The organism is Polaribacter batillariae (assembly GCF_017498485.1).
In the GTDB taxonomy this organism is placed as follows: Bacteria; Bacteroidota; Bacteroidia; order Flavobacteriales; family Flavobacteriaceae; genus Polaribacter; species Polaribacter batillariae.
Genome location: NZ_CP071795.1, coordinates 2363355 through 2594040, shown reverse-complemented (window position 1 = coordinate 2594040; position 230686 = coordinate 2363355). Strand labels below are relative to the sequence as shown.

The 230686-nt window shown below is 30.5% G+C and carries 216 protein-coding genes, 1 tRNA gene and 2 pseudogenes (2 of these 219 only partly in view); 115 read left to right on the top strand and 104 right to left on the bottom strand.

Features of this window, described 5'->3' with window-relative positions; genetic code table 11:
• Nucleotides 1-694: pseudogene (locus JL193_RS11475) on the top strand (YifB family Mg chelatase-like AAA ATPase); it begins 846 nt to the left of the window's first position.
• 31 nt (nucleotides 695-725) lie between these two features.
• Here JL193_RS11475 and JL193_RS11470 read toward each other — a convergent pair.
• The 3 genes from JL193_RS11470 to JL193_RS11460 all read right to left on the bottom strand — a co-directional run bounded on the left by JL193_RS11470 (nucleotide 726) and on the right by JL193_RS11460 (nucleotide 4483).
• Nucleotides 726-2630 carry a protein-disulfide reductase DsbD family protein gene (locus JL193_RS11470; RefSeq protein ID WP_243456742.1) on the bottom strand — a complete coding sequence of 635 codons (1905 nt, stop codon included), beginning with the start codon at nucleotides 2628-2630 and terminating at the stop codon, nucleotides 726-728.
• A gap of 247 nt (nucleotides 2631-2877) precedes the next feature.
• Complete coding sequence (gene tilS, locus JL193_RS11465) at nucleotides 2878-4194, bottom strand: tRNA lysidine(34) synthetase TilS (protein WP_207970934.1); 1317 nt, start codon at nucleotides 4192-4194, stop codon at nucleotides 2878-2880.
• Between the two features lie 216 nt (nucleotides 4195-4410).
• Nucleotides 4411-4483: transfer RNA gene (locus JL193_RS11460), tRNA-Met, on the bottom strand.
• 110 nt (nucleotides 4484-4593) lie between these two features.
• Between JL193_RS11460 and era the strand changes: the two genes are divergently transcribed.
• Nucleotides 4594-5478, top strand: a complete 885-nt coding sequence (era, locus tag JL193_RS11455) for a GTPase Era (RefSeq protein ID WP_207970933.1) — start codon at nucleotides 4594-4596, stop codon at nucleotides 5476-5478.
• 134 nt (nucleotides 5479-5612) lie between these two features.
• Here the strand turns inward: era and JL193_RS11450 are convergent, their stop codons facing one another.
• The gene (locus JL193_RS11450; protein WP_207970932.1) at nucleotides 5613-6143 is read right to left on the bottom strand and encodes a GTP-binding protein; all 531 of its coding nucleotides are present in this window, start codon (nucleotides 6141-6143) and stop codon (nucleotides 5613-5615) included.
• An 81-nt stretch (nucleotides 6144-6224) separates the two neighbouring features.
• Between JL193_RS11450 and der the strand changes: the two genes are divergently transcribed.
• Together der and JL193_RS11440 are read left to right on the top strand one after the other, a co-directional pair.
• The gene (gene der, locus JL193_RS11445) at nucleotides 6225-7535 is read left to right on the top strand and encodes a ribosome biogenesis GTPase Der (protein ID WP_207970931.1); all 1311 of its coding nucleotides are present in this window, start codon (nucleotides 6225-6227) and stop codon (nucleotides 7533-7535) included.
• Nucleotides 7536-7801: 266 nt separating this feature from the next.
• On the top strand, nucleotides 7802-10189 hold the full coding sequence (locus JL193_RS11440; protein ID WP_207970930.1) for a GAF domain-containing protein: 2388 nt from the start codon (nucleotides 7802-7804) through the stop codon (nucleotides 10187-10189).
• Between the two features lie 5 nt (nucleotides 10190-10194).
• On the opposite strand, the gene JL193_RS11435 is transcribed toward JL193_RS11440, so the two are convergent.
• Complete coding sequence (locus JL193_RS11435; RefSeq protein ID WP_207970929.1) at nucleotides 10195-11388, bottom strand: Pycsar system effector family protein; 1194 nt, start codon at nucleotides 11386-11388, stop codon at nucleotides 10195-10197.
• Nucleotides 11389-11574: 186 nt separating this feature from the next.
• Between JL193_RS11435 and msrB the strand changes: the two genes are divergently transcribed.
• The 15 genes from msrB to JL193_RS11370 all read left to right on the top strand — a co-directional run bounded on the left by msrB (nucleotide 11575) and on the right by JL193_RS11370 (nucleotide 24155).
• Nucleotides 11575-12021, top strand: coding sequence for a peptide-methionine (R)-S-oxide reductase MsrB (msrB, locus tag JL193_RS11430; RefSeq protein ID WP_207970928.1), 447 nt, complete (start codon nucleotides 11575-11577; stop codon nucleotides 12019-12021).
• A 29-nt stretch (nucleotides 12022-12050) separates the two neighbouring features.
• On the top strand, nucleotides 12051-12617 hold the full coding sequence (gene msrA / locus JL193_RS11425; protein ID WP_207970927.1) for a peptide-methionine (S)-S-oxide reductase MsrA: 567 nt from the start codon (nucleotides 12051-12053) through the stop codon (nucleotides 12615-12617).
• A gap of 31 nt (nucleotides 12618-12648) precedes the next feature.
• Complete coding sequence (locus tag JL193_RS11420; protein ID WP_207970926.1) at nucleotides 12649-12897, top strand: glutaredoxin family protein; 249 nt, start codon at nucleotides 12649-12651, stop codon at nucleotides 12895-12897.
• Nucleotides 12894-14450 (top strand): protein adenylyltransferase SelO, encoded by a 1557-nt coding sequence (locus JL193_RS11415; RefSeq protein WP_207970925.1) that lies wholly within the window; start codon nucleotides 12894-12896, stop codon nucleotides 14448-14450. Before JL193_RS11420 ends, JL193_RS11415 begins: the two co-directional genes overlap by 4 nt.
• A 199-nt stretch (nucleotides 14451-14649) precedes the next feature.
• On the top strand, nucleotides 14650-14901 hold the full coding sequence (locus JL193_RS11410) for a peptide methionine sulfoxide reductase (protein WP_207970924.1): 252 nt from the start codon (nucleotides 14650-14652) through the stop codon (nucleotides 14899-14901).
• 1 nt (nucleotide 14902) lies between these two features.
• Nucleotides 14903-15847 (top strand): aldo/keto reductase, encoded by a 945-nt coding sequence (locus JL193_RS11405; RefSeq protein WP_207970923.1) that lies wholly within the window; start codon nucleotides 14903-14905, stop codon nucleotides 15845-15847.
• A 13-nt stretch (nucleotides 15848-15860) separates the two neighbouring features.
• On the top strand, nucleotides 15861-16256 hold the full coding sequence (locus JL193_RS11400) for a hypothetical protein (protein ID WP_207970922.1): 396 nt from the start codon (nucleotides 15861-15863) through the stop codon (nucleotides 16254-16256).
• Between the two features lie 11 nt (nucleotides 16257-16267).
• Entirely contained in the window at nucleotides 16268-16798 is a 531-nt protein-coding gene (locus JL193_RS11395) for a peptide-methionine (S)-S-oxide reductase (RefSeq protein WP_207970921.1), read from the top strand.
• Nucleotides 16798-18015: a bifunctional alpha/beta hydrolase/OsmC family protein gene (locus JL193_RS11390; RefSeq protein ID WP_207970920.1), complete on the top strand. Its 1218-nt coding sequence runs from the start codon at nucleotides 16798-16800 to the stop codon at nucleotides 18013-18015. The genes JL193_RS11395 and JL193_RS11390 overlap by 1 nt, the downstream gene beginning before the upstream one ends.
• 421 nt (nucleotides 18016-18436) lie before the next feature.
• Nucleotides 18437-18613, top strand: coding sequence for an XdhC family protein (locus tag JL193_RS17250; protein ID WP_243456741.1), 177 nt, complete (start codon nucleotides 18437-18439; stop codon nucleotides 18611-18613).
• Between the two features lie 380 nt (nucleotides 18614-18993).
• Nucleotides 18994-19455, top strand: a complete 462-nt coding sequence (locus JL193_RS17245) for an XdhC family protein (RefSeq protein WP_243456740.1) — start codon at nucleotides 18994-18996, stop codon at nucleotides 19453-19455.
• A 2-nt stretch (nucleotides 19456-19457) separates the two neighbouring features.
• Nucleotides 19458-19670 carry an NTP transferase domain-containing protein gene (locus JL193_RS17240; RefSeq protein ID WP_243456739.1) on the top strand — a complete coding sequence of 71 codons (213 nt, stop codon included), beginning with the start codon at nucleotides 19458-19460 and terminating at the stop codon, nucleotides 19668-19670.
• Nucleotides 19667-20056 (top strand): NTP transferase domain-containing protein, encoded by a 390-nt coding sequence (locus JL193_RS11380; protein ID WP_243456738.1) that lies wholly within the window; start codon nucleotides 19667-19669, stop codon nucleotides 20054-20056. The genes JL193_RS17240 and JL193_RS11380 overlap by 4 nt, the downstream gene beginning before the upstream one ends.
• A 13-nt stretch (nucleotides 20057-20069) precedes the next feature.
• Nucleotides 20070-23765, top strand: a complete 3696-nt coding sequence (locus JL193_RS11375) for a metallophosphoesterase (RefSeq protein ID WP_207970919.1) — start codon at nucleotides 20070-20072, stop codon at nucleotides 23763-23765.
• A gap of 6 nt (nucleotides 23766-23771) precedes the next feature.
• Nucleotides 23772-24155 carry a DUF423 domain-containing protein gene (locus tag JL193_RS11370; RefSeq protein WP_207970918.1) on the top strand — a complete coding sequence of 128 codons (384 nt, stop codon included), beginning with the start codon at nucleotides 23772-23774 and terminating at the stop codon, nucleotides 24153-24155.
• A gap of 5 nt (nucleotides 24156-24160) precedes the next feature.
• On the opposite strand, the gene JL193_RS11365 is transcribed toward JL193_RS11370, so the two are convergent.
• The 7 genes from JL193_RS11365 to JL193_RS11335 form a co-directional block, all read right to left on the bottom strand.
• Complete coding sequence (locus JL193_RS11365) at nucleotides 24161-25453, bottom strand: HlyD family secretion protein (RefSeq protein ID WP_207970917.1); 1293 nt, start codon at nucleotides 25451-25453, stop codon at nucleotides 24161-24163.
• A gap of 1 nt (nucleotide 25454) precedes the next feature.
• Nucleotides 25455-27644: a peptidase domain-containing ABC transporter gene (locus tag JL193_RS11360; RefSeq protein ID WP_207970916.1), complete on the bottom strand. Its 2190-nt coding sequence runs from the start codon at nucleotides 27642-27644 to the stop codon at nucleotides 25455-25457.
• A gap of 77 nt (nucleotides 27645-27721) precedes the next feature.
• Nucleotides 27722-29875 carry a peptidase domain-containing ABC transporter gene (locus tag JL193_RS11355; RefSeq protein ID WP_207970915.1) on the bottom strand — a complete coding sequence of 718 codons (2154 nt, stop codon included), beginning with the start codon at nucleotides 29873-29875 and terminating at the stop codon, nucleotides 27722-27724.
• A 91-nt stretch (nucleotides 29876-29966) separates the two neighbouring features.
• The gene (locus JL193_RS11350) at nucleotides 29967-30479 is read right to left on the bottom strand and encodes a TlpA family protein disulfide reductase (protein ID WP_207970914.1); all 513 of its coding nucleotides are present in this window, start codon (nucleotides 30477-30479) and stop codon (nucleotides 29967-29969) included.
• 1 nt (nucleotide 30480) lies between these two features.
• Nucleotides 30481-31122 (bottom strand): hypothetical protein, encoded by a 642-nt coding sequence (locus JL193_RS11345; RefSeq protein WP_207970913.1) that lies wholly within the window; start codon nucleotides 31120-31122, stop codon nucleotides 30481-30483.
• 56 nt (nucleotides 31123-31178) lie between these two features.
• Nucleotides 31179-31346: a hypothetical protein gene (locus JL193_RS11340; protein ID WP_207970912.1), complete on the bottom strand. Its 168-nt coding sequence runs from the start codon at nucleotides 31344-31346 to the stop codon at nucleotides 31179-31181.
• 187 nt (nucleotides 31347-31533) lie between these two features.
• Nucleotides 31534-31707: a hypothetical protein gene (locus tag JL193_RS11335; RefSeq protein WP_207970911.1), complete on the bottom strand. Its 174-nt coding sequence runs from the start codon at nucleotides 31705-31707 to the stop codon at nucleotides 31534-31536.
• 372 nt (nucleotides 31708-32079) lie between these two features.
• Here JL193_RS11335 and JL193_RS11330 point away from each other — a divergent pair, with 372 nt between their 5' ends.
• The 9 genes from JL193_RS11330 (at nucleotide 32080) to JL193_RS11290 (ending at nucleotide 40187) form a co-directional block, all read left to right on the top strand.
• Nucleotides 32080-33864, top strand: a complete 1785-nt coding sequence (locus tag JL193_RS11330; RefSeq protein ID WP_207970910.1) for a lantibiotic dehydratase family protein — start codon at nucleotides 32080-32082, stop codon at nucleotides 33862-33864.
• Complete coding sequence (locus tag JL193_RS17375) at nucleotides 33812-34303, top strand: lantibiotic dehydratase (protein ID WP_254712889.1); 492 nt, start codon at nucleotides 33812-33814, stop codon at nucleotides 34301-34303. The genes JL193_RS11330 and JL193_RS17375 overlap by 53 nt, the downstream gene beginning before the upstream one ends.
• A complete protein-coding gene (locus JL193_RS11320; protein WP_207970908.1) occupies nucleotides 34296-35132 on the top strand; it encodes a thiopeptide-type bacteriocin biosynthesis protein in 837 nt (278 codons plus the stop codon). Before JL193_RS17375 ends, JL193_RS11320 begins: the two co-directional genes overlap by 8 nt.
• Nucleotides 35077-36513, top strand: a complete 1437-nt coding sequence (locus JL193_RS11315; RefSeq protein WP_207970907.1) for a hypothetical protein — start codon at nucleotides 35077-35079, stop codon at nucleotides 36511-36513. Before JL193_RS11320 ends, JL193_RS11315 begins: the two co-directional genes overlap by 56 nt.
• A gap of 129 nt (nucleotides 36514-36642) precedes the next feature.
• A complete protein-coding gene (locus tag JL193_RS11310; RefSeq protein WP_207970906.1) occupies nucleotides 36643-37839 on the top strand; it encodes an IS256 family transposase in 1197 nt (398 codons plus the stop codon).
• A 44-nt stretch (nucleotides 37840-37883) separates the two neighbouring features.
• Nucleotides 37884-38156, top strand: coding sequence for a helix-turn-helix domain-containing protein (locus JL193_RS11305; protein WP_207970905.1), 273 nt, complete (start codon nucleotides 37884-37886; stop codon nucleotides 38154-38156).
• A gap of 100 nt (nucleotides 38157-38256) precedes the next feature.
• Complete coding sequence (locus JL193_RS11300) at nucleotides 38257-38415, top strand: hypothetical protein (RefSeq protein WP_207970904.1); 159 nt, start codon at nucleotides 38257-38259, stop codon at nucleotides 38413-38415.
• A gap of 108 nt (nucleotides 38416-38523) precedes the next feature.
• Nucleotides 38524-39972 carry a S8 family serine peptidase gene (locus JL193_RS11295; protein WP_207970903.1) on the top strand — a complete coding sequence of 483 codons (1449 nt, stop codon included), beginning with the start codon at nucleotides 38524-38526 and terminating at the stop codon, nucleotides 39970-39972.
• A gap of 59 nt (nucleotides 39973-40031) precedes the next feature.
• The gene (locus JL193_RS11290; RefSeq protein ID WP_207970902.1) at nucleotides 40032-40187 is read left to right on the top strand and encodes a hypothetical protein; all 156 of its coding nucleotides are present in this window, start codon (nucleotides 40032-40034) and stop codon (nucleotides 40185-40187) included.
• On the opposite strand, the gene JL193_RS11285 is transcribed toward JL193_RS11290, so the two are convergent.
• The 6 genes from JL193_RS11285 to JL193_RS11260 form a co-directional block, all read right to left on the bottom strand.
• Nucleotides 40188-40961 (bottom strand): hypothetical protein, encoded by a 774-nt coding sequence (locus JL193_RS11285; RefSeq protein ID WP_243456737.1) that lies wholly within the window; start codon nucleotides 40959-40961, stop codon nucleotides 40188-40190.
• Nucleotides 40962-41086: 125 nt separating this feature from the next.
• Complete coding sequence (locus tag JL193_RS11280; RefSeq protein ID WP_207973463.1) at nucleotides 41087-41944, bottom strand: TPM domain-containing protein; 858 nt, start codon at nucleotides 41942-41944, stop codon at nucleotides 41087-41089.
• On the bottom strand, nucleotides 41944-42381 hold the full coding sequence (locus JL193_RS11275; RefSeq protein ID WP_207970900.1) for a TPM domain-containing protein: 438 nt from the start codon (nucleotides 42379-42381) through the stop codon (nucleotides 41944-41946). The genes JL193_RS11280 and JL193_RS11275 overlap by 1 nt, the downstream gene beginning before the upstream one ends.
• Before the next feature lie 5 nt (nucleotides 42382-42386).
• On the bottom strand, nucleotides 42387-42992 hold the full coding sequence (locus tag JL193_RS11270) for a LemA family protein (RefSeq protein ID WP_207970899.1): 606 nt from the start codon (nucleotides 42990-42992) through the stop codon (nucleotides 42387-42389).
• A 121-nt stretch (nucleotides 42993-43113) separates the two neighbouring features.
• Nucleotides 43114-43443: a MerR family transcriptional regulator gene (locus JL193_RS11265; RefSeq protein ID WP_207970898.1), complete on the bottom strand. Its 330-nt coding sequence runs from the start codon at nucleotides 43441-43443 to the stop codon at nucleotides 43114-43116.
• Between the two features lie 183 nt (nucleotides 43444-43626).
• Nucleotides 43627-44595, bottom strand: coding sequence for a M23 family metallopeptidase (locus JL193_RS11260; protein ID WP_207970897.1), 969 nt, complete (start codon nucleotides 44593-44595; stop codon nucleotides 43627-43629).
• Nucleotides 44596-44757: 162 nt separating this feature from the next.
• On the opposite strand from JL193_RS11260, the gene alaS reads away from it, so the two are divergent.
• The 14 genes from alaS (at nucleotide 44758) to JL193_RS17515 (ending at nucleotide 55865) form a co-directional block, all read left to right on the top strand.
• Nucleotides 44758-47376 carry an alanine--tRNA ligase gene (gene alaS / locus JL193_RS11255; RefSeq protein WP_207970896.1) on the top strand — a complete coding sequence of 873 codons (2619 nt, stop codon included), beginning with the start codon at nucleotides 44758-44760 and terminating at the stop codon, nucleotides 47374-47376.
• A 3-nt stretch (nucleotides 47377-47379) separates the two neighbouring features.
• Nucleotides 47380-48333 (top strand): GSCFA domain-containing protein, encoded by a 954-nt coding sequence (locus JL193_RS11250; RefSeq protein ID WP_207970895.1) that lies wholly within the window; start codon nucleotides 47380-47382, stop codon nucleotides 48331-48333.
• Between the two features lie 212 nt (nucleotides 48334-48545).
• Nucleotides 48546-49256 carry a DUF6498-containing protein gene (locus tag JL193_RS11245; RefSeq protein ID WP_207970894.1) on the top strand — a complete coding sequence of 237 codons (711 nt, stop codon included), beginning with the start codon at nucleotides 48546-48548 and terminating at the stop codon, nucleotides 49254-49256.
• A gap of 83 nt (nucleotides 49257-49339) precedes the next feature.
• A complete protein-coding gene (locus JL193_RS11240; RefSeq protein ID WP_207970893.1) occupies nucleotides 49340-50434 on the top strand; it encodes a hypothetical protein in 1095 nt (364 codons plus the stop codon).
• A gap of 18 nt (nucleotides 50435-50452) precedes the next feature.
• Nucleotides 50453-51439 (top strand): hypothetical protein, encoded by a 987-nt coding sequence (locus JL193_RS11235; protein ID WP_207970892.1) that lies wholly within the window; start codon nucleotides 50453-50455, stop codon nucleotides 51437-51439.
• Nucleotides 51440-51514: 75 nt separating this feature from the next.
• The gene (locus tag JL193_RS11230; protein ID WP_207970891.1) at nucleotides 51515-51994 is read left to right on the top strand and encodes a DUF6252 domain-containing protein; all 480 of its coding nucleotides are present in this window, start codon (nucleotides 51515-51517) and stop codon (nucleotides 51992-51994) included.
• 94 nt (nucleotides 51995-52088) lie between these two features.
• Entirely contained in the window at nucleotides 52089-52535 is a 447-nt protein-coding gene (locus JL193_RS11225; protein WP_207970890.1) for a hypothetical protein, read from the top strand.
• A gap of 109 nt (nucleotides 52536-52644) precedes the next feature.
• The gene (locus tag JL193_RS11220) at nucleotides 52645-53043 is read left to right on the top strand and encodes a hypothetical protein (RefSeq protein ID WP_207970889.1); all 399 of its coding nucleotides are present in this window, start codon (nucleotides 52645-52647) and stop codon (nucleotides 53041-53043) included.
• Entirely contained in the window at nucleotides 53034-53927 is an 894-nt protein-coding gene (locus JL193_RS11215; RefSeq protein ID WP_207970888.1) for a hypothetical protein, read from the top strand. Before JL193_RS11220 ends, JL193_RS11215 begins: the two co-directional genes overlap by 10 nt.
• Before the next feature lie 7 nt (nucleotides 53928-53934).
• Nucleotides 53935-54219 (top strand): hypothetical protein, encoded by a 285-nt coding sequence (locus JL193_RS11210; protein ID WP_207970887.1) that lies wholly within the window; start codon nucleotides 53935-53937, stop codon nucleotides 54217-54219.
• Between the two features lie 171 nt (nucleotides 54220-54390).
• Complete coding sequence (locus JL193_RS11205; RefSeq protein ID WP_207970473.1) at nucleotides 54391-54894, top strand: helix-turn-helix domain-containing protein; 504 nt, start codon at nucleotides 54391-54393, stop codon at nucleotides 54892-54894.
• Complete coding sequence (locus JL193_RS11200) at nucleotides 54836-55459, top strand: IS630 family transposase (protein ID WP_207973462.1); 624 nt, start codon at nucleotides 54836-54838, stop codon at nucleotides 55457-55459. The genes JL193_RS11205 and JL193_RS11200 overlap by 59 nt, the downstream gene beginning before the upstream one ends.
• Nucleotides 55460-55678 (top strand): hypothetical protein, encoded by a 219-nt coding sequence (locus tag JL193_RS11195; protein WP_207970886.1) that lies wholly within the window; start codon nucleotides 55460-55462, stop codon nucleotides 55676-55678.
• Entirely contained in the window at nucleotides 55659-55865 is a 207-nt protein-coding gene (locus tag JL193_RS17515) for a tetratricopeptide repeat protein (RefSeq protein WP_207973461.1), read from the top strand. The genes JL193_RS11195 and JL193_RS17515 overlap by 20 nt, the downstream gene beginning before the upstream one ends.
• 78 nt (nucleotides 55866-55943) lie before the next feature.
• Here the strand turns inward: JL193_RS17515 and JL193_RS11185 are convergent, their stop codons facing one another.
• Nucleotides 55944-56126: a hypothetical protein gene (locus tag JL193_RS11185; protein ID WP_207970885.1), complete on the bottom strand. Its 183-nt coding sequence runs from the start codon at nucleotides 56124-56126 to the stop codon at nucleotides 55944-55946.
• Between the two features lie 44 nt (nucleotides 56127-56170).
• Here JL193_RS11185 and JL193_RS11180 point away from each other — a divergent pair, with 44 nt between their 5' ends.
• The 6 genes from JL193_RS11180 to JL193_RS11155 all read left to right on the top strand — a co-directional run bounded on the left by JL193_RS11180 (nucleotide 56171) and on the right by JL193_RS11155 (nucleotide 62910).
• Nucleotides 56171-56878 carry a TraX family protein gene (locus tag JL193_RS11180; RefSeq protein ID WP_207970884.1) on the top strand — a complete coding sequence of 236 codons (708 nt, stop codon included), beginning with the start codon at nucleotides 56171-56173 and terminating at the stop codon, nucleotides 56876-56878.
• Nucleotides 56879-56931: 53 nt separating this feature from the next.
• Nucleotides 56932-57750 carry a sensor histidine kinase gene (locus tag JL193_RS11175; protein WP_207970883.1) on the top strand — a complete coding sequence of 273 codons (819 nt, stop codon included), beginning with the start codon at nucleotides 56932-56934 and terminating at the stop codon, nucleotides 57748-57750.
• 221 nt (nucleotides 57751-57971) lie between these two features.
• Nucleotides 57972-59912, top strand: a complete 1941-nt coding sequence (locus tag JL193_RS11170) for a tetratricopeptide repeat-containing sensor histidine kinase (protein ID WP_207970882.1) — start codon at nucleotides 57972-57974, stop codon at nucleotides 59910-59912.
• A gap of 20 nt (nucleotides 59913-59932) precedes the next feature.
• Complete coding sequence (locus JL193_RS11165) at nucleotides 59933-61759, top strand: tetratricopeptide repeat-containing sensor histidine kinase (RefSeq protein WP_207970881.1); 1827 nt, start codon at nucleotides 59933-59935, stop codon at nucleotides 61757-61759.
• Nucleotides 61760-61814: 55 nt separating this feature from the next.
• Nucleotides 61815-62468: a response regulator transcription factor gene (locus JL193_RS11160; RefSeq protein ID WP_207970880.1), complete on the top strand. Its 654-nt coding sequence runs from the start codon at nucleotides 61815-61817 to the stop codon at nucleotides 62466-62468.
• A gap of 46 nt (nucleotides 62469-62514) precedes the next feature.
• Nucleotides 62515-62910 (top strand): hypothetical protein, encoded by a 396-nt coding sequence (locus JL193_RS11155; RefSeq protein WP_207970879.1) that lies wholly within the window; start codon nucleotides 62515-62517, stop codon nucleotides 62908-62910.
• On the opposite strand, the gene JL193_RS11150 is transcribed toward JL193_RS11155, so the two are convergent.
• The 3 genes from JL193_RS11150 to JL193_RS11140 form a co-directional block, all read right to left on the bottom strand.
• Nucleotides 62907-63218: a rhodanese-like domain-containing protein gene (locus tag JL193_RS11150; RefSeq protein ID WP_207970878.1), complete on the bottom strand. Its 312-nt coding sequence runs from the start codon at nucleotides 63216-63218 to the stop codon at nucleotides 62907-62909. The genes JL193_RS11155 and JL193_RS11150 overlap by 4 nt on opposite strands.
• Before the next feature lie 12 nt (nucleotides 63219-63230).
• On the bottom strand, nucleotides 63231-64991 hold the full coding sequence (locus tag JL193_RS11145; protein ID WP_207970877.1) for an aromatic amino acid hydroxylase: 1761 nt from the start codon (nucleotides 64989-64991) through the stop codon (nucleotides 63231-63233).
• Between the two features lie 314 nt (nucleotides 64992-65305).
• A complete protein-coding gene (locus JL193_RS11140) occupies nucleotides 65306-65698 on the bottom strand; it encodes an ankyrin repeat domain-containing protein (protein ID WP_207970876.1) in 393 nt (130 codons plus the stop codon).
• A 252-nt stretch (nucleotides 65699-65950) separates the two neighbouring features.
• Here JL193_RS11140 and gpmI point away from each other — a divergent pair, with 252 nt between their 5' ends.
• From gpmI to JL193_RS11110, 6 genes are all read left to right on the top strand, one after another.
• Entirely contained in the window at nucleotides 65951-67468 is a 1518-nt protein-coding gene (gene gpmI, locus JL193_RS11135; protein WP_207973460.1) for a 2,3-bisphosphoglycerate-independent phosphoglycerate mutase, read from the top strand.
• An 11-nt stretch (nucleotides 67469-67479) separates the two neighbouring features.
• Nucleotides 67480-68010 carry a thioredoxin family protein gene (locus tag JL193_RS11130; RefSeq protein ID WP_207970875.1) on the top strand — a complete coding sequence of 177 codons (531 nt, stop codon included), beginning with the start codon at nucleotides 67480-67482 and terminating at the stop codon, nucleotides 68008-68010.
• On the top strand, nucleotides 68010-68411 hold the full coding sequence (locus JL193_RS11125) for a BT0820 family HAD-type phosphatase (RefSeq protein ID WP_207970874.1): 402 nt from the start codon (nucleotides 68010-68012) through the stop codon (nucleotides 68409-68411). The genes JL193_RS11130 and JL193_RS11125 overlap by 1 nt, the downstream gene beginning before the upstream one ends.
• 58 nt (nucleotides 68412-68469) lie before the next feature.
• Nucleotides 68470-69273, top strand: a complete 804-nt coding sequence (map, locus tag JL193_RS11120) for a type I methionyl aminopeptidase (protein ID WP_207970873.1) — start codon at nucleotides 68470-68472, stop codon at nucleotides 69271-69273.
• Nucleotides 69274-69348: 75 nt separating this feature from the next.
• Nucleotides 69349-69726: a GxxExxY protein gene (locus tag JL193_RS11115; RefSeq protein ID WP_207970872.1), complete on the top strand. Its 378-nt coding sequence runs from the start codon at nucleotides 69349-69351 to the stop codon at nucleotides 69724-69726.
• Nucleotides 69727-69779: 53 nt separating this feature from the next.
• Nucleotides 69780-70547, top strand: coding sequence for a class I SAM-dependent methyltransferase (locus JL193_RS11110; RefSeq protein WP_207970871.1), 768 nt, complete (start codon nucleotides 69780-69782; stop codon nucleotides 70545-70547).
• Here the strand turns inward: JL193_RS11110 and JL193_RS11105 are convergent, their stop codons facing one another.
• Nucleotides 70548-71828 carry a hypothetical protein gene (locus JL193_RS11105; protein WP_207970870.1) on the bottom strand — a complete coding sequence of 427 codons (1281 nt, stop codon included), beginning with the start codon at nucleotides 71826-71828 and terminating at the stop codon, nucleotides 70548-70550.
• Nucleotides 71829-71894: 66 nt separating this feature from the next.
• On the bottom strand, nucleotides 71895-72887 hold the full coding sequence (locus JL193_RS11100) for an FAD:protein FMN transferase (protein ID WP_207970869.1): 993 nt from the start codon (nucleotides 72885-72887) through the stop codon (nucleotides 71895-71897).
• A 123-nt stretch (nucleotides 72888-73010) separates the two neighbouring features.
• Here JL193_RS11100 and JL193_RS11095 point away from each other — a divergent pair, with 123 nt between their 5' ends.
• Nucleotides 73011-73856: an OmpA/MotB family protein gene (locus JL193_RS11095; protein WP_207970868.1), complete on the top strand. Its 846-nt coding sequence runs from the start codon at nucleotides 73011-73013 to the stop codon at nucleotides 73854-73856.
• A gap of 182 nt (nucleotides 73857-74038) precedes the next feature.
• On the opposite strand, the gene JL193_RS11090 is transcribed toward JL193_RS11095, so the two are convergent.
• The 6 genes from JL193_RS11090 to mce form a co-directional block, all read right to left on the bottom strand.
• Nucleotides 74039-74704 carry a hypothetical protein gene (locus tag JL193_RS11090; protein ID WP_207970867.1) on the bottom strand — a complete coding sequence of 222 codons (666 nt, stop codon included), beginning with the start codon at nucleotides 74702-74704 and terminating at the stop codon, nucleotides 74039-74041.
• 109 nt (nucleotides 74705-74813) lie between these two features.
• Nucleotides 74814-75506, bottom strand: coding sequence for a tRNA pseudouridine(55) synthase TruB (gene truB, locus JL193_RS11085; protein ID WP_207970866.1), 693 nt, complete (start codon nucleotides 75504-75506; stop codon nucleotides 74814-74816).
• 25 nt (nucleotides 75507-75531) lie between these two features.
• Nucleotides 75532-76326 carry an undecaprenyl-diphosphate phosphatase gene (locus JL193_RS11080; protein ID WP_207970865.1) on the bottom strand — a complete coding sequence of 265 codons (795 nt, stop codon included), beginning with the start codon at nucleotides 76324-76326 and terminating at the stop codon, nucleotides 75532-75534.
• 2 nt (nucleotides 76327-76328) lie between these two features.
• A complete protein-coding gene (locus tag JL193_RS11075) occupies nucleotides 76329-76571 on the bottom strand; it encodes a DUF3098 domain-containing protein (protein WP_207970864.1) in 243 nt (80 codons plus the stop codon).
• 4 nt (nucleotides 76572-76575) lie between these two features.
• Nucleotides 76576-77454 (bottom strand): cell division protein FtsX, encoded by an 879-nt coding sequence (locus tag JL193_RS11070; protein WP_207970863.1) that lies wholly within the window; start codon nucleotides 77452-77454, stop codon nucleotides 76576-76578.
• A 71-nt stretch (nucleotides 77455-77525) separates the two neighbouring features.
• Complete coding sequence (gene mce / locus JL193_RS11065) at nucleotides 77526-77927, bottom strand: methylmalonyl-CoA epimerase (protein WP_207970862.1); 402 nt, start codon at nucleotides 77925-77927, stop codon at nucleotides 77526-77528.
• A 297-nt stretch (nucleotides 77928-78224) separates the two neighbouring features.
• Between mce and JL193_RS11060 the strand changes: the two genes are divergently transcribed.
• The 4 genes from JL193_RS11060 to JL193_RS11045 all read left to right on the top strand — a co-directional run bounded on the left by JL193_RS11060 (nucleotide 78225) and on the right by JL193_RS11045 (nucleotide 80851).
• Nucleotides 78225-78839: a hypothetical protein gene (locus JL193_RS11060; protein ID WP_243456736.1), complete on the top strand. Its 615-nt coding sequence runs from the start codon at nucleotides 78225-78227 to the stop codon at nucleotides 78837-78839.
• Nucleotides 78840-78957: 118 nt separating this feature from the next.
• Nucleotides 78958-79482, top strand: a complete 525-nt coding sequence (locus tag JL193_RS11055; RefSeq protein WP_207970861.1) for a hypothetical protein — start codon at nucleotides 78958-78960, stop codon at nucleotides 79480-79482.
• Nucleotides 79458-80210, top strand: a complete 753-nt coding sequence (locus tag JL193_RS11050; protein ID WP_207970860.1) for a sensor histidine kinase — start codon at nucleotides 79458-79460, stop codon at nucleotides 80208-80210. The genes JL193_RS11055 and JL193_RS11050 overlap by 25 nt, the downstream gene beginning before the upstream one ends.
• Nucleotides 80207-80851, top strand: a complete 645-nt coding sequence (locus tag JL193_RS11045) for a response regulator transcription factor (protein WP_207970859.1) — start codon at nucleotides 80207-80209, stop codon at nucleotides 80849-80851. Before JL193_RS11050 ends, JL193_RS11045 begins: the two co-directional genes overlap by 4 nt.
• Nucleotides 80852-81032: 181 nt before the next feature.
• Here JL193_RS11045 and JL193_RS11040 read toward each other — a convergent pair whose 3' ends face one another.
• The gene (locus JL193_RS11040) at nucleotides 81033-82478 is read right to left on the bottom strand and encodes a DUF5689 domain-containing protein (protein WP_207970858.1); all 1446 of its coding nucleotides are present in this window, start codon (nucleotides 82476-82478) and stop codon (nucleotides 81033-81035) included.
• A 21-nt stretch (nucleotides 82479-82499) separates the two neighbouring features.
• Nucleotides 82500-85256 carry a TonB-dependent receptor gene (locus JL193_RS11035; RefSeq protein ID WP_207970857.1) on the bottom strand — a complete coding sequence of 919 codons (2757 nt, stop codon included), beginning with the start codon at nucleotides 85254-85256 and terminating at the stop codon, nucleotides 82500-82502.
• 145 nt (nucleotides 85257-85401) lie between these two features.
• Between JL193_RS11035 and JL193_RS11030 the strand changes: the two genes are divergently transcribed.
• A complete protein-coding gene (locus JL193_RS11030) occupies nucleotides 85402-86457 on the top strand; it encodes an endonuclease/exonuclease/phosphatase family protein (RefSeq protein ID WP_207970856.1) in 1056 nt (351 codons plus the stop codon).
• A gap of 106 nt (nucleotides 86458-86563) precedes the next feature.
• Here JL193_RS11030 and JL193_RS11025 read toward each other — a convergent pair whose 3' ends face one another.
• Nucleotides 86564-88093: an Rne/Rng family ribonuclease gene (locus JL193_RS11025; protein ID WP_207970855.1), complete on the bottom strand. Its 1530-nt coding sequence runs from the start codon at nucleotides 88091-88093 to the stop codon at nucleotides 86564-86566.
• A gap of 306 nt (nucleotides 88094-88399) precedes the next feature.
• Nucleotides 88400-88690, bottom strand: coding sequence for an HU family DNA-binding protein (locus JL193_RS11020; protein ID WP_207970854.1), 291 nt, complete (start codon nucleotides 88688-88690; stop codon nucleotides 88400-88402).
• A gap of 141 nt (nucleotides 88691-88831) precedes the next feature.
• Between JL193_RS11020 and mutY the strand changes: the two genes are divergently transcribed.
• The 5 genes from mutY to JL193_RS10995 all read left to right on the top strand — a co-directional run bounded on the left by mutY (nucleotide 88832) and on the right by JL193_RS10995 (nucleotide 94050).
• Nucleotides 88832-89875: an A/G-specific adenine glycosylase gene (mutY, locus tag JL193_RS11015; protein WP_207973458.1), complete on the top strand. Its 1044-nt coding sequence runs from the start codon at nucleotides 88832-88834 to the stop codon at nucleotides 89873-89875.
• Nucleotides 89876-90033: 158 nt separating this feature from the next.
• A complete protein-coding gene (locus tag JL193_RS11010; RefSeq protein WP_207970853.1) occupies nucleotides 90034-90462 on the top strand; it encodes a single-stranded DNA-binding protein in 429 nt (142 codons plus the stop codon).
• 18 nt (nucleotides 90463-90480) lie between these two features.
• Nucleotides 90481-91806 carry a gliding motility-associated protein GldE gene (locus JL193_RS11005; RefSeq protein WP_207970852.1) on the top strand — a complete coding sequence of 442 codons (1326 nt, stop codon included), beginning with the start codon at nucleotides 90481-90483 and terminating at the stop codon, nucleotides 91804-91806.
• Entirely contained in the window at nucleotides 91799-92350 is a 552-nt protein-coding gene (gene gldD, locus JL193_RS11000; RefSeq protein WP_207970851.1) for a gliding motility lipoprotein GldD, read from the top strand. Before JL193_RS11005 ends, gldD begins: the two co-directional genes overlap by 8 nt.
• A gap of 113 nt (nucleotides 92351-92463) precedes the next feature.
• Nucleotides 92464-94050, top strand: a complete 1587-nt coding sequence (locus tag JL193_RS10995) for a hypothetical protein (protein WP_207970850.1) — start codon at nucleotides 92464-92466, stop codon at nucleotides 94048-94050.
• 145 nt (nucleotides 94051-94195) lie between these two features.
• Here JL193_RS10995 and JL193_RS10990 read toward each other — a convergent pair whose 3' ends face one another.
• The 11 genes from JL193_RS10990 to rplU all read right to left on the bottom strand — a co-directional run bounded on the left by JL193_RS10990 (nucleotide 94196) and on the right by rplU (nucleotide 105755).
• Nucleotides 94196-95965: a MutS-related protein gene (locus JL193_RS10990; RefSeq protein ID WP_207970849.1), complete on the bottom strand. Its 1770-nt coding sequence runs from the start codon at nucleotides 95963-95965 to the stop codon at nucleotides 94196-94198.
• A gap of 5 nt (nucleotides 95966-95970) precedes the next feature.
• Nucleotides 95971-97062, bottom strand: coding sequence for a HesA/MoeB/ThiF family protein (locus JL193_RS10985; protein ID WP_207970848.1), 1092 nt, complete (start codon nucleotides 97060-97062; stop codon nucleotides 95971-95973).
• A gap of 275 nt (nucleotides 97063-97337) precedes the next feature.
• Nucleotides 97338-98483 carry an NTP transferase domain-containing protein gene (locus tag JL193_RS10980; protein ID WP_207970847.1) on the bottom strand — a complete coding sequence of 382 codons (1146 nt, stop codon included), beginning with the start codon at nucleotides 98481-98483 and terminating at the stop codon, nucleotides 97338-97340.
• Between the two features lie 160 nt (nucleotides 98484-98643).
• Nucleotides 98644-99123, bottom strand: coding sequence for a cyclic pyranopterin monophosphate synthase MoaC (gene moaC / locus JL193_RS10975; RefSeq protein WP_207970846.1), 480 nt, complete (start codon nucleotides 99121-99123; stop codon nucleotides 98644-98646).
• Nucleotides 99124-99950: 827 nt separating this feature from the next.
• The gene (locus JL193_RS10970; RefSeq protein WP_207970845.1) at nucleotides 99951-101195 is read right to left on the bottom strand and encodes a molybdopterin molybdotransferase MoeA; all 1245 of its coding nucleotides are present in this window, start codon (nucleotides 101193-101195) and stop codon (nucleotides 99951-99953) included.
• 80 nt (nucleotides 101196-101275) lie between these two features.
• The gene (gene moaA, locus JL193_RS10965; RefSeq protein WP_207970844.1) at nucleotides 101276-102268 is read right to left on the bottom strand and encodes a GTP 3',8-cyclase MoaA; all 993 of its coding nucleotides are present in this window, start codon (nucleotides 102266-102268) and stop codon (nucleotides 101276-101278) included.
• Between the two features lie 61 nt (nucleotides 102269-102329).
• Complete coding sequence (locus JL193_RS10960; protein ID WP_207970843.1) at nucleotides 102330-102743, bottom strand: YeeE/YedE thiosulfate transporter family protein; 414 nt, start codon at nucleotides 102741-102743, stop codon at nucleotides 102330-102332.
• A gap of 93 nt (nucleotides 102744-102836) precedes the next feature.
• Nucleotides 102837-103394, bottom strand: a complete 558-nt coding sequence (locus JL193_RS10955) for a YeeE/YedE family protein (RefSeq protein WP_207970842.1) — start codon at nucleotides 103392-103394, stop codon at nucleotides 102837-102839.
• Nucleotides 103395-103440: 46 nt separating this feature from the next.
• Nucleotides 103441-104673, bottom strand: coding sequence for a 3-deoxy-D-manno-octulosonic acid transferase (locus JL193_RS10950; RefSeq protein ID WP_207970841.1), 1233 nt, complete (start codon nucleotides 104671-104673; stop codon nucleotides 103441-103443).
• A gap of 107 nt (nucleotides 104674-104780) precedes the next feature.
• Entirely contained in the window at nucleotides 104781-105041 is a 261-nt protein-coding gene (gene rpmA, locus JL193_RS10945) for a 50S ribosomal protein L27 (protein WP_207970840.1), read from the bottom strand.
• 42 nt (nucleotides 105042-105083) lie between these two features.
• Nucleotides 105084-105755 (bottom strand): 50S ribosomal protein L21, encoded by a 672-nt coding sequence (gene rplU, locus JL193_RS10940; RefSeq protein ID WP_207970839.1) that lies wholly within the window; start codon nucleotides 105753-105755, stop codon nucleotides 105084-105086.
• Between the two features lie 265 nt (nucleotides 105756-106020).
• Between rplU and JL193_RS10935 the strand changes: the two genes are divergently transcribed.
• From JL193_RS10935 to JL193_RS10930, 3 genes are all read left to right on the top strand, one after another.
• Nucleotides 106021-107328, top strand: coding sequence for a M16 family metallopeptidase (locus JL193_RS10935; RefSeq protein WP_207970838.1), 1308 nt, complete (start codon nucleotides 106021-106023; stop codon nucleotides 107326-107328).
• A gap of 8 nt (nucleotides 107329-107336) precedes the next feature.
• Nucleotides 107337-107663, top strand: a complete 327-nt coding sequence (locus JL193_RS17510) for a hypothetical protein (RefSeq protein ID WP_367890012.1) — start codon at nucleotides 107337-107339, stop codon at nucleotides 107661-107663.
• Nucleotides 107664-107740: 77 nt separating this feature from the next.
• Entirely contained in the window at nucleotides 107741-109390 is a 1650-nt protein-coding gene (locus JL193_RS10930) for a M16 family metallopeptidase (protein ID WP_367890011.1), read from the top strand.
• A gap of 226 nt (nucleotides 109391-109616) precedes the next feature.
• Here JL193_RS10930 and JL193_RS10925 read toward each other — a convergent pair whose 3' ends face one another.
• Entirely contained in the window at nucleotides 109617-110492 is an 876-nt protein-coding gene (locus JL193_RS10925) for a DMT family transporter (RefSeq protein ID WP_207970837.1), read from the bottom strand.
• A gap of 92 nt (nucleotides 110493-110584) precedes the next feature.
• Between JL193_RS10925 and JL193_RS10920 the strand changes: the two genes are divergently transcribed.
• Nucleotides 110585-110929, top strand: a complete 345-nt coding sequence (locus JL193_RS10920; protein WP_207970836.1) for a heavy-metal-associated domain-containing protein — start codon at nucleotides 110585-110587, stop codon at nucleotides 110927-110929.
• Between the two features lie 77 nt (nucleotides 110930-111006).
• Here the strand turns inward: JL193_RS10920 and JL193_RS10915 are convergent, their stop codons facing one another.
• Nucleotides 111007-112212, bottom strand: coding sequence for a beta-helix domain-containing protein (locus JL193_RS10915; protein WP_207970835.1), 1206 nt, complete (start codon nucleotides 112210-112212; stop codon nucleotides 111007-111009).
• A gap of 118 nt (nucleotides 112213-112330) precedes the next feature.
• Entirely contained in the window at nucleotides 112331-115039 is a 2709-nt protein-coding gene (locus tag JL193_RS10910) for a TonB-dependent receptor (RefSeq protein WP_207970834.1), read from the bottom strand.
• A gap of 336 nt (nucleotides 115040-115375) precedes the next feature.
• Here JL193_RS10910 and JL193_RS10905 point away from each other — a divergent pair, with 336 nt between their 5' ends.
• Nucleotides 115376-116584 carry a porin gene (locus JL193_RS10905; RefSeq protein WP_207970833.1) on the top strand — a complete coding sequence of 403 codons (1209 nt, stop codon included), beginning with the start codon at nucleotides 115376-115378 and terminating at the stop codon, nucleotides 116582-116584.
• Nucleotides 116585-116657: 73 nt separating this feature from the next.
• A complete protein-coding gene (locus JL193_RS10900; RefSeq protein WP_207970832.1) occupies nucleotides 116658-118913 on the top strand; it encodes an inorganic phosphate transporter in 2256 nt (751 codons plus the stop codon).
• A gap of 142 nt (nucleotides 118914-119055) precedes the next feature.
• Here the strand turns inward: JL193_RS10900 and JL193_RS10895 are convergent, their stop codons facing one another.
• Nucleotides 119056-121248 carry a patatin-like phospholipase family protein gene (locus JL193_RS10895; protein ID WP_207970831.1) on the bottom strand — a complete coding sequence of 731 codons (2193 nt, stop codon included), beginning with the start codon at nucleotides 121246-121248 and terminating at the stop codon, nucleotides 119056-119058.
• Nucleotides 121238-123049, bottom strand: coding sequence for an excinuclease ABC subunit UvrC (gene uvrC, locus JL193_RS10890; RefSeq protein ID WP_207970830.1), 1812 nt, complete (start codon nucleotides 123047-123049; stop codon nucleotides 121238-121240). The genes JL193_RS10895 and uvrC overlap by 11 nt, the downstream gene beginning before the upstream one ends.
• 164 nt (nucleotides 123050-123213) lie before the next feature.
• Here uvrC and JL193_RS10885 point away from each other — a divergent pair, with 164 nt between their 5' ends.
• From JL193_RS10885 to pth, 9 genes are all read left to right on the top strand, one after another.
• Nucleotides 123214-123585, top strand: coding sequence for a hypothetical protein (locus tag JL193_RS10885; RefSeq protein WP_207970829.1), 372 nt, complete (start codon nucleotides 123214-123216; stop codon nucleotides 123583-123585).
• Nucleotides 123586-124350: 765 nt separating this feature from the next.
• A complete protein-coding gene (locus tag JL193_RS10880; protein WP_207970828.1) occupies nucleotides 124351-125142 on the top strand; it encodes a sensor histidine kinase in 792 nt (263 codons plus the stop codon).
• A 13-nt stretch (nucleotides 125143-125155) separates the two neighbouring features.
• Nucleotides 125156-125836: a response regulator transcription factor gene (locus JL193_RS10875; RefSeq protein WP_207970827.1), complete on the top strand. Its 681-nt coding sequence runs from the start codon at nucleotides 125156-125158 to the stop codon at nucleotides 125834-125836.
• A 135-nt stretch (nucleotides 125837-125971) separates the two neighbouring features.
• Nucleotides 125972-126325: a hypothetical protein gene (locus JL193_RS10870; protein WP_207970826.1), complete on the top strand. Its 354-nt coding sequence runs from the start codon at nucleotides 125972-125974 to the stop codon at nucleotides 126323-126325.
• 24 nt (nucleotides 126326-126349) lie between these two features.
• Nucleotides 126350-126916: a phage tail protein gene (locus JL193_RS10865; protein ID WP_207970825.1), complete on the top strand. Its 567-nt coding sequence runs from the start codon at nucleotides 126350-126352 to the stop codon at nucleotides 126914-126916.
• A 61-nt stretch (nucleotides 126917-126977) separates the two neighbouring features.
• The gene (locus JL193_RS10860; protein WP_207970824.1) at nucleotides 126978-128102 is read left to right on the top strand and encodes an ABC transporter substrate-binding protein; all 1125 of its coding nucleotides are present in this window, start codon (nucleotides 126978-126980) and stop codon (nucleotides 128100-128102) included.
• A 246-nt stretch (nucleotides 128103-128348) separates the two neighbouring features.
• Entirely contained in the window at nucleotides 128349-132404 is a 4056-nt protein-coding gene (locus JL193_RS10855) for a T9SS type A sorting domain-containing protein (protein WP_207970823.1), read from the top strand.
• A gap of 26 nt (nucleotides 132405-132430) precedes the next feature.
• Nucleotides 132431-132610: a hypothetical protein gene (locus JL193_RS10850; RefSeq protein WP_207970822.1), complete on the top strand. Its 180-nt coding sequence runs from the start codon at nucleotides 132431-132433 to the stop codon at nucleotides 132608-132610.
• A 232-nt stretch (nucleotides 132611-132842) separates the two neighbouring features.
• The gene (gene pth, locus JL193_RS10845; protein WP_243456735.1) at nucleotides 132843-133409 is read left to right on the top strand and encodes an aminoacyl-tRNA hydrolase; all 567 of its coding nucleotides are present in this window, start codon (nucleotides 132843-132845) and stop codon (nucleotides 133407-133409) included.
• 4 nt (nucleotides 133410-133413) lie between these two features.
• On the opposite strand, the gene JL193_RS10840 is transcribed toward pth, so the two are convergent.
• The 8 genes from JL193_RS10840 to lysM form a co-directional block, all read right to left on the bottom strand.
• Nucleotides 133414-133863: a 6-pyruvoyl trahydropterin synthase family protein gene (locus tag JL193_RS10840; RefSeq protein WP_207970820.1), complete on the bottom strand. Its 450-nt coding sequence runs from the start codon at nucleotides 133861-133863 to the stop codon at nucleotides 133414-133416.
• A 180-nt stretch (nucleotides 133864-134043) separates the two neighbouring features.
• Complete coding sequence (locus JL193_RS10835; RefSeq protein ID WP_207970819.1) at nucleotides 134044-135543, bottom strand: GH3 auxin-responsive promoter family protein; 1500 nt, start codon at nucleotides 135541-135543, stop codon at nucleotides 134044-134046.
• Nucleotides 135543-136409 (bottom strand): M23 family metallopeptidase, encoded by an 867-nt coding sequence (locus JL193_RS10830; protein WP_207970818.1) that lies wholly within the window; start codon nucleotides 136407-136409, stop codon nucleotides 135543-135545. The genes JL193_RS10835 and JL193_RS10830 overlap by 1 nt, the downstream gene beginning before the upstream one ends.
• A 79-nt stretch (nucleotides 136410-136488) precedes the next feature.
• Complete coding sequence (gene nadD, locus JL193_RS10825) at nucleotides 136489-137070, bottom strand: nicotinate (nicotinamide) nucleotide adenylyltransferase (protein ID WP_207970817.1); 582 nt, start codon at nucleotides 137068-137070, stop codon at nucleotides 136489-136491.
• 135 nt (nucleotides 137071-137205) lie between these two features.
• On the bottom strand, nucleotides 137206-137805 hold the full coding sequence (gene gmk / locus JL193_RS10820) for a guanylate kinase (RefSeq protein ID WP_207970816.1): 600 nt from the start codon (nucleotides 137803-137805) through the stop codon (nucleotides 137206-137208).
• Between the two features lie 227 nt (nucleotides 137806-138032).
• Nucleotides 138033-138899, bottom strand: a complete 867-nt coding sequence (locus JL193_RS10815) for a YicC family protein (RefSeq protein ID WP_243456734.1) — start codon at nucleotides 138897-138899, stop codon at nucleotides 138033-138035.
• 35 nt (nucleotides 138900-138934) lie between these two features.
• Nucleotides 138935-139831: a DMT family transporter gene (locus JL193_RS10810; protein WP_207970815.1), complete on the bottom strand. Its 897-nt coding sequence runs from the start codon at nucleotides 139829-139831 to the stop codon at nucleotides 138935-138937.
• Nucleotides 139832-139957: 126 nt separating this feature from the next.
• Nucleotides 139958-140428 carry a peptidoglycan-binding protein LysM gene (lysM, locus tag JL193_RS10805; RefSeq protein WP_207970814.1) on the bottom strand — a complete coding sequence of 157 codons (471 nt, stop codon included), beginning with the start codon at nucleotides 140426-140428 and terminating at the stop codon, nucleotides 139958-139960.
• 171 nt (nucleotides 140429-140599) lie between these two features.
• Between lysM and upp the strand changes: the two genes are divergently transcribed.
• Entirely contained in the window at nucleotides 140600-141253 is a 654-nt protein-coding gene (gene upp / locus JL193_RS10800; RefSeq protein WP_207970813.1) for a uracil phosphoribosyltransferase, read from the top strand.
• Here the strand turns inward: upp and JL193_RS17235 are convergent.
• Complete coding sequence (locus tag JL193_RS17235) at nucleotides 141248-142174, bottom strand: DUF6427 family protein (protein WP_243456733.1); 927 nt, start codon at nucleotides 142172-142174, stop codon at nucleotides 141248-141250. The genes upp and JL193_RS17235 overlap by 6 nt on opposite strands.
• A 41-nt stretch (nucleotides 142175-142215) precedes the next feature.
• Here JL193_RS17235 and JL193_RS10790 point away from each other — a divergent pair, with 41 nt between their 5' ends.
• Together JL193_RS10790 and trmB are read left to right on the top strand one after the other, a co-directional pair.
• Nucleotides 142216-142437, top strand: coding sequence for a DUF6341 family protein (locus JL193_RS10790; RefSeq protein ID WP_207970811.1), 222 nt, complete (start codon nucleotides 142216-142218; stop codon nucleotides 142435-142437).
• 9 nt (nucleotides 142438-142446) lie between these two features.
• Nucleotides 142447-143118, top strand: a complete 672-nt coding sequence (gene trmB, locus JL193_RS10785) for a tRNA (guanosine(46)-N7)-methyltransferase TrmB (RefSeq protein ID WP_207970810.1) — start codon at nucleotides 142447-142449, stop codon at nucleotides 143116-143118.
• An 84-nt stretch (nucleotides 143119-143202) separates the two neighbouring features.
• Here trmB and JL193_RS10780 read toward each other — a convergent pair whose 3' ends face one another.
• Nucleotides 143203-144186 (bottom strand): IS30 family transposase, encoded by a 984-nt coding sequence (locus tag JL193_RS10780; protein ID WP_207970543.1) that lies wholly within the window; start codon nucleotides 144184-144186, stop codon nucleotides 143203-143205.
• 127 nt (nucleotides 144187-144313) lie between these two features.
• Between JL193_RS10780 and JL193_RS10775 the strand changes: the two genes are divergently transcribed.
• The 4 genes from JL193_RS10775 (at nucleotide 144314) to JL193_RS10760 (ending at nucleotide 147708) form a co-directional block, all read left to right on the top strand.
• Entirely contained in the window at nucleotides 144314-144664 is a 351-nt protein-coding gene (locus tag JL193_RS10775; protein ID WP_207970809.1) for an MGMT family protein, read from the top strand.
• A 339-nt stretch (nucleotides 144665-145003) separates the two neighbouring features.
• Nucleotides 145004-146149 carry an Mrp/NBP35 family ATP-binding protein gene (locus JL193_RS10770; RefSeq protein ID WP_207970808.1) on the top strand — a complete coding sequence of 382 codons (1146 nt, stop codon included), beginning with the start codon at nucleotides 145004-145006 and terminating at the stop codon, nucleotides 146147-146149.
• Nucleotides 146146-146382, top strand: a complete 237-nt coding sequence (locus JL193_RS10765) for a NifU family protein (RefSeq protein WP_207970807.1) — start codon at nucleotides 146146-146148, stop codon at nucleotides 146380-146382. Before JL193_RS10770 ends, JL193_RS10765 begins: the two co-directional genes overlap by 4 nt.
• A 270-nt stretch (nucleotides 146383-146652) precedes the next feature.
• Entirely contained in the window at nucleotides 146653-147708 is a 1056-nt protein-coding gene (locus JL193_RS10760; protein WP_207970806.1) for an NAD(P)/FAD-dependent oxidoreductase, read from the top strand.
• 85 nt (nucleotides 147709-147793) lie between these two features.
• Here the strand turns inward: JL193_RS10760 and JL193_RS10755 are convergent, their stop codons facing one another.
• The 4 genes from JL193_RS10755 to JL193_RS10740 form a co-directional block, all read right to left on the bottom strand.
• Nucleotides 147794-148381 carry a methyltransferase domain-containing protein gene (locus JL193_RS10755; RefSeq protein ID WP_207970805.1) on the bottom strand — a complete coding sequence of 196 codons (588 nt, stop codon included), beginning with the start codon at nucleotides 148379-148381 and terminating at the stop codon, nucleotides 147794-147796.
• A gap of 285 nt (nucleotides 148382-148666) precedes the next feature.
• Nucleotides 148667-150004 carry a TolC family protein gene (locus JL193_RS10750; RefSeq protein WP_207970804.1) on the bottom strand — a complete coding sequence of 446 codons (1338 nt, stop codon included), beginning with the start codon at nucleotides 150002-150004 and terminating at the stop codon, nucleotides 148667-148669.
• Entirely contained in the window at nucleotides 149997-153260 is a 3264-nt protein-coding gene (locus tag JL193_RS10745) for an efflux RND transporter permease subunit (protein WP_207970803.1), read from the bottom strand. Before JL193_RS10745 ends, JL193_RS10750 begins: the two co-directional genes overlap by 8 nt.
• Nucleotides 153261-153264: 4 nt before the next feature.
• Nucleotides 153265-154380: an efflux RND transporter periplasmic adaptor subunit gene (locus tag JL193_RS10740; RefSeq protein ID WP_207970802.1), complete on the bottom strand. Its 1116-nt coding sequence runs from the start codon at nucleotides 154378-154380 to the stop codon at nucleotides 153265-153267.
• 195 nt (nucleotides 154381-154575) lie between these two features.
• Between JL193_RS10740 and JL193_RS10735 the strand changes: the two genes are divergently transcribed.
• From JL193_RS10735 to JL193_RS10710, 6 genes are all read left to right on the top strand, one after another.
• Nucleotides 154576-155469 (top strand): metallophosphoesterase, encoded by an 894-nt coding sequence (locus JL193_RS10735; protein WP_207970801.1) that lies wholly within the window; start codon nucleotides 154576-154578, stop codon nucleotides 155467-155469.
• A gap of 61 nt (nucleotides 155470-155530) precedes the next feature.
• Nucleotides 155531-156637 carry a peptidogalycan biosysnthesis protein gene (locus JL193_RS10730; protein WP_243456732.1) on the top strand — a complete coding sequence of 369 codons (1107 nt, stop codon included), beginning with the start codon at nucleotides 155531-155533 and terminating at the stop codon, nucleotides 156635-156637.
• A gap of 118 nt (nucleotides 156638-156755) precedes the next feature.
• Complete coding sequence (locus tag JL193_RS10725; protein ID WP_207970800.1) at nucleotides 156756-157958, top strand: DNA cytosine methyltransferase; 1203 nt, start codon at nucleotides 156756-156758, stop codon at nucleotides 157956-157958.
• A gap of 330 nt (nucleotides 157959-158288) precedes the next feature.
• Entirely contained in the window at nucleotides 158289-159416 is a 1128-nt protein-coding gene (locus JL193_RS10720; RefSeq protein WP_207970799.1) for a phospholipase D-like domain-containing protein, read from the top strand.
• 58 nt (nucleotides 159417-159474) lie between these two features.
• Nucleotides 159475-160344: an acyl-CoA thioesterase gene (locus JL193_RS10715; protein ID WP_207970798.1), complete on the top strand. Its 870-nt coding sequence runs from the start codon at nucleotides 159475-159477 to the stop codon at nucleotides 160342-160344.
• A gap of 144 nt (nucleotides 160345-160488) precedes the next feature.
• Complete coding sequence (locus JL193_RS10710) at nucleotides 160489-160836, top strand: SdpI family protein (protein ID WP_207970797.1); 348 nt, start codon at nucleotides 160489-160491, stop codon at nucleotides 160834-160836.
• Nucleotides 160837-160843: 7 nt separating this feature from the next.
• On the opposite strand, the gene JL193_RS10705 is transcribed toward JL193_RS10710, so the two are convergent.
• Genes JL193_RS10705 through porZ form a run of 3 tightly spaced genes read right to left on the bottom strand, consistent with a single transcriptional unit; the run spans nucleotide 160844 to nucleotide 166370 of the window.
• The gene (locus JL193_RS10705; protein WP_207970796.1) at nucleotides 160844-163318 is read right to left on the bottom strand and encodes a TonB-dependent receptor plug domain-containing protein; all 2475 of its coding nucleotides are present in this window, start codon (nucleotides 163316-163318) and stop codon (nucleotides 160844-160846) included.
• Nucleotides 163318-164040, bottom strand: a complete 723-nt coding sequence (recO, locus tag JL193_RS10700; protein WP_207970795.1) for a DNA repair protein RecO — start codon at nucleotides 164038-164040, stop codon at nucleotides 163318-163320. Before recO ends, JL193_RS10705 begins: the two co-directional genes overlap by 1 nt.
• Nucleotides 164040-166370 carry a type IX secretion system anionic LPS delivery protein PorZ gene (gene porZ, locus JL193_RS10695; protein ID WP_207970794.1) on the bottom strand — a complete coding sequence of 777 codons (2331 nt, stop codon included), beginning with the start codon at nucleotides 166368-166370 and terminating at the stop codon, nucleotides 164040-164042. Before porZ ends, recO begins: the two co-directional genes overlap by 1 nt.
• 88 nt (nucleotides 166371-166458) lie before the next feature.
• Between porZ and JL193_RS10690 the strand changes: the two genes are divergently transcribed.
• Nucleotides 166459-166965: a CYTH domain-containing protein gene (locus JL193_RS10690; protein ID WP_207970793.1), complete on the top strand. Its 507-nt coding sequence runs from the start codon at nucleotides 166459-166461 to the stop codon at nucleotides 166963-166965.
• Nucleotides 166966-167169: 204 nt separating this feature from the next.
• On the opposite strand, the gene trhA is transcribed toward JL193_RS10690, so the two are convergent.
• A complete protein-coding gene (gene trhA, locus JL193_RS10685) occupies nucleotides 167170-167808 on the bottom strand; it encodes a PAQR family membrane homeostasis protein TrhA (RefSeq protein WP_207970792.1) in 639 nt (212 codons plus the stop codon).
• A complete protein-coding gene (locus JL193_RS10680; protein ID WP_207970791.1) occupies nucleotides 167805-168569 on the bottom strand; it encodes a lysophospholipid acyltransferase family protein in 765 nt (254 codons plus the stop codon). The genes trhA and JL193_RS10680 overlap by 4 nt, the downstream gene beginning before the upstream one ends.
• Nucleotides 168570-168769: 200 nt before the next feature.
• Here JL193_RS10680 and trpS point away from each other — a divergent pair, with 200 nt between their 5' ends.
• The gene (gene trpS / locus JL193_RS10675) at nucleotides 168770-169738 is read left to right on the top strand and encodes a tryptophan--tRNA ligase (RefSeq protein ID WP_207970790.1); all 969 of its coding nucleotides are present in this window, start codon (nucleotides 168770-168772) and stop codon (nucleotides 169736-169738) included.
• A 101-nt stretch (nucleotides 169739-169839) separates the two neighbouring features.
• Here the strand turns inward: trpS and JL193_RS10670 are convergent, their stop codons facing one another.
• Entirely contained in the window at nucleotides 169840-172122 is a 2283-nt protein-coding gene (locus JL193_RS10670; protein WP_207970789.1) for an NADP-dependent malic enzyme, read from the bottom strand.
• Nucleotides 172123-172396: 274 nt separating this feature from the next.
• Here JL193_RS10670 and JL193_RS10665 point away from each other — a divergent pair, with 274 nt between their 5' ends.
• From JL193_RS10665 to JL193_RS10635, 7 genes are all read left to right on the top strand, one after another.
• A complete protein-coding gene (locus tag JL193_RS10665; protein ID WP_207970788.1) occupies nucleotides 172397-172627 on the top strand; it encodes a FeoA family protein in 231 nt (76 codons plus the stop codon).
• Nucleotides 172627-174738: a ferrous iron transport protein B gene (gene feoB, locus JL193_RS10660; protein WP_207970787.1), complete on the top strand. Its 2112-nt coding sequence runs from the start codon at nucleotides 172627-172629 to the stop codon at nucleotides 174736-174738. The genes JL193_RS10665 and feoB overlap by 1 nt, the downstream gene beginning before the upstream one ends.
• Before the next feature lie 207 nt (nucleotides 174739-174945).
• Complete coding sequence (locus JL193_RS10655) at nucleotides 174946-175515, top strand: DUF2911 domain-containing protein (protein ID WP_207970786.1); 570 nt, start codon at nucleotides 174946-174948, stop codon at nucleotides 175513-175515.
• A 124-nt stretch (nucleotides 175516-175639) separates the two neighbouring features.
• Entirely contained in the window at nucleotides 175640-178651 is a 3012-nt protein-coding gene (locus JL193_RS10650; protein WP_207970785.1) for a leucine--tRNA ligase, read from the top strand.
• A 342-nt stretch (nucleotides 178652-178993) separates the two neighbouring features.
• Nucleotides 178994-179455 (top strand): hypothetical protein, encoded by a 462-nt coding sequence (locus tag JL193_RS10645; protein WP_207970784.1) that lies wholly within the window; start codon nucleotides 178994-178996, stop codon nucleotides 179453-179455.
• Nucleotides 179456-179507: 52 nt separating this feature from the next.
• The gene (locus JL193_RS10640) at nucleotides 179508-180917 is read left to right on the top strand and encodes a sensor histidine kinase (RefSeq protein ID WP_207973454.1); all 1410 of its coding nucleotides are present in this window, start codon (nucleotides 179508-179510) and stop codon (nucleotides 180915-180917) included.
• A 210-nt stretch (nucleotides 180918-181127) separates the two neighbouring features.
• Nucleotides 181128-181910, top strand: coding sequence for an enoyl-CoA hydratase/isomerase family protein (locus JL193_RS10635; RefSeq protein ID WP_207970783.1), 783 nt, complete (start codon nucleotides 181128-181130; stop codon nucleotides 181908-181910).
• A gap of 84 nt (nucleotides 181911-181994) precedes the next feature.
• Here the strand turns inward: JL193_RS10635 and JL193_RS10630 are convergent, their stop codons facing one another.
• Entirely contained in the window at nucleotides 181995-182576 is a 582-nt protein-coding gene (locus tag JL193_RS10630; RefSeq protein WP_207970782.1) for a T9SS type A sorting domain-containing protein, read from the bottom strand.
• A 208-nt stretch (nucleotides 182577-182784) separates the two neighbouring features.
• Here JL193_RS10630 and JL193_RS10625 point away from each other — a divergent pair, with 208 nt between their 5' ends.
• Nucleotides 182785-183654 carry an AraC family transcriptional regulator gene (locus JL193_RS10625; protein WP_207970781.1) on the top strand — a complete coding sequence of 290 codons (870 nt, stop codon included), beginning with the start codon at nucleotides 182785-182787 and terminating at the stop codon, nucleotides 183652-183654.
• 57 nt (nucleotides 183655-183711) lie between these two features.
• Here the strand turns inward: JL193_RS10625 and JL193_RS10620 are convergent, their stop codons facing one another.
• The 3 genes from JL193_RS10620 to JL193_RS10610 form a co-directional block, all read right to left on the bottom strand.
• The gene (locus JL193_RS10620) at nucleotides 183712-184368 is read right to left on the bottom strand and encodes an HD domain-containing protein (protein WP_207970780.1); all 657 of its coding nucleotides are present in this window, start codon (nucleotides 184366-184368) and stop codon (nucleotides 183712-183714) included.
• Complete coding sequence (locus JL193_RS10615) at nucleotides 184368-184610, bottom strand: hypothetical protein (RefSeq protein ID WP_207970779.1); 243 nt, start codon at nucleotides 184608-184610, stop codon at nucleotides 184368-184370. The genes JL193_RS10620 and JL193_RS10615 overlap by 1 nt, the downstream gene beginning before the upstream one ends.
• Nucleotides 184611-184700: 90 nt before the next feature.
• A complete protein-coding gene (locus JL193_RS10610) occupies nucleotides 184701-185111 on the bottom strand; it encodes a BrxA/BrxB family bacilliredoxin (protein WP_207970778.1) in 411 nt (136 codons plus the stop codon).
• A gap of 309 nt (nucleotides 185112-185420) precedes the next feature.
• Between JL193_RS10610 and JL193_RS10605 the strand changes: the two genes are divergently transcribed.
• The 4 genes from JL193_RS10605 to JL193_RS10590 all read left to right on the top strand — a co-directional run bounded on the left by JL193_RS10605 (nucleotide 185421) and on the right by JL193_RS10590 (nucleotide 190325).
• Nucleotides 185421-186176, top strand: a complete 756-nt coding sequence (locus tag JL193_RS10605; RefSeq protein WP_207970777.1) for a TerB family tellurite resistance protein — start codon at nucleotides 185421-185423, stop codon at nucleotides 186174-186176.
• Nucleotides 186177-186408: 232 nt separating this feature from the next.
• Entirely contained in the window at nucleotides 186409-189207 is a 2799-nt protein-coding gene (locus tag JL193_RS10600) for a fibronectin type III domain-containing protein (protein ID WP_207970776.1), read from the top strand.
• Between the two features lie 82 nt (nucleotides 189208-189289).
• Entirely contained in the window at nucleotides 189290-189757 is a 468-nt protein-coding gene (locus JL193_RS10595) for a DUF6702 family protein (protein WP_207970775.1), read from the top strand.
• Nucleotides 189750-190325: a HupE/UreJ family protein gene (locus JL193_RS10590; RefSeq protein WP_207970774.1), complete on the top strand. Its 576-nt coding sequence runs from the start codon at nucleotides 189750-189752 to the stop codon at nucleotides 190323-190325. Before JL193_RS10595 ends, JL193_RS10590 begins: the two co-directional genes overlap by 8 nt.
• 121 nt (nucleotides 190326-190446) lie before the next feature.
• Here JL193_RS10590 and JL193_RS10585 read toward each other — a convergent pair whose 3' ends face one another.
• The 3 genes from JL193_RS10585 to JL193_RS10575 form a co-directional block, all read right to left on the bottom strand.
• A complete protein-coding gene (locus JL193_RS10585) occupies nucleotides 190447-191406 on the bottom strand; it encodes a hypothetical protein (protein WP_207970773.1) in 960 nt (319 codons plus the stop codon).
• Nucleotides 191407-191808: 402 nt separating this feature from the next.
• A complete protein-coding gene (locus JL193_RS10580) occupies nucleotides 191809-193086 on the bottom strand; it encodes a hypothetical protein (protein ID WP_207970772.1) in 1278 nt (425 codons plus the stop codon).
• Nucleotides 193087-193130: 44 nt separating this feature from the next.
• Nucleotides 193131-195476 (bottom strand): TonB-dependent receptor, encoded by a 2346-nt coding sequence (locus tag JL193_RS10575; RefSeq protein WP_207970771.1) that lies wholly within the window; start codon nucleotides 195474-195476, stop codon nucleotides 193131-193133.
• 215 nt (nucleotides 195477-195691) lie between these two features.
• Between JL193_RS10575 and JL193_RS10570 the strand changes: the two genes are divergently transcribed.
• Together JL193_RS10570 and JL193_RS10565 are read left to right on the top strand one after the other, a co-directional pair.
• A complete protein-coding gene (locus JL193_RS10570; protein WP_207970770.1) occupies nucleotides 195692-196699 on the top strand; it encodes a sensor histidine kinase in 1008 nt (335 codons plus the stop codon).
• Nucleotides 196696-197415: a LytR/AlgR family response regulator transcription factor gene (locus tag JL193_RS10565; protein ID WP_207970769.1), complete on the top strand. Its 720-nt coding sequence runs from the start codon at nucleotides 196696-196698 to the stop codon at nucleotides 197413-197415. Before JL193_RS10570 ends, JL193_RS10565 begins: the two co-directional genes overlap by 4 nt.
• Nucleotides 197416-197704: 289 nt before the next feature.
• On the opposite strand, the gene JL193_RS10560 is transcribed toward JL193_RS10565, so the two are convergent.
• From JL193_RS10560 to JL193_RS10520, 9 genes and pseudogenes are all read right to left on the bottom strand, one after another.
• A complete protein-coding gene (locus tag JL193_RS10560) occupies nucleotides 197705-198496 on the bottom strand; it encodes a hypothetical protein (RefSeq protein WP_207970768.1) in 792 nt (263 codons plus the stop codon).
• 695 nt (nucleotides 198497-199191) lie between these two features.
• Nucleotides 199192-200445 (bottom strand): DUF4302 domain-containing protein, encoded by a 1254-nt coding sequence (locus JL193_RS10555; protein WP_207970767.1) that lies wholly within the window; start codon nucleotides 200443-200445, stop codon nucleotides 199192-199194.
• Nucleotides 200446-200455: 10 nt separating this feature from the next.
• Nucleotides 200456-201340 (bottom strand): zinc-binding metallopeptidase, encoded by an 885-nt coding sequence (locus JL193_RS10550; protein WP_207970766.1) that lies wholly within the window; start codon nucleotides 201338-201340, stop codon nucleotides 200456-200458.
• Nucleotides 201341-201360: 20 nt separating this feature from the next.
• Nucleotides 201361-202950 carry a RagB/SusD family nutrient uptake outer membrane protein gene (locus JL193_RS10545; protein WP_243456730.1) on the bottom strand — a complete coding sequence of 530 codons (1590 nt, stop codon included), beginning with the start codon at nucleotides 202948-202950 and terminating at the stop codon, nucleotides 201361-201363.
• 13 nt (nucleotides 202951-202963) lie between these two features.
• A pseudogene (locus JL193_RS10540) lies at nucleotides 202964-206176 on the bottom strand (SusC/RagA family TonB-linked outer membrane protein); the annotation flags it as partial.
• Nucleotides 206177-206217: 41 nt separating this feature from the next.
• A complete protein-coding gene (locus JL193_RS10535) occupies nucleotides 206218-206616 on the bottom strand; it encodes a hypothetical protein (protein WP_207970765.1) in 399 nt (132 codons plus the stop codon).
• 169 nt (nucleotides 206617-206785) lie between these two features.
• Complete coding sequence (locus tag JL193_RS10530; RefSeq protein ID WP_207970764.1) at nucleotides 206786-207925, bottom strand: FecR family protein; 1140 nt, start codon at nucleotides 207923-207925, stop codon at nucleotides 206786-206788.
• A gap of 133 nt (nucleotides 207926-208058) precedes the next feature.
• Nucleotides 208059-208649 (bottom strand): RNA polymerase sigma factor, encoded by a 591-nt coding sequence (locus JL193_RS10525; RefSeq protein WP_207970763.1) that lies wholly within the window; start codon nucleotides 208647-208649, stop codon nucleotides 208059-208061.
• A 414-nt stretch (nucleotides 208650-209063) separates the two neighbouring features.
• Nucleotides 209064-209414, bottom strand: coding sequence for a toxin-antitoxin system YwqK family antitoxin (locus JL193_RS10520; protein ID WP_207970762.1), 351 nt, complete (start codon nucleotides 209412-209414; stop codon nucleotides 209064-209066).
• 161 nt (nucleotides 209415-209575) lie between these two features.
• On the opposite strand from JL193_RS10520, the gene JL193_RS10515 reads away from it, so the two are divergent.
• Entirely contained in the window at nucleotides 209576-209776 is a 201-nt protein-coding gene (locus JL193_RS10515; protein WP_207970761.1) for a dodecin family protein, read from the top strand.
• Nucleotides 209777-210168: 392 nt separating this feature from the next.
• Nucleotides 210169-210981 carry a mechanosensitive ion channel family protein gene (locus JL193_RS10510; RefSeq protein WP_207970760.1) on the top strand — a complete coding sequence of 271 codons (813 nt, stop codon included), beginning with the start codon at nucleotides 210169-210171 and terminating at the stop codon, nucleotides 210979-210981.
• On the opposite strand, the gene tsaB is transcribed toward JL193_RS10510, so the two are convergent.
• The 16 genes from tsaB to JL193_RS10430 form a co-directional block, all read right to left on the bottom strand.
• Nucleotides 210978-211664, bottom strand: a complete 687-nt coding sequence (gene tsaB, locus JL193_RS10505; RefSeq protein ID WP_207970759.1) for a tRNA (adenosine(37)-N6)-threonylcarbamoyltransferase complex dimerization subunit type 1 TsaB — start codon at nucleotides 211662-211664, stop codon at nucleotides 210978-210980. The genes JL193_RS10510 and tsaB overlap by 4 nt on opposite strands.
• An 88-nt stretch (nucleotides 211665-211752) precedes the next feature.
• A complete protein-coding gene (locus JL193_RS10500) occupies nucleotides 211753-213078 on the bottom strand; it encodes a TolC family protein (RefSeq protein ID WP_207970758.1) in 1326 nt (441 codons plus the stop codon).
• Nucleotides 213079-213300: 222 nt separating this feature from the next.
• Entirely contained in the window at nucleotides 213301-213522 is a 222-nt protein-coding gene (locus tag JL193_RS10495; RefSeq protein WP_207970757.1) for a hypothetical protein, read from the bottom strand.
• A complete protein-coding gene (locus JL193_RS10490) occupies nucleotides 213515-213982 on the bottom strand; it encodes a DUF420 domain-containing protein (RefSeq protein ID WP_243456729.1) in 468 nt (155 codons plus the stop codon). Before JL193_RS10490 ends, JL193_RS10495 begins: the two co-directional genes overlap by 8 nt.
• A gap of 87 nt (nucleotides 213983-214069) precedes the next feature.
• A complete protein-coding gene (locus JL193_RS10485) occupies nucleotides 214070-214714 on the bottom strand; it encodes an SCO family protein (RefSeq protein WP_207970756.1) in 645 nt (214 codons plus the stop codon).
• On the bottom strand, nucleotides 214711-215376 hold the full coding sequence (locus JL193_RS10480) for a hypothetical protein (RefSeq protein ID WP_207970755.1): 666 nt from the start codon (nucleotides 215374-215376) through the stop codon (nucleotides 214711-214713). The genes JL193_RS10485 and JL193_RS10480 overlap by 4 nt, the downstream gene beginning before the upstream one ends.
• A gap of 80 nt (nucleotides 215377-215456) precedes the next feature.
• The gene (locus JL193_RS10475; protein WP_207970754.1) at nucleotides 215457-215795 is read right to left on the bottom strand and encodes a cytochrome C oxidase subunit IV family protein; all 339 of its coding nucleotides are present in this window, start codon (nucleotides 215793-215795) and stop codon (nucleotides 215457-215459) included.
• Between the two features lie 85 nt (nucleotides 215796-215880).
• Nucleotides 215881-216861, bottom strand: coding sequence for a cytochrome c oxidase subunit 3 (locus JL193_RS10470; protein ID WP_207970753.1), 981 nt, complete (start codon nucleotides 216859-216861; stop codon nucleotides 215881-215883).
• A gap of 55 nt (nucleotides 216862-216916) precedes the next feature.
• Nucleotides 216917-217504, bottom strand: a complete 588-nt coding sequence (locus JL193_RS10465) for a cytochrome c oxidase subunit 3 (protein WP_207970752.1) — start codon at nucleotides 217502-217504, stop codon at nucleotides 216917-216919.
• Nucleotides 217505-217602: 98 nt separating this feature from the next.
• The gene (cyoE, locus tag JL193_RS10460) at nucleotides 217603-218505 is read right to left on the bottom strand and encodes a heme o synthase (protein WP_207970751.1); all 903 of its coding nucleotides are present in this window, start codon (nucleotides 218503-218505) and stop codon (nucleotides 217603-217605) included.
• A gap of 278 nt (nucleotides 218506-218783) precedes the next feature.
• Entirely contained in the window at nucleotides 218784-220847 is a 2064-nt protein-coding gene (locus JL193_RS10455) for a gliding motility protein RemB (protein WP_207970750.1), read from the bottom strand.
• The gene (locus tag JL193_RS10450) at nucleotides 220841-221422 is read right to left on the bottom strand and encodes an acyltransferase (RefSeq protein ID WP_207970749.1); all 582 of its coding nucleotides are present in this window, start codon (nucleotides 221420-221422) and stop codon (nucleotides 220841-220843) included. Before JL193_RS10450 ends, JL193_RS10455 begins: the two co-directional genes overlap by 7 nt.
• A gap of 2 nt (nucleotides 221423-221424) precedes the next feature.
• A complete protein-coding gene (deoC, locus tag JL193_RS10445; protein WP_207970748.1) occupies nucleotides 221425-222171 on the bottom strand; it encodes a deoxyribose-phosphate aldolase in 747 nt (248 codons plus the stop codon).
• A gap of 97 nt (nucleotides 222172-222268) precedes the next feature.
• Entirely contained in the window at nucleotides 222269-223006 is a 738-nt protein-coding gene (locus tag JL193_RS10440) for an energy transducer TonB (protein WP_207970747.1), read from the bottom strand.
• Between the two features lie 102 nt (nucleotides 223007-223108).
• On the bottom strand, nucleotides 223109-224572 hold the full coding sequence (locus JL193_RS10435; protein WP_207970746.1) for a T9SS type A sorting domain-containing protein: 1464 nt from the start codon (nucleotides 224570-224572) through the stop codon (nucleotides 223109-223111).
• 12 nt (nucleotides 224573-224584) lie between these two features.
• On the bottom strand, nucleotides 224585-225322 hold the full coding sequence (locus tag JL193_RS10430) for a DUF4412 domain-containing protein (RefSeq protein ID WP_207970745.1): 738 nt from the start codon (nucleotides 225320-225322) through the stop codon (nucleotides 224585-224587).
• A 120-nt stretch (nucleotides 225323-225442) separates the two neighbouring features.
• Here JL193_RS10430 and JL193_RS10425 point away from each other — a divergent pair, with 120 nt between their 5' ends.
• Nucleotides 225443-225985, top strand: a complete 543-nt coding sequence (locus JL193_RS10425; protein WP_207970744.1) for an RNA polymerase sigma factor — start codon at nucleotides 225443-225445, stop codon at nucleotides 225983-225985.
• A complete protein-coding gene (locus JL193_RS10420) occupies nucleotides 225982-226584 on the top strand; it encodes a tetratricopeptide repeat protein (protein ID WP_207970743.1) in 603 nt (200 codons plus the stop codon). The genes JL193_RS10425 and JL193_RS10420 overlap by 4 nt, the downstream gene beginning before the upstream one ends.
• Here JL193_RS10420 and JL193_RS10415 read toward each other — a convergent pair.
• Together JL193_RS10415 and JL193_RS10410 are read right to left on the bottom strand one after the other, a co-directional pair.
• Nucleotides 226558-229239, bottom strand: a complete 2682-nt coding sequence (locus tag JL193_RS10415; protein WP_207970742.1) for a CHAT domain-containing protein — start codon at nucleotides 229237-229239, stop codon at nucleotides 226558-226560. The two genes, JL193_RS10420 and JL193_RS10415, sit on opposite strands and share 27 nt — an antisense overlap.
• A gap of 97 nt (nucleotides 229240-229336) precedes the next feature.
• Nucleotides 229337-229906: a DUF3109 family protein gene (locus JL193_RS10410; protein ID WP_207970741.1), complete on the bottom strand. Its 570-nt coding sequence runs from the start codon at nucleotides 229904-229906 to the stop codon at nucleotides 229337-229339.
• Nucleotides 229907-229994: 88 nt separating this feature from the next.
• Between JL193_RS10410 and JL193_RS10405 the strand changes: the two genes are divergently transcribed.
• Both JL193_RS10405 and JL193_RS10400 read left to right on the top strand, forming a co-directional pair.
• Nucleotides 229995-230579: a MarC family protein gene (locus tag JL193_RS10405; RefSeq protein WP_207970740.1), complete on the top strand. Its 585-nt coding sequence runs from the start codon at nucleotides 229995-229997 to the stop codon at nucleotides 230577-230579.
• 1 nt (nucleotide 230580) lies between these two features.
• Nucleotides 230581-230686: the beginning of an NAD(P)/FAD-dependent oxidoreductase gene (locus JL193_RS10400; protein ID WP_207973450.1), read on the top strand. Its footprint extends 500 nt past the window's final position; the window shows 106 of its 606 coding nt (coding positions 1-106); the start codon lies at nucleotides 230581-230583; its stop codon lies off the right edge, out of view.

Here is a 230686-nt window from a genome sequence, read left to right as displayed (position 1 = left end):
TTTAGTTGGTGGTGGTCAATATCCAAAACCTGGAGAAATTTCGCTTTCTCACAATGGAGTCTTATTTTTAGATGAATTGCCAGAATTTAAGAGAGAGGTTTTAGAAGTAATGCGCCAACCTTTAGAAGATAGAGACGTTACCATTTCTAGGGCAAAGTTTACAGTAACTTATCCATGTAGTTTTATGTTGGTTGCTAGCATGAATCCAAGTCCTAGTGGTTTTTTTAATGACCCAAACTCTCCAATGACCTCTACTCCACAAGAAATGCAACGCTATTTAAGTAAAATTTCTGGCCCGCTTTTAGATAGAATCGACATTCATATAGAAGTAACTCCTGTTCCTTTCGAAAAACTATCTGAAGAAAGAAAAGGAGAATCTTCTGTTGAAATTAGAAAACGTGTTATAGCATCTAGAGAAATACAATCTAAACGTTTCGAAGAATTTGAAAACATACATTACAATGCTCAAATGAATGTAAAGCAGATAAGAAAATTCTGTAAATTATCTGACGAAAGTTTAACTCTTTTAAAAACTGCGATGGAAAAATTAAATCTTTCTGCAAGAGCTTACGACCGCATTTTAAAAGTTGCTAGAACTATTGCAGATTTGGCAAACTCAAAAGCAATTTCTCCAGACCATATTGCAGAGGCAATTCAATATAGAAGTTTAGACAGAGATGGTTGGCTGGGATAAAAAACTTATACCATTTATTGTTTGAGATAAATTATTGAGATTTTCTATAGTTTTCAATTCCTTTTTGTAACCAATCTTTGTAAGTCTCGATATCTGTGTATTGTTGAGGTGTGTTTAGAATTTCTAAATTGGCATTCATTAACACGTAGTAAGGTTGAGAAGCATTTTTAAAATTAACTACCTGAAAAGTGGACCATTTATCTCCATAAGTTCGTATCTTCTTAATTTTACCATTTGCTTTTTTAAAATCGAATTGGGCGTCTTCTGGCAGTTTCTTTTCGTTATCATCTACATATAAAGAAATTAAAATATACTCGTTTTTAAGAATGCTGTATATTTCTGGATTGCTCCAAACATTTTCTTCCATTTTACGACAATTTACACAAGCCCAACCTGTAAAATCTAATAAAATAGGTTTGTTAACTTGTTTTGCAACAGCGAGACCTTCATCAAAATCTTTATAACAATTTAAACCTAAAGGACATTCGCTTGCTTGTTCGTAAATGCTATAAAATTGCGGAGGAGGAAAACCACTTAACGCATTTAAATTCCAAGTTGGGTTTTTAAAAGTTCCTGGAATTAAATACACCACAAAAGCCATTACCAGAATACCAAATGAAATTCTAGAAAAAGAGAATTTTTTACTAGGAGAATCATGAGGGAATTTAATTTTACCTAAAAGATACAATCCAAGACCAAAGAAAATAACAATCCAAATTCCAATAAAAATTTCACGTTTTAAAAGGTTCCAATGCCCTACTAAATCGGAGTTTGATAAAAACTTAAATGCCAATGCCAATTCTAAGAACCCTAGAACTACTTTGGTTGTGTTTAACCATCCGCCAGATTTTGGTAACGAATTTAACCAACTAGGAAACAGTGCAAATAAGGCAAAAGGCAAGGCTAAGGCTACACCAAAACCAGCCATTCCTGCAGTAAGTTGCATGGCGCCACCATCTGAAGTTAAAGAACCTGCCAATAAAGAACCTAAAATGGGCCCCGTACAAGAAAAAGATACAATAGCCAATGTTACTGCCATAAAGAAAATACCTATAATACCTCCTATACTCGAAGCAGCATCTATTTTATTTCCCCAAGAACTTGGCAATGTAATTTCGTAATAACCAAAAAAAGAACCTGCAAAAAACACCAATATTGCAAAAAAGAAAATATTTAACCAAATATTTGTAGAGATGGTATTTAGAATTTCTGGGTCTAAACTATCTAAAAAATGAAAAGGTAAACTTAGTAAAATATAAATAACTACAATAAAAACTCCGTATAAAATAGCATTGGATATTCCTTTGTTTTTACTTTGAGATTGCTTTGTAAAAAATGAGACTGTTAAAGGAATCATTGGAAAAACACAAGGTGTTAAAAGGGCTAATAAACCACCTGCAAAACCTAGTAAAAAGATATTAAATAAAGAACTATTAGATTCTGATTCTTCTTTAGAAGTTGGTTTTAAAAGTGCTGTATTTTTTAAATTTAACTTTAATTTTTTAGATAAAAGTTTGCTTTTTTCATCTAAAGAAACCGTTTCTATTACCTCTTTATTTTCTTTAAGAGAAAAAGTAAACACTTCATCTATTTGAATGCAGGCTTCTTTACAAACTTGCCCCACTACATTTAGTTTTATTGTGGTAATTAAAGGATCTGTAATTAAAACCCTTTGTGTTAATGTAGCGCTACCTTTAAAGAAAACTTCTTCTTTTTCCCAAATTTCTGTATATTCTTTAAATGTTTCACTTTCTTTGGCTTTACCAATTAACTTATAACCTACATTTTTATCTGAGTAACAGTTAATTTCTAAAGGTAAAGAGGCATCTTCTGGATTGTATTGAGAGTATAAATGCCATTCTTTTAGAATAGTTGCTTCAAAAATAACATCGTATTCGGTTTCTGAAACTTTATTAATGGACGATTTCCAAACCACTGGATTTTCTTCTGTTTGAGAAAAATAGAAAGTGTAAGAAAGAATAAAAAAAAAGAAAAAACTTTTTTCATAAGTAACTTAATATGTAAAATATTAAAGATTTAGTTCATTTAAAATATCTTCTACCTTTTTGTTTCAAGGTTTTCGGCTTCACAAGAAACCATTGTTATAATTGCTAATAAAAAGGCCAATTTTTTTTTATGAGTATTTAGTGTTTTGTAAAGCCATAAAGATACAAAAACCTTCTTTACAAAGAATTTAGAAGACTAATTTTAATAGTTTTTGGCATATTTTTAACAGAGAACCTGCGATCTTGTCTTTTGCCAATAACCCAAATAATATCGTTGTTGTTATTGCAAAGTAACCACGTTTGTTCTTTTTCTAGAAGCGACATTTTTTCGTCTTTAAAATATTTACTCAGTTTCTTTTTGCCTTGCATTCCTTTTGGATAAAAATAATCGCCATTTTGCCATTTTCGTACAATTAATGGAAATTCTAAACCTTCTTCCTCTACGAAAATAATATTCTTAGTTTCTTCGGAAGTTTCTGTTGCTTTTTCGATGGTAAGACAAAGTGGTTGTGTAATTTTAGAAATGTTTTTCTCAATAAAATAAGTTGTTTTCGTAGTTTTTTTATCAATTTTAGAAAGAATTAAAAAATCTCTATCTTTTAATAAAACATGTGTTTTAGAAAACAATTGTTTACCAGTTTGTGCGATAAGTAACTGAGAAACATCGTTCCATTCTGTAAAATTATATTTTTTTAAAAGTTGATATAAGTACGCCTTCGGATTTGATAATTGTCGTATTTTAGAAACATTAAACTTTAAAAGGTTCTCTTTTTTTAAAATAATTTCTTTAGAAACAGCAGCAATCTTATCGTCGATAATTTGCTGACTCTCTTTTAAATTTTCAACTGTTTTAGAAAATGTTTCTAGCAAACTAGGGTTTATTTCCTTTAAAACCGGAATTATTTGATGCCTAATTTTATTCCGAATATATTTTGTAGAAGCATTGCTTTTATCTTCTCGCCAATCGATATTATTTTTAATAGCAAAATCGATAATTTCTTCACGAGAAAATACCAAAAGCGGACGTACAATATTTCCATTAATTTCTGGGATTCCAGTAAAACCTTCTAAACCTGTTCCGCGTGTTAAGTTGATTAAAAAAGTTTCTAAATAATCGTCTAAATGATGGGCTGTTAAAACAACATCGAAGTTATTTTCTTTTATTAATTTTTGAAACCATTTATAGCGTAAATTTCTTGCCGTTATTTGAACAGATTCTTTGTTTTTTTTTGAAATCTCTTTGGTTTCGAACGAAGTCGTAAAACAATCAATACTTATTTTTTTTGATAAATTCTTTACAAACTCTTCATCTAAATCGCTTTCTTTTTCTCGTAGGTTAAAGTTACAATGCGCCAAAGAAATATCGAAATTTAATTGCTTTAAAAGATGTGTTAAAACCACAGAATCTACTCCCCCAGAAATGGCGATTAATATTTTTTGTTTCTTTAAAAAAGGAAACTTTTTATTAATATGTTCTTTGAATTTTTGAAGCATTTTCGGTTTTAAAAGTAATCAATTATTAAAGAAACTGAACAGCCCAAAAAAGGATTTTAAACCTTTTTTGGGTTAAACAGTAACAGTATTAATCTTCAGTTCTGTGCAAAAAAGATTCATCAATCTTTAAAAAAATTTATTGCTACTGTTTATTTTATCAAGTAAAAAAGCCATTAATTTACAGTTTTTATACTGATAATCAATGGCTTTATTTAGTAGCGGGAACAGGACTCGAACCTGTGACCTTCGGGTTATGAGCCCGACGAGCTACCTACTGCTCTATCCCGCGATTTGGATTGCAAATATACAACACAAAGTAAGTAATTACCAAATTTTATCTTAATTATTTTTTAATCAACTAAAATTGAATCAAGCATAAAAAGAATTTATCTTTGCAGTATGACACATAAAGCTGGTTTTGTAAATATTATTGGAAATCCTAATGTTGGTAAATCTACATTAATGAACGCGTTAGTAGGCGAAAAACTCTCTATTATTACCCCAAAAGCGCAAACAACAAGACATCGAATTTTAGGAATTGTAAATGACGAAAATTATCAAATTGTATTTTCAGACACTCCAGGAATCATAAAACCAGCATACGAACTGCAATCTTCTATGATGGATTTCGTAAAATCTGCCTTTGAAGATGCAGATATTTTAATTTACATGGTAGAAGTGGGCGAAAAAGAATTAAAAAACGAAGCCTTTTTTAATAAAATTGTTCATAGTAAAATTCCTGTGATTTTATTATTGAATAAAATAGACACCTCTTCGCAAGATGCAGTAGAAGAAAAAATTGAATACTGGAAAAACAAAGTACCCAATGCAAGTGTTTTTGTAATATCTGCCTTAGAAGGCTTTAACATTACTTTCGTTTTCGAAAAAATAAAAGAATTGTTGCCAGAAGGACCTGCTTTTTATCCTAAAGACCAATTAACAGACAAACCAGAACGTTTTTTTGTGAATGAAAAAATTAGAGAAAAAATTCTAATGCATTACAAAAAAGAAATTCCGTATTCGGTAGAAGTAGAAACCGAAGAATTTATCGAAAAAGAACATATTGTTCGTATTCGCTCTGTAATTATGGTAGAACGCGAAACACAAAAAGGAATTATTATAGGCCACAAAGGTGCTGCAATTAAAAGAGTGGGTGCAGAAGCACGAAAAGATTTAGAAAAATTTTTCGAGAAAAAGGTGTTTATAGAACTCTATGTAAAAGTAAATAAAAACTGGAGAAGCGATAAAAATCAGTTAAAACGCTTTGGGTACAATCAAAAATAGCTGTTTAATGGCATTTCTACTGCGTTCTACAAGTAGTTTTGTACATGTTAAACAACTTTTTTAAAGTTGTTTATACCATTCCCTGTTTTAAAATTATTGCAAAAAATAACCATTAAAAAAGCGTTTTATTATGCTTATTTCAAATGATAAATGGTACGCAACATAAAATCGTGTAAATTTTTCATTTGAGACTTTCCAGTATCTTTTCCTATTTGTCCTAAAAAATAGAGTAATACCCAAATTAGCGGCAAAGCAATCAACATTATAATAGGTAAAAGAAGCGATTCGTCTAACGAAAGTCTCGTGTATAACAACACACAAAAACCTAAAAAAGAAATTCCTAATACAAAATGTACGAACATAAAAAGCGTCCAAACTTGTGGTTTTGGCCCAAATAAACCCTTTAATTCGCAGTTGTTATTCTCTTTTTCTATAATTTCTAAATGCAATTGTGGCGACCAAAAATGCTCTTCTTTTTTAGGAACACTTATAAAAATATGCCCATCTACAATGCTTCCTCTAAACAAGTGATTGCCTTTTTGAAATGCTTCCGAAAATCTACTTAATATAACCTCGGCATTTTCTTCCAAATTAATAGAAAATCGTGGTCTAAGAAATAATTCGCTATTTCTTTTTTCAATAAGAAGTGTTTTTTTATCACTCATAAAAAACTGATTTTACAACTCCCTAAAATTACAATTAATTATCATACAGTAAATTGTATCTTTGCAAAAAATTAAATTCAAATGAATAGCATTGTTGCCATTGTAGGAAGACCAAATGTAGGAAAATCAACACTTTTTAATAGATTAGTACAGCGTAGAGAAGCAATTGTAGATTCTGTAAGTGGAGTAACAAGAGATAGGCATTATGGAAAATCTGACTGGAATGGAAAAGAATTTTCTGTAATAGACACTGGTGGTTATGCAATTGGTTCTGATGATATTTTCGAAGAAGAAATTAGAAAACAAGTAAAACTGGCCATAGAAGAAGCCGATGTAATTGTTTTTGTAGTCGATGTAGAAGAAGGTATAACGCCTATGGATGCCGAAGTTGCAAAACTACTTCGCAAAGTAAAAAAACCCATTTTTCTTACCGTTAATAAAGTAGATAATGCCATGCGAGATGCAGATGCTGTAGAATTTTACAATCTTGGCTTAGGAGATTATCATACCATTTCTTCCATTAACGGAAGTGGAACTGGAGATTTATTAGATGCTTTGGCAGAAAAAATGCCAGCACCAGAAGAAGTAGATTTAGAAAAAAAAGAATTACCAAGATTTGCTGTTGTTGGGCGACCAAATGCAGGAAAATCTTCTTTTATAAACGCATTAATTGGCGAAGACAGAAACATCGTAACCAACATTGCTGGCACCACAAGAGATTCTATAGATACCAAATACAACAGGTTTGGCTTCGATTTTAATTTGATAGACACAGCAGGAATCAGAAAAAAATCGAAAGTAAAAGAAGATTTAGAATTCTACTCTGTAATGCGAGCTGTGCGTTCTATCGAATATGCAGATGTTATTATTTTGGTGGTCGATGCCACACGTGGTTTCGAAGGACAAGACCAAAATATATTTTGGTTGGCAGAAAAAAACAGAAAAGGAATCGTTATTTTAATTAATAAGTGGGATTTGGTAGAAAAAGAAACCAATACCATGCGCGATTTCGAAGCAATGGTTCGCAAGCAAATCGAGCCTTTTACAGACGTGCCAATTGTATTTATTTCTGCTTTAACAAAACAACGCATTTTTAAAGCCATCGAAACCGCTGTTGAAGTTTTCGAAAACAGAAAAAATAAAATTCCTACAAGTAAGTTTAACGATGCCATGTTAGACATTGTAAAAAGTTACCCACCACCAGCAATTAAAGGAAAATACGTAAAAATTAAATATTGCATGCAGTTGCCAACACAAACACCTCAGTTTGCGTTTTTCTGCAATTTACCACAATATGTTAGAGACCCTTACAAGCGTTTTGTCGAAAATAAACTAAGAGAAATCTACAATTTTTCGGGCGTTCCAATTACCATTTATTTTAGGCAGAAATAAATTTTAACAACTATTTTTTATACTATTTTGGGCGTTCGAGCGGGCTTTCCATTATATCTTTTTAGTTTTGTTCTCGATACAAATTTGTTCATTCTTCACAAATTTACTCGAACTGACAACTAAAAAGGATGCCATTTCAATCCCTAACGCGCTTATACCATTAATCCATTTCCTTTTAAAAACCATCACTTATAAGAAAGTATTCACTTTAAATTACGACCATTTATAAACAATTTTGTAGATTAGAGGATTAAGAAAGATATAATATGAAAATTATAGGACCAAAATTCGTTTCTGATGTTGAGTTACCATTACAATTAAACATTTCATTTAAGAAAGTTTTTGTAATGATTGAAAAGTATGCTCTTACCGAAAATAAAAACCATCCTTTTCATACTTCAGCAAAAGAAATCGTTCAGGTATTAAAACAATATCCTGCACTTATTAATGGTTTTTCAGATTGCACTTTATTAGAAAAACATCAAGAACCTATAAATTTATTGTTAGATTCTCTTTTTCCAGAAGCGCTATTAAATAACGAAATTAAAGCCGCAAGTGTTCCCTTTTCTTTTACTTCGTTTAAGTTTACAACTCGGTTTAAAAATATTATTAAAAATGCAGGAGAAGACTACGAATTTACGGTAAGAAATTTCGAAAACGAAAGCATGTATATAATGGCATGTACCTTTATTTTAGGGTTTGTTTATGGTTATAATATCGATATTAAAAGGCCTTTTTATTTCGACATTCCAGACAAAACAACTGGAACCATGAAATACTACAGAGCCACCTTTAATGCCGATTTTTCAGAAATTACCCCAACAGAAAACGCACCAAAATTAACACAAGAAGATTTTAAAGAACTTTTAAATAATTTTGATAATATTGATATTTGGAAAGAAAAATTTCCTCCAAGTAGTTACATTTTTAAAGGTTTCGGAATTATTAATTTATTTGACGTTACCTCCGAAGAAATGTTGTCTTCTATAAAGGCAAATTTATTAGGTGGTGGAGATCATTTAATCTTTCGACTTCAAAATAATTTGCGCGATTTTTATAGTATTAGAGACTTAAAATTAGGCTTTTCTATTTTCGACAAATTCAATGGAAAATTATGTGAAACCGTCGAAAATAAATCGAATAGTATTATCTTAAATAATCAAGATCATATTATTTGTTCGCCAAATTATTTTTGCCAAAACGTTATTCAAAAAGTATTTATAAACCACGAAACATTTGTAATTTCCGATTTAGAAGAATATGGAAAAAGCACAAATAAAAATCCGTTTTATAAAAACTTGTACAATTCAGGCATACAAAGTATTATTTTAATTCCTATTAAAGCAAACGATAATGGAGGCTTAGCTTTATTAGAAATTGCTTCTCCAAGGGCTTACGATTTAAACTCTGTAAACATTAACAAATTAAAAGACATCGTACCTGTTTTTGAAGCTGCTGTAAAAAGAACTTCAGAAGAAAGACAAAATATTTTAGAAGCAACCATTCAAGAAAATTACACCTCTATACACCCTTCTGTAAAATGGCGTTTTTACCAAGCTGCGCAAAAATATCATTTAGAATCTCAAACAAATGAAAACGCAAAATTAGATGAAATTGTTTTTAACGATGTTTTTCCTTTGTATGGGCAAAGCGATATTAAGGGCTCTTCTGAAGCAAGAAATAAAGCCATTAGAGAAGATTTAATTACACAACTTACTTTAGCCATTTCTGTTCTAAAAGACGCTTGCAAAATAGAAAAACTACCCATTTATAACGAATTAATGTTTCGAGTTTCTACATATTTAAAAGATGTAAAAGACGAATTAAATGCAGGCGACGAAATTAACATTCTTGATTTTTTACAGCGAGAAATTTATCCTGTTTTTAAACACATCAAAAACATTAACAAAACACTTGCTAAAAAAGTAAATATTTACATGAATCGTTTAGATGAAGATTTAAACGTTGTGTACGAAAAACGGAAAGAATACGAAAAAAGTGTAAATCTTATCAACCATAAACTATCTAGTTTTATCGATAAGAAGCAAAAAGATGCACAAAAAATGTTTCCTCATTACTTCGAAAGGTACAAAACAGATGGGGTCGAATTTAACATGTACATTGGTCAATCGATTGCGCATGACAAACAATTCGACGAAATTTATTTATACAACCTTCGCTTATGGCAGTTGCAAACCATGTGCGAAATGGAAAATATTGCTTTTTCTTTATTAGATAAAATGCAACACAATTTAAGAGTTGCTTCTTTGGTTTTGGTGCATAGCAACTCTATGGCGATTAAATTTCGAATGGACGAAAAACAGTTCGATGTAGATGGAGCCTACAACATTCGTTACGAAATTATTAAAAAACGTATCGATAAAGCACACATTAGAAACTCGCAAGAACGCATTACGCAACCTGGAAAAATTGCCATAATTTACTCTCAAGACAAAGACGCACTAGAGTATATTAAATACATTAATTTTTTACAGTCGAAAAATCAATTGGGTAAAATTGAGTTTTTAGAATTAGAAGACTTACAAGGTGTTTCTGGCTTAAAAGCGTTAAGAGTAGAGGTTATTTATCAAAAAGATTTTGACGAAAAGAAAACAATTACCTTAAACGACTTGTTAAAACAAATTGAAGCTTAAACAACCTATCCCTTAAACTTAAATGAAATTCCAAAAGCAATTACGCTTACAATAATTCCAATCATAAAAACGGTGTAAGTAAGTCGTAATATTTTATACTTTCTATTTAAAACCAATCCTAAAAAGTACAAATCTTTTGTTAAAGAACCGTATAAATATTCTCTGTCTGTCATCATTTCTGAAATTCCCCATTCGAAGTCTTCTAATTTCATTTTATGAAAATTTCCAAAAAACAACAGGTTTACTTTTCGATTAGAAACATCTTCTTTAGTAAATTTACCTTCAGTAACATTAGGTCTTGTTGCAATTATCGATAAAACTATAGAAATTACCGTAAACGCAACAAATATAGTGGTTGGAATTAGCAAATGAGAATTCGAAGGATTGTCTAACTTAGGTAATAAATTAGACAAGGCTAAAGAAACAATAATGGCATTTACAGAAAGTAAAATATTGGCTTTCGTATCTGCAATGTCACTTAACGTAATGTGGTTTCTTAGAGCAACTCTAAACATAGTTTCTACACCACGTTCTGGAACAATGCTTTTATTTTTTTTGATATCTAAAGCAACTTTTTTCTGTTTAAATTTCTTATTTTCTTTTTTAAGTTTCTTTTGGTTTTTTAGCAATTTGGCCAAGTTTTTTTCTTTGTTTTTGCTCCAGTTTTTTAAAGCAAAACCCGAATAATACCGATGTTTGTTTGTTAAAAAAGAAATGTTTAACTCAATCCACTCTATATTTGTGTATTTTTTTCCTAAGACAAGCTCCCATTCTCTTCTTAGCAAAGAAGTATAATCGAGAAAATTTCCAGAAGCTAAGTGAGAAGAATCTGCATCTTTTATAATTTTTTCCAAACTGTTTTGTGGAAGATAGCTCATTTTTGTTGCTAAAATTAAATCGCAAATCGCAACCATTCTATTTTCCGAAAAATTCTTTGTTTTTAAAAACTCTTTTGCAATTTCGACACTTTTTTCTTCGTGATTTTCAGAACCTTTTACATAACCAACATCATGAAACCAAGCTGCAATTTCAAGATTATCTGCATCTACCTTTACAATTTCTAAACTTTCTGCTAATTCTTTCGTTTTTTCAACCACTCTTTGTGTGTGTGCCAAATTATGATACACATAGTTTGCGTGTAAATCATTACTTAACAAAGTATAGACGAATTTTTCTACTTCAGCAATTAATGCAGTCATAATTATTTAATTTTCATACAAAAATAGTCAAAATAAATTGCCTTTGGTTTGTATATTATATTGTAAATTTAAGTAATGCTATTGGTATTTCAAAACAAAATACTCTTTGTAAGAAAACAACTATATTTTCGACTACAATTATGTACAAAGCATATATTATTAATAAAAAAAGAAAGGAATTATTTTATGCTAACATGGAAAGAAGTGATTCGATTTTCTACAAAAGGAAATCTAAAACCAGACAAAAGAGTAGAAAAAACCGATGCAGAATGGAAAGAAATTCTAACTCCAGAACAGTTTAGAATCACAAGACAAAAAGGAACAGAAAGACCACATAGTGGGGCATTATGTAGTATTTACGACGAAGGCCAATACAATTGTATTTGTTGTCATACGCCATTATTCGACTCTACTATAAAATTCAACTCGAGTTCTGGATGGCCAAGTTTTACACAGCCTATTAAAGAAAATGCCATTAAATATCATAAAGACACTTCTTTTGGTATGATTCGAGTAGAAGTAATGTGCAATACTTGCGACGCGCATTTGGGACACGTTTTTCCTGATGGTCCAGAACCAAGTGGATTGCGTTATTGTATCAATTCAGAATCTATGATTTTACAAGGGGTTTAAACCCCTTGCTGTAAAAAGTTAATATAAAAATGAATAAAAATATACAAATTGCCACCTTAGGAGGTGGTTGTTTTTGGTGTACAGAAGCTGTATTTCAAGAAGTTAAAGGTGTAGAAAAAGTAGTTTCTGGTTATGCAGGCGGAAATGCGCCAGGCAAACCAACTTATAGAGAAGTTTGCTCGGGGTTAACGGGTCATGCAGAAGTCGTTCAAATTACATTCGACTCAAATATAATTTCTTTTGAAGACATTTTAGTTATTTTTATGACCACACACGATCCAACAACCTTAAACCAACAAGGTGCAGATAGAGGTACACAATATCGCTCTGTAATTTATTACGAAAACGAAACGCAACATAAAATTGCAAAACAGGTTGTAAAACAAATACAGCCTTATTATTCTAATAAAATTGTAACAGAAATTAGTCCACTGCCCGTTTTTTATGAAGCAGAAAAAGCGCATCAAAATTACTACAGAGAAAATACACAACAAGGTTATTGTAGTTTTGTAATTGAACCCAAATTGGCAAAACTAAGAAATTTACATGCAAATAAATTAGTTGATGTTAGTTCGAGCGCAGTCGAGAACTCATAAAACCTTTCGACTGCGCTCAAGGAGACAAAATATGAAAACTATCATTAAACTTTATGGCGCAGAAAGATGCCATAAAACCCAATATTATAAAACATTTTTAGAAACGCGTAATTTAGATTACGCGTTTTTAGATGTAGAACAAAATTTAGAAAATGCCAAAGAATTGCGTAAATTGTATGCAAATGGAAAATTAAACTTTCCAACAATTACAATTGGCAAAAAAAAGTTGAGAAATCCTTCTGATAAGGAGCTTCTAAAATGGATTGATAAAAACACATGAAATTAAACATAAAACATACCTTTACCGAGAATTTACCTGCCGATAAAAACTTAGAAAACTCAAGAAGACAGGTAGAAAATGCTGTTTTTTCTTATGTTTTTCCAAAGAAAACATCCAACCCAAAAGTGTTGCATGTTTCTAAAGAAATGGCAGCTGAATTAGGAATTTGCGAAGAAGAAACTAAAACTAACTTTTTTAAAAATATCGTTACCGGAAACAAAATTTATCCAGAAACAAAACCTTATGCCATGTGTTATGCAGGCCATCAATTTGGCAATTGGGCAGGACAGCTAGGTGATGGAAGAGCCATTAATCTATTTGAAATTGAACACGAAAATAAAAACTGGAAGGTTCAGTTAAAAGGTGCTGGCGAAACTCCTTATTCTAGAACTGCAGATGGTTTGGCGGTTTTGCGTTCTTCTATTAGAGAATATTTATGTAGCGAAGCCATGTTTTATTTAGGCATACCAACAACACGTGCTTTGTCTTTAAGTTTATCTGGAGACCAAGTTTTACGAGATGTTTTGTACGATGGAAATCCTGCCTATGAAAAAGGGGCAATTGTTGCAAGAACTGCCCCCAGTTTTTTACGTTTTGGCAATTTTGAAATCTTTGCGGCAAGAAATGATGTAAAAAATTTAAAAATACTAACAGATTATACCATAAAATATCATTTTTCGTATTTAGGAAACCCTTCTAAAGAAACGTACATCGACTTTTTTAAAGAAGTTTCCGAACGAACGTTACAGATGATAATCGATTGGCAAAGAGTGGGTTTTGTACATGGAGTTATGAATACCGATAACATGTCTATCTTAGGATTAACTATCGATTATGGACCTTATGGTTGGTTAGAAGGTTTCGATTTTGGTTGGACACCAAACACCACAGATCGTCAAAATAAACGCTACAGATATGGACATCAACCAAATATTGGCTTATGGAATTTGTATCAATTGGCAAATGCCTTGTATCCGCTAATTAAAGAGACAAAACCTCTGGAAGAAATTCTCAACCAGTATAAAGTAGATTTTGAGAAAAAATCTTTACAAATGATGCAGTTTAAATTAGGTTTATATACTGATGATAAAGAGGATTTAAAATTGATACAAGATTTAGAAGATAATTTACACTTGACAGAAACAGACATGACCATTTTCTTTAGAAGTTTAAGTAATTCGAATGAAGCTTTATTAACTTTAAATGTGATTAAAGATGCTTTTTACCATCTTGAAGATCTTTCAGGTGAAATAAAAAGTAGGTGGAATTTGTGGTTTCAAAATTATTCCGAAAGATTAAAAAAAGAAACACTTTCATATCAACAAAGAAAAGAAAAAATGGATGCTGTAAATCCGAAATATGTGTTGCGAAACTATATGGCACAATTGGCAATTAACAAAGCAAATGAAGGCGATTATTCTTTAATTGATGAGTTTTTTCAATTGTTAAAAAAACCATACGAAGAACAACCCCAAAACGAAAAATGGTTCGCCAAAAGACCAGAATGGGCAAGAAATAAAGTGGGTTGCTCTATGCTATCTTGTAGTTCTTAAAATGTAACAAACTGTTATTTCGACCTTGTGGAGAAATTTAAGGTTTTTTGACTTCATTACATTTCGCTAAAAATAACAGTTTTAAATAAAAAAAACCTGCAAGGTCTTAAAAATCTTGTAGGTATAATGCAACATTTTAAAAACTCTCCTGCAAGGTTTTAACAACCTTGTAGGTATAAAAATTTTAACGAAAACAACCATGGAAGTTCTAAAAAACATACAAAAATTACCTGAAGGATATTCCGAAGGAATTTATAAAAACGAAAAGTACAGCATTACCAAACAGGTTTTTAACAATGGAAAATCTTTTAAAATTTATGGCAAGCAATTGCAAGGAACCCATTTTATTAGCTTAAATTATTACATCACTTCTAAAAAAGAAATGCTAAAACCCTGTGAAATGCCAGCACAAAAAGTAATTCATTTTTTAGAAAACGTTAAAATTATATAATATGAATTTAGGACTTGGAACAGCAGCTTTAGGAAGACCACAATACATAAATGTGCGTCAAAAAAGTTACGATAATTCTAATTTAGAGGCTTTTAGAAAACAAAGTTTTGCTGTTTTAGAAGAAGCCTATAATTTAGGAATCAGATATTTTGATACGGCTCCAGGTTATGGTTTGGCAGAAGAATTATTGTTAAAATGGTTGCAAACTAAAAACGACAATTCTATTGAAGTTGCTACAAAATGGGGATATACATACACTGCAAATTTCGATGCAAATGCGAAAGTTCACGAAGTAAAAGAACACAGTTTGGCAAAGCTAAACGAACAATGGCAATTTTCTAAACAATTGTTGCCTTATTTAAAGGTATATCAAATTCATTCTGCAACTTTAAAAACGGGGGTTTTAAAAAATACTGAAGTTGTAGAACAATTGGCTTTTTTAAAGAAAAAACACAGCTTAAAAATTGGTTTAACGACTACTGGTACAAATCAAGTAGAAGTGATTAAAAAAGCGTTAGATGTTTTAGTTGATGAAACTCAGTTATTTGATTTATTTCAAGTTACCTATAATTTTTTAGACCAAAATTTACGAGAAATTTCGGAAGCATTAATCAATCAAAATAAATCGATTGTTATTAAAGAAGCTTTGGCAAACGGACGCATTTTTAGGAATAAAGAGTACCCACACTATTCAAAAATATATACTGTTTTAGAAAATTTGGCAAAAAAATACAATGTTGGTGTAGATGCTATTTCTTTAAAATATGCTAACCAAACCATTTCCAATTCTATCGTTTTAAGTGGTGCAAGTAACTCTAAACAATTAAAAGAAAACTTAAAATTAAATACTTTTAAACTCTCTTTTAAAGAAATAGAAATGTTAAATTCTTTTAAAATAGCTCCGAAATTTTATTGGACAGAAAGAAAACAATTACAGTGGAATTAAATAATTAAAAAACATGAATTGGTATTTGCCTATTACAATTATTCCGGGTTTAGGAATGTTAATCTTATCTACAGTAACTTTATTATTAAATTTAAGTTCAGAAATTAATGGTTTAGTCAATAAAAAATGTTCTGCTTTTCAGCATGAAATTTCTGTACGAAAAATAAAACAATTGGGTTTGTTAACACGTGCAAATGCTTTGTTGTATTTAGCTACAGGCAGCTACGTATTGTCTGGTATTTTAGGGGTAATTTTCGATAGCTCTTCAACCCTTAGTGTTCCAAGTATTACGCTTTACATTGGTACTTTTTTTATATTTATTGCAATTTCTTTTTTAATTACCTATGCTTTTAGAGCCGTAAAAATTAGAAAAGACCAATTCTTAAACAATCAAAATTTGCATTCTTAATTTTAATCTTTATGTTACAAAAAATTGCTTTTGGTGGTGGTTGTCACTGGTGTACAGAGGCTGTTTTTCAATCGTTAATTGGTGTTGAAAAAGTAGAGCAAGGTTGGGTTTCTTCAATTCACAACCATACTTCCTTTTCTGAAGCAGTTGTTGTTTCTTTTTGGGCATCTAAAATAACATTAGAAACACTTATAGAAATTCATTTACTTACACATAAAAGCACTAGCCAACATTCTATGAGAGAAAAATATAGGTCTGCTATTTATTATTTCTCTAAATTTCAAAAAGACGAAAGTTTAAGAATCATCGAAAAATTACAGCCAAATTTTAAAGAAAAAATAATTACTAAAACTTTAAAATTTAGTGCATTTAAATCTTCAATAGACGAATTTAAAAACTATTATTATACAAACCCTAAAAAACCTTTTTGCGAAAATTATATTTCTCCAAAATTACAATTAATTATGGCAAAATTTTCGAATGTGGTTTCTAAAAGTAAAGTATCTCATTTAGATGCGACTATTTTACAAAATAAAAGATAATGAAAACTAGCAAATTAGAAATTCCTAATAAAAAAGGGTTAAAATTACAAGCATATTTAGAACTCCCAGCCAACGAAAAACCAAGTTATTTTGCAATTTTTGCACACTGTTTTTCGTGCAATAGTAATTTTAATGCCGTTAAAAATATAACCAGATCGCTTACAAATCATGGTTTTGGTGTGGTTCGTTTTGATTTTACTGGTCTTGGAAAAAGCGAAGGTGAATTTGCTGAAAGTCACTTTTCTGCCAATGTAAACGATTTGTTGGCAGTAAACGAATATGTACAAAATTATTTCGAGGCACCTTCTTTGTTAATTGGTCATTCTTTAGGTGGTGCTGCAGTAATTGTAGCGGCCTCTAAATTAAAAAATATAAAAGCAGTTGCTACAGTTGGTGCTCCTGCAAATGTAGATCATGTAACACATTTGTTTTCTCATGCTTTAGAAGAAGTTGCCAAAAAGGGAGAAGTAGAAGTAAATATTGGAGGTCGTCCGTTTAAAATAAATAAAGATTTTGTAGCCGACTTTAGTAAAACCGATTTACCAGAAATTACAAAAAAATTACGAAAACCCATTTTAATTTTACACGCTCCATTAGATACAATTGTTGGCATAGAAAACGCACACGAAATTTACCACAATGCACACCACCCAAAAAGTTTTGTAAGTTTAGATGGTGCAGACCATTTATTAAGCAAACAAGAAGACAGCCAATATGTTGGCAATATAATTGGTACTTGGGTACAGCGTTATTTTAAGAAAGAAAAAAACGAAATGCTTTCTACAGAAGGAGAACAATTGGTTGCCCATTTAAATTTGTTAGAAGATAATTTTACCACGTCTATACAAACCAGTAAACATGCTTTTATTGCAGATGAGCCAGAAAGTGTTGGCGGTAATAATTTTGGCCCTTCGCCTTACGATTTTTTAAGCGCTGGTTTGGCTTCTTGCACAGCTATGACTTTAAAAATGTATGCAGAACGTAAAAACTGGGATTTGCAAGAGGTTTTTGTTTATATTACATATTCTAAAAAACATAGCGACGATTTAAATATCGATGTAGAAAAACCTACTCGTTTCGATTTTTTAAATAAAAAACTAAAATTTGTTGGTAATTTAGACGATACTCAAATTGCTCGTTTGAAAGAAATTGCGTCTAAATGCCCAGTTCATAAAACATTGCAAAGCAATATTATTATAGAAACGGAAGTGGTCTAAAAATTTATTTATAAATTTAAAATATTTATTTTTAACCTGAGTTCGGTATAAAAATTACTTGTAAAACACATAATTATTTTAAAATCAAACATTTGTTCGTTCGTTTAAAGAACAAGCATTAAATTAGAATTTAAAAATAAATTTCGATTGTACTCGATTTGATATTTTATAATGAGTGGTGTAGAAGGCGATTTACATCAAACTCGCGTTTATAATACCCGTTATTGTTTGAAATTACTGGAAAAGAAATGGATGATTTTTTTTCTGTATATAAAGAAGAAAACGAAAGCATAGCCTTAGATACGGTTTTTTTTATTCTGAAATAGAAAGGAAAAAAAGGCGATTTATTACAGGATTTTAAAATGGTAAATGGTATAAAAATAAATCTGTAGATTATTATACTAAAAAAGAATAAGATTTAATGATTCACGAACTCAAAGAAATTATAGAACAAGGCATTATCAATCAAAAAAAAGGGTTTAAAAATGTCTTGGCAACTGTTGTGGATTTAGACGGGTCTTCTTACCGAAAACCAGGAGTTAGAATGTTAATTTCAGAAAATAATTCTTATGTAGGAGCTGTAAGTGGGGTTGTGTAGAAAAGGAAATTGTACAAAGAGCCAAAACGGTTTTTAAAGACAATCAACCAAAAATAATTGCATACGATGGTAGATATCGGTTAGGTTGCGAAGGAACTTTATACATTTTATTAGAACCTTTTTTTATTTCAGATGATTTTTTATTCGCTTTTTCTGAAGCTTCAAAAAATAGAGAATCTTTAAAAATAACTTCTTTTTACATCAAAGAAGATGAAGCTTACGGAAATTTTGGTTCTGCAATTACTTTTGCAAATAATAAACAATTTTTATTTTCTGAATTTTTTACTCTTCAAAATAAAAATGAAGCACTTGTTTTTACTCAAACTTTAGAAGCCGCCTTTAAATTAATTCTTATTGGAGGCGAACACGATGCCGTAAAATTGTGCAAAATCGCTTCGAATTTAGGTTGGGAAATAGACGTAATTACCTCCGCAAAAGAGTACAAACAGGCAATAGATTTTCCTGGAGCTAATGCTGTAATTGCAGAAAGTCCAGAAACCATACAATTTAAAAACATCAATACAAATACTGCCATTGTAATTATGAATCATAGTTATGTGCAAGATTTAAAATATTTGGTAAAACTTACTAAGTTTAAGCCAAAATATATTGGTATTTTAGGAGCTCCTAACAGAAGAGAACGTTTATTTAACGAACTTTTTGACTTCGCACCAGAAACTCCCGAAGAATTTTTAGACATTATTTACACTCCTGCAGGTTTGCATATTGGCGCGCAAACTCCAGAAGAAATTGCCGTTTCTATTGTTGCAGAAATATTATCTATTATCAGAAAAAAAGAACCTTTTTCGTTGCGAAATTTATCAGGAAAAATTCATCAATAAAAATGGATAAAATCGCAATTTTAATATTGGCTGGTGGTGGTTCTTCTCGTATGAAAACACCGAAACAACTTCTTAAAATAAAAGAGAAATACTTGCTTGAACTTGTTTTAGAAAAAGCGTTTTTAGTCCAAGAAAAAAATATTTTTTGTGTTTTAGGAAATAACTCTAGAGAGATTTTAAAGAAATACCCTTTAAAAACACTACAGTTATTGTGAATAAAAATCCAGAAAAAGGGTTAAGTTCTAGCATTATTTCTGGCATAAAATACATGCAAGAAAACAAATTAAATTTCGAGGGTATTTGCATGCTTTTAGCAGATCAACCAGCAATAGAAACATCTTATATAGAAACTATGTATTTATTATTTAAAAGAAATAAATTAAAAATAATAGCTTCGAATTATGGAAATTCGTTGGGCGTTCCTGCAATAATTCCAAAAACATATTTTTCTCAATTATTATTAATTAGGGGAGATAAAGGTGCAAAAGAATTTATAAATGCCAAAAAAAATAGTGTTCTTTGCCCTCAATGGAGCACAAATTTTATAGATATCGATACCAAAGAAGATTTCGATATTTATAAAAAATCAATTCAACAATAATTTTCTAAAATTTATGAAACTCTATAAATACACTTTTTTTACAATTATAGTTCTTCTAATTTCTGCTTGTGCTACCTTAAAAATGCAAGTTTCAGATGGTTATAAATACGTTCCCAAAAAAGATGCTTCGAAAGTAATTCACTCTTTTTACCTAATTGGAGATGCTGGTAATTCCGATTTATACAAAAGAGATTCTGCACTATCGTATTTAGCTCAAGAAATAAAATCGGCAAAAAAGAATTCTACTCTTATTTTTTTAGGTGACAATGTATATCAAAAAGGAATTCCGCCAGAAAATTCAAAAAATTACAAGCTAGCAAAACATCGTTTAAAAGTGCAAACAACTATTGGTAAAAACTTCCCTGGCAAAACATTATTTATTCCAGGAAATCACGATTGGTATAGTGGTTTAAAAGGATTAAAAAGACAAGAAAAACTAGTTGAAAAAGCCTTAGGAAAAAATACTTTTCAGCCAGAAAACGGTTGCCCACTAGAAAAGATCGAAGTAAATAAAGATATTAACATAATTGTCGTGGACACCCATTGGTATGTTACAAATTGGGATAACCATCCAGGAATAAATGATAAGTGCGAAATAAAAACAAGAGAAAAATTCTTCGAAGAACTTGAAGGAATGATTAAAAAATCTCAAGGTAAAACAACCATTATTGCTTTGCACCATCCAATGTTTACCAATGGACCACATGGAGGTTATTATTCTTTTAAAAGTCATATAAAACCTTTGCCAATTGTTGGTTCTGCTTTAAATATTCTTAGAAAAACTTCTGGAATTACCAATACAGATCAGCAAAACGACAAATACAATCATTTAAGAAAACGCATTATTAGTTTGGCACAACAAAACGAAAAAATAATTTTTGTTTCTGGGCACGAACACAGCATTCAATACATTGTGCAAGACAACATACCCCAAATTGTTAGTGGTTCTGGCTCTAAAGTAACTGCCACAAAAAACGTAAATGGAGGTGTTTTTTCTTACGGAACACAGGGTTTTGCACGATTAGATGTGTATGAAGATGGTGCTTCTACTGTTCATTTTTATACGGCAAAAGACCGTAAAGTAGTTTTCGAAGCCAATGTTTTTAAAAAAGATAGTATTCTGCAATTTACGAATTTCCCGAACGCAAAACTCACGGAAAAAGAAGCAAAAATTTACAAAGATTCCGAAACGGAAAAAGGAAAGTTTTATCAATTTCTCTGGGGAAAAAGATATCGTAAATATTTTGGGCAAAAAATACTAGCACCTACTGTTAATTTAGATACTTTATATGGAGGTTTACAACCTGTAAGAAAAGGTGGTGGCCACCAATCTAAATCTTTAAGACTAAAAGATAAAAATGGTAAAGAATACGTAATGAGAGCTTTGCGAAAAAATGCGGTGCAATATTTACAAGCAGTTGCTTTTAAAGACCAATATGTAGAAGGGCAATTTAAAAAAACTTATACAGAAAGTTTGTTGCTAGATATTTTTACAGGATCTCATCCGTATGCGCCTTTTACGATTGATAAATTAGCGGAAGCCATTGATGTTTATCACACAAAACCAATTTTATTTTATGTACCAAAACAAAAAGGATTGCAAAAATTTAATGAAGAATTTGGCGACGAATTGTACATGATTGAAGCAAGAACTGCAGATGGCCATGGAGATAAAAAACATTTTGGATTTTCTGATGAAATTATAAGTACAGACGATTTAAGAAAAAATTTAGCGAAAGACGAAAAGTATGTTTTAGATGAAGCATCTTACATAAGAGCAAGATTATTTGACATGTTAATTGGAGATTGGGACAGGCACCAAGACCAATGGAGATGGGCTGCATTTAAAGAAGCAAAAAAGATTGTTTACAGGCCCGTTCCAAGAGATAGAGACCAAGCTTTTTCTATATTTAGTGACGGTTTTTTAATGAATCTTTTAACAAGCTCTATTCCCGCTTTAAAAGGCATGCGTTCTTATGGAGAGGATCTTAAAAACCCACATCATTTTAGCATGTCTGCATATCCATTAGATATGAGACTAATTAGAGAAGCTAACAAAGAAATTTGGGACCAACAAGTAACCATTATTCAAAATCAAATAACAGACGAAGTGATAGAAAGTGCTTTCTCTAAATTTCCGAAAGAAGTTCGTGATAAAAGTATAAACGATATTAAAAGAAAATTAAAAGGAAGAAGAAAAAATCTTCAAAAAATATCCGATAAATATTTTAAGTACTTAAATAAGTTTCAAGTAATCACTGGAACCAATAAAGACGACTGGTTCGAAATTAAACGTTTCTCAAATGGAGATACAAAAATTGCTGTTTACAGAATTAAAGATGGAAAAAAAGCAGACGTTGTTCATCAAAGAACTTACAAACAAAAGATTACCAAAGAAATTTGGATCTATGGTTTAGATGATGATGATGTTTTTGTTTTAAATGGAAAAAATGGAAATAAAACGATTAAGCTAAAAATTATTGGCGGTTTAAATAACGATATTTACGAAATTAACAACAAGAAAAACGTAAAAGTGTACGACCAAAAATCGAAGAAAAACACCTTTAAAACAGCAAATATCCATAAAAAAATAACAGACGACTACAAAACAAACACTTACAATTACAAAAAGCTAAAAAGTAAAAACAATTTAATTTCTCCTGTAATTGGTTACAACCCAGATGATGGTGTTAAAGTTGGTTTAAAAAACACGCTTTTGGTAAATAGTTTCGAGAGAAATCCATTTACAAGAAAACACATTATAGAAGCGTATTATTTCTTTGCCACAAAAGGCTACGAATTAAAATACAATGGAGAGTATGCCAATATTTTAGACCGCTTAAATTTAGGTTTTAATCTAGAATTTAATAGCCCTAATTATGCTAAAAACTTCTTCGGGTATGGTAATAATTCTTACAATCCAGAGGCAGACGATTTCGAAAATAGAAATTACAACCGAGTTAAAATTAGAAAACTTCAAGCAGGGTCTTTTTTAAAATATCGAGGAGATTTAGGTGCTGAAATTAAGTTAGCGGCTAATTTTCAAAATTTTGATGTAGAGAGAACTCCTGGGCGTTTTTTAGAAACACAATATTTGGCAACCAACAGAATTTTTAAAGCTCAAAATTTCTTGAATACAGAAGCAAGTTATTATTATCAACATTCAGATAATTCTGCTTTTCCAACTTTGGGTATGGAATTTAATGCTTTACTGGGGCATACAAGAAGTTTAAATAGCAAGCGTAATTTTTCTTATGCCACCACATCTTTAGGAGTTACTCATAAATTAATACCTAATGGAAAATTAGTGTTAGCTTCTAAAGTAGATGGGCATTTTAATTTTGGAAATGATTTTGAATTTTACCAAGCTGCTACTATTGGAGGAAATGAAGGTTTACGTGGTTATAGAAACGAACGTTTTACAGGAAAAAATGCATTTTATCATACCACAGACATTCGTTACAACATTAGCAATTTAAGAACTGCTATTCTTCCTGTTAATATAGGTATTTATGGTGGTTTCGATTACGGAAAAGTATGGGGTGTGCCAAACAACACTATAGTTGTTCCATTAAAATCTCCAACACCAAATACTTCTTATGGAGGTGGAATTTTCTTAAATGCTGCCAATATGTTAACTACTAGTATTGGTGCCTTTAATAGCAATGATGGAGTAAGAATAACGTTTAATTTAGGTTTCGATTTTTAGAAAAATATGAGTCAGCAAGCTTTACTTTTTGGAGCATTTTTTGGATGCTTAGCAATTATTTTAGGCGCTTTTGGCGCACATTTATTAAAGAAAAAACTAACTATAGATCAGTTACAAAGTTTTGAAACGGGTGTAAAATATCAAATGTATCACGCAATTGTGTTACTAATTTTGGGATTTCAATTAAACTCGGAAACTCCAATTGACAGTTACATTATTAATGCATTTGTAATTGGTGTTATTTTGTTCTCTTTTTCTATTTATGGATTGGTAATTTCTTCTGCAAACAACAAAAAACTACGCTTTTTAGGGCCAATTACTCCTTTAGGAGGTTTGTTTTTAGTGGCTGGCTGGGCATTGTTATTCTATAAGTTTGTGGTGCTTTTTTAAACTAACTACCTATCTACCATTTTATTAAATTGATAAAAGAAACGTTGTATTAAACGTAAATCTTCTGTAATAATTTCAGCAGTTCCTCGCATTTCTTGTTTGAATTCTATTTCTTTCTTGTACGAAGTAATTAATTTTTTAGGCAAAGAAACATCAATGGTATAAAAGCCTTCTTTATCTGAAATTTCAGATATATGATTTACTTTTCCTGTTAAAACTCCAAATTCATAATCAGGATAGTTTTGGAGTTTAATGTTTACTGTTTGCCCTATTTTAACTTTACCCAAATTTTGTGCAGGAGTTTTCAATTTAGAAATAAAAGAAGAGTTCTCTTTTGGAATTATTGTAAAAACTAAATCTCCTTGATTTACTGTTTGATTTTGACTCCAATAATTTAAAAATGAAACCTTGCCTTCCATTTTAGAACTTAACACATATAACATTTCCCAATCTTTAATAGATTTTTTTAATTGGTTAAAGGATTGAATAACATTTTTAAATAATGTCATTTCTTCTCTAATTTGAGAAATTTCTGTTCCTTTAGAGGTTTTATTGGTATTAGAAATAGCTTCTCTTAATTGAGAAATAGAGGAAGCCATATTTTTATAATTTCTCTCTGATTGTAAAAATTCTAGTTGTTTGGTTTCAAATTCTTTTTCAGAAATTACCCCCTTATCAAACAATGATTTACTTCTTTTTAAATCTTTTTGATTAAACTCTAACTCTTTTTTATTTAATAATTTTTGAGATTGTAAATTAACTAACCTTCTTTTTAGTTCTGCAATAGAGTTTTTATTTGCAATAGTCTCATAAGAAAACGGATTTAACTTTTTATTTAAAGTGTATTGAATGTAATTAATTTCAAATAGATCAAAACTAGTCTCAATATCTCCCAAAAATAATATAGGCAACTTATTAATTGGAAAATTAAAGGCATCTTTTGAAATAGTAATTGTATCTGTTATTGATTTTAATAAGAATACATCTTTGTAATTAGCAGTATTTTCTATAATTGCTAAAGGCTTTCCATCTAATACATTTTCAGCATTTTTTACAAATAAAGTATCAATTTTACCTGTAGCTCTAGCAAATTCTTTTTGAGGAGGTATTATGGTGGTTATAATAGCTTCAGAAGAAACAATATCTGGATATTTTACAAACCAAGATAAAAGCAAAAGTATTACAATTAATAGAAGAAAAAGTGTGTTTCCCCAACGAATCATCCAAACAGGAGTTCTTGTTAGAATTTCTTGCACCTCTTCACTTCTTAATTCTATATCTTTAATTTTGTTTGACATTTTACTTCCCTAATTCTAGCTGATTTTTTACTAAATGATAATAATTTCCTTTTTTCTCAATTAGTGATTTATGGTTACCGACTTCTACTATTTTCCCTTTATCTAAGACTACAATTTGATGCGCATTTTTTACAGTACTTAATCTATGTGCAATCACTAAAACCGTTTTATTTTCAAAAAAAGTATGTAGTTTTTCCATAATTACTTTTTCGTTATTTGCATCTAAAGTACTGGTAGCTTCATCAAAAAATAAATAATTAGGATTCTTATAAACAGCTCTTGCAATCAATAAACGTTGTTTTTGCCCTGTACTTAAACCAACACCCTCCATACCAATTTTAGTATTATAAGAAAGTGGCAAACTCTCAATAAATTCTTGAATATTGGCAACATCAACAGCGTGTGCTAATTTTTTCTTATCTACATAATCTTCACCAACTGCAATATTATTCGCAATGGTATCACTAAAAATATAACCTTCTTGCATTACAACACCACATTCATTTCTCCAAGTTTTTTGTGAAATAGATTTTAGATTATAATTGCCTATTTCAATTTCTCCAGAATTGGGTTCATAGAACTTTAATAGCAATTTCATTAGCGTTGTTTTTCCACTTCCACTTACACCAACAATTGCTGTAATTTTATTTGAAGGAATTACTACATCTAAATCTTTTAACACCAATTGATCTGAACCAATATATCTAAAAGAAACCTTATTTAGATCAATATTTGAGTTTACAGGAATTTCAGAAATTCGTTCTTCATTTATGGGTTCTTCATCTTCTTTTTCATGAATTTCAGACAAACGCTCTAAAGAAATTTTTGCATCTTGTAGCTCTCTTACAAAGCTTATCAATTGAGCAATAGGAGAATTTAATTGACCAACTATGTAAGTAATTGCTAACATCATTCCTAAAGTAATATCCCCATTAATTACTAATTTAGCAGATAGTACTGTAATTAAAATATTTTTAAGTTCGTTAATAAAACCAGATCCTACATTTTGGTATTGCTCTAAAGCCAAACCTTCTATAGAAATTTTAAATAGCCTTGCTTGCAAATATTCCCAAGACCAACGTTTTTGTTTTTCTGCATTGTGCAACTTAATTTCTTGCATTCCATTTATTAGCTCAATTACTTTAGATTGTTCTTGACTTACTTGAGAAAATTGTTTGTAATCTAAATCTCTTCGTTTTTTTAAGAAAAGCGTTATCCAAAGAAAATAGAAAATACTACCAACTAAAAAGATGGTAAATATTTGCCAATTATAATAGGCAAGTACAAAACTAAATACAATTAAATTTACCATAGAAAACAATACGTTTAGTGAAGAAGTGGTTAAAATTCTTTCAATACGCTTATGATCATTAATACGTTGTAAAATATCTCCTGTCATTCTGGTGTCAAAAAAAGCAATAGGAAGATTCATTAGTTTGATAAAAAAATCTGAAACCAATGAAATATTAATACGAGTACTTAAATGTAATAATATCCAACCTCTTACAACCTCTATTGCTGTTTTTCCTAAAAATAAAGCTAATTGAGCAAAAAGAATTAAATAAATAAAATGAATGTCTTGGTTATTAATACCTACATCTACAATACTCTGTGTTAAAAATGGAAAAATAAGTTGTAGTAAACTACCTGCTAATAAACCTACTACTAACTGAATAAGAAATTTTTTGTAGGTGAAAAGATATTTAAACAAGAAAGAAAAACCTAAAGATTTTTCTTTGGTGTCAAATTCTGAATTGTAAAATTTTGGTGTGGGTTCTAACAGTAAAGCAACTCCCTCTTCTGTTGTTTCATTCGCATTGTTACCGATCCAATTTTTTATAAAATCTACTTTATTATATTGTAATAAACCATGAGCTGGATCTGAAATATAAAAAATACCTTTTCTAATATTATATAGAACAACATAATGGTTTTTATTCCAATGTAAAACACATGGTAAAGGTGCTTTTTCTAATTTTTCTACAGATATTTTTATTCCTAAGCTTCTAAAACCTATTTTTTCTGAAGCTTCACTTAAACCTAACAAACTACTACCAGCTCTTGTGGTTTCTGTAAGTTTTCTTAATTCTTGAATAGAAATAACTTTACCAAAATGTTTAGCTATTATTTTTAAACAAGTTGAACCACAATCTTTTCTGTCTAACTGTTTATAATGTGGAAATTTTTTCAAATGAATTTAAAGATAGATTAGCAATAATTAGTTTTTGGACAAAGATAGAAAACTAAATATTGTTATTTAAAAATCATCTAAACCAGTTCTTTCCAATAATCACTATAAAAATTAGAAGTTTCTAACAATTCTTTATGGCTTCCTTGTACAACCGTTTTACCACCTTCTAAAACATAGATATTATCTGCGTATTTTTTTAAGGTTTCTAAACGATGAGAAATAAACAGCACTCCCATGTTTTCTTTTAATTTAGAAATTAATTCTATACTAAATTTTTCAGTTTTCCTGTCCATTGCTGCAGTAGCTTCATCTAAAATTAAAAGTTCAGGCTTTTTGTATAAAACTCTAGCTAACGCAATAATTTGTTTTTGACCACCAGATAAGTTTACGCCTTCTTCTCCTAAAATAGTTGCATACCCTTGTGGAAAATCTTTTATAAATTCTTCAAAGCCATATTCTTGACAAAAAGCAACAACATTTTCGGGTTTATCTTCTTGTCCTAATAAAATATTATCTAATACATTACCATTAAAAATGGTAATATCTTGTGGTACAACACCAACTAAATTTCTCCAATTACTTAGTTTTACATCATCAAGATTGGTTTTTTTATTAACAATTACATTTCCATTTTCAAAATTGTAAAACTTTTGAAAAATTTGTCCAAGTGTACTTTTTCCACTTCCACTTTCCCCAACTACAGCCGAAATTTCTCCCTTTTTAATAGATAAATTTACATCTTTTAATAATTGACTTCTACCAGCAAAACGAAATGAAAGATTTTCAATTTCTAAAGATTCAAAAGATGTTAGCACAAATTCGCCTTGTTTTTCTTTTTCTATGGAAGTAAACTCAAACATTCTATTAAAAGCAATTTTTGCTTCGTTAATAGGTATCGATATTAAAGCTAAGTTGGTTATTGAAGGTAACAAAGAGCCTGCGATACCTAAAATAGCCATTAATTCTCCCAATTGCATTTGTTGATTATACACTTGCAAAGAAGTGTATGACAAAATTGCCATTAAAAATAATACACCTGCAATACCTGCAAACAGAGATAAACGAACATTTATCTTACCAAGATCTACAATTTTGTTTTGCAAGTTTCCAAAAACTAATTGATTTACTTTTTGAAAAAAAGATTGCCTATTATAATTTTTAATAGTTGCAATACCTTGCATAGAACTTATATAATTACTCTCATTTAAAGCGTAACTCTGCATTACCTCTTTTTGAGATTTTATAATTTTACTATTAAAACGATAAATAATTAAAAAATAAATAGGTAAACTTACCAACACAATTACACCAACTTGCCAAGAATAAAAGAATAAAAAACCAAATGAAACCAATACCACTAAAATGTCTATTATAAAGTTGCTAGCAATGTGTTTTATAACTTTTTGTACTCTATTAGTATCATTTAATCTTGCTACCAATTCTCCTATTTTACGAGTATCAAAAAAAGGTTTTGGTAAATGTAATAATGAAGAGTAAAAAGAATCTATAATTCTATTATTAAAATCTTTAGATTGCCTAATTAACATTAACTCACGTAAAGTAGAAAAACCAACTCTAATTAATAATAAAAAAGTAAGTAAACCAATACCAAAAACTAATTTTGTAGTGTTTTGTGATGGTAAAATGTCATCTATTAATTTCTGAGAAAAAACAGACATTGCCATTCCTAAAACTGCGATACCAATACCTAAAACAATACTAATTATTAAAAGTTGTTTGTCTTCTTTTAATAATTTTAGGAACCACTCTTTTTTAGATTTTTTAGTTTCAGTCGCTTTTATAAAGTTGTTATTAGGCGTTAACGTTAAACAACTTTTAGATACCCAAACTTTATCTAATTCCTCTTTTGAATAATAGACAATTCCTTTTCCAGGATCTCCAATAATAAATGTATCATTTTCAAAACCATAACAAACTACATAATGTTGTAGTTTTTCTTCTATTACTACGTGCAAAATTACTGGAGCTCCATGGTCTATTATAGCTTGAATATCTGCTTCATTACCCTCAGCTGTAAAGCCTATGCTATTTGCAGTTTGGTATAGACCTAACAAAGTAGTACCTTGTTTAGTTGTACCACTTAATTCTCTTAATTTTTCTAAAGAACTACTACCTCCATAATATTGTATTAAAGAAAGTAAACAAGCTACACCACAATCTGATTGATCATGCTGTAGAATATGTGTTTTTGTTATTAGTTTTTGATTCATATTTTTTTCGTAATTGCATAAAAAATTAAGCAATCTTTTTTCAATATAAAGGTTTCTTTAACTTGTAAAGTGTTGAAAGATATTCTGAAGTCTATTTTAAAACAGCTAAAATGCTGTCTATTTTAGTAGCTCCTTTAAATTTTTGAAGAAAGTTTTTGTCTTTATCATAAACAACAATATATGGTATAGAATTTACATCAAATATTTGTGAAAAAACTCCTTGTTTATCTTCTAGAAAAACTACATTTTCTTTGTTATGCAAATTGTATTGTTTTGCAAATGCAATGATACCTTCTTGTTCTTCAAAAGAAACAAATACCAACTGTACTTCTTTAAAATCTTTTAACCGTTCTTGTATTTTTATTGCTTCTGATTGGCAATAATCACAACCTGAATTAAAATAAATAAAAATTACAGATTTATTAGGTAAATTTTTATTTGAATAAATATTGCCTTTTGTATCTGAAAAAGAAAAACTTGGTATTGTTTTAGTACGAGCTGTAACCTCTTTTTTATGGCTTAGTTTACTATTTATCTTAAAACCTAAAAACCCAAAAATGCTTGCAATTAGTATTAGAACAAAAATTCTTATCTTCTTTTTCATTTTAAGACATATTTAAAGTTAAAAACATAACTAGACCTAACCAAATTGCTAAACCAGACCCATAACTTACTGCAACAATCTCAAAACTTTTAGCATATTTATTTTTCAAAATTTTATGCAAACCGTAAACTAATACAAAAAAATAGGCTATCTCAAATAAATTAATAGTTTGCAAAGGATAAACTAACCAAGGTTCTATATTCTTTAAATCTAAAAAGTTTGTATAACTTAAAGGATAAAATTGCTTTATATCTGATAAAGTATATTCAGTTTTTATTAAGTAGAAATAAAAAAATTTAGAATAACTAACTGAAGCTAAAATAAACTCACCCAACAATGCTATTTTAAAAAAATGTTTAAACTTTATTTTATTTTCTGTATTGTAGATAAAGACACCAATATTTAGACATATTGATACTAGGCTCGTTCTTATTAAAACAACTATTGGAACAATAGCGTAAATAACCCATGACCATTTCTCTCTTCTAGCAATGTAATTATTCAGTTGATCTCTGGTGTAGTCTTCGGCATAAGAATTATAAAAAAACTCATCTGTATTGATAATGTTCTCAGACAAAAACAATATGAAGGCAATAATAAAAATGATTATAGCAAACAATATATAATTTTTAAATTTAAGCATAATTGTATAATTAATTGAAGCCGTAAAGGTTTAACTTATTACGGCTTCAAAAAAAATTAATTGTTCCAACACCATTTAATTAATGCTATATCGTAACCAATCCAGGCTGCACCTGATGGGCCAGAAGCTCCATCTAAAATAAGTTTAGGTACAGACGTAAAACAAGCCCAAGCTGAGTAGCCTGCTATTACAGACTGCATTTTTGTGTTATTTAAGTTTTTCATTTTTTTTAAAGTTTTTGTAACCTATTAACATAAAAAAGGGTAAAACACATATCAAAATTTTAGAAAATAAATTTTCCTCAATTATATCAGTAAACAAATAAAGAATTAATATTGTTGCACAAATTGTTATAATTGATATTCCTTTTATTTTTTTCATGTTATTAAAGTTTATTTATTATTAAATTTACTAATCAAAGCAGCCATCTTTTGCTGCAAATGAAAGCCCCATAAGAGCAATAGTCCACCCTCCAAAATATGATGTTAATAATCCTGCTGTTACTAATGCACCATCTACCATGCAATCTCTCATTTGCCCATTTCCATAGATAGTTTCCATTTGATTTAATTCTAATGTTTTCATTTTAAATTTGTTTAAAAATAAATGCAATTAAATATAGTATTAATATTATCATTTTAAATGCATTTATTATAATTATTGTTTTCTAAGATTTCTTTTAGGTCACTCAAAGTTTTATGACCATTTTTGCGCAAAAATATTTTTAATATTGTTTTTCTTTTCATAAATAATTTTCCCATAAATAAATTATTTTACAAACAAACAACAGAAAACTACCTTATACAAATGTTATGAATCGATATTCATAAATATAGACTCGTTATTTATGAAAAACGCCTTCTAAAATCCGCCCTTACACCCTTTAAATCAAATACTTAAAATAAATTATGCTTTTTTTTAGAGTTTATGTATCTTTGTTAAAGAAAAACAGATAAATTGCTAAAAAAAGAACAAAAAACATATCAATTATTTAATAATTACTGTGTAAGAACACCATTATTTCCAATTAGTTTTCAGAATAATTTTAGAATAATTTCAGATAAAGAGTTAAAAGGGGTTGTTTTAAACCCTGTTTTTAGAGAAGCATTGTATCTTGCTTCCCCAGAATTATTTAATCAAATTGTAAAGTGGGAAAAAGGAAAAATTAAAGCGAATAAAAAGATTGAAAAATTACAATTTGCTATCTTAAAATATCTTATTCGCATTTCTGCACGTTGCACACCTTTTGGATTATTTGCTTCTTGTGGAGTAGGAGAATTTGGCTTGGAAACAACTATTCAATTAAATAAAAAACAAAATTATAAAAGAGCTACTCGCTTTGATACTACTTTTTTGAATCAGTTATTTCAAGAATTATTAAAAAATAAAATTATTAGAGAAAACGTTTTGTTTTATTCTAATACAAGTATTTACAAAATTGGAGAGCATTACAGGTATGTAGAATATAGTTTAGAGAAAAAGAGAAGGAGCTATTCTTTAGAAGGTTTGGTGTACTCAGAATATTTAGAAACTATTTTAAAGGAAGCTAAGAATGGTAAAACCGTTTTAGAATTGTCTAATCTTTTAGTTGATGATGAAATTACAAAAGAAGAGGCTATTGGTTTTATTGAAGATTTAATTGACAATCAGATTTTAGTTTCAGAATTAGAAATTACGGTTACTGGAGAAGATTATTTTAAAAGTCTAATAACTCGAATTCAACAAATACCTGAAGCATCAACAATACAAAAACAACTATCTAATTTACAACAGCAATTACATCATTTAGATTTAAAAATAGGGAATCAAACAGATGATTATAAAGAAATAATTTTTAATGCTAAAAGTTTAGTTCCAGATTTAGATATTAAATACCTATTTCAGACAGATACTTTTACTTCATTTAAAAGTAATACTTTAAATAAAGATATTAAGAAACAACTAAAAAAAGCATTTATTCTTTTCAATAAAATGACCTTGCCAACTGCTAATAAAAATATAGAGCAGTTTAAAAGAGACTTTTTAAAACGTTTTAAACAATCTGAAGTCTCTTTAAACCTTGCTTTAGATACAGAAACAGGTATTGGCTATGGAGATAAAAGAGAAGATAGTAATAACTTATTAGAGGGTTTAGTTTCTATTGGAAACAATAAAAGATACAAACACGTTATTTGGACAGATGTTGATACTATTTTACAAAAGAAGTTAGTGAATGTAACTCAAAACAGAGCGTATACAATATCACTTACAGAAAAAGACTTTAAAGAATTACCAACTTCTTGGCATGATTTACCAGAGACTCTGTCTTCTATTATTGAAATTTATAAAATAAAAAATAAAGAAACCATTTTTATAAAGAATATAGGTGGTGCAAGTGCTACCTATTTATTAGGTAGATTTGGACAGTGTAATAAGGAAATATCAGAAACTATTCATAAAATAGCAAAAGTAGAAGAGACTATAAATTCAGATAAAATTCTTGCTGAAATTATACATTTACCAGAAGCAAGAACAGGAAACATCCTACAAAGACCTAGTTTTAGAGAATATGAAATCCCATATTTAGGAAAATCTAGTGTATTACCAGAATATCAAATATCTATTGAAGATATTTTAGTTTCTGTAAAAAATGATACAATTATTTTACGTTCTAAAAAGCTAGATAAAGAAATTTTACCTCGTTTGGGAAATGCCCATAATTATAGTGGAAATCCTTTTACCTATTTATCAATTTTTGTGTGACACACAAACACAAAATAAAAGGTCTAGTGTTGGTTTCAGTTGGAATGAAATCTTAAAAAAGCACACCTTTTTACCTCGGATAGAATTTGAAAATATGATTTTCTCTAAAGCTAAATGGAATATAGAAGTAGCTGTATTTCAAAAATTATTTGCAAATAAAAATTTATTAGCATCAATTAAAATTTGGCAAAAGGAAAACTTAATTCCTGATTTTGTGGAGTTAGTGGAAGGAGATAATAAGTTGTTGATTGATCTTAAAAGTGAAATATCAATTAGAATGTTATTAGATACTATTAAAAATAGAAAAAAGTTTATATTAGAAGAATTTTTATTTTTAGACAATGAATTTATAAAAGATGAAAAAGATGCCTCTTACTGCAACCAATTTGTAGTTTCTTTCTATAATGAGGCAAAATTAAAACAAGCCAATAATGAATAATATACAAAGCACTTTTGTTGTTGGAGATAAATGGTTGTATTACAAAATATATTGTGGTGTAAAAACTGCAGATATTATTCTATTAGAAGTTATAAAACCTTTAACAGAAGATTTAATAGCACAAAAAATAATTGATAAATGGTTTTTTATAAGATATTCAGACCCAGAACCTCATTTAAGATTTCGAATTAAATTATTAGATATTAATTATTTGGGGAAAGTACTCATAACTGTAAAAAATATTTTGAACCCATTTCTAACGAATAAACAAGTTTGGGACGTTCAACTAGGAACCTACCAAAGAGAATTAGAAAGATATGGAAATAATACTATAGAAAATGCTGAGATTTTTTTTCATTTTGACAGTAAACTAATTATTGAAGTAATAAAAAACGCTAAAAATGATGAAGATCGTTTTTTAAATATCTTTAAGTGGTTAGAATGTCTAATAAATTCTTTTAATTTTACGGATGATGACGCCATTTTATTTTTAGACAGAATGCAAAAACAATTTAAAGAAGAATTTGATGTTGAAAAAACCATTAGAAAAGAGCTAAGTTCTAAATACAGAAGATTAGAATCCCTATTATTGGTCGAAAATAATTTTAACTTATCAGAAAAAACTCAATTAAAAGAGATTATGGAAAGGCTTTTGATGCTAGAAAAAGAAGAAAAATTACACGTTTCAATAAATAATTTATTAGCAAGTTTTATACACATGAGTATTAATAGATGTTTCAGATCAAAACAGCGCTTATATGAAATGATGCTTTATGATTTTTTATTTAGGAAATATAAATCAGAATATATTAGATATGGAAATAAATAGCTTTAAAAAATACTTAATTATTCTTTTAAGTTTTTTTTATTCTTTAATTTATAATTGCCAAAATGTAGATTCTTTAAAACACAAATCAACAGATGATTTATTCAGTCTATACGAAAACACTGAAAAAATAGAAGACAAAATACTTATCATTAAAACCTTTGTAAAAAAAGCCAAAACTAATAATTCAAAAGATGATATAATTACAGGGTATTATGTGCTTGCTGGCCTTTACAACGATATAAATGTGTTAAAATATAGCGATAGCATAATAAGTTTGACTTCAAAGAACCCAAGTGCTTATCACCCTGCTTATGATTACTTAACAAAAGCTTACTTTTTTCAAGATAGATATGATTACGTAAACGCCATTGATAACTATATAATAGTAAATGAGTATGCAAAAAAAACAAATAACACTGAATTAATAATATTAGCAAATTATAGTATAGGATGTTTAAAAAGAAAAATAAAAGAATATAATGGAGCATTAAAATTGTTAAAAGAAAATTTAAATTATGCTTTAAGAGAAAATAATAGGACCCATAAATTACTATCTCTTATTGAAATTTCAAATATTTATACAGAAACTAAAAATATAGATTCTTTAAAAATTTATTCTGAACAAGGAAAAGAGTTGTCATTAATATTGAAAGATACAATATCATATCATCATTTTTTAACAAATGAAGCAATTTCAAGCTACAATGAAGAAGATATTCAAGAAGCCATAATTAAGTTAGAAAAAGAAAAAGTTTTTTTTGAAAGTAAAAAAGAAAGTAAATACCTGCTTTATCCTTATTTCTACTTAGCGAATGCGAATATAATTATTGATGATGAAAAAGAAGCTTTAAAATATTTTAAAAAAGTCGATTCTATATACCAATTGGAAAAAAGTATATCCCCTTTTGTAAAAGATGCATATTCATATTTAATCGATTATTATAAAAAATCGGGAAATCTAGAAAACCAATTAAAATATGTTAATAGACTTATAACTTTTGATAGTATAGTTAATGTTAATGATTTATTTCTAAATAAGAGAATTTATAAGGAATATGATATACCTAAATTAAATGCAGAAAAAAAGAATATTATTGCAACAATGCAAATAAAAGAACAAAAGTTATTTATTGTTTTAATTACTTTAGGAATTATCCTATTGTCAGTTTCTATCATTTTAAGTTATCAGTATAAGAAAAGAAAATTTTACAAGAAAAAAGTAGAAGTTATAATGTCTACTAAGGATATTAAGGATATTAAGGATATTAATATTCCTAAAGATATTGTGGGTGAAATTCTTCTTAAGTTAGAAGAGTTTGAACTAAATCAAAAATATCTTTCAAAAAAGATAACCCTTAATTCTTTAGCAAAAGGGTACTAAACCAAAAAGTGTGTAAGTAAAGTTATTCTGAAATTTTTCTAGAGCAATATTTAAATTGCTCCATGAGGAAAAATTTCGGAAATAACTTTACGATTAAATAATCACTAAATTTATAAACACACTTTTATTATGAAACCAGAAGATTTATTAAACGAAGAATTTTTAAAACAATTTAAAACAGGTTCAGAACTAACCAGTTTTATAGAACAACTGCACAAACGTGGTGTAGAAAAGATTTTAGAAGGCGAATTAGATGCGCATTTAGATTACGATAAGCATCAAAAAAGCAACAATCCTAATTCACGAAATGGCTATGGAACCAAAACAATAAAGACGCATTTAGGAGAAACTAAAATAAAAGTTCCAAGAGATCGCGATGCTACTTTCAATCCAATGCTTATTAAAAAGCGAGAAAGTACTGCAGATGGAGTTGAAAACCTGATTATTTCTTTATATGCCAAAGGAATGAGTACTACAGATATTGAAGAACAAATACGGGAATTGTATAATTTTAACATCTCTAGTTCAGCCATTTCTAGAATCACAGATAAAATTACAGCTGACATTATTGCTTGGAAAAATAGACCTTTAGAAGCTACTTATCTGATTGTATGGATGGATGGCATCGTTTTTAAGGTTCGTGAAAACTCCAAAGTCATCAATAAAACAATTTACATTGCTGTTGGTCTTAGAGTAGATGGTAAAAAAGAAGTTTTAGGACTTTGGTTAGGAAAAAACGAATCTTCCTCTTTTTGGATGAGCGTTTTAACCGACATAAAAGCCAGAGGAACACAAGACATTTTAATTACAGCAACTGATAATTTAAACGGATTTACAGACACCATTAAAACTATTTTTCCCAATTCAGTAACACAAATATGTGTGGTTCATCAAATCAGAAACTCTTGTAAATATGTAGTCTGGAAAGATAAAAAAGCCTTTACAAGAGATATGAAGCAAATCTATACAGCTCCTACAAAAGAAGCAGCAAAAGCAGCCTTAGAAGACTTTAAAAATAAATGGAACTCTAAATATTCTTATGCCATTAAATCATGGGAAAACAATTGGGATGAACTCACTGTTTTCTTCGATTTCCCATTAGAAATCAGAACCATTATTTATACCACAAATTTAATTGAAAACTTAAATGGGAAAATTAGAAAATACACTAAAAACAAACTCTCATATCCAACAGATGATGCTGTAATTAAATCCGTATTTTTAGCTTTGAGAGAATCAACAAAAAAATGGACATTGCCTATTAGAAATTGGGGTATCATTCTTAACCAATTTTTGGCTATATTTGAAAACAGGATTAAACTATGAAAAATTTAATCCTGTAATTTTTAACTTACACACTTTGCGGGAAAGTGTCAGCAAAAGATTTAAATAGTAATACAAATTATCTTTCTAAAATTATTAATCATTACAAGGGATTGTCATTTTCAAATTACTTAAATACCTTAAGGATTAATTTTATAATAAGTGAATTGAAAGTAAACAGTCTTTATCGAAAATTCACAATAAAAGCTATAGCTGAAGAAGCAGGATTTAATAATCCAGAATCTTTCTCTAAAGCTTTCTATAAAATTACAAATGTAAAACCATCTTTTTTTATGAAGCAGTTAGAAGAAAATTATTAAAATTAGTCGATATTCATAAATATCGACTAATTTTAATAATCCAATTTCAATTTAGTATAAATTATATAGTACTTTTATAATTAAAGAAAAACGTATAATTATGAGTAAACTAAAATTAGAAAAATTTTCAATTTCAAAATTAACGAACCCCTCTACAATTTTTGGTGGAAACGTGGGTGACGATGGAACTATAGTAAAAAGACCTACCAGACCAAAATGTGTCGATAGATCAAGAAAATTAGAAATGGAGAAAGGATAAACTAGAGTTATTTCCCAATAAATAACCCAAAAACTTTAAGAATACCTAAAAGCAAATTACTATTAAATGTCTTTTAGGTATTTTTGTATCTCTAAACAATTTATTTTTATGAAAAACTTTAATAAATTTATTATTTTATTATTAATCGTGTTTATCTTTTTTAGTTGTAACAAAACAAATTATAAAGCCATCAAGGTAAATAACAAAATTCCTGTAAAAAAATATAAATTAAATTCTTTAGAAGATTTTAAAAACTGGCATTTTAAAGATATTCTTATAGATACTTTAGTAGGAATTAGTTTAAATAGAGTTTATGATTCTCTATTAATTAATAGAAAGCCTAAAAGAATAATTGTTGCTGTAATTGATATGCCAATTGAAATTAATCATTCAGGATTAAAAAACAATATATGGGATAATAAAAATGAAGTTGCTAATAATAATTTTGATGATGATAAAAATGGTTATATAGACGATAAAAATGGTTGGAATTTTTTGAGTAATGATAATGGAGATAATAACTATTTTGTAAACTATGAATATACTAGAATCATAAAAGAATATTCAAATAAATTCAGAGGTAAAACAATTAGAGAAATTAATCAAAAAGATTCAACCTTATTTAATATTTACAAAAAAGCTGAATTAAAATATGCTCAGCGTTTTACATATGCAGAAGAAGAAGTAGAGTATATTAATAATTTGTTAAAATGGAAAAAAGAAGCTGAAGATATAATTTCAAAATTTATTAGAAAAAACAATTATGGTATAAATGAACTTGATAGTTTAAAAAAACTATATCCAAAGAATAAAGAGTTACAAGATGCTTTAACTCAAAAATCTAATTTTATTGAATGGGAGTTTACCGATGATTATATAAAGGATTATAAATTAAAAGCAGAAGAAAGAGTCAGCAAACTATTGAATTTAACTTATAATGACAGAAAAATTCAAGGGGATAATCCAAAATTAATAAGCGACAATAGTTATGGAAGTCCCAATTTTAAAGTAAACTTTGAGTTACTTGACCACGGAACCAAGATGGCTGGTGTAATCGTCAATATAGGCAAAAAGAAAGAACTCAAAATTATGCCGTTAGCTATTTCTGCATATGGAGATGAACATGATAAAGACATAGCTTTAGCTATAAGGTATGCAGTTGACAATGGTGCTAAAGTTATAAATATGAGTTTTGCTAAAGAATTTTCTTTGTATCCCAAATGGGTTTTGGATGCTATTAAATATGCTGACGAAAAAAATGTTTTATTAGTAAATGGAGCAGGAAACGATAATCGAAATTTAGAATTAAAAAACTTAACATGGTTTCCTAACGACCACGAATATGAAAATGAGACAGAAATATCCGATAACTTTTTGAAAGTTGGTTCTAATGGACTATACATTAATAACAAATTAAGATCCTCTTTTAGTAATTATGGGAATAATGAAGTAGATATTTTTGCTCCAGGAGAATACATTTATACTACTTTTCCTAAAAACGAATATAATATCGTTTATGGTGGCACATCTGCTTCCTCAGCGATAACTTCTGGGTAGCTGCATTAATTTATTCTTACTACCCAAATTTAACAGCATCTCAAATAAAACATATTTTAATGGATTCTGGTTTAGAATATAAAATTGAAGTAAATACACCCACTGAAGATAATAAGAATAAAACTACACCTTTTAATCAATTATCTAAATCTGGTAAGGTTTTAAATGCTTATAATGCACTAATTATGGCAGATAGTATTTCTAAAAGTAATTAACTAAATCTTCAACTCATACAAAAACCCTCCAGCTCCATGAGCACGTTCATCTGTAATTAATAAAGTGTTGTTGTCTTTAAAAGTGATACTTTCTTTTTGAGAACGGTGTGTTAATTCAATTTTTTTAACCTTTCCAGAGAGAAAATTATCATCTTTAAAATCAGTAAAAATTAGCACATTTTTTTGTGAAAGAAGTGCTACTTTTTTTCCATTGTTAGAAATGTCTGCAGAAGTAATCCAACACTCTAAATCGTTACAATTCTCGAATTCTCCAACGATTTCAGCCGTATATTTTCCTTTCTTTGCGGGAATTTTATACAGTGTTGTTTTTCCGTATTGATGTTTTACCCTACTTTTTGTAAAAATATATAAAGAACTGTTAAAGTAAAAGAAAGCCTCTGTATCAAAAAAAAGGGCTTTCTTTTTGGGCGGAAATTTATGTTGATTTGGATATTTAAATTCGATTTCGTTTACTTCTGCATTTTTTTTGTCCAGGTTATTATGCTCAACAATAATAATGGATAGATTTTTTCTTCTATTTAAATTGTTACCAAAATCGCCAATGTAAATATTTCCATTTTCATCGGATGTTAAATCTTCCCAATCGTGGTTTTTCGCTTTGATGTAAATTTCTTTTTGAATTTTTCCTTTTTCGTCTAAACCAAACAATTCTGGTTTGTTTCCACCATCATTAATCATCCAAATTAAATGGGAATTTGCTACAATTTCGGTTCCAGAAACTTCTTTTAGGTCTTTGGGTAAGTCTGCTAACATTTTTAATTGTCCGAAATTCTGACAACTCATCAACAATAAAAAACTAAAAACGAACGAAATTTTCTTCAACATAAATACACTTATTTTTTTTGAACAGTTCCCAAAAAGCGTTCTGTAAAATTAGATTACCAGCCTCCAGAAGCTCCTCCTCCACCACCCATTCCGCCGCCAAAACCGCCACCAAAACCACCTCCGCCAAAGCTTCCACCTCCAGATGAACCTCCAAAGCCACCACCAAAACTACCTCCACCTCTACCAGCGTTACTTAAAATTATGGTATCAAAAATTGTATCTGCTAAAGACCCTCTTCTGTAGCGTTTGCCACCACCTCTATTGTTTTTATTTCCTCTAGAAATTAAGATAAAAAAGATGATAATTATGATGATAAAGAAAATGATTCCAGGATCGAAACCTTTCGAATTTTTTTGGCGAGTTCCTTTAAATTCTCCGTTTAAAGTTCTAAAAATATAATCTGTACCTTTGTCTAATCCTGAATAAAAATTACCTTTTTTAAATTCAGGAATAATCACACGTTCTATAATTCTTTTAGACTGAAAATCTGTAAGTAAATGTTCAACTCCATAACCACTACTTATTGCAATTTTTCTATCATTTTTTGCCAACAATAGTAACACTCCATTATCTTTTCCTTTTACGCCTAAACCCCATTTAGCAAGCCATTGTGCTGCGAGATACTTAATTTCTTCTCCTCCTGTAGATGAAATAATTGCAACTACAATTTGAGTAGAAGTTGTGTCTGAATATCGAACTAATTTACTTTCTAAATTCTTTTTTTGAAAATCTGAAAGTAGTGCTGGTTTTGTAAAATCATATACACTTGTTTGAAATTTTGGCTTTTTTGGAACCTCAAAACCTTGAGAGTAAAGATTAAAAGAGAAAATAATGGTTACTAAAAACAACCATTTTTTAGAAGTTGCGAATAACTGAAGACTAGTTACTGAAAACTGCTTTCTAGAATACATCATCCTTTAGAAATTTCATTAGAAAGTTCGTCTTTATCGTCTATTTGCCAAGGAAAGTGTTCTTGTAATTCTTCGCCAGCTTTTAAAATTACTTCAACAATTCCTTGTTTAAAATTTCCTTTTTTGAAGTTTTGCTGCATAACATTTTTGGTAGTATTCCAAAAATCTTTAGGAACTACTTTGTTAATGCCTTTATCGCCATAAATAACAAACTTTTTGTCGTTTACAGCAACATAAATTAAAACGGCATTTGCATCTTTGGTATTGTCCATTTTTAACAGATAAAATACTTCTAACGCACGCTCATAATGGTCTTTCTCGGAAGAAGCTTCCATATGCACACGTATTTCGCCAGAAGTATTTTTCTCTGCAATTCTAATCGCAGAAATAATTTCTTTTTCTTCTGCTGGGCTAAGAAATTCTTCTACTTTAGACATTCTATTTATTTCTTTTTAAAATCGAAATTTACATCTGGTGCATTTTCTGAACCTGCATCTGCTTTGTAACGAGCCATTTCATCAAAATTAAAAATACCTGCTAAAACTGAGTTTGGAAATATTTTAATATGCTTATTATATTTATTAACATTTGCATTAAATCGATCTCTTGCGACATTAATTCTGTTTTCTGTTCCTTCTAATTGGCTTTGCAATTCTAAGAAATTAGCATTTGCTTTTAAATCTGGATAACGTTCTACCACTAATAATAACTTAGACAATGCGCCTGTTAAACCAGATTGTGCTTGTTGAAATTGCGCCATTTTTTCTGGTGATAAATCTCCTGCATTTATCGTTGTTGATGTAGCTTTTGCACGCGCTTCTATAACCTGTGTTAAGGTTTCTTTTTCGAAATCTGCTGCGCCTTGTACTGTTTTTACTAAGTTTCCGATTAAATCGTTTCTACGTTGGTAAGCACTTTCTACATTAGACCACGTTGTTTTTGCATCTTCTTGTAACACAACTGCCTCGTTATTAAACCCTTTTGCCCAATTGTACACTCCAAATACAATTAACACAATTACTATTACTGGAATTAACCATTTTTTCATAATTTCTATCTTTTTAAATTTGTTAGTTGATTTTTTATTGCTTCAAAAATACCTAATATTCGTGAGAATTTAAAGAATATTAAAGCCAATGTAACTATTAGACACAGAAATACCTATTCTGTTACAGTTGATTTTTAATTTTATTCAGTTCGGCTTTTACAGATTCTAATCTTGTAATTATTTCGTGCTTATTAAAGGTAGATTCTGGGTTTTTCTTTAACTTTTGCTTTGCGCCTTCTAAAGTAAAACCTCGCTCTTTTACTAAATTAAAAATTAGTTTAAAGTTGGCAATATCATCTTGGGTAAAAAGACGGTTTCCTTTTGCGTTTTTTTTAGGTTTAATAATAGCAAATTCTTTTTCCCAAAATCGAATTAAAGAGGCATTTACGTTAAAAGCTTTGGCAACTTCACCTATTTTATAGTATCTTTTTTTTGGTAAATCTATGTGCATTCTGTGAGTTCAAGGTTTATTTTGGGTTCAAGATTCAAGATTCAAGATTCAAGATTCAAGATTCAAGATTCAAGATTCAAGATTCAAGATTCAAAGTAAATAATTAAGTTTTAAAAAAACATATTATTATGAAAAAGTTATTCATTTATTATCACTCCCAACTTTAAACTTCAAGCTCTCAACTTAATCGTAAGATTGCCCCTCTATGGCTGCTGCTTTTTGCATGGCTTCGAATTCCTCTGGATTTAAATCGCCATAATAAAAGTAAATAGGATTTACTGCTCTGTCGTTTTTATGTACTTCGTAATGTAAATGTGCAGCTGCAGATAAACCTGTGTTTCCAACATAACCAATTAAATCGCCGCGTTTTACTTTTTTACCTTTTCTAGTTTTTATCATACTCAGGTGCGCATAAATGGTTTTGTAGCCATACCCATGATCGATATAAACTACGTTTCCAAAAGAACTACTTCTTTGTGCGCGAATTACTTTTCCATTACCTGTTGCATAAACTGGTGTTCCAACTGGCGCTGTAAAATCCATACCTTTATGCATTTTACGATATTTTAAAATAGGATGAATTCGCATGCCATAACCAGAAGCCATTCTTTTTAAATCTTCATTTTTAACAGGTTGTATTGCTGGTATCGATGCTAACATTTCTTCCTTTTCTTTAGCTAATGCAACAATTTCGTCTAAAGATTTCGACTGCACTACCATTTGTTTCGACAATACATCTATATCTTTCGTAATTTTTTTAATCATTTCCGAATTGTCGAAACCATCTAAATGTTTGTATCTATTCACCCCACCAAATCCTGCTTTTCGTTGTTCTTCTGGAATAGGGTTTGCTTCAAAATAAGATCTGTAAATATTATCGTCTCGTTCTTGAATTTGTGCTAAAATTTCTGCATTTTCTTCAATTCTTTTTGATAAAAGTTCGTAGTTAAGTTTTAAATTCTCGTTTTCTCTTTTTAATGCTCTTTCATTTGGAGACATTATAAACTGACTAAACAGAATAAAACCAATAAAAGCAATTAGAAGAACAGCAAAAATACCAAAGACAGATTTTTTAAAGTAAGCACTTTTCTTTACAGCAATTTTTCTGTAAGAAAGCGTATCTGCATCGTAATAATATTTTACTTTTGCCATATTGGTAAATGTACTATTTTTGTACTCTTAAATTCGTTTTTTTATTGGAAGCTCTTTTTTAATAACTCACAAATTTACAAAATGTTTTACAACTGCTTTTTTGAAGTGGTTTTTTTAGAAATTAATTAACAAAAATCCAATAAAACCAGAAACTTCTATTTTATGAAATCTCAAGATGTTCGTACTACTTTTTTAAACTTTTATAAAGAAAAATCGCATTTAATAGTGCCTTCTGCACCCATGGTAACCAAAGACGACCCAACATTAATGTTTGTAAACTCTGGAATGGCCCCATTTAAAGAGTATTTCTTAGGAAATGGAACTCCAAAAAACAACAGAATTGCAGATTCGCAAAAATGTTTACGAGTTTCTGGAAAACACAACGATTTAGAAGAAGTTGGTTACGATACATACCACCATACTTTATTCGAAATGTTAGGAAACTGGTCTTTTGGAGATTATTTTAAAAAAGAGGCCATTGCTTGGGCTTGGGAGTTGTTAACCAAAGTTTATAAAATCGACAAAGACATTTTATATGTAACTGTTTTTGAAGGAACTAAAGATCATGACAACCTAAAAATGGATACTGAAGCCTATGATTTATGGAAAGAATTTATTGCCGAAGATCGAATTTTAAAAGGAAATAAAAAAGATAATTTCTGGGAAATGGGCGAACAAGGACCTTGTGGACCCTGTTCTGAAATTCATGTAGATATTCGTTCTGCTGAAGAAAAAGCCAAAGTAGATGGCCAAACATTAATCAATCAAGATCACCCACAAGTCGTAGAAATCTGGAACTTGGTTTTTATGCAATACAATAGAAAAGCAGATGGTACACTAGAAAATTTACCCAACAAACACATAGATACAGGAATGGGTTTCGAGCGTTTGTGTATGGTTTTACAAAATGTACAATCGAACTACGATACAGATGTTTTTACACCTATTATTAGAGAAATTGAAACCATTACCAACACAAAATACAGAACTAATAAAAAGCAAGATATTGCCATTCGTGTGATTTCCGATCATGTAAGAGCGGTTGCTTTTTCGATTGCAGATGGGCAATTGCCTAGCAATACTGGTGCAGGTTATGTAATTCGCAGAATTTTACGAAGAGCCGTTCGTTACGGATTTACTTTTTTAAACAAAAAAGAACCATTTATTTATAGGTTGGTAAATGTGTTAAGCAAAAAAATGGGCGAAGCTTTTCCTGAAATAAAGGCTCAAAAACAATTGATAGAGAATGTTATTAAAGAAGAAGAAACTTCTTTTTTAAGAACTTTAGACCAAGGTTTGGTCTTGTTAGATGCAATTATCGACAACGCTACATCTAAAGAAATTTCTGGAGAAAAAGTATTCGAATTGTACGATACTTTTGGTTTTCCGGTAGATTTAACTGCCTTAATTCTTTCTGAAAAAGGGTTTACTTTAAATGAAAAAGGGTTTCAAGAAGAACTTCAAAAACAAAAAAATAGATCGAGAGCTGCCAGCGAAATATCTACCGACGATTGGACCATTTTAATGGATGATGCAGAGGAAGAATTTATTGGTTACGATTCTTTAGAAGCCAATGTAAAAATCACTAGATACAGAAAAGTTACTTCTAAAAAAGATGGCGAAATGTATCAATTAGTGTTTAATTTAACTCCTTTTTATCCTGAAGGTGGTGGGCAAGTTGGCGATAAAGGCTATTTAGAAGATATTCATGGAGATGTTGTGTATATTTTAGATACCAAAAAAGAAAACAACGTAATTATTCATTTTACCAAAAATCTTCCCAAGCATTTAAACGAAAGTTTTAAAGCAGTTGTAGATGAAAAACAACGTTATAGAACCGAATGCAACCACACAGCAACACACCTTTTACATCAGGCTTTAAGAGAAGTTTTAGGCACACATGTAGCACAAAAAGGTTCTGCTGTACATTCTAAATATTTACGTTTCGATTTTTCTCATTTTTCTAAATTAACGGTCGATGAATTACGTGATGTAGAAGATTTTGTAAATGCAAGAATCGCAGGAAAACTTCCTTTAATAGAAAAAAGAAATATACCTATGCAACAAGCTTTAGACGAAGGTGCTTTGGCTTTATTTGGCGAAAAATATGGCGATACTGTTAGAGCTATAAAATTCGGAAAATCGATGGAACTTTGTGGCGGAACACATGTAAAAAACACCGCAGATATTTGGCATTTTAAAATAAAGTCAGAAAGTGCAGTTGCAGCAGGAATTCGCAGAATAGAAGCCATTACAAACGAAGCTGTTAAAGATTTTTATTTTGAAAACAATAGAACTTTGTTCGAAATAAAAGATTTGCTAAATAACACAAAAGAACCTGTAAAAGCGGTTAAAAAATTGCAAGAAGAAAATGCTAACTTACAAAAACAAGTAGAGCAGCTTTTAAAAGATAAAGCCCAAAATTTATCTGGAGAATTAGAAAACCAATTGCAAGAAATTAATGGCGTACAGTTTTTGGCTACAAAAGTAGATTTAGACGCAAACGGAATTAAAAACCTAGCTTTTTCTTTAGGTAAAAAGCATAAAAATTTATTTTTATTATTTGCAACAGCTCCCAGCAAAGAAAAGGCAATGTTAACTTGTTATATTTCCAAAGAATTGGCCAACGAACGCGGTTATAATGCAGGAAAAGTAGTAAGAGAATTAGGAAAACTAATTCATGGTGGTGGTGGTGGGCAAAATTTTTTCGCCACTGCTGGTGGTAGAAATCCTGGAGGAATACCTAAAGCGCTTGAAAAAGCGAAAGAGTATATGGTTTAAAAAATGAAGCTCCAAACCCAAATTCCGTTAAAAAAAGAAGTAAGAAACCCAATAGATTACAGTTCTAAAATTCTATTATTAGGTTCTTGTTTCTCCGAAAATATTGGAGATAAATTAGCGTTCTATAAATTTAAATCTACACAAAACCCTTTTGGAATTTTATTTCAACCAAAGGCGATTGAAAATCTTATTACAAATGCAATAAACGAAAAAGTATATTCAACGAAAGATTTGGTATATCAAAACGAACGTTGGCATTGTTTAGATGCCCATTCTAGTTTAAGTTCTGCTGATAAAAACGAGGTGTTAAACAACTTAAACTCCGCAATTTCTTCAACCCTAAAAAAACTTACAGAAGCTTCTCACATAATAATTACTCTAGGAACGTCTTGGGTTTACAGGTTTATAGAAACAGATGCAATTGTGGCAAACTGCCATAAAATTCCACAGAAAAAATTCTTAAAAGAATTGTTAACTGTAAATGAAATTTCCGAGAGTTTAGAAGCAATTATCGAACTTATAAAAACCATTAATAAAGAAGTTACAATCTTATTTACAGTTTCTCCTGTTAGACATTTAAAAGATGGTTTTGTGGAAAATATGCGAAGTAAATCGCATTTAATTTCGGGAATTCACCAACTTCTCGACTGCGCTCGAAGAGACATTTCTTACTTTTATTCTTATGAAATTATGATGGACGAATTACGTGACTATCGTTTTTATAAAGAAGACATGATTCACCCTAATAAAACCGCCATTAATTGCATTTGGGAAAAATTTATGACTGTTTGGATTTCTGAAGATTCTAAAGCTCTAATGCAAGAAATTGAAACCATTCAAAAAGGAATTTTACACAAACCTTTTCATAAAAATTCAGAAGAACATCAAAAATTTTTAGAAAATTTAAACCATAAAATCGACCAAATTAAAACCAAAATACCTTCTATAAATTTTTAAAAAACAAATAATTTCATTTATAATTTGAAATTGGTTTTTGTTTTTACCAAAAAAGGGTCAAAAATCACAATGCTGTATTTAGATGCCCGCTTTCTAGGGAAATCACCATTTCAACGAAAACCTCAAGAAATTCTTTTCGATTAAATACGGCATTTGTCGTATTTTTTCTCTTTTTTATTATACAGATTTTTACCGCTTGTAAAACTAGCGATATGTTAAAATCTATTTTTTATCCAACCGAACAAAACGCATTTATTTGGCTAAGTTCTATTTACCTTTTATTTTTATTATACATTGGTAAAGCTTCACCAATGTCTATCTTATTTGCTTATTTTTTAGAAACCATTGTTATTGGATTTTTTAATGCTCTAAAAATGTTGTGGAGTATTTTGTTCGGAAAATCTAAAAAATCTGATTTTGGTTTAATCTTATTTTTCTTGTTTCATTATGGTTTTTTTGTGGCAATTCAATCGTTGTTTGGTTTTACACTTTTTGGTATTGATGGTACTTCAATTATAAAAGAACCCTTTGATATTATAGAAAATTATAGCATCATTTTAAATTTAGAAGATATTAAATACGCCTTACCAGCCATTGTTTTTACACATTTAGGAAAATTTATTACCGATTATATTCATCATAAAAAATACCAAAAATTTACAGCCAAAGAATTAATGTTTAAACCTTATGTTCGAATTTTTTTACAACAATTTGTAGTTATTTTTTCTTTCTTTTTTATTGTTTTTGGCAAAGCTGGTATTATCGCCGCTATTTTATTAATTCTTTTTAGACTTGTTGTAGATCTTGTTTTAGAATCTATAAAAGAGAATTCGAAAACTTTAGAATATGTCTCTCGAAAACTAGAAAACGAGAAAGCTACCAAAGAAGAGATAAAAAAACAACTGGTAATTTTTACGGAATAATACAATATACGTCAAATGACGTATTGTGCCTAGTTTCAATTTTTATCAGTTTTGTAGGGTTAATTCCTAAAAACTATACTAAAATGAAAAAAATTAATTATCTAATCGCCGCAATTTTCTTTATTTCTTTAAGTGCATTCGCACAAGACATAGAAGAAGTAAAAATTAAAAGTAAATTTTATGGAGCGAATAAAATGAAAAAAGCTCCTAAAAAAATTTACATTAACTCTTTTAATGTAAACTACGAAATTTATAAAGAAGCCATCGATTTTAAAGCTGGTGGAAATGGAGGTAGAATTGGTGGAAACACTAGCAATGCAACTGCAAAAGCAGCAATAGGTTTGGGTGGTATTGATGCCAATAAAATGCAAGTCAAAACCAATGAATTGTATCAGAATTTTATAAATAGACTTAAAAATGAAGGGTTTGAAATTGTTGCTGCAGAAGAAGCAGGCAAGACAGATGTTTTTAAAAATTGGCAAAAAGCTTCTGGCCCTATCATTCAAGAAAACTTAACAGGTATTATAAATTGTATTCCACAAGATTATAGTTTCTATTACAAAAGAAAAACTACTGATGGAGAAATTAAAAAAGGTTTTTTAGGAGGTATTGGTTTACAGCCAAAGTTATCTAAAGCCCTAGGAGATGCCATTATTGCAGATGTAAATTTATATGTAATGTTCTCTGAACCTGGAAGCGATTGGATGAAAGGTAAGGCTGCAAAAGTAAAAATTAAAACAAATTTACGTTTGGTTAATAATCATGCAATATCAATTCCTCAAAAATTTAAAAAGAAAAAATCTACATTAGGTAAATTATTTGGTTCTGTAAAAATTAAAGGAGCTACAGACACATATCCTGCAATTTCTAGTGTACAATTTACACAAGGAAAAATAGGCTTAGGAGCAACTTCTCAATTTAATGGAAACTTAAAGGAAGACGTAGAGATTAACAACATTTTAAAAAAACAAAAAATTGTTGCTTATCAAAAACAAGGCTCTTTTGTGCCAACTTCTTTTACAACGTTTTCTAATTACCTAGATGCCAAGGCAGATCGTTTTTCTACAACTACAAAATGGATTGAGGTAGATGGAGACAAATATGCAGAAGGCTTTTACAATGCATGTAATACTTTTTTAACTAAAAATTTAGATGCATTTTTTAAGAAAATAAAATAAAACTTGTAAGTTTTTACGATGAAAAAATTCTGCCACCTCTTTATCATTTTTATAGTTGCTCTATTTTTAGTAGCCAATTCTGCACAACCTGGAGTTTGGAATGCTGGTGGTAGTGGAAGTTTTACGCTACTATATCCAGAAGATAGTATGGCCTATAAGAAAATTCAGATGAAATCTGAAAATATTTACATGCAATTATATAAAGGTTTTGCCACTGTAAAAGGCGATTACTATTTTAAAAACACAGCAAAAGATACTTTAAAAATAAAGGTGGGCTATCCAATAAATACTGTTTTCGAAAATGTTCGATTTCACAATCATTTAAATGAAGTTCGAGTAGATGGTTTGTATAAAATAAAAGGACTTACCAATGAAAAAGAACTAAAAATTTTCGAAAAACCCAATCTTAAAAACGAAAATTGGTATGTGTGGGAAGTGGTTTTTCCGCCCAAAGAAATTACAAAATTTACGGTTTATTTTTTAGTAAACACCAACAATGCAAAAATAACTCAAGGGTATAATTCCGATAAAAAAAATGCTTTTATCTATTTAATTGAAACCGGTTATTTATGGAAATCTCCCATAGAAAAAGGAAATTTTTATGCAGAATTAAAAGATAATATTTCATTAAAAAACATCAAAGTTGCTTCGCCTGCTTTGGTTTTTTCTGCAAAAAACATTTTGCATTTTTCTATGGAAGATTATGGAAAAAAACCAGATGAAAATTTTGTAATTACTTATGGAAGGCGAATAGAAAATTTCAATTTTAAAGAAATTACAAAAAGTAGCGATTCTTATTTTAGTGCTATTGATAAATTTTCAACAACAAACTTTAAAAACCTCAACTATAAAAAAACAGAATTTAAGAATCCTTATGACGTTTCTGGAACTGGTAATTTTTTAATTAAACTTGTGTATTACCTATCTATTTATGGCATTCCACTTCTTATTTTAATTTTTGTGTTTTTTTTAGTGAGAAAAATTATACGCAATATAAAAAAATAAGGCATTTGACGTATTGCATTGCCAATTAAATAATTTAAAATTTGAATACGTATTAATTTAAAATTTCAAACTAAAATGAAAACATTAAAAAAAATCAGTTTATTATTATTTTTATCAGTACTCGTTTCTTGTGGAGGAAGTGACGAAGATTTGGGTATTTCTGGCGAAGGTTCTTTGTCTGCAAAAATAGATGGCACAGCTTTTACAGCTTTGTCTAGTGCAGTTGCATCATCTACAAGCAATAATGTTTTGGCTGTTCAAGGATCTAATTCCAATGGAGTTTATATTCGAATAAATATTATGAATTACAATGGTGTAGGTACTTACAAAACTGGAGACAGTGCATCAAATGCAAGTAGCATGATTTATGGAACAGTAAACCCTGTTGTTGCTTGGGCCTCTACATTTACAATTGGTGAAGGCACCATAACAGTTACAGAAGATACAGACACTGCTGTAAAAGGAACATTTTCTTTTACAGGAGAAAACAATTCTTCTTCTGCAGTAACTATAAAAAAGGTTACAGAAGGCACATTTAATGCTCCAAAACAATAAATTTTAGATTCCTAATTCGAAAAAATACGGCATCTGTCGTATTTTTTTGTAGTTGTTTATTCTTGAAATTTGTAACATAAATCCAAAATTAAAAATGATGAAAACTACAAAAAAAATTACGGTCTTATTCTTATTTTTATGCATTAGCATACTATTTTCTTGCAGTTCTAACGAAAAAGATAATAATAATTGCGAAACATGTACTTACACAATTGCAGCCGATGAAACTGCTGGCAATGTTCCAACAGCCTTACAAGGTGAGTTTAATTTAACGTTAGGTATTTCTTTAAACGGCTATTCAAAACCTAAAGGAACAAAAGCAAAATTTATAATCGGCGCTAAAGAATTAACAGTAGAAATAGATGGTGAAGAATGTTTATTCTTAAAAAACCCTACGGTTTCTGCAAATGGTGTTGAGTTTTCTTTTAAAGATACTTGTAGAGATAATTTTTTATATGCCATTTCAGAAAAATCTTCTGGAGGTTTAAACGAAGTAAATGTGGTTACACTAGATGGCCAATTTTACGGACAATTTAAATAAAAAGTATTACGATTGTTTTTTAGGGTTACAGATGGTTGGCAATTACAACCTAAGAACCAGCCATCTCCTTTAAAACTTTCGATAACAAAAACCTTAAAAAACAAACATCATGCAAAAATTATTTACTTTATTATTCGTTCTTTTAATTATTCCTTCTACTGTTTTTTCTCAAATTGAAACGTACACTTTAGCCTCTAAAAACCTTCATAGAAAAGTTCGAAAAACAACTACAAATTATTACACTTACGATAACAATAGTGGTGGTTTTGTATTGCGATCTACATCTATAGAACGCTTTAACGACGATGGTAATTTGGTGGAAACCCTTTATCAATATAATGGTTCTTATGCTAAAACACAACCTACCAAAAAATTGTACCACTACAATAACAAAAAACAATTAGTTGAAATTCAAGACATTAGTGCTGTTAGAAAAAAATATTCTGTAAACATTAAATTCACATATAATTCTGATGGGAATGTTACAAAAAAGAATCTGTGTATTTAGATGGAAGCAAATATTACACCATTTACGAATACGATAACAAAGAAAAATTAATTAAAATAAAAGAATTCTCTAAAGAAAACTCGTTAACCAGCGAAACAGACATTTCTTATGATGGAAGAACAAGAAGAGAAAAAAGAACAAATTACAATACCAAAGATGGAAGCATTTATGGAACCTACACTACTGTTTACGAAAGAGACGTAAAAACAGCATACTTATCTAATAGTAAGTACGCAAATACCAAAACTACATACACCTACAATAAAGAAGGCGATTTGTCTGCTTCTAACTACGTGGGTAAAACCTCTTCTACATCGAATTACGATTACGAATACAATCGAAAAGACAATTGGATAAAAAAACATTATAGATCAGGCAAATATCAATATTTTTATTTTAGAGAAATTATTTTCGAGAATGGAGATGTTACTGGAAGCGATGCTTTTGATAAAAATTACATTAACAAATATGGTAATTTTACCAATGTAAATGTTGTTCCTTTGGTTCTGAAAAAAACAAAGAAAACGACTGTTACAAACACAAACATGCCTTCTTTTGCGAACAAAAATTGGACCTTTACTACTGTAAAAATTGGAGAAAACACAAAAGCTTTAAACGGAACTTGCGATTTAACAGTACAAAATAGTAATAAAATGGATGTGGGAGCAAAAGTTAATTTCTCGTTATTTCTTAATGATAAAAAAACAGAAATGAACCTAACTATTAAAGGATATTCTAATAGAGATAAATCTTATTTTTGGACGATGGAAGACAGTACAAAAGCAAAAGTATATCTATCTCTTTTTAAAGAAAAAATAGGTAAAATAGACGCTGTTTTAACATTAGGAGAAGGAGCCAATAAAACAATGGTTTTTTTAAATTAAAACAATTATGAAGCTAATTTCTGAACACATAACTTCCCTAATTTGTATTTTAGGCATTACCATTTTTATTATTGTTTACTTGATTTACCAATACAAACAACTAAAAATAAAAGAAATAAATAAATTAAATTACTTATTTTTAGATTTTAAAGAAGAAAAAATAATTTCTAATCAGCTTCGAAAATTGCCAACAGAATTAAAAACTTTAGAGCAAAACACGCAACAAAAGTTGCAAAAAATTAAAGTGGATGTTTTAAATATTAATTTTTCTTTGGTTGAGATTTTTAAGTAAATAAATAATTAACCAAACCTAAAACTGTTTTATGAAAATTAGATTATTATTGATTTTATCAATATTATTTTCATCAATTACATTAAGTCAAAATAAACGTTTATACCATTTAAACTTTGAATTCAAGATAATATTTATTATCTTTCGGGGTAAAATTTATTATCTTTCAATATGCCAAAGAAAATTACCTTATCGATTAAAGAAGAATCTGTTGAATTGCGAAAACTATATGAGTCTACCACTACAGAATTACGAAGAGATCGTTTAAAAATGTTATACTACATAAAGTCCGGGAAGTATATCTATCGTAATGCAATCGCAAAGAAGCTTGGCAGACGTCCAACCACCATAGGCAATTGGATTAAAGACTATGAAACAGGAGGCCTTTCAAATTTATTAGAAATACATAGCGGAGGTAATAATACCGTTCATATTTCTGATAGAGCAAAAGCCTATATCTCCAAGACATTATCTAACAGCGATACCACCATAACTTCCTATATAGAGTTACAAGCTCATATAGCCGAAGATTTATCAGAGATGATAAATTATGGTGCACTTTATGCACATTGTAGGCGAAAACATAAGTCTAAGCTAAAAGTATCAAGAAAGTCACATTATAAAAAAGACCCGAAAGCCGAAATGGTTTTTAAAAAACCTAGAAAACACTTTTAAATTATTTAGAACAAAACTAAATAAAAATAACTTTGAATCGGTCAATTTATTTTTTCAAGATGAATCTCGTTTTGGATTAATCACCAAACAAAAAAGAGTCACTACAGCTAAAGGCGTTAAACCTATAGCAAAGTACAAACATAGTTATCAGAGTAAATGGCTATGGGGAAGTTTTTCACCCATTACAGGTGAGAGTTTCTGCATGCTAACAGATACTGTGTGTAAAGACTTTTTTATTGAGTATTTAACAGACTTAAGTGCCTGTAATCCTTTGGAACTAAAAATTGTAATTATTGACAATGCAGCTTTCCACTCTACTAAAGATGTAAAATTGCCTGATAATATTATCTTATTACCTATCCCTGCATATTGCCCTGAACTAAATCCAGCTGAAAAAGTTTGGCAATACCTTAAAAGTAAAATTGCAATGAAAATTTATGACACTTTAGATATACTAGAATCCAAAATAGAGCACCTAATTTATCAAATGGATAATAATACCATTAAGTCTATAACCGGATATGAATTTTATCTAAAATCTTTTTATAACGTTTTTAATGTTTAAATGGTATTAGATAGTCTTTTAACTCTTTCTAAAAAAGCAAAAGATACGTTACTAGTTAAAGTTTTAAATGAGATTTCTTGGGAATATAAAAACTCAGATTTAGACACTTCTTATTATTTTGCAAAAACTGCACTAAAAAAAGCTTTATTTATAAATAACAAAAAATCAATTGCCCAATCTTACAACAGTTTAGGTAGGTATTTATCAAGCAAAATCTAAGATTGATAGTGCTATTTATTATCATCAGAAAAGTTTAAATCTAAAAATTGAAATTAAAGATTCTATTGGTATAGCAGATTCTTATAACAATCTTGGAATTATTCTAGATGAAGAAGGTAATTATTTAGATGCTTTAAAAAATTATTTTAAGGCATTAAAAATTTACGAAAAAAAGTACAAGTTTTGATTAAATTCCAGTAGATTTAGTAAAAATTATAATATAAATAGCCTCTTATAAAATTTTAAGAAGCTATTTATATTATAATTAATTTTCTTCTATCCAAATATGTTCATTCAAAAAATCTAAAAAATCTTCCCACCAACTATTTTCTACCTTTTCTACCATTTCTGAAACATTCCCACCAGTCGACTTTGCAGATATTCTAACATCACCCGCTGATAAATTAAAACTAAAAAATAAAACAGCAATTACTAATATTTTTTTCATAATTTTTATATTTTTACATTTATCTGTAAAGATATAAATATAAAATGGAAAAAAAAATTTGGGGATCAAATAATACAAATTTTCTGAAAATTATTGGAATATTGACTATGATAATAGATCATATTGGTAAAATTTTTTTCTATAAAAACATCAATTACCAAGTAATTGGAAGAATCACATTTCCTTTGTTTGCATATTGTCTTGTTGTTGGTTTTTTAAATACTAAAAACTTTAATAAGTATCTAAAAAGATTAATCGTTCTTAGTTTTATCTCACAACCTTTTTATATTATAGCTTTTAATAAAGATTATTTTGATCTTAATATTTTTTTCACTCTTTGGCTTGGGCTTATAAGTCTATCATATATACGTGAAAAAAAATGGTTATTACTTTTGTTTGTTTATATTATATCTTATGCTTTTGTAATTGATTATGGAATTTATGGAATCCTTTTAATAAATGTTATATACTTAACCAGAAAAAGAAAAAAAGTAGCACTATTAACATTATCTGCACTTTTCATTTCACTTTTATTTATCAATTACAACCATTTACTATATGATATTTTACGCAATGAAAAAATTCGTTTTATTCCAAGAAATAGTAGTTTAAATATTTTTGGAATATTTGTTCTTCCAATTATTTTTCTTATAAACAAATCTTTTCCTAAAATCAATAAATATTTTTTTTACGCATTCTATCCTCTACATCTACTAATTTTATTTGCTATTAATTATTTAACTATTGACTAATAAAATTACTTTTAGAAACCTAACTACCTAATATTTAAAATATTCTCTAAAAAATGAAAGAAATTGCCATTCAAAAAGAACAATTATTAGAAAAAGAATTCGCTATAAAGAATAGAAATTTATATGCGATTCTTTTGGGCTCCGCATTGCTTATTTTAGCAATTATCTTTTTTGCTATTTATAAGAGAAACCAATTTAAACAAAAACAATTACAAAAAGAAATCGATTTAAAAGATGCTTTAGCCACTATAAAAACACAAAATAAATTGCAAGAACAACGTCTTATAATTTCTAGAGATTTGCACGATAACATTGGTTCGCAACTTACATTTATTATTTCTTCTGTGGATAATTTAAAATTTGTAACGAAAGATGCCAATACAAAACTAAAAGATAAATTATCTGGCATTAGCACTTTTACATCAGAAACCATACATCAATTAAGAGATACCATTTGGGCAATGAATAAAAGCGAAATTACAGTGGAAGACTTACACACAAGAATTTTATCTTTTGTTGAAAAAGCAAAAAATGCTACAGAAAATATCGATTTTATTGTCAATTATAATATCGATAAAAACCAAGCTTTTTCTTCTTTAGAAGGCATGAATATTTTTAGAGTAATTCAAGAAGCCATTAACAACGCTATAAAATATGCCAAAGCCACAAAAATTGAAATTAAAATTGATAAAAAAGAAAATCAGTTTGTAATTTCTGTAATAGATAATGGTGTAGGTTTTGATATAAATAATGTACAACTAGGAAATGGTTTAAGTAATATGGAAAAAAGAATGAGTGAAATTAATGGAAAGGTAATTATCAATACAACCAAAAAACAAGGCACAGAAATTAAAATAAGTTGTGCCTTGTAATTAATTATTTTAAGCTTTTATTTTTTAACAGATTAATGAGCTGCTTTTAATCTTTGGTCATCAGATTCTTGAATGACTGTGTTGAGGTTTCAAATTGGTTATTATTTTCGTTTCAATTTGTTCGTTCACTTTTTGTAGAAGGTATAGCAATAAGCATCATTAAATTAAATAAGATTTCTATATTTATAAACTTTTCGTTAATATCCTAAAACAATTAAAAAATGAAATTAGCTCTTTTTTTTCTTCTAATTTTTCTTAAAACAGCTAATTATTGCTATTCACAAGAAGTAAACAAAACTATTGATAGCTTAAAAATTAATTTAAAAAAAGAAAAAGGAAAAAATAAATTTTACACCTATACCAATCTTTCCAAAGAGTTTGTAGGCATAAATTTAGACAGTGCAAAAAAATATGCCAATAAGGCTTATAATTTATCTTTAGAGTTAAAGTCTGATAGCCTAAAATTACAAGCACTAAAAATATTAGGTTTTAGAAATTTTGAAAGCGGAAATTATGATATTGCAATTCAAAAATTTGACGAAGCTTTAAAAACTAGTATAAATATTAAAGATTCTACTTCTATTGCAGATACATACAATGGTTTTGCTATTATATATTCAAAAAAAGGTGACTTAAAAAAATCTATTGAATATAATTTTAAAACACTTTCTATCTATGAAAAAATAAATGATAGTTTAGGTATTGGAAATACTTTAATGAATATTGGTTGGGATTATAGGAAATTAAAAGAGTTTGATAAATCTTTAACGTATAATTTAAAATCACTTAAAATTTATCAAAACATAAATAACTCTCTAAAAGTTGCAATGGTAAACAACAATATTGCTGGTACTTACAATGAATTAAGTAATTATAAAAAAGCAATTGAGTATGCTAAACAATCTGAAGAATACTTTTTAAAACTTAATTATAAGAGATTTTCTGCCTACCCAATAAGTGTTATGGCCATAGCTTTTGATAGTTTACAACAACCTAAAATTGCAGAAAAGAAATACAAAGAAGCAATAACGCTTCACACCAAAAATAGAGAACCTTTTGAATTAGCTTTTCTTAATTATTCTTTAGCAAACTTATATTATAAACAAGGTAGTTACAGCGTTGCTCAACAAACTGCTGAAAAAGCATTTACATTTGCAAAAGAAGTTGATTCGAAAGAATACATAGCTGATATTTCTAAACTTTTATCAAAAATTTACGATAAACTAAAAAAATATAATTTATCGAATACGTATTTGAAACTTTACGTAAAATACAATGATAGTATTATAAGTAGTGAAAAGTTAAAATCAATTGCAGAGATTGAGACCAAATATCAAACAGCAAAAAAAGAAAAAGAAATTGCCATTCAAAAAGAACAATTATTAGAAAAAGAACTCGCTATAAAAAATAGAAATTTATATGCAATTCTTTTGGGTTCTGCATTGCTTATTTTAGCAATTATCTTTTTTGCTATTTATAAGAGAAACCAATTTAAACAAAAACAATTACAAAAAGAAATCGATTTAAAAGATGCTTTAGCCACTATAAAAACACAAAATAAATTGCAAGAACAACGTCTTATAATTTCTAGAGATTTGCACGATAACATTGGTTCGCAACTTACATTTATTATTTCTTCTGTGGATAATTTAAAATTTGTAACGAAAGATGCCAATACAAAACTAAAAGATAAATTATCTGGCATTAGCACTTTTACATCAGAAACCATACATCAATTAAGAGATACCATTTGGGCAATGAATAAAAGCGAAATTACAGTGGAAGACTTACACACAAGAATTTTATCTTTTGTTGAAAAAGCAAAAAATGCTACAGAAAATATCGATTTTATTGTCAATTATAATATCGATAAAAACCAAGCTTTTTCTTCTTTAGAAGGCATGAATATTTTTAGAGTAATTCAAGAAGCCATTAACAACGCTATAAAATATGCCAAAGCCACAAAAATTGAAATTAAAATTGATAAAAAAGAAAATCAGTTTGTAATTAAAGTTGTGGATAATGGAATAGGTTTCGATATCAATTCTGTAGAATTAGGCAATGGTTTAAGCAACATGGAAAAACGAATGAGTGAAATTGGTGGAAGGGTTAAAATAATTTCAAAAGTAAGAATAGGCACAGAAATAAAGATAATTGTGTAAATTACTAGCACATTTAAAATATGAAATTCTCACTATTTATTTTCTTTCTTTTTATGGTGTTTTCTTCGGTCGCTCAAACAGAAGAGAATAAAAATTATCGAGATTTTGAAGCTTCTTTAAAAAACGGATTCAAATATTTAGAACTAAGAAAAAGAGATAGTTTAGAGTTTTTCGTAAAAAAAACAGATAGCATTTTAAAAGTTAATCTCGATTCTACTAATTATTTTAGATATAAAATTCTTGAAGCCTCTTTAGATATTAGAAAAAATGAATCTGACAAAGCCATTTCTAGTTTATTAAAAACGCAAACATTCTTTAAAAAGAAAAAAGATACTGCAAATTTAGCACTTACACTCTACACCTTAGGTATTGCCAATTACTATTTAAATAGAAGGCCTGTAGCTATCACTTATTTTGAAAAAGCTTACAGTTATAAAGAGTATATTTCTAAAAAATTAGCCACCAAACTTTTACAAAATCTCGGCTCCATGAACTTAGAAATAGGCACAGGAAACCGAAAAGATAGAATCTCTTACGTTAACAAAGCCATTAAAAGTTACCAGCAAGTTCTTAAAATTTATCAGCAAGAAAATTGGATAATAGACGAAATTTTAGCAACCACTTTATTAGCAGAATGTTACAATCAACTTAAAGAGTATAAAAAAGCAACCACTGTTATTAATAGAGCTATTTCTTTAGCAAAAAAAGCAAAAAATAAGAATAAAGAAGGTTTTGCACTTATTAAAAAAGCGAGTATTTTAAACAAGCGACAAAACTTAAAAGAAGCGCTAAAAACTATAAAAAAAGCAAGATCTATTTTCGAAACATTAGAAGATTTACCCACATTAAATTATGCTTTAATACAGGAAAAAGTAATTTTAACAAATCTAAAAAAGTATAAAGAAGCTGTACAAATTAGTGACTCGATTCATGCAAATATTGTTAAAATATATAGTAATCGCTTTGCAGATAAGGTATCTGAAATGGAGACTATTTACAAAACTGTCGAAAAAGAGAAACAAATTACACTTCAAAAAGAAGAACTATTATCGAAAGAATTAAAGATAAAAAATAGAAATTTATACATTATTTTATTTGCTGCTGCATTTTTAATTTTAGCAATTATTTCTTTTTTCTTGCTGAAGAAAAATCAATTTAAAAAGAAACAATTACAAAAAGAAATCGATTTAAAAGATGCTTTAGCAACCATAAAAACACAAAATAGATTGCAAGAACAACGTCTTAGAATTTCTAGAGATTTGCACGATAACATTGGTTCGCAACTTACATTTATTATTTCTTCTATAGACAATTTAAAATTTGTAACGAAAGATGCCAATACAAAACTAAAAGATAAATTATCTGGCATTAGCACTTTTACATCAGAAACCATACATCAATTAAGAGATACCATTTGGGCAATGAACAAAAACGAAATTACTGTGGAAGATTTGCATACCAGAATTTTATCTTTTGTAGAAAAAGCAAAAAATGCTACAGAAAATATCGAGTTTATTGTCAATTATAATATCGATAAAAACCAAGCTTTTTCTTCTTTAGAAGGCATGAATATTTTTAGAGTAATTCAAGAAGCCATTAACAACGCTATAAAATATGCCAAAGCCACAAAAATTGAAATTAAAATTGATAAAAAAGAAAATCAGTTTGTAATTAAAGTTGTGGATAATGGAATAGGGTTCGATATCAATTCTGTAGAATTAGGCAATGGTTTAAGCAACATGGAAAAAAGAATGAGTGAAATTGGTGGAAGGGTTAAAATAATTTCAAAAGTAAGAATAGGCACAGAAATTAGCATGGAAATTTTTCTAAAAAAATACGGCAAATGACGTATCCTTATTTTTATAGAATTGTTTTAACTTGAAACAGTAAATAACCAAACTTATGACTCTAAAAATATGCATTGCCGAAGACAATTACTTTTTAGTAAAAACCATTAAAGAAAAACTCTCGTATTTTAATGATGTTACTGTAAAATTTCATGCAAATAACGGTGCAGAACTCATTGGTAAATTAGAAGAAAACCATAATATAGATGTTATTTTAATGGACATTCAAATGCCAGAAATGGATGGCATTAAAGCCACAGAATTGGTAAAAAATAAATACCCCCACATAAAAATAATAATGCTTACGGTTTTAGATGATGATGATTGTATTTTTAATGCTATAAAATCGGGTGCAAACGGGTATTTATTAAAAGAAATCGATGCAGAAAACTTATACAAAAGTATTCTACAAGTTACCAAAGGTGGTGCTCCAATGACACCTAGTATTGCTTTAAAAACACTTAATTTACTTCGAAATCCAAAAATTTTAGAGCAAAAAAACGAAGAGTTAGAAGAAATAAAATTATCGAAAAGAGAAACAGAAATTCTTATTCAATTAAGCAAAGGGTTAAACTATAACGAAATTTCAGATAATTTAATTATTTCGCCATCTACTGTTCGAAAACACATCGAAAATATCTATAAGAAATTACAAGTACACAGTAAAATGGAAGCTGTAATGAAAGCGCAAAAGAGAAATCTTATTTAAAAAAATAAAATTTTGTATCTTTAAAAAATAGTCATTCCACTAAAAAATGATACAAAAAAAAATTTTAATTGGTATAATTGCTGGTCTATTGGTTGGTATGTTTGTTACCTCTGTAATTGTTACAAATACAAATAATTTGTTAGAATTATTTTTAACAAAAATTACAGCAACTTCGATAATTACAGGTGTTTTTTGTGGTGCATACGCTTACACTTCAAAATCGAAACTGCAAGTTTTTTTCGTGTCTATAATTATAGGAATCGTTTTATTTTACCTAAAATATTTAGTAACCGGTCACGATTTTGATGCCTTAACAATGGGCGCATTTGTAGGTGCTATGTTAGGAGGCGTTTTTGCAATTATTAGCAAAATATTAGATTCTTATTATATTTACAAACGCCTTCAAAAAAGAAGAAAAAAAGGGTTTGGAAACTATCGCTAATCTACGTATTGTGCTACATTTTGCCACGGACCGCCATTAACCGCATCTACTCCATTCTGAGCCAAAAATTGGGTTGCTTGCCCACTTCTAGATCCGCTTCTACAAACTGCAATTACAGGTTTATTCCAAGATTTTATTTGCTCTATTTCTAAAGGAATTAAATTTAAAACAATATGTTTCGAATTTTCGATATGCCCTTCATCCCACTCAGATTGTGTTCTAACATCTAAAATTACGGCTTCTTTTTCTAAATATTCTTTAATAATTTCAGATTTATCTTTCTGACTAAAAATTCCAAACAACCCCATTTTTTTAACAATTTACGATTGTAATTCGTTTACTTGTAACAAATTCAATCCGTTTTCAATTAACTTTTTGTACGACTTATTTTTCTGTAGCGTTAACAAATAGTTTAAAATATTTTTTTGTACATCAAAATTATTTTGCAAAGCTACTTCATATAATTCTAAATTCAACAACCAATCTGTAGGAAATTTTGTTTTTACTTGATTAAAAATCGTTTTTATTTTTTCTTCAGAAGCTGTTTTAGTTGTACGCATTTCACGTACGTTGTCGTATAAATTGTAAAGAACTTTCTCGTTTTCGGAATATTTAATTTTATGTGTTTTTGTTTCAGATACTTTAGAGGTGTCTTCAAATGAGTTGATATCTGCTGCCCCAGAATATGCCGAAACAACTTCTTTGCCTACTGCCATATCGTAAATGCCCCATTCTGGTTTAAATAGCAAAGTGTCTTTGTAACTAACTGTGCAATTTTCGAAAGAAATTAGTAGAATTTTGCCTCTTAAATCTCTGGTTCCTGTAATTACGTCGCCTTCGACTTTTACACCACCTTCAAACTCTAATGCAATCTTTTTTCCTTCGTAAATTTGGTAAGCTTCTAAATCTCTTGGGCTCATGTTTTCAATGGCAATATTTATACCTTTTAATTTTCCAACAGGGCTACCAAAACCATTAGAATGATTTTCTATTCCATGACCAATTAATTCTTTATCTCTATTTGCTAAAGCTGTATTTCCAGTAGTTTGAAAATAAATTGGTTTTCCGTTTTCGTCTTCAATAACATGGGTAAAAATTCCCGAAATTTGAATTCCAGTACTCAATTCTATGGTTCCTAAATTTTTAGAATTTATTAATTTTTGAATGCCTTTTAAGCCACCTTTTCGAATTGCCATTTTATTTGCAAATTGTTCTAAAACCAAACTTAAGTGTGCAAAATCTGGCGTAACAAATAACTGTGGTTGTGGTTTTGTAATGTCGAAATTTACATTGGCGGCTTCAATCGAATAAGGCACTTTTTTTACTTCGTCTTTCATACACCAAGCACTTTCGCCAATAGAAGAAAGCAAGCCTGCTCCATAAATTTTAGGGTTTTGTAAAGTACCTATTAAACCATATTCTACTGTCCACCAATGCAAATTTCGTATTTGAGCCATTTCAGACAGTTCGCCCATATTATCTTGTAAATATTCTACTTTTGCTTGTGCTTCTTCTATTTCTTTTTCTGTAGAATTTGGGTCTTCTTTTAAAATAGACAACAAACGAATCGCTTCGTACATTTCGTAGTCTTTTGCAGAGGAAATTGCTTTGCTACCAATTTCGCCAAATCGTCTTAAATATTCTGCATATTCTGGATTGGCAATAATAGGTGCATGTCCTGCAGCTTCATGAATAATGTCTGGTGCTGGTGTGTATTCTATATGATTAATCGTTCTCATGTCTGATGCAATTACCAATACATTGTAGGCCTGAAACTCCATAAAAGCATTGGGTGGTATAAAACCATCTACAGAAACTGCAGCCCAACCAATATCTTTTAAAATACGGTTCATGCCTTCCATATGCGGAATTTTATCAATAGAAATTCCTGTTTTTTTTAATCCTTTTACATAAGAATCGTGTGCAACTTTACTCAAATAATCTACATTCATTCGCATTACATAGCGCCAAACTGCCTGGTTTTGAGCTGTGTATTCGTTATAAGGCTGTTGTACTACAAACTTGTGTAAATGTTTGGGAAGTTTTTTAGTAACATCGTTCAATTCAAAATGAGCATCCATAACATGTAATTATAATATTCACACAAAATTACACATTAAAATATAGATTTAATATTTTTTAACAACCAAAAGTTTATTTTTCTGCCTTTACAACAATTATATTTAAGACGAATTGAAAAAAACTACATCAAAAAAAAATGTAAAAAATAAAATAATACGATTTTCTTTTACAGTACATTTAAATTATAAATGATATTGCAATCATCATTTTAGTAGCGATGATTTTTTACACCATCAGTTTTATAAAAATTCAGAAAAAAAAAAAGACGCTCTTTACAGAACGCCTTTCTTCATTAATTCAAAAAAATATAAATTTAAGAAAGTGCTTCTTCAATTACTTTTATAGCATCTTTAGCCTTAGATCTTTTTGCGATATCTAAAGCAGTCATCTTCCCTTTTGTAGATTTTGCTTTTATATTGGCACCATTTTTAATTAGCAATTTTGCAATTTTAGCTTTGTTATGTCTGGCTGCAAACATTAAAGGTGTTAATCCGTTAGATTTTTTGTTTACGTCTTCACCCGATTTAATTAATGCTTCTACGGCATCGTAATTACCCATTTGTATTAGTTTACAAAAAGCACTAATTTTATAGTTCGTGGTAATTTTTAAAGATTGTTCTATTTTAGTTGAAGAAATAGAAGTTGCATTTGTAGTTACCGTAAAAGTACATAAACACAGTAACATTGGTAAGATTAATTTTTTCATAATAAATTAAGTTTTTTGGGTTTATAAGAATTGTATGTTGTTATCTAAAAGACTGCCGAAAAAACATTTTGTTTCAGTAAAAAAGGTATTTAACACGTTTTTAACTTTCTGTGTTTTATGTTAATACATTTCTAAAAAGTGGTAACAAAGCACAAAAAGTCGTTTTACCCAATCTCTTTTACGCTATCGGTTTCGTAAAAATTTAAAGAGAAGCCAAAAATCTTTCTTATTTTTACAGTTCAATTTTAGATGATGAATAAGAAAGTAATTTTAATGATTTTAGATGGATGGGGTGTTACACAAGACCCTAAAGTATCTGCAATTTACAACGCAAAAACACCTTACATAAATAGTTTGTACGACAAATATCCGCATGCGGAATTAAGAACCGATGGCTTGCATGTTGGTTTACCTGAAGGACAAATGGGAAATTCGGAAGTTGGCCACATGAATTTAGGTGCTGGCAGAATTGTGTACCAAAATTTAGCAAGAATTAATAAAGCTGTTAAAGAAAAAACTTTAGGACAAGAAAAAGTATTGATTGACACTTTTAATTACGCCAAAGAAAACAATAAAAACGTACATTTATTAGGCTTGGTTTCTAATGGTGGAATTCACGCTCATATAGACCATTTAAAAGGAATTTTAGATGTTGCCAAAGAAAACAATGTAGGCAATGTATTTTTACACGCCTTTACAGATGGTAGAGATTGCGACCCAAAATCTGGCACTTATTTTATTAACGACATTCAAAAATACATGAAACAAACAACAGGAGAATTGGCTACTGTAACTGGGCGTTATTTTGCAATGGATAGAGATAATCGTTGGGAAAGAATTCGTATCGCTTACAATGCTTTGGTAAACGGAATTGGAAATAAAACTACAGATGCAATTGCTACTATCAATAAAAACTACGAAGCCAATATTACTGACGAGTTTATAGAGCCAATTATTTTAACAAATGAAGATGGAACCCCGAAAACACAAATAAAAGATGGAGATGCTGTTCTATTTTTTAACTATAGAACAGATAGAGGTAGAGAATTAACAAACGCATTGTCTCAAAACGATTTTCCTGATTTTAAAATGAAAAAGTTAAATCTTTATTTTACAACCATTACTTTATATGACGATACGTTTAAAGGAATACATACAATTTATACGAACGAAAATATAAAAAATACTTTAGGCGAAGTACTTTCTAAAGCAGGTAAAAAGCAAATTAGAATTGCAGAAACAGAAAAATACCCACATGTTACTTTTTTCTTTTCTGGCGGACAAGAAGATCCTTTCGATGGCGAATCTCGTATTTTAAGAAATTCTCCAAAAGTGGCAACTTACGATTTAAAACCAGAAATGAGTGCATACGAACTAAGAGACGCACTTTGTAAAGATTTAGAAAAAGGCTCTGCAGATTTTGTTTGCCTAAACTTTGCAAATGGCGATATGGTTGGGCATACAGGAGTTATGGAAGCAGCCATTAAAGCATGCGAAGCTGTAGATATTTGTGCAAAAGATGTAATTGAAACAGGTTTAAAAAACGGATATTCTACATTGCTAATTGCAGATCATGGAAATTGTGAAACAATGATGAACCCAGATGGTTCGCCTCATACATCTCACACGACCAATCCAGTTCCTTTTATTTTAATTGATGACGAAATAAAATCAGTAAAAAATGGTATCTTAGGCGATATTGCTCCTACAATTTTAGAGTTAATGGGAGTAGCACAACCCAAAGAAATGACACAGCATTCTTTACTATAAATTTTATAATTATGAAAAAAGCATTCGCAATAGTATTCACCATTGTTTTAATGTCTTGTAACGCACAACAAGAAATTACTGCTGCAAAAAATAAAAGTGGCGACTTAGTTGGCTTTGCTAACAAAGAGTCTTTTATGCAAGCGCCTTACAATTCTTGGTTTACTAAAAAATTTAATAATTACACACCAGATGCTGCAACAATAGAAGCTTTAAAAAAAGAATTAAAAGGATATAAAATAAAAGGTTTTATAGGAACTTGGTGCGGAGACAGTAAAAGAGAAACACCACATTTGTACAAAATATTAGAAGCAGCAGATTTTAATACAAATAAATTAGAGTTAATTACCGTAAATCGCTCTAAAAAAACACCCGATAATTTACAAGAAGGGTTTAATATTATAAGAGTTCCAACCTTTATTTTTTATAAAAATGATAAAGAAGTAGGACGTTATGTAGAATACGCAAGAGAATCTTTAGAAAAAGACATTTTAAAAATCGTTTCTAAACAACCCTATAAACATTCTTACGATAAAAGCAAATAATGTCTTTTAATAACCACTTACTAATTGCAGTAGATTTTGATGGTACCATTGTAGAAAATGCATATCCAAAAATAGGAAAACCATTAATTTTTGCTTTTGAAACACTTCGAAAATTACAGTCCGAAGGTCACCGATTAATTCTTTGGACCTACAGAAGTGGTTCTAAATTAGAAGAAGCAGTTGCTTTTTGTAAAAAAAATGGCATCGATTTCTACGCTGTAAACAACAGTTATCCCGAAGAAAATTTCGATGGAAAAGACAGTAGAAAAATTCATGCAGACTTATTTATAGACGATAGAAATGTTGGTGGTTTTATTGGTTGGACAACGATTTACAAACAAATTTTTAACTACGAACCAAATGTAAAAAAGAAAAAAAGGTTTTTCTCTTTTTTCAAATAACCTAACTACAATTTTAATTCTTTAAATTATAGTAACTTTGCGTTTCAATTTTTTTAATATGATTCAAATTAAAACCAAAGAAGAAATAGAATTAATGCGCGAAAGTGCCTTAATTGTTTCTAAAACTCTAGGACTGCTAGCCAAAGAAGTAAAGCCTGGTGTTAGCACTTTGTATTTAGACAAACTTGCAGAAGATTTTATTAGGTCAGAAGGTGCAATTCCTGGTTTTTTAGGTTTGTACGACTTTCCGAACACACTTTGTATGAGTCCGAATTCGCAAGTCGTTCACGGAATTCCTAACAAAGAGCCCTTAAAAGAAGGCGATATTATTTCTATAGATTGCGGAGCCAAGAAAAATGGTTTTTATGGAGATCATGCCTACACTTTTGCTGTTGGAGAAATCGCAGCAGAAACAAAAAAATTACTAGACGTTACAAGAAAAAGTTTATATGTAGGAATTCGTGAATTCAAAGCAGGAAATCGTGTTGGCGATGTTGGGTATGCAATTCAAAAATTTACAGAAGAACATGGTTATGGCGTTGTTAGAGAGTTGGTTGGACATGGATTAGGAAGAAAAATGCACGAAGACCCAGAAATGCCCAATTATGGTAAAAGAGGAAGAGGAAAAAAGTTTGTAGAAGGCATGGTAGTCGCCATAGAACCTATGACAAATTTAGGAACTCATAAAATAAGACAACATTCAGATGGTTGGACCATTACCACTTTAGACAATAAACCTTCTGCACATTTCGAGCACGATGTTGCCATTGTAAATGGAAAACCAGAATTGCTTTCTACTTTTAAATATGTTCATGAAGCGTTGGGTATTGTTACTGATGAAGAAGATGAATTTAGACAGTAGGTTATTACGCAGAGTATTTTCGCAGAGAAACACTGAGTAATAATTACAGACTGGATAAGTATAGTTTAATAAATTATGGATAACAATACAGTAACCGAAAAAATTATTGGAGCTGCGATAGAAGTTCATAAAGCTTTAGGTCCTGGTTTATTAGAATCTGCATATCAAGAATGCCTTTATTTTGAATTGAAATCTTTAGGTTTAGAAGTTAGAAAAAAAATATCGCTTCCAATTATTTATAAAGATCTTAAACTAAATCATGGTTACAGAATTGATTTATTAGTTGAAAACAAAATAGTTATAGAACTTAAAACTGTTGAAGCTTTTACAGATGTCTATACTGCACAAATTTTAACTTATATGAAACTTGGAAATTATCCTTTAGGTTTGTTACTTAACTTTCACACAAAATTATTGAAAAACGGAATAAAACGCTTCATACATACTCCTTAAAATTCTGTATATCTCTGTGAAAAAACTCTGTGAAACTCTGTGAAACAACAACCATGTCTATATTCAAATCCATCCTAAACACAATTCCGAGACCAATTCTAATAAAGGCAAGCTATCTCGTTCGCCCAATAATTGCTTGGTATTTAAAAGGAGATAAATTTACAGATCCTATAGATGGAAAAAGTTTTAAAAAATTTTTACCTTATGGATATGGCAAACAAAGAGAAAACGCATTATCGCCTTCTACATTATCATTAGAAAGACACAGATTAATGTGGCTTTTTTTGAAGAATGAAACCAACTTTTTTACTTCAACAAAAAAAATAAAAACGCTTCATATAGCACCAGAACAATGCTTTTTAGACCTTTTTAGAAAGCAAGAAAATTTAACGTATATCACATCTGATTTAGAATCGCCAATTGCAGATGTTAAAGCAGATATTTGCAATTTACCTTTTAAAGACAACGAATTTGACGTTATTTTTTGCAACCATGTTTTAGAACATATTCCAAACGACACAAAAGCAATGCAAGAATTGTATAGAGTTTTAAAAAAAGGTGGCATGGGAATTTTTCAAATTCCACAAGATCTTTCAAGAGAAAAAACTTTTGAAGACAACTCTATTACAGATCGAAAAAAAAGAGCAGAAATTTTTGGGCAATACGATCATGTAAGAATTTATGGTAGAGATTATTTTAACAAATTACGTTCTATTGGTTTTACCGTAAACGAAGTCGATTATACAAAAAAAATTGCTCCAGAGAAATTAGAACAATTTTGCTTAATGCAAAACGAAATTCTTCCTGTGTGTTATAAATAATTAATTAAATTTTCTTAAATAATCTACCATTTTCTCTAAAGACTCTGTTCCTTTTACAATTTTTCCATCTTTAAATATTTGATACGATCCTTCTTCTAATTTTACTACTTTCGAATTTCCTTCGTAATTAGCAGTTGTATCTTTAAGTGCTCTTACTTTAGTTCCATTTTGATTTAGCCAAACCCTAGTATTTCCTTTTAAAGCTTCTATTTTATTATTATGAAAAGTACCTAAGTAGTTATATTGAGAATTTGCGGGTAACACAGTTCCATCTACCGAAAATAAATAAGCATTTATATTGTAATCATTCTCTACGTATAAAGGGTGCACACCTCCCCCTAAATGACCTCCAAAAATGTACCAATCTTTTTCAATTTTTACTTCTCCGTCTTTATTATATTTACGTATAATATCTCCTTTCTTTAAAGTTTTTAATAAATCTTCTTGATTAGAAACCTTTACTGTCTTTTTTACATTTAAATCATACACCATAGGTTCGTAAGAATTATTAGGATAGGTAACTAACCTTCCATTAGATCTTGGCAACATTACTTTTCCGAAATGTGTAGAAATCGAGTTAAAATCAGATGGATTTGGCAACATAGCTCCTGTGCCTTTATAGGTATTAAAGCAAAAAATTTTATTCGGATTTTCTTTTTTATTTTGTAAAACAATGTAGCCTTCGAAACTAACTCCGTAAGAAAATTCTGATGCTTCTACAACAATGTCTCCAACATCGTTTAAAACACCAAACTTATTGTCTTTACTGTAAAGTGCATAATTATTTTTATTAAAGTCGTAAATACTATCGACCTTTATGGTAAGTTTATTTGATGTTGCTTTCCAAACTGTTTTTAAAGAATCTATTTTTTGTAATTCTTTTTCTTTTCTTAATTTCTCTTCGGCAATTCTTTTTTCTTCGGCAATTTGTAATTCTAATTCTTCATTAATCGTTACAAATAAATCTAGTTGTTGCTCATATACCTCAGATTTTTTATCTTTAGAAATAAGAAAAAATTGTTTCGAATATTTTTTTGCTTCTCTATAGTCTTTTAATTCAAAATAAATTCTAGAACCTAAACTCGCAATTTCTGGCGAAGTTATAGTATCCATATACTTCATTGCTTTTTCGAAAAGTATTAATGCTTCTTTATAATCTATACTTTCTTCTATAACAGAATTTGCTCTTTTAATATAAACTTTAGCAATGTCTAAATTAGACTGTGCATATGACATCGAAAATGCAAGCACACAACAAAGCGTTAGTAGTATTTTTTTCATAATAGTTTAGATAAGTTAGGTTATGTAATATAGCAAAAATAATGTTTAAATCGACAAATTATGTACCTATTTGTAGGTATAATTTGTAAATTCTTCTAAATTTCCGGCTTCGTTTATGTAAATAAGAATTACTTTTATAGATGCATTATTTTTAATAAATGCTTTTGTTTTTTCTAAGCCCATGGCCATAAATGCAGTTGCATAACCATCTACATCTGCACAATCTAATTTCGAAATTACAGAGGCACTTAATAAATTACTTTCTAAAGCGTAGCCTGTTTTGGGGTTAATGGTATGTACATATTTTTTACCATTTTCGGCCATTCTAAATTTTCTGTAGTTGCCAGAAGTTGCCATAGATTTGTTAGACAAATTTAATACTTTATAACCCGTGTTAGAATTACTTTTAATAGGATCTACTAATTTAATAACCCAAGGTTTCTCTTTCTTTTTGGTTCCTTTTGTACGAATTTCTCCACCAATTTCAATTAAATAATTAGAAATATTTTTACTTTCTAAAAAACGAGCAATTACATCTATTCCATATCCTTTACCTATCGAGTTAAAATCTAAATAAATTGCGGCGTTTTGTTTTACCACTTTATTATTTAAGATATTTACCTTATCTAAACCCACAAATTGCATGTGTTGCTCTATTTGTTCTTGCGTTAAATCGTTTTTCTCTTTTTTAGGACCAAAACCCCAAGCATTTACCAAATTACCTACTGTTGGGTCGAAAAAACCATTTGTTTCTTTATAAATTCGTTTCGATTTTTTAAAAATTTCTTTAAAATATTTATCTACAATAACTGTGGTGTCTCCTTTGTTTATTTTTGAAATATCTGATGTGGGTATATAAGTAGAAACCGATTTGTTTACCAATCGAAATAAACTATCTATCGATTTTTGATAGTTTTTAGGTGCATTTAAGTAAGTGATTTTATAAGTTGTGCCAAACACAAATCCTTTTAATGTAAAATCTGCATTTTTAACCTCTTTTTGGCACGAGATTAGCGATAAAAAAAGCAATAAAAAAAGGGGGAATTGATAGGTTTTCATAAGCATTAAATCTAAGTCACAAAAATAATATATAATTTTTTCATAAATTATTGATATTCGCTCTTTTTTATTCATCGATTTTGTTAAATTTGTGGGAATAATAAATCGTTAAGTTTAAAAATAATGAAGAAAATATCGTTACTATTATTATCCGCAGTTTTAGTTAGTTCTTGTGTGTCTAAGAAAGAGTTTGCAGCATTACAAGCAGAAAAAGAAAGCACAGAAACAGAATTGCGTACTGTAAAAACCAATTTGCAAAAGTGTTTAATTGAAAAGGAAAAAGAAGACACGAAGCTTTTTGCATTACAAGAACAGGTAAAATCTTTACAAGAAGATAAAAAATCTGCCTTAAAACAAGTAGAAAACTTAACTGTTTTAACACAATCTTCTTCTGATAACATTAAAACTGTTATTTCTCAATTGAGTGAGAAAGACAAATATATTAATGGAATTAGAAAAGCAATGACTCAAAAAGATTCTATTAATTTGGCAATTAAGTACCATTTAACTAGAAATTTAACTGAGGGCATACAAGATAAAGATATCGAAGTAAATGTAGAAAAAACGGTTGTTTTTATTTCTATTTCAGACAAATTATTGTTTAAAAGTGGAAGCTACAACGTAACAGATAATGCATATACTGTGCTAGAAAAAATCGCAAAGGTAATTAAAGATCAGCCTCAAATGGAAGTGATGATTGAAGGTCATACAGACCCAACTCCAATTAAAAGAGATTTAATACAAGACAACTGGGATTTATCTGCTTTAAGAGCGACTTCTATTACACGTATTTTACAATATAAATTTGGGGTAAAACCAGAACGTTTAATTGCTGCTGGTAGAAGCCAATATGTACCTGTGGTTGAAAATAATTCTCCAGAAAACATGGCAAAAAACAGAAGAACAAAAATTATAATTATGCCTAAATTAAATCAGTTTTTTGATTTGTTAGAGCAAGATGCTAAGTAGTTTTTAGCTTTTTAAAATTTTTAAAAACCACTCTTTTTTAGGGTGGTTTTTCTTTGGCTACAAATATTTTATGTTTATACCCTTAGGTTTATAGATTGTTTAGCACAAAAAAAGGTAGATTTAAAACCTACCTTATGCATACAGTGTTATTTTTAAAGAGATAAAAAATTATTTCTTTACAATTATTTACCTAACTTTTTAATCTCTTCTTTATACTCTTTAATAGCAGCATCGATTTTTCCTTTTTTAATTTCTTCATTAAACTCTTCGATTGCTTCTTCATGAATTTTAGTGTATTCTTTTACGGTTTCATCTAATTCTTCTTTTAAATTGTCGAATTTTTCTGAAAATGCTTCGAAATTTTCTTTCATTACTTCTTCAGAGGCATCTGTATTGTCTATTAATTCTTTGTATTTTTTCTGAACCTCTGCAACGCCTTTCTCAACTTCTTCCGTTCTTAACCAAATAGGTATGGTGTTTCCTAAATTAGCGATTCTGTAATTCATGTTTCTAATACGTTGTGCAGTGGTAGAGTTTTTAGCCTTTTTTATATCTGCCAATTCGTAGTTTATTACAGTATAGTCTGCCCAATCGTCGAAACCAACAATGCCTTTAGAATCTAAATTGTAAGTGATAGAAGTGCCATCTTTCATCTTATAGCTACGTGTTTTAACCTCTTCTTCCATTTCTTCTGCTACTTCTTCCATATTTTCTATTGTAGATGCGATGTCTTCTGAAATTTCTTCTTTTGTATTAGATGTTTTTTTATTTCCAGTATCACATGAAACAAACATAAAACTAGAAAATGTGAATGCAGTTACCAATAATTTAATTGAATTCATTTTCATAATCTCTATCATTTTAATTAGTTATTCACACAAAACTAAATAAATAACGAGTTTAAGTTTAACGTAAATAAAATTATTTTGAACTCTTTAAGCTTTTAGAGGTTTTTAGCTAATTGTCTTTCAAATTTCGAATAAACTCTTCTACAGAAAGCGCATTTTCTACAGAAAAGTTTCCAATTTTTGTTCTTCTTAATGCAGATAAGTGAGCGCCTGAGTTGAGTGCTTTGCCATAATCGAAAGCGATGGAACGAATATAAGTTCCTTTGCTACAAACAATTCTAAAATCTACTTTTGGTAAGTTAACCTTGGTAATTTTAAAATCTAAAACGGTTACAGTTCTCGATTTTATTTTTGTAGTTTCTCCTTTTCTTGCCAATTCGTACAAACGTTTTCCTTCTTTTTTAATCGCTGAAAAAATCGGTGGTTTTTGTTGAATACCGCCTATAAACTGTTGGGTAGTTTCTTCTAATAATTCTTTAGAAATATGTTCTGTTGGAAACGTTTCGTTTATTGCTGTTTCTAAATCGTAACTTGGTGTAGTTGCACCTACTGTAAAAGTACCTGTATATTCTTTTATTTGCCCTTGATAGGTATTTATTTCTTTGGTTTGTTTTCCTGTACAAACAATTAGCAAACCTGTGGCCAAAGGATCTAAAGTACCTGCATGACCTACTTTAATTTTTTTGAGTTTAAAGCGTTGTTTAATTTCCCAACGAAGTTTGTTTACTACTTGAAAAGAGGTCCAACTTAGCGGTTTATCAATTAATAAAACTTGGCCGTTTTTATAGTCTTCTTCAGTCATTTATTTGCTGAAATTTTAAGTTTTATTAATTTAAAAGTGCGTAGCCAATTGCAATACTTCCTACAATTGCACAGTAAATCGAAAAGTAAGAAAGTTTGCTTTTCTTTACTAAAGAAATCATCCATTTACAGGCGAATAAACCTGCTAAAAAAGCAGCCATAAAACCTGCTAAAATTGGCGTCGTTTGTGAAGATTCGAAATTTAAATCTCCACTTAAAACATCTTTTCCGATTTTACCAAAAATTAAAGGAACCACCATTAAAAAAGAAAAACGTGCAGCTCTTGTTCTATCGATTCCTAACAAAACGGATGTAGAAATGGTTGCTCCAGATCTAGAAATTCCAGGTAACATTGCAATTGCTTGCGATATGCCAATAATTACTGAGTTCGAAAAAGATACTTTCTTGTTAGTTTCTTTTGCTTTATCTGCCAACAATAGCAACAATGCTGTTAATACTAGCATGCAACCTACTAATAAAATTTTTCCTCCGAAAAAAGATTCTAATTCTTCTTCGAAAAGTAAACCTACTAATACTGCAGGAATCATAGAAACGATAATTTTTAAAGAAAACTGAAATTCTTCATTCCATTTAAACTGAAACAATCCTTTTAGAATTTCTATAATTTCTTTTTTAAAAATTACCATCGTACTTAATGCGGTTGCAAAATGCAAAACGACCGTAAATGTTAAACTTTCTTCTGGTACAGAGGTATCTCCTAAAATGGCTTTTGCCAATTCTAAATGTCCGCTTGAAGAAACTGGTAAAAACTCTGTTAACCCTTGTATAATTCCAAGAATAATTGCCTCTAAAATATCCATTCTTATGTATTAGGATTTGCTAAAATAGCATATATCTCGATTCCTAAACCTATAATAACCAATGTTGGCGCCAAACGAATTCGTTGCCAATTGTAAATTTCTTCATTAAAAACCTCTGGGTTATCACTGCCTCCACCTGCCATAAAAATAAAGCCTAAAGAGATAAAAACAAGCCCCACTACCATAATAATGTAGTTCTTTTTGCCGAATAAAAATTCTGGTTTTTGAATATTTTCGTTTTCCATATAATTAATAATAAAGTTCGTCTGTTCGTAAGTTTAAAAAACGCTGTGTGGCAAAAAATGTACTTAACCAAGTAATTAAAAATGCTGCAATTAAAACACCACCAACTAAGTAAGATAAAGAAAGGTAATCTTTTAACAAGCCTAAACTTGGTGCAAATTTATCTGCATAATAAATAACTACTGCCAGGCCAATTAATGCTAAAAAAGCACCTATAAAACCTAATTTTACACTTCGCCAAATAAATGGTTTTCTTATAAAACTTTTGGTTGCACCAACCATTTGCATGGTTTTTATGTTAAATCTTTTAGAGTAAATAGAAAGTCTTATAGAGCTATTAATTAAAATAATTGCGACTAAACCAAAAAACGCGCTTAAAACTAGCAACCAAAAACTAATTCTTTGAATGTTTTTTGTAATTAGATTAATTAATAATTTATCGTAAGTAACATCTGCTACAAATGCATTTTTAAGAAAACGCGTTTCTAATTCTTGCATTTTTTCTGGCGTTACAAACGCAGCTTTTACATAAATATCGATTCCGTTTTTTAATGGATTTTCTCCAACAAACTTCATAAAATCTTCGCCAATTTCTTTGCTGTAATTTTTAGCTGCTTGATGTTTAGATGTATAAATTATTCTTTTGGTAAACTCTTCTTTTTGTAAAGATTCTTTAAAACTATCTATTTGCTTTCTACTAACATTGTCTTTTAAAAATAAGGTAATTGCCACTTTTTCTTTAACACGATTGGCTACTAATGAAGATTTTAAAAGCACAAAACCTAAAACACCTACCATAAAAAGTACCAAAGCAATACTAATTACAACAGAAATGTAAGAAGATGCTAAACGCCTTTTTTGATAAGATTCGAATTTTGAAGCCATTCGTACTATTTTTTAATGGTGCAAGATAATAATTCGTGAGCATTTGACAGTGTTCGTTAGCAGTATTTTAACTAATCTCTTTCTTGGCACAATTCTATTAAAACACCATTGGTAGATTTTGGATGCAAAAAAGCCACTAATTTATTGTCTGCTCCTATTTTTGGTTCTTTATTTAAAACCACAAAACCTTCTTTTGTAAGCCTTTCCATTTCTGCTTTTATGTTAGCAACTGCAAATGCAATATGGTGAATTCCTTCGCCTTTTTTACCAATAAATTTTGCAATCGGACTTTCTGGATTTGTGGCTTGTAGCAATTCTATTTTATTAGGTCCCGATTTAAAAAATGAAGTTTTTACACCTTCAGAAGCGACTTCTTCTACTTTATAATGTGGTTTTCCAAAAAGTGAAGCAAATAAGATATTCGAAGTTTCTAAATCTTTTACAGCAATTCCAATGTGTTCTATTTTTTTCATAGTGTAAAAATAGAAAAAACACCTCACATAAAATAAGGTGTTTTTGCACAATTTTCCCAAGTATTAAAACCTCTTTTTTATCCATTTTGCACAACAAAGATGCAGATTGATTTTAAACAAAGCATCAGGTAAAATCTTGAAAGCTATAGAGGAAAAACCCTCTTTTAAAAATTACACCACAACAAAAAAACTAAATAAAAATCTAATAATCAAATATTTATAACTGTAATGAATATTTAATTTTTTCAATTTTGTTTTAAATTGTACTTTGTAATTTATTAACTAACCTTTATTTATATGAAAAATTTATTTAAAATTTCGATGCTAGTATATGTATGTGTATTGTTTTTAAACAGTTGTACAGAAAAATGCGAACACAAAAATTATGATGTTAACAACTCTAGACCCTCTAATACAATTACCTATAAAGAAATGGCGGGTATGTTTCATCAATATGATGTTGGACAAAAAAAAGTTTTAGATGCTTATAGAGCTAAATTTACTGGTGATAAAACAGATACGGTTGAAAGTATTTCTCATTTTTATGAAATAAATCAACTTAAACAATACATCGCATATATAGAAAAACTGTCGAAAGAGAAAGACATTGCTTTGACTGGAGTTCGCATTTTTTCTGCAGCATATCCTAAAAACTATGAAGACAAATCTTTAAGAGGAAGGCATTCTTTAATTTTTATGCCCACTGCAAAAATAAATGGAAAACATGTTGCTTATGAACCTTTATATTCAAAAAAAGGAAATCCTGTTGTGTTTACAGAATTTTTAAACAAGTTTAGTTCCGAAGAAACAAAACAAGTTATGAGAGCTTCTTTTCTACCACTTTTTTCAGCTCAAGAAGACGATTTAGAAAGTTCTGGTGCAAATAGATTAAAGCCAAGTCCACCAATGTAATATGTTTTTAAATATCGCTTACATCTCTTCATTTATATCTGTACTGATATATATAATTGTTTATGTTAAAAATGTATTTGAAATAAATTTAAGGTATTTTGCTTTATATCTGTTTTGCATGTTCTTTTTTGAATTTATAGATAACTATGTGCCAAAAATCGAAAACAGTAATTTATTACTATACCACATTCTTATCTTTTTTGAGTTTAATTTGTTGTTACTTTTTTTTAGAGATATTTTAGAATCTAAAAAATGGATTATAAAGCTTATTATTCTCTTTAATATTGTAAATATTCTAGCCAATTTATATTATTACCTTGCTGGACTTTACTTTTTAGAATTTAATGTAATATCTTCTAATTTTGGTGCTATTTTAGTAGTTGTAACTTTATTTCTTTATTACAAAGAGTTTTTAGTGTCTCATAAAATTTTAAATTACAAAAAAACACTTTCATTTTGGATTGCTTTTGGCTTACTACTCTATTATGTGGGTTTTATACCTTTTACAGCAGTTATAAACTCTTTAAGCAACCTGAATTACGAATTAAAAATTAGTTTATTTAAAATCGCTTATTGCTTAACAATACTTATGCACAGTTGTTTTATATTCGGAGCCTTATGGAGTCAGAAGAAAGTCAAATAATTCTATTTACAACAACCATTGTAATTATATTGTTTGTTGTGCTTATTGTGCTGTTGTTTAGTTTTTTTCAAAAAAGAAAAAATATTTTGTTACAAGAACAAATAAATAACCAAAAACGTTTCGAACGAGAAATTGCAGAAACGCAAATAGAAATTCGAGAAGAAACTCTGCGAAATATTAGTTGGGAATTGCATGATAATATTGGTCAGCTTTTAACATTGGCCAAAATTCAGCTACAAAATGCAACACCAGAAAACATAGACGAAGTTTCTCAAACAATTTCTAAAGGTTTAAATGAAGTGCGAGCTTTATCGAAATTAATTAATCCAGAGGCAATTAAAAATATTGATTTAAAAGAAGCAATTCAATTGGAAATAGATCGTTTTAACCGTCTTAATTTTATTGATTCTAGCTTAATTATTGAAGGAGAAGAACAAGAAATCGACAAAAAAGTAAGTATTGTAATTTTTAGAATTCTACAAGAATTTTTCTCGAATACAATTAAACATTCTAAAGCTTCTAAATTAAATGTGCTTTTAAAATATACAGAAAACGAAATGATTGTTTCTGCCCAAGATAATGGAATTGGTTTTTTAGCTTCCGAAAAAAGTGGCAAAGGAATTGGACTTACAAACATCTCTAATAGAGCCAAATTAATTGGTGCTGAAGCCATTTTTTCATCAGAAAAAAATAAAGGAACAACACTTTTAATACATTATAAATTATGATAAAAAATTCGGTAGTAATTGTAGATGACCACACTTTATTGTCGCAAGCAATTGCAGGTATGGTAAATTCTTTTGATAAGTTTAAAGTGCTATATACTTGCAAAAACGGACAAGAATTAATGGATAAATTTAGTGCTTCTCCACAAAACATTCCAGATGTTGTTTTAATGGATATTAATATGCCTATTATGAATGGAATTGAAACCACTGCCTGGATTTCGGAAAACCATAGTTATGTAAACGTAATGGCTTTGTCTGTAGAAGATGCAGACACTACTATTTTACAAATGCTAAAAGCGGGTGCAGTTGGTTATCTTTTAAAAGATACAGAAAAATCTGTTTTAGAAAATGCGTTGTTAGAAATTGTAGAAAATGGTTTTTTTCACACCAAAAATGTAACCAATTTATTAATGCAATCTATTTCTGGAAACGAAACAAACAGTATTACTTTTAAAGATAGAGAAATCGCTTTTATGAAGCTTTCTTGTTCGGAATTAACCTATAAAGAAATTGCAGATAAAATGTGTTTGAGCCCGAAAACCATAGATGGCTACAGAGATGTTTTATTTACAAAACTGAATGTAAAAAATAGGGTTGGCTTGGTTATGTATGCTATTAAACACAAAATTTATACTCCATAAATTTAGATTCTTAAAAATAAAAAAACGAGGCCGTTTTAAAGGTAAATTTAGCTGTTATTTTTGAGCAAAGTCGAAAAATCTAAAATATTGAAATTCAATAAATAAGATTTCTCCATTACAGTCGAAATAACAAATTCTAATACTTTTGAGGCAGTCTCGTTTTTTTATGGTTAAGTAAAAACTATTTTTTTACTAAAATTTTAAAATTATCAATCTCAAACGTACCATCGATAGTACCTGTATTAGGTGATGCGCTTCCACTATTATCTCCACCAATATATTTAAAAGCAATGTGTGCATTTCCAGAGAATGTGCTTAAATCTGTTGTTCCAGAATCTACCCAATTCCTAAAGTTTGTATCATCAGAAACAATATTTGCAGATAATTTGGTCCATGTTGCAGATGTAATATTTGCTCTTGTACCATCCCAATCTGTAGAAATTAGAAGTTCTAACTCGCTATCATCAGAAAAACTATTTGACGATTGGAAGTTAAGAAATTCTATATCTTGTGCATCTAAATCTATACTTGGTGATATTAGCCAGGCAATGTTTGTTGGTTCGCCAGAATTATACGCACCCATAGAAGCTATTTTGCTTCCTGGATTTCCATTATCAGTTGTTGTAAGTACTCTCCAATTAAAACGCCCTTCTTCTGCGTAAGAAATCCAACCATTGCCTTCTAAAGGATTTGAAGATGCAATTGACTCGAAATCTTCTTCGTAACTTGTTTTAAAGTCAGCTGGATTTAAAGGTGTACATCTGTCTTCGTTCATATCTACATCTGTAATGTCGTTTAAAGCTAAAACTACATCTCTTCCATCGAATGTTTTTACAACTACTGCTTTTAAAGTTCCTCCTTTTTTAGGTAAAGTTCTTCTAGCAAAATTGGCAAAAGAGCTTGTTTCTAATTCGAAATTACTATATCCAAAACCTTCGCAACTTTGTAGAGTTCTTTTGGTATCAAATCTATCATTCTCATCAAAATAATTTTTTTCTCCTGCTATATTTGAAGGAAATTCGACATTATCTATTTGAACAAACATACCAACATGGCTTTCATTAATTTGAGATAAAGTTAGTTTTAATGGCACAATTTCTTCTGTTATTGTAGAACGCAGCATCTTTTCTTTTACTTGATTTAAAGATAAGTTTTCTAAACTATCTCCATCTGCCTTGCCTCCAATAGCTGTTACGCCATCTCTAGAACGTGTTTCTCCAACATATAAGCCTTCTAGGTTAATATAAACTTCTCTACCAATATTATATTTATTGTAAGCATCATTTAGTTCTAAAACTACTTTAATGGCGTCAGTTGGGTTCTCTGGACTGTCTTGTAAATAAATTTCTTTAAAGAAATTACCTGATTTATCAGAGGAAGTTACATAGCCTTTTACTACTAATTTATCTGTTATTTCTACAGGGTTATCTCCTGAGGAAAAAAGCGCTTTTACTTGTGAAATTGTTTTAATTTCTATAGTATTATCGGATAATAAGAGATTTAATTTAGCATTTTCTTCTTCTCCTAAATTTTGTGGCACAGTAAAGTCTCCATCTTCTACACAAGAAGTAAAAGAGATACTAGTAATAAATGCTAGTGTTAAGATGATTAATTTATTTGTTTTCATTTTAATTTGTTTTAATATTTTTTAGAAACTAATGTTTACATTTAAAAAGTACGTTGTACCTCTTCCGTACCAATACTTTGGTCCAAATTGTCTTATGGGTAAACTAACATCTTCTTTTAGTCTATTATAGTCAGATGCTCTACCTTGTTCATAACCTCCTGTTTTGTAAATTTCATTAAATAAGTTATTTACGGTTGCAAATAGACTTATGTATTTATCATCTATTTTCCAAGATTTACCACCTATTAAATTTACAGACATGTAGCTATCGAACTTTTCTTGTTTTAATAATTCTTTTGCTATTTCGGGGTCGTAGTTATTAAATGGCAAACCATCGTTATCTTTGTAAAAAGATGCCGTTCTTAATAGTGGGCTTATGTCTAAATAAGCTTCATCGAAAAAGTTTGCTGTTGCACCAAACCACCAATAGTCTGGATCTCTATATTCAAAACCAACAGAATATGCTTTTTGTGGACCTGCTGCTAATTTATAATTTTTTAAATTTGCTTTTCCTTGTTCTCTAATACCTTCTGGGTTATTATCATTTCCTTGATCTGCAACTACAAAATCTGCTGAAGTTAAATTTACATTTGGGTTATTATCGTAAGTGTACTGAGCAATATTTGCTGCTCCTTTTAATTTAATTGTTGCTGTAATTTGTGCCTCTAAACCTAATTCTGCTCCAAAATGTTTGGTCTCTAAATCTGTAACTATTTCTTGTAAAAAAGTATTTGTATTAGCTCCTTGTGAAAAGAAAAAACCTATATCTGTAGCATCTTTTATTTTCGTATAAAAACCGGTTACTCTTGCCTGTAAATTTGGACTTCTTAAAATATAACTTACATCTGTAGAAAAGATTTTTTGACTGGTAATATCTCTTACTTCAAAATTATTGCTTCTTGGATTGGAAAAAGAATTTCTTACTGTTGGTGCATCTGTAATATATGCTACGTTTGCATCTAGTAGATGACGTCCCGTAATTTTATATGTTCCACCTGCTTTAATTCCATAGTTCGTAAATGAGAGTTTGTTTGATTTGCCTAAAGAATTATCTGGATAGCCACCATTCTTATACAACCCTTCTCTTTGATGAGATGTATTAGATATATTAAACGCTGTATAAAAATCTATTTTATTATATTTAAATTGTGCTTGTGCAAATGCAGAAATGATATTTGAATTAATATTATAATTGTATTTAAATTTATCTCCTTTGCCTACAACTCTATTAGGATTTAATAGATTATTTTGCATTTCTGTTTCTGTATCTGCAAAAGGATTAATGTCTAAATACCCACTTCCTCCTAATAAATCTATAACTTCTGCAAAATTTTTAGATCGTAATTGTTTGTATTCTAATTTACTATTAAAAGTGATGTTATTTGTAATTTCAGAATTTAATATTGTGTTTATACTTAATTGTTTACTATCAATTCTGTCTTCGTACAACACATAGGCGTTACTTTGGTTTTGTTGAGCAGTTGTAATATTGGCGCTAAAAATAGTATTCCAATCTAATTGACCATCATTTTGAAAATTTTGTAGTGCATCATAAGCACCTTCTTTATCGTTATCTGCCAAAAAACTACTTGGCAAATATTGATAGTAAGTTGGGTTTGGATTTGCACCTCCATTATAATCTAAACGACTATTTCCTATTTTTCCAAATTGATAGGCTACGTTTGTTTGAAGTGAAGTTCCTTCAGATATGTTCCAAAAATGATTCAACATTAAAATTGGTTCTTCTACTTCCTTTATTCTAGAATTTACTTTTCTACCATTTAAATATCCCCAATATTCGTTGTATTCGATTCCTTTTAAATTAAAAACTTCTTGGGTGTTGGGAGAAGATTTACCTCTTCTATTGGGTGTAAATATAGAGGTAAAGTTAAGGCTATGGTTGTCGTTAATTTTCTTTTCTATAGAAGCAAACAAAGAATATGCATTATAGGTTGTACCGTCGTTAAACCCTTCTAAACCCGCTCTTCTACTTCCAGAAAAAGTCATTGCCCAACCACCTTTTAACATTCCTGTAGAATGGGTTGCCATAACTCTATGTTGGTAACTTCTGTTAGAGGAAGAATACGAAATTCTTGTTCCTGGTCTTTGTTGAGATGCTCTCGTATTTATGTTTGTAGAACCTAAAACACCGCCAAAAGTAAAGTTCGATGGCGATAAACCATTACTAAACTCTTGGTTTCTTAAAACATCATTTAAACCACCCCAATTACTCCATTGTGCTCTTCCGTCATAAATTTTGTTCATTTCTATTCCATTGATAAGCACTTTTCCATTTCCAGAATCTAATCCTCTAATTCTAAAAAAAGAGGAACTAAATTCAAAAGCAGCCGATCTTAAAAAAACATCTCTCGTAGCTTGTAACAATCCAGAAATATTATCGGCAGCACTGGTATCGTTGTTTAGCTCGTCGTCTGTAATAGTTATTAAACTTAAATCTCGATCTTCTGTGATGTCTTTAAAAAGTAAAATTGTACCTAAATCTACAACACTATTAGAAAGTTCTACAGGAAAGTTTTGTGTTTCGTAACCTACTAATTTAATCTCTACAATATAACTGCCATTAGAAATACCTGTAAGGTTAAATACCCCATTCGCATCTGTTGTTTTGCTAATGGTTGTACCTTTTACACTAACTAAGACACTTTGCAGAGCATTTTCAGAATCGCCATCTACAACAATTCCTTTTACAACGTTTTGCGCTTGTAGAAATGCTACACAGCCTAAAAGCAAAAACATCGATAGAAAAAATTTTCTCATAAAGTTTGTTTGAATTTTTATATTATTTTTACATTAAAATGCATGCAAAATTAACGTTTTTTAACAAATACTTATGTTAAAATAACATTATATAATTTTGGCTTACATTTTGTTTTATATGTTTGCAAACATAAACTATATTACAATGAATAAAAATATTGTTACTTTTTTACTATTTCTATTAACTATTTCTGCTACCTTCTCTCAAAAAAAAGGCAAACAATATAGTATTAGAACAATTGCTTTCTATAATTTAGAAAACCTTTTCGACACCATAAACGACACTTCTATTAATGATGAAGCAAGCCCCATGATGGAGTTAAAAACAAACCGTTCTAAAGTTTATTGGGATAAGATTGATAAATTAGGAAACGTAATCTCTCAAATTGGTAAAAACAAAGCCAATACAAGCCCTGCTATAATAGGAGTTGCTGAAGTTGAAAACTTAAGTGTTTTAGAAGATTTAATAAAATCGAAACATTTAGTGAAGAAACATTATGGAATTATCCATTACGATTCTCCAGACAAAAGAGGCATTGATGTGGCTTTACTATATCAAAAAAGATATTTTAAACCTGTATTTCATCAAGTGTTTAACCCTAATATTTACAGAGAAAACAAAAAAGTTTATACAAGAGACCAATTATTGGTTTCTGGTTATTTAGATGACGAATTAATTCACCTAATTGTTAATCATTGGCCTTCTAGAAGTGGTGGAGAAGCAAAAAGCAGGCCATTAAGAGAAAAAGCGGCTTATCAAAACACCAAAATAATAGATCAAATTAGAGACAAAGATTCTAATGCTAAAATTTTAATAATGGGCGATTTTAACGACGACCCAATTAACTCTAGCTTTAAAAAGGTTTTAAAAACAAAAAGTAGAAAAAAAAATGTTGAAGAAAAAGACATATACAATCCGTATGAAGATTTGCATAGAAGAGGTTTTAATACTTTAGGATATAGAGATAATATTAATCTTTTTGATATGATTTTAATTTCTTATCCGCTCTTAGATAAAGGAGAAAAAGATTTTTCGACCTATAAGATGTATAAAGCAATGATTTTTAATAAGCGTTTTTTAACAAGTAAAAGAGGCCAATACAAAGGGTATCCTTTTAGAAGTTTTTCTAATGGTGGTTATACAGGTGGTTACTCGGACCATTACCCTGTGTATATGTATTTAATTAAAGAAAAAAAATAAAAAGAGACATTTTTTTGAATCTCGAATTTTCTATAAAATGAAAAAACCCAGAACTTTAAAAGTTTTGGGTTTTTTTGATAAAAAATTATTGCCTTATTATCTTTTTTTAATCTTTTACAGATTTAAATTGATAATGTAAATAAGTGTAAGCATCTCTAGGTATAATCGTAATCCACTTTTTATATTTTAAATACCATTTAAAACGAATAGAATTTACGCCTTTTAATAAATAAGCAGCAATAAAAGGATGCAAGTGTAATTGTATCTTTTTATTTTTCGGGTTAGAAATAAATTTTTCTAAATCTGCTTCAATCTTGTCTATTAAAACAATTGGCGCTTCTACTTCTCCATTTTTATTTGGGTTGGCTTCGGTAGTTTTTATACTTAACTCAGGTCTTACTCTTTGTCTTGTAATTTGTACCAATCCAAATTTACTTGGAGGTAATATTTTGTGTTTTGTTCTATCTAAAGCCATTTGCTCTTTTAAGTGCTGATAGAGTTTGTTTCTATTTTCGGCTTTGTGCATATCAATAAAATCTACAACTATAATTCCTCCCATATCACGCAATTGTAATTGACGTGCTATTTCTGTAGCCGAAATTAAATTTACTTCTAATGCTGTATCTTCTTGAGAACCTGCTTTATTAGAACGGTTTCCACTGTTTACATCTATAACATGTAAAGCTTCTGTGTGCTCTATTACCAAATAGGCACCTTTGCTCATAGAAACGGTTTTTCCAAACGATGTTTTAATCTGTCTTTCTATTCCATATTTTTCAAAAATAGGAATTGCAGATCTGTGCAGCTTTACAATATTTTCCTTTTCGGGATAAATTTCTTGTAAATATTCTTTAATTTCTACTTTCAGTGTTTCATCATTTGTTACAATGTTTGTAAAAGAGTCGTTCATTACATCTCTTAAGATAGAAGATGCTCTGTTTAATTCACTCAATATTTTGGTTGGTGTGTTTGTGTTTGCAATTCGCTTACACATTGTTTTCCAACGTTCTAAAGAGTTTTGCAAATCTTTATCTAATTCTGCTACTTTTTTGCCTTCGGCAACAGTTCTTAAGATAACGCCAAAACCTTTAGGTCTTATGCTTTTTGCTAATCTTTTTAAGCGTTCTTTTTCTTTTGGATCTTCTATTTTTTGTGAAACAGAAACTCTGTTAGAAAAAGGAACTAAAACTAAAAATCTACCAGCTATAGAAAGTTCGGAACTTAATCTTGGGCCTTTTGTAGAAATTGGTTCTTTTACAATTTGTACCAACAGGTTTTGTCCTGTTTTTAATACTTTGTTAATACTACCGTCTTTGTTAATGTCTTCCTCAAATCGGAAATTTTTTAACGTGAATTCTTTATACTTACCTGTGCTTACTTTCTTAATGAACGAGTTTAATGAGTTTACTTGTGCGCCTAAATCGTGGTAATGTAAAAACCCGTCTTTGGGGTATCCAACATTTACGAAGGCTGCATTTAAGCCTGTTAACACTTTTCCAATTTTGGCTAAAAAAATATCGCCTACAGAAAATTTGTTGCCAGTTGTTTCATTATTTAATTCAATAAGTTTTCCATCTCTTAATAAGGCAAAATCAATATCAGATGAATTTGAACGAATTATTAATTCTGTTTTCATGCTGAACTTGGTTTTAACACTGCACGTAATTGTACAGATGGATTAATATTGTCAGGTATTTTTAAATACCGTGCGAAGATTTTCTGCGCTAGCAGTTGTAAATCTTCAAATGTCAATGAACTTTTGTTTTTTTCGCTAAACAATAAACGAAAAAGTAAGCGAATGCTTACTTTTTCTTCTTGTGTCTATTTGCTCTAGCTCTTTTTTTTCTTTTGTGTGTAGAGATTTTCGCTCTCTTTCTTTTTTTACCACTTGGCATAATGCTTGATGTTTTTTAAACCAATTAAGGTTTCGATTAGTATTGTGTTATTTAACAGCTACTTTACTTTTTACTCCTTCAGTAAAAGTTTTTGCTGGCTTAAAAGCTGGAATATTGTGAGCTGGAATCTTAATAGTTGTATTTTTAGAAATATTTCTACCAGTTTTTTCTGCTCTTGTTTTGATAATAAAACTACCAAAACCTCTTAAATAAACGTTGTTGCCATTTTCTAATGCATCTTTAACCTCAGTCATAAATGCTTCTACAGTTGCTAAAACATCTGTTTTTTCGATTCCTGATTTATCTGAAATTTTCGATACGATATCTGCTTTCGTCATGTCTCTATTTTTACTATGTTTTTATTTATTTTGTCTCAAAAATGCGGATGCAAATATATGATAATTAATCAACTCCAAAAAAATAAAGACTTAAATTTATGTGAATTTTAAAATGTAATATTGCAATTCTATTTTTTTATGATGAAATTCCACAACAAACTAATATACTGGTATTTACAAAACAAGCGAACACTTCCTTGGCGCCAAACTAAGAATCCATATTTTATTTGGTTGAGCGAAATTATGCTACAACAAACAAGAGTGACACAAGGTTTGGGGTATTATTTAAAATTTACAGAAGCTTTTCCAACAGTTTTTAATCTTGCAAAAGCAAATGAAAGTACCGTTTTAAAAATGTGGCAAGGTTTGGGTTATTATTCGCGTGCAAGAAACCTTCATTATACTGCAAAATACATTGCAAACGAACTAAATGGAAAATTTCCCTCTACATTTTTAGAAATTATAAAGTTAAAAGGAATTGGAGATTACACAGCTTCTGCAATTGCCTCTATTTGCTTTAACGAGCCAACTGCGGTTGTAGATGGAAATGTTTATAGAGTACTTTCTCGCTATTTTGGCATTTCTACACCAATTAATTCTACTACAGGAATTAAAGAATTTAAAGCCATTGCACAATCTTTAATTGATAAAAGTCAGCCAGGAACCTACAATCAAGCCATTATGGATTTTGGTGCACTGCATTGCAAACCTCAAAATCCGCTTTGCGATTCTTGCCCTTTTGCCAATAGCTGTGTCGCTTTCGAAAAAAATCTCGTTAAAGAACTGCCTGTAAAAAAGAAAAAAATAAAGGTTCGAAAACGTTATTTTAACTTTTTAGTCATTCAAACAAACGACTATAAAACCATCTTATATGAAAGAGAAGGAAAAGGCATTTGGCAAGGTTTATATCAATTTCCATTGATTGAAAGTGAAAAAATAATCGATAAAAAAGAATTAATAGCAAACAAAAAATTTACTGACTTATTTCCTGATGAAACTACAATTTCATTACATAACAAAAAGCAAATCGTACACAAACTTTCTCATCAACATTTATATACACAATTTTGGATTGTAGAGACAGCATCTCTAAAAAATGCCACTATTTCTTGGAAAAACATACAAGAATTTCCTGTTCCAGTTTTAATTTCTAATTTTTTGGAAGATTTTCCACTTAAAAATTAATGATATTTTTAGTATATTTGATTCTAATTTTATAAACATTTTAAGTTTGTCTCCTCGAGCATTACTAAAATCAAAATAATTTTTGATTAAAAGTAGCGAACGTAGTTCTCGAGAGATTTTAGGTCTCGACTGCGCTCGACCAAACAAAATAATAAGCTATGGCAGGAACAATTAACAAAGTAATTTTAATTGGAAATTTAGGTGATGATGTAAAAATGCATTATTTTGATGACCAAAATTGTCTAGGTCGTTTTCCTATTGCCACTTCAGAAAGTTATACCAACAAACAAACTGGCGAAAAAATAACCAATACAGATTGGCACAATATTGTGGTTAGAAATGGTTTGGCAAAAGTTTGCGAAAAATATTTATCTAAAGGAGATAAAATTTACGTAGAAGGAAAGCTAAAAAACAGACAATGGGAACAAGATGGCGTAAAGCGGTATTCAACTGAAGTTCATGTTTTAGAAATGACGATGTTAACCACGAAAAAAAATGCAGATAATTCGCAACCTATAAATACAACTTCTAAGCAACCAGAAGAAAAACCTATTGCTCCAGAAGAAAAAGACGATTTACCTTTTTAACATATAAAAAAATTAAAATTGGACCCAGATCCCGAACAATTATTTCTCTTAGCTTCTATAGATTTCGTTACTGCTTTAAATGGAATTGCACTTCTTTTACTGCTTTTAAGTTCGGCTTTGGTATCTGGAACCGAAGTTGCTTTTTTCTCTCTTTCTCAAACAGACCTTAACGAACTTTCTAACAACGGAAAAGAGCAAAATATTGTTGTTACTTTATTAGAAAGACCCCGAAAATTATTAGCCACCATTTTAATTACCAATAATTTTATTAATATTTTAATAGTACTTCTTTTTGCCTCTTTGGCAGAAACATTATTTGGCAATTTCGACTATTCTTTAAACTTAATTTTATTTCAAGTACCTGTTCGTTTTTTGTTAGAAATAATTTTAGTTACCTTTTTAATTCTTTTATTTGGCGAGGTTTTACCAAAAGTTTATGCCTCTAGAAATGCACTTCGTTTCTCGAAAGCAATGTCTAAATTTATACATACTATTAATATATTTTTAACTCCATTTACATTGCCTTTAATTAGTTTAACAAAATGGATTGAAAAAAAATTAGGAAGCAAAGGAACCAACTTTTCTGTAGAAACATTATCGCAAGCATTAGAATTAACTTCACAAGGAGCAACTACAAAAGACGAGCAAAAAATTTTAGAAGGAATCGTAAATTTTGGAAATACAGAAACAGTGCAAATTATGAAACCTCGAATCGATATTTTTGCACTTTCAGACGAGGAACCTTATGAAGTTGTTTTAGAAAAAATTTTGGCAAACGGATATTCCAGAAATCCTGTTTATCACGAAAATATAGACAATATTGTTGGTGTTTTATATGCCAAAGATTTATTGGCACATTTAAATAAAAAATCTTTTAAGTGGCAAACTTTACTTCGAGAGCCCTTTTTTGTGCCAGAAAATAAGAAATTAGACGACTTATTAGGCGACTTTAGAGCCATAAAAAATCACTTAGCCATTGTTGTAGATGAATATGGAGGAACAAGCGGACTCGTAACTTTAGATGATGTTATTGAAGAAATTGTTGGTGATATAAATGATGAATTCGATGATGAAGATTTATCGTATTCTAAAATAGATGCAAACAACTATATTTTCGAAGGAAAAACAACCATAAAAGATTTTTGCAAAGTTTTAGATGATGAAGACGAAGATATTTTCGAGGAAGAAAAAGGTGAAAGTGAAACTTTAGCTGGGTTTATTTTAGAAATTTCTGGAAAATTCCCAAAAAGAGGAGAAAAAATAATCTTTAAGAATTATACGTTTACCGTTGAAGCCTTAGATAGAAAACGAATAAAACAAATTAAAGCCACAAGAAATGCGTAATCTCTTTTTTTTATTTTTTATCTTCATTTTCGTTTCTTGTAAAGAAGATGTTTTACCCAAACCAAAGGCCTATTTAAGTTTAAATTACCCTGCAAAAACATATCAAAAATTATCCTTAAAAAGACCTTATTCTTTTGAAGTTCCAAAAAGTACTTCTATAATTAACGAGCCTAATAATTGGTTAACAATTAAATACCCAAATTTAAAAGCCTCGTTAGACATTACTTACAGACCCGTAAAAAATAACATTAAAGAATTGTTAACAGAAGCCGAAAAACTAGTATTTAAACACACTGTAAAAGCTGAAGAAATTATTACAAAAGACTTTGTAAACCCAGAAAAAAGAGTATTTGGTAGCTTGTATGAAATTACCGGAAACGCTGCCTCTCAAATACAATTTCATGTAACCGACAGCACAAATAACTTTATAAAAGGCGCTTTGTATTTTTATGCAAAACCAAATTACGATTCTATTTTACCAGCAGTAGCGTATATTAAAGAAGATGTTTTGCGTTTGGTAGAAACTTTAGAGTGGAACAAATAATTTACATTTATCTTTACCAAGTACAACTACCTATTTTTTAAAATAGTCACTTCAACTCTTTCTTTTTTGCTTCATTAAATAGTTATTTACATTACTAACCAAACTTACTAATTATGAAACGAAATCCGTTAAACATCTTCACAAGTATCTTACTATTTTGCATGTTAACTTCCTGCTTGCAAAAAGAGGCTAACAAAGTTAAAATTGCTCCAACATATATTTTATCTATAAGCGCTGTAGAAAATTCTAAAGCTCCAGCATTGCAATCTTTTTCTCACGGTATTTCTGGTGACGAATGGTTACTTTTTGCCGGTAGAACAAATAGTGAAAATGATAATGGTGGACTCCATGATATTTTTAACGGAAACTATGCAAATACTTCATTTTTACCTCCATCTTTTAATGATAGCTTATTCGTTTACAATTCAAAAACAAACGAAAAACCAATTAGTATGCATTTTAAAACCGTTATCGAAAAAATGAACGAACAATGTTTTGAAAAAATTGGTGAAATGACCATTCCTTGCATAGAAATGAGAGGTTTTTTAAACGAGCATCTTACAATTTTTAGAAATTCAAACGCATTAGTAAAGCAAGACAAAGATTATTTATATGTTGTTGGTGGTTATGGAGCTCCAGTAAACAACGTTAACACTCAAAATTATTTAACATTTAATCAGGTTGCTAGAATAAACATTCCAAACATGATTAAGTTAATCAAAGGAGAAAATTTATCTCTTGCAAATCTTAAAAGTTTAATTAGCATAGGTAAAAACAAAAACTTAATTAGTACTGGAGGAGAATTGTATATTTTTGACGATACTTTATATTTGGCTGGAGGGCATAATTTTACATTTACATCTCAAAAATATGTAGATGCAGTGTATCCATTTACCGTTTCAAGTTCAAAAAAACCTTATCAGCTAAATATAAATATTAAAGACACTATTTCAGATGCTACTTCACCATCTTTAAAAGGTACAGATGCAACATCTATTTTTAGAAGAAGAGATGGCCCAATTACACCTAACTTTTACAAAGTAAATAATCAAATAAAAAAAGGATTGACTTTTTACACAGGTGTTTTTAGACCAGACAGCACTGTTATAAAAAATAAAGATACTACCAATTATCATTTAGCTTGGAATAATGCAATTTATGTTCACCCTAAAAAAATAGTAAATTCTAAGAAATATACTTACGATAGCAATTACAATCAAAATAATTTTAATGTATATTCTTGTCCTAGTTTTGTTTTATTTGATTCAGAATCAGAAACTTTACACACTTATTTATTAGGTGGAATTGGAGATGGAAAAAGAGCTGCTGTAGGGCATTTATCTGGTTTTACCAATACAGGAGTGCATATAAAAATGAATATCGCAAACGAGCCTTTAAAAAGTTCGCACACTATTTTAGACTATAATATTTTTAATAACAAAACGACTAACAAAGCACCTTTTTATGGAGCAGAAGCTACGTTAATACCAAACAGCAACTTACCAAAATCAAATAACTCTAATGAAATTATAGACCTTAACAAAGCTTTTAACGATACTGATGCAGATAGTATAGAAATTGGTTATATTTTTGGAGGTATTGAAGCTTTTAGATCAAATCCTGGAAGCTATGGTCCAAGAAACTCAAGGGCTTCCAATAAAATTTGGAAAGTAATGCTTAAAAAACAAATTCAAGATTAAGCGGTTGTGTATTTTGATAAAATTCTGTCAATTCAAGTAAATTTTACGATTAAAATGAGCAAAGTTTGTATCGAGAATAAGAGTTTTATTAAAATTGCACAATAAAAAAATTGAATGGTTTGGATAAAATCATCCAAGCCATTTTTTAAACGATCTCCATCTTTTTCAGTAAAAAAGAAGCGTTCATGTTTTTACAAATTCCGTTTTTTAATTTGTAGTCAAAATGCAATTCGTTATTGTTAATTTCTGCATCAAAATAATAATTTTTAATTCCAAAAAATTCATCTTCTAAAGTACATAAACTTACATCGTGTGTGGCAATAATTCCTGTCGATTTCGATTTTGTAAGTTTTTCTACAAACTTTTTAGAGCCAATTGCCTTGTCTTTACTGTTGGTTCCTTTTAAAATTTCATCTAAAATAATAAAGTAATCTTCGTCTTCAATTTCATCAACAATAAATTTTAAGCGTTTTAATTCTGAATAAAAATACGACTCGTCTTCTGTTAAAGAATCTGTAGTTCGCATACTTGTTATCAATTTTATGGGATAATATTGAAAACTTTCTGCACAAACTGGCAAACCACAATTTGCCATCACTATAGATAAAGAAACCGTTCTTAAAAATGTACTTTTTCCAGCCATATTTGCACCTGTAACAATAAAAAACTCTTCTTTATTAATGTTGAAATCATTATCAATTCTTTTAGCAACATTTAACAAAGGATGCCCTAAATTGGTCGCTTTAATCACACTTTTTTCTGAAGTAATTTCTGGAAAAATAAATTTTGGATGATTAAATGCAAAATTTGCCAACGAATTTTTAGCATCGAAAAAAGCAACAACTTCAAACCAGCTTTCAACTGTATGTTTGTAGCTAAAAATCCATTTTTCTACCTTACAAACATTGTAAATTTCTGTTAGAAACAATCCATTTCCAAAAATTGCGATAATAATGTTATTTCTTTGGTCGAAAGTATCTAAAATTCGAGCAAATTCTTTAAAAATAGCAGAGGCTTTTTTGTTTTCTGAATTAATTGTTTGCTGTTTCTCTTTTAAAATTTTTGAAGTAAATGCTTCATTTTCAATTACGTTTAATAATGGGTAATATTGCTTAAACGTATCTCTTGCTTTGCTGGCTTCTGTATATAAATGGTTTATTTTTAGTACAAATCTACCAGTAATAAAAAGGCCAACAAAAAACCAAATAACTATATAAGTGAAAGGAATTAACCCAAAAGAAACCAACCCAATTAACACCAAAGAAGCAATCGTAAAAATAATTTGAAGCGTTTTTAAAAATTTCGGAAAAACAGAATTGTAACCAGAAATCCACCTAACAATAGCTTTTGAAGTACTGTTTGTAGCAACCAAACTTGCCAAAGCAGAAAAATGCTGACGCCATTTTACTTTCCCTGAAAGTTCTTTTAACATTTCTTGTTTCTCTAAAATAGTAGCTGTATTGTTTTCTGTTAAGCAGTTTGCTAAAACTCCTTTTCCGTCTTTTGTTTTGGTTCTATTTATATATTGAAAAAAAGAACCGTTGCCAAATAAATCGATATCATTGCTATAAAAATGTGCAGGATTTATAAATGCAGAGCCTGTTTCCAAGTGACAAAAATTTCTATTTAAAACTTCAACTTCAACAGTATTAATTTTAATTTTTTCTGCAAGAATATTTCTTTTTCTTTTAAGATTTACATGTTTTGTTACTAAGAAACCAAACAATAAAAGTCCTAAAAAAGCGATGATAAACACATCTGGATATTTCCCAAAAGTCAAGTAAATTAAAAAACAAGTCGCTAAAAAAACGGCAAATCTAAATACACTTAAATTGGCTGATTTCTTTTTTAACTCTTTCGTCTTTGCTTCTAATTCTGCTTTATGATTTGTATAAAATTCTAAAGGTTTTTTCATGTATTTTATTTGTAACTCGAAATTCCGCCAGTTAAATTCAGCACTTTTAAATCTGGGTATTTATTTTTCAATTTTACAGTAGCTCTGTAACTGTTAAAACCACGTTGGCAAACCATTACATAGGTTTTGCTTTTATCAACTTTAATTTTATCTGCATCAAAATTATTAATATGAATGGTTTGCTGCACCTCAAAAGGCAGTTTTAAATTATTTAAAACCGCTATAATTTCTAGATTTTTAGACTCCGCTCGAAATGACAAACGTTTTTTTAATTCTTCTGGAGATATTTGCCAATCAGGATTTTGACCTGCACAAGCAAAATCTACATAGGTTTGTACTTTAAAAAGTTTCGCAATTTTATCTTTCAAAAAAACAGGTTTTAACTTCATTTTTAACTCGGTGTTTTGCAACGTATTATATATACGAAGTTGATTTGTTAATGGTTTTCCAATGCCTGTAACCAATTTTAAAACTTCATTTACTTGTTGCATGGCAATCATGCCCACAATTGCATTTAACGTTCCAGCTTCTTCGCAATTTGGAATGTCTGTTGCCATTTCTGGAAACGCATCTCTTAAATTTGTGGAATAACTTCCATCTTTTTGTAAGACATTAAACGTAGCCACATAACCATCGAACTTATACAAAGAACCGTAAACTAAAGGTTTATTTTTAATAACACAAGCATCGTTTAACAAATATTTTGTGGGCAAAGAATCTGTTCCATCTACAATAATATCTATATTTTCTATCAACTCAAAAACAGTTGACTTTGTAATTGGATTGTTACTAAAAGTTACTTCTGTAAAAGGTGCTCTTTTTTTAATAAATTTTGATAAAACTTCCGCTTTGGGTCGATCTACATCATCTAAACAATAAAAAACTTGCCTGTGAAGATTGGTAATATCTACCGTATCGAAATCTACTAAATGCAATTTTCCAATGCCACTTGAAGCCAAATAAACTGCAATCGGGCTTCCTAAACCACCACAACCAACGACCAAAACAGATGCGTTTTGTAGTTTCTCTTGCCCAACTTCTCCTATTTCAGACAAAGTGAGTTGACGTTTAAAAAGTTGTTTTTTTGTTGGTTTCATTTATGCTGAATTTATTTCAGTATCTTTTTTTTTATTATACACACAGTTTGTTACTCTGAAAGGGTCTCACTCAAGAGTGAGCAACAAAGCGTTGAAATTCCTACGGAATTGACAAACTGTATCGCGAATTACTTTAAGATTTCTCCATAAAGTTGAAATGACATTCGTTCATTCTTTACAAATTCACTTGAAGTGACAGTACGTTAATCAGTCTAAAAACGCATTGTCAGTTCGAGTGATTCTGATTTTTTTATCAGAATTGTATCGAGAACTTTTTAATTATTAATCTCTTTTTTCGCATCTTCAAACTCTTCTGGAGTATTTACATTTCTAATAAATGCATCCTCAATTTCTACAATTTCAATATCAGAATTAATTAGCATTTTACGCGGACAAGAATAACCTTGTGCTAAATATTGCAGTAAAATTGTATAGGCTTTGGGTTCGTAAATGGTAATTAAAGGTTCTACAAATTCCTTGTTTTTTCCTTTAATTGCTGTGGCAACTTTACTCGGATTTCTATGTTTTAATAATTGCTGAATTACAGCATCGTTTACAAAAGGGACGTCTGTTGCCAAAACCAACCAAGCCGAATTTGGGTCTTTCTGAAACGCAGAACAAATGCCACCAAAAGGTCCAAGGTTTAGAAATTTATCTGGGATTTCGTTTTGAGATTTCTCGACTTCGCTCGAAATGACAGAAGATTCATTCTGGACTGAATAGTACGTTTCAAAATTATTGTTTTCTAACAACTCTTTTGCGTATTCTTTTTGTGGTTTTCCAAAATAATTGAGTTCAGATTTGTCTTGTCCCATTCTAGTGCTTTTTCCACCAACTAAAACAAGCCCTTTTATCGGAGCAATTTTCTCTTGAATGAGATTGTTTATATGATTTGCAATTTTATCTACTTCATTAATTGTATAGCAAAGCTTGTTTTTTATGTTTGGATATTTGGCCACTAAAAAATCAAAAAAATCCGTTTCTTCCTTCAACTTCACAACAAACTGAATGCTGTCTAATTGCTCCAATCTTTTGAATACAGAAGCTTCTTTTGCTTCGTCTAAAATTAGAATTTGTTTTGCGCCTTGATAATGATTTCCATTGATAAAAACATAATCGTATTGCGCAAATTGCAAACGTTGCTCAAACTTATTTACGTTTCCAGAAGTGGTAATTTGTACATTTCCTTGATGATGAAAAGTATATTCAGATAACCTATAATTGTTATCTCGAGCGAAGTCGAGAGATTTTGCGTGAGAAGCATCGAAATACGCTAATTTATAGTTTGATAATTTTACTGAAACATTATGAACCAAATTTGAAATGACACCACAATCGGTTCCTAAAATAGCAATTTCATTGGGTGAGAAGTTATCGTTATCTCTTTTTTCTAAATTTGTGTGTTTTTTGTGTTTTTTCATTTTTGCTGAATTTAATTCAGTATATTTATTTCATTTCGACTTTATGGAGAAATCTCAAACAAAAGAGAGATTTCTCAACTCCACTTCGTTTCGTTCGAAATGACAATTTAACGTTTTATATTCTTAAAATAACACAAGAGTGTTTCTTCCTTGCGCCTAATTAAGATATGATTTTAATATCCGACTTTCCACCTGTTTTTTCTACCAACTTTACTTCTTTAATTACCATTTTTTTACTGATGCTTTTACACATATCGTAAATCGTTAAACAAGCAATGTTTGCACCCGTTAGAGCTTCCATTTCTACTCCTGTTTTTCCTTCGATAGTAACTTTACAAAGCACTTCTATATGTTCTAAATCGATTATTTGAATATCAATATCTACTCCATTAATTAATAATGGATGGCACATTGGTATTAATTCTGATGTTTTTTTTACCCCTTGAATTCCTGCAATAATTGCGGTTTGAAAAACAGGTCCTTTTTTGGTCGTTAATTCGTCATTCGAAAAATTAGAAATCACTTCTTTTCCTAAAAACATGGTTGCTTTTGCAAGGGCTGTTCTTTTGGTAATTTTCTTATCGGAAACATTTACCATTTTAGGATTTCCTTTTTTGTTGATGTGTGTGAAATTGCTCATTAACTGTAATTTTTTCAATTTTATTTTAAGCCAGTAACACGTGTTGTCACTTCGAGTGAAATTCTTTTTTCAAGAATTTTGTATCGAGAAGTTATTCATCTAAAATGTTCTCGATACAATTTTTCTTCCTACGTCAGAAAAACCACTCGAACTGACAGTACTTGCTTACTCTTCCGTTTTGTTGCTCACGCACTGTCACTTCGAGTAATTCCGCTTTTGGGCAGAATTGTATCGAGAAGTTTTACTCTCTTCTTTACAAGTTCTCGATACAAATTTTCTATTTCCATTTCATTTCAATAAAAAATTCACTCGAACTGACAGTACTTGCTTACTCTTACGTTTTGTTGCTCACGCTCTGTCACTTCGAGTGATTCCGCTTTTGGGCGGAATTGTATCGAGAAGTTTTACTCTCTTCTTTACAAGTTCTCGATACAAATTTTCTATTTCCATTTCATTTCAATAAAAAATTCACTCGAACTGACAGTACTTGCTTACTCTTACGTTTTGTTGCTCACGCTCTGTCACTTCGAGTGATTCCGCTTTTGGGCGGAATTGTATCGAGAAGTTTTACACTCTTCTTTACAAGTTCTCGATACAAATTTTATATTTCCATTTCATTCCAATAAAAAATTCACTCGAACTGACTGTATGTGCTTACTCTTGCGTCTCGTTGTAAACGCGCTGTCACTTCGAGTAATTCCGCTTTTGGGCAGAATTGTATCGAGAAGTTTTACACTCTTCTTTACAAGTTCTCGATACAATTTTTCTTCCTACGTCAGAAAAACCACTCGAACTGACAGCTCGTGAATTTGTTTATGGAAACAGCCTTATCTGTATCTAATTACTGGAAAAACCTCTCCACTTTTAAACTCATTTTTATCATTTGGCAATTGAAGAAACGCATCTGCATGTACCAAACTTGCTAAATCTCCAGAACCATTTCCTGCAATTGGACTTGCCACTAAATGTCCGAATTTATAACTCAATTTCACTTGTAAAAAATAGGTTAAATTGGGTTTAAAAGTAACATTTTCTGCTAAAATTGCGGTTTCTTCGGCGACTGATAAACCAACTGATTTGTAATACCAAGGATAAAAATACGCCAAACAATTTACAAATGTAGAAATTGGGTTTCCAGGAAACCCGAACACAATTGTGTTCTTTTTGTATTGATTCTCTTTATGTTTATCTGCATTCGAAAATATTTTACGCCCAAACCAAAAGGGTTTTCCTGGTCTTTGTGCAACTTTATGTAATAGTTTTTTTACGCCTAATTCTTTAAAAACTTCGGGTAAAAAATCGAACTTACCTTTACTGACTGCTCCACTGAACAACAACACATCATATTCTTGTAAATAGGTTGCTATTTTTTGTTTTAAAATGGGTTTATCATCTGTAATATGGGCAGTTTCAGAAGGAATATTTAGTTTTTCTAATAGTGAAACCAATGTAAACACATTGCTTCTTCTAATTTGATGTTCTAGTGGAGTTTCATCTACACCAACCAATTCATCACCAGTAGAAACTATCATTACTTTTGGTTGCTTTGCAACTTTTACAAAAGATTTTCCAACAGTTGCCAAAACACCAATTTCTGCTGCAGATATTTTTGTGTTTTGTTTGATTAATACATCACCAAGTTTTCCGTCTTTTCCCTTTGGATGAACATTTTGACGGTCTTTAATCTCATCAATATTAATTGTTGCGATTCCGTTTTCGATGGTAACATCTTCATAACGAATTACCGTATTTGCATTTTTAGGAAGCATTGCACCAGTCATCACTTCAATACAATTTTCTGGATTTTTTAAAGTGATTTGGGCACTTCCTGCTGGCTGAATTCCTTCAATTTTAAATTTTAATTGTCTGTTCGAGCGCAGTCGAGAACTAAATTCTTGAAAATCAACTGCAATTCCATCCATAGCAACTCTGTTAAATGGTGGAAAATCTCTATCTGCAAGAATATCTTCTTTTAAAATGCTCCCTACAGATTTTAGAAATGGAATTTCTTTAACTCCAAAGTTTTGAGTTGAATTTAAAATTATATTTTTTGCTTCTTTTACTAAAATCATTTCAAAAACGTGTAATTGTTTATTTGTGTAATTGTATAATTGAGATTTCTATGTTTAAACAATTACACAATTAAACCTTTTTACCCTCCAATGGTACTCATACTTTCAGAAACGCTGCCTTTTTTACGGTTTGCTTCTGCTATAAATCCGTTTTCTGGTTTTTGCTTTACTAAAGATAAAAAAAGTTCTTTTAAATCGTTATTAGACGCTCCTTTTCTTATAAAATCTCGAAGATTAAAAACACCATCATCAAATAAGCAATTTTTAAAAGTTCCTGTAGAAGTGATTCTAATGCGATTACAATCGTTGCAAATGGTTCTTGTAAATGCAGGAATAATTCCAACTGAACCTAAATGATTTTCAACTTTATAATTTCTTGAAGTAGAAGATTTTTCTGATTTGATTTCCTGAACATCAAACTCGGTTTTTATCTCGTTTAAAATTTTGTTAAACGACCAATTTTCTTGAATTTCTCTTTGTCCTTTTCCATTAAAAGGCATTTCTTCAATAAAACGAACAGCTACATTTTTATCTTTTGTTAGCCTTACAAAATCTACAATTTCGTCGGTATTAAAACCAGATTGTACAACTACATTTAGTTTTAAATGTAAACTACTTTTTTCAAGCAATTCGAATGTTTTGTAAACTTCAGGAAAAACGTCTCTTCGTGTAATTTTTGCAAACTTTTCTCTTTGTAAACTATCGATACTTAAATTGATGTGTTTTACTTTTTCTAACTTTTCAATCGTTGGAATGTGTTGAGAAATCATTGCGCCATTTGTGGTAATATTAATCGCATCTAACAAATCGTTATAAGACAACATTTTTAAAAATGCAACAAAATCTTTACGAACAAAAGGTTCGCCACCTGTTAAACGTACTTTTTTAACCCCCAATTCTGTTAACACTCGAATTAAACGATACATCTCTTTGTAAGAGAGTAACTCTTGTCTTGGTACAATCGCGATTCCATGAGCTGGCATGCAATATTGGCAACGCAAGTTACAGCGATCTGTAACCGCTAAACGTACATATTGCATTTGTCGCCCGAAATTGTCTATTAATTTGCTCATTTAATGCAAAATTACACTGTTTTTAATGCTTAATTTATGATAATAATCACTTATTTTTATGCTAATTTGGTAGTTTTTTACTTACAACTCCATATAAAAACGCTCCTAAAAGTGCACCAATTAACAAGATTAATGCTGGTAAAGGTTTAAACCCAAGAATTACAAAAATTGGTGCAGCACAGGCACCAGAAATTCCCCAACCTAACCCAAATAAGGTTCCTCCTAAAATGGTACTAATAAATCCTTTTTTCTTTGGTTTTGGCACAATTTTATTTCCATTAATGTCTTTTATTTTTCCGCTTTTAAATAATTGCATAATAATTGCTGATATTACAACTGCGCCTCCAATAATTCCAAACATATGGAAAGATTGAAAACGAAACATTTCGTAAAATCGATACCACGAAATTGCTTGTGTTTTACTTAATACAATTGCGAAAAAGACTCCGAGAATTAAAAATTTGATGTTTTTCATTTTGATAATATTTTAAACTTTCAACTAACTTCTCGACTGCGCTCGAAGAGACATTTTTGAGTTTAATAATTTTTGACTAATGCCAATTATTGGCTAAAATAAAACAGGAATTATAAACCAAGCTGCAATAATACCACCAATAAAAAACCCAATTACTGCTAATAAAGATGGTAATTGCAAACTACTTAAACCCGTAATTGCGTGTCCAGAAGTGCAGCCTCCTGCATAACGTGTTCCAAAACCAATTAAAACACCTGATAAGATTAAGATTAAAAATCCTTTTAAAGATAACACAACTTCTTTACTAAAAATTTCGTCAGGAAAATACTGGTTTGCAACATTGCTAAAACCTAAATCTGTTAATTCTTGCACTGTTTTTGGGTTTAAATCTATATTTTTATTTGGTATTAAATACATTGCAGAAATAAAACCGCCAATAATTAAACCCACTACAAAAAGCAATGCAAAATCGCGTTCTTTCCAATCTTTCTTAAAATAATCTGACACTTTTCCTGCGCCAGCCATTGTACACAAGGTTTCGAAATTTGTAGATGCTCCGAAATTTTTTCCAAAATAAAAATAAAGAAAAAGTGACAATGCAATTAATGGTCCGCCAACATACCAGGGCCAAGGTTGTAAAATAAAATCCATAGTTTATAAATTTGTATTAGTTCTCGACTGCGCTCGAACAGACATTCTAAATATTATTTTTTATATAATTCATAATTAATTTTGTTGCTCCTAAATTGTCTTCAATATATTTTTTATTGATAATTCCTGTTAAATTTCTAAAGCTAATATCGTTCTTCAACTTTGTAAAAATTGAAGTAAATTCTTCTTGATTTTTAATAGAAATACAGCCACCTATTTTTACCAAATCTACGGCTTCTTTAAATTTGTCGTATTTATTTCCAATCACTATAGGAATTCCGAAAGTTGCTGGTTCTAAAATATTATGTAAGCCTGTTTTTAAACCTCCACCAACATAAGCAACATCTGCAGTTGCGTAAATTTTGGTTAAAATTCCAATGGTGTTTATTATAAAGACTTGATAATCTTTTAAATTTTTACCTTCTTTTTCAGAAAATAAAACTGTTTTTTTATTGATTGATTTCTGAAGCGCTAAAACTGCTTCAGATTTTATATTATGTGGCGCAATGATAATTTTCTCGTCTTTTAAAGCTGTATTGTTAATATAATTTACCAATAACTCTTCATCTTCTTTCCAAGTGCTTCCAGCAACTATTGTGTATGTGTCGTTTTTAAAATGGTTAATAAAATCTAATGAGTTGTCTTGTTCTAATATTTTTGAAACTCTATCGAAACGAGTATCTCCAGCAACAGTTACATTTTTAAAATTGATGGAATTTAGTAATTTTTCAGAATTTACATCTTGCACAAAAAAGTGATGGAATGCCTCCAAAGATTTTTGCATAAATCCGCCATAACTCTTAAAAAATAATTGCTTCTCTCTTAAAATTCCGGAAACTAAAATAGTCGGAACTTCCTTGTTTTTTAATTCGTTTAAAAGATTGGGCCAAAATTCGTATTTTATAAAAACTGCCAGTTTTGGGTTTGCTAATTCTACGAATTTTCTCGCATTCGATTTAGAATCTAATGGTAAATAACAAACTACATCTGCTAGGTTGTAATTTTTTCGAATTTCGTATCCTGAAGGTGAAAAAAAAGTAACTAAAATTGTATTGTTTTTGTGTTTCTTTTTTAATTCTTCGATAATAGGTCTTGCTTGTTCGAATTCTCCTAACGAAGCTGCATGAAACCAAATTACTTTAGCATTTTTTAACTTGCTAAGTTTGGTAAATGTTTCTTTTCTTCCATCCATAAAAAGTTTTATTTTTTTATTGAAGAAACCCACTATTGGCAACAATAATGAGGTGGAAAAAATGGCAATATCATACAAGAATTTCATACCGTAAAAGTACAAAATAGAAAGTTAGTGAATTTGATAAAAATGTAAAGAAACAAAAACGCCCAAACAAAATTGTTTGGGCGTTTGTTATTTTTAAACTTAAATTATTAAGCTTCGAATGGAGTAACAGAAACGTAAGATCTATTATCTCTTTTCTTTTGAAATTCTACAATTCCGTCCACTTTTGCGTGTAAAGTATGATCTTTACCCATGTAAACGTTTTCTCCTGGATTGTGTGTAGTACCTCTTTGGCGAACGATAATGTTACCAGCAACTGCTGCTTGACCACCAAAAATCTTAACGCCCAAACGTTTCGATTCTGATTCTCTACCATTCTTTGAACTACCTACACCTTTTTTATGTGCCATTTTATTGAGTTTTTATAGGTTAAAAGCTAAATTTTTTAGTGATTATTTTTCAATACCACCATCTAATTTATCTTGTAATTCTTTTAATTCGTCCCATTTACCTTCTGCAGCTAAACTAGCTTGCTTTGGCCAAGTATCTGTTACGATATGAGACAATCTTGAACTTGCTTCTGTTAAAATTTCGCTTAATTTAGAAGCATCTGTCTTTGCTACTTTTGCAAAAGTATCGATACCTGCAGCAACTAATGCTTCTGCAGCTTTAGGTCCAGCACCTTCAATTTTCTTTAAATCATCGGCTTTTTTAGCGGTTTTTTTAGCGGTTGCTTTTTTCTCTACTTTTGGAGCTTCTGTTTTAGCTTCTTCTTTTTTAGGAGCAGCTTTTTTAGATGCCTTTTTAGTACCAGAAGCAGTAATAGACGCTATTTGAATCTCACTTAAAGCTTGCCTGTGACCATTTTTCTTTTGGTAACCTTTTCTTCTTTTCTTTTTGAAAACGATTACTTTATCACCTTTTAAGTGACTTAAAATTTGAGCTGTTACTGAAGCTCCTTCTATAGCTGGGGCGCCAAGAGTTACGTTACCTGCATCGTCTAGTAAAAGAACGTTGTCGAAAGTTACTTTCGAGCCTTCTTCTCCTTTTAAACGATGTACGTAAACTTTTTGGTCTTTTGCAACTTTAAACTGCTGCCCTGCTATCTCTACGATTGCGTACATACTATTTGTTTTGCGTATTTATACTTTGTTTTTGCTTTTCGTTACCGAAAATGCGGGTGCAAATATACATCTTTTTTGTTTTAAAACAATATTTGATATTAAAAATAATTCAATCAAAATCAAGAGAATAAACAACCTTTAACTTTATATTTAGAGAGAATCTTTTTACTTTTGAAGTACTTTTAGTTTTATTGTTAATTTGTTGTAACAAACTTAATAATGTAGCGTCATATCAAACATCAATTATTAATTAAATAAAAAATAAATGAAAAAAACTATTTTAACTCTGGCTTCGGCGCTGTTAATTGCAGTTTCTGCAAATGCACAAAAAGTTGAATTTGAAGAGTATGATTTAAGCAATGGAATGCACGTAATTTTACACCAAGACAATTCTGCACCTGTCGTTATTACATCTGTTATGTACGGTGTTGGTGGAAAAGATGGCAGTAGAGAAAGAACTGGCTTTGCACATTTCTTTGAACACTTATTATTTGAAGGAACAAAAAACATAGGTAAAGGAGAATGGTTTAAAATAGTGTCTTCTAATGGTGGTAGAAACAATGCAAATACTTCTCAAGACAGAACGTATTACTACGAAATTTTTCCATCAAATAAACTAGAACTGGGTTTATGGATGGAATCTGAACGTTTATTACACCCAATTATTAAACAAGAAGGTGTAGATACACAAAACGAAGTTGTAAAAGAAGAAAAAAGACAAGGTACAAGAGCATATTCTAATCTTTTACCAGAAATTTCTAAAAATATTTTTAAAGTACACCCTTATAAAGACCCAAATATTGGGTATATGGAGCATTTGGATGCTGCAACATTAGAAGAGTTTTTAGCTTTTTATAAAAAATACTACGTACCAAACAACGCTACACTAGTGGTTGCTGGCGATATAGATTTTGCGACAACAAAAAAAATGATTCAAGATTATTTTGGTCCAATTCCTAGAGGAGCAGAAGTTGTTAGAACTTTTCCTAAAGAAGAACCAATAACCGAAGAATTTAGAGCAAAAGCTTATGATGAAAACATACAAATACCAGCAATTATAGCTGCTTATAGAACACCTTCTTTTAAAACAAGAGATTCTAAAGTGTTAGATATGATTTCTACTTACTTAAGTGGTGGTAAAAGTTCTGTACTTTACAAAAAAATGGTTGATGAAAAGAAAATGGCTTTAGCTGTACAAGCTGCTAATGTTTCTCAACAAGATTATGGTATTTATGCTTTATTTGCGCTTCCTTTAGGAGATGTAAAATTAGAGGATTTGGTAAAAGAAATGGACGAAGAAATTGTAAAGATTCAAACCGATTTAATTTCTGAAAGAGATTTTCAAAAAATACAAAACCAATTCGAAAACAATTATGTAAACGCTAACTCTAGTGTTGTTGGTATTGCAGGTTCTTTAGCAAGATACCATGTAATGTACGGAGACACTAATTTAATAAATTCAGAAATAGATATTTACAGATCTGTAACAAGAGAAGAAATTAGAGAAGTTGCAAAAAAATACTTAAATAAGAATCAAAGATTAATCTTAGAATATTTACCTAAGAAAAAATAATAAAAAAGATGAAGACAAAAATTTTATCAATACTAGCAGTTATAGCACTATCTTTTGCCACTAACGCACAAATAGATAGAAGCAAAATGCCTACTCCAGGACCAGATCCTGTTGTAAAATTAGGAGAAGCAGAAAAGTTTTCTCTAAATAACGGATTAACAGTGATTATGGTAGAAAACCATAAATTACCACGAGTTTCTGCAACTTTAAGAATCGACAACCAACCTTATGTAGAAGGAGATATTGCTGGTGTTTCTAGCATGATGGGAAGTTTATTAGGAAGAGGAACATCTAACATTACAAAAGATGAATTTAATGAACAAGTAGATTTTTAGGAGCTAGTGTTGACTTTTTTAGCTCTGGTGCTTCTGCAAGATCTTTAGAAAAATACTTTCCAGAAGTATTGGGTTTAATGGCAGATGGTGTAAAGAATTCTGTTTTTACACAAGAAGAATTTGATAAAGAAAAAAAAGTTACCCTAGAAAACTTAAAAGCTTCAGAAAATGATGTACCTACGATTGCAGGTCGAGTGCAAGACATTTTAGTGTATGGTAAAAATCATCCTTATGGAGAGTTTGTAAGCAAAGAAACAATAAACAACATAACGTTAGATGCTGTAAAAAACAATTACAAAACTTACTACAAACCAAACAATGCTTATTTAATTATTGTTGGAGATATTAATCCAAAAGAAACTAAAAAGTTAGTAAAAGAATTATTTGCAGATTGGCAAAAAGGAGAAATACCAGCTTCTAATTTTCCAGCACCAGAAAACCTTTCTACAACTGCTATTAGTTTTGTAAATATGCCAAACGCAAAACAATCTGAAATTGCGGTTGTAAATACTGTAAACTTAACTTTAGGAGATAAAGATTATTATGCTGCATTGTTAGCAAACAAAATACTTGGTGGAGGTGGTTCTGCTAGACTTTTTAATAACTTAAGAGAAGACAAAGCTTATACCTATGGTTCTTACTCAGGTATTAGTCAAAGCAGACAAAAAAACGCAGCTACTTTTAGAGCCACAGCAAGTGTTAGAAACATGGTTACAGATAGTGCTGTTGTAGAAATTTTAAAAGAAATAAATAAAATTCGTTACCAAAAAGTAACCAAAAAAGAATTACAAGATGCTAAAGAAGAATACATTGGTAGTTTTGTAATGGATGTACAGAAACCAGCAACTGCAGCAAGTTTTGCACTTAATATTGCGCTGTACGATTTGCCAGAAGATTTTTATGCTAACTATATTAAAAACATAAACTCTGTAACTGTAGATGATGTACAAAATGCAGCTATTAAATATTTTAGAGGAGACAAAGCTAGGATAATGATTACTGGTAGAGGTATTGATGTTCTTAAAAACTTAGAAAAAACAGATTATGTTATAAGCTATTTTGATAAGGAAGGAAATCCTACAGATAAACCTGCAATGACATTGCCAATTCCAGAGGGAATGACTGCAGAAAAAGTAGTAAATAAATATTTAGAAGCCATTGGTGGAAAAGACAAAATTATGTCTGTTAAAACTATAATGATGGTTGCAAATGCAACCATACAAGGAACTCCGTTAGTAATGACTACAAAAGCTTCTTCACCCAATAAAACTTCTCAAGTAATTTCTGTAATGGGAAATGTTGCTCAGAAAACTGTTTTTGATGGAACAACCGGATTTTCTGAAGCTAGAGGCCAAAAAATACCCATGACACCAGAACAAATTGTTGAAGCAAAAAGTGAAAATGCTTTGTTTAGAGATTTAGATTATACGGATGGTAAATTGGTTAGAATTGAGCCTTTAGACGGTAAAAATGCCATTGTTTTAAAGCATAACAATACCGAAATTTATTATGATATGGCTTCTGGCTTAAAAGTAAAAGAAGTAAAAACTGTAAAAACACCAGATGGTAAAGAAGTAAATACACCAACTGATTATTCTAATTATAAAGAAGTAAATGGAATTATGTTTCCTCATTCTATTGGTATAAAAAATGGCCCAATGTCGTTTGATTTCAAAATAAAAGAAATTAAAATAAACGAAGGGGTTTCTGATGTAGATTTTAAATAAAAAGCAAAGACCCAAAATAGATAAAAGAGTCAAGACATAGTGTTTTGGCTCTTTTTTTTGGTTTTTGACACAGGTTTCACAGAGAGTGTTTGTAGATTTGTTTGAAGGTTTTTTTGAATTAAGTATTAAGTATCAAGAATTAAGTATTAAGATATTTAATTTAGACAAAAACTTTTTACCTTCGCAACTTTGCGAGAAAAACCTTAAAATTTTGAAACTAGAAAATCTACTTTTTCTTATTAACCAAATAAACCCCTAACAAAATAATAACACCCGCAAATATTTGTAGTGGACTCAATTTTTCTCCATCCAACACTCCCCAAAAGATGGCCACCAATGGAATTAAATACGTTACAGACGAAGAAAAAACAGGATCGGAAATATGTACCAATTTATTGTAAATCGTTTTTGCAACTCCAGTGCCTACAATAGATAAAATAGCCAAATAACCTAAAGACTGCATTAAAATTTTATCTTGAAAACTAAAGATTGAAAAAAAACCTGTGAACGCTAAAACCGTAAAAGCTGGAACAATTAGCAATAAAAAATTACCAGTTACAATAGAAAGCGCATTTAAATCGTATAAATATTTCTTTACCATATTTGCATTAAAAGCATACCCAACAGAAGCTATAATAATTAACAAAGCATACCAATAATTCTGATTTGGGTTTACAACAGCTCCGTTTAATATTAAAATTAAAGTACCTACCAAACCAATTAAAATGCCATATAACTGTGTCTTTTTAAACGCAAAACCAAATATAAGAGCCCCTAATATTAACGCAAAAAAAGGCGTTAATGAGTTTAAAATAGAAACCACAGCACTATCTATACTTGTTATTGCAAATGCAAACAAGAAACCTGGTATAAAAGTTCCTGCTAAGGCTGTATAAACAATATATTTGTAATGTTTTTTTTGAATTTTCTTCAAAGATTTTGGAGCAACCGAAAGTAGAAAAAATGCAGTAAAAAGCATTCTTATTGCCCCTAATTGAATTGGAGTAACACCCAACAAGGCTTTTTTCATCAAAATAAAAGAACTTCCCCAAACCAAAGAAAGTAGAAATAAATATAGCCATTTTTGTTGCTGATTGCTCATGTTGTGTTAAATAAGTTGCAAAAGTCTAACAATTCTTTAAATTAGAAATTTATTATCTATAAATTTGTAGTATCACTTTATAATTAAATCTAATGAGAGTTCAAAAAATATTAGTGGCAGTAGCAGTTGTAGGTTTTACGCTTGTAGGTTGTAAAACCGAAAATTCTTCAACAACTGAAAAAACAGCAGTAGTTGCAGCCAAGCAACAAATGGTTACTTTAAACATTTCTGGCATGACTTGCGAGATTGGTTGTGCAAAAACAATACAATCTAAATTGTCTAAAAAAGAAGGTGTTTTAGAAGCCAAAGTTATTTTTAAAGATAGTATTGCAAACATTCAGTTTGATGCAAATAAAACGTCTAAAAAAGACCTAATCGCTTTTGTTAATGGAATTGCAGGAGGAGATTTATACAAAGCCACTGAAGCTTCTAAATAAAATTTATTTTTTAAAGATAATATCAAACAAAAAAACAGGCTAAAGCCTGTTTTTTTGTTTGATATTATTATTTTTACTTAAAAACTATAACCAGTCCAAGCAAATACAGATTTATCTGCTCCACCAGAAGTTCCAGCTGTTAGTGTAACAGTTGCTCCACCAGAAACTGTGTTTTTAATATCTGTAATGTCTAATCCGTTTGCAGTGTTTGCTACACCAACAATAGAAGTTGCATCTGTTGAATTTCCTCTACTGTCTTTTAAATCTACCACATCATCAAATGCAGCTCCTGTACCTAATGCTAAATAAGCATTGGTAATCGTTGCAGTAGCTCCACGTCTAATTTTAATTCCATCAGTCATTTTACCTTTCTCCTCAGTACCATTCGCAGTATTAACTACTTCAACTGCATTGTTATTAATAATTGTAACTCCATTAATTGTAAAGTTAGATTGATTAATGTCTGAAGAAGATTTTCCATCTAAATTTCCATCTGCTTCAATTCCTCTTGGGTCTGAAGTTACTGCTGAGTAACCAGCTTCTCTAATTCCATATAAATTTGTACAAGTTCCAACATAACCTTGTGTAAAATCGAACATATCGTCTTTTGCATTTACTACTAAAATGTTAGATGCATTTACAGTTCCTCCGAAAAACTCAATACCATCATCATCTCCATTTAAAATAGCGATGTTAGATAATGTAGTTCCAGAACCAACTCCGTTTAAAGTTAAACCATTATGTTCTGCCTCGTCATCTATTCTTGCACCTGTATATTCTAAAATTACATAGTTCATAATTCCAGAATTGTCGTCTTCAACAGAACCACCAAATAAAATTGAATTTTTAACTTCTGTTGCAGCATTACTTTCTGCCCCTTCTTGACGGCTTAATGGTGCTTTACCATTTAATATAATACCACCCCAATCTCCAGCTTTAGGATTTGTTGCACTAGATGTAAATTTAATAGGGTTCGCTGCAGTACCATCTGCGATTAACTTTCCTCCTTTTTCTACTAAAATATAAACATCTGTACCACCTGCTAATGCATTAATTGTTGTACCAGCCTCAATAGTTAAAGTTGCTCCATCTTTTACTAAAAGAGCTCCTGTTAAATTGTGTGCAATTCCAGATTTTAATGTTAAATCAGACGTTAAATTTCCTGCTAAATTTTGTGGTGTAACATCTCCTCCTGTCACTGGTGTATTATCGTCGTCACTTAAAGAACAGCTAGCAAAAACTAAAGAAGCGATTGCTACGATTGATAAAATTGATTTTTTCATTTTTTTCTTATTAATTTGTTTAAATTGTTTGTTTGATTATCTTTTACAAAATTGAAACAATTATGTTCATTTTGTCTTAACTGAATTTTAAAGAATTGTTATGAAAACTTACAAAAACCTAGAAATCATAAGAGAATCCTAAACTTATATTAACACCTTTTTTATAATTACTTAACACAACATTATTTTCTCCATTGAAACCATCTCTAGATAATTGAAAATCTGGATTTAATAAATTCGTTGCTTTTAATTTAAGTTTATAATTTTTATTAAATTCGTAAGAAGAAACCAAATCTAGTGTTGGTATTCCTTTTTCTAAAATATTTGCAAAACCTCTAGTACCAACAGAGTAAACTCTTTCACTAAAATAATTAAATACTAGTGAAGAGATAAATGTATTATCGTTGTATTTTTTATTGATAGAAATATCTGCATTTATTAAAAATGGTGTTGCTCCTTCCAAATTACTTGTTGCATTTGTAAATTGTGCTATAGAGTTTGCATCTAAGTTAACATTAGAAACTAAGTAAGATGTATTTACACCTCCCATAATTTTTAAATCTTTGTCTTCAATTTCATAAATATTTTTTCTAACTTCTAATTCAATTCCATAAACACTTGCATCGTCTCCAACATTTAAATAGGTTAATGTATTTCCTCCAGAAGGAATCTCGCTTCTTGCAATTGGATTTTGAATGTATTTATAAAACCCAGTAACAGTAAATAATTCAGACGAGGACATGTAGTATTCGTATTTCGCATCTAAATTATAATTATCTGAAGGTTTTAAATCTGGGTTACCTTGAGATGAAAAACTTATGTCTTGATATTTAAATGGAGCTGTTTCTTTGAACTGTGGAAACGTGTAACTCTGGCTCCCTGCAATTCTTAAAATACTGTTTTCACTAAAGTTGAATTTTAAGTTGAAGCTTGGTAACAAATAGGTTCTATCTAAATTTGAAGCTCCATCTATAGCAGATTGTGCAATGTTTGTGTTATAAGTAACTCGTTGCTGAATTTTTTCGAATCTACCACCAACAGAGGCAATAAAATTATCACTTAATTGATATACTAAATTTCCAAAACCTGCAAATATTTGTCTTTTACCTCTGTAGGTAAATGGTACAAATGCATTTGGGTTACTTACACCACCTCTACCTGTTTCCAATTCAAAAATAGTATTATCTATCGAAGATTGAGAAAATACAGCATCTGGATTTTCGATATCTACGGCAACTCTGCTAGAAAAATCGTGATTAAATATAGTAGCAGAAAATAAACGCTCTGTATATCTATAATCTCCTCCAAATTCTAAAATGCTAATATCTTCTTCGTCTTCTTTTAATTTATATGAAAATTTTCCTTTTGCAGCATAATCGTTCTCTTCTAACTTCGCAAAATAACGTTCGTTTTCTCCTGCAGAACTCGTTTCTGGACTATAATAATTATCTCTAAATAAATATTTATTCGTTCTTCTGTCTGGCTCATTACCTCTAATAAAATTTAAAGAACCTTTTGCTTCGAAATCTAGTCTTTCTGTAAACTTGTAATTTGCAATTAATTGATTTACATACAACTCGTTATTATTTGTTTGCTGTCTTCTTTGAAATTCTAAATCGCCATCTTGCTCTGGATTATTAAAACCTAAATAATCTCCAATAGATTGTTTATTATTATGAATAAATAAATGATTGTAAGCAATATTATGCCCTTCTTCGAATTTATATTTTAAGTTCGCCATTAAAATTTGCGAAACATTATATTCATATTTCGTAAAAGATTGGTCTTGAAAAATCTCTCCAGAACTAGTTGTTTGTTTGATATTACCGTCTAGATAATTATAACTTCCGTCAAATCCACCAACAATAAAAAAGCTAAAAGTGTCTTCATTAACATCATATTTTTTACCCCCAGCAAAAGAGATACTATTATTTAACTGAAAATCTTGACTTTGTGGCTTAAATGAATTTTTAAAAGAATATTTAGATAAATCGTTTATTGGAATACTAGTGTTTTGGGTTCCAAATCTATTGGTTCCATCTATTGTTAAAAACTCCTTAGAAAATGTTTGTGTATTTACACCTAAAGAAGTATTTACATTTAATAAGCTCTTTTTTACCAATTCTTTTGAAGCAATATTTATGTTTGCACCACCAACATCTCCATATAATTCTGGTGTAAACACCTTATTTACTTCAATATTTTTTATAATATCTGTTCCAAAAAAATCTAAAGATATATTTTTATATTCAGGGTCTTCAGAAGGTAAAGGCAAACCATTTAAATTCGTAGAGTTGTAACGATCTCCCAAACCTCTTACCACAACATTTTTAGATCCTTTAGAAACACCTGCTGTTTTTGTAACAGCTCCTTCTGCATCAGAAACTCCTTTTACAGATAGCTCTTGAGCTCCAATAGTTGTTTTTATTGAAACCGCTTTTTTCTGTTCTAAAATTAAGGCGCTTGTTTTTTCTTTACTCGTAGAAGACTTTACAACAACCTCGTCTAAACCAACACCTTCTTCTGCAGACATTAATTGGTTAATGGTAATGGTTTCTCCTGCTTTTATAGTAAATACTTTTTCGATGGTTTTATAACCAACAAAACTAAACTGAACCGTGTGAGTTCCTGCTGGTACTTTAAATGAATACAGTCCATCAAAATCTGTAGTCCCTCCAATTGCAGTTCCTTTTATAATAACATTTGCAAATGGTAATGGCTCGTTATTTGTTTCTTTATCTGTTAACAAACCTTTTATAGTTCCTTTGTCTTGTGCTATTAAAAATTGACTTAAAGCTACAAAAGCAATACATAAAAATTTCTTCATTATTTCGTATTTTAACTTGTGCAAAAGTCCGCTCAATTTGTAAACTCTATGTTAGTTATAAATTATGGTTGAGTTACAGAAACATTAATTAATTGTTAACTACATTAAAATAATTAACGTTTTATTAATTTTAAAGAAACATTACTTTTAAGAAAAAAGAGAGATTTGGCTACTTCTTATAAGAATTACTTTAAAGTTATAGAATTGTAGTTTTTGTCAACAATTATTTTATAACCTAACTGCCTAAGGCCAAGGCAGTTTTTTCTAACTTAACGTTAAGTTAACATTAAGTTAACGTTTTTTTTGCTTCTTTGTAGCGACAAAAACTACCATTTTATGATTTTTAAATTACTACGTATGTTAGTAATAATTGTTTGTGCCTTTAATTTTATTGCTATAAATGCGCAAAAAACAAATGCTCCAAAATTTGGCAAAGGTGTTTTTAATTTAGTAGGAAAAGACAGCTCTTTTACTATGAAAATTGGTTTACGATTCCAAACTTTAGCGACTTCTCAGTGGGCTATTAATAGCGGACTTACCAACTCAGAAACTGCAATGTCGATTAGAAGATCTCGTTTAAAGTTTAATGGTTTTGCCTTTTCGCCCAAATTAAAATATAAAATTGAATTGGGTTTGTCTAACAGAGACCAATCTGGAATTTCGCAATTCACAAGCAATGCTCCAAGATACATTATGGATGCCATTTTAAAATGGAATTTCGCTGGCAACTTTGTTTTGTGGTTAGGGCAAGCAAAATTACCAGGAAATAGAGAACGCGTAATTTCTTCTGGAAATTTACAACAAGTAGATCGTTCTTTATTAAATAGTCGCTTTAACATCGATAGAGATATAGGAATTCAACTAAGGCACAAATTTAACCTTACAAATACCTTCTTAGTAAAAGAAATATTTTCTATAGCTCAAGGTGAAGGTCGAAACGTTACTACCGAGAACATTGGCGGATATCAATATACAACCCGAGTAGAATTATTTCCTTTTGGAGATTTTAAAAACAGAGGAGATTACAAAGGAAGTGATTTAATGTTCGAAAAAAAACCGAAATTATCTATAGGTTTTACTTACGATTTTAACAATAATGCATCTAAAACAAGAAGTAACCAAGGTTTTTATATGGTAAATGATACTGGATTTTATTCTACAAATATTTCTACCATATTTATAGATGCCATGTATAAACACAAAGGCTTTTCTTTTATGGCAGAATATGCAAATAGAAATGCAGACGACGCTTTCGCAAAAAATTCTGACGGCACTCTTACAGGAGATATCGTTCAAGTAGGAAATGGTTTAAATTTACAAACTGGCTATTTACTATCGAAAACTTTAGAAATTTCTGGACGTTATACAAACATTTCATTAGACAGAAATATTACTGGAGAAGGAGCCGAAAACCAATATACTTTAGGAGCTTCTAAATATATTGCTGGCCATAAATTAAAAATACAAACAGATGTAAGTTACACAGATATCGGTTTTCAAAAAAATCAACTTATGTGTAGGTTACAAGTAGATATTCATTTTTAAATTAACATAACGTAAACATAACATACGCAATTTTTCGTATTTGTAAATTTGCAAATCTAAATTTTAAAGAAAAATGGGAGATCCATATATTTTAATGCTTGTTGCTTTGGCTGTGTTGGCCATTGTAGATTTAGTTGTAGGGGTTAGTAACGATGCTGTAAACTTTTTAAACTCGGCTATTGGTTCTAAAGCAATCTCTGTAAAAAATATAATGATAATTGCCAGTTTAGGCGTGTTCTTTGGAGCTGTTACTTCTAGTGGAATGATGGAAGTTGCACGTAAGGGAATTTTTAACCCAAGCATGTTTATGTTCCAAGACATTATGATTATATTTATGGCTGTAATGATTACAGATATCTTATTATTAGATATCTTTAACTCGTTAGGAATGCCAACTTCTACAACCGTTTCTATTGTTTTTGAACTGTTAGGAGCTGCCGTTTGTATTTCTTTAATAAAGATTTCTGCAAACAATTCTCAATCTGTATTAGATATTTGGAATTATATCAACCATAAAAAAGCGCTAGAAATAATTAACGGAATACTACTCTCTGTAGTCGTCGCCTTTTCTGTAGGTGCGATTGTTCAGTTTTTATCGAGATTAATTTATTCTTTTAATTTCGATAAAAGAGCGACCTATATTAATGCCCTGTTTGGTGGTTTTGCAATTACCGCAATAACTTATTTTATTATTATAAAAGGTATGAAAGGAACTCCTTTTTATGATGATATAAAACATTTAATTGAAGGAAATACACTTTTAATTATTGCAGGAAGTTTTGTGGTTTGGTCTATAATTTCTCAACTATTAATTCAGGTTTTTAAAATAAATATCTTAAAATTAATTATTGGAGTAGGAACCTTTTCTTTAGCAATGGCTTTCTCTGGAAACGATTTGGTAAACTTTGTAGGCGTACCAATTGCTGCATGGAATTCTTACCAAGCGTGGGAAGTTTCTGGTGTTGCAGCAGATAGTTTTTCTATGGGTATTTTAGCAAAAAAAGTACCTTCTAATATTTGGTTATTATTAATGGCAGGTGCAATTATGGTTGTTACATTATGGACTTCTAGCAAAGCACAAAACGTAATAAAAACTGGCATCGATTTATCGAGGCAAGGAGAAGGACATGAGAAATTTCAACCCAATCCATTATCTAGAATTGTAGTTAGAGCTGCTATGGGCATTAATGCTGGAATTAGTTATATAGTTCCTAAATCTGCTTTAGCGTATGTAGATTCTAAATTTCAAAAACCAATTATAGAGTTGCCAAAAGATAAAACGTACGAATTACCAGCTTTCGATTTAGTAAGAGCCGCTGTTAATTTAATTGTTGCTGGAATTTTAATATCGATTGCCACTTCTATGAAATTACCACTATCTACCACATATGTAACTTTTATGGTTGCCATGGGTACTTCTTTAGCAGATAGAGCTTGGGGAAGAGAAAGTGCTGTATATAGAGTTGCTGGAGTTCTTAATGTAATTGGCGGATGGTTTTTAACTGCAATTACAGCATTTTTAGCAGCAGCAGTTGTGGCGTATTTAATTAGCTGGAACATGGTTATGATTCCTATTTTGTTAGCAGTTGTTGCTTTATTAATAGGCAGAAACACCTTAATTCATAGAAACAAAACAAAAGAAATTAAAAAACAAGAATATATAGAAAGGGCAGAATTAATTACCATTAATGGTGTAATTGAAGAAAGTGCAGATCATATCTCTGGAGTTATTACACGTATAAACAAATTATATACAAATGTTGTAAACGATTTAGCAAACCACGATTTAAATAAATTACGTAAAACCGACAAACACGTTAATAAATTAAATGACGAAATTGATGGTTTAAAAGACGGCGTTTTTTATTTTATTAAATCTTTAGACGAAACTTCTGTACAAGCTAGTAGATTTTACATTATGGTTTTAGGTTACTTACAAGATATAGCACAATCTATTAGCTATATTTCTAGAGCGAGCTATAAACATGTAAATAACAACCATAAAAATTTAAAAAAGGGCCAAATAAAAGATTTAAAAGGAATAGACGTTCAGCTATCTACTTTATTAGTTAAAGAAGCTGCTATTTTCGAAAATAGAGATTTAGACAACTTAAATGCGCTTATTATCGAAAAAAATGAGCTATTAAACAGTGTTTCTTCTTCTATTGAAAAACAAGTATCTAGAATTAGAACCGACGAAACAAGCCCTAAAAACACCACTTTATACTTTAGTGTTCTTTTAGAAACAAAAGATTTAATTACTGCTTTAATGAGTTTGTTACAAACCTATGAAGAGTTTCATTTAAGCACAAAACAAAATAAAGAATAGATAAAACAAGTCTAAAAAAGCCAGTGAAATTAAATTTCACTGGCTTTGTACTTCATACTTCATACTTCATACTTCATACTTCATACTTCATACTTTGTACTTTGTACTTTGTACTTTGTACTTTCTACTTTCTACCAAACCTTTAAAACCAAAAACCTAAGTTAAACAACCAAACGTTTTCATTAGTATCTGGAGACCAACTATATTTTAATTCTATAGGCCCAAGAAAAGAATCGTAACTGTAGCCTAATGCATAACCAGATTTTACATCTTTAAATAAATCGATATCTTTAAAAACGTTTGTATCTAAACGTGCATAATTTGCAATTACAGAAAAATAATGTTTAGGTAAAAATTGATAACGAATATTAAATTCCGATTTCACAAAAGATTCGTCACTTAAATCTGCAAATTCGTATCCATAAAGAGAAATAAAATTATTAATGTAATTTTGATTATTACCTCCTAATTGGAAATCGAAAACACGAGATTCTACTGAGCTTAAAGAAAAACCAGCTTCTCCTGTATATTGTAATGTAAACTTATCCCAAAAAGAGGTAGCAAAACCCACTTTTCCTTTTGTTTGTGCATATCGTTCGAAATTATTTGCAAAATCACTAGAAAGCAAATACCATTTAAAACCTAGATCTGCGAAAAACCCTTTTGTGGCAAAATACCTCTTATTGTAAGTATCTAATTTTAAATATCCTAAAACATTAAAATAAACGCTATCGTCTGCAATATGACTGTCGTCTAACGAATTAATATTGTCTGTTAATGCCTCTATTCTTTTTACTTCTGCACCAATACCAATTGCAAATTTTCGACTAAATGTTGTTTGTAAAAATATTTCATTGGTAAAATCTGAATATCGTATGTTTACACTGCTTATATTCGGAGAAGTACTTTCGCTAAAAGGAACTTGAGAGCGAAAGTGATTGTACCTAGATCGAAAACCATAACTCGTGTAAAAACCATTATCTACAAAGTAGGTAAAATCGTACCTTAAATTGTCTCCAAAAATTAAGTTTAAAGAAAGCATGTCGTTCTTTGTTAGCACACTTTTATGATTATAGTTTGCAAGAATGCTAGATTTATATAAGTAATCGTAATGTATGCCTAATTTTAAATTGGCCTTTTCGTTAGATTCGCTTACTTTAAAATCTAATAAATAACTACCATTTATTTTTTTAACTAAATTATATTCAATTCTATTAAAATTTCTGGTTGCAGATAGTAAATATATTTTTTTAGTAATGTCTTGCCTAGACAAACTGTCTCCGTTTTTAATATTTAATTTTCCTAAAATATAGGCTCTTGTATAGTTTTTTCCTCCATGGACACCAATCTCAGAAATCTTTAATTTTTCTTTATTAAAATTTATATTTTTTCTTTTTTTCTTTACAACTTGTTTTGCGGCAATTTGCTCAAAAACTTTGCTGTATTTTTTGGCTTCAATGGTGCCTTTTTCTATAATTTCTTCTTTTTTATCAAAATCTACTACTGTGTAATCAGATATTTGTGGGTGAATGTAAACATCTAATTTTTTTATTTCTTCATCTGTTTTGTTATACATTTGATAGCTCATTATTTGGTTTAATAATGTTACCACAGAATTTATTTTATCTTTTTGAAACAACTTGCCTTCTACATCTACGCCTATTATAATATCGATTCCTTTCTTTTTCATAATACTTACAGGAAAGTTATTTGCAATACCCCCATCAATTAAAAGCTTATCTCCTATTTCTACGGGGTTTAAAAGTGATGGAAAAGAACCACTCGCTCTTAAAGATATAGGCAAAGAACCCTTTTCTAGAACAACAGGTTCGCCATTTTCTACATCTGTGGCAATACAAAAAAATGGGGTTGGTAGTTTGGCAAAATCTTGATTGCCATCTACAGAATCGAACAATTCTAATAATAAATTTAATACATTTTGCCCTTTAGAAACACCTTTTGGCAAACCTATCTTGCCTTTATTTACGGGTAGTGTAACTATTGTTTTTTCGCCAAATTCTTTTTCGAAAAAAGTGGCAGCACTTCTGGGTAACTCGTCTCTAATAAGTGTTAAGAAATCTGTTTTTAAGATAATTTCTTCAATTTGATTTGCAGAGTAGCCTGCTGCATAAAAACCTCCAATAATGGCCCCCATACTTGTACCTCCAATATAATCTAATTGAATGCCGGCTTTGTCGATTTCTTTTAAGACGGCTATATGCGCAAATCCTTTTGCACCACCACCACTTAAAACCAAACCAACTTTAGGTTGCTCTTGTTGCCCCAAAAGTAGCATTGGAAGCATCAATAAGAATAAAAACAGACTATTTTTCATTTTGTTTTTCTTTTTCTGGATGATAAAACCCATATACTTTTATTGCTCTCGCATGTCCAATAGATTTCTTTAAATCTTCTAAAGAAGCTTCTTTAACGCGTTTTGCCGATTTAAAAGTACGTAATAAAGTTGTAATGGTTTGTTTGCCAACATCAGGAATTTGTTCTAACTCTGTTTGAATGGCACTTTTACTACGTTTATTTCTATGAAACGTAATACCAAATCTATGGGCTTCGTTTCTTAAATATTGTGTTATTTTTAAGGTTTCAGACTTTTTATCTAAATACAAAGGAATTGGGTCTCCAGGATAATAAATTTCTTCTAAACGTTTTGCAATACCAATAATGGCTATTTTACCTCGCAAACCTAACCTTTCTAAGGCTTTTAAACCTGAAGACAATTGTCCTTTTCCACCATCTACAATAATTAATTGTGGTAAAGGCTCGTCTTCTGCTAACAAACGCTTGTATCTTCTATACACAACTTCTTCCATAGAACTAAAATCGTCTGGCCCTACAACCGTTTTTATATTGTAGTGTCGATAATCTTTTTTACTTGGTTTTGCGTCTTTAAAAACAACACATGCAGCCACAGGGTTTGTTCCTTGAATATTCGAATTATCGAAACATTCTATATGTCTTGGTTCTACAGAAAGTCGCAAATCTTTTTTCATTTGCGCCATAATTCTTTTAGTATGCCTGTCTGGATCTACAATTTTAATTTGCTTAAACTGTTCCATTCTGTAATATTTGGCATTTCTTTCAGAAAGATTTACAATGCGTTTTTTATCCCCTAATTTTGGCACAGTTACTTTTACAGTTTCTCCTAAATTTACTTTAAAAGGCACATAAATTTCTGGCGATTGTGAGTTGAAACGTTGCCTTATTTCTACAATAAAAAGTTCTAATAATTCTTTGTCTGTCTCATCTAACTTTTTCTTAATTTCTGTAGTATGAGATTGAATGATAGAACCGTTAGAAATTTTTAAAAAGTTTGCATACCCATGGGTTTCATCAGAAATAATAGAAAAAACATCTACGTTGTTTATAGATGGATTTACAATGGTGCTTTTGGCTTGATAATTATTTAACCTGTCTAATTTTTCTTTAATTTTTTGTGCTTTTTCAAACTCCATACTTTCAGAAAAATCGAGCATCATTTTTTTAAATTTATCTAAGCTCTCTTTAAAATTTCCTTTGATAATGTTTTTAATTTCCTTAATCGAATTTTCGTAATGGGTTTGTGTTTCTAAGCCTTCGCAAGGACCTAAACAATTGCCCAAATGATACTCTAAACAAACTTTATACTTACCCTCGTTAATTTTTTGTGCACTTAAATCGTAATTACAGGTTCTTAAAGGATATAATTCTTTTATTAAATCTAACAGAATTCTTACTGTTTTTACTGAGGTGTAAGGTCCAAAATATTCTGAGCCATCTTTAACAACCCTACGTGTTAAAAATATTCTTGGAAATCGTTCTTTTTTAATACACAACCAAGGGTAACTTTTATCGTCTTTCAGCAAGACATTGTATTTGGGTTTGTATTTTTTTATAAGGTTGTTTTCTAATAATAAAGCATCCGTTTCTGTATTTACAACAATATGTTTTATACGAACAATGTTTTTTACTAAAACTCTTGTTTTACCATTTTCGTGTTTTTTTGTAAAATAAGAAGCCACTCTTTTTTTTAAATTTTTTGCCTTACCTATATAAATAATTACATCGTTCTTATCGAAATATTGATACACTCCTGGTGTATTCGGTAGCGTTTGTAATTGAAGTTCTAATGATGCAGACATAAAACGAAATTACACATTTTTAAATTATTATATAAAGAAAAAACAGGTTTGAAAAACAAATTTAAATAGGTATAAACACCTGTTTCTTAATTTATTTTTAAGCATTAGTACGATAATTAATCTATTTTATATATTTTTAAAGTCTAACCAAAATATTTTTTAAAATGGATAACAAGAAACAAAAAAACACAATTACCTTAAAAACTGCCAAAAGATGGACTAAAAGATGGCGCAAAATGGAAGACACATACAATGCACACCAACACTGTAGAGCTTTTAACATACCGTTGTTAGACTTACAAGAGGTTATTAATGAAGGTGCTGTAAGTGTAAGAGGATATTTAGGAGTTCACAAACACAAAGTAGAAGGCGAAACCGTTTTTGAAGAAAAACTAATTATTGTAGGGGTAGATAAAGATGGAAAAGACATGATTTCTTCTAAAGATGGAGAGGTTTTAGACGACGAGAGTGGACGTATTTTTGATTTAACAAGCCCTTGTCCTGAAATGTGTGATTCAGGTAGTCCTTTAAATTGATAATTAAATATGACTTTTAGTCGTTTTATTATTAATTTTGGTATTATTATACTTTTAATAAATACGTTATTATTTATTATTAATTATCGAAATAAAGACAAAGTAAATATTTACTTTAATATGTATTTATTGCTTTGTCTTCTTATACAATTTTACTCAAGTTTTTTAAGTTCCAAAAAAGAGAATAATTTATTTTTAAGTCACTATTTTTTTATTGGTCAATTTATTTTTTTAAGTCTCTTTTATGCAAAATTATTTGATAAAAAAAGAATTAAAAATGGTATTAGATTATTTCTTCTAACAATTGCAGTTCCATTAATTTTTTATAACATACATTTTAGTAAAAAATTTAAAGAATGGAATGAAATTGAAATAGCATTAACTTCTATTCCTTTACTAATCTATAGTTTTTTATTCTTTATAGAAAAAATAGAAAATATAACTACTAAAAAATACATTTATTTTAATACGGGTTTTTTTATATATACCCTTTGTAGCACTCTTTTATTTACATTAGGCAACATAGGCACTGGAAAGTTAAAATTAATTGTTTGGAAGACAAATTCCTTTTTATACCTAATTTTTCAAGCTTTAATCTTTATAGAATGGTATAAAAATTTTAGAAAACCCAGCATTACTAAATTTTAAGAATAGGTATAAATACCTGATTTAAAGATTGCGTAAAATTCTTATCCAATAAACACTTATCTTTATTTAAAAAAGTATTTTTCTTAAATTCGTGGTTATTATAAATAACCAAACCTAATGGAACAAATACTTTCTAATGAAGATCAAGTGATAATAATTGTTCTTATTGGTGTTTTAATGCTTCTTTTAATGGGAGTTGCATTGCTGTTATTTTTCTTTTTATCAAGAAAAAAAATAACAGCAAAAGAATTAGAAAAAAAATCTTTAGAAATTAATCATCAAAAAGAGATAATACAATCGATAATTGTTACTCAAGAAAAAGAACGCAAGCGTATTGCACAAGATTTACATGACGATATTAGTTCTAAATTAAACGTAATAAACCTAAATGCGAACCTTCTAAAAGACGGAGAATTAAGTCCAGAAGAATACACTATGGTAAACGATACCATTTTACAAGCTACAGATAAAACCTTAGAAAGTGCCAGAAAAATAGCTCATAATTTATTGCCTCCCATTTTAGATAAATTTGGTTTAAAAGAAGCAATAGAAGAATTAGCGGACTCTTATAGTAATAGTAAAAAAATAATTATAAAATACACCTTAAATTATCCGAAAAACTATTTAAGTTCCAATAACGAGTTACATGTTTTTAGAATTGTTCAAGAACTAATAAACAATTCTGTTAAACACGGGCAAGCAACTCAAAGTACTATAAAAATAAGCTGTAGTAATTCTAAACTATTGGTAACCTATTCTGATAATGGAGTTGGTTTTGATATGCATAACCAAAACCATCAAAAAGGATTAGGAATGAAAAATATAGAAAGCAGAATCGCTTTATTAAAAGGAAATTTTAATATTAAAAGTGAAATAAACAATGGTTTTAAAATAAAAGTTATCATTTAAACCCCTCCAAAAGATGAAAAAAATAAATATCGTTATTGCAGATGATGAAGAACTTTTTAGAAGTGGAATTCGTTTTTTACTACAAAAAGTAGCCAACTTTAATGTTATTTTTGAAGCTGAAAACGGGCAAGAAATTATAGATTTTATAAGTACTACAGAAGAATTTCCGGATATTATTCTCATGGACTTAAAAATGCCAGAATTAAATGGTGTAGAGGCTACAAAAATTATTCATAAAACGCATCCAAATATAAAAATAATAGCGCTTACAAGTTACGATGGTAAATCTTTTATAACCAACATGATAGATGTTGGTGCTTCTTCTTACCTACTTAAAAACACAAGCCCAAAAAATGTAATACATACCATAAAAGAAGTACACGAAAAAGGATTTTACTACGACGAAAAAGTATTAAAAATTATCCATGAAAACATTATTTCTTCAAGCGGCAAACGTATAAAAAGCGATTTAGATAAAAAATTACTTTCTAATAGAGAAATAGATGTTTTAGAACTCATTTGTCAACAATTTACTACACCAGAAATTGCCGAAAAATTGTTTATAAGCCCAAGAACTGTAGAAGGCCACAGAAATAACTTGCTCTTAAAAACACAATCTAAAAATGTGGCTGGTTTGGTAATTTACGGTATTCAAAAAAAACTGATAGAAATTTCTCCAGATTTTAATCTTTAAGAATTTCTGTTTTAAATTTTAAGGTATAAATACTTATAGGTATTTATACCCATTTTTTATTTTAAGAATTAATGCGTTAGAATCAAACAAAAGTTATATGTAGATTTGAAGTAATTCTAACTAATACTTTAATTTATGTACACACTAACAGTAAAAAACAATTACGTTTACGATATTGGTTCTTCTAATGGAGTAACCATACCAAAAACAAAAAGCCATGTATTTAACGATAGGGGTTCAATTTATTTTATAGTTCCTGGTTTGGGTGAAATCAACTTTATCAGCTTGGGCGATAAAAAAATTGAAGGTTACCCAATACCTAAAGAGACTTGGGGCGTTCTCGTAAGAACCCACACTACAGAAGCTTATTATAGGTACGAAGGTGGTGGAGAATTAACAGCCATCATAGATAACTTTGGCACCTTGCATCTTACTACTAAAAACGGTACTATAATTCCAATTAGTTTACCAGAACTTGTTTTAAACTAAATACTAACTCTTAAATTTAATACTATGACTCCATTTATCGGACAAATACAGCCTTTTGGCTTTAATTTTGCACCACGAGATTGGGCAAAATGCGACGGACAATTGCAAGCAATTGCATCAAATTCAGCACTTTTTTCTTTACTAGGTACCACCTTTGGTGGAGATGGAAGAACCACTTTTGGTTTACCAGATCTACGAGGTAGAAGCATTGTACATATTGGTCATGGTCCTGGACTTTCTACAATAACCTGGGGTGAAAGAGGTGGTGTTGAACAATTATATATAAATCAAACAAATATGCCCGCACATACACACTCCTTAATTAATGGAATGGCGAATGTTACTGTATATACAACGAATAATAGTAATGATACTTCAGAATCTGCAGGAGGAGAAAACGGATTAGGAACTGACGGAACAATGCCAACAATCTACAGAGAAGAGCCAACTACTGGAGATAAGTTAGGAGGCGTAGTAATTTCTGGAACGACAGCACAATCTGGAGGCAACTTGCCAATACAATCTAGAAATCCTTTTTTAGGAATAAATGTTTGTATTGCTTTGTTTGGCATTTTTCCATCTAGAAGTTAATTATAGTTTTTAATAAAGGAGAGTCTTATTTTTTTCTCTCCTTTAATTCTTTTAGTAAAAAATGGAAAACAAAATTGGTGTTTTATTACCACAATCTTCTGCACACCCACAAATAGGTAAATCTTTTATAAACGGTTTACGTATTGGTTTGGGCAATTTATCTTATAAATTATTTTTAGAAAGTACAGGACTAGGTGAAGACCCAAAACAAATTATAAATAGTATTCAGAAATTACATATCCAAGAAGATGTTGCCCTAACAACTGGTTTGTTTGGACACTATGGGTTTAAAGAAATTGCAGAATTTGTATCAAAAAATGATGAAATTCTACTTGCCTCTAATTTTGGAACCAGTTTTTCTATAAAAGCTCCAGATGGTGTTTTTCAAAACACATTAGGGTTACAAGATTCCCTTATAAAGTTGGCACAATATTTCTCAAAAAAAAATGTAAAAAATTTAGCCACCTCTTCCTGTTATTATGAGTCTGGTTATGGTTTTATAAAAGGTTTAGAAATAGGAATAAAAAATCAAGAAATTACAAAATTTGCAGGTCATTATATTACACCTCACAGCCCACGTAAAAATGAAAGTGAAATTATGGAATTCATTATTAAAGAATCAAATCCAGAGGTAATTGTTGCATTTCATAATGGAATATTTGCAGAAGAGCATTTCGAATTTCTTCAAAAAAACAACCTTCAAAATAGTTATCCAATATACGCTTTGCCATTTTCATCAGAAGATAAATTAATTGAAAAATATCCTGAAATAGGTAAAAAAATTAAATCTATTTCTAGTTGGTACAAAGAACTCGATAGCGAGTCAAATAAGAAGTTTACTGCCACATACCAACAAACGTATAATAAATTGGCAAATTTTTTTGCTTTGCTTGGCTATGAAAATGGTTTGGTAATTAAAGATGCATTAACTCAAAAAAACAAACCATTAAAACAATCTATAGAAGAAATTAATATTGATGGTCCTCGTGGAAAAATAAACTTTAACAATGCATTTCATAAAACAGATTTTCCACATTATATTTGGACTCAAGAAGTTAGTAAAGAAAGCGAAGTCATTAGAAAACCAATTGAAGAATTACCAAAAAACAATCTTAATTATTTAGCAAATCTTCCAGAAGAAGAAACTACAAGTCAAGGGTGGTTTAATGCTTATTTACATCACTAAAAAAACAGGTATTTACACTTATTTTTTCTTTAGAAAAAAAATTTACATTTGGTAATAATTTTTTTTGAAATCAAATATTATGCAAAAGCAACTACTTATTTTTAAGTTGTGTTACCCTAAATACTCGTCACTATTTTACAGGGCATTCATTACAAATTTATTGGAAATAGGTTTAAATAATTAGCATTAAATATTTTTAATTTAAACAGTTAATCTATAAAAAAATAATTTCTTAAAACAACTATTATGAAAAAACTACTACTTATTTTAACCTATATAGGTCTGCTGTATAGTTCTAAAAGTCATACTCAAACGTTAGTCGCCGGAGACATCGCCTTTATCGGCTACAATACTGATACTGGACCAAGTGCTGGTCAAGACCACAGTTTTTCGTTTATCACTTTAACAGATATTCCAGCTGGTGAAATCATCTATTTTACAGAAGAAGGTTGGAATGATGATACCAATACTTGGGCAGGTACTTCTGAAGGGCATGTACGATGGACTGCACCAGCAAGTGGTGTTTCGTGTGGAACAGTTGTGTTCGTTACCGAATCTGATGCAGATGTATTTACAACAACCTCTGGATCAACAACACTACAGAGTGGTAGTGGGTGGAATTTATCTGGAGGAGACCAGGTATTGGCATATTATGCTGCGACTGTCGAGCCAGCAACTACACCAACGTTTATCTCAGGAATTAATGGGGATGATGGAAATGGAACCCCTGTTTCGATTAATCCTACAACACAGTGGAATGATCCGAGTACTGGACCATTAGGAGTAGCAAAATCTGGGTTGCCTGCAGGTCTAACCAATGGTGTTAATTGTGTTTCACTTTTTGTAGCCGCGTTTACGGAAGAAGATAACGCTAAATATACAGGTACGTTAACAGGAACCTCTACAGCACTAAGAGCAGCCATTAATAATAGAGCCAACTGGACATTCAATAATAGTACTGCATTTAACATCTCACCAGCAGGGTATTCACCAAGCGTAACATGTGTAGCACCTTGTACAGAGCCAGATGTACCAACAATAACATCTTCTCCAGGTACGGTATGTGTTGGAGGCAGTGCTACTTTAAATATTTCAGGAAATCTAAACGATGCCACAGCTTGGCATATTTATACAGGTTCTTGTGGTGGAACTCAAATAGGAACCACTACTACTGGGTCATTTAACGTTACATCAATAACAACTACCACAACTTATTATGTAAGAGGTGAAGGTGGATGTGCTACTGCAGGTTCTTGTGGTACAATTACAATTTCTCCAACAGCGTTAGATAATGCCTCTTTTAATTACGGCGCTTCTTCTTACTGTGTGAATGATGCTGACCCAACACCAACTATTACTGGTTTAGCAGGAGGAAGTTTTTCATCTACAGCTGGTTTAAGTTTAAATACTAGTACAGGTGCTATTGATGTTTCGGCTTCTACTCCTGGGACCTATAGTGTAACTTACACAACTACTGGGTCTTGCCCTAACTCTTCAAGTGTTTCTGTTACTGTAAATGCATTAGACGACCCAAGTTTTAGTTATAGTGCATCAGCATATTGTGTAAATGACTCAGATCCAACACCTACAATTACAGGTTTAGGTGGTGGAACTTTTTCTTCTACAGCTGGTTTATCTATAAATACTAGTACTGGATCTATTGATGTTTCGGCTTCCACACCTGGCACTTATGTTGTTTCCTATACAACTGGTGGTACTTGCCCTAATTCAGCAAACGTAGCTGTTACTATTAATAATTTAGATAATGCCAGTTTTAATTATGCTTCAGCTACCTATTGTTTAAATGATGGAGATCCAACCCCTACAATTACAGGTTTAGGTGGTGGTACTTTTTCTTCTACTGCAGGGTTAAGCATTAATGCGAGTACAGGTGCAATCGATGTTTCTGCTTCTACTCCGAATACATATACTGTAACTTATACCACAGCAGGAAGTTGCCCTAACTCATCTAACGTTAGTGTTACTATTAATGCTCTTGACGATGCTTCTTTTAATTATAGTACTGCTAGCTATTGTGTAAATGACTCAGACCCAACACCTACAATTACAGGTTTAGCTGGTGGAACTTTTTCATCAACAGCTGGTTTAAGTATAAATGCGAGTACAGGTGCAATCGATGTTTCTGCTTCTACTCCGAATACATATACTGTAACTTATACCACAGCAGGAAGTTGCCCTAACTCATCTAACGTTAGTGTTACTATTAATGCTCTTGACGATGCTTCTTTTAATTATAGTACTGCTAGCTATTGTGTGAATGATGCTGACCCAACACCTACAATTACAGGTTTAGCTGGTGGAACTTTTTCATCAACAGCTGGTTTAAGTATAAATGCGAGTACAGGTGCAATCGATGTTTCTGCTTCTACTCCGAATACATATACTGTAACCTATACCACAGCAGGAAGTTGCCCTAACTCATCTAACGTTAGTGTTACTATTAATGCTGTTGACAATGCTATGTTTAGTTACTCTTTTTCAACTTACGGTTCGTACGAATCAGATCCAACCCCAACCATTACTGGTTTAACGGGCGGCACTTTTTCTTCTACTGCAGGATTAACTTTAAATACTAGTACAGGAGAAATTGACCTATCTGCAAGTACTTTAGGTACATATTCTATAACCTATACTACCAATGGTTTATGCCCTAATAGTTCTTCTGTATCTGTTTCTATATTAAGCAATAATACCAATGTTTTTACAGCAACTTCTGGTAATTGGTCTGTATCAGGAAATTGGTCTTTAGCTAGAGTTCCTTTGAGTTTAGATAACATTAATTTGAATAATAAAACTGTTAATTTAGATGTAAGCGATGTTACCATTAACGACTTAAACATAGATTTTGGAGGTGCTTTTAACCTGCTATCTGGAAATTCTTTAACTATTGATGGAAACTTAACTCAAAACGGAACATTTACTATTAATTCTGATGCAACTTCTAATGGTTCTTTTATTTTAAAAGGAACACAATCTGGAGTTGGAAATGTAGATTATCATAGATTTTTAACTACATCAGGAATAAGTACACAAGGTTGGCATTTAATAGCATCTCCTGTAGAGGGTAAAAATATCAACGATTTTTTTGGTGATGTAGTTGCAAACGGAACAAAACGTGGTATTGCTCCTTATATAAATACAAATCCTGCTACCTTAAAATGGAACTATTATACTAACACAGATACTCCTGGTTTCTTTACAAATGCTAAAGGATATACTTTAAAAAAATCGAGTGCAGGTACTTTAAACTTTAGTGGCTCTGTAAACACAAACAATGTAGGAGTTTCGATTCAAGTAGATGCTACTGGAGACCAATTTAATGCAATTGGTAATCCTTACCCTTCTTACATTAATAGCGAAATATTTTTAGATAACGTACCTGCAACTAGATTAACAGAGAAAACTATTTGGCTTTGGGATTCAGAAGCTAATAGTGGAGTAGGAGAATACGTTACAAAAAACAGTGCAACAGCTTATAAAGTATCTCCAGGTCAAGGCTTTTTTGTAAAAGCATTAAATACAGGAAATGTAACGTTTACAGAAGCTATGCAAACTCATATAGGTGGAGATACATTTTTAAAACAAGAATCTAGACCAGAAATTAAACTTTCTATAACAGATGGTACTTATGTAAAAAATGCAGAAATATTCTATATAGAGAATAAAACTACTGGTTTCGACGACGGTTATGACAGCTCTATGTTTAATGGTGTTTCTAATACTTTTTCTCTTTACACTCAATTAGTTACCAACAACCAAGGTAAAAACCTAGCCATACAAACCTTACCAAATGCTAATTATAATCAAATGGTTGTACCTATTGGTATGAATGCAGAAGCTGGTAAAGAAATTACCTTTTCTTTGCAAACTAATAATTTTCCTAAAGATTTAAAGATTTTCTTAGAAGATAAAGCATCCAATACCTTTACAAGGTTAGACCAATTAGGTAGTAATTATAAAACAACGATTCAAAAGAGTTTATATGGTACTGGTCGTTTTTATTTACACACTACTAGCACTGCCTTAAATATTGATAAAAATGCAGCACTAGAAAATATTAGCATCTATAAAATAGACAATGCAACTTTAAGAATTTCGGGGCTATATCAAAATAAAGCTTCTTTAAAATTATTTAATCTTCTTGGTAAAAAAGTAGTAAGTACTTCTTTCGATTCTAATGGAGTAAAAGACATTTCCTTGCCAGAATTAGCAATAGGAGTTTATATTGTAGAGCTTACAACAAATAATGGTCGATCGAACAAGAAAATAATTATAGAATAATAACGATAATTTTAAGACAAAACATCATGAAAAATCAAGACAAAAATACTCAAGATATTGCTCCAAAAATTACTCGTAAAGAAGCAATTAAAAAAATAGGAAATTACGGTAAATATGCTGCTTTAACAGCTTTAGGAACCTATATGATATTAAATCCGCAAAAGGCGCAAGCACAAAGCCCTGAAGATCCAGGACTAGGATTCTAATACATAAATTATTATTTAAAAAGGCTGTCTAAAAAAGACAGTCTTTTTTTTGCGAATTTTTAAGAAAATCATCTTTATACATTTATCGTTTTAAACTTAGGTTTTTACCGTAAATTCAATTTGTAGATGCTATTACAAATCATTACTTATTTCTTCTTATTTTTGAAGCATGAATGTGCTATCATTTTTAAAAAATATTTTCGGTATAAAAACCGAAATTAAAGAAGAATTAATGAAAAAGTTTTTAATTGTTGGTTTAGGAAACATTGGCGAAAAATATACAAATACTCGCCATAATATTGGTTTTAAAATTCTTGATGAAGTTGCTAAAGAACACAATGCAACCTTCGAAACAGAAAAGTTAGGAGACGTTGCTAATTTTCGTTTTAAAGGAAGAACTTTTGTTTTATTAAAGCCAAGTACGTTTATGAATTTAAGTGGAAAAGCTGTAAAATATTGGATGCAACAAGAAAAAGTTGCTATCGAAAATCTTTTTATAGTTACAGACGATGTAAATATCGATTTTGGTACCATTCGTGTAAAAGCAAAAGGCTCTGCTGGCGGGCACAATGGACTAAAAGATATTCAAGAAAAATTAAATACACAACAATATGCTCGTTTTCGTTTTGGCATTGGCGGAAATTATTCTAGAGGAAAACAAGTAGATTATGTTTTAGGAGAATGGAATAAAGAAGAAACTAGCCAATTAATAGAACGTTTACCAACATCTGCAAAAGTAATTACTTCTTTTGGTACTGCAGGTTTGGCAAACACCATGAATACTTTTAACGGAAAGTAATCTTTTAATTTTCAGAAGCATACCATTCTGCAAAACTCGTATCTGTTTCTTGTAGTTTTATAGAATGTAGTTTGATGTTTTTAGGCAATCTTTTCTTAATTTTTTTAGCAAAGTCTATAACCATCATTTCGCTCGTGGGCTGGTAATCTACCAACAAAACATCATGCCCCCTATCCATTAATTCTCTTGCCAATTCTACATGAGGCGTATTTTTATTAAAAACTGTTGCATGGTCGAAAACATCTACAATTTCTTCGTTTACAATCTTTTTTAAATCGCCAAAATCGATTACCATCCCAAATTTTACATGGGTAGTATCTTTAATTGGTTTTCCAGAAACAGTTACAGAAAGTTTATAAGAATGCCCATGAACATTTTTACATTTGCCATCATAACCATATAAAGCATGGCCGGCTTCAAAATTAAATTGTTTTGTAATTCTTATTGTACTCATTATTTTTATGTTGCGTTTGGTTCGAGCGATTTTGTTTTTCTGCAAAACTGTATCGAGAACTTTTTTAGTTACCTTCTGTTTCTATATTTGTTGTAAAAGTACACAATAACCAAAGCTATTGCTAGTATTAAAAATAAATAATTTCCTCCCATTTTTCTTGTATTTGTTATGTTGATGTAATTATGCTTCCACTAAAAAATTCTGTAAAACATCTGCAATTTTTCTATTATCAGACAATTGCGGAATTTTATTTTGTCCGCCAAATTTACCAATCGATTTCATGTATTGATGAAACCCTCCTTTTTTAACTTTTCTAATCACAAGTGTACGCAATATTTTTCCTTCAATTAAATCGAAATAATAAATATTTTGTGCTTGCATAGAAGCATCTACTTTTTCGGCAAATTCTTCTAAGTTTTCTGGCTCGTTTTCAAATTCTATAAACCACTCATGGTAAGGCAAACCACTTTTAGGGTTTACTTGCGGAGCCACAGTAAACTCACTAATATTTATGTTGGTTCCTTTAATAGAATCGTTTAAAGCTTTCTCTACTTCTTTACCAATTACGTGTTCGCCAAAGGCAGAAATAAAGTGTTTTATTCTTCCTGTTACTTTAATTCTATAGGGTTTTGTTGAAGTAAATTCTACAGTATCGCCAATATTGTACCCCCAAAGACCCGCTGTTGTATTTAATATGATTACGTAATTCACACCAATTTTTACATCTTTTATTGAAATTCTGGTCGGATTTTCATCAAAAAACTCGGTTGCAGGTATAAATTCGTAAAAAATTCCAGAATTTAATTGCAACAACATGCCTTTTTCGGTTTGCGAATCTTGGTAAGCAATAAACCCTTCTGATGCAGGATATAGCTCTATATAATCGATTTTTTTACCAATTAAGCTTTCGAACTTGTTCTTATAGGGTTCAAAATTTACACCTCCGTAAATAAAGAAATTAAAATTAGGGAACAATTGAGACACCTTTTTGCCTGTTTTTTCAATTAGTTTTTCGAAATACATTTGTACCCACGAAGGTATTCCGCTAATAACAGTCATGTTTTCGTTTATAGTTTCCTCTACAATTGCATTTACTTTGGTATCCCAATCTTCAATACAGTTGGTTTCCCAACTTGGCAAACGGTTTTTTAGTAAATATTGAGGTACATAATGTGCTACAATTCCGCTTAAGCGTCCTAATTTTACGCCATTTTTGTCTTCTAAAACAGGGCTTCCTTGTAAAAAAATCATTTTTCCATCTACAAAACTGGCATCATTTTTTTCAACAATATAAAACAACAATGCATTTCTGGCTGCTTTTATATGCGTTGGCATCGATTCTTTGGTTATCGGAATGTATTTTGCACCAGAAGTTGTTCCAGAAGTTTTTGCATAATACAATGGTTTGCCTTTCCAAAGAACATCTTCTTCTCCTGCAACCATTCGATCTACATAAGGTTTTAAACCTTCGTAATCTGTAACTTTTACTTGTTTTTTAAAATCTTTGTACGTGGTTATTTTATCGAAATTATGGTCTTTTCCGAAGGCAGTTTTACCTCCTTCTGCAATTAAATTTTTAAAGACTTTTTCTTGTGTTTCGAAAGGTTTTTTAGCCCATTTTTGCACTTTTCTAGTAGCGAATTTGGCAAATGGAATTGCAAAAAAAGATTTGATGCTCATTATTTAAAATCGATAAAATTAGTAGGATTTACGGCATAACCACCACTCCAAAGTTCGAAATGTAAATGTGGTCCCGTAGTTAACTCTCCTGTAGAACCCACAGTGGCTATAACTTCGCCAGATTTTACAAAATCGCCTTGCTGTTTTAGTAAATTTCCATTGTGTTTGTAAACAGAAATATAGTCGTTGCTATGTTTTAAAATAATTACATAACCCGTTTCTGTGTTCCAACCAGAAAAAATTACGGTTCCGTCTGCAACTGCTTTTATGGGAGTACCTGTTTTGGCTACAATATCTACGGCAAAATGTTTGCTGTTTGCATCGAAATTTTGAGTAACAGAACCCGACAATGGAGCGAAAAAAACAATGTTACTTTTATTTTTTGAATTTTCTAAGATAGAAAAACGAGTTTCTCGATCTATTTTTTCTCTAAATAAAGAATCTTCTTTAGAGGCATTTAGTTTACTTTCTTCGACAACAATAGGTGTGTTTTCAGAAATAATAGAATCGATACTTTCTGGCTTTATTTCTCCTGTTAAAACGGGTTTTAAGGCTTTTGTATAGTTTTCTAAGCTAGCCAATTTCGCTTTTAAAGAATCTGCTTCGAAAGTTAATTTAACAGCAGTTGCTTTTAATTTGGAAGAAGAATAGCCAGGAATGTATTCTTTAATTGGTGTAAACGCAATTAAAACCGTCGTTAAAACAATTAATAAAATAGAAAAAATACCTCCTAAAACAAACACATTTAAACGTGATAATTTTAACGAAAAACGCTCTTCGAACGTGTTTTCATTTAACACGACCAACCTGTATTTATCGGTTAGTTTTTGTTTTAATTTACCCTTTTTTTTATCTTTTTTTGCCACAAATTAAAATTTGAATCGTACAAATATACAGAAACCCTTACAGAGCGTATATTTTAGTAACGGAATAAAAACAATTAAATTATTTTTTGTAAAAATTCATTTCGTCTATATAATTCCAAACTTCTTTGGTTAACATAGGTTGAATGTTTTTTCCGTTTTTGATACCATTTCTTATCATTGTTGAAGAAATTTCGACAATGGGTGCCTGTATTTTATGAATTTTTGGGTGTTTATCGAATCGTGTTTCTATTTTTCCTTCAGAAATTCTTGGATACACATATATATGATGATGTTCTAAAATAGTTTCGTAATTTTTCCATTTATGAAGACTTTTTAAATTATCTTCTCCCATAATTAAACAAAATTCTTTGTTCGGATATTTTTCGGAAATATGCGCTAAGGTAAAAACAGTATAATTAGGTTGCGGCAATTTAAACTCAATATTCGAAGGTTTTATTTTCGAATAATTTTCTGTAGCTCTGTAAACCAGCTCAAACCTGTGGTGGTTTTCTAGCAAAGAGTTTTTCTTTTTAAACGGATTATGAGGGGTTACTACCATCCAAATTTCGTCTAAATCTGAATTTTCTACCATGTGATTGGCAATAATTAAATGCCCAACATGAATTGGATTAAAAGTGCCAAAATATAAACCGATTTTCATTGTAAACAGTTTGAAGTTGGAAGTTGGGAGCTTGAAGTATTCAGTAAGTATTTAACTTCCTGCTTCTAGCTTCCACTTCCTACTTTTTTAAATTTTCTCTATACTTTTCTAATACTCAATTTACCTTCGAACTTCCTACTTCCCACTTCCAGCTTCCTTCTCATTCAAAAAATCACTTACTAAATCTTCTGCTTCTTTTAAAGCAACCTCTAAATCGTAATTTTTAATAATTTTATCGAACTGAGGTGCAGTTGCCAGCTCCACAGAGGCTTTTGCAATTCTCATATTTATTTTTTCTTCGCTTTCTGTTTTACGTTTTTTCAAGCGAATTTTTAACTCATCTACACTTGGTGGTTTTACAAAAACCGATAATGTTCTTTCAGGATATTTCTTTTTAATTCGCAGGCCACCAACCACATCAATATCAAAAATAACATGTTTTTTTTGTGCCCAAATTCTTTCGACTTCACTTTTTAAAGTTCCGTAAAAATTATCTCTATACACTTCTTCCCATTCTAAAAATTCATCATTTTTAATTTTATCTTTAAAATTTCTTAAAGACATAAAATAATAATCTTCGCCCTCTTTTTCGAAACCTCTTGGCGCTCTTGAAGTTGCAGAAATAGAAAACTCTAAGTTGAACTTTTTTTGTGCTAATAAATGACGAACAATGGTGGTTTTTCCAGAACCTGATGGTGCAGAAAACACGAATAATTTTCCTTTAAAATCTGACATAGAATTATAATTATAACTTCTCGACTGCGCTCAAAGAAAAGCAAAACAATGTTTGGTTGACCGCAACAAAAGTTTCTTTAACTTCTTAATTTAATTTTTTAAAAAATGGTTTTTGACTTCTGCAAGGTTTTTTAACCTTTTAGGTATAAAAATCTACTTTTTTAAATATTTATTTAGCTTAAATTTAATACCTACAAGATTTTTAAAACCTTGCAAGAAATCTAAATTTATAACACGTTTAAAATTTGTTCTTTAATTTGTTCTAGTTCATTTTTCATTTGAATAACTGCTTTTTGCATGGGTGCAAAATTGGCTTTAGAACCTGTGGTATTTATTTCGCGCCCCATTTCTTGTACAATAAAGCCTAATTTTTTTCCATTAGAATCTGGTGAATCTAAAGTTTGTAAAAAATAATTTAAATGATTTGCCAAACGCACTTTTTCTTCGTTAATATCTAGCTTTTCTAAATAGTAGATTAGTTCTTGTTCAAATCTGTTTTCATCTGTTTCTACTTTTAACTCGTCAATTGCTTTTTGAAGGCGGGTTTTTACATGCTCAATTCTGTCTCCATCTAAGGCTTGTACTTGCTCTAAATAATTTTTAATATTGGCAATTCTTTGTTTAAAATCGATTTCTAAAGAGGCAGCTTCATCGATTCTATATTGTACTATTTCTTTAATAGCAAGCGCAATTCCTTTTTCAATTTCAACCCACTCGTTTTCGTCTAATTCTTCACGCACTGTAGTGAAAGCGTCTGGCATTCTTACAGCCATTTTTAACAACTCTACATCATCGGTAGTGCCTGTTTGTACCACATTTCTTAATTGTTGCATGTATTCTTTTACCACTCCATGGTTTATGCTTGCAGAAGTTTCATCAGAAGTTATTTCTACAAAAATCGAAAAATCTATCTTTCCACGTACCAAAGAATTCGCTAATTTTTTACGAACGGCTAGTTCTTTTTCTTTGTAATGAGATGGAATGCGAACATTTAAATCTAAATTTTTACTGTTTAAAGATTTTATTTCTATGGTTACTTTTTTAGTGGGCAATTGTAAAACTGCTTTTCCGTAACCTGTCATAGATTGAATCATAAATTCATCATTTTTAATGAGTTGCAAATATAGTTTTAATTCTTAGAATCTTTTGCTTGTTTTGTTACTAAATAAACCCCGAAAAAGATTAATAACGTAGCACAAATTTTTACCAAATTTAAAGAATCGCTGCCCACAATTAATGCATAAATAGAAGCAATTACAGGCTGTAAATAAATAAAAACGCTTACCGTTGTTGGTTTTAATTTCGATAAACCATACAAATTGAACAAGTAGGTAATGCAAGTGGTAAATAAAACAACAAAACCAATATTCCAATATATATTTGTAGGAATTGCCTGCCAAACAATTTCCGAAAATTCGGTATAGCCCACAGGAATTATAAAAATAAGGCCAAACAAATACAACCATTTTACAAATACAAGCGGATGGTATTTTTTAATTAAATTTTTTGCCAAAACCAAATACAAACCGTAAGAAGAAGCATTTACAAACACCAAGAAATTTCCAAGATGGCTGTTGGTTGCGGTTTGGTTAGAAGAACTGCCATAAGTTATTAATAAAATGGTACCAACTAAACCAATAAACACCCCTAAAACTCGCTGCTTCCCAATGGCTTTTCTAATTAAAATACTCGAAAAAACGAGCACCATTATTGGCGAAGTTACCATCATTACAGAGGCACTTATGGGGGTTGTTAAACTTAAACCTTTAAAAAACGATAACATGTTTAAACCTACCCCAAAAAAAGATGCTAAAAGAATTTTTTTATAATCTTCTTTTTCTATTTTTTGAGATTTCACAAACAAACCTAAAAGCCAAAAAATAGCAGTTGCCCCCACAACTCTAATAAATATAAAGCCATAAGGTTTTACATAGGTTGGCATTACATCTTTTGCAATCGTGTAATTTACTCCGTAAATAATGGTAGCAATGGTAACTGCAATTAATGCTAAAATTCTTTTGTTCATAACAAATTGTGTGAAAAAATGAATTTGCAAAGTTGAGGATAATTTTAAAACTAGGCACAAAAAAAGAGTCTCAATGCATATTGAAACTCTTTTAAGTTAGGTTGGTTAACTTTTGGTTGATTTTTTTTAATCTACTAAAGGCGGAATTCTTAAAACCTGTCCTGGATAAATTTTATCTGGATGTGTTAACATAGGCTTGTTTGCTTCAAAAATTACAGGATATTTCATGGCATTTCCATAATATTCTTTGGCGATTTTACCTAAAGTATCTCCACTTTCTACTGTATGAAATTGCGCCATATCTGCTTCTTCGATAACTTCTACTTTTGCTACAGACATGTTATCTTCTACAGAGGCAACTCCGTTTGTATTTCCTACGACTAAAACTACTTTTTCTTTAGTCGCCAAATCTACAGCTTCGCCCCAAAGTTTTACAGCATCGTCATCTACTTCAATAGACAAATCTTTTACTTCTAAATCTAAGTCTGTAATTGCATTTCTTAATTGTTCCGATTTTTCTGCATTTTCTTCTTCTGTGGTTTTACCAATACCAAAAATTTTTGCTCCAGCATTTTTAATAAACGAAAAAATTCCCATTCTTTTTATTTTTTTAGTTGTTAATATTCAATTTAATAAAGGTACAAGATACATTTTTTTTGTTAAAAAAAGAATTTCATTTTGTTTAAAGCGTTTTTATGAAGCTATAATTCTAAAAACGTAAAAAAATATGGCTTTCTTTTTTGTAATTTTGTTAGAAAGACATTACAAATGGAAATACATCACATCGCAGAAAACCACTCTATTTTAAATAAATTTATCGCAGAAATTAGAGCGGTAAAAACTCAAAAAGATTCGCTTCGATTTCGAAGAAATATCGAAAGAATTGGCGAGGTTTTGGGCTATGAATTGAGTAAAAATTTGTCGTATGCTGGTGTTTATATCGAAACTCCCTTAGGAAAGAAAAAAATGCAATTGTCTTATAACAATATTGTTTTATGTTCGATTTTAAGAGCAGGTTTGCCTTTACATCAAGGATTGTTAAATTATTTCGACGATGCAGAAAATGCTTTTATTTCTGCATACAGGCATCATCCTAAAAACAACAATAATTTCGAAATTGTTGTCGAATATTTCGCTTCGCCATCTATAGATAATAAAACACTGTTATTGGCAGACCCTATGTTAGCAACTGGGCAAAGTTTGGTGGCTGTTTACGAAGCAATAAAAAAACACGGAACCCCAAAAGAAATTCATATTGTTGCTGTAATTGGCTCTAAAGAAGGCATCGATTTTATTGAAAATCATTTTCCAAAACACACACAATTATGGATTGCCACTATCGACAATAAATTAAACGATAAAGGCTACATAGTTCCAGGCCTAGGAGATGCAGGAGATTTGGCTTACGGAACAAAATTATAATAATACCGCAAAGACAGTACTTGCAAGCAATACATAAAAAACGATGTTTTTAATGAAATCGCTTTTTATAATTTCAAGTCCGTTTGCAACAACTATAGATGCTGGAAAAATTAGAAAAAGAATTTCTACCCCTGTTTTCTCAGGAATTAAAAGCACGAAAAAGAAAGATATTAGCAATTGAAACGTTACAATAAGCCAATTTTTCTTGAAAGTATTATTTACAGAAAGCGCTTTTGGTGTTTTTAAGATAAAACCAATCGTAGTTAAAAATAATATCGAAATTACCAACCAATAAAAATTATTTTCGGCATAAAAAGAAATTTTATGAAACTGCTTAAAAACAAAAAGATTCGTAAAAACACGTACTTCGTTAAGCCACAAACAATAGGCATAATAAATTAATAAAGGAGCACAAAAACCAACAACTGGGGCAAATAAAGTACGAATTGTTATTTTATGATGCACGTAAGTTGCCACATAAATTAACAAGGCAAACATTGCAGAAAAGGGTTCTATAAAAAATAAAATCGCGAGCCAAAATCCACTATCAAACAATTTTTGTAACACTTTTTTTTGAGATTTTAAACTGTATATTTTTCTGGAAAAAAGTATATAAATCAGTAATAAAAAAAGTACTTTAAAAGAAAATAATTTAATAACAAAATAGCTTAAAAACACTGTAAAAACAAAAAAAGCGTAACTGTTATCTTTTGTTAAGTTATTTTTAGAAATCACAAAATTGTAAAAGAAAAAAATAAGTAGAAAAAGCGAAAAAAAACCAAGATTTTCTAAAAAAATAGTAAATGTAAAACCTTTAGAAGCATACACTGTAAACGCATCTAATAAAAAAATGCACAAAAACAGTACCAGAAGCACAATAAAATTGATGGGTTTAGATTTGCTTAAAAAATTGGCTAGCATTGTTTCTTTTGTTATTTTTGCACCGTAAAGATAATTAAGTTATGATAGCAAGCAATATTTTTAGATGGATTGGTAGTTTATTTACAGATCTTTTATTTATCCCTTTTAACTGGTTACGCACAAGTGTAGCACATGCCGATTTTGGATGGTGGATTTCTAATGCCGTAAACTGGTTATTTCTATTGGTTTTATTAGTTCTTTTTGCATATTGGATGAAAGAATCTAAGCGATTTGTAAGAGAAGGAACTGAAGACAGAGCTTAATTTTACACTTTGGGAAGCAAAAATAAACTAAAGCGTTTTAAAGAAAATGAAACGTTTAAAAATGTCATTCAGCCAACAAGAGAAGAGGTAGTAAACAACTTTTCTTACAAAGGCAAATGGCATTCTTTTTTTGGGAACAACAATCCTATTATTGTAGAATTGGGTTGTGGTAAAGGCGAATATACCATTGCTTTGGCTAGAAAAAACCCAAATAAAAATTATATTGGAATCGATATAAAAGGAGCTCGTTTTTGGCGAGGCGCAAAAACGGCTCTCGAAGAAAACTTACCAAATGTAGCATTTGTAAGAACACAAATCGAGTTGGTAGATTTTATTTTTGCAGAAAACGAAATTTCTGAAATTTGGATTACTTTTCCAGACCCACAAATAAAATACAAGCGTACAAAACATAGAATGACAAATACCAATTTCTTGAAAAAATACCATCATATTTTAAAAAAAGAAGGAATTGTAAACTTAAAAACCGATAGCGAATTTATGCACGGCTATACATTAGGTTTGTTGCATGGAGAAGGACATGAGGTTTTATATGCAAACCATACCGTTTATAAAAATGAAGGTGCTCCAAAAGAAGTCGTAGAAACACAAACTTTTTACGAAAACCAGTATTTGGCCATAGACAAACCTATTACATACATTCAATTTCGGTTAAAATATTAGTTTTTTGCCAGGAATTTACATGTTTCTTTAACATAAATAACCCCAAAAAGGTTTCAGTTTATAGTTAAAACACTGCCCGTAGATTCAAGTACCAAGTGCAAGTTTTTGATTTTGGTTAATAAATTGATAAAAAACCTCTTTAGGGGTTCTGTATCCTAACTTTTTTCTTGGTCTATTATTGAGTTTGTTTACCGTTTCAAAAATATCCTTTTGTTTGACATTATCCAAGTGTTCATTTTTTGGGAAATATTGTCTGATAAGTTTGTTCGTATACTCGTTAAGTCCACGTTCCCAAGAGCTATAAGGGTGAGCAAAATAGACATCACAATTTAATTTTTCTGCTATTTTTTTATGTCCTGCAAACTCTTTTCCATTATCATTGGTAATTGTTCGAACCCATTTTTTATGTGGTGCTAAAGTGTTTATAGTCATTTTTGTAATCATATCTGCTTTTTTTCCTGTCACATTTTCAATCCATAAAAAACTAGAATAGCGATCTACAATGGTTAATAAAGCTCCTTTATGGTCTTTTCCTATAATTAAATCAGATTCTAAATCACCTACTCTTTCTTTGAGTTCTACAATTTTTGGACGTTTTTCTATAGACACTTTATCGGGTATTTGTCCTCTATTGGATTTACTTCCATACCTTTTTTTATATTTTTTTTGACCTGTTCGTAGTTCTTTATAAAGCAATCCTCCTTGTCTTTTATCTTGCCAAACATATTGGTAAATTCGCTCGTGAGAGACCATCTGTATTGCTTTAAGTTTACACCAACCAACTATCTGTTCTGGAGACCATTGAAATTTAATCATTTTTTCTTTGATTATTTTTTTCATTTCCGTTGAAAAAATAGTCTTATAATGGCCTTCTTTTTTACGCTCATCAGCTAATTTTTGTGCGTGTTTAGCACTATAAGTCCTAGGTTTTGAGTTCCTTTTCAATTCTCTATAAAAAGTACTTTCATTAATACAAAGTGATTTAATAATCTCTTTTTTACTAATTTTTGCCTTAAGCATTAATTCTATTGAGTACCTTTGTTCGAAAGTTAATTGTTTGTAGTTCATATCACAAATCTTTGACTTTTTTTGGACTTTTCCTAACGGGGTAAAACCCGTAGGAAAATCCTATCAAAAACTTGCACTAGCATTTGAATCTAGGGCCTATTAACCTAATAATCCTTATCTTTTAAAAGTGAAAAAATCCGATAATTTTTTCGATAAAGTCTATCAAGTTGCACGCTTAATTCCATATGGAAGAGTTACAAGTTATGGTGCAATTGCAAAATATTTAGGCGCAGCAAAATCTGCAAGAATGGTGGGCTGGGCCATGAATAGTTCTTCGAATCAAAAAGAAGAAGTACCCGCACATAGAGTTGTTAATAAAAAAGGATTATTAACAGGAAAACATCATTTCGATGGTACAAATTTAATGCAGCAATTGTTAGAAAACGAAGGAATTGTGGTAATTGATAATCAAATTCAAGATTTAGAAACCGTTTTTTGGAATCCGATGGAAGAATTGAATTCAAATTTCAAATTTTAGATATTATTATACATAGATTTCTCAGAGAAAACACTCTAAACAAAAAAATTAGCTATATTTTTTCGTGCTACTATGTGATAAAAAAGCAACCGTATTCGATTAAAATAATAAACTGCAACATCAAAAAAACTTTTAAAAAAAACCGACCATCATTTCCACTTATCAACCTATAAATATTCACAATCTACAAACTTTCTTTTTTAAACAGTTAAACGTATCTTTGTAATTGATATTAACTTAATTAAAACTATAAATGTCTTCTCGAGCGCAGTCGAGAGGTTTTATAGAACGAACAATACATTAGGTCTCGACTGCGCTCGACCTAACATTGAAAGAAAAATGAGTTTTAAAAAACAAGACATACAACAAGCACTAGAAACCATTACTGCTCCAGGAGAAGGAAAAAGTTTGGTAGAAAATAACAACTTAAAAAACATCGTAATTTTTGGAAACGAAGTAATTGTAGAAATAACAATTAGCAATCCAACCTTGCAAGCAAAAAAGAAAGTTGAATCGGAAATTACAAAAGCCATTAAAAGCAATGTTTCTAAAAATATAGATGTAAAAGTAAACGTAACCGTAGAAAAACCAGTTGCAAAAGAAAATCCGAATCAAATTCGTGGTAAAGAAATTCCGAATATTAAAAATATTATTGCAATTGCGTCTGGTAAGGGTGGTGTAGGTAAATCTACAATTACAGCAAATACAGCAATTTCATTAGCAAAAATGGGCTTTAATGTGGGGGTTTTAGATGCCGATGTTTATGGACCATCGCAACATATAATGTTCGATGTAGAAAAAGCAAGACCACTTTCTGTAAAAGTAGATGGTCGTTCGAAAATGAAACCTATCGAAAATTATGGGGTAAAATTATTGTCTTTAGGATTTTTTACAGATCCTAATCAAGCCGTAATTTGGCGTGGTCCCATGGCTTCAAAAGCATTAAATCAATTAATTTTTGATGGAGATTGGGGCGAATTAGATTTTCTTTTAATCGATTTACCACCAGGAACAGGAGACGTGCACTTATCAATCGTACAAGCATTGCCAATAAATGGTGCAGTTGTAGTAAGCACACCACAAAATATTGCATTGGCAGATGCTAAAAAAGGAGTTGCCATGTTTCAACAAGAAAATATTAACGTTCCAGTATTAGGAATCGTAGAAAATATGGCATATTTTACACCAGAAGAATTGCCAGATAATAAATATTACATTTTTGGAAAAGATGGCGCAAAAAACTTGGCAGAAGATATTAAAACCCAGTTTTTAGGAGAAATCCCTTTAGTACAAAGCATTCGTGAATCTGGCGATGTTGGGCATCCAGTAGCATTACAAGAAGGTACACTTTTAGAAGAAGCTTTCGATAAAATTACCAAAGAAATGGTCGCTCAATTATTAAAAAGAAACGAAAATTTACCACCCACAGAAGTTGTTAGAATTACAACAATGAGTGGTTGTAGTTCAGTAAAAAATAAAGTATGACAGCACAAGAAACCTTAGAAAATGTAGAAAAAGCGTTGGATGAAATCCGCCCTTTTTTAATGAGTGATGGTGGCAACATTCGGCTACTTTCAATAGAGAACTCCATTGTAAAAGTGCAATTAGAAGGCGCTTGCACAGGTTGTTCTGTAAACCAAATGACACTAAAAAATGGTGTAGAAGCAACCATTAAAAAGTACGCACCACAAATCGAAGAAGTCATAAATGTTGCTTAAACTGATAAAAATTAGCTTCTAAGCAAACAGAATATTATAATTTTGGGCATTCCTTAAAAAGGTCGAGCTTGTAGGTTGTCTTGAGCGTAGTCGAAAGATGTATCTTTTTAGTTTTTTTCTCGATGTAAATTTGTTCGTTCTTCACAAATTCGCTCGAACTGACAACTAAAAAAAGGAGACCATTTCAATCGTTAACGCCCTCACGAAAATAAAACAGACCTCAAAGATTGTAAAAATCTTTGAGGTCTAAATAGATAAAGAAAACAAAAAGTGATTACAACAGATATTTTAATTATTGGTGCAGGACCCACAGGATTATTTACCGTTTTTGAAGCAGGGTTATTAAAGCTACGCTGCCATTTAATAGATGCTTTGCCACAGGTTGGTGGCCAATGTTCAGAGATTTATCCGAAAAAACCAATTTATGACATTCCTGCATATCCAGAAATTTTAGCGGGCGATTTAACCGATAAATTAATGGAACAAATAAAACAATTTGAACCAGGTTTTACATTAGGCGAACGTGCAGAAACCATCGAAAAACAAGAAGACGAAACGTTTATTGTTACCACCAATAAAGGTACAAAACACTATGCAAAAGTTGTTGCAATTGCAGGTGGTTTGGGTTCTTTCGAGCCAAGAAAGCCACCCATTTTTAACATTGCAAATTTCGAAGATAAAGGAGTAGAATACATCATACGTGACCCAGAACTTTATAGAAATAAAAAAGTAGTTATTTCTGGAGGTGGAGATTCTGCTTTAGATTGGTCTATATTTTTAACAGATGTTGCTTCTTCAGTTACCTTAATTCACAGAAGAAACGAATTTAGAGGCGCTTTAGATTCTGTAGAAAAAGTGCAAGAATTAAAAGATGCAGGAAAAATAAACATGATTACACCTGCAGAAGTAAAAGAAATTATTGGAACAAATAAAGTAGAAGGAGTTTCTGTGGTTCAAAATGGAGGCGAACCTTTTCGTATAGAAACAGATCATTTTATTCCGCTCTTTGGTTTATCGCCAAAATTAGGTCCTATTGCCTATTGGGGATTAGAAATCGAAAAAAATGCCATTAAAGTAAACAACGCTTTAGATTATCAAACCAATATTCCAGGAATTTATGCCATTGGAGATGTAAATACTTACCCAGGAAAATTAAAACTGATTTTATGTGGCTTCCACGAAGCAACTTTAATGTGCCAAAGTGCCTACAAAAGAATTTTTCCAGACAAAAAATATGTAATGAAATATACCACTGTAGGTGGTGTAGATGGTTTTGACGGTACTAGAAAAGAAGCACCAAAAGCAGTTGTTAAAAAGATAGAATAAAAAAAATTACCCATTCGGTTTCAAAGGTTTTAAAAACTTTTAAGGGTTTTTATGGAAAAGAATTTGGTAATTTTATAATGATCTTTTAAGACTTTACAAATTTAAAAAACAACTCTCTTCCTTCTCTACTTTCTATAGAATTATAGCAATTCTCAAAAATTTCGAATTCGAAATACGGTTTAAAATAAGTAATATATTCTTTTTTAGAACCTCCAAATGGCGGGCGATTGTCAAACAAAGGTGCATTGAACAAAAGCCCCACCAGTTTTCCTTTTTCTTTGAGAAGTTCGTGCATTTTAATGGCATATTTTTCTCTTAAATTTGGGTTAATGGCGCAAAAAAAGGTTTGTTCGATTATTAAATCGAAACTATGGTTTGTATTAAAAAAATCGTTGTGCAATAATTGCGATGCAGGAAAATTTGGAACTCGCTTTTTTATATTTTCTAGCGCAGTTTTAGAGACATCTACAACAAATACGTTTTTAAATCCTTGGCGAAACAAATATTCTGCTTCGTGAGAATTCCCTCCTCCAGGAATTAATATTTTGAGTTCTTTATTCTTTAATTGATTAAAATAGGCCTTTAAAGGAGGAGAAACTTCTCCTAAATCCCAACCAGTATCGTTTGTTTTGTAACGATTGTCCCACACACTTTCTGATAAATCTAAATCCATTGTATAAAATTGATATTATTTCTTGTACAAGATATTCTCGAAGATAAAAAAACCCGAGCTTTTAACTCGGGCTAACTAACCGCTAAAAATACTACTATTTACTATAATACGTGGGTTTAATAAGTAAACCTCTTTAACCACAAGAAATGTAATTACGCGACAAAATTAATGGCTTTACATTATCAAAAACATGATAATTATCATGTTTTTGATACCTTAACTTATCATTAACCAAAAATTAACAATTTATACCTTTTATTGTTAAGTTACGATATACATCAGTTTTTAAAAAGCGACGTTTAAAATATCTCCACTTAATTGTAATAATTGCAATTCGATTAATTTTGCATCGAACTTTGCGTTGTTAAATGCGGTTTTAGCATTAATTAAGTTTATTTGTGCTTGTCGAAATTCAATCGAAGTTACTTGCCCCAACTTATAACGTTCTTGAGTTCTATCGAAATTATTTTGTGTGGTTTGCACGTTTTTTTCTTGTGCTTTTAAAATGAATAATTGGTTGTTATAATTCTCCCAAGTATTTTTTAAGTTATTTTGAATCGTTAATTTTTGTTGTTCTAAAGCAATTTGCTGATTTTCTAAAGCAATTTTGGCATTAGCAACTCTTGTTTTTGTGCTTCCACCATCAAAAATATTCCATGTTAAACTTAAACCCGCATTTAATCCATCTGAAGTAATTAAACGTGCACCAAAAGGGTTTACTAAATTTTCGTTTTCTGTTCTATTAAAACCATACGAAGTATTAAAATTTAAAGAAGGTAAATAACCTGCTTTGTTAATTTTAATATTAAACTCGCTAATCGCAATATTTTTTTCGTTCTGTTTTAACAGACTATTATTGACCAATGTTTTTTGTTGAAGTTCTTCAAAATTCATTAATTTATTGAACTCAACATCTGTTTCGACTTCGTAATTTGCCATTTTTTCAACACCTAAAATAATGTTTAAACTACGTTTTGCATTGCTTAATTGTTGTCTAGAATTTATTAATGTAATACTATCGTTATTTATATCTACTTCTGCATTTAGCATTTCTAATCGGGTAGATTGCCCATATTCGTATTGATATTTTGCACGTTCTAATCTGCTTTTAGAAATTGTTAAAGCTTCTTCTAAATTATGGGTGTTTTCTGATAATCTTGCAATTTGAAAATATACTGTAAACAATTGTAAATAGGTGTTTTCGATTGTTTCTCTTGCTTGGATTTCTGTTAAATTATAAGTTTCTTTTAATTGTTGATAGTTGTATTTTCTGCCCAAACCATCGAAAATGGTATAATTTATGCCCACAGATGCATTGTAAGATTTTGTAACGGCTCCGTTTCCAACTCTCTCTGCATCTCCTCCTGTTTGTGGATCTGTAAACACAATTTTCTGATTATTTCTTCGATAATCTGCTCCAGAATTTAAAGTCGCCGTTGGCAAATAACGCGTGTTATAAATACTCGAATTATTTTTAGCAACTTCGATATTATTATTTGCAATTTTAATTCCGAAATTGTTTTTTAACGTAATTTCTAGCGCTTCTTTCTTTGTTAAAATTTCTTGTGAAAAATTTTTTAAAGTTGCTAAACAAAGAAGAATTAATATCGCTTTTTTATTCATTTTCGTCTTTTTTAAAGTTAGACTCTAAGCTTTTTTTTGCTTCTTTAGATTCGATTTCAGTCGTGTTTCCATCGTCGTATTTCGATTCTATAATGGCTCTTTCTACTTCTTCTTTGGTAACATCTCTATTTGTTTTTAACCATTTTATTTTTACTTTTATTGCGTTAGAAGTTGCTAACATCATAGGCAACATTACCAATGTTAAAACAGTTGCAATAGCAATTCCATAGGCTATTGAAATTGCCATGGGAATTAAAAATTGTGCTTGCCTACTTTTTTCGAAAATTAAAGGCGCCAAACCAGCAATGGTTGTTAAAGAGGTTAAGAAAATGGCTCTAAAACGAGATTGGCCTGCTTTTATTAAAGCATCATCGTATTTTAGGCCTTCTTTTAAGTAACTGTTGAATTTTCCTATCAACACCAAACCATCATTTACCATAATTCCAATAAGGGCAATGATTCCTAAAAAGGATAAAATTCCGATGGAAAAATTATGAATATAATGCCCCCAAATAACACCAATCATACTAAATGGTATCATAATTATTAATAAAATTGGCTGGCTGTAAGAACGGAATGTGAATGCGATTACGATATAAATTAACAATAAAATAATAGGTCCCACCAAGTTTAAAGAATCTGTGGTTTTTTTGGCTTCTCTATTTTGCCCTTCGTATAAAGGTGAAACTGTTGGGTATTTAGACAAGATTTCTGGCATAATATTATTTTTAATATTGTCTAAAATCTCGGTTTCACTGGTTTCTAAATCTTTTAAATCTGCCGAAATTTGTATTTCGCGTTTTCCTTCTAAATGATTAATGGCAATATCTCCTCTTTCTATGGTATAATTTGCGATTTCCGAAAACGGAACACGCGTTCCTGTTGGCGTAATTATTCGCATATCGTCTAAATCGTTAATCGAAGATCTGTCTTGTTTATCGTAACGAACCCAAACTTTAATTTCGTCTTGTCCTCTTTGAAAACGTTGTGCCTGAAAACCGAAAAATCCAAAACGAACTTGCGACATTACCGATTGTAAATTTAAGCCTAACAAATACGCATTGTCTTTTAATTTTATACGTACTTCTTTTATTCCTGCAGGATCGTTGTCTGTTACATCTTTTAATAATGGATTGTTTTCTAAGGTTTGTTTTAGCTCGTCTTTTACCGCTTTTAATTCTGTAATGTTGTTTCCTAATAAAGAAACTGCAACAGGGCTTCCTCCAAAATTACCTCCAGAACCAAAAACCAGACTTTCTACTCCATATACTTTTCCTACCAATTTTTGAATTGCATTGGTAATTTCTGGGGAAGAAAAATCTCGTGTTTCTCCTGGTAAAAGATTTACGCTTAAGGTGGCATTGGCACTTCCTGGTCCTACTCTTTTAATGACATTTTCTACCACCTCTAAATTTCCACTTTGTTTTGCAGAAAACTCTTTATTAACCATCCACACTTTTTCTTCTATTAAAGAAATTACAGAATCTGTAATTCTCTCATTGGTTCCTTGTGGCATGTTTAATGTAATTTGAACTCTATCACTAGCAATTCTTGGAAAAAAAGAACTTTTTATAATCCCTCCTTTTAATGCAGAAAAACTAATTGATAAAGTGGCTATAAATAGGCAGAAAATAAAAATCTTGTTATTTAAAGAGAATTTTAAAAACGGCAGATAATAATGGTCTCTAAATTTTCCTAAATACGTATCTGCACCTCTGTTTATTTTGGTAAAAAAAGCATCTATTTTATTGGTTTTTTTCGCGTCGCCATTTTCTAACTTTTTTCTATCTAGAGCCTTCGAATGTGCAATGTGTGCTGGTAAAATAACCAAGGCTTCAATTAAAGAAACAGTTAAAGTTAAAATTACAATTGTAGAGACTTCTCCAAAGAAACTTCCAATTCTACCATCTACAAAAAAGAAGGTAGAAAAGGCAATGAGTGTTGTTAAAATCGCAGAGACTATTGGCGGAATTACCTCCATGGTTCCATCGATTGCTGCTTGTACTTTTGTTTTTCCTAAATCGTAATAATGATGATATATGTTTTCTCCAATAACAATTCCATCATCTACCAAAATACCAATTACGATAATCATTCCAAATAACGATAAAACGTTAATGGTAACATCAAATTGACCCGCAAAAATAAACATTCCTAAAAAGGCAACTGGCAAACCAAATGCCACCCAAATTGCCAAACGAAGGTTTAAGAAAAGTGCTAAAAAGAAGAGTACTAAGAGAATACCAACAATTCCGTTTTCTACCAATAATTTTGTTCTTCCATTTAAGGTGATACTTCTATCGCTAGTAACACTTAACTGAACATTTTGTTGTTGTTGGTTGTATTTATGAATATACTCTTTAATTTTATCTGCAGAAGAAATTAAGTCTTCGTTATTGGTATTACTTACTGTAATATCGATGGCTAAATTTCCATTATAGTACAATCTATCTGGGTTTTCGGACCAAGTATCTCTAATTTCTGCAATGTCTTTTAAACGAATAATGTTTCCGTTTGTTTGAGTTCTAACAATTAAATTTTGCAGTTCAACTCCGTAATAAGATCTATTACTGGCACGAATTAAATAATCTTCGTCGGCTGTTTTTATGTTTCCACCCGTAATTAAAATATTCGAGTTTCTAACTGCGTTTGCAACTTCTGTAAAAGACATATTGTAGGCACGTAAATCGTTTTCGCGAACTGCAATTTCGATTTCTTCTTCAGGAAAACCAGAAATTTCTACTTGCGAAATTCCTTCGATACCACGAATGTCGTTTTCTACATTTCTTGCATATTGTTTTAACGATTTTAAAGAAACATGGTCTCCACTAATGGTAAAACTAATGGTGGGTCTTATACTTTCTACTTTTGCAATTACTGGTGGTTCCATTCCAGAAGGAAAAGAAGGCACTCTATCTACTGCATTTTTAACGTCCGTTAAAACAAGGTCTATATTTTTGCCTTTTTCTACCTCTACATTTACAGTTGCAGCATTTTCTCTGGAAACAGAAGTTACCCTTTCTACTCCAACAATTCCTTTTAAATTGTCTTCTATTTTTAGCACAACACCTTCTTCCATTTCTGCTGGTGAAGCTCCAGGATATGCTAAAGTAATTCTAATTAATTGCGAATCTACCAATGGAAAAAAGGAAGATTTCATATTTAATGCACCCAAAATACCGAATACAAAAAATGCAAAGACCATTACGTTTACTGCAACGTGATATTTTATAAAATAAGTAATTATCTTTTTCATGTAATTACTTCTTTTTGTTAATTTTTACAATCATTCCGTCGAAAGCTCCTGGTAGGGTTTGCGTTAAAATTTTATCGTTATTATGTAAGCCTTTAATAACTACATTTTTTGCTCCAAAATAAACAGGTTTTACTTTTACTAAGGTTAAAATACTATCGTTTTTTACTGTGTAAACAGCAGTATTATCTACCAATAATTTTCTTGAAATTTCAATGGCTTCTTTCTCTGATTTTGCTACCAAATCTGCTTCTAAAAACATGCCTTCTTTTAAATCTGGATGTTTTACATCGATAAAAGCCTTAATGGTTTGCGAAACTTGATCGACCCGACCATTTACACGAACTACTTTTCCTGTATATTTTTTCGATTTTTCTAAATTAGACAGCGCCACAGAATTCCCAACTTTTAAGAGATCTGCAAACGCTGCATTTACAGAAACTTCCATCTCGTAAATACTTGGATCTATAAATTCACCTAATTTTTGCCCTACTCTAATTAATGTTCCAGGGCTTACCAAAGCTTCTGTTAAAATGCCAGAAAAAGGGGCTCTAATTTGGTGTTTAGAATTACGAACTTCTAAATTTTTAACATTGTAATATGCTGTTAAAATACCTCTTCCAGAAATAAAATATTTTTCTTTATCTGTGGAGAATTTAGGCAATTTTGGAGTGGTTTTGTTAATATCGAAACTCTTTAAATAGTTTTCCCATTTCTTAAATTCGTTTGGATAATCTAAACGTATATCTGGCATTATGGCCGTTAGTAAATTATACAAACCACTTTTTTGAGATTGCAAACTTGCGTAAAATTCGTCGCTATTGATACTTAATAAAGTTTCTCCTTTATAATATCTTGTTCCTGCTTTAAAGGGTTTTTTAGAAGATTTAAAAATACCTTGTACTTCAGAAAAAATATCTATTTTATTTTTAGCTGTTAAGTTTCCACTAGCAGTAAGTATAATAGGAACTTCTTTATTTACTACCTCTTGTACAAAAACTGTTTTTACTTGTTTTTTAAATTTTGGCTTTGGTTTTTGGTTTTTTTCTACAATATAGTTTCCTAATAAAACAGCACCTACTATAGCTAAAATCCCAAGAATAGCTAATATTATTTTTCTCATAATTAGTTCGTTGAACTTTCTTAAAGAAAGAAAGATTTTTAATGGTCTTCACAAATATAATAGCTTATAAGACAAAAGTTACACAAAAAAGTTTAAAAACCTATTTGTTAAAAAAATGTTATAATCTATCTATTTTGCACTAAAATTTTAAGAACCACTTTTTTTTAGCATCTTTATATTTCTAAAAAAAACTAAATGTCTTCTAACTTTAGAATTTCTCGTGCTTTTAAAAATGCCAAAAAAATTTGTTTTAATGCCAATTCTAAATTTGTGTTTTTTAGCGATTCTCACAGAGGAAACAATGGTTTTGCAGATGATTTTGCAAGAAACAGAAACATGTTTAAACATGCTTTAGAGTATTATTACAACAACGGTTTTACGTATATTGAATTAGGTGATGGAGACGAGTTGTGGGAAAACCGACGTTTCGAACGTATTTTTAGAGCCAACAAACATATTTATATGTGGCTAAAAAAGTTTCATAAAGAAAATAGATTGCATTTTATCTGGGGAAATCATGACATGAAATATAAAAACCCTGCAACAATTCGTAAGAATTTACATTACTATTACGACTCTGTATCAGACACAAAAAAGGAACTTTTAATTGGTGCTTCTTTTTCTGAAGCCATTTTTTTAGAAGATGAAAACACAGGAAAAGGAATTTTCTTGTTGCATGGACATCAAGCAGATTGGTTTAATTACGTATTTTGGAGATTGAGTAGTTTTTTAGTGAAAGTCTTATGGAAACCGCTACAAATATTGGGTTTTTCGGATCCCACTTCTCCCGCTCAGAATTTTAAAGAACGCATAAAAGTCGAATACAAATTAGAAAAATGGATTCAAGAAAACAACCATCAAATGATGATTACCGGTCACACACACAGGCCACGTTTTCCTGATAAAAATGAAATTCCGTTTTTTAACGATGGTAGCTGTGTGCATCCAAGATCTATTACAGGAATAGAAATTGAAAATAACGAAATTTGTTTGATCAAATGGCACATTACCACAAAAGAAAACGGAACCATGCAAATTATTAGAACTGTTTTAGAAGGTCCAGAAAGTTTAACTTATTATATGCATTAATTTGATTTTTTGTAAAAACACAAATACTGCTTTATTTTATGGTTCCGTTGATAAAATCCCCGTGAATACTTGGAAAATTCTCAATTGCGAAAACAATGTTTATTTTCATCGAGATTTTTTACAATCGATTCAAAAAAATCATCCAGAAATAACGTTTTCTTATATTATTTTGGTAAACGAGAACGAGCTTCCTATAGCTTTTTCGACGATTCAAATTGTAGATTTTTATATGAATTCCATTCAAAAAAATTTCTATTTTTTAAAGAGTTTAGGAAGAAAACTGCGAATTTTAAAAGACAGCAAACCCTTAAAACTACTTATCTCTGGAAACACTTTTGTAAGTGGAGAACATGGCGTTTTTATAAAACCCAATGAAAACAAACAAAAAGTAATTTTAGAATTGGCAAAAGCCATCAACCACTTTGTAAATAGTAACAAAACACTAAAAAATAAGATTGATGCTTTTCTATTGAAAGACTTTGTAAACGAATCTTTGTCTATTACAGATGAATTAAAAAACGTGAGTTATCATCCGTTTTCGGTAGAACCCAATATGCTATTTCATATCGATAAAAACTGGCAAACTTTTGATGATTATTTGGCCGCCATGAAAACCAAATTTCGTGTAAAAGCTAAAAAAGCATATTCGCAAAGCGCCTCTATTGATATTGAAGAAATAACATTCGCAAATATTGAAGAGAAATTGACTGAAATGACTACTTTGTATCAAAAAGTAACTGCAAATGCCAATTTTAATTTGAGCGATTTCAATTTAGAAACCTATAAAGATTTTAAAGAAAAATTTGGCGAAAAGTATATTTTAAAAGCATTTTATCTTCGAGGTAAATTGGTTGGTTTTATGTCTGGCATTATTAACCATAATTCTTTAGACGCCCATTTTGTAGGTATCGATTATCAACTAAATAAAGCGTACGCGATCTACCAAAGAATGCTGTATAGTTATGTAGAAATTGCCATTCATAAAAAATTAAAAACCATCAATTTCGGAAGAACAGCAAGCGAAATTAAAAGTTCTGTAGGGGCAATTCCACAAGATTTAACCATGTATCTTCGTCACAAAAAAACCATTACAAATAAAATATTAAAGTTATTTTTGCAAAGAATACAACCTACACCATTTCAACAGAAATTTCCATTTAAAAAGTAGAAAGAAATCTGATAATAGATAATAACGTGTTTCAATTTTAGTAAGTATATTGAATTACCAAAATAAAATGTTATTTTTGTTTCTAAACATAATTTAAGGTTTGATAGCATACAAAAAAATGGTAAGTATTGAAGAATTTGATGTAAAAAACTATCAAATAAAACTTGTTGAGCCAGAGGCTAAAGCTGTTATTACTCACTATTTGCATAACGTTTACAATGGAGTTTCTAAACACTACAAAAAAGATGCTTTAAAAGTTCTTAAAAAATTTGTAAAATACAAACAAGACGAAAATATTTCTATTGTTGAAGAAGATGCTTTACAACAGCTACTTTTTGAAGTAGAAAATGTTCCTTTTCCGACTCCTGAAAATTATATTTTTAAATTTATTGATTTATTTGCGGGAATTGGTGGATTTAGATTGGCTTTACAAAATATTGGTGGAAAATGCGTTTATACAAGTGAATGGGAAAACGCGGCAAAAAAAACCTACAGAGAAAACTTTGGGGAAATTCCATTTGGAGATATTACAAAAGAAAATACAAAAAGTTATATTCCTAAAGAATTTGATGTTTTGTGTGCAGGCTTTCCTTGTCAAGCATTTTCAATTGCAGGAAATAGAAAAGGTTTTGCAGATACAAGAGGAACTCTATTTTTTGACGTAGAACAAATTATAAATAAACACAGACCAAAGGTTGTTTTTTTAGAAAATGTTAAAAATCTAGTTTCACACGATAAAGGAAAAACATTTAAAACTATAATTGAAGTTTTAGAAAACAAATTAGGCTATAAAGTTTTTAGCTCAATTTTAAATTCAATGACTCACGCTAATATTCCTCAAAATAGAGAACGAATATTTATTGTTGCTTTCGACCCAAATCAAGTGAAAAATTGGAGTAATTTCAAATTTCCAAAGAAAATTGAATTAACAAAAACTATTCATAATATTTTAGAAAAAGGAAAACAGGAAAATAAATATTATTATCCAAAAGAGCACAAATACTATCCAGAACTTGAGAAAACTATGACTTCTAAAGACACTGTTTATCAATGGAGAAGAGTTTACGTAAGGGAAAACAAAAGTAATGTTTGCCCAACTTTAACAGCAAATATGGGAACTGGTGGTCACAACGTTCCTTTAATTAAAGATAACTTTGGAATTAGAAAGTTAACACCAAGAGAATGCTTTTCTTTTCAAGGTTATCCACAAAATTACATTTTGCCAAATCTTGCGAATAGTAAATTATATATGCAAGCAGGAAATTCGGTAACAACAACTTTAGTAGAAAGAATTGCTAAAGAAATTATAACTGTATTATGAAAATTGTAAGTACGAAAATTTTAGATACAGATTTTTCCAAAGAGAAAAATTTAAGTACACTACCAAAAACATTTATGCTTTAAGAGTTTATAATATAGATGAAGATTATTACTTTGACTTAGCAATAAAACATAATGGTTTTTGTCCTAATATTTCATCTGGGTATGAAGAATCTCGTTTTCTTGATTATTTAAGTAATTTAGAATTTAAATTGGTTGAAGAATACTATAAATTAAAAAACAAATTGAAACCAGAAAAGTATAGAACTGTACTTGAAGTTATTACTGACAAACAAGGTGGATTATACAGATTAGCAAAATCTGTAAATTGATGAAACCATTCGCAGAAATTGATATTGAAAATGACGGAAATTATTTAAAACTTCTTTCTGCAGTTTCCAAAATTTCAGGACTTTTTAGTGAAAGTGCAGTTCCTTTTATTAATTATAGAGTTGCCGAAAATATATTTTGTAAAAGTTTTAAAGCAAATAATTTATCACGTTCTGATACTGCTTTTGATGCTGATTTTAATTCAATTGGAATTGGTTTAAAAACCTTTATTTCAAAAACTAATAGTAGCACAGAGAAAGTAGCTGAATTTAATAGTCTTTCAAGAGATTTAAAAAATTATAGAGGAAAAGAACTTGCCTTAAAACTTGGAGAATATAGAAATGAGAGAATCAATTTAGCAAACAGAGTTTACAATATTAAATCTTCTCTTTATCATATTGTAGCAAGAAGAGAAAAAGAATTATTGCTCTTCGAAACTGATTATAATCGAATTGATATTGCAAATATTAGTTCAGTAAAAAGTAACAAAGCAAGTTTACAATTTGAAGATGGACATAATTTCTATTCTTTTAACTATTCAAAAAGTACATTATTTAGAAAATTCATAATTCCTGAAAACGCTTTTAAATTACCAATCGATATTATTGAAGACCCCTACAGTTTATTACTTGATTTATTTTCAAGTAATCAATATAAATCTGCAACAGATAAACTTGTAAAAGGAGAAAATTATATTGTTTTACCACTTTATGGAATTAAGAAAAAAGAAAAGTTTGTTTTTGAAAAAAGTGGATTAAATCAATGGAATGCAGGAGGTAGAAAAAGAGATATTGGAGAAATTTATATTCCAATTCCTATCGATATTCATAAAGAATTTCCAAATTTTTTCCCTGAAAGAGATGAAACTTTTAATTTAGAAATTCCAACAGGAGAAGTTTTTGAAGCAAAAGTTTGTCAAGACAATTCAAAAGCACTAATGACAAACCCGAATAAAGCTTTATCCGATTGGCTTTTACGAAAAGTACTTCAACTAAAAGAAGGAGAATTGGCTACAATTGAAAAATTAGATAAATTAGGTTTTGATAGCGTAATTATAACTAAAAACGAAAGGTTTGAATTTAAAATTGATATAATGAAAACGGATAGTTATAATAAGTTTTGGAAGTAGAAGAAAATTAAGTTAACAACTTAAACGTAAAACAAACCATATACAAGCTCGTAAATAAATGCAAACAAGTAAAGAATTAATAGCTCTTTTAGATTTAAAAGATTTAGGAGAAAATAATTTTAGCGGAAACAGTTATACCATTGGAAGTCCACATGTTTTTGGTGGCCAAGTTTTGGCACAAGCAGTAAATGCAGCTTATAGAACCATACCAGAAAACCGGTTTTTGCATTCTCTACACGCCTATTTTTTAGAAGTTGGAGATTTAACAATTCCTATAAATTACCATGTTGCAGAAATGCGAAATGGAGGAAGTTTCTCGACAAGAAGAGTTACTGCAAGCCAAAATGGAAAAACTATTTTTATTATGGCTGCTTCGTTTCATATTAAAGAAAAGGGTTTCGAACACCAAGCAACATTCGATTCTAAGATAAAACAACCAGAAGATTTATTAAGTTGGGATGATATGTTAGCTCAATTTGGCGATTTTCTACCAAAATCTACCAAAGCTTTTTTAAGCGTAAAAAGACCCATTGAATTTAAACCAGTAAGAGTTCCAAATCCTATGGATCCTAAAGATTTACCCGCAAACGAGCAAGTTTGGTTTCGCTTAAAAGGAAAAGAGCATACTAATTTAGATTATAGAACAAAGCAAGAAATTCTTACGTACATTTCCGACTACAATGTATTAAATGCTGCTTTTAACCCCAATGCGAGCACATATAATTTTGCAAACACTCAAACCGCAAGTTTAGACCATTCTATGTGGTTTTTTAGAGATTTCGATTTTAACGATTGGATGCTTTTTTCTGCAGAATCGCCTAATGCTTTTGGTGCAAGAGGTTTGGCAAAAGGAAATATTTTTACAAGAAATGGTAAATTGGTGGCGTCTTTTGCACAAGAAGGATTAATGAGGCCTGTTAGGAAGTAGGCAGTATTTTAGTCTTCAGTTGGCAGTAGCAGTTGGCAGTCTCAGTTTGCAGTTGCAGTATCCATTAATAAAACGAAAAAATCTAATGATTGTCATTTCGACTTTATGGAGAAATCTTAACTTTGAAAATAAAATAACACAAACATGAATCCATTAACATACATTTTAACCACAAACGGTTTGCTATTTTTAATCAGTATAATTTTTTGGAAATTTCCACCGAAAAAAATAAATGCGATTTATGGTTATAGAACTGCGAAAGCGATGCAAAACCAGAAAATTTGGGATTTTGCAAACAGCGTTTTTAATAAAAACTTATTAATTTATTCTGGAATTTCTTTCTTAGCGGGCTTGGTTTTTGCTACTTACGCTACCAAAGAAATTTCTTGGCAACCCATGGTTTTGGTACTTTTGTCTATTTTAGTAAGCATTATTAAAACAGAACGTGCTCTTAATGATAATTTTACAGACGAGGGGAAATTTAAAAGTTAATTTTTTATTAGAAATTAGCGACAAAAGAAACCGATAAATTTCTACCTGGAGAAGAAACTCCAGAAGCAAACTCTATATAATGTTGGTCTAGTAAATTATCTAATCTCGCTTGCACAGAAAAATTACTACTCACTACATAACTTCCATTTAACCCTAATGTTACCCAAGCAGGAGAACCAAAATAAATTTCTTGTTCTGTGGTTCCGTTTTTATTAATAACAGGTGTTAAATCGTGATTGTCTATGCCTTCTGTTATATTAAAATCTTCGATATCTTTTTTAGCATTAAAACGAATATTGGCGCCAAACTCAAGTTTATCTGCATTGTAATTTACTTCAAACTGCCCAAATAAAGGCGGTATAGAAGACATTGGCTCTTTGGTATCGTACGTTTTACCTTTGGTATATGTTAAAAAACCAGAAGTTTTCCATCGATTCGAAATTCTTCCTAAATAACTTGCTGTAACTCCGGTAATATAAGCGGTTCCTTTGTTTTGATTCGATACTGCATTTCCATCTTCTCCATCGAAAGTTTGCTGTTGTTTGGTACCATTTGCATTGTAAATAAAATCTCTTTGAATATAATTATCTAATAAAGTATAAAATGCATTTGCTCCAAAACGAAACTTCCTGTCGTTAAAATATTTTAAAATACCAACTTCTGCGTTGTAGGCAAATTCTGGGGTTACTAAAATATTTGGCACGGTTACATTTCCAGATTTTTCTCGAACACGCCCAACATCATCTATATTTGGCGAACGAAAACCAGAAGATAGCACACTGTTTATTTGCCAATTTGTATTGGGTTTGTAAACATAACCTAAAGTTGCAGTAACTGCAGAATGGTTTGCATTAATATCTTTATCTGGAAGTTGGATAAAAGTTTCATCAATCCATTTTGCATGCAAGTTTGTGTTCGTAAAACGAATGCCCGAATTTAAAGTAGATTTGCTACTTAAATCTTGCCTATAATCTACATAAACAGCAGAACTTAAATAACTACTTCCTCCATCTGGATAACGAGATTGTACTTTAAAATCGTTGGAAAAACCTTTAATTTCTCCGTTTACAATATTTAATTCTTTTCCGTAAGAATTCGATTTTACATCGTTATAAGCAAACTCGAAACCATAAGAAAGTGTTCTTTTTTTATTGGTTGTTAATGGCACAGAAAAATCTCCATTAAAACTAAAAACATCTACAGCTTCTTCTCTATAAGAACGCTCTAAACTCCCAAATTTACGCTGTATTCTGCTTTCTTTTAAATTTTGATATGCCACAGTTACTGTACCATTATCTAGCCAGTTTTTATTAGGATTTAACAATAACTGAGACGAGATTAACAATCTTTTTTGTGGTCCATAATTCCATTCTGCAAACTTTAATTCGCCTTTATTTAATTCTATTAAACGATCGAATCTTGGAATGTTGGAAGTTGTAGAATATTGTAAATTTATTTTTAAATCGGTATTTTTAGAAAGCGGAACAAAGAATTTTTGCAACACATCTGTTTGGTTATACCCTGTATTTCTTAACAAATTTGGGTCGGAATTTTTGGTTGGATTTTCTTTGTAATTTCCATTTGTATTTTCTGAGTAGAAAAATACTTTTCCCCAATCTTTAAAACCATGAGAGCGTCTTTTTCCTGCTTTTAAATCGCCAAAACCGCTATAAGAAATACTGGTTAAAGAAGCCCATTTTTGTTTTCTAATTTCTGCAGTTACGTTGGTTGTTATTTCGTGATTTACGGTTGAAAATCTCGAAAAAAGCTGACTAATCACTTCTTCGTTTTCAGATAATTTTGGTGTTTTTGTGTAGTAATGAATTACACCACCTAACGCATCTGAACCATATAAAACAGACGAAGGACCAAAGACAACTTCTGTTTTATCTAACATGTTTGGTGTTACTGTAATAGAGTTTTGCAAATGCCCTTTTCTGTAAATAGCATTGTTCATTCGAACGCCATCTACCACCAATAAAACTCGGTTCGATTCCATTCCACGAATTACAGGGCTTCCTCCACCAAACTGAGATTTTTGTACTTTAATTCCAGGAATCGTAGCTAACAAGTCTGCAGAGGTTTGTGGAGAAATTTTCTGAATTTCTTTTGCATTTACAACCGCAATTTGTTCTGCAATTCGATTCGATTTTTCTGCCTTTTTAAATACAGAAAGTACAATTTCGTCTAATTGTTCGGATTGTTTTGTTAGATATACTACATAATTATTTTTTACAATGGTAGATTTTTTAACTCTTAAAACTGCATAAGCAATATGCGAAAAACTAACAATTTCTTCTTTTTTAAATTGAGAAATATCTACCAAACCTTTATCGTTCGTAGTAATATTTATTGTTTGCTGGTCGTTAAAAACACTAACATTTTTAACAATTTTTCCTGTTTCTTTATCTAAAACTTTTACGCTTTGCGAAAAAGTAGCTCCACTCATTAAAAGAACAATTGTAAAAAATAAATTTCTCATTAACTAAAAACGGTTTCTAATACTTGTAACGATTTAGGTTTTCTAAAACCGTCCAAATGTAATTCAAAATATCTGATAATTATTTGTAATACCAATTGTCTTTCCTTTTTACCAAAAGACACGTTTTCTATACCATCAAAATTTATGCCTAACAGCTTTTTAAACTGATAAAAATGATTGCCAGAAATTACATTTTTTTCTGAAGTACAATTCGTAAAGTTTCCATCTAACAAATTAAAGCCTATTTTTGTTGCTTTAGACAAATCTGGATAAAACCCTAAATACCGAGTAAAATTCAGCAAAAATAGCAAATGAAAATTGGCTATTTTCTCGTGCACATCTAACCAAACAAAAGCAGTTTCTAGGTAATTATATAAGTGCTCGTTTTTTTCTTCTTCTTGAATGCTGTAAGACAAAACCTCTGATAAAAATAGTACCACAGATTGTTTTACAACATCTTTATAAATAGATTTATATGGATTTAAAATTTGAACTTCTTTTATTGTATGAAGCGTGTTTTTAGAACTGTGGTTGGCAACAATGTTTAATTGTGTTAAAGGTTGAAAATAGGCCACTTTTAATCCGCCTTTTTTGGCTTTTAAAACTCCTCTAACTAAGTACGATTTTAAACCATCTTCTTCTGTGTAGCATTTTACAATTAAGCTCGTATCGCTATATTTTAACGTGCTTAAAACAATTGCTTTTGTACTTACAACCGCCATTAATTTACGATTGCAATTTTTGTTACCGAGTTTTCGGAAGTATCTTCGTTCGTAAGCAAAACAATGTATATTCCTGAAGCTACTTTATTTCCTGCTAGATTTTTTTTGTTCCAAACGACTTTGCCTCCTTGCAATTCTTGGCCTTCTACTACGTTGGTTTCGTACACCAAATTTCCGGCAACATCTAAAATTTTAACATTAGTTCCTTTGGGCAAATGTGTACCATTTCTACCATCTATCGTAACAGTTTCGTGATTTCTTAAAGCCGGATTTGGGTATGCATATACTTCGCCTAAAGTTTCTCCAAAAGGAGCTACTTTGCTATTATATGCAACAATGCCTTTAGCGGTTGCAAAGAATACTTTTCCTGTAGAATTATCTACTTTAATTTTTGTTATTCTGTTAGATGGCAAAGGTGAATTTTGTTTGCTAAAATTGGCTAAGGTGTTTTGCCCACTTGTATTTGTATATAAAACCCCTCCACTATCGGTTCCAAACCACTTATTATCTGCGCCATCTACAGCTATAGAATTTATAGTTTGGTCGCCCAAAAGACGGTCTCCAAACCCATCTGAATTTGCGTTTACAACAATTGGGTTTGCTTTAGGGTTGTTATCATCAAAAATACCAGATGCGTTGTTGTAAACCACCAAACCAGATTTTGTGCCAATCCAAATTCTGTTATTCGCATCTACGGCTAGTGTTCTTACATTTAAATCTGGTAAATTTCCAACATTTGGACTCGTATTTAACGATTTCTTTCGGTCTCCATTTTCATTATAAATATATACACCATTTCTTCGAGAGCCAACCCAAAGGCTGTTGCTTTTATCTACAATAATTTCGTTTAAACCTGGAGAAGAAGTTGTTTGTACAGTACTTAAATCGATGCCTTTCCACTGTCCGTTTTTAGATCGTTTATGTATTTTTTTATCTACTTCGTAATTTGTTACCCAAAAATTTCCTTGGTTGTCGAAAACAGATCCATTTGTTCTAATATTTATGGAAGGTAAAGAAATAATAACCGGTTCTAAAGTGCTATTTAAATGATTGTAAATTGTTGTTAAAACATCGTTTTCTACCACCAAAACTCCTCCAGTTGGCGAAGAATTTATATTGCTCGTAATTCCAGATCCGCTAATAAAAACTTTATTCTCTTCTGTTGGATCTATCGTTACAGAAACCAAATCTTTAGGTAAATTAGAGGTATATTTTGTGTTGATCCAGCTTTCTCCGTTAAAATGGCTAAAACCTTGACTTTTACCAATGGGAGTATAGGTACTAGAATACCCACCATAAACTACCCAAAGATTATTGTTGTGTACATCTATCGAAAAAACATCGTTAGATAATGGTCCTTCTGGATGAATCTCTACATACGTCGAAGGTTGATTTAAAGAACTGCCTAAAATTCCGAATTCTTTCGTCGCCAAAAAAGCAGTACTATTTTCAAAAAAAGCAGTGTTTAAAGAAAAATTAAAATTTGCATTTGTTGTAAAAACGATTTCTCGATTTAATGATGCATTTAACACCTCAGCTCTATTTTGCAAGGCAATTGTTAAATGCGACATCGATGTTTTTACATTTTTTACGTCTTCTAAAAAATCGCGAACTTCGGTTAAGTTGCTCGTTTCTAATTTTAGCAAAGAGGTGTTTTCTGTCACAAATATTTCATCATTAAAAATTGCAATTTCCTTAAAATTTCTACCATTAAATCGTTGGGTCCATTTTGTAAAATCTATTAAAGAGGTGTTATTTACATCTGCAGAAAAAATTCCTTCTTCGGTTACTGCATAAATGGTATCGTTAAAAATTGCTGTTTGATTTATTTTTACGGAACTAGAGCCACTTCCTATAAAATAGGTGTCGCCAAATTCTAACTTTTCGATATCGTAAACAACAATTGCAAAAGGTGTAGATAAATATAATTTTTTATTAAATTCTGAAATATGATTGATGCTTTTTTCGCCAGATTGATTAAAGTTTACAATGTCTGATGATATGGTAATTGTACCATCTTCATTTACCACCTCAACCAAACCATTTTCGTAGCCAATTACCAATCTTTTATACGTTTCGCTATAATAAATAGAAGTTGTTGTTTCTCCAGACAAACCTTGTACAGAAGATAATTTATTAATTTCTCCAGAAACAGCATCGTAGGTAAAAACAGCATTATCTGCCAAAGCATAAATGGTATTGCCTACTTTTGTAAAATCTTTTACATTGTTGTAAGAAAAAAAATCTTCCCAAGAATCGCTATAATCTGTTTGAGAATAGATACCGATAATGGAAAAAAGTAAAATGTAAATTGAAAAGTATTTTTTCATCAAAATAAATTATATTTTCAAAGATATTTAATTCTTGTTACAATAACGACAAAAGAAATGCATTAGTACAAATTACAGAAACGAATACATGAACTTAGAAATAGAACGTAAATTTTTAGTAAAAAACGACAGCTTTAAGCAAGAAAGTTACAATAAAACCTATATAAAACAAGGATATTTAAATTCTAATGAAAAAAGAGTAGTACGTGTTCGAATTACAAATACCAAAGCTTTTTTAACCATTAAAGGAAAATCGAATAAAGAAGGTACTACCAGATTCGAGTGGGAAAAATCTATTTCTATTTTAGATGCCGAGCATTTATTGCTTTTATGCGAACCTACCTTAATAGAAAAAACTCGATTTTATGTTAAAAAAGGAAAACATACCTACGAAATTGATGAATTTTTAGGTGAAAATTTAGGCTTGGTAATCGCAGAAATAGAGCTAAATTCCGAAGATGAAAAATTTGAGAAACCAACTTGGTTAGGAAAAGAAGTTACAGGAGATTTAAAATATTACAATTCTAAAATTAGCAAACATCCATTTAAAAATTGGTCACAAAAAAACCTCGAACAAAAGTTCGAGGAAATTTAATAAACCTACCCCCTAAATAAATTTATAATGCTTAAAACTTTAACCTATAAGTTAAAGTAATAGGCTTTGCAAAAATAATTTTTTTTTTAACACATGCAATAAAATTGTTAATTTTTTAACAGTTAGTATGTATTTTATTAACAAATAAGACCTATTTATACAAAAAAGTGTATTTATCTTGTACGAAAATAGAACCGATTTGTCTTATAGATAATATATTGCAAAGAAGTGACTTAAACTTCCTAATAATACAAAAACATGAAAAGTTGCATGATTGTAAGGTAGTTTTTTAATAGAATATAATATTGCGCCAATGCTGTAGAAAACACCACCAGCAATTAATAAATTCAATCCAAAAGATGTTAAACTTTTAGATAATGGTCCTACAAAAAAAAGCACTTGCCAACCCATTAACAAATACATAGCAGTAGAAACGATATTAAATTTACCGGTAAAAAAAAGTTTTAAAATAATTCCAATAAGTGCAAACAGCCAAACAAAAATAAACATATACCAACCTAAATTAGAATCTAAACCCACCAAACAAAAAGGGGTATAACTTCCTGCAATTAACATATATATTGCTGCGTGATCGAAAATGTTTAATTTTCTCCTTTTCTTAGGATTTTTTGCTGCATGGTAAAATGTAGAAGCTGCATATAAAACCATTAAGCTTAGTCCGTAAATTATAAAGCTGGTTGGTTTCCAAAATCCATTAAAATGTAATGCTTTTATCAATAGAAAAGGAAACGCAATAATGCTTAACACAAAACCAAATGCATGCGTAATAACATTTAAACGCTCTTCTTTTATAGAGTATTCGTAATTTAACTTCTCGCTCATTTCTTTCTGTTTGTATCTTTCATATACTCCTTATCGTTTATCAAATCGTTATACATAAGTCGAAAAGTTTGCTCTTTTAAAGCATCTATATCTTTTTCTTTTAACTCTTTTGTTTTTATAAATTTATGTTGATGTATTCGCAACACTCCTGGCCTTCCTTTTAAAAAATCCCAAGAGAAAAAGCGTTTACAGTCGTAATAAATTTGGGGTACTACAGGTATTTGATATTCTATTGCCAAACCAAAAGCGCCTCTTTTAAAAGGTGCTAAAACCACGTCTTCAGCAGGCACTAATCCTTCAGGAAAAATAGCCATACTTACTCCGTTTTGTAATCTTTGTTTGGCCATTTTATAAACTCTTTTTCTGCTTTTGGCACTGCTTCTATCTACCATAATAACAACTCTTTTGTAAAAAAAACCAAAAACAGGAATTTTAACCAACTCTTTTTTTCCGACAAAAACAATAGGATTTTTACTAATGGCAATTAATACAAACGGATCCATTAAAGAAGCATGGTTTGGGCAAAACATATAACTTTTATCTGGTTCGATATTTTCTTCTGCTTTAAAATCTAATCGAAAACCCATACCATAAATTAAGGTTTTAGATATAATTCTAGACACTTTCCAAAAATAATGGTAATGTTCTTCTTTAAAAGAAAATACAAATAAAAATGGAGATAGTACTAATAAAGAGGCAAACATTAATATGTAAAACCACGAACGCCAAATAAGTAAAAAAGGAATTTTTAGATATTTCAAAAACTTAATAAGTGTTAAATTACTTTTTTCTCGATTCGAATTTTAGAAAGAAACGATACAGCACCCTTCTTAAAAAACAAATGTAGTAATATTCTTTTGTTTGATTGGTTTTCTTAAACAAAACCTTATTTTTACGGTCGCACCATCACAGATGGTTTTTGTATTACACTCGTACTTAAAAAATAGAAAAGTATAAAATTATGTCAAGAATTTTAACAGGCGTACAAAGCACAGGAACGCCACATTTAGGAAATTTATTAGGTGCCATTTTACCAGCCATAGAAATGGCAAATAACCCAGAAAATGAAGCCTATTTGTTTATTGCAGATATGCATTCTCTAACGCAAATTAAAGATGGTAAAGAACTTAGAGAAAACACATATAGTACAGCTGCAACTTGGTTGGCTTGTGGTTTAGATATTCATAAAACTGTTTTTTACAGACAAAGCGATATTCCGCAAACTGCAGAATTAACTTGGTATTTAAGTTGTTTCTTTCCTTTTCAACGTTTAACGTTGGCACATAGTTTTAAAGATAAATCTGATAGGTTAGGAGATGTAAATGCTGGTTTGTTTACCTATCCAATGCTAATGGCCGCAGATATTTTATTGTATGATGCAGAAATTGTTCCTGTTGGTAAAGATCAATTACAACACTTAGAAATTACTAGAGATGTTGCTGGAAGATTTAATAATATTGTTGGAGAAACGTTGGTTTTACCGCAAGCAAAAATTCAAGAACATACCAAATTAGTTCCAGGAATTGATGGTGAGAAAATGAGCAAATCTAGAAACAACACCATTAATATTTTCTTGCCCGATAAAAAGTTAAGAAAACAAATAATGAGTATTAAAACAGATAGTTTGGCCTTAGAAGACCCGAAAAACCCAGATACAGACAACGTTTTTGCTATTTATAAATTATTAGCTACAGATGCTGAAATTGCAAAAATGAGGGCAAATTACGAAGGTGGAAATTATGGTTATGGCCACGCAAAACAAGCTTTGTTTGAATTAATTGTAGAAAAATTTAAAACAGTACGTGAAAAATACCATCATTTTATGGAAAATAAAAACGAAATAGATGATGCCTTAAATATTGGTGCAGAAAAAGCAAGAAAAACTGCAAATTCTGTAATTAAAAGAGTACGAAGTAAAATTGGTTATTAATACCATCTTGTTTGAACATAAAAAAGTGGGATTTCCAATATGGATTTCCCACTTTTTTTATCAGTCACTAAAAGAAACCGTATCGCAATAAAAAAAACATTCTATTTTTTTCTTCTCTTTTCTTTTTGCTGCGCATCTACCACTGCCAAAGCAGCCATGTTTACCATTTCATCTACACTTGCACCTAATTGTAAAATATGTACAGGTTTAGCGAAACCTAAAATTATAGGACCAATAGATTCTGCACCTTGCACTTCTTTTAAGAGTTTATAGGTAATGTTTGCAGATTCTAAGTTTGGAAAAATCAACACATTTACTTTTTTTCCATTCAATTTAGAAAAAGGAAACTCTTTTGCTAGTAATTCTGGATTTAGCGCAAAATCTGCCTGAATTTCGCCATCGATAACCACTTTTGGAAAATGACGATGAATGTAAGAAACAGCTTCTCTAATTTTCTTAGACGTTTCTGAATTAGAAGAACCAAAGTTAGAATAAGACAACATTGCAATGTTTGGTTTTATACCAAACATGCTTGCAAAATTACCTGTCATTTGGGCAATTTTTGCCAATTCTTTTGCAGAAGGATTTTCGTTTATAGTAGTATCTGCTAAAAATAAAGGTCCTTGTTTGGTTAACATTAAATTGCAGGCAGCGATTCTAGAAACATCTTTATCTCTTTCAATTAACTCTAACATTGGTTTTACCACAGAAGGGTAAGGTCTAGAATAACCTGTAATTAAAGCATCTGCTTCGCCTTCATTTACCATCATTGCAGCAAAATAATTACGCTCGCGCATTAATTTTTTTGCTTCAGAAAAAGTACGTCCTTTTCTTTGGCGCGTTTTCCAATATGCTTTTCCAAAACGATTTCTACGGTCGTTTTCTTCATCTGTTTTTGGATCTATAATTGGCACATCGTCTGTAAAACCAATTTCTTCTTTTAGTTCTAAAATAACTTCTTTTCTTCCTAAAAGAATTGGTTTACCTAATTTTTCTTCATGGACTCTTTGCGCTGCTTTTAGCACATCTAAATGATCTGCTTCTGCAAAAACAACACGTTTTAGGTTGCTTTTTGCCCTGTTGTGCAACAATCTAATTTCTTTGCTTCCAGAGCCAGAACGCTCCATTAATTCTTCGCGATATCTGTCCCAATCTTCAATTGGTTCTAATGCCACTCCAGAATCCATAGCGGCTTTTGCAATGGCTGGTGGAATTTCATAAATTAATCTTGGGTCGAATGGTTTTGGAATAATGTATTCTTTTCCGTAAGTTAAACTTACTTCATCATACACAATATTTACTTGTTCTGGAACCGATTTTTTAGCCAAATCTGCCAATGCATGTACAGCAGCCATTTTCATTTCTTCGTTAATTTTAGTAGCTCTAACGTCTAAAGCACCTCTAAAAATAAACGGAAAACCAAGTACGTTATTTACTTGATTCGGATGGTCCGATCTTCCAGTTGCCATAATAATATCGTCTCTGGTAGCAATTGCCAAATCGTAATCTATTTCTGGAACAGGGTTTGCCATTGCAAAAACAATTGGGTTTTTTGCCATCGATAATAGCATTTCTGGCGATACCACATTTGCCAAAGAAAGCCCAATAAAAACATCTGCATTTTGCATGGCTTCTTCTAAAGTAGTAATGTCTTGGTCTGTAGCAAACTCTGCTTTTTGTGAGCTTAAGTTGTCTCTATCTTTTCTAATAACACCTTTGCTATCGCACATTACCACATTTTCTCTTTTTACGCCCAATTTTAAATACAATCGAGTACAAGAAATGGCGGCTGCACCTGCACCATTTACTACTATTTTTACTTTTGTAATGTCTTTTTCGGAAATGTCTATGGCATTTTTTAACGCGGCTGCAGAAATAATTGCAGTTCCATGTTGGTCATCATGCATTACAGGAATGTCTAACTCTTCTTTTAATCTAGCTTCTATTTCAAAAGCTTCTGGTGCTTTAATATCTTCTAAATTAATGCCGCCAAAAGTAGGTGCAATTGCTTTTACAGTGGCAATAAATTGCTCTACATTTGTTGCATCTACTTCAATATCGAAAACGTCGATATCTGCGAAAATTTTAAAAAGTAAACCTTTTCCTTCCATTACTGGTTTAGAGGCTTCTGGGCCAATATCGCCCAAACCTAAAACAGCAGTTCCATTAGAAATTACAGCGACCAAATTTCCTTTAGAAGTATATTTGTAAACATTGTTTTTGTTTTTTGCAATTTCTAAACAAGGTTCTGCAACTCCTGGAGAGTATGCCAAGGCTAAATCGTGCTGTGTTGCATACTTTTTAGTAGGAACCACCTCAATTTTTCCTGGTTTTGGTTTTGCGTGATATAATAAAGCTTCGTGTCTTTTTCTAGAATCGCTCATAAAATCTATTGTTTGTTTGAACCTACAAATATATGGTTTATATAGAAAAAGTAGTAGCAATTTATGGGAAGAAAAAAAGAAGCTTTTTTTGTAAACTAAAGGCTACTTTTGATACTAAAAAATAAATCTTGCGCAGAATTTGCTACAATAAGCAAGTTGTAAATGTTAAAAATTAATTTGAAGCATATTTTTTTTTCAAATGCGATAAATTACCAAAGAACAACTTGTTTAGAATCATTCTAAATGGTTATCTTTGCTCTCCAAATAAAAAATTTTGAGCACAATTGCATCTTTACATATTGGCGAATTAGGTTATATTTCTGAAGAATCTTTAGATTTTATACCTCTAAAATTACTAGAAATGGGTTGTTTGCCTGGAGCAGAAGTGCAATTAATACAAATTGCACCATTAAAAGATCCTTTGTACATCTGTGTAAATGGAAGTCATTTAGCAATAAGAAAAGAAACAGCTTCTCGAATAAAAATACTAAAAGCAAATTTATAATGCCTAAAAACGACATAAAAGTTGCTTTAATAGGAAACCCAAATACAGGTAAAACCTCGCTATTCAATCAACTTACAGGTTTAAACCAAAAAGTTGGAAATTACCCAGGTGTAACTGTCGATAAAAAACAAGGAATTTGTAAATTATCGGCAACTCAAAATGCCATTATTACAGATTTACCAGGAACTTACAGTATCAACCCTACATCTTTAGACGAGAGTATTGTTTTAAAAAGCTTACTTAAAAAAGATATAAAAGAATCGCCAGATGTAATTTTGGTGGTTGCAGATGTAGAAAATTTAAAGAGAAATTTATTATTATTTTCTCAAATTAAAGATTTGGAAATTCCTACGGTTTTGGCGATTAATATGGTCGATCAAATGCATAGAAAAGGAATTTCTATAGATGTATCTCTACTTCAAAAAGAATTAAATACAGAAGTTGTTTTAATTAGCGCTAGAAAAAATCAAGGAATAAACGACGTAAAAGAAGCAATTATTCGCTGTCATGTTGCTGCAAAGGCATCACCTTTGTGTGGAATTAACTCTAAAATAGACCCAGATTATTTTCAGAATTTAAAAGAAATTAGCTCTAATTTTTCGTTGTATGAATTGTGGTTAATGGTTACCCAAAACAACTATCCAGATACAATTACCAAGGAAGAAAAAGAGAAGTTATTAGCGTTTAAACAAGATGTTTCTAAATTAAAGCGTTACCAACATAAAGAAACCATTTATCGTTATCAAGAAATTAATAAAATATTAAAAAAAACATATATTGTAGATAAATCGAAAGCGACAGATGTTCGTAGTAAATTAGATAAAATTTTTACCCATAAAATTTTTGGTTACTTTTTCTTTTTCTTTATTTTATTAGTTATTTTTCAGTCTATTTTCGATTGGGCAACATTACCAATGGATTTAATAGATAGTACTTTTGCAGATTTATCTGATTTTGTAAGAGGTCGCTTTCAACCTGGACTTTTAACAGATTTATTAGTAGAAGGTATTATTCCAGGAATTGGAGGGGTACTAATTTTTATTCCACAAATTGCCATATTGTTTTTATTTATCGCAATTTTAGAAGAAACAGGTTATATGAGTCGTGTTGTTTTTCTAATGGATAAAATTATGCGACGTTTTGGTATGAATGGAAAAAGTATAATTCCTTTAATTTCTGGAACAGCATGTGCAATTCCAGCCATTATGGCTACCAGAACTATTTCTAGCTGGAAAGAACGTTTAATAACCATTTTGGTAACTCCATTTACCACCTGTTCTGCACGTTTGCCTGTGTATGCTATTTTAATTTCTTTAATAATTCCGAATAAAAAAATCTTAGGTTTTTTAAATTTACAAGGTTTGGTGCTATTATTGTTATATGCTTTAGGGTTTGGAATGGCTATTTTAGGAGCATATATTTTGCATAAAACATTAAAAATTAAATCGAAATCTTTCTTTGTGGTAGAAATGCCAAATTATAAAATTCCTTCTTTAAAAAATGTGTTTTTCGAAGTATTAGAAAAAACAAAAGCATTTGTTTTTGGAGCAGGAAAAATAATTTTAGCACTGTCTATTGTCTTGTGGTTTTTAGCTTCGAATGGTCCTAAATCATTTGCAAATGCCGAAAAAAATGTAGTTGAGAATATAGAGAATCGAAATGCATCTCAAGAGGAATTAAATCAAAAAATAGCCTCCGAAAAATTAAAAAATTCTTACATAGGCATTATGGGAAAAACAATAGAACCTGTAATAAAACCTTTAGGGTACGATTGGAAAATAGGCATCGCGTTAATTACTTCTTTCGCTGCTAGAGAGATTTTTGTAGGAACGTTAGCCACCATTTATAGTGTAGAAGCAGATGACGAAAATACAGCTACGATTAAAGAAAAAATGCGTTCTGAAATAAACCCTGCAACAGGAGAAAAACGATTTAATTTTGCTGTAGGAATGTCTTTATTAATTTTTTATGCCTTTGCAATGCAGTGTATGGCAACATTGGCAATCGTTAAAAGAGAAACAAAGACATGGAAATGGCCATTAATTCAGTTTTTTGGAATGGGGTGCTTGGCATATATATCATCATTAATTGTATATCAAATATTAAGCTAATGCAAGAAATAATCGCTTATTCGTTATTAATAATTGCCCTATTTTTTTTGGTAAAGAAATTCTTACTTCCAAAAAAGAAAAAAGGAAATTGTGGGACAGATTGTGGTTGTCATTAGAATTTTAACAGAACTATAGCAATCTGTTTTTGTAATGATTCTTATCTTTATCCGACCAGACAAAGATAAATTTTTAAAAAATATAATAATTATGAAAAAATCTATAGTATCGTTAATAGTTTTTGCCATCGCTTTAATTTCTACAAACGAAGCATTTGCCCAGAAATTTCCGAAAATGGATGTGAGCCCAATGGATGCAGCTTCTTATCCAAACAATTGGAGAGACGCAAACAAACTAGTAAAAGTAATTTACAGTCGCCCACAATTAAAAGGAAGAGATTTAGGAAAATTAGCACCAAAAGATAAGGTTTGGAGAACAGGAGCAAACGAAGCAGCAGAAATTACCTTTTACAAAAAATTAAAATTTGGAGGAAAAGAAGTAAAACCAGGAACATATACATTATTTACAATTCCGCAAGAAGAAAGTTGGACTGTAATTTTAAGCAACCAAAAAAACATTTGGGGTGCTTACTTTTACGATAAAAAGCAAGATGTTTTAAGAGTACCTGCAAAAGTCTCTAAATCAAACAATAATATAGAAGCTTTTTCAATTGCTTTTGATGGAGAAAAAGACAACATAAAAATGCACATGGGTTGGGGTAATACTGTTGTTACAGTTCCTATAGCAGTAGAAAAAGCAGTAAAAGAAAGCGAAAAATAAACATTTTTTTATAAAATACAACCGCAATTTATTTGCGGTTTTTTTATGTCTAAAATTTAGTGATTTACAAATTACTTCTTTTGTAGAATAAACGTAAATTTGCGCCTTAATTAAGAGAATAGAAATGCAATACAATCATCAAGAAATAGAAAAGAAGTGGCAAAAGTTTTGGGCAGAAAACCAAACTTTTAAAGCTAGTAATGAAAGTGAAAAGCCTAAGTATTATGTATTAGACATGTTTCCTTATCCATCTGGAGCAGGTTTGCATGTTGGGCATCCTTTAGGTTATATTGCAAGTGATATTTACGCACGTTACAAACGCCACCAAGGATTTAATGTATTACACCCTCAAGGTTACGATTCTTTTGGTTTGCCAGCAGAACAATATGCGATTCAAACAGGGCAACATCCTGCAAAAACAACAGAAGAAAACATTAAAACCTACAGAAAACAATTAGATAAAATTGGTTTTTCTTTTGATTGGTCTCGTGAAGTAAGAACTTCGAATCCAGAATATTATAAATGGACACAGTGGATTTTTATTCAGCTTTTTAACTCTTGGTACAATAAAGATTCAAACAAAGCAGAAGATATTTTAACATTAGATAAAATCTTTAAAACAGCAGGAAACGCAAATGTAAATGCAGTTTGCGACGAAGATGTAAAATTGTTTTCTGCAGAAGAATGGAAAGCATTTTCAAAAACGAAACAACAAGAAATTTTATTACAATACAGATTAACTTTTCTATCGGATACAGAAGTAAATTGGTGCCCAGCTTTAGGAACTGTTTTAGCCAACGACGAAATTGTAAATGGCGTTTCGGAACGTGGAGGGCATCCTGTTATCAGAAAAAAAATGACACAGTGGTCTATGCGAATCTCTGCTTACGCACAACGTTTGTTAGACGGTTTAGAAACCATAGATTGGCCACAACCTTTAAAAGATGCTCAAACCAATTGGATTGGGCGAAGTGAAGGTGCAATGGTTTCTTTTAATGTAGCTGGTTTTAAAGATAAAATAGAGGTTTTTACAACACGCCCAGATACCATTTACGGAGTAAGTTTTATGACCCTGGCTCCAGAACACGAGTTGGTTGCAAAAATTACAACAGAAGCCCAAAAAGCAGCAGTAGTAGCCTATGTAAAAGCCACAGCAAAACGTTCTGAACGCGATAGAATGGCAGATGTAAAAACCATTTCTGGTGTATTTACAGGAGCATACGCAATTCATCCTTTTTCTGGTGAAAAAATTCCAATTTGGATTGGAGATTACGTACTTGCAGGTTATGGAACAGGGGCAGTTATGGCAGTTCCTTGTGGCGACCAACGTGATTACGATTTTGCAAAACATTTCGAAATTCCGATTCCTAATATTTTCGAAGGTGTAGATATTTCTGAACAAGCACATACAGAAAAACAAGGAACTGTTATTGCAAATTCCGATTTTTTATCGGGATTAAAATATCAAAAAGCATTAAAATTAGCCATTTTCGAACTAGAAAAACGTGGCTTTGGTTACAAAAAAATAAATTACAGATTGCGTGATGCTGTTTTTAGCAGACAACGTTATTGGGGCGAACCTTTTCCTGTTTATTATAAAGACGGAATGCCACAAATGATTGACGAAAAACACTTGCCAATTCTCTTACCAGAAGTAGAAAAATACTTACCAACAGAAGATGGAAAACCGCCTTTAGGAAATGCTACACATTGGTGTTGGGATGCAAAAAATAATAAAGTAGTTTCAAACGAGATGCTTCCACAAGCTCAGCATAACAAGGAAGGTTCTGTTATTTCGAGCGAAGTCGAGAAATCTCATAATAAAATTTATCCACTAGAACTAAACACAATGCCAGGTTGGGCAGGCAGTTCTTGGTATTTTAATAGATATATGGATCCGCAAAATTCCACAGCATTTGCAAGCAAAGAATCTTTAAATTATTGGAAAGAAGTAGATTTATATATTGGTGGCTCCGAACATGCAACAGGACACTTATTATACGCTCGTTTTTGGCAAAAATTCTTGTTCGATAAAGGTCTTGTTCCTGTAGATGAATTCGCAAAGAAACTAATCAATCAAGGAATGATTTTAGGAACTTCTGCAATTGTTTACAAAGCAACCTCTTTTGTGAAAAATGGTTGTAATATTAATCAATCGAATGACGATGTTATTGAGAAAATTCCAACCCTTTTTGTTTCTAAAAATTTATTTTCTAATGATGATGCGTTTGAAACAATAGTTAAAAACTACTTGTTAGACAATAAAGTACTCGACCCCAATTTTGCAGATTTGGTAATGATTACCAAAACACCAATACATGCAGATGTTTCTTTGGTAAATGCTTCAGATGAATTAGATGTAGAGGGTTTTAAAAACCATCCTTTAAATGCAGATTATAAAAATGCTGAATTTATTTTAGAAGAAGGTGTTTATAAAGTGGGTAGAGAAGTAGAAAAAATGTCTAAATCGAAATACAATGTTGTAAATCCTGATGATATTGTAAGAGAATATGGAGCAGATGCATTGCGTTTGTTCGAAATGTTTTTAGGGCCATTAGAGCAAGCAAAACCATGGAAAACTTCTGGTATTTCTGGAGTTTATTCATTTTTAAAGAAGTTATGGAAATTGTATGTTTCTGAAAATGAAGTTATTGTTACTAATCAAAAAGCAACAAAAGACGAATTAAAGGTTTTACACAAAACCATCAAAAAAGTTCAAGACGATATCGAGAATTTCTCTTTCAATACCTCTGTTTCTACTTTTATGATTGCTGTAAACGATTTAACATCTTTAAAATGCAACAAAAAAGAAATATTAGAACCTTTATTAGTTTTATTATCTTCTTATGCACCACATATTTCAGAAGAATTGTGGAGCAAATTAGGTAACAAAAAAAGTATTGCAACAGCTTCTTTTCCTATTTTTAATGAAAAACATTTAATAGAAAGTTCTAAAAACTATCCTATTTCTTTCAACGGAAAAATGCGTTTTACATTAGAACTTCCTTTAGATTTATCAAAAGAAGAAATCGAAAAAACGGTTATGGCACACGAAAAAACCATTGCACAATTAGAAGGTAGAACTCCTAAAAAAGTAATTATCGTTCCAGGAAAAATAGTAAATATAGTAGGCTAAAGGCACAGCCTTTTTGAGTATTTGCATGTTGGCGTATTTATTTTGAAAAACATCTCGATACAAATTCGATAAAAAATTAAATTTACTCGCGGTAACTGCAACTTCGTAATTTGGTTAAGAGTACAATATAATGTCAGTTCGAGTGATTTTCGATTTTATAAGAAAATTATATCGAGACCTTTTTTAAATCCATTACAATTTTTTGTGAAGGATTTTCCTTTTAAAAATACAACGAAACTGTATTTTCGAAAAAATTATCAACCTTAAAAAACAAAAATCTTTACAGTATTTGTAATCACTTTTTTATTTAAGTATCTTGTCGTTCTTTTAAAACGAATAAAGATGAAATCGACATTTTTTACAATTCTAATAGTTTTCGGAATGCTTTTTGCTGCTTGCAAGAAAGAGCATCCATTAAAAGAATATATGGCAAATAGTTGGCAAACCACCTATTTAAAAATAGAAATGCCAACCTATCAAAAAACAGATTCTTTAGAAATTTACGAAGATAAATTCGACAACGATCCAGAGATTGTGGCACAATCTAAATACAATTTAGATGGAACTTTCTCTGCATGGTTTATCAATAAAAAAGGAGAAAAATCTGCAAATTCCGATGGAAAATGGCGTGTAGAAAACGATTCTCTTTTTGTAGAATTCTTTTATAATGGTAGCGAAATGAAGGTAAGTTATCATATTACAAAAACAAAAGAAGGTTTTAATGCAACCAGCAAGTACGATTGGGATAAAGATGGCGATTTCGACGATCTTTTAACAATGAGAACAAAACAAATAAAAGAATAACAATTTGAAAATATTTAAGAATGTTTCCTTAAGGATTCGTATTTTTTTGTCGATGATTTTATTGGTGCTGTTGGCATCAATTTTAATATTGGTCGTTACTATTTATCAATACGACGAGCAAACGAAAGATTATAACATACAACGTTTCGAAAGAAAAGAAGCCATTGCAAAAAAAATTATAGACTTAGAACTTACTAATAAAACCACCTATGCAGTAAATACAGAAAATTTAGACAAAATTTTTAAAGAACGTATTTACGAGATTTCTTCTATTAATAAATTAAACATTGCCATTTACGATTTGAATGGAAACTTGTTAAAATCTTCGATTGCAAGTGCTTTCGAAAAGATAGATGTAATGCCACTTTCCGAAGAAATTATTAAAGAATTGGCGCAAAACTCTAATCATAGAATTTTAAAAAACTTAGAAATAGATGATAAAAGTTACCAAACATCTTACTCTTACATAAGCGATTCTAAATACAAAAGAATTGGTATTTTAGAACTGCAGTTTACACAAGACAATTCCGAAATAGAACACGAACTTAGAGAATTTATGTATCGATTAGGTTTGGTGTATATTTTAATGTTTTTAATTGCAATTGCAATTGCGTTTTTCTTGTCTAGTTACATTACACGCTCTATAAAAACAATTTCAGACAAGATGCAACAAACCCGTTTAAACGAGCGAAACGAAAAAATTATTTTAAACAAAGCAAGTTCAGAAATTGAAGTTTTGGTAGATGCCTATAATAATATGATAGACCAGTTAGAAGAAAGTGCTGCAAAGTTGGCGAAAAGCGAACGAGAACAAGCATGGAGAGAAATGGCAAAACAAGTCGCGCACGAAATTAAAAATCCGTTAACTCCAATGCGATTAACAGTACAGAGTTTTCAAAGAAAATTTAATCCAGAAGACCCCAATATTAAAGAAAAATTAGCAGAATATTCGCAAACCTTAATTCAGCAAATAGATGTAATGAGTTCTATCGCTTCTGCATTTTCTGATTTTGCAAAAATGCCCTCTCAAAACAAAGAAAAAATAGAAGTAATTGATGTTGTAAAATTAGCATTAGATATTTTTAACGAGAAAGCAATTAAATACAACCCAAAAGAAAAAGAATTGTACGCTTTTTTAGATAAAACTCAATTAATTAGAATTGTAACAAATTTGGTAAAAAATGCTTTGCAAGCTACAGAAAAAGAAGAAAACCCATTCGTGGAGGTAAAAGTTTTATCTGAAAATGAAAATGTAAAAATTATAGTTTCAGACAATGGAAAAGGAATTCCAGAAGATGTAAAAGAGTTAATATTCGAACCCAAATTTACCACAAAATCGAGTGGCATGGGCTTAGGTTTAGGAATTATTAAAAATATTATAGAAGCATATGGTGGTACCATTTCATTTACTTCTAAAGAAGGAGTTGGAACTACTTTTACCGTTGTTTTACCAATGAAATAAAAAGTTTACAGTTTTAGTTGCGGTTTGCAAAAAAAGCAGAACTACAAAATAATAATAAAGTTCTTTTTGTAAAATAGGAATCTGTAAAAACTAAATTGTAATTTTAAAAGAAATTTACATTATTATTCACTTATTACAGTTTAGAAACAAAATGTTGTACTGGGCCTTTTGAAGTAAGTCGTTTAAACGAAAATTTAAAACAAATAAATTATGAATTTCGAAAATCTATTAGTTTCCAAAAATAATGGTATTGCACAAATAACCATTAACCGTCCAAAAAAATTAAATGCTTTAAACAAGGCAACCATTCGAGAATTGCACGAAGCTTTTGATGCTTTAGAAAGCGATTTAAATATAAAAACAATTATTGTTACAGGCAGTGGAGAAAAAGCCTTTGTTGCTGGGGCAGACATCTCTGAATTTGCACATTTTTCTGTGGAAGAAGGGGCAAGTTTGGCAAGAGCAGGTCAAGAAATATTATTCGATTTTGTTGAGAATTTAGCCACTCCTGTAATTGCAGCTATTAATGGTTTTGCATTGGGTGGTGGTTTAGAGTTGGCAATGGCATGTCATTTTAGAATTGCTTCCGAAAATGCAAAAATGGGTTTGCCAGAAGTTTCTTTAGGAGTAATTCCTGGCTATGGAGGTACACAACGTTTGCCACAATTGGTTGGAAAAGGCAAAGCAATGGAATTAATTATGACAGCTGGAATGATTTCTGCAGAAGAAGCAAAAGAGTGTGGCTTGGTTAACCATGTGGTTTCTCAAGAAGAACTATTGCCTTTGGCAGAAAAGATTGCCAGTAAAATTATGCGAAATTCTTCTGTGGCAATTGCAGCTGCCATAAAAGCAGTAAATGCAAATTTTAAAGACGGTATTAATGGTTTTGAAGTAGAAATCGAAGAATTTGGAGAATGTTTTGGAACCGAAGATTTCGAAGAAGGAACTACTGCTTTTTTAGACAAAAGAAAACCAAATTTTTCGGGAAATTAATGGTATAAAAATTTAAAAAAAGGCGAACCTCTGCAGGTTCGCCTCCTTAAAATAAACTCTATACCAAAAGTTTTTTTTGTGTGTTTAGATTTTAAAATGTTTTGTAAATGTTCTACCATCACTATTTACCTGAACTTTATAATTTCCTTTAATTTCTTTTGAAACTCTGTAAATTCTATTTAAAAGATCTTTATTCGTTTTTGTAGTTTCAGAAAAAATTACCTCATTATTATAATAAACTGCGATTTGTACCGGTTTTTTATCAAAAGAAATTTTAGAAATAAACACCAAATCTTCTTCTACTCTTATAGAAGGTTTATAAAATTTTTCATCCTCCTCAAAAGAAACTTTTCCATTTAAAACCTTAAAATATTTTTTTATAACCTCGTAATCTTTGTTTAATTCTGCTACATAGCTTCCAGATTTTAAAGCAGAAAAATCGAATGTTTTAGACAGTATTCCAGCACTTTCTATTTTAGAACTGTATAATACAAAACCATTTATTTCCTTTATTGATAAGGTATTCCCTTTTTTTACAGCGTTAAATTCAACTTTTACTCTTTTTGCATCAATAGGATTAACAGGTGTATTGTTTTCGTTTGCGTAACTAATTAATGCACCAAACATTAATACTACTACTAGGTATTTTTTAATTGTTGTTTTCATTTTTCTTTTTTTATTTGTTATTATTAACACTGCAAATTTATGGCAGATTTAAATGACTGAAAACATCAAAATTGATGGAAATATATGCTAAATTATCATAATAAATTATGTTAAATTAATAAAAAGTTAATATAGCATATAATTAAGGTAATTTTACATATTTTATTCTTTTTTAGTGTTGTAATTTTGCTTTTAGAAAAATGCAAGCATGAAAACAAAACCAACATTAGAGAAAATTGTACCAAGTTTTGGTAGTTCTTTATTGGTTAAAAAACACCTACAGTTTTTAAAAACCAAAAAAGCGTTCTGGCATTTTCATCCAGAAATAGAATTGGTGTACGTAAATAAAGGAAAAGGAAAAAGACATATTGGAAACCACATTAGCTATTTTAACAATAGCCAATTGGTGTTAATAGGTTCTAATTTGCCTCATTTAGGCTATATGGATCGTTTAACAACCAATGGTTCTGAAACTTTAATTCAGTTTAAACCCGAATTTTTAGGAGAAAATTTCTTTAAAATTCCAGAAATGGCTGCCATCGACCAACTTTTCGAACGCGCTAAAAAAGGAATTCGTTTTAATATTGAAATTAAAAAAAGAATTGGTGCAAAAATTGAAGAATTAGTAGATTTAGAAGGCGCAGACAGAATTATTTCGTTCTTAGATATCTTAAAAGAGCTGGCAACTACAGACGATTATACCATTTTAAATGCAGATGGTTTTGCATTCGAAACACAACCACAAGATAGCGAAAAAATAGATTTGGTTTTTAAACACATTAACGAGAATTTTAAAAGACACATTGCATTAGAAGAAATTGCCGATGTTGTAAGTATGACTGTGCCTGCCTTTTGTCGTTTTTTTAAAAAAACAACCACAAAAACGTTTACAAAGTTGGTAAATGAATATAGGGTTGTGCATGCTACCAAATTATTATCGGAAAGTAATATGAGTATTGCAGATGTTTCTTACGAATGCGGTTTCAATAATTTTTCTCATTTTAATAAGTTGTTTAAAGAATTTACAGGAAAATCGGCTTCTAAATACAGAAGCGAAATGCTAAACTTAGTTCAATAATAAAAATTAAAAAAAAATAGGAAAGGTCTTAAAATATTGTATTTTTAAAAATAAAGTTTACTTAATCCCATTCCACTCATCATAGAATTGCTCTAAATATTTTTCCATAAATTTATGCCGTTCTAGGGCAATTCGTTTGCCAGTTTCTGTATGCATTGTATCTTTTAGTAGTAACAATTTTTCATAAAAATGATTAATTGTTGGCCCCTTAGAATTCTTATACTCCTCTTTAGTCATCTGCAAATTCGGAACAATTTCTGGGTCGTACAAAGCACGGTTTTTAAAGCCTCCATAATTAAAACAACGTGCAATACCAATTGCGCCAATAGCATCTAACCTATCTGCATCTTGTACAATTTCCAACTCTTTAGAAGTAAATTTTTTACCTTTTTCTAGAGCGTTTTTAAAAGAAATATGCTTTATAATCTTTACCACGTGTTTTCCTATTTCTTTAGGTACTTTTTGGGCAATTAAAAATTTTGTCGCTTTTTTAGGGCCAATAGTTTCATCTCCATTATTAAACTTTGGGTCTGCAATATCATGCAATAAAGCAGCCAAAGAAACTACAAAAACATTGGCTTTTTCTTCTCTAGAAATTAAAATGGCATTTTTAAAAACACGCTCGATATGAAACCAATCATGGCCACCTTCTGCATCTTTTAACTCTTCTTTTACAAATGCAATCGTGTTAGAAATTACTTTCTCTTCGTTCATTATTTAGTTCTTTGGGCTAATTCTTTTTTTAATTTCTTCAATTCAAAAGACATTACAAACAACATAGGTATAAAAAAAAGAGGCATAAAAGTATAAAAAGAAATACCTTTATTAATCCAAGAAAATACACCAAATATTAGCATTAAAACAATAACAATTGTTTGTACCATTGCCATTATTTTTTGTTTTTTTACTTTCTTTCTTAATTCTTTAGTTGTGTAAGTCGAATATAAAGATGCCATAATATTTGGTTTTGTGTAAAAGTAAAAAAAATCCACTCTACACAGAATGGATTTTTTTAAGTTTTTCGTTTCAAAAAGCATGCAATGCTATTAACAAAATTCTTCGTAAGCCTGTGCCAAATTCTGTGCAATCATTTGTGCAGAACGACCTTCGATATGATGTCTTTCTAACATGTGCACCAAGTTTCCGTCTTTAAACAGCGCCATTGCTGGAGAAGAAGGAGGAAAAGGAACCATAAATTCACGTGCTTTTTGTGTAGATTCTTTATCTACACCAGCAAAAACAGTTGCCAAATTATCAGGTGTTTTGTCTGCACCTAACGAAGCAATTGCTCCAGGTCTTGCAGTTCCTGCAGCACAACCACAAACCGAGTTTACAACCACTAAAGTTGTTCCTTTTTTTGCCATTGCTTTTTCCACGTCTTCACTTGTATATAATGCTTCAAAACCAGCGTTAATTAACTCATCGCGCATTGGTTTTACTAATTCTTCTGGATACATAATTTTTAATTTAATGAACTACAAAGATACTTAATATTTTCTTTTTTTGGGCGTGCCCATTTTTAAAAAGACAATTCCGTTATCACTACATTCTATTTTTAAAAATCGTCAGGCTTTCAGCACTCGCTTTTTTTCAGAAAAAGAAAAAAGAGCTCAAACAAATGCTTCAATCCTTCACGCAAATTCGAACTACTAATAGCATTTACGATTTAAAATTAACAATCATTAAACATAAGCATTCAAACCTCTAACTTTAAAAGGAACTTTGTAACTTTGTTGCTTTGTAACCGTAATATAAAAAAATAAAAGATGGCAAATTTTACAAAATGGTTGGGTGCAGGTTTAGGGTTTACTTTAGGAGGTCCCATAGGCGCAGCAATTGGTTTTGCAATTGGTAGTTTTGTAGATGGTTTTTCCGAAAAAGATTTGCTTTTAGAACAAGGAGAATATCGACAAAAACAACAAAGAAATACTCGTGTAAATACGCAATCTGGCGATTTTGAAATGAGTTTATTAGTTTTAGCTTCCATTGTTATAAAAGCAGATGGTAAAGTAGATAAAAGAGAATTAAATTTTGTAAGGTCTCAGTTTTTAAGTATGTATGGCAAAGAAAGAGCCAACAGCGCGTTTAAACTCTTTAAAGGCATTGTAAAAAAGCAAATTTCTGCAAGACAAGTATGCATACAAATTAGAGAACACATGTCTCATGCATCTCGCTTGCAACTCGTCCATTTTTTATTCGGAATTGCAAAAGCAGACGAGTTTGTAACCGAAAAAGAAGTCGAAGAAATTAAAAAAATAGCAGGTTATTTATACATCAACCAACGAGATTTCGAATCTATAAAAGCCATGTTTTACGATGCTTCTGACAATGCCTATAAAATTTTAGAAATCACAAAATCTGCCACAGACAACGAATTAAAATCTGCCTATAGAAAAATGGTAAAAAAATACCACCCAGACAAATTGCAAGACTTAGGAAAAGAACATTTACAAGGTGCCAAAGAAAAATTTCAAAGCATACAAACTGCCTACGAAAAGATTAAAAAAGAAAGAGGATTGTAGTTCTTTTAACCGAAGTTGGCAATAATTTAAATAAACGAACAACTTTGTAAAAATATATCGAAAACAATTAAGCTTTCTTCCAAATAAATTCGTTTGTATTTTCTTCTGATAAGATATCGTTTAACAATAAGGTTTAAATCAATAACTAAACTTAATATTATGGTAACATATTAGAAACATCCCTAATCCAATATCGTCATAATTTTGGTAAAAAAATAAATCTCCTACTATTATGTCCACAAAATTATCTTTAACACTGCTTATATTAATGTGCACAATCTTTTGTTACTCACAAGAGATAAAGCCTTATCTACAAACAGCTAAGCCCACTTCTATTTACATAAACTGGAAAACCGACAATAACAACGGTACAAATCCAGAAGTGAAATATGGTTTAACTGCTGGAAACTTGAATATGACAGCAACTGGGACTTTTGAAAATTTAGAACCTCAGGATCCTAACTACAATACGCCTTATTTCTACCATACGGTAAAGTTAACGAGATTAACACCTAACACTGGATATTATTATAAGGTAAAAAGTGGTGTTTCGGACGAATCTGCCATTGAATATTTTAAAACACCACCAGCTATTGGTACCAACACTGGCAAATTACGTTTCATCTTTTTAGGCGACCACCAAATACTTAATTATCAAGGCAATCCTTATTACAAATACAACGAGTTAGTCCAAGCTGCTAAAGCTAAAGCAGAAGAGTTGTATGGCACGCCTATCGCAGATAATATTAATCTCATTGTAAACGATGGCGATCAAGTAGATTTACCGCGATTACAGCATTATGAAGAAATCCATTTTGAAAAACAAAATTATATGACCCCAAATATTCCTGTTATTACAGCAATTGGAAACCACGAACTTTGGGGCGGAAACCATATGGGCATTGCTGCATATTATGAGCATTTTGTTTTAGACGACGATTTAACTTACCAGGGCATTGATTCTGGTACGGAACGTTATTATGCATACCAAATAGGTAACGTACTGTTTTTAGTGTTAGACTCAGAATTACAAGGTGCCACTCAAGCTGCTTGGGCTCAAAATGTAATTAATGCTGCAGAAATAGACCCAAATGTAAGCTGGATTATTACAGATTGCCACCGGCCTTACGAAGCAGAACAATATGCCAACGATTATTCATCTTGGTATGTTAACCAAATAGTTCCTACTCTAAAGAATGGCTCTAAGTTTGTTTACCACGTAGCTGGGCACCATCACTTATATGCTCGCGGACAATTAAAAGACTACCCAGCATACCATACGATTTCTGGTGGTACTGCGTGGCCACAATATTGGGGCGATTCTAACAACGAAGTTGACCGTGAAGAGACTCAAGGAAGCTGGAACAATTTTGCTTACCAAATTATGGAAATCGACAACGATACCAATGAGATGACTGTTCAATCATATTCCATTGGTAGTTTGTTCAATACCAAAAACAATGTACTCATAGATGAATTCCACCTAAGAAGAGGCATCGCTGCACCCGACCAGCCAACCATTACTAATAATTTATCCAATCCAATAGAATTACCCTATACCTTCAGTAGTTCCGCCTATTCAACATCCAGTACGGAAGATTTCAATTCAACACAATTTCAAATCTCATCTGACCCTAATTTTGATGTACTAGAAGTAGATTCATTCAGAAATAAAGATAATTTTTATGGAGCAGACCCTAATTTTCCTAACGGAGACGAACCACTAAATGTTGGTGAAGGTATTGGCATATTTGACTATACCGCAAATACAAATATGCTTATAAACGGTACACATTACCTAAGAGTAAGACATCGTGATGAAAATCTGGGTTGGAGTCCGTGGTCACCAACCCAAACTTTTGAGATTATCAATAGCACCGATGGCGACCCCATTGTTTCGGTAGATAAAAATGCCTACAATACAGGTGAAACGATAAATGTAAGCTTTGCAAATTTCCCTGGAAATAACCAAGACTGGATTGGGATTTATCCCAAAGATGCAAACCCAGGTTCACAAGCTTCAACATCTTGGCAATATACCAATGGTGCCGTTAGCGGTACTATGACGTTTTCTGTCAACACTGCAAACGAGTACTATATCGTCGGTCTATTGGATAATGGTTATACTGAAATTACTGAGCGGGTACCTTTTTGGGTTGGTAATATACCAACACTTACAACAGATCAAATTGAGTATGACCTAGGTAACCCCGTAACAGTTACATTTACAGGAGCACCTAATAACAACCAAGATTGGATAGGTATATACAAGGTTGGTACAGATCCTGAAACAGCTGTTTCCTCTACAGCTTGGGATTATGTTGATGCCACAGATGGTAGTAAAACATTTAACAATCTTGGCAAAGGCTATTATTTTGCTGCCTACTTTCTCACCAACGGATATTTTGAAATTGGGGAAAGAGTGTTTTTTCAAGTGGGTGATCAAATTACCTCTATCACAACAAACAAAAGCACCTATGAGTTAAATGAAGCTATTAACGTGACTTTTAATGACAGCCCTGGTCTTGAAAAAGATTGGCTGGGTATTTATGATGCTTCTATAGACCCGAGCATAAACGGGTCAGACTTTTGGACATATAAGTATTTTGGTGGTTTGGCAAACGGAACAACCACTATTGATGGTACAGGCGGAGGACAAGGTGCACCTAACCAGATGCCAGGCTCTACTGGTGATTATTTTATAGTAATGTTTACAGACGACAGTTACATAGAAGTTTCTAACCGTGTGTATTTTGAAGTCGTGGACAGCACACTATCTAATCAAGAATTTGAAGACGCCAGAAAAAATGTCATCGCATTTCCAAATCCGTTAGAGCATGAAATGACGGTAAAATCCAAATACCCAATCTCCAGAATTGAGCTGTATGACTTGGCTGGTAAAAAAGTATATCAAGTGAGTAATTTAAATAAAAAACAGTTTAAACTATTTAAGAACAATTTACCTTCTGGCACATACATTCTTAAAGTAGATAGTGACAGGCTTTATAATTTAAAAGTTGTTGTAAAGTGAGTTAGAATGATTTTGCAAAATTGCTTTAAGTAGTTTTTAAGCTACTTAAAGCATTTTTTGTCTTACAATTAAGGTTATTATTATGAAACAAATATTAGTTTTTCTCGTGTTTGGTTTGCTATCCAATGCACACCCTCTTAAAATATCTACTTCTAAAATAAGTACAGAAAACGACCATCTAGAAATTAAGATAAAACTCTTCAATGACGATTTCACTTACTTAATAAGTCAAAATTACCGATTAAAACAACCTGTTTTTACCGAAGCTGAAACACTAAGGGCAACCCAGCTTTATTTCAATAAAAAACTATATGTTTTGCAAAATAACGGTAAAAGCTTTTTTGAGATAAAGAAAAGTAAATATACGAAAGACAGCCTTGCAATAGAATTTCATCTTAAAAGTGAAAAACCAATAAATAAGAAGAAAATGTTCACGATTAACAACACCATTTTTTTCGAATCTTTTACGAAACAGAAAAATTTTATGAAATTTGGCAACCAATCGTTTGAAACAACGATTTCTCAGCCTCAAGCTACTTTTAATGAATAATTTACTTGAATATATACAACTTGGTATAGATCATATTTTAGATCCTGATGGAATCGATCATTTACTATTTATCGTAGCATTTTGTATTTGCTACGAGCTTAAGCAATGGAAGTTTATTGCGCTAAACATTACTGCTTTTACTTTAGGTCACTGCCTTACGTTAATATTGGTTGGTTTCAACTTAATAGAGAACAACATCAGCAAGTTAGTTGAGATTTTGATCCCTGTTACAATAATTATAACTTGCGCTTTAAACTTTTACAAGATTATAAGTAAAAAGAAGAACAAATCTACAGGAAAGCTAATTTACACTTCCATATTTATTTTTGGACTTATACACGGCTTAGGTTTTTCTAACTTTATAAAAGCTTTTTTGTTTGATGGTGAATCGATTTTAGTACCAGTTTTAGGCTTTAATACAGGTATAGAAATCGCTCAATTAATAATTGTTATTATTGCACTAGTAGTATTTACAGTATTGAAAAGAACAGTTCATAGAACAGTACCAATCGTTGCCAACAGTATCGTTTTTATACTTAGCATTAATCTATTAATAAGCCAGTTATAAGCTTTTTGTCTTATATGAACCATTCCGCCTACCTCTTACACAGGTTTCGAGTAAGATTATCTTCAGGCTGATTGTTTTTTATGTTCTTTCCTAAACATTAAGAAAAATACATAATCTCAGTTTAATCGAGGTAATCCATTACCAATCGGTATTGAGTAGGTACAGACTGCAACTCTTTTTCTGAAACTTCAGGCTGTAGAGAGGCATTATCTGGGTATTTACCATTTTTTGCTACCAAACGACGCATTCCCTCACTATACACATAGATGTCTTTCCATTCGCCTTTCTTATTGGCTTCTTGTTGCATATCGCTAACAGATATATATACAGGCGGACGAGCAACTGAGGTGGCTGACAGTACCTTGCCATCTTCATTTACCACATACAATGTACAGCCACCTGTACCACAAAACATAGGATCCATTACATACAATAAATACTCTGCTGTGGAATAGTCTTGGTCCAATTCGACATATCGTTCTAAGAACGAGATTTTATTCATTTCATCTTCTGTATAATCATTTTGTACCAAGACTTTCTTTAATCGGCTTCTATCGGTCGTGTTGATGGATGCCTTCATCAGTTCACTTTGATACTCGTTGTAGAGAGAGCCAAATTGTTCACAAGAAACAACAGGCAAAACTGCTTTTTTACCCGTTACAATCTCGTATCCCAAGTCTAGCAGATCATCTTTAATGGTATAGGTTCTTTGCTCGCTATATTCTTCGCCTTCTGCTACATAATTGGCAGTTAAAACAAATTGCTGTTTGTTTGCATTCCATTTACCTTTTAAAGTACCTACTGAACCATCTGTGCCTGAAGGTGCAGATCTGAAATAACCCTCTACATTGTCGCCACTTGTATGTTCAAGATGAATAAATTCAAAATTAGAGTTGTCATTCATCCCTTTTGTTTTCTTAGCAAAACACCACGTTTTATGATCTGATTTTGTTTCTGTTTCATTTTGGTTTACAGTTGTTTTTTCTTCTTTGTTTACAACATCGTTACCATCATTTTTATTGTTAGTGGTAGAATTGTTTCGGCAACTTACGCCCATCATCAATAAAATGGTGAATGCCATTGCTGTTATATTGTGTGTATTAAAAATCTTGTTCAAAACGTTATAAAATTAAAAGGGTTAAAAAGCAAATAAAATTACGAATTTAGTTTTTAAAAACCAACTGAATTTGATCATATCTCCATTTTTGAAGTCTTTATCTATGCCTTATCCTATCCATAGTAAATTTAACTACAGAAAACCAAGGTTTATTTTAAAATGTCTATTTCCAGTTTCTTTGGTATAAATGGAATCAAATCTACCAATTCTACCTGTTAGTGAGGGAACCTAGCCCTGTTTCATTCTTGATAATATTTCCACTCTTTAGCTGGAAGTAGCCACGACCTACGTGCTGTTTTGTCTAGAATTTATTCTAAAATCATCTCTAAAGTTAACTGATTTAAAAATTGATTTGTTCTAACAATATTATAAATCCTTCCACAAATCGATATAATCTTGCATCATTACGTTGGTTTCTTCCCAAGGAATTAATGACTTAACATCTTCTGTTACGGCATCTTCGTCAATCTCGATATCATTTTCCTCAAAGTACTTCTCGAACATTTCGTAGTGGTTCATTCCTTTCTTGGCCCAATCTAAAACATTTACATCCAAATTTTCCAATATAAAACTGGAAGATGCTCCCAGATCATACAATGGGTAATTGAGCAGATAGCCATAACGCGTTACTATTTTCTCACCATTCATTACCATTGTTGTGTTCTTTTTTTCAATATCCCCTTTTATGTTTCGTAAGAATGAATCATACCCTGTGAACATTTTTAAAGCTTTATCGGTCATATCACCTGATCCCATTGTAATGGAATATTCTATAAATCTTGGGATGCCTTCAACCCAGTTAAAATATAAAAAGTAGTTCTTCACATATTGCTTTTCTGATGTGTCGGCATCGAGCAATTTTTTATAGATGATATATTGCATTTTTGCATAGGACAGCCAGTCGTGATTGTCTTGGAATAATATGTTATCAAACAGTTTTTCGCCAGCGGCAATATAGCTAAATGATGTCGCGTCTGCTGGGTATTCGGCTGGTATTTTAAACCGAATGGACTCCAGTTCTTTTGATGGCCAAACATAGTCTTTCTGTGGGTAGTAATGGAAAGCCTCGTGAATGTAATATGCAATGTTTCCCACAACATTTTCTGGACTATCTTTAGTTTGCTCTACAAACTGTTTATACATTATTAAATACAAGTATCTTTTATTGTTTTCAGCATATACACCATAGCCATAGGCTTTGTCCTTTACTTTACTTACTAGTATGTTTTTTAGAAATTCTTCATTGTTGAGCTGATACCATTGTGCGCCATCTTTTGGTTTTTCTTTCAAATCGACGGGTACTGTTTTTTTTACATTAAATTTATCTTTGGGTGAAAATAAATAGGCTCCGTCGATGTTATTTTCCTTGGAATCCCAATAAATAACTACGACGGGTATTTCGCTCAAATCATATTGTTTGGAATACGTCCACTCTCCAGAGTTTACTGCGTAATCATATGATTTTGAATAGATATCTAGTCTAGATTGTAACTCCTTTAGGGACGTATCACTAAAATCTTTTGTAGCATTGTATAAATCTCCAGAAGGAATTTCCGAAAGTTCCTTTTCTGTTAGTGTTATTTCTTTTTTTGTAGCACAGCTCTGTATAAGTAATAATGCTAGTATTAAAATTAAATTTCTCATAAGTATGTCCTCTTAAATCGCTAAGTTAATGTTATTTAGAGAGATTATTGTCTTTCTGTATATTCACGTTGCTTTCTCTGACGGTTCTTTTCTGCAAGTTGCTTGTTACCGAAAGACAGGTTGTATCTAAATGAAAGATAGAGATGTCTAGACGATGGTGAGAATGATGTTCTGTTAAACTCCAGTCCGTTCACCTCGCCAATAGAGCGCGTTCTACCTGAGTTGAATACATCATTTATTCTCAAAGCGATATTCGCCTTGTCCTTAAGGATATCTTTACTAAAGGCCACATTCATAGTAGTAACGCCCTCATTTTCTCCCTGCAAAGAAATACTTTTTGGACGCATATCAACATTGGCCTGAATATTAAAGCCCTTAAATGGTTTGAAGGTATTGTTCAAGCTATAGTTATGGCTAAAGGTCTGATCGTTAAGAAAGGTATCACCTGTCTCGCTAAAGTAACTCAAATAATAAGTAGCGTTTACGGTTGCTGTCCACCATTTTGCTGGTTTCAACCTGCTGTAAAGTTCCAGTCCATAAAGATTACTATTTCCTACGTTGTCGAACGAAAAAACCACATTGTTCCCGTTGATGGTCTGCACTCTTCTAATGGTGTTTTCCTTGTTAGTCAGAAATAGAGACGCATTGACATCGGCACCCTTAAAATTCTTTGAATAATTAAGCTCAAATTTATTGGCAAATTCTGGCTGCAGTTCTGGATTGCCCATAAACTGCGAGTATTGATCTCGTTGAAACGTCGTATTACTGATAATCCAAAAACTTGGCCTGGCTATTCTTCTACTATAGTTTAATGAAAAATTATGGTCTTTTTCTGTTGAATATGAAAAGCTGGCAGACGGAAACAGGTTGGTGTAATCGTTCTCTAACTCACTATCGTTGGCCCTTAATTTCAAATCGGTATGCTCTAATCGCAAGCCCAATTTTACATCTACTTTGCCTACCTTCCTGTTATAAACCCCATAACCAGCGTAAATACCATCATTGTAATTGTATAGGGTAGTAATATCTGTAACTGTTTGATTGGTAATGATCCTGAATTGTGATTCGTCCAAATCACGCAGTTCTGCACGTACACCAAGCTCCAATGTTCTGTTTTCATTATTATGATAATAATCAGAACTCAAGGTGGTGATTCTACTCATATTGTTAAAATCATCATTTTGTGTTTCAGTAAAATCATCGCTTGTCGTAAGCCTATTTGAGAAAAAGTTGAATGGTGAGGTCGAATAATTGGCATCGGCTTCCAAATACTGCATAGAGCCATCGTATTCCTTTCTGTAATTGAGGTTATAGGTGGTGCTTCTACCTCCTCCGCCATTATCGGCCAAAAACTCTAAGTTGCTGGTGGTTTGGTCTATGGTAGAGGTTTGGTCGATGACACTTCTTTCGTTTACATCAAAACCAAATTTGTTCAAAGCTACAGAGGCTGAAAGGGTATTGGTAGAATCAATGTAAAAATCGAAACCTGTTTTGGCGTAGTAGGGCGACTCAAAGGTTTGTTTCATTCTGGAATCTGACAAAAACTCAATTGTTTGGCGTTCTTCCTGCCCTAAACTTTCATCTATAAAAAAGCCTGTATTATAGTTATAGTCTGCTGAAACTTTAAACTTTTCGGTGGCATAGCTAAAGCCCAATCCTGCATTGGCACGAGGTTCTTCTCCTGTTCCGTAGCCTAAGTTTACATTCAATCTACCACCTTTACGGTACGATTTTTTTGTAATGATGTTAATGATGCCCGAAAGACCTTCTGCCTGGTATTTTGCAGACGGATTATTGATAAGCTCAATTTTGGCAATAGCATCTGATGGGATTTGCTGTAACAATCTATCGTTTGGCAAGGGCGAGTTTTTACCATCTACCAAAATCTTTACATTTTGGTCGCCACGTAAACTGATATTGTTCTGATTATCCACCTCCACAGATGGCAATTGCCCCAGTATTTCGCCTGCTTGCGTTCCCGTTGCCAAGAGGTCTTTACCCACGTTTACAATTTTTCTATCACTTTTATATTGTATGGTGGTTACTTCTGCTTGAATAACTATCTCGTCTAATTGTGTAGCAGATGGTGTCAATTGCACATCAACTTCAACTAACGATTTATCACTAAAACTTATAATTCTTTCAAAAGTTTCGTAACCCAAATAGCTTATTTTTAAAGTATAGTTATCTTTAGGAAGTTTATCAAAAGAAAAGTCTCCGGTATCTAAAGTTGTAACTCCCTTTATCATAATATCTTGTTGATACAGTATAACGTCTGCCCATACAATGGGCTCTCTTGTTTTTGCATCTGTAACCTTACCTTTTATAGTGTTCTGTGCATTTAACAGTAGAACAAATAACAAACAAATTGTGGTTAAAACGGATTTCATTTTATAGATTTTAAAATTATACTGCAAACCTAAGCGTGTAAACTCAGCAGATAAAAGAAAGTGTACCAATAACCAAAATGTATGGATATCATCCAGAAATATGATTTCTTGCTGATGATACCTATTAGACTTTCGTTTGTCCCTAAGAAATTATATTTAATACATTTTATTGGCGTAAACGATAATAAAAAACTACGTTTGGGGTATATAAAATAATGATGATGAAAAACAACAGTTATTTAAAATTAACGATCCATATATTATTCTGGTTGTTTTATGTGGTTGTCGCCTTCTTTTTGATGCCCAACTTTTCGGGCCACGAGATGACTTTGTTGGAAAGGATTGATTTTAAGTTACTGCCCTTGGTGTTAACGTTGACCTATTTTAATGATTTGTATTTGTTGCCAACACTGTTTCAAAAAAAGCAGTATGCACTTTACGGATTCCTGATTGTTGCAATCGTTCTTTTGGCTACGGCATTGTACTGTAATCATATCATCGATTGTAGCTGTAGTTTTGGTATGTGCCTTTCCCAGCAGTTATGGAAGTTTTTGCTTCCCGTAATTTTCCTCTCTTTGATCCATATATTATCGTCGTTTTTTGAAAAACAAAAAGAGTTAGAGAACACGCAAAAGGAACGTGTAGAGATGGAACTTAAATTTTTAAAATCACAGATCAATCCTCACGTGCTCTTCAATAATTTAAATACGGTATATGCGCAGGCGGTTAAGGGCTCAGATAATGTGGCCGATATGATATTGATGCTTTCTGAAAACTTAAAATACATCCTGTACCAGAGTGAGGAAAAGCTGGTATCCTTGCAAATGGACGTGGATTTTATTGATAATTATCTTGAATTTCAAACCCTGCGCACCCAAGGCATCAATCGAATTGTATTTAATAAAACGATTGACTCTTACAATCACAAGATTGCACCTTTACTGCTCATTGGTCTTATTGAAAATGCCTTTAAACATAGTAGTTTTAAGGAAGATGCCCTAAGCGATATTCTTATAGATCTGAGTGTGAAAAATGGTATCTTGAAATTTAAATGTATGAATGAAGTCGATGCTGAAAGTGGAAAACGTGAGACAGAGGGCTTTCAAATCGGTTTGAAAAACCTTGAAAAACGATTGAACCTGATTTATCCAAAAAAGCATCGTTTCTTTGTGGAAAACAACGAAAAAACCTTTACCGCACATCTAGAAATTGACCTGAAATGAATTGCATAATTATAGAAGACGAGGTTCCTGCACAGGAAATACTTTCTGCCTACATCGGCAAAATTCCGGATATGGAAATCAAGGGTATTTTCAATTCACCCTTAAAAGCAAACAGTGTGTTAAAGCAGGAAAAAATTGACCTTATTTTTCTGGATATCAACTTGCCCACCATATCAGGTATTGATTTTTTAAAGACCTTGCAACATCCGCCAAAAGTCATAATGACCACAGCCTACGATAAATATGCCGTTGAAAGTTTTGAATATGAAGCTATTATAGATTATCTGGTAAAACCCTTCAGTTTTGAACGCTTTCTAAAAGCGATAAATAAATTAGAATCAAGGTCTGAAAATAGAGAATTGAACACTCAGCAACTGGAATCCTTGGAAATCACATCCAGCAAAGAGGCGGTATTTATAAATGTTGACAAGACGTTGCACAAGGTAAATATAGAAGATATTATCTATGTGCAATCAGACCGAAACTACGTTACCGTTAGTACCCGAAATAGCAAGCTCACCTTTATCGACACCCTAAAAAACTGGGACAACTATCTTGAGCCTGATTATTTTGTGCAGATACATAAATCGTTTATCGTTAACATCAACTTTATTGATAAAGTAACAGGGAATCTTGTTTATATCAACCAAGAAAAAATTCCTGTGGGTAGGTCTTATAAAGATGAATTGTTTGATAAGATAAAGCCGATCAATTAGGTTGTTTACTTGGTTAACTTATTAGTAATTAACACTCCTTATTTATGAAGATTTTAAGTTCAGTATTTTCTATTATATATATAGTAATCAGTATATTACCCTCTTTCCCCCAGGAACAAGATAACACTAACGTAGTAGATTGGGAGAAACTGCTCAAAGGTGTTCAGAAAGATTTCCAATAGTTAGTTCTCAGTTTCTGAAATAAACGTTTTGCAACTAATTTTTCAAAAAAAAACGTTCTTGCTTATTACAGCAAGAACGTTTTTAGTTTACCGAGTTCTTTATTTAATTATGGATTATATTCATAATCTAAATTAACCTCTGTATTTGAGTCTGTAATCGTTTCTGTAACTGTTGTAACTTCCTTACCATCTACCGTAAATGTTACTGTGATATCGTATGGCATTTTACCGCTAAGATGCGTATAGGCAAGTTCCAAGTCAACATCTTCACCTTTGTTAACATTAAACGTATGTTGTCCACTTGTACCGTTTAAGTTGGTGCCAACATAAAGTCTCTTTTGTTTAGAACCATTATCTGCGCTTCCTTTAAAACGAATGATTCCTGCAGAATCATTGGTTGATGAAGCTACGTCAAATTTAACTGTTGTGCTTACAAGATTTTGATTTACTTCTGTTGCATTTGTACCATCGTCTTTTGCCTTAAAAGCGTGGTTAATTTGAACAATTTGACCGTTATTGTTAATTAGCTGAGTTCTTTCTTCCACAACTTTTCCGTCCACTTCAATCACAAGCGTTACCGAAAACGGAATGTTTTCATCTAAAGCCGTAAAAGACAGAGAATTTTCTATATTTGAACCGGCTTCGTACTCAAAAGCATATGATTCGCTTACATTGCCAACATTTACACCACTATAAGAACCATCTGCTTGGTTTAATCCACTTGCACGCGAAGAAAAATTAATTATACCTACGCCATTATTAGTGGTCTTTACGCTAAACTTTACGTTATGTTTCACAAAATTCTTTGTGGTTTCGGGATTTTTATCATCGTTATCACAAGATACTACGCATAAAGATGCGAATAATACTAAAAATAAATACTTCATTCTGTTTTTCATTGCTTAAAATTATTAATGTTAAAAAATTGGGTTATACTTAATTTAATGACTCGGTTTTTTCTAATTACAATTAACAGCTTATGGTGCTGTGTTTTTTATTGAATATGGTTTCTTTATTTAAACAAATTACATTTTTATTTACGTACATTTTTTCATAAAAAAAACACATACTTCAATTACCAATAGATAACTGAAGTATGCGTCTTATTTGACACAATGTTAAAAAACTATATTTTCTATTTCTTCTTCAGGATAAAATATAGCCTATGTTTTATATTGCGGGTACAAATGTAGATATATTTATTTCATATAAAAAAACAATAACGAAACTTTAACAAAAGTAGGTGTGTTGGTGTTTTAATTGTGTTAAAATTAGCTCGATGTGAATTACCCACTATAGTCCTCATTTATCAGTTTATCAATTCAGATATCAAATCGAGTATAGTTGAGATTTATTTTGAAATGCTAGTTTTTTATGACCGTTCTCTAAATAACGTTTGCTGCCTTCTAATTAAAATATATTTTGATTTTAGTAATGCTCGAACTGACAAATATTTGATTTTAAAATGACGGTATTAACACACCTTTTTTTTCTTTCTATTTCATTATAAAAAGAAAAAAGCAACATTTATATAAAATGCTGCTTTTTCGTGACTAACTAATTCAAAATAACTATTATAAACTATAATAAAACTTTAATCTCTTTTGATTATAAACCAAACTTCAGGATTGTTAACACTGGTTAACTTAATTTCTTTAGGGTCATCTGGGTCGTCCATTTCTGTTTCATAAGGTTTATTCTCCATAAAAACCTCGCCATAAAAATCCATGTACGGAAATATAATTCCTGTTATAAGATCTGGACCTAGATCTACAGCATCTAATTGGGTTTTTTGCCCCGCAACTCCCGTAAAAGAAGCTCTTTTACCTGATGTCCATCGTGTTGTACTACCAGAAATAATACCTGCAATACCAATTATTGGAGGAGTATATTGCCCTAATACAAATTCTGGTTCTACTGTTGGCCATAACCTTGCAAACCGGTTGTCGTTGTGAAGTGATTGCATTTCTATTTGGGCATCAATAAAATGCTGCGATGTATTATCAGAGTCAACAGTAGTTCTCCATAATAGTGATGCGTCGAAAGGAGGTAAATAAACATCAATAATTACATCACCATCTAAAGAAACAAGTCGATCTTCATCAAAGTTTAAGATAAATTCCTGAACAGTTACTCCATTGAGTGTAATCGGCTCGTATAAATAAATACCTTGTGATGTATAGATATAAGGAGAAGATATTGCTTCTTCACCTTCTTCCATAAAGTCTATTCTTAATTGTGTTCTTGCGGTAGGAATGTCTTTTCCGTTAACAGTGGTTGCTAATATTGAGTTAGAAAAATATTGCTTAATATTATCTACTTTTTCTAGATACTCTTCAGCTGGCTCCTCCAACTTTTTCAGTCGCATTTCATTATTAGTTTTAACCCCTTTTACCATAAGATTATCTGTTTCTTCGTCTCTTGATAAGATTACAAACTCATAGTCTGCTTCACCAGCACCTTGAGGTCTGAAACCATTTGGTGTGGACAAAAAATGAAATATTCTATTATAGGTATTGAATGTAAGTACTGGACCTCCATATTGAACTATTTCGTAATTGGATGTAGCCTCTCCTACAGCTGTTTCTCCCTTTACTGTAACCATATTTTTGTCATCAAACTTAAAGGTGTAATTGTAAGCTCCACAGCATCTGCCACGCCCAGCAAAATACTCTAGCACCCAACCATGTTCTGGCTTTGGTAAAAGTTCTTGGTATTCGCTAATCGCTCCAGATATTCTTTCTGATGCCGATTTATCAAATATTCTATCGTCTTCAATTTTGGTGCACGAAAGCACTGCAATTCCTAAAAAGAAAACCGTTACTATTTTTTTTAATTTTTTTTCCATTTTATTACGTTTATTCTATGTTATCTAAATCTTGTTGGTCAAGTTGACTTACCCTAAGTTGAATTTCGTCTCTTAAAGCGTCAATATCCAAATCCCAGACTTTGTCTAAGTAATCTCTAATTATACCCATTTTTTGGGTCATTATAGGTCCTCCATCACCTGCGTCTTGTATCATAGTATCCCAATCGCTTTGTGGAGTAGTAATATAGTACGATATTAACTCTACAAAATCTTCATTGGCTTCGCTACTGCCATATCTACTAATAAAACCTGCTTGTCTGGCTTCATCATCAGAGTTCCAGCTTTCTACCCAAAGCCCACCTACATAGGTGGATGCTGATATTTTATCAAAATCTATAGAATAATCTGTTGTTTGGTGAAGTATGTGAGAAAATTCGTGGTATATGGTTCTAAAGTAAAAGTTATATAATTCTTGTATATCATCTACATCTAATCTATTCACTCTGTATAATGTTATTTTTAAACCTCCTTCTGCAGTTCCTAAAACAATGGTTCCATTAGGGTTATAAGCCGCAGAGCCGACTAAAAGAATAAATTTTGGAAAGTGCTTTTGTAAAAAACCAGCTGGTGCAACCTTTTTATAAGGCTCTAAGCATAGGTATTTTATTAAATTCGCCATTCTTACAGAGTTACGGTATCTCGCAGGTGACAGAGTGTAGCTAAAATCACTTTCGAAATCAGGAAGTTTGTATAATATCCTAAGGTTGTATGGCTCTACAAATTCTCGTTCTAGATACTTATCAAAATCGTTTTGCAACTTGTTATCAACCCTTATAACGGTTTCGCTAGTATCAATAGGGTTGTCGTTATTTGAGCAGGCCCAAAAGCCAATTAATATGGTAACAAAACTAAGTAGTATTAATATTTTTTTCATAATTCTATTATTTTTTTGGTTTATCTAGGATTAGGTTTTAAGCCAGTAATAATTATATCTTGTGGCAATTGTATGGCTTTTCGTAAATCATTTTCTGTAAGCCTGTCTGTTACTGAATAGTTACTTGTTACTGTTGTGAGTTGATAACGTGGCACTTCTATTCCATAACGTTTAATATCGTACCATCTAAAGCCTTCATGTAAGGTTAATATTCTTCTACTTTGCAATAGATAATGCAACATATTTTCTTGAGTTCCTGCCTCTACACTAAATTTAGGGTTTAGTTCTTTTTTTTGTGTAGGCTCTTCATCAGTAGAATATTTTATGTTATTATAAAATGTATCTACTTCGTCAATTGTTGTGGTTCTATCTTTAAAAAAGTTACTAGACCAGGCATTTAAATCGTCCATGGCAGCATTGTAATTTTTAAGCAATATATTTGCTTCGGCTCTTACCAATAGCGTTTCGTCTGCATGGAAACTAGGTAATGACGTTCTAGCAAATCCAATTCGAGCCACTGGATCAGTAAATTCAAATAAATAAGGTACTTTATAAAGTAGCGTTTTATCTAAACCAGAAATAGCTAAAACCAAAGGGGTAAACCAATATTTTGTAGCAGCAGGTTCTAGAAACGGAACGCGTCTCGTTAAAACATTATCGGCGAAAACGGTTTCATCATCAGCAAGTCTTTTAGTATGGCTAAAGCGCCCTAAATTCCTAAATGCACCAAACGCTACCCCCAATTGAGAGGTATAAGCGATATTTAAGAAATTACTATCACTTGTAATATAGGTATTGGTTAATATGTTTGCATCTAACTGCAAGCTATCGAACTCTTCCCAATCTCTTAAAATAGCAGATGGATTATTGCCTAATGCTTCAGAAGCATACTCTTTTGCTTTCGCCCAGTTTTCATAATAAAGGTTAAATCTTGCAGCAAATGCAAAGGCAGCTCTTGTATTAAAGTGGTAGTTAGGAATTTGGTAAATATCGTCTTTTATAAGCGGTAATGCTTCTTCTATATCTGCATTTATATTTTCGTAAACCTCTGCTACAGTATTTCTTTTATAAGTTGGGTTTAATGTAGTTTCTGGCTCTGTAATATATGGTACACCTAAATCTGTACTACTGCTTTCGGTGTTATAATGCATCCCAAAAATATTAACAAGCATAAAGTGAGAATAAGCTCTTGTTATTAAGGCTTCTGCCTTTTCTGCAGACAAATCTATTTGTGGATTCTCTAACTTTAATCTTTCAATAGCTTTTAAGGCCTCATTTGAATGCGCTATAGCTTTATAAGATGCCTCCCAAAAGTTTTTGATGTCGTCGGTTCCTGTTGCTGTTATATCTTGCCAGTATGCAATTTCGGTAGTTAATAAATTGCCATTAGGATGGTTTTCTCCTTGATCTACAACGTTGTCTGATGATAATTCTGCTACCAATGCTGGGCTAATTGTAGGATAAGCAGACACCAAAAGTTTTCTTATTTTTGTTTGGCTATCTATTTCTGTTCTGTTGTCAGGTAACTCATCTAGCGTTTTATCACAGGACGATACAATACATAGTGATAAAAATATTGTAATAATTAATAAGTTTCTATTTTTCATCATGATTCTTTTATTTTTATAAACCTAATCTTAAGGTAAACGTAATTTGTCTTGGCAATGGTACTGCCACACCTCCCGAGTTAAAAAACTCTGGGTCTTGTCCTTTTAATTTCTTGTCTGCATATAACAACCAAAGATTGGTTGCTTGTAATTTAAAAGACAAGTTGTTAATTTCTAATTTATTGGTAAAATATTTTGGGAAATCGTACTGAAGCGATATTTCTTTTAGCCTTACAAAATCTCCTTTAGCGATACGTGCGTTCGAGTAATTGTAAAGGTTATAAGACCTGGCAAGGTTAAAATTACCATAATTATTTTGTTGTCTAGTGGTTGCCACAAGTGGTACGTTGGTAAAGTTTTCGTCACCTGGTACCACCCATCTATCTTCAAATTCTCTAGGGAAGGCTGTAAGATCTGAATAACCTGAACTAAAAACAGGGCTCAGACGAACTACATTACCAAAAGAATAAGTTGTAAAAATATTTAAAGTTAAGTTTTTGTATTTAAAAATATTACCTATACTTCCAACATCTGTAGGATCCGAAGAACCAGAGTATTCTAAAAAGCTAAGATCGTCTCGTTCTTGAACGTTGATATTTGAAACTGTAGATTCGTCTTCTGCGTTTAAAAAAGTAGGCAGCCCAATATTGCTCAAACCATTAAAACGATAAGAAAAAAGAGATCTTACAGGAAAACCTTCCCTTGCGAAACCACTACCTGTAACTAAATCTACAGCTCGTTGTCTTGTTGCTAGTTTTGTAACTTTATTTTTTATTTTGGAATAAACAAAATTCGTATTCCACGAAAAATCGTCGGTTTTAATGTTGGTTGATGAAACAGACAATTCAAAACCATTAGATTCCATATTAGCAACATTTCCAAACTTATTTATTTCACCACCTACACCTGGTGTGTTGATACGACCTATCAAATCAAAATTATCTCTTCTATACCAATCGGCTGCTACGTTTATTCTATTGTTTAAAAATCCTGCCTCTACACCAATATTAAGTTCGTGCTTTTTTTCGTAAGTTAACTCACTATTTCCAAGAGAACTAATTTGTAATGCTGTTTCTCTCGTATCGGCAGTTGGTCTCCAAGGATTTAAACTTCTAATATCAACAACAGAGTTGGTAACAAAATGTGGTCCTGTATCTGCTGTTAAACTATACGATGCTTTAAGCGTAAAATTAGATAAAACAGGCTTTAAATCGTCAAAGAATTCTTCTTCATGGGCGTTCCATGCACCAGAGACATTCCAAGTTGGCAACCATCTTGAAGCTCTAGATCTACCAAGTCTATTTGTACCTTCGTAACGGAAGGTTCCGTTTATAGTATATCGTCTTTTCCACGAATATGTAGCGTTGGCAAAGAATGCAATATTTTTAAAGTTGGTGTTGGCTAATCCGTAGTAAAGTGAATTTTCTTCAACCCCATTTTTAAATAATTCATATCCGTAAGAAGGAATTTCTCCTAAAGAATACTGTAATCCCCAACCTGTAAAGTTAACCGTTTTTCTTCTAGCGTTATTAGATTGCATACCTGCATAGAAATTAACAGTATGTATATTGTTGAATATGTTTTTATAAGATGCTGTGGCTCTTACATCATAACCTAATAGACTATGGTCTGTACGTCTGTAAATACCACCTTCGGGCAATACACTAATAGGAAGCGCAAACGGATCGTCTGGATTTTGGTATAAATACGGATTACTGTCTCTTATAGTAGTATCTTCATTTCCAGGAACTACACCAGCTCTGTAAGCTTCTGCTTGGTTTGAAAATTCTGTTGAATTATGTTCTTGAGTCGTAGTTTGGTATTTTAAAGCTCCTAAAACGCTAAGCTCAACCTTTGGAAATATTTTATATTGAAGTTCTCCTTGAAATCTTAGATCTACAATGTTTAAATCCATGTAATTTTCTCTTAGCTCGTGCAAAATATTAAAAGGAGCGAAGTTTCTTGTGTAAAATGTGTTAGGATCCAGTGCTCTTGAAGAGTTAAGGGCAAAAGAATATGGGTTAATATCAAAATCTCTTACTACTTCTCCAGATACAGGATCTGTTCTTTGTGATAAAGTTCCTGGTGCTTTTTGTTTTCTGTAAGATGCATTACTAATAGCATTAAGAGTAAGCTTGTCTGTAATTTTAAAAATAGATTTAAAGTTTGCTGTGTAACGGTTTACATTACTAGATTTGGTCCATCCTGGATCTACTAAAGCACTTATTGAGCCATAATAGGTGGCGCGATCTGTACCAGAAGACATACTTAAGGTATGGTTTTGCATTACATTCGCATTAAACAACCTATTAAACCAGTTCGTATTTCTATATTCTGCCTCTCTTAAATATGCTGCTAATGCTGCATCTGTATTATCAAGCGCAAATTTACCTGTGGTTTCATCATAAACTCTAAATAATTGATAAGCTCTACCATAAACACCACTTTCTCTAGCTTTTGCAAGATCGGCAGGGTTTAACCAACCACCTGTTCTCATTTCCTCATAAACAGACATCTGTTCTTGAGAGTTCATAATATTAAAGTTATTGTAGCTTGGTATTAATCTAAAAGTTGATTCTCCTGTATAGTTAAAGCTACTTACACCTGCTCTACCTTTTTTAGTGGTTATTACGATAACCCCAGCCATCGCTCTAGCACCGTAAATTGAGGTTGCAGAACCATCTTTTAGTACTTCAAAGCTTTCGATATCATTTGCGTTTAGACCAGCAATAGCAGAACTAATAAGTGTATTTGGGTCTCCAGACGATAAGGCGTCTGATGTTAACTCAACCACATCATCTAAAATAACACCATCTACAACCCATAGTGGTTTAGAGTTACCAAATATAGAAGTAGCTCCACGAATACGTATTTTTGGAGAAGAACCAAAAGTACCTGATACGTTTTGAACAGACACCCCTGCAGCTCTACCTTCTAAAGACCTACTAATATCTGGCACACCATCTAATTGAATTTCTGACGCTTTTAACGAAGTAGAAGCCCCTGTAAAAAGACGCTTATCTGTTGTGGTAATACCAGTAATAACTACTTCTTCCAAAGATTCTGTACTTTCTTTTAACGTAACATTGATAACGGTTTGGTTGCCCACTGTAATTTCTTTGTTTTCAAAACCTAAAAAAGAAAAAACCAATACGTTTTCTGGATTTGGAACATTAATACTATAATTCCCATCAAAATCGGTTGTAGTACCCTTACCTGTTCCTTTTACTAATACTGTAACCCCAAGTAAAGGTAAACCTGTTCCGTCTTTTACAGTACCTGAAACTTTTGTTTGTTGTTTCTTTTTTTCTCCTTTATAAGAATTGTATTTCCTGAAGTAACCACTATGTCTAGATTACTATTTAATATGATTTGATTCAGCAAATTATCAACTCTTACTTTTCCTTTTTTTAATTGAATTTTAGATTGTTTTTTGAAAATACCTTCTTGATATACAAAAGTATAATCTGTTTGATTTTTAATGATTTTAAAAACCTCGTTAACAGTTACCTCTTTATCGGCATCTATTACCACTTTTACTTGAGAGAAAGAACTGTTTGGCGAAACTGCAAAAACTGCTGAAAAGAATAAAAAGATAAAAGTTCGCATAGTTAGTTTAAAAAGTCTTTTTGTATTCAACAAAAAGCCGTCTATTAATTTAAATTTCATAAATTAGCATATATTAGTTAGTTAAATATTTAATTGGTTAATAAGATTTTTGGAAAGAAATGGCCTATTACCGTCCAAAGTTTTAAGTGCTATTTCTTTCTTTTTTTTTACTTTTTTCTATTATACATCGTTTTATTTGTTTTTGGGTTCAACTTTATTTAGATAACAACTATCTTAGAAAGATTGTTTTATTATTTATTTCGTAATTATTTATAATGCTAGAGTTTTTTACGGCCGTCATAATATCTTCAATACTTTGACTTTTTTTAAGTTTTCCCGAAAAACGTAAACTTTCTAGTGATTTATCATCAAAAGTAACCTGCATGTTGTACCATCTAGAAAGTGTTTGCATTATGTTTGCTAATGGTTTGTTTTCGAAACTAAAAACTCCCTGTCTCCAAGAAATTTCATTGTAAACATCAACATTTTTTAATATTGTAATATTGTCGTTTTTTAAGTTAAGTGCGGCTTGTTCTCCTGGTTTTAAAACCTGATTTTTACCAGATATGTCTATTGCTACACTGCCTTCTACGAGTGTGGTATAAATAATTGAGTCTTCTTTGTAGGCTTTTACATTAAACTCTGTACCTAAGACCGTAATTTCTTGAGATTGGCTTAAAACCTTAAATGATGTGCCATTATTTAAAAAACTGGAAGAGACATCAAAATAAGCTTCTCCATATACTAGCTCCACTTGCCTTTCTTTACCATTTGAGAAGACTTCTGGGTATTTTATTTTGGTATCTGAGTTGAGCCAAACCTTAGTACCATCAGACAATGTAATTTGGAACTCTCCTCCACGAGGTACTGTAAGGGTATTATAGGCGATTTGTTTTATATCGGATTTTTTATAAACAAGCTCTTTACCATCACTTATAATGTTTTTATCATTAAATGGTTTTCCTTTTTCTAGTACAACTTCTTTATTGTTAGATAACATTAACACGGCCTTGTCAGTACCTTTTTCTATTTGATTATTAACAATTATAGGCTCTAGGAACTGTTTTTGGGAATCTTGTTTCGTAAAATAAAATGCTAAAGAAATTACAATTAATACAGAAGCTGCTGCAACATATTTAAAAAAAGTAGTAAAAGTATGTTTTTGTTTTGATTGTTCTTTTTTTATTTGAAATTGAATTTTTGACCATGAGTTTGCTTGAAATAACTTTTTATCTGCCAATTCTTCTTTCCAAATATTTTTTTTGTCTTGGTAAGAATCCAAAAAAACTTCTAGTTTTCGAATTTCTTTTCCAGAACATTCATTATTAATATATTTTGAAAAAAGCTTCTTTGCTTTCTTTTTATTCATTTTTACTCTTTTAAACCTTGTTGTTATTAATAAGTAACAAAAGTTTAGGTTTGGTACACCTTAAAATTTACTTTTTTTTAACATTAAGGAAACATAAATATGTAAAAGACTTATTAACAGTATGTTGTGTTTTTTATAAAATGTAGTTTAAGTGATGTGAAGAACAAATAAAATAAATTTGGTGTCCTTGTTTTTTTAAATCTTGTTTTACATGTTTCAAGCCTTTTGAGATTTGGTTTTTTACGCCTTGGATTGAAATGTTAAGTATTTCTGCAATTTCTTTGTTGCTTTTGTTTTCAAATCTACTTAATTCAAAAATTTCCTTGCAACGTTTAGGTAGTTTAGACACCGAGTTTTTTACAGCTATTTCTAACTCACTGTATTCCATTTTCTTTAAAGCATCAATAGAAATATCTATAAGATTAAGGCGCGTAACATCTTCTTTATTGAATTTTTGGTCTCTAAAATAATTGAATATTTGATATTTTACAGCCCTAAATAAAAAAGATTTTACACTCGTTATTTTTATTTCTTTTCTTTTTGACCATAAATCTATAAAAATGTTTTGAACAATGTCTTCGCATATTTGCTTATCTTTAATTACGTTATAGGCGTACAAAAACATTGAATGGGCATATTTATCGTGTAATATTTTAAACGCATTTGTATTCCCAAATGTTATTTCATTTACAAGCTCATTATCTGTTAAAGATTTTAACATCATTTAAAAAAATTAAAAACATTTTACGAAAAATAAATGTAAGTCAATCAACTAGAATTTTCTTTAAAAAATAGCAAGATAACTTTTATTATTTTTAGTTCCTAACAATACGTTTAAAAGACACAGGATAAATGCATTTAAAGAAATACTTAAATGGGAACTTTGCAAAAATCATATTATTATTGTTTTGATTTTTGATAACCAATACCATTTTTTTTACACTTAAAGATTGCATAGCAACATTTGCACTTCGATTGTTAAAATAATTGTGTTAAGAGTGCTTCTTTTTTTATTTTTTTGATGTACTTATAAATGAAGTTAATGTTGTTTACCTATTTTAAGACGAGACAACAAAATACAAAAAGCCCAAAGTGTTTAACACTTTGGGCTTTCGCTATGTTTACTTTTTAAAAGTAACTATTTGTTAGAAGCTAATTTAGATTCCGATTTCCACAAATTAACATCTACAATAGCATTGTTAATGTATGTAATTTCTTTTAAAGATTCACCTTCCCACATAAACCACTTTCCAACTTTTTTTCCTTCTTTATAAAAAGCTAAATGTGTTTTATTTCCTTTTTTATCAAAACGAGTCCATTTTCCAGTCAATTTTTTATCTTTAAAATAACCTTCTGTACTCACAGAACCATTTTCGTGATAATAAGTCGCTTTTACCAAATCTCCTTCTGCCTTAAAAGTCGGTTTGTTTTCTTGAGCATACCCTATTGCAACTAAGCAAAACATGCAAATTGTTATTAATTTTTTCATGACTTTAATTTTAAGGTTTAACATTATATTTACAAATATAATTATAATCTAACAATTTACAAACAATTTGGTAACATTAAATTAACATTAGAAATTTAATTGATTTAAAAGATTGATTTTATTATATTTACAAAAACATATAAACCTTAAATACAAATATTATGGCAGTAATGAAAGTAATAGAAGTACTAGCAAACTCAGAAAAGAGTTGGGAAGATGCAACTAAAAAAGCAGTAAAACAAGCATCGAAATCCGTTAAAAATATCAAATCGGTATTTGTACAATCGCAAAGTGCCGTTGTAAATGGAGACGATGTAACCGAATTTAGAGTAAACTTAAAAATTACTTTTGAAGTAAACTAACTTAAAAAAAATACACTACTACTCTAAGAGGCTGTCACAAAAGTAAATTTAACTGTTATTTTGACCAAAGTCGAAAAATATAAAATACTGAAAATTCAGTAAATAAGATTTCTCTATTACAGTCGAAATAACAAATTTTAATACTTTCGAGACAGCTTCTTTTATATGCTCTAAAAATAAAAATATTGTAAGCCATTTTTATAATTTTAGTAACTTTATTCTTATGTCTGCTTAATTTGTAGATATATTTTTAGTCTTTCAAAAAAAGAGAGAAACACATTTATATAAGTAATACCATTGGTTATTTGAAATTATTTATACACAATATACACTAGCAATTACTGCTTTATTATTAACTTTGTTTTTTTAATTTTTAAAAAATAAAACTTATTATGGAACAATATTTAGATCAATTTAAAAAAGTTGTAATCGAATACACACCAAAAGTTCTAATGGCAGTTGCCATGTTAATTATTGGTTTAATTATTATTAAAATTATTGTTAATACAACTAGAAAGATACTAAGAAAAAGAAATGTAGATGTTTCTTTACAGCAATTTTTAGGAAACTTATTAAGTTGGGCTCTTAAAATAATTTTATTTATAACAGTAATCGCAAAATTAGGAGTAGAAACTGCTTCTTTTGCTGCAATTATAGCAGCAGCTGGTTTGGCTGTTGGTTTGGCGTTACAAGGTTCTTTAGCCAATTTTGCAGGAGGTGTTTTAATTATGATTTTTAAACCTTTTAAAATAGGCGATTTAATAGAAGCACAAGGTGAAATAGGTGTTGTAAAAGAAATAGAAATATTTACTACAAAATTAACTGGGTTGTCTAATAAAGAAATTATAATTCCAAACGGAACTTTATCTAACGGAAATATTGTAAACTATACAAGCGAGGGCACAAGGCGTGTAGATTTGGTAATAGGTGTTTCTTACGATGCAGACATTAAGCAAACCAAAAACGTTATCATGAATGTTTTAACCTCGCATCCAAAGGTTTTAAAAGATCCTGCTCCAGGAGTTACTGTTTTAGAATTGGCAGATAGTTCTGTAAATTTTGCTGTAAGACCTTGGTGTACTACTGCAGATTATTGGACAGTTTATTTCGACTGTATGGAAAATATTAAAGAAGCATTAGATGCTGCAGGTATAGAAATTCCTTACCCACATAACGTACAAATTAATAAAAAAGAAGAAAACTAAAAAGTAGGTTTCTTTTTCTTTTCAGGAATAACAATAAAATCTTTTAAATAAAAAGGTTCGAAATAAGCGACATCTTCGATGTCGTTTTTTTTGTACTTTTCGAATGATAATTTTGCCATTTCTTTAGAAGACGGAAATTTATCATCAATAAAAACAGCATTTTTATGAGTAATTATTTCTTTGCATTTTTGAGCACCATCCCCCAAAAAATAAACTTTATTTTTTTCTAAATATTCAGAAAAAGAGTTTTTATCGATAATTTGTGCTGTTGTTGTTTTTATTTTTTGATGATTTTTATTGAAAACAGCTGTATAAACTTCCATTCTTCTAGCATCTAACATTGGTACAATGTTTCCTTCTTCAACAAAAATAGCATGTGATAATGAGGTTAAAGTATCAATAGAAATTAAGGGTTTGTTTAAAGCAAAACAAAGCCCTTTTGCAGCAGAAACTCCAATACGCAAACCTGTATAAGACCCAGGTCCTTTGCTTACAGCAATTGCATCGATTTTAGATTTTAAAATGTTTGCCTCTTGTAAAATATCTTTAATAAATGGGTGTAAAACTTCTGCATGAGAATAATTGCCATTATTTAACTCTTTAATTGCTAAAATAATACCATCTTTTGCAAGACTTACAGAGCAGTTTTTGGTTGCAGTTTCTATGTTAAGTATAATTGCCAAATTTATTTTTTAGCAAAGATAAGTTATCGTAAAAAGAAAACCTCGCAAAATTGCAAGGTTCATCTTTATTTTGTTTATGATGCTTTTATTATTCGAAAACTAATTCTCCAGAATAAAATTGTAGTACTTTGGTTTTAAATACATAGTCGTATTTAGATCGAATCATTAACCCTTCTGCATTAACCAAACGCGTTCTTACCAAATCAAAATCAAACAAAGTAATGGCCCCATAATTGTATCTTTCTTGGGCATTTTTAAAGGCTTCTTGTTGTGCTTCTAAAGAAATTTTTGCAGCTTCGTATGCCTTTAAGGCAGATTTTACATCTAAAAATGCCTGCTCTATCGTTTGTTTTAATTGTAGTTTTTCATTTTCTAACCTTGTTTCAGAAACCTTTTTATTGATGATTGATTGTGCAACTCTATTTTTTGTTTGAAAACGATTAAAAATTGGAACATTAAGTGAAAGACCTACATTATATCCTAAATTGTCATTTAATTGTTTAAAAAAATAATCATTAGAAAAAATTTCGTTAAATCTATGACTATATCCTGTTCCCATTCCTGCGAAAGCTGTTAATGTAGGTAAAAAAGCTCCTTTTGCTAATTTAATATTAAAATCTGCATTTTCGATATTTAACTTAGCTCTTTCAATTTCTGGCATGTAATTTAAAGATTTATTATACACTATTGTAGAATTTTCATACAATAAGCTAGTAGAAGGTGTTTCTAATTCTATGGGAGCTACATCAAAATTTTCTGATGGAACTTGTAATAATTGAGCTAAAGTTAACAATGCTAAATCTAATACATTTTCTTGAGTTACTACGTTTTGTAAATCGTTTGCTGCTGTAGATTGAACATTTAACAACTCGCCTTTGGCAATGGCACCCGCTTTAAACCTTGCTTCTGCGGCTTCTATTTGCTTTTTACTAATTTCTGCTTGAATCTTAGCAACTTCTAAATTTTCTTTTGCAAATAAAACATTTAAATAAGAATCTACAACTTGCAAAGAAATATCGTTTTCTATCTTTTTTAAATCGTACAAACTTGTTTCTACACCCAATTTTGCTTGCTTAAATGTATTTGTATTTCTAAAACCATTAAAAACAGTAACGCTAGAGTTTAAGTTGAAAGATGCATTAAAGTTATCTGTAGAAATTCTTGTATTACTTACATCGTCTATGAAAGACCCAAAACCAAATCTACCAGATGAACTTCCACTTAAATTAGGTAAAAAATTTCCTTTTGCAATATCTACGTCTTTTTTTGCGAGCTCTAAGCTTAATTTGTTTTGTTGAATGCTAATGTTTTTTTCTAAAGCCTGATTTACAGCTTCTTTTAAAGTCCATTTTTTTTGTGAAAAAGTAGCTATTGAAACAAATAAGGCTACAAATAGAATAAGGTTGGTTTTCAAAATCTTAAATTTTATATTATGTTGATTGATTTTTCTCAATAGTTGTACCAAAAAAAATAAAAACCTAAAATATTAATAATAAGCACATTACTATTATCTTCATTTTAAATTTCTATCAAAATCGAACACTTTTTATTTAAAAATGAACATTTTAACTTTTGCCAGCAATTATAAGACGACTAAATGTAAAATTTGTTACAAAACTAGCTTCTTATTGAAACGTTAAATTTTAGATTTTTTATTATACCTGTATATTGTAAAAAATAAAGCGCCAATTAACAGGTAAGGAAATACCATTAAGTAACTAATGCCATTATTTACACCTTCTGCCATTGAAGTATTTCCATTTTCTACAACAGCTTTACACATTGCGCATTGTGCAGAGCTAATTTCTATTGTAAAAAACAATAAAACAAACAGAAAAAGAAATTGCTTTTTATACATAATAAGGAGCGATCATTAAATATACTATTACACCTGTAACTGCAACGTACAACCATAGTGGAAAAGTTCGTTTTGCTATTTTTTTATGGGCTGGAAAATTACCCAATTTTGCTCGCATATAGGTTGTTAACACAAAAGGAATTACAACTATAGATAAGATTATATGGGTTATTAAAATAAAATAATATACATATTTTATAAGGCCTTCTCCACCAAAGCTAGTTGAGTCTGACGTCATGTGGTAACCAATGTACATTAATAAAAACAACAAAGAACAGGCAATTGCAGTTGTGTTTAACTGCTCGTGTAATTTTTTATTTCCTTTTTTAATAGCAACCACTGCTGCAATTAAAAGAACAGCTGTTATGCCATTTATAGTTGCATAAATGGGTGGTAAAAAAGTTAAGGGTTGTACATCGAAACCTAGTTTTCTAAGGTTTACTCCAAAAAGTGCAGCCACTGCAACAGGAATAATAACCGATAATGCTGTAATTATCTTTTTGTATTTTTTTCTTGTGCTAAACCTTGTGCTGAATTTGTTTTAGTGTTACTCATCTAATAACATTTTTATGTCTTCTTTTAATTCTTTTATTTGATCTGGAAAACCTTGTTCTTCAATGGCTCTATAATACATAATTGGGTTTCCAAATTCGTCTTTTCTAGATCTTATGTAACCGTTTTTATCTACCAAAGCAAATAAGCCAGAATGCTCGAAACCACCATGTGCTGCATCTCCTTTTCCTGCATACAATTTAAAACCTTTGTTAGAAAGCGCGTACACAACATCGTCGCTTTTTCCTGTTAATAAATGCCAGTTTTTATGCGTAATTCCGTTGTTTTTTGCATACTCTTTTAAAGCTTTAGGTGTGTCTATTTCTGGAGTAATGGATATTGAAGCGATTCCGAAATTTGGGTTTCCAAAAAATTCATCTTGAATGGTTAACATTTTACGATTCATAATTGGGCAAATGGTTGGACAGGTGGCAAAGAAAAATTCAACAACATATACTTTCCCATCATAGGTTTTATTTGTTATTGTTTTTCCTTCTTGGTTGATAAATTCGAAATCTGGAACTTTGTTAAATTTTACCAAATCCGATTTTTTAAAACGATCTACTACTTTTGGAACTGTGTAAATTCCAAATAATAAAATAACAAAGGCAATACCTACGTACGAATATTTTTTTTTCATAATCCTACTTCTTTTCTATCGGCTTTATTTTCGTTTTTATTTTTAAATGCTGCATAGTACTCGTAATAAAGTACTTTAATATCGTCTTTTAATTTGGCATTTAATTCTGCAACAGATTGCATGTTGTAACCAAATAGTTTTCCGTAGATTGTGCTATCTTTATCATTTGTTCTTCCTCTTAAATTGCCATTTTTATCTATTAAAAAAGCTTTAGAGGTGTATAAATTTGCCAAATTTTCGTTCGTTTTAAAACTAGAAAATAGTATTTTTATTTCCTCTTTATCAGCCGCAATAAAATTCCATTTTGCCATATCTGTAAAAGCACCTATTTCTTTTTTAAGAACTGCTACTTGTACTTCTTTTTCTTTAGGATACACAGCAATAATTTGAAATTGTTTGTAGTCTATAAAACTTTTATAAATTTTTTCATTCAAATTAAAAAAACCAGCTTTATTTACTTCGATATTATCTCCTAAAAAACAAACTACAGATATATGGTCTTTAAACGTTTTAGAGGGTTTAATTGCAGATATATCTATTACATTTTTAGTTAACACAGGTAGTTTGGTAAAATTATTTTTTCCAGTAGAAAGAATCAAGAAACAGATTAAAGGAAAAATAAAGAGCAAAAATAATACGACTCTTTTTTTTGTAATTTTCATGATTTGTGTTTTTAAATGCTACCTAAAAAGTAATTTGAGTATAAAAAAAGGTGGTTTAAAACCACCCTTATGTATTTAAATTACCATCTTACAAGTGGTGATAAGGTGTCATACAAATATTCTCCTTCAATTAATAATAGGGTTACTAAATAAATGATTAGGAAAACTGCGGTCCAAACGATGGAACGTCTAAACCATTTTTTTTCGCCTTCTAAGTGCATAAAAACCCATGCAATTCCGTAAGCTTTTGCTAAAGTTAAGATAATAAATATCCAGTTTAACCAGCTTGTTCCAGGACCATGTAGGTGTAATGCTTCTGGTTTAATAATACCTAAGTAAACTTCTACTAAAGTAATAACAGAAAGAATACCAAAAACTATCCATATTCTTTTCGTATTTGATTCGTGTGCGTGTGCCATCTTTTCTTGCTATTTTAGATTCCTGCTTTTGCAGAAAAAACATTTAAATTGATTTTAAAGGTTTACCCCTTAAGGTTTTAATTTATTATACTAAGTAGAAGAAGGTAAATACAAATACCCAAACTAAATCTACAAAGTGCCAATACAACCCTACTTTTTCTACCATTTCGTAATGTCCTCTTCTCTCGTAAGTTCCAAGAATAACGTTAAAGAAAATAATAATGTTAATTATTATTCCAGAGAATACGTGAAAGCCATGAAAACCAGTAATAAAGAAAAAGAAATCTGCGAAAATGGTATTTCCATACTCGTTTACTTTTAAATTTGCCCCTTCTACAACCATTTTGGTTTTTGCTAATTCTTTTGCGCCATCTTCTCTAGAAAGTATTGTTTTCTTTTTGGTGTCTAAATTAATTAGTTCTGTTCTTACCTGAATTGCTGGGTTTGCATTGTAGGCATTTATAACTTGGTTTACAGAATAGTTAGAGATTGTTTCTTCTGCTTCGAACCACAACCCGTTTTTTCGAGTGTGTTGCACTCTTTCGTCTGTTCTTTCTCCCGTAACAAAATCTGCCAAGGCAATTTGTTTGCCATCTTTTACAAATTGTAATACTTTACCATCTGTAGTTTTAACAGCTCCATAAGAACCTTTAATAAAGGTACTCCATTCCCAAGCTTGTGAGCCAACGAAAATAATACCTCCAATAATGGTCGCAAACATATACCAAGCTACTTTATTTTTTTTCATTTGATGCCCGGCATCTACTGCCAATACCATTGTTACAGAAGAAAAGATTAAGATAAACGTCATAATTGCAACGTAAATCATAGGAAATTCTCCATGTACAAAAGGAACGTGCGTAAAAACTTCGTCTGCAATTGGCCAAGAATCTATAAATTTAAAACGAGTTAAACCATAAGCTGCTAAAAAGCCAGAAAAAGTTAATGCATCTGAAACGATGAAAAACCACATCATCATTTTACCATAACTAGCGCCAAAAGGTTTTGCGCTACCACCACTCCAGGTATCTTTACTATTAGAAGGTATAGCAATATTTGCTTCCATATAAGTTTTTTGTTAATTAATTCTTAATTAGTTTGGCAAAATTAATCATTTTTCATCACTTGATAAAATAGAAAAAGAAAAATAGATAAATCCATAATATATCTACAAAATGCCAGAAAATAGCACCAAGTTCAAAGCCTAGCATATCATTTGGTTTGTATTTGTATTTAAAATGATTATAAATAACAACAAATAGCACAATTATACCCGCTAGCAAGTGCAAAATGTGCATAAATGTAATGCCAATGATAAAAGAGGTTGAAACCGTACTTTCTGGTCCTGTAAAATACAAGCCAATACTTTTTAATTGATTAAAACCCACATATTGTTGCCAGATAAAACCAATTCCTAAAAGTAGTGTTACAATTACCAAAATAAGTGATAATTGCCTTTTATCTTGTTTTAAAAATCGTTGTGATAAAAACAATGTAATGCTACTCGCAACTATTAAAAAAGTACTTATATAAAAAGCATCTGGCAAATCGAAAGAAACCCAATCGTCTCTTTTCATACTAATTACATACGCGCTTGTTAAACCTGCGAAAAACATTACCATACTAATCATAGAAACCCATAACATAGGCTTTGCCGATTTTTTTTTGGCAACTGTTAATTCTTGTTCTAATGTTTGTTCTTGTGTCATTTTATTATTTTTAACTGCAAAAATTACAAACACGCATTTTTTTTAATTTCTTTGCGAACTTTGTGTTTTTTTTAGCGTTTCTGCGTTTTATTTTCGATTTAATGCAAAAATTTATCTACTACATATATAATTTGAACTACAGTGATGTATAGCACACTAGATAACATTAATTTTCTGGCATCTATATTTTGTTCGGTTTTATACAATTTTACAGCATAATACAACATTATTACACCAAATAAAGCAACCATTACTGCTGTTGCAGGATATATGTAAAAATCGCCAGAAACTTTTAAAACTGGTGCAATTGAAACCAAAATCATAATTACAGTGTAAAAAATAATTTGTTTAATGGCTCCTTTATCTTTCGCATTCATTGGTAGCATGTAAAAACCTGCTTTTTTATATTCTTCGTATTGTAACCAACCAATTGCCCAAAAGTGAGGAAATTGCCAAAAAAACTGAATCATAAATAAAAAACCTGCTTCGATACCAAAATTATTTGTGGCGGCTACCCAACCTAACATAAAAGGAATGGCTCCTGGAATGGCTCCTACAAAAACTGCCAAAGGTGTTACCGCTTTTAAAGGCGTATAAACACTTGTGTATAAAAAGATAGAAATGGCACCAAATAATGCCGATTTTGGATTGATGCTGTACAGAATGGCAATTCCTAAAATAGTAAAGGTAATTGCAATGGTAAGTGCTGTATTTACAGACATTCTTCCTGTTGGTAAAGGTCTGTTTTGTGTGCGTTTCATTATTGCATCTGTATCTTTTTCGATAATTTGATTGAAAGCATTCGATGCACCTACCATAAAAAAACCTCCTATCGCTAATAAAAAAAGTGTAAAAAAACTTACAACTTCTGCTGCTAATAAGTACCCTGCAACCGAAGAAAATACCACACTTAAAGACAAACCAACTTTGGTTAGTTGCTTAAAGTCAAATAGTATCGTTTGCATAGTTGTTTTATTATCGGAAATAACAGTTGTATTCATAAAACCACAATTGGTTTGCAAAGATATTTGATAAATCTGAATTTACCATAGTTTTTAACGAGGTTTTGACATCCTGTAATTTATACCATTTATTATATTGGAAAACTAGCGTTTAAACATTTATTATATTGATAAAATTTGAACTCGCAAAGTGAATCTAAAAAAAACCCACTCAATAAAATTGAGTGGGAAAATTGCTATGAAAAAGAAAAAGTGTGACCCTCTATGGAATCACACTTCAAATATAAGTAATATTTTAATTTAAAATGCAAAAAAAATTAAAAATCTTTATACCAATTAAACAAGTCGGCTCTTATTCCTGCCGAAAACCAAACTGTATTGCCCTGTGGATATGCATTTGTTGCTTCTTTTGGAGCAAATTTACGATACATAAAACTTCCAAAAAGACTTAAATTATTAGAGGGATTTAATAAATAACTACTTTGAAAATCTGCAATAAAAATTTTTGCAGTGTTTCCTTGAGCTAATTCGTTTCCTGTATCTCCAAAACGATTATCGTAAGATTGATATATATTTCCTCCATAACTAATGGCTTCGTCTTCAAAATCGAATCCTTTTTTACCAAAAATTAATTTCCCATTAAAACTCCATCTATCTTTTGTATATCTGGCAATTGCAACTGCTTCATAAAAATTGGCACCCCATAAATGTGCCATTGGCTGACTGTAATTTCCATAATTTAAAATAGGAGACCTGTGTGCAAATGTGTACGGTCTTGCATAGTTATATTCTAATTGAAGAAAAAGATGATCTATATTAAAAGCATTAAAATATTTTGCTCCTAATTGATAGGCAAATTTATTTCTCCAATCGCCTAAATTGTTTAGATTTCCAACAGAAAACTCATCTACCACTAATTGAGAATACAAAGAAATGTTATGGTTTAACTTGTATTTACCTGTTAAACCAATAATTGCATTTCCTGCATCTTCTCCTCTATTAAATTCTACAGATCTATAGAAAATTACAGGGTTTAAAAAACCAGCATCAAAACCTTGTTCTCCTGATGAAATGGCTGTTTCAAAGAAACCTATGTTTAATTTTTTGGTAATATTTAAACTTAAATAATGGGCTGCAATGTATTTTCTTGCGTGTTCGTTTGGGTTTGAAACTGTAGAAATGGATGGTTCTGTATTCCACATCCAAACATTGGTGTATTGGAATTTCCAAAAATCGACCTTCATTTTTAAGTAAGTGGTTGGCGAAGAAACATCAGAAAGAACAAACGACCTGTAACCATCTCCAATAAAGTTTTTACCATTTCCGAACTGAAACTGCATAAATTTATTGGGTTGAAAGGCTAAATAACCTTCTGCAACTGGGTAATCGAAAGCGTCTTCTTTAAATCCTTTTGCTTTTCCTCTTCCAGGTACCAAACCTTCAGAATTTTTTGGTCTTGTTAATAAAGAACGATTTGAAATATAGCTATTTAAATAATTTGCAAATCTTCCTTGACTCTCATACACAGTTGCAGAGTAAGAAAGTTTATCGCCCAAACCTCCATTTAGGGTTAAAATTCGGGAGTTATTATAGGTATAAGAAACATTCGAATTGTCTTTTCCTAATTGCACATCTACCAAAAAATCGAGCGTAAACCAAAAGTCTTTCTTTTTAACTTGCAACAAATGTTCGTTCCAAATTTTATTACCAACCCAAGATTTTACCTCTGGTTTTAAGAATTTCTTTTTGTATTCTGTTAGGTTAAAATATTTATTAACTTCGCTATAAGTATAAGGTTTTGAAGCTGTATGCGTTCCGTTTGCTTTGTGCATTGCAAATTCGTAATCTACATATTTTTGGTGTGTAAAAGGTATGTTTAACAGACTGTTATGTTCTAAAAAAGTAGAATCTGCAATTCTGCTTTTTTCTACAATTGCAAATAAATCTTCTTTTGGTTCTTCGTTTTTTGATATTTTTTTAAGTTCCGTATTTTTTTCGATTGGAAAATGAATAGGAAGTTCGAACTTCATTTCTATATCGTGGTTGTTATATCTTGCTGGAGAAATTTTTGGAAACACGTTAAAAGCTCTTTCTACTTCTTTTTTTACCTCTTCGTAAGGCGTGTTTACATAGATAATTTTAAATTCTCCCTGATCTGTAACCATAAATAAAACCGTAGCAACGCCGCTATAATTTTCGTTCTCTACAATTGGTGGGGTTTTAAATTCTGCAAAAAAATGTTTTTTGGTTGTCGATAAAAAACAGTCTTTAATATTGGCAATATCTGCTCCTTTACAAACATCGAATACTGGATATCTTTCTGTTTGCGCGTAAAATATTGTTGGGAATAATAAAACTAGAAATATGTATTTTTTTAGCATCCTAATAATTTTATAACAGTATTATTTTTTAATTGATATTCTTGTTGGCTCTCTTTACAAATGGCAAAACCTTTTTTGTCGAAATTTAGTTTATGCCCATATTCGCTAACCCAACCTATTTGTTTAGATGGGTTTCCTACCACCAAAGCATACGATAAAACTTCTTTTGTTACGACTGCACCTGCCCCAACAAAGGCATATTCGCCAATATTATTACCACAAACAATGGTCGCATTTGCACCAATACTTGCGCCTTTTTTAACAATGGTTTTTAAATATTCGTTTTGTCTTTTAATGGCGCTTCTTGGATTTATTACGTTTGTAAAAACCATAGAAGGTCCTAAAAAAACATCGTCTTCGCAAATAACGCCTGTGTAAATAGAAACATTGTTTTGCACTTTTACATTTTTACCCAAAATTACTTTGGGCGAAACTACCACATTCTGCCCAATGTTACACGATTCTCCTATAACACAATGAGACATGATATGACTAAAATGCCATATTTTGGTATCTTTTCCTATACTACAATCTGCATCTATTACTGCAGTTTCGTGTGCGAAATATTCTTTCAAAATTAGTAATCTTGGTTGGTTTGTTTTTCTTTGGTTACAATTGCTTTTGATGATGATGTGCCAATTCTATCAACTCCTAAATTTATCATTTTTACTGCAGTTTTATAATCTTTAACACCTCCTGCAGCTTTTATTTGTAATGGTTTTGCGTTTTCTATAATTAACTTCATGGTTTCAAACGTTGCACCATTTGGCAAGTTATTTTCGGTTTTAAAAAATCCTGTGGACGATTTTACAAATACATTTTTTGCATTTGCTTCTCCAAAATTCTCTAAAACGATTTTTTTAATCAGTTGTGAAATTACAATTATTTCTTTATTTGTTAAGGCTGCAACTTCAATAATCCATTTCACGACCTTATTATTCTTAAGGCAAAGATTTGTACCTGTAATAACTTCTTGGGTTATTACATTGATGTTTCCTTGTTTAAAAGCTTTGTAATTTATTACAAAATCTAGCTCATTTGCACCCAAATCGATCGCTGTTTGTGCTTCTTTTAATTTTTCTTCAATAGTAGATGTTCCCTCGTGAAAACCAATTATGGTACCAATTAATGTAGAAGATTTTGCATCTGCTAACCATCTTTTTACAATAGAGATGTATTTTGCACGAATCATAATTAATTTATAATCGTATAAAATGGCTTCTTCTACGAGTGCAATTACTTTTTGCAAATTTTCTTCTTCAGAAATTTGTGCTTGTTGTGCTGTTTTTAAATAAGTAGCATCTAAAAATCGACTGACATTCATCTTACAAATGTACTAAAACCTTGTATTAAGAATGTTAATAGATTTTATTTTTAAGTTGCATAAAAAAACCCAACTTTTCAGTTGGGTTTCAATCTTTTTATTCTACACTAAAAGCTATGGGTAGTGTATATCGAACTCTTACAGGTCTGTTTCTTTGTTTTCCTGGGGTAAATTTTGGTAATTTTTTAATCAAATCGTTGGTTTCTTTTTCTAATTTTTTGTGTGGTGCTCTAATTTTTATATCGACAACGTTTCCTTTATCGTCAATTAAAAATTGCGTTTGAATTTTATATTTTCCAGCTCTTAAACCTAATTCGCTTGCTAAACCAGCATCGAAATTACGTTGTACGAATTGTTTCATTTTTTTATCGAAGCAACGTTTATTTTCTTCTTTAGATAAACCTTCACAACCTTTAAAAACGGGCGCGTCTTCTATCATTATAAAAGGAACATCGTTTACAATAGGATCGTTATCTTCAGGAATATCTACTGTTACAATATCATCTGGATTTAAAACTACAGGTTCTTCTTTTGGAGTATCTATAATAGTCTCAGGAAGATCGTCACTTCCTTTTACAACCTCTTCTGGAATAAAAACTTTAGGCTTTTGAGCTTTAGGTTTTACCTTTTCTTCTTTTTGAAAAACGATGTTTTGATCGGGCTCAATATAAGTAGGTACTACATTGCTTATTCCCAAAGTTTCTATCGTTTTTTCTTCGGTTTGGTGTTCTAGTGTTATGTAAACAACGAAGAGCACTAATACAAGTCCTAACTGGGTAAAAATGTTAGAGAACTTTTCTAATTGTTTGGTTGGTAGTTTTTTTAGGTTTTTCATAATTAGAAAGTTTTATGTGTTAAGACTTTGTTAAATCAAAGTTCGTGCCATAAAAAAACACCAAAGAAATTTGGTGCTTTAGTGCTTTGCTAGTTGGTTTTTTTAATTGACTATTAATTTTTTAGAAATGGTTTGTTTTTCTGCAATGGTTTTTAATAGGTAAACTCCTTTATTTAAGCTAGATATGTCTATGGATATTTCTGATTTTTCTATTCTATTTTTCTCCAAAACTTTTTCTCCAAGTATATTATAAATGACTATTTTTTTGATTGCTGGATTTGGACGAAGTTTTATGTTTATTAAGGTATTTGCTGGATTTGGAAATATGCTAATTCTCGAAGATGCATTATTTTGTAATGATAATGTAGATTGATTCATGTACAATTTGATAAAATCTAAAGAACCATTGTTAGATATGTTTTTACCTGACAATAAGATATCTTTTTTATTATCGTTATTAACATCTGCAAAAGCTACATCTCCTTTATGAACTGTTAAAAAGTTTACAGAACTTTGTAACGTAAAGTTTGCTGATCCATCATTTAAATACAGATTAGAAATTGTTTGTGAGGTACTGTTCATTCCTATAATTATCAGGTCTAAATCATTGTCATTATCTACATCTTCAAAATCAAAATCGCTTAAAATTAAAGAATCGTAAGTGGCATTCTGTTCTGTAAAACTACCATTACCTGTATTTATATATAGTTTAGATTGTATGGGTATGTTAAAAGCACTTGTACCACCAACAATGGCAATGTCTTTATCGCCATCGTTGTCTAAATCTTCAAAACGGATATCTCCATTATTAAAACCATCAAAAGAACTTGTGGAGTCTAAACTAAAAAAACCTTGACCATTATTGATGTATAATTTCGTGATGTATGCATTATTTGAAAAATCATATCCAGAAAGAATAATATCTAAATCGTTATCATTATCTATATCTGCAGCATCTGAAGAAGCTCCTGAAACTGGTATAAACGGGTTATTTGTTGATTCTACAAAATTACCTGATCCATCATTAAAATATACTTTAGATTGCCTACCATCATTTACATCTTTATAACCACTAAGAAAAATATCTAAATCATTATCACCATCTAAATCTGCTGTAATTACTGTACCAGATGCTACCCCAATTATTGGTGTGTTGGTTACTAAGGTGAAATTTCCAGATCCATTATTGCTGTATAATCTAGATACTGGCTGACCTGTATCTGGTTGCCCTAACATGAGTAAATCTAAATCATTATCTCCATCAAAATCAAAGAAACTTATTGCAGTATTGTACATCTTTTGAAAACTATTACTTGTATCTAAGGTAAAATTTCCCATACCATCATTTAAATACAGTTCTGCAATAGAGGTTGATGTTGCATTGTTTGTATCTTCGTGATTACCCGTTATTAAAACATCTAAATCACTGTCGTTATCTACATCTGCAAATTTAATTTCTCCACTTGACATTGCTTTAAAAGGTGTGTTTTTTTCAATAAAACTTAATTGTGCATAGGTACTTATAGTAAAAGTAAAAATAAGTAAGTAAAGTAATTTTGTTTTCATAGTTTGTTTTTTTTAAAACCCAAGAGATTTGTATTCTGCTAGATTAATCGTTAAATTTTTATTTTGATCTATTTTGGTTGCATAAATTTTCGATTTTTCTCCATTTGAAGCACTAAAATTTAGCTCTAAAACAAAACCTTCTAAAGGGCCGTTTGTAACCATTCCTAAAACGGGAGCGTATGAAGCTTTTATTGGAAAATTGCCTTGAGTGACCCAAGCTTTTACAATGCCACCATCGTTTTTATACTCGTATTCGTTACAAGTATATCCTAAAATACTTTTGGTTTTTCCTGTTTTTACTAAATCTTCTTTAGACGGAATTTTATTTAAATTATTATATCCAGAAAACTCTGCTGCACTTGTAGTTTTTCTAATTTTCATCCCAGAAGCATTGATAAATGTTTCTATCTTTTTAGGGGTAATTATGTTGTAAATATGGTTAGTTTCTCCAGTACTCATTTGCATGCAAACGATTTCTTTATTAGCCCCAAAAAATAGGTTAAAACTTGCTTTGTCGTTACTTTCGGTTTCCATTGTAATGGTTACTTGACCGTTAAAAACGTATTTTTTTAATTTCGATTTTTGTTTCCCCTCTAGAGTTTTGTCGAGCGTTTTATCAACTTCCACATCAATTTTGTTTTCTACTTTCTGTACTGCTTTGTCTTTAATTTTTTTCCAAATTTGTGCTTTAAATGAGCTTGTTATCAGAAAAAACAACATAAAAACCGCTACTAATTTTGTTTTTTTCATCTTTAAATGTCTTATGGTTACTCTTTTTAATAGCTCATTTTAAAAAAAGTAAACATTAACCAGCACTTTTTTTTTATTTTTACGAAATATGTTTACACTTTTACTTTTCTGATATTAAATATGAAAGAGCATCTAATTTTAGAGGAATTAAAAAAAGGTAATAATATGGTCTTAGAAAAAGTATATTTAGACTATAAAAAGCCTTTTTTTAATTATGCTAAAAAGTTTACTCTTAGTGAAGAAGATATTTTAGATATTTATCAAGATGCAATTTTGGCTTTTATAGAAAATATTAAAACCGGTAAATTGGTTCGGTTAAATAGCAGTATAAAAACGTATCTTTTTAGTATTGGAAAGTATGTGATTTACAATAAAATTAAGAAAGAAAATACACTACAAATTGTAAATTCTTTTAAAGAAAGTGATTTAAAAACAGCTAAAGAACACGAAGTTTTATTTTTACAAGAGCTTACTGATGAACAACAGTTACTAAAAAAGAGTTTTGGTTTATTGGGTAAAAAATGCCAGCAAATTTTAACCTTATTTTATTTTAGAGGATTTAATTTAGAAGAAATTACAGCGCATTTGGGTTATAATCATAAAAATGTTGTAAAAAGTCAAAAATCGAGATGTTTAAAAAGTTTGAAGGATAAAATGATATGATTACAGACGATGATCTAAAAATAGTTGTCGCTCATAAAGAGTATGAAAAAGGCAAAATAAAGCTTCAGCAAATAGAAAAAAAAAGGAATTCGTTTTCTTTAAAAAAATGGTTGATTGCTGCATCCATTATGCTGGTTGCTTCGATTTTTGCATGGCTGCTTTTACCATCAGAAATAAATAATGAAAAATTATTTGCAACCTATTTTGAGCCTTATACCAATGTAATCGCCCCGATTTCGAGATCCGACAAAAATAAATCGACCTTAAAAATTGCATTTAAAAATTATGAAAACAAACAATATGTTGAAGCCTTAAAAGGCTTAGAAAAGTCGATAACCCCAGAAAATAAAACAGCCCTAAATTTATATATGGCTGTAGCGCATTTAAAATTAGAAAACACACAAAAAGCCATTTTAATTTTAGAAGAAAATTTAGAGCATTCTAATGTTTGGGAAGATAAGTATTTGTGGTATTTATCTTTGGCTTATTTAAAAGAAAACAAAACCCAAAAAGCTGTAGAAACCTTAAAAATACTTTCTAAAGAAGTCAATAATTTTAAAAAATTAGAAACTTTAACTCTTCTTAAAAAACTGGAATAAAACAAAACCTAAACAAGCTAAAACAAAAGCAAATATCCAATAAAAATTATAATTTTCTGAAATGGAAATTGGATTTACATCTCCAGAAACAATTAAACCTGCCCAATAATAAGGAACCTTTACATTGCTATCTGTTTTGCTTTCTAAATATCGCTGTTTTGCTAACCTCAACGCTTTATTTTTAGGCATTTTTTTTGATAAATTCTCATAGAAATAAATCATAATTTCTTTGGTAGCCTCATCAGGAATTTCCCACAAACTAGACACTGTAGATGGTACTCCAGAAAAATTAAACGCTCTTTGTAAAGACACCAAAGCTAAGTTATTATTTACAGAACCACTACCTGTATTACAAGCACTTAAAACTGCTAAATCTGAATTTAATTTCAGTCCATATAATTCTTCTAAATATAGCTTATCTTCTTCATTATCAGAAAATAAAAAATGGCTAAGTTCTGGTTTTTTATCATCAATTTCGGCATGCATTGCTAAATGTAAAATTAATGCGTTTTTAGAGTTTTTTATGAAGTTCTCTTTGGTTGCCAATTCTTTGTCGTAAATTTTACTCGGAAAAAATTGTGCAATGCTTTTGGTTTCTGCATTTGCTCCTTGTAAATCTGATGCATAATTGGGTAAAAATGCTTTTAATTGACGACTTTCTGAAGTAACTTTTCTTTGATTGATAAAAACCAAATACGATGCATAAGAAATATTATAATCGTAAACTAAGTAGTTTTCATTATCATCAATTAAGGTTTCAAAAGGCAAATGATGTAAATTTTGGTCGGGAATGATAAACAGGTTTTCTGTTGTATTAATTTGAAAAGGAATGAGTTTTTTAAATAGCAAATGTGCCATTTCTTTGTTTTCTTTACCTCTTTTTAAAATGTTGATGTATTGATGTATAATTTCTTTTTCTTGAAAATTAATTTGAGAAGTTAAAATTTCTGATTGGGTTATTTTAAAAACAAACAAATCGTCTTTAAAAAATTTATACCTTAACACCACATCATGCTTAGTTAGTTTCGATTGAAAATCAGCTATCGAAAACTCAGTAAACAATGAATTTGAAATTTTAGGATACAACTTTTCTAAATAATTTCTGTGTTCAGATATTTGTTTATTCAACTCAATAATTAAAAGCGAGTCGTTTTTTATTCTAGCATCTACTATTTGTTCTCTAATTTTTTGCTCTCGGGTAAACATTGAATCTGGTAAAAAAGATTTGCTTAATGTTCTGTTTTGAAGAAAGTTTTTCCAATCTAATTTGTTCTCTATATTTTCAATTTCAGAAATAATTTGAGCCGCTTCTAAAGTAGGTTTCCCCTTTAATTTTGTTTTAAGAATGCCTCTAAAAATTAGGTTATAATAGTCTTTTAGTTTTTTACTAAACTCTTCTTTAAAATACACATTTTTAAACTGAGTTAACCCCATTACATACATCTTAGAAGCCAAATTTTGTGCTTTATTGTTTTTAGGAAAAGCCTCCAAAATCATATCTGCAATTTCTACAAATAAGCCTGTATGATTTAGGTCTAAACTAGGTTTAAAATTTAAATAATCTTTGTGTAAGTTTTCTTTCTCAGAATGAATCGCAGAAATCATTTTATGAAAAACAACTGCAGCTTGATCTACATCTTTTTGTTCTAAATAAAGAATGCCTCTTTGTGCCAAGAAAAACGGAATTCTGGCATCTTCTTTTGTTGCTAAAGCAATAATTTCTTCATTTTTGTGTAACGCTTTTTTAAAATCTTTACTGTATCTAAATTTTTTGGCTAAATTGAATTTAAATTGAATTTCATTATCTGGGTATGCCTTTTTATCGAGAAAAGATAGTGCTTCATTGATATATTTTTCTGCTTTCGATAACGCTTTTTCGAGATTGAATTTTTCTCTGTGATTCAAATAAAAATCGCCCACAAGATTTAAAGAAACTGCATACATTAAATTTTCTGTGGCATTAAATTTACGATAGCTTCTTTGTTTTTTTAATTGAGTTAAGTTGTAAATTAACGGCTTTTCTTTGCCTTGAGTAGCATACAAAACCACAGATTTATACAACAATAAAATATCTTTTGAAGCTTGATTTTTATCTGTTTTAATTTTGCTTTTATGGGTTTTGTATAAAGCTAAACCTTTTTGTAAATAATATTCGGCTTCATCATAATAGCCATAATCTGTAGCAGAACCACTAATATCTGCATAAATAGAAATTAAATAATCGTAATTGGGGTTTTTAACTTTACTTAAAATACTTTCTGCAGATTTCACAGAATTGTAAGAAGTGATATATTCTTGAAGATTATATTCCGAAAAAGCCCTATCAAAAAGAGCCATTCCTTTTAAGTTATTTCCTGCATTGGTATTTGGTGTGTAATTAACAACCTTATTATAAGATAAAATAGAAGCTTTGTATTTTGCAATTCCGTATAAAGAATTGGCTTTTAAATAAGAGATTTTGGCATGTAGTAAGCTGTCTTTAACCTCTTTTACATCATTAAAATTAGTTTTTTTTAATGCGCTTAAAACTTTATTATAAAGCCCTTTATTGTAAAGATTTTCTAAAGAATCTAATTGTTTTTGATGTATTTTTTGCTGAAAACCAAAGAGGTAAAAAGGGCAAAAAAGCAGTAAAAGTATTCGTTTTTTTATCAAAAGAGTATTTTATAATATCTCTTTAAAAGTAATAAAATTATTTTTTAGAACTCTTTTATCTATAAGTTTAAGCGTTTTTTTATTTTTACTTAAAAAATTACTCCAAATGCTTTTCTGCAACTTTTTCTAATTCGTCGTACCAATTTTGTCCAAATTTACGAACCAAAGCTTGTTTTACAAACTTGTAAACAGGCACTTGCAATTCTTTTCCTAAAGAGCATGCGTCATCACAAATTTCCCACTTGTGGTAATTTACAGCCGCAAATTCGCTATAATCTTTTACTCTAATTGGGTATAAATGGCAAGAAACTGGCTTTTTCCAGTCGATTTCTCCAGAATTGTAAGCTTCTTCGATGCCACAAAGTGCCGTTTTTCTTTCATCGAAAATAACATACGCACAATCTTTTCCATTAATTAGTGGCGTTTCTAATTCGTCCCATTCACTGGTTACCCAAGTGCCTTCTTTTTCGAGAACTGCAATACCTTCTTTGCGCAAAAAAGGTTTTACTTTCGGATAAATTTCTTCTAAAATTTTGGTTTCCTCTTCGTCTAAAGGTGCACCAGCTTCGCCATCTATACAGCAAGCCCCTTTGCATGCAGATAAATTGCATACAAAGTCTTTTTCGATAATATCTTCTGATACAATTGTTTTTCCTAACTGAAACATGCTACAAAAATAGGTGTTTTTTTTTCTTTAATTTTACACTTTACTAGAGTTAGTTAACTAATTTTGCAAAAAATTTTAAAAAAAAGAGATGAATTTTAATCCAAAAGAAATATTAACTGCATTTATGGTATTGTTTGCGGTAATCGACATTATAGGTAACATTCCAATTATTATCGATTTACGTAAAAAAGCAGGGCATATTCAGTCTGAAAAAGCATCTTTAATTGCTGGTGTAATTATGGTTTTCTTTTTGTTTTTAGGACAAAGTTTATTAAGTTTAATTGGTATTGATGTAAATTCTTTTGCTGTTGCTGGTTCTTTTATTTTGTTTTTTATTGCGCTAGAAATGATTTTAGGAATTACACTTTATAAAGAAGATGGAAATTCTGGAACAATTACGGCCACTGTTTTTCCTTTGGCTTTTCCTTTAATTGCAGGTCCAGGAAGTTTAACAACACTGCTTTCTTTACGTGCAGAATTTTCTATTGAAAATATAATTATAGCCGTACTTTTAAACGTAATTGTAATTTATATTGTACTAAAAACATCTTCGAAAATAGAGCGTTTAATTGGCCCAACAGGAATACAAATTATTAGAAAAGTATTTGGTGTTGTTTTACTAGCCATTGCTGTAAAATTGTTCGCTGCTAATATAAAAATGTTATTTGCCTAGTATGAATTTTGATGCTTTAATTATTGGAGGTGGTGTTTCTGGAATGCAGTGTGCGCTCGTTTTAGGTTCTGCCAAAAATAAAGCTTTTGCTGCCGACAAAAATATTG

What these genes read in the sequence shown, in the direction of transcription:
- JL193_RS10750 (WP_207970804.1), bottom strand. Translation starts at nt 150,004, where the DNA reads ATGAATAAAAAAGCGATATTAATTCTTCTTTGTTTAGCAACTTTAAAA.
- JL193_RS11280 (WP_207973463.1), bottom strand. Translation starts at nt 41,944, where the DNA reads ATGTATTCTAGAAAGCAGTTTTCAGTAACTAGTCTTCAGTTATTCGCA.
- JL193_RS10440 (WP_207970747.1), bottom strand. Translation starts at nt 223,006, where the DNA reads ATGAAAAACCTAAAAAAACTACCAACCAAACAATTAGAAAAGTTCTCT.
- JL193_RS10690 (WP_207970793.1), top strand. Translation starts at nt 166,459, where the DNA reads ATGAACTTAGAAATAGAACGTAAATTTTTAGTAAAAAACGACAGCTTT.
- mce (WP_207970862.1), bottom strand. Translation starts at nt 77,927, where the DNA reads ATGAAAAAAATAGAACACATTGGAATTGCTGTAAAAGATTTAGAAACT.
- JL193_RS10570 (WP_207970770.1), top strand. Translation starts at nt 195,692, where the DNA reads ATGATGATGAAAAACAACAGTTATTTAAAATTAACGATCCATATATTA.
- JL193_RS10465 (WP_207970752.1), bottom strand. Translation starts at nt 217,504, where the DNA reads ATGACACAAGAACAAACATTAGAACAAGAATTAACAGTTGCCAAAAAA.
- JL193_RS11410 (WP_207970924.1), top strand. Translation starts at nt 14,650, where the DNA reads ATGGAAGTTCTAAAAAACATACAAAAATTACCTGAAGGATATTCCGAA.
- JL193_RS11170 (WP_207970882.1), top strand. Translation starts at nt 57,972, where the DNA reads ATGAAATTAGCTCTTTTTTTTCTTCTAATTTTTCTTAAAACAGCTAAT.
- JL193_RS10565 (WP_207970769.1), top strand. Translation starts at nt 196,696, where the DNA reads ATGAATTGCATAATTATAGAAGACGAGGTTCCTGCACAGGAAATACTT.
- JL193_RS10705 (WP_207970796.1), bottom strand. Translation starts at nt 163,318, where the DNA reads ATGAGAAATTTATTTTTTACAATTGTTCTTTTAATGAGTGGAGCTACT.
- JL193_RS10625 (WP_207970781.1), top strand. Translation starts at nt 182,785, where the DNA reads ATGAAAACAAAACCAACATTAGAGAAAATTGTACCAAGTTTTGGTAGT.
- JL193_RS10720 (WP_207970799.1), top strand. Translation starts at nt 158,289, where the DNA reads ATGAAACCATTCGCAGAAATTGATATTGAAAATGACGGAAATTATTTA.
- map (WP_207970873.1), top strand. Translation starts at nt 68,470, where the DNA reads ATGATTCAAATTAAAACCAAAGAAGAAATAGAATTAATGCGCGAAAGT.
- JL193_RS11150 (WP_207970878.1), bottom strand. Translation starts at nt 63,218, where the DNA reads ATGGGGTTGTTTGGAATTTTTAGTCAGAAAGATAAATCTGAAATTATT.
- JL193_RS10875 (WP_207970827.1), top strand. Translation starts at nt 125,156, where the DNA reads ATGAAAAAAATAAATATCGTTATTGCAGATGATGAAGAACTTTTTAGA.
- lysM (WP_207970814.1), bottom strand. Translation starts at nt 140,428, where the DNA reads ATGGGAATTTTTTCGTTTATTAAAAATGCTGGAGCAAAAATTTTTGGT.
- JL193_RS10620 (WP_207970780.1), bottom strand. Translation starts at nt 184,368, where the DNA reads ATGAACGAAGAGAAAGTAATTTCTAACACGATTGCATTTGTAAAAGAA.
- JL193_RS11400 (WP_207970922.1), top strand. Translation starts at nt 15,861, where the DNA reads ATGAATTGGTATTTGCCTATTACAATTATTCCGGGTTTAGGAATGTTA.
- JL193_RS11060 (WP_243456736.1), top strand. Translation starts at nt 78,225, where the DNA reads ATGAAAAATTTATTTAAAATTTCGATGCTAGTATATGTATGTGTATTG.
- JL193_RS17375 (WP_254712889.1), top strand. Translation starts at nt 33,812, where the DNA reads ATGCCCATAATTATAGTGGAAATCCTTTTACCTATTTATCAATTTTTG.
- JL193_RS10870 (WP_207970826.1), top strand. Translation starts at nt 125,972, where the DNA reads ATGTACACACTAACAGTAAAAAACAATTACGTTTACGATATTGGTTCT.
- trpS (WP_207970790.1), top strand. Translation starts at nt 168,770, where the DNA reads ATGTCAAGAATTTTAACAGGCGTACAAAGCACAGGAACGCCACATTTA.
- JL193_RS10670 (WP_207970789.1), bottom strand. Translation starts at nt 172,122, where the DNA reads ATGAGCGATTCTAGAAAAAGACACGAAGCTTTATTATATCACGCAAAA.
- JL193_RS11440 (WP_207970930.1), top strand. Translation starts at nt 7,802, where the DNA reads ATGAAAATTATAGGACCAAAATTCGTTTCTGATGTTGAGTTACCATTA.
- JL193_RS17240 (WP_243456739.1), top strand. Translation starts at nt 19,458, where the DNA reads ATGGATAAAATCGCAATTTTAATATTGGCTGGTGGTGGTTCTTCTCGT.
- JL193_RS10520 (WP_207970762.1), bottom strand. Translation starts at nt 209,414, where the DNA reads ATGAAAAAATTAATAACAATTTGCATGTTTTGCTTAGTTGCAATAGGG.
- JL193_RS10515 (WP_207970761.1), top strand. Translation starts at nt 209,576, where the DNA reads ATGGCAGTAATGAAAGTAATAGAAGTACTAGCAAACTCAGAAAAGAGT.
- JL193_RS10770 (WP_207970808.1), top strand. Translation starts at nt 145,004, where the DNA reads ATGAGTTTTAAAAAACAAGACATACAACAAGCACTAGAAACCATTACT.
- der (WP_207970931.1), top strand. Translation starts at nt 6,225, where the DNA reads ATGAATAGCATTGTTGCCATTGTAGGAAGACCAAATGTAGGAAAATCA.
- JL193_RS10970 (WP_207970845.1), bottom strand. Translation starts at nt 101,195, where the DNA reads ATGATTTTAGTAAAAGAAGCAAAAAATATAATTTTAAATTCAACTCAA.
- JL193_RS11405 (WP_207970923.1), top strand. Translation starts at nt 14,903, where the DNA reads ATGAATTTAGGACTTGGAACAGCAGCTTTAGGAAGACCACAATACATA.
- JL193_RS10960 (WP_207970843.1), bottom strand. Translation starts at nt 102,743, where the DNA reads ATGAAAAACATCAAATTTTTAATTCTCGGAGTCTTTTTCGCAATTGTA.
- JL193_RS10880 (WP_207970828.1), top strand. Translation starts at nt 124,351, where the DNA reads ATGGAACAAATACTTTCTAATGAAGATCAAGTGATAATAATTGTTCTT.
- JL193_RS10605 (WP_207970777.1), top strand. Translation starts at nt 185,421, where the DNA reads ATGGCAAATTTTACAAAATGGTTGGGTGCAGGTTTAGGGTTTACTTTA.
- JL193_RS10475 (WP_207970754.1), bottom strand. Translation starts at nt 215,795, where the DNA reads ATGGCACACGCACACGAATCAAATACGAAAAGAATATGGATAGTTTTT.
- JL193_RS10550 (WP_207970766.1), bottom strand. Translation starts at nt 201,340, where the DNA reads ATGAAAAAAATATTAATACTACTTAGTTTTGTTACCATATTAATTGGC.
- JL193_RS11265 (WP_207970898.1), bottom strand. Translation starts at nt 43,443, where the DNA reads ATGCACATAGATTTACCAAAAAAAAGATACTATAAAATAGGTGAAGTT.
- JL193_RS10865 (WP_207970825.1), top strand. Translation starts at nt 126,350, where the DNA reads ATGACTCCATTTATCGGACAAATACAGCCTTTTGGCTTTAATTTTGCA.
- JL193_RS10530 (WP_207970764.1), bottom strand. Translation starts at nt 207,925, where the DNA reads ATGAATAAAAAGAAAGCAAAGAAGCTTTTTTCAAAATATATTAATAAT.
- JL193_RS10595 (WP_207970775.1), top strand. Translation starts at nt 189,290, where the DNA reads ATGAAACAAATATTAGTTTTTCTCGTGTTTGGTTTGCTATCCAATGCA.
- JL193_RS11010 (WP_207970853.1), top strand. Translation starts at nt 90,034, where the DNA reads ATGGCAGGAACAATTAACAAAGTAATTTTAATTGGAAATTTAGGTGAT.
- JL193_RS10745 (WP_207970803.1), bottom strand. Translation starts at nt 153,260, where the DNA reads ATGAAAAAGATAATTACTTATTTTATAAAATATCACGTTGCAGTAAAC.
- JL193_RS10885 (WP_207970829.1), top strand. Translation starts at nt 123,214, where the DNA reads ATGGATAACAAGAAACAAAAAAACACAATTACCTTAAAAACTGCCAAA.
- JL193_RS10930 (WP_367890011.1), top strand. Translation starts at nt 107,741, where the DNA reads ATGGCAGATGGTGTAAAGAATTCTGTTTTTACACAAGAAGAATTTGAT.
- JL193_RS10435 (WP_207970746.1), bottom strand. Translation starts at nt 224,572, where the DNA reads ATGAAAACAAAATTACTTTACTTACTTATTTTTACTTTTACTATAAGT.
- JL193_RS10485 (WP_207970756.1), bottom strand. Translation starts at nt 214,714, where the DNA reads ATGAAAAAAAAATATTCGTACGTAGGTATTGCCTTTGTTATTTTATTA.
- JL193_RS11025 (WP_207970855.1), bottom strand. Translation starts at nt 88,093, where the DNA reads ATGAAAACAGAATTAATAATTCGTTCAAATTCATCTGATATTGATTTT.
- JL193_RS10905 (WP_207970833.1), top strand. Translation starts at nt 115,376, where the DNA reads ATGATTTTTAAATTACTACGTATGTTAGTAATAATTGTTTGTGCCTTT.
- nadD (WP_207970817.1), bottom strand. Translation starts at nt 137,070, where the DNA reads ATGAAAATCGGTTTATATTTTGGCACTTTTAATCCAATTCATGTTGGG.
- JL193_RS10635 (WP_207970783.1), top strand. Translation starts at nt 181,128, where the DNA reads ATGAATTTCGAAAATCTATTAGTTTCCAAAAATAATGGTATTGCACAA.
- era (WP_207970933.1), top strand. Translation starts at nt 4,594, where the DNA reads ATGACACATAAAGCTGGTTTTGTAAATATTATTGGAAATCCTAATGTT.
- JL193_RS10860 (WP_207970824.1), top strand. Translation starts at nt 126,978, where the DNA reads ATGGAAAACAAAATTGGTGTTTTATTACCACAATCTTCTGCACACCCA.
- JL193_RS11195 (WP_207970886.1), top strand. Translation starts at nt 55,460, where the DNA reads ATGGTATTAGATAGTCTTTTAACTCTTTCTAAAAAAGCAAAAGATACG.
- JL193_RS11080 (WP_207970865.1), bottom strand. Translation starts at nt 76,326, where the DNA reads ATGGATATTTTAGAGGCAATTATTCTTGGAATTATACAAGGGTTAACA.
- msrA (WP_207970927.1), top strand. Translation starts at nt 12,051, where the DNA reads ATGAATAAAAATATACAAATTGCCACCTTAGGAGGTGGTTGTTTTTGG.
- JL193_RS11105 (WP_207970870.1), bottom strand. Translation starts at nt 71,828, where the DNA reads ATGAAAAAAATACTACTAACGCTTTGTTGTGTGCTTGCATTTTCGATG.
- JL193_RS11230 (WP_207970891.1), top strand. Translation starts at nt 51,515, where the DNA reads ATGAAAACATTAAAAAAAATCAGTTTATTATTATTTTTATCAGTACTC.
- JL193_RS10480 (WP_207970755.1), bottom strand. Translation starts at nt 215,376, where the DNA reads ATGAAAATTACAAAAAAAAGAGTCGTATTATTTTTGCTCTTTATTTTT.
- JL193_RS10815 (WP_243456734.1), bottom strand. Translation starts at nt 138,899, where the DNA reads ATGATTCAATCTATGACAGGTTACGGAAAAGCAGTTTTACAATTGCCC.
- JL193_RS10740 (WP_207970802.1), bottom strand. Translation starts at nt 154,380, where the DNA reads ATGAGAAAAATAATATTAGCTATTCTTGGGATTTTAGCTATAGTAGGT.
- JL193_RS10580 (WP_207970772.1), bottom strand. Translation starts at nt 193,086, where the DNA reads ATGAGAAATTTAATTTTAATACTAGCATTATTACTTATACAGAGCTGT.
- JL193_RS10410 (WP_207970741.1), bottom strand. Translation starts at nt 229,906, where the DNA reads ATGTTTCAGTTAGGAAAAACAATTGTATCAGAAGATATTATCGAAAAA.
- JL193_RS10405 (WP_207970740.1), top strand. Translation starts at nt 229,995, where the DNA reads ATGAATTTTAATCCAAAAGAAATATTAACTGCATTTATGGTATTGTTT.
- JL193_RS11250 (WP_207970895.1), top strand. Translation starts at nt 47,380, where the DNA reads ATGAAGCTCCAAACCCAAATTCCGTTAAAAAAAGAAGTAAGAAACCCA.
- JL193_RS11450 (WP_207970932.1), bottom strand. Translation starts at nt 6,143, where the DNA reads ATGAGTGATAAAAAAACACTTCTTATTGAAAAAAGAAATAGCGAATTA.
- JL193_RS17510 (WP_367890012.1), top strand. Translation starts at nt 107,337, where the DNA reads ATGAAGACAAAAATTTTATCAATACTAGCAGTTATAGCACTATCTTTT.
- JL193_RS11130 (WP_207970875.1), top strand. Translation starts at nt 67,480, where the DNA reads ATGAAAAAAGCATTCGCAATAGTATTCACCATTGTTTTAATGTCTTGT.
- JL193_RS10495 (WP_207970757.1), bottom strand. Translation starts at nt 213,522, where the DNA reads ATGTATAAAAAGCAATTTCTTTTTCTGTTTGTTTTATTGTTTTTTACA.
- JL193_RS11095 (WP_207970868.1), top strand. Translation starts at nt 73,011, where the DNA reads ATGAAGAAAATATCGTTACTATTATTATCCGCAGTTTTAGTTAGTTCT.
- JL193_RS10470 (WP_207970753.1), bottom strand. Translation starts at nt 216,861, where the DNA reads ATGGAAGCAAATATTGCTATACCTTCTAATAGTAAAGATACCTGGAGT.
- JL193_RS10420 (WP_207970743.1), top strand. Translation starts at nt 225,982, where the DNA reads ATGATTACAGACGATGATCTAAAAATAGTTGTCGCTCATAAAGAGTAT.
- JL193_RS11110 (WP_207970871.1), top strand. Translation starts at nt 69,780, where the DNA reads ATGTCTATATTCAAATCCATCCTAAACACAATTCCGAGACCAATTCTA.
- JL193_RS10535 (WP_207970765.1), bottom strand. Translation starts at nt 206,616, where the DNA reads ATGAAATTTAAATTAATAGACGGCTTTTTGTTGAATACAAAAAGACTT.
- JL193_RS11155 (WP_207970879.1), top strand. Translation starts at nt 62,515, where the DNA reads ATGATACAAAAAAAAATTTTAATTGGTATAATTGCTGGTCTATTGGTT.
- JL193_RS11365 (WP_207970917.1), bottom strand. Translation starts at nt 25,453, where the DNA reads ATGTCAAACAAAATTAAAGATATAGAATTAAGAAGTGAAGAGGTGCAA.
- JL193_RS10900 (WP_207970832.1), top strand. Translation starts at nt 116,658, where the DNA reads ATGGGAGATCCATATATTTTAATGCTTGTTGCTTTGGCTGTGTTGGCC.
- JL193_RS11335 (WP_207970911.1), bottom strand. Translation starts at nt 31,707, where the DNA reads ATGAAAACATTAGAATTAAATCAAATGGAAACTATCTATGGAAATGGG.
- moaC (WP_207970846.1), bottom strand. Translation starts at nt 99,123, where the DNA reads ATGAGCAATTTCACACACATCAACAAAAAAGGAAATCCTAAAATGGTA.
- JL193_RS10980 (WP_207970847.1), bottom strand. Translation starts at nt 98,483, where the DNA reads ATGAAAAAACACAAAAAACACACAAATTTAGAAAAAAGAGATAACGAT.
- JL193_RS11050 (WP_207970860.1), top strand. Translation starts at nt 79,458, where the DNA reads ATGGAGTCAGAAGAAAGTCAAATAATTCTATTTACAACAACCATTGTA.
- JL193_RS11295 (WP_207970903.1), top strand. Translation starts at nt 38,524, where the DNA reads ATGAAAAACTTTAATAAATTTATTATTTTATTATTAATCGTGTTTATC.
- JL193_RS11415 (WP_207970925.1), top strand. Translation starts at nt 12,894, where the DNA reads ATGAAATTAAACATAAAACATACCTTTACCGAGAATTTACCTGCCGAT.
- JL193_RS10615 (WP_207970779.1), bottom strand. Translation starts at nt 184,610, where the DNA reads ATGGCATCTTTATATTCGACTTACACAACTAAAGAATTAAGAAAGAAA.
- alaS (WP_207970896.1), top strand. Translation starts at nt 44,758, where the DNA reads ATGAAATCTCAAGATGTTCGTACTACTTTTTTAAACTTTTATAAAGAA.
- JL193_RS11160 (WP_207970880.1), top strand. Translation starts at nt 61,815, where the DNA reads ATGACTCTAAAAATATGCATTGCCGAAGACAATTACTTTTTAGTAAAA.
- JL193_RS10935 (WP_207970838.1), top strand. Translation starts at nt 106,021, where the DNA reads ATGAAAAAAACTATTTTAACTCTGGCTTCGGCGCTGTTAATTGCAGTT.
- JL193_RS10735 (WP_207970801.1), top strand. Translation starts at nt 154,576, where the DNA reads ATGTCTTCTAACTTTAGAATTTCTCGTGCTTTTAAAAATGCCAAAAAA.
- JL193_RS11245 (WP_207970894.1), top strand. Translation starts at nt 48,546, where the DNA reads ATGTTAAAATCTATTTTTTATCCAACCGAACAAAACGCATTTATTTGG.
- JL193_RS11350 (WP_207970914.1), bottom strand. Translation starts at nt 30,479, where the DNA reads ATGAAAAAGAAGATAAGAATTTTTGTTCTAATACTAATTGCAAGCATT.
- JL193_RS10640 (WP_207973454.1), top strand. Translation starts at nt 179,508, where the DNA reads ATGATTTTATTGGTGCTGTTGGCATCAATTTTAATATTGGTCGTTACT.
- JL193_RS11300 (WP_207970904.1), top strand. Translation starts at nt 38,257, where the DNA reads ATGAGTAAACTAAAATTAGAAAAATTTTCAATTTCAAAATTAACGAAC.
- JL193_RS10600 (WP_207970776.1), top strand. Translation starts at nt 186,409, where the DNA reads ATGTCCACAAAATTATCTTTAACACTGCTTATATTAATGTGCACAATC.
- JL193_RS11125 (WP_207970874.1), top strand. Translation starts at nt 68,010, where the DNA reads ATGTCTTTTAATAACCACTTACTAATTGCAGTAGATTTTGATGGTACC.
- JL193_RS10585 (WP_207970773.1), bottom strand. Translation starts at nt 191,406, where the DNA reads ATGGCATTCACCATTTTATTGATGATGGGCGTAAGTTGCCGAAACAAT.
- JL193_RS11165 (WP_207970881.1), top strand. Translation starts at nt 59,933, where the DNA reads ATGAAATTCTCACTATTTATTTTCTTTCTTTTTATGGTGTTTTCTTCG.
- JL193_RS11435 (WP_207970929.1), bottom strand. Translation starts at nt 11,388, where the DNA reads ATGACTGCATTAATTGCTGAAGTAGAAAAATTCGTCTATACTTTGTTA.
- JL193_RS11070 (WP_207970863.1), bottom strand. Translation starts at nt 77,454, where the DNA reads ATGGCTTCAAAATTCGAATCTTATCAAAAAAGGCGTTTAGCATCTTCT.
- JL193_RS11315 (WP_207970907.1), top strand. Translation starts at nt 35,077, where the DNA reads ATGATTTTTTATTTAGGAAATATAAATCAGAATATATTAGATATGGAA.
- JL193_RS10855 (WP_207970823.1), top strand. Translation starts at nt 128,349, where the DNA reads ATGAAAAAACTACTACTTATTTTAACCTATATAGGTCTGCTGTATAGT.
- JL193_RS11270 (WP_207970899.1), bottom strand. Translation starts at nt 42,992, where the DNA reads ATGAAAAAATGGTTAATTCCAGTAATAGTAATTGTGTTAATTGTATTT.
- JL193_RS10525 (WP_207970763.1), bottom strand. Translation starts at nt 208,649, where the DNA reads ATGATGTTAAAATCTTTAACAGATAATGAGCTTGTAAATGAAATAACA.
- JL193_RS11225 (WP_207970890.1), top strand. Translation starts at nt 52,089, where the DNA reads ATGATGAAAACTACAAAAAAAATTACGGTCTTATTCTTATTTTTATGC.
- JL193_RS10710 (WP_207970797.1), top strand. Translation starts at nt 160,489, where the DNA reads ATGAATCCATTAACATACATTTTAACCACAAACGGTTTGCTATTTTTA.
- JL193_RS11390 (WP_207970920.1), top strand. Translation starts at nt 16,798, where the DNA reads ATGAAAACTAGCAAATTAGAAATTCCTAATAAAAAAGGGTTAAAATTA.
- JL193_RS11045 (WP_207970859.1), top strand. Translation starts at nt 80,207, where the DNA reads ATGATAAAAAATTCGGTAGTAATTGTAGATGACCACACTTTATTGTCG.
- JL193_RS11075 (WP_207970864.1), bottom strand. Translation starts at nt 76,571, where the DNA reads ATGGAAAACGAAAATATTCAAAAACCAGAATTTTTATTCGGCAAAAAG.
- JL193_RS11220 (WP_207970889.1), top strand. Translation starts at nt 52,645, where the DNA reads ATGCAAAAATTATTTACTTTATTATTCGTTCTTTTAATTATTCCTTCT.
- gmk (WP_207970816.1), bottom strand. Translation starts at nt 137,805, where the DNA reads ATGTCAGATTTTAAAGGAAAATTATTCGTGTTTTCTGCACCATCAGGT.
- JL193_RS11375 (WP_207970919.1), top strand. Translation starts at nt 20,070, where the DNA reads ATGAAACTCTATAAATACACTTTTTTTACAATTATAGTTCTTCTAATT.
- feoB (WP_207970787.1), top strand. Translation starts at nt 172,627, where the DNA reads ATGCCTAAAAACGACATAAAAGTTGCTTTAATAGGAAACCCAAATACA.
- JL193_RS10835 (WP_207970819.1), bottom strand. Translation starts at nt 135,543, where the DNA reads ATGAGCATCAAATCTTTTTTTGCAATTCCATTTGCCAAATTCGCTACT.
- JL193_RS11100 (WP_207970869.1), bottom strand. Translation starts at nt 72,887, where the DNA reads ATGAAAACCTATCAATTCCCCCTTTTTTTATTGCTTTTTTTATCGCTA.
- deoC (WP_207970748.1), bottom strand. Translation starts at nt 222,171, where the DNA reads ATGAATGTCAGTCGATTTTTAGATGCTACTTATTTAAAAACAGCACAA.
- JL193_RS17235 (WP_243456733.1), bottom strand. Translation starts at nt 142,174, where the DNA reads ATGCTAGCCAATTTTTTAAGCAAATCTAAACCCATCAATTTTATTGTG.
- JL193_RS11020 (WP_207970854.1), bottom strand. Translation starts at nt 88,690, where the DNA reads ATGACGAAAGCAGATATCGTATCGAAAATTTCAGATAAATCAGGAATC.
- gpmI (WP_207973460.1), top strand. Translation starts at nt 65,951, where the DNA reads ATGAATAAGAAAGTAATTTTAATGATTTTAGATGGATGGGGTGTTACA.
- JL193_RS11320 (WP_207970908.1), top strand. Translation starts at nt 34,296, where the DNA reads ATGAATAATATACAAAGCACTTTTGTTGTTGGAGATAAATGGTTGTAT.
- JL193_RS10915 (WP_207970835.1), bottom strand. Translation starts at nt 112,212, where the DNA reads ATGAAAAAATCAATTTTATCAATCGTAGCAATCGCTTCTTTAGTTTTT.
- JL193_RS10430 (WP_207970745.1), bottom strand. Translation starts at nt 225,322, where the DNA reads ATGAAAAAAACAAAATTAGTAGCGGTTTTTATGTTGTTTTTTCTGATA.
- JL193_RS10925 (WP_207970837.1), bottom strand. Translation starts at nt 110,492, where the DNA reads ATGAGCAATCAGCAACAAAAATGGCTATATTTATTTCTACTTTCTTTG.
- JL193_RS10590 (WP_207970774.1), top strand. Translation starts at nt 189,750, where the DNA reads ATGAATAATTTACTTGAATATATACAACTTGGTATAGATCATATTTTA.
- JL193_RS11185 (WP_207970885.1), bottom strand. Translation starts at nt 56,126, where the DNA reads ATGAAAAAAATATTAGTAATTGCTGTTTTATTTTTTAGTTTTAATTTA.
- JL193_RS10840 (WP_207970820.1), bottom strand. Translation starts at nt 133,863, where the DNA reads ATGAGTACAATAAGAATTACAAAACAATTTAATTTTGAAGCCGGCCAT.
- JL193_RS10645 (WP_207970784.1), top strand. Translation starts at nt 178,994, where the DNA reads ATGAAATCGACATTTTTTACAATTCTAATAGTTTTCGGAATGCTTTTT.
- JL193_RS11210 (WP_207970887.1), top strand. Translation starts at nt 53,935, where the DNA reads ATGAAGCTAATTTCTGAACACATAACTTCCCTAATTTGTATTTTAGGC.
- msrB (WP_207970928.1), top strand. Translation starts at nt 11,575, where the DNA reads ATGCTAACATGGAAAGAAGTGATTCGATTTTCTACAAAAGGAAATCTA.
- JL193_RS10920 (WP_207970836.1), top strand. Translation starts at nt 110,585, where the DNA reads ATGAGAGTTCAAAAAATATTAGTGGCAGTAGCAGTTGTAGGTTTTACG.
- JL193_RS11290 (WP_207970902.1), top strand. Translation starts at nt 40,032, where the DNA reads ATGGATTCTGGTTTAGAATATAAAATTGAAGTAAATACACCCACTGAA.
- pth (WP_243456735.1), top strand. Translation starts at nt 132,843, where the DNA reads ATGAAAAAGTTTTTAATTGTTGGTTTAGGAAACATTGGCGAAAAATAT.
- JL193_RS10780 (WP_207970543.1), bottom strand. Translation starts at nt 144,186, where the DNA reads ATGAACTACAAACAATTAACTTTCGAACAAAGGTACTCAATAGAATTA.
- cyoE (WP_207970751.1), bottom strand. Translation starts at nt 218,505, where the DNA reads ATGAATACAACTGTTATTTCCGATAATAAAACAACTATGCAAACGATA.
- JL193_RS11345 (WP_207970913.1), bottom strand. Translation starts at nt 31,122, where the DNA reads ATGCTTAAATTTAAAAATTATATATTGTTTGCTATAATCATTTTTATT.
- JL193_RS10545 (WP_243456730.1), bottom strand. Translation starts at nt 202,950, where the DNA reads ATGATGAAAAATAGAAACTTATTAATTATTACAATATTTTTATCACTA.
- trhA (WP_207970792.1), bottom strand. Translation starts at nt 167,808, where the DNA reads ATGAGCGAGAAGTTAAATTACGAATACTCTATAAAAGAAGAGCGTTTA.
- JL193_RS10650 (WP_207970785.1), top strand. Translation starts at nt 175,640, where the DNA reads ATGCAATACAATCATCAAGAAATAGAAAAGAAGTGGCAAAAGTTTTGG.
- JL193_RS11395 (WP_207970921.1), top strand. Translation starts at nt 16,268, where the DNA reads ATGTTACAAAAAATTGCTTTTGGTGGTGGTTGTCACTGGTGTACAGAG.
- JL193_RS10950 (WP_207970841.1), bottom strand. Translation starts at nt 104,673, where the DNA reads ATGAAATTCTTGTATGATATTGCCATTTTTTCCACCTCATTATTGTTG.
- rplU (WP_207970839.1), bottom strand. Translation starts at nt 105,755, where the DNA reads ATGTACGCAATCGTAGAGATAGCAGGGCAGCAGTTTAAAGTTGCAAAA.
- JL193_RS11275 (WP_207970900.1), bottom strand. Translation starts at nt 42,381, where the DNA reads ATGTCTAAAGTAGAAGAATTTCTTAGCCCAGCAGAAGAAAAAGAAATT.
- JL193_RS11140 (WP_207970876.1), bottom strand. Translation starts at nt 65,698, where the DNA reads ATGAAAAAATTAATCTTACCAATGTTACTGTGTTTATGTACTTTTACG.
- JL193_RS10575 (WP_207970771.1), bottom strand. Translation starts at nt 195,476, where the DNA reads ATGAAATCCGTTTTAACCACAATTTGTTTGTTATTTGTTCTACTGTTA.
- JL193_RS10910 (WP_207970834.1), bottom strand. Translation starts at nt 115,039, where the DNA reads ATGAAGAAATTTTTATGTATTGCTTTTGTAGCTTTAAGTCAATTTTTA.
- JL193_RS11030 (WP_207970856.1), top strand. Translation starts at nt 85,402, where the DNA reads ATGAATAAAAATATTGTTACTTTTTTACTATTTCTATTAACTATTTCT.
- JL193_RS10985 (WP_207970848.1), bottom strand. Translation starts at nt 97,062, where the DNA reads ATGAAACCAACAAAAAAACAACTTTTTAAACGTCAACTCACTTTGTCT.
- JL193_RS17250 (WP_243456741.1), top strand. Translation starts at nt 18,437, where the DNA reads ATGATTCACGAACTCAAAGAAATTATAGAACAAGGCATTATCAATCAA.
- JL193_RS11040 (WP_207970858.1), bottom strand. Translation starts at nt 82,478, where the DNA reads ATGAAAACAAATAAATTAATCATCTTAACACTAGCATTTATTACTAGT.
- JL193_RS11035 (WP_207970857.1), bottom strand. Translation starts at nt 85,256, where the DNA reads ATGAGAAAATTTTTTCTATCGATGTTTTTGCTTTTAGGCTGTGTAGCA.
- JL193_RS11340 (WP_207970912.1), bottom strand. Translation starts at nt 31,346, where the DNA reads ATGAAAAACTTAAATAACACAAAAATGCAGTCTGTAATAGCAGGCTAC.
- JL193_RS11240 (WP_207970893.1), top strand. Translation starts at nt 49,340, where the DNA reads ATGAAAAAAATTAATTATCTAATCGCCGCAATTTTCTTTATTTCTTTA.
- JL193_RS11055 (WP_207970861.1), top strand. Translation starts at nt 78,958, where the DNA reads ATGTTCTTTTTTGAATTTATAGATAACTATGTGCCAAAAATCGAAAAC.
- JL193_RS11145 (WP_207970877.1), bottom strand. Translation starts at nt 64,991, where the DNA reads ATGGATGCTCATTTTGAATTGAACGATGTTACTAAAAAACTTCCCAAA.
- JL193_RS10610 (WP_207970778.1), bottom strand. Translation starts at nt 185,111, where the DNA reads ATGTATCCAGAAGAATTAGTAAAACCAATGCGCGATGAGTTAATTAAC.
- rpmA (WP_207970840.1), bottom strand. Translation starts at nt 105,041, where the DNA reads ATGGCACATAAAAAAGGTGTAGGTAGTTCAAAGAATGGTAGAGAATCA.
- JL193_RS10425 (WP_207970744.1), top strand. Translation starts at nt 225,443, where the DNA reads ATGAAAGAGCATCTAATTTTAGAGGAATTAAAAAAAGGTAATAATATG.
- JL193_RS11235 (WP_207970892.1), top strand. Translation starts at nt 50,453, where the DNA reads ATGAAAAAATTCTGCCACCTCTTTATCATTTTTATAGTTGCTCTATTT.
- JL193_RS10510 (WP_207970760.1), top strand. Translation starts at nt 210,169, where the DNA reads ATGGAACAATATTTAGATCAATTTAAAAAAGTTGTAATCGAATACACA.
- porZ (WP_207970794.1), bottom strand. Translation starts at nt 166,370, where the DNA reads ATGAAAAAATACTTTTCAATTTACATTTTACTTTTTTCCATTATCGGT.
- JL193_RS10955 (WP_207970842.1), bottom strand. Translation starts at nt 103,394, where the DNA reads ATGGATTTTATTTTACAACCTTGGCCCTGGTATGTTGGCGGACCATTA.
- JL193_RS10560 (WP_207970768.1), bottom strand. Translation starts at nt 198,496, where the DNA reads ATGAAAAACAGAATGAAGTATTTATTTTTAGTATTATTCGCATCTTTA.
- JL193_RS11260 (WP_207970897.1), bottom strand. Translation starts at nt 44,595, where the DNA reads ATGGCAAAAGTAAAATATTATTACGATGCAGATACGCTTTCTTACAGA.
- mutY (WP_207973458.1), top strand. Translation starts at nt 88,832, where the DNA reads ATGAAATTCCACAACAAACTAATATACTGGTATTTACAAAACAAGCGA.
- JL193_RS11115 (WP_207970872.1), top strand. Translation starts at nt 69,349, where the DNA reads ATGGATAACAATACAGTAACCGAAAAAATTATTGGAGCTGCGATAGAA.
- recO (WP_207970795.1), bottom strand. Translation starts at nt 164,040, where the DNA reads ATGGCGGTTGTAAGTACAAAAGCAATTGTTTTAAGCACGTTAAAATAT.
- JL193_RS10850 (WP_207970822.1), top strand. Translation starts at nt 132,431, where the DNA reads ATGAAAAATCAAGACAAAAATACTCAAGATATTGCTCCAAAAATTACT.
- JL193_RS11090 (WP_207970867.1), bottom strand. Translation starts at nt 74,704, where the DNA reads ATGAAAATGAATTCAATTAAATTATTGGTAACTGCATTCACATTTTCT.
- JL193_RS11310 (WP_207970906.1), top strand. Translation starts at nt 36,643, where the DNA reads ATGAAACCAGAAGATTTATTAAACGAAGAATTTTTAAAACAATTTAAA.
- JL193_RS10990 (WP_207970849.1), bottom strand. Translation starts at nt 95,965, where the DNA reads ATGAAAAAACCTTTAGAATTTTATACAAATCATAAAGCAGAATTAGAA.
- JL193_RS10765 (WP_207970807.1), top strand. Translation starts at nt 146,146, where the DNA reads ATGACAGCACAAGAAACCTTAGAAAATGTAGAAAAAGCGTTGGATGAA.
- gldD (WP_207970851.1), top strand. Translation starts at nt 91,799, where the DNA reads ATGCGTAATCTCTTTTTTTTATTTTTTATCTTCATTTTCGTTTCTTGT.
- JL193_RS10790 (WP_207970811.1), top strand. Translation starts at nt 142,216, where the DNA reads ATGATAGCAAGCAATATTTTTAGATGGATTGGTAGTTTATTTACAGAT.
- JL193_RS10630 (WP_207970782.1), bottom strand. Translation starts at nt 182,576, where the DNA reads ATGAAAACAACAATTAAAAAATACCTAGTAGTAGTATTAATGTTTGGT.
- JL193_RS11175 (WP_207970883.1), top strand. Translation starts at nt 56,932, where the DNA reads ATGAAAGAAATTGCCATTCAAAAAGAACAATTATTAGAAAAAGAATTC.
- upp (WP_207970813.1), top strand. Translation starts at nt 140,600, where the DNA reads ATGGAAATACATCACATCGCAGAAAACCACTCTATTTTAAATAAATTT.
- JL193_RS10725 (WP_207970800.1), top strand. Translation starts at nt 156,756, where the DNA reads ATGGTAAGTATTGAAGAATTTGATGTAAAAAACTATCAAATAAAACTT.
- uvrC (WP_207970830.1), bottom strand. Translation starts at nt 123,049, where the DNA reads ATGTCTGCATCATTAGAACTTCAATTACAAACGCTACCGAATACACCA.
- JL193_RS10715 (WP_207970798.1), top strand. Translation starts at nt 159,475, where the DNA reads ATGCAAACAAGTAAAGAATTAATAGCTCTTTTAGATTTAAAAGATTTA.
- JL193_RS11205 (WP_207970473.1), top strand. Translation starts at nt 54,391, where the DNA reads ATGCCAAAGAAAATTACCTTATCGATTAAAGAAGAATCTGTTGAATTG.
- truB (WP_207970866.1), bottom strand. Translation starts at nt 75,506, where the DNA reads ATGACTGAAGAAGACTATAAAAACGGCCAAGTTTTATTAATTGATAAA.
- JL193_RS11420 (WP_207970926.1), top strand. Translation starts at nt 12,649, where the DNA reads ATGAAAACTATCATTAAACTTTATGGCGCAGAAAGATGCCATAAAACC.
- tilS (WP_207970934.1), bottom strand. Translation starts at nt 4,194, where the DNA reads ATGCTTCAAAAATTCAAAGAACATATTAATAAAAAGTTTCCTTTTTTA.
- JL193_RS10895 (WP_207970831.1), bottom strand. Translation starts at nt 121,248, where the DNA reads ATGAAAAATAGTCTGTTTTTATTCTTATTGATGCTTCCAATGCTACTT.
- JL193_RS11285 (WP_243456737.1), bottom strand. Translation starts at nt 40,961, where the DNA reads ATGTTAGCAGACTTACCCAAAGACCTAAAAGAAGTTTCTGGAACCGAA.
- JL193_RS10755 (WP_207970805.1), bottom strand. Translation starts at nt 148,381, where the DNA reads ATGGATTTAGATTTATCAGAAAGTGTGTGGGACAATCGTTACAAAACA.
- JL193_RS11355 (WP_207970915.1), bottom strand. Translation starts at nt 29,875, where the DNA reads ATGAATCAAAAACTAATAACAAAAACACATATTCTACAGCATGATCAA.
- JL193_RS10555 (WP_207970767.1), bottom strand. Translation starts at nt 200,445, where the DNA reads ATGGAAAAAAAATTAAAAAAAATAGTAACGGTTTTCTTTTTAGGAATT.
- JL193_RS10455 (WP_207970750.1), bottom strand. Translation starts at nt 220,847, where the DNA reads ATGCTAAAAAAATACATATTTCTAGTTTTATTATTCCCAACAATATTT.
- JL193_RS10810 (WP_207970815.1), bottom strand. Translation starts at nt 139,831, where the DNA reads ATGAACAAAAGAATTTTAGCATTAATTGCAGTTACCATTGCTACCATT.
- JL193_RS11370 (WP_207970918.1), top strand. Translation starts at nt 23,772, where the DNA reads ATGAGTCAGCAAGCTTTACTTTTTGGAGCATTTTTTGGATGCTTAGCA.
- JL193_RS10655 (WP_207970786.1), top strand. Translation starts at nt 174,946, where the DNA reads ATGAAAAAATCTATAGTATCGTTAATAGTTTTTGCCATCGCTTTAATT.
- moaA (WP_207970844.1), bottom strand. Translation starts at nt 102,268, where the DNA reads ATGAGCAAATTAATAGACAATTTCGGGCGACAAATGCAATATGTACGT.
- JL193_RS11180 (WP_207970884.1), top strand. Translation starts at nt 56,171, where the DNA reads ATGGAAAAAAAAATTTGGGGATCAAATAATACAAATTTTCTGAAAATT.
- JL193_RS10995 (WP_207970850.1), top strand. Translation starts at nt 92,464, where the DNA reads ATGAAACGAAATCCGTTAAACATCTTCACAAGTATCTTACTATTTTGC.